The sequence below is a fragment of the Amylibacter marinus genome, assembly GCF_030160015.1.
In the GTDB taxonomy this organism is placed as follows: Bacteria; Pseudomonadota; Alphaproteobacteria; order Rhodobacterales; family Rhodobacteraceae; genus Amylibacter; species Amylibacter marinus.
On record NZ_BSNN01000002.1, the window covers coordinates 173015 to 400437 of the forward strand.

Annotated in this window: 241 protein-coding genes, 5 tRNA genes, 1 other RNA gene, 1 pseudogene and 1 riboswitch (2 of these 249 running past the window's edge); of the genes and pseudogenes, 134 read left to right on the plus strand and 114 right to left on the minus strand. The window is 51.8% G+C overall.

Annotated features, from left to right (window positions below):
* Window positions 1-448, minus strand: the 5' portion of a protein-coding gene (locus tag QQL62_RS01595) for a disulfide bond formation protein B (RefSeq protein WP_284375530.1). 17 nt of this gene lie to the left of the window's left edge; 448 of the gene's 465 nt are visible here — the first part of the coding sequence; its start codon is at window positions 446-448; its stop codon lies off the left edge, out of view.
* The gene (locus tag QQL62_RS01600) at window positions 445-1023 is read right to left on the minus strand and encodes a YqaA family protein (RefSeq protein WP_284375533.1); all 579 of its coding nucleotides are present in this window, start codon (window positions 1021-1023) and stop codon (window positions 445-447) included. Before QQL62_RS01600 ends, QQL62_RS01595 begins: the two co-directional genes overlap by 4 nt.
* A 115-nt stretch (window positions 1024-1138) precedes the next feature.
* On the opposite strand from QQL62_RS01600, the gene ypfJ reads away from it, so the two are divergent.
* Both ypfJ and QQL62_RS01610 read left to right on the plus strand, forming a co-directional pair.
* Window positions 1139-1999, plus strand: a complete 861-nt coding sequence (gene ypfJ / locus QQL62_RS01605; protein WP_284375535.1) for a KPN_02809 family neutral zinc metallopeptidase — start codon at window positions 1139-1141, stop codon at window positions 1997-1999.
* Window positions 2000-2097: 98 nt separating this feature from the next.
* Window positions 2098-2182: transfer RNA gene (locus tag QQL62_RS01610), tRNA-Leu, on the plus strand.
* Between the two features lie 130 nt (window positions 2183-2312).
* On the opposite strand, the gene QQL62_RS01615 is transcribed toward QQL62_RS01610, so the two are convergent.
* The 5 genes from QQL62_RS01615 to rpsF all read right to left on the minus strand — a co-directional run bounded on the left by QQL62_RS01615 (window position 2313) and on the right by rpsF (window position 5740).
* Window positions 2313-3689: an aminotransferase family protein gene (locus QQL62_RS01615; protein WP_284375537.1), complete on the minus strand. Its 1377-nt coding sequence runs from the start codon at window positions 3687-3689 to the stop codon at window positions 2313-2315.
* Window positions 3690-3820: 131 nt separating this feature from the next.
* On the minus strand, window positions 3821-4363 hold the full coding sequence (locus tag QQL62_RS01620; protein WP_284375539.1) for a tetratricopeptide repeat protein: 543 nt from the start codon (window positions 4361-4363) through the stop codon (window positions 3821-3823).
* 151 nt (window positions 4364-4514) lie between these two features.
* The gene (gene rplI, locus QQL62_RS01625) at window positions 4515-5126 is read right to left on the minus strand and encodes a 50S ribosomal protein L9 (protein ID WP_284375541.1); all 612 of its coding nucleotides are present in this window, start codon (window positions 5124-5126) and stop codon (window positions 4515-4517) included.
* 10 nt (window positions 5127-5136) lie between these two features.
* Window positions 5137-5364, minus strand: coding sequence for a 30S ribosomal protein S18 (gene rpsR, locus QQL62_RS01630; protein WP_284375543.1), 228 nt, complete (start codon window positions 5362-5364; stop codon window positions 5137-5139).
* Between the two features lie 16 nt (window positions 5365-5380).
* Window positions 5381-5740: a 30S ribosomal protein S6 gene (rpsF, locus tag QQL62_RS01635; protein WP_284375545.1), complete on the minus strand. Its 360-nt coding sequence runs from the start codon at window positions 5738-5740 to the stop codon at window positions 5381-5383.
* Window positions 5741-6077: 337 nt separating this feature from the next.
* Between rpsF and QQL62_RS01640 the strand changes: the two genes are divergently transcribed.
* From QQL62_RS01640 to fabG, 3 genes are all read left to right on the plus strand, one after another.
* Entirely contained in the window at window positions 6078-6272 is a 195-nt protein-coding gene (locus QQL62_RS01640; protein WP_431355738.1) for a hypothetical protein, read from the plus strand.
* 170 nt (window positions 6273-6442) lie between these two features.
* The gene (gene fabD, locus QQL62_RS01645; protein WP_284375547.1) at window positions 6443-7381 is read left to right on the plus strand and encodes an ACP S-malonyltransferase; all 939 of its coding nucleotides are present in this window, start codon (window positions 6443-6445) and stop codon (window positions 7379-7381) included.
* Between the two features lie 4 nt (window positions 7382-7385).
* Complete coding sequence (fabG, locus tag QQL62_RS01650; RefSeq protein WP_284375549.1) at window positions 7386-8123, plus strand: 3-oxoacyl-[acyl-carrier-protein] reductase; 738 nt, start codon at window positions 7386-7388, stop codon at window positions 8121-8123.
* A 41-nt stretch (window positions 8124-8164) separates the two neighbouring features.
* On the opposite strand, the gene QQL62_RS01655 is transcribed toward fabG, so the two are convergent.
* Window positions 8165-9037 (minus strand): metallophosphoesterase, encoded by an 873-nt coding sequence (locus QQL62_RS01655; protein WP_284375551.1) that lies wholly within the window; start codon window positions 9035-9037, stop codon window positions 8165-8167.
* Window positions 9038-9146: 109 nt separating this feature from the next.
* Between QQL62_RS01655 and QQL62_RS01660 the strand changes: the two genes are divergently transcribed.
* Complete coding sequence (locus QQL62_RS01660; protein ID WP_284375553.1) at window positions 9147-9698, plus strand: pseudouridine synthase; 552 nt, start codon at window positions 9147-9149, stop codon at window positions 9696-9698.
* A gap of 29 nt (window positions 9699-9727) precedes the next feature.
* Here QQL62_RS01660 and QQL62_RS01665 read toward each other — a convergent pair whose 3' ends face one another.
* The 3 genes from QQL62_RS01665 to QQL62_RS01675 are packed head-to-tail and all read right to left on the minus strand — an operon-like array spanning window position 9728 to window position 11337.
* Entirely contained in the window at window positions 9728-10237 is a 510-nt protein-coding gene (locus QQL62_RS01665) for a phage tail protein (protein ID WP_284375555.1), read from the minus strand.
* A 34-nt stretch (window positions 10238-10271) separates the two neighbouring features.
* Window positions 10272-10784 (minus strand): phage tail protein, encoded by a 513-nt coding sequence (locus QQL62_RS01670; RefSeq protein WP_284375557.1) that lies wholly within the window; start codon window positions 10782-10784, stop codon window positions 10272-10274.
* A 43-nt stretch (window positions 10785-10827) separates the two neighbouring features.
* The gene (locus QQL62_RS01675; RefSeq protein WP_284375558.1) at window positions 10828-11337 is read right to left on the minus strand and encodes a phage tail protein; all 510 of its coding nucleotides are present in this window, start codon (window positions 11335-11337) and stop codon (window positions 10828-10830) included.
* 415 nt (window positions 11338-11752) lie between these two features.
* On the opposite strand from QQL62_RS01675, the gene QQL62_RS01680 reads away from it, so the two are divergent.
* The 22 genes from QQL62_RS01680 (at window position 11753) to cysE (ending at window position 30117) form a co-directional block, all read left to right on the plus strand.
* Window positions 11753-11986 carry an acyl carrier protein gene (locus tag QQL62_RS01680; RefSeq protein WP_284375560.1) on the plus strand — a complete coding sequence of 78 codons (234 nt, stop codon included), beginning with the start codon at window positions 11753-11755 and terminating at the stop codon, window positions 11984-11986.
* 143 nt (window positions 11987-12129) lie between these two features.
* Window positions 12130-13386, plus strand: coding sequence for a beta-ketoacyl-ACP synthase II (fabF, locus tag QQL62_RS01685; RefSeq protein ID WP_284377172.1), 1257 nt, complete (start codon window positions 12130-12132; stop codon window positions 13384-13386).
* A 1-nt stretch (window position 13387) separates the two neighbouring features.
* On the plus strand, window positions 13388-14398 hold the full coding sequence (gene mltG / locus QQL62_RS01690; RefSeq protein WP_284375561.1) for an endolytic transglycosylase MltG: 1011 nt from the start codon (window positions 13388-13390) through the stop codon (window positions 14396-14398).
* A 200-nt stretch (window positions 14399-14598) separates the two neighbouring features.
* Entirely contained in the window at window positions 14599-14940 is a 342-nt protein-coding gene (locus tag QQL62_RS01695) for a hypothetical protein (protein ID WP_284375564.1), read from the plus strand.
* 28 nt (window positions 14941-14968) lie between these two features.
* On the plus strand, window positions 14969-16216 hold the full coding sequence (locus QQL62_RS01700) for a DNA-packaging protein (RefSeq protein WP_284375566.1): 1248 nt from the start codon (window positions 14969-14971) through the stop codon (window positions 16214-16216).
* A gap of 14 nt (window positions 16217-16230) precedes the next feature.
* A complete protein-coding gene (locus tag QQL62_RS01705) occupies window positions 16231-17406 on the plus strand; it encodes a phage portal protein (protein WP_284375569.1) in 1176 nt (391 codons plus the stop codon).
* Complete coding sequence (locus QQL62_RS01710) at window positions 17403-17645, plus strand: GTA head formation protein, RCAP_rcc01685 family (RefSeq protein WP_284375571.1); 243 nt, start codon at window positions 17403-17405, stop codon at window positions 17643-17645. Before QQL62_RS01705 ends, QQL62_RS01710 begins: the two co-directional genes overlap by 4 nt.
* A gap of 62 nt (window positions 17646-17707) precedes the next feature.
* Entirely contained in the window at window positions 17708-18262 is a 555-nt protein-coding gene (locus tag QQL62_RS01715) for an HK97 family phage prohead protease (protein WP_284375573.1), read from the plus strand.
* 39 nt (window positions 18263-18301) lie between these two features.
* Window positions 18302-19501 carry a phage major capsid protein gene (locus QQL62_RS01720; protein WP_284375575.1) on the plus strand — a complete coding sequence of 400 codons (1200 nt, stop codon included), beginning with the start codon at window positions 18302-18304 and terminating at the stop codon, window positions 19499-19501.
* Window positions 19502-19648: 147 nt separating this feature from the next.
* Window positions 19649-20254 carry a head-tail connector protein gene (locus tag QQL62_RS01725; protein ID WP_284375577.1) on the plus strand — a complete coding sequence of 202 codons (606 nt, stop codon included), beginning with the start codon at window positions 19649-19651 and terminating at the stop codon, window positions 20252-20254.
* Window positions 20244-20579 carry a head-tail adaptor protein gene (locus QQL62_RS01730; protein ID WP_284375579.1) on the plus strand — a complete coding sequence of 112 codons (336 nt, stop codon included), beginning with the start codon at window positions 20244-20246 and terminating at the stop codon, window positions 20577-20579. Before QQL62_RS01725 ends, QQL62_RS01730 begins: the two co-directional genes overlap by 11 nt.
* Window positions 20576-20986, plus strand: coding sequence for a DUF3168 domain-containing protein (locus QQL62_RS01735; protein WP_284375581.1), 411 nt, complete (start codon window positions 20576-20578; stop codon window positions 20984-20986). Before QQL62_RS01730 ends, QQL62_RS01735 begins: the two co-directional genes overlap by 4 nt.
* A gap of 14 nt (window positions 20987-21000) precedes the next feature.
* The gene (locus QQL62_RS01740; RefSeq protein WP_284375583.1) at window positions 21001-21414 is read left to right on the plus strand and encodes a phage major tail protein, TP901-1 family; all 414 of its coding nucleotides are present in this window, start codon (window positions 21001-21003) and stop codon (window positions 21412-21414) included.
* Window positions 21414-21728, plus strand: coding sequence for a gene transfer agent family protein (locus QQL62_RS01745; RefSeq protein ID WP_284375585.1), 315 nt, complete (start codon window positions 21414-21416; stop codon window positions 21726-21728). Before QQL62_RS01740 ends, QQL62_RS01745 begins: the two co-directional genes overlap by 1 nt.
* Window positions 21725-21931: a rcc01693 family protein gene (locus tag QQL62_RS01750; protein ID WP_284375587.1), complete on the plus strand. Its 207-nt coding sequence runs from the start codon at window positions 21725-21727 to the stop codon at window positions 21929-21931. The genes QQL62_RS01745 and QQL62_RS01750 overlap by 4 nt, the downstream gene beginning before the upstream one ends.
* On the plus strand, window positions 21924-22583 hold the full coding sequence (locus tag QQL62_RS01755; RefSeq protein WP_284375589.1) for a phage tail tape measure protein: 660 nt from the start codon (window positions 21924-21926) through the stop codon (window positions 22581-22583). Before QQL62_RS01750 ends, QQL62_RS01755 begins: the two co-directional genes overlap by 8 nt.
* A 9-nt stretch (window positions 22584-22592) precedes the next feature.
* Window positions 22593-23225, plus strand: coding sequence for a DUF2460 domain-containing protein (locus QQL62_RS01760; protein ID WP_284375591.1), 633 nt, complete (start codon window positions 22593-22595; stop codon window positions 23223-23225).
* Window positions 23225-24103, plus strand: a complete 879-nt coding sequence (locus QQL62_RS01765; protein ID WP_284375593.1) for a DUF2163 domain-containing protein — start codon at window positions 23225-23227, stop codon at window positions 24101-24103. Before QQL62_RS01760 ends, QQL62_RS01765 begins: the two co-directional genes overlap by 1 nt.
* Window positions 24103-24567 (plus strand): C40 family peptidase, encoded by a 465-nt coding sequence (locus QQL62_RS01770; RefSeq protein WP_284375595.1) that lies wholly within the window; start codon window positions 24103-24105, stop codon window positions 24565-24567. Before QQL62_RS01765 ends, QQL62_RS01770 begins: the two co-directional genes overlap by 1 nt.
* Window positions 24555-28478, plus strand: coding sequence for a baseplate multidomain protein megatron (locus QQL62_RS01775; RefSeq protein WP_284375597.1), 3924 nt, complete (start codon window positions 24555-24557; stop codon window positions 28476-28478). The genes QQL62_RS01770 and QQL62_RS01775 overlap by 13 nt, the downstream gene beginning before the upstream one ends.
* Entirely contained in the window at window positions 28471-29208 is a 738-nt protein-coding gene (locus QQL62_RS01780) for a DUF2793 domain-containing protein (RefSeq protein ID WP_284375599.1), read from the plus strand. The genes QQL62_RS01775 and QQL62_RS01780 overlap by 8 nt, the downstream gene beginning before the upstream one ends.
* Before the next feature lie 93 nt (window positions 29209-29301).
* The gene (gene cysE, locus QQL62_RS01785; RefSeq protein ID WP_284375601.1) at window positions 29302-30117 is read left to right on the plus strand and encodes a serine O-acetyltransferase; all 816 of its coding nucleotides are present in this window, start codon (window positions 29302-29304) and stop codon (window positions 30115-30117) included.
* A gap of 55 nt (window positions 30118-30172) precedes the next feature.
* On the opposite strand, the gene QQL62_RS01790 is transcribed toward cysE, so the two are convergent.
* From QQL62_RS01790 to tkt, 8 genes are all read right to left on the minus strand, one after another.
* Window positions 30173-31438: a pyruvate dehydrogenase complex dihydrolipoamide acetyltransferase gene (locus QQL62_RS01790; protein ID WP_284375603.1), complete on the minus strand. Its 1266-nt coding sequence runs from the start codon at window positions 31436-31438 to the stop codon at window positions 30173-30175.
* An 11-nt stretch (window positions 31439-31449) separates the two neighbouring features.
* Window positions 31450-32805 (minus strand): pyruvate dehydrogenase complex E1 component subunit beta, encoded by a 1356-nt coding sequence (locus QQL62_RS01795; RefSeq protein ID WP_284375605.1) that lies wholly within the window; start codon window positions 32803-32805, stop codon window positions 31450-31452.
* Between the two features lie 11 nt (window positions 32806-32816).
* A complete protein-coding gene (gene pdhA / locus QQL62_RS01800; RefSeq protein ID WP_284375607.1) occupies window positions 32817-33800 on the minus strand; it encodes a pyruvate dehydrogenase (acetyl-transferring) E1 component subunit alpha in 984 nt (327 codons plus the stop codon).
* Window positions 33801-33955: 155 nt separating this feature from the next.
* Complete coding sequence (locus QQL62_RS01805; protein ID WP_284375609.1) at window positions 33956-34261, minus strand: FtsB family cell division protein; 306 nt, start codon at window positions 34259-34261, stop codon at window positions 33956-33958.
* A gap of 140 nt (window positions 34262-34401) precedes the next feature.
* On the minus strand, window positions 34402-35292 hold the full coding sequence (locus QQL62_RS01810; protein WP_284375611.1) for a fructose bisphosphate aldolase: 891 nt from the start codon (window positions 35290-35292) through the stop codon (window positions 34402-34404).
* 30 nt (window positions 35293-35322) lie between these two features.
* Complete coding sequence (locus QQL62_RS01815; RefSeq protein ID WP_284375613.1) at window positions 35323-36510, minus strand: phosphoglycerate kinase; 1188 nt, start codon at window positions 36508-36510, stop codon at window positions 35323-35325.
* 151 nt (window positions 36511-36661) lie between these two features.
* Window positions 36662-37669, minus strand: coding sequence for a type I glyceraldehyde-3-phosphate dehydrogenase (gene gap, locus QQL62_RS01820; protein WP_284375615.1), 1008 nt, complete (start codon window positions 37667-37669; stop codon window positions 36662-36664).
* Window positions 37670-37855: 186 nt separating this feature from the next.
* On the minus strand, window positions 37856-39892 hold the full coding sequence (gene tkt / locus QQL62_RS01825; RefSeq protein WP_431355740.1) for a transketolase: 2037 nt from the start codon (window positions 39890-39892) through the stop codon (window positions 37856-37858).
* A gap of 149 nt (window positions 39893-40041) precedes the next feature.
* Between tkt and QQL62_RS01830 the strand changes: the two genes are divergently transcribed.
* Complete coding sequence (locus QQL62_RS01830; RefSeq protein ID WP_284375618.1) at window positions 40042-40590, plus strand: hypothetical protein; 549 nt, start codon at window positions 40042-40044, stop codon at window positions 40588-40590.
* A gap of 3 nt (window positions 40591-40593) precedes the next feature.
* Window positions 40594-41043, plus strand: coding sequence for a cell division protein ZapA (locus QQL62_RS01835; protein ID WP_284375620.1), 450 nt, complete (start codon window positions 40594-40596; stop codon window positions 41041-41043).
* A 56-nt stretch (window positions 41044-41099) separates the two neighbouring features.
* Here the strand turns inward: QQL62_RS01835 and grxD are convergent, their stop codons facing one another.
* The 4 genes from grxD to purL all read right to left on the minus strand — a co-directional run bounded on the left by grxD (window position 41100) and on the right by purL (window position 44207).
* Complete coding sequence (gene grxD / locus QQL62_RS01840) at window positions 41100-41462, minus strand: Grx4 family monothiol glutaredoxin (RefSeq protein ID WP_284375622.1); 363 nt, start codon at window positions 41460-41462, stop codon at window positions 41100-41102.
* 149 nt (window positions 41463-41611) lie between these two features.
* Entirely contained in the window at window positions 41612-41848 is a 237-nt protein-coding gene (locus QQL62_RS01845) for a BolA/IbaG family iron-sulfur metabolism protein (RefSeq protein WP_284375624.1), read from the minus strand.
* Between the two features lie 20 nt (window positions 41849-41868).
* Window positions 41869-42036: a hypothetical protein gene (locus QQL62_RS01850; protein ID WP_284375626.1), complete on the minus strand. Its 168-nt coding sequence runs from the start codon at window positions 42034-42036 to the stop codon at window positions 41869-41871.
* Window positions 42037-42044: 8 nt separating this feature from the next.
* Window positions 42045-44207: a phosphoribosylformylglycinamidine synthase subunit PurL gene (gene purL / locus QQL62_RS01855; RefSeq protein WP_284375628.1), complete on the minus strand. Its 2163-nt coding sequence runs from the start codon at window positions 44205-44207 to the stop codon at window positions 42045-42047.
* 242 nt (window positions 44208-44449) lie between these two features.
* On the opposite strand from purL, the gene QQL62_RS01860 reads away from it, so the two are divergent.
* Together QQL62_RS01860 and QQL62_RS01865 are read left to right on the plus strand one after the other, a co-directional pair.
* Window positions 44450-44800, plus strand: a complete 351-nt coding sequence (locus QQL62_RS01860) for a YciI family protein (protein WP_284375630.1) — start codon at window positions 44450-44452, stop codon at window positions 44798-44800.
* Window positions 44801-46096 (plus strand): RNA polymerase sigma factor, encoded by a 1296-nt coding sequence (locus tag QQL62_RS01865; protein ID WP_284375633.1) that lies wholly within the window; start codon window positions 44801-44803, stop codon window positions 46094-46096.
* Between the two features lie 146 nt (window positions 46097-46242).
* On the opposite strand, the gene QQL62_RS01870 is transcribed toward QQL62_RS01865, so the two are convergent.
* From QQL62_RS01870 to QQL62_RS01880, 3 genes are all read right to left on the minus strand, one after another.
* The gene (locus QQL62_RS01870; protein WP_284375635.1) at window positions 46243-49722 is read right to left on the minus strand and encodes a M10 family metallopeptidase; all 3480 of its coding nucleotides are present in this window, start codon (window positions 49720-49722) and stop codon (window positions 46243-46245) included.
* Window positions 49723-49845: 123 nt separating this feature from the next.
* Complete coding sequence (locus tag QQL62_RS01875) at window positions 49846-50754, minus strand: LysR family transcriptional regulator (RefSeq protein WP_284375637.1); 909 nt, start codon at window positions 50752-50754, stop codon at window positions 49846-49848.
* A gap of 101 nt (window positions 50755-50855) precedes the next feature.
* Complete coding sequence (locus QQL62_RS01880) at window positions 50856-51098, minus strand: sulfurtransferase TusA family protein (RefSeq protein ID WP_284375639.1); 243 nt, start codon at window positions 51096-51098, stop codon at window positions 50856-50858.
* A 91-nt stretch (window positions 51099-51189) separates the two neighbouring features.
* Here QQL62_RS01880 and QQL62_RS01885 point away from each other — a divergent pair, with 91 nt between their 5' ends.
* Genes QQL62_RS01885 through QQL62_RS01895 form a run of 3 tightly spaced genes read left to right on the plus strand, consistent with a single transcriptional unit; the run spans window position 51190 to window position 54569 of the window.
* Window positions 51190-51942: a cytochrome c biogenesis CcdA family protein gene (locus QQL62_RS01885; protein WP_284375641.1), complete on the plus strand. Its 753-nt coding sequence runs from the start codon at window positions 51190-51192 to the stop codon at window positions 51940-51942.
* Between the two features lie 41 nt (window positions 51943-51983).
* Window positions 51984-53201, plus strand: a complete 1218-nt coding sequence (locus QQL62_RS01890; RefSeq protein WP_284375643.1) for a hypothetical protein — start codon at window positions 51984-51986, stop codon at window positions 53199-53201.
* Window positions 53202-54569 carry a cytochrome P450 gene (locus QQL62_RS01895; protein WP_284375644.1) on the plus strand — a complete coding sequence of 456 codons (1368 nt, stop codon included), beginning with the start codon at window positions 53202-53204 and terminating at the stop codon, window positions 54567-54569.
* On the opposite strand, the gene QQL62_RS01900 is transcribed toward QQL62_RS01895, so the two are convergent.
* The 5 genes from QQL62_RS01900 to ssrA form a co-directional block, all read right to left on the minus strand.
* Window positions 54553-54801, minus strand: coding sequence for a ribbon-helix-helix domain-containing protein (locus QQL62_RS01900; RefSeq protein ID WP_284375645.1), 249 nt, complete (start codon window positions 54799-54801; stop codon window positions 54553-54555). The two genes, QQL62_RS01895 and QQL62_RS01900, sit on opposite strands and share 17 nt — an antisense overlap.
* Window positions 54802-54883: 82 nt before the next feature.
* Entirely contained in the window at window positions 54884-55114 is a 231-nt protein-coding gene (locus QQL62_RS01905) for a hypothetical protein (protein WP_284375646.1), read from the minus strand.
* Window positions 55115-55458: 344 nt separating this feature from the next.
* Window positions 55459-56850 carry a class II fumarate hydratase gene (gene fumC, locus QQL62_RS01910; protein ID WP_284375647.1) on the minus strand — a complete coding sequence of 464 codons (1392 nt, stop codon included), beginning with the start codon at window positions 56848-56850 and terminating at the stop codon, window positions 55459-55461.
* Window positions 56851-56917: 67 nt separating this feature from the next.
* Window positions 56918-57403: an SspB family protein gene (locus QQL62_RS01915; protein WP_284375648.1), complete on the minus strand. Its 486-nt coding sequence runs from the start codon at window positions 57401-57403 to the stop codon at window positions 56918-56920.
* Between the two features lie 157 nt (window positions 57404-57560).
* Window positions 57561-57911: a transfer-messenger RNA gene (gene ssrA, locus QQL62_RS01920) on the minus strand.
* Between the two features lie 89 nt (window positions 57912-58000).
* On the opposite strand from ssrA, the gene QQL62_RS01925 reads away from it, so the two are divergent.
* On the plus strand, window positions 58001-59338 hold the full coding sequence (locus QQL62_RS01925) for a hybrid sensor histidine kinase/response regulator (RefSeq protein WP_284375649.1): 1338 nt from the start codon (window positions 58001-58003) through the stop codon (window positions 59336-59338).
* Between the two features lie 8 nt (window positions 59339-59346).
* Here the strand turns inward: QQL62_RS01925 and QQL62_RS01930 are convergent, their stop codons facing one another.
* Genes QQL62_RS01930 through QQL62_RS01945 form a run of 4 tightly spaced genes read right to left on the minus strand, consistent with a single transcriptional unit; the run spans window position 59347 to window position 62685 of the window.
* Window positions 59347-60147, minus strand: coding sequence for a DUF817 domain-containing protein (locus QQL62_RS01930; protein WP_284375650.1), 801 nt, complete (start codon window positions 60145-60147; stop codon window positions 59347-59349).
* 56 nt (window positions 60148-60203) lie between these two features.
* The gene (locus tag QQL62_RS01935) at window positions 60204-61589 is read right to left on the minus strand and encodes a tetratricopeptide repeat protein (RefSeq protein ID WP_284375651.1); all 1386 of its coding nucleotides are present in this window, start codon (window positions 61587-61589) and stop codon (window positions 60204-60206) included.
* Between the two features lie 14 nt (window positions 61590-61603).
* Window positions 61604-62521, minus strand: a complete 918-nt coding sequence (locus QQL62_RS01940; protein ID WP_284375652.1) for a hypothetical protein — start codon at window positions 62519-62521, stop codon at window positions 61604-61606.
* Between the two features lie 41 nt (window positions 62522-62562).
* On the minus strand, window positions 62563-62685 hold the full coding sequence (locus QQL62_RS01945) for a hypothetical protein (RefSeq protein WP_284375653.1): 123 nt from the start codon (window positions 62683-62685) through the stop codon (window positions 62563-62565).
* A gap of 97 nt (window positions 62686-62782) precedes the next feature.
* Here QQL62_RS01945 and QQL62_RS01950 point away from each other — a divergent pair, with 97 nt between their 5' ends.
* From QQL62_RS01950 to QQL62_RS01965, 4 genes are all read left to right on the plus strand, one after another.
* Entirely contained in the window at window positions 62783-64486 is a 1704-nt protein-coding gene (locus QQL62_RS01950) for an Hsp70 family protein (RefSeq protein WP_284375654.1), read from the plus strand.
* Window positions 64473-65753 carry a J domain-containing protein gene (locus QQL62_RS01955; RefSeq protein WP_284375655.1) on the plus strand — a complete coding sequence of 427 codons (1281 nt, stop codon included), beginning with the start codon at window positions 64473-64475 and terminating at the stop codon, window positions 65751-65753. The genes QQL62_RS01950 and QQL62_RS01955 overlap by 14 nt, the downstream gene beginning before the upstream one ends.
* A 1-nt stretch (window position 65754) precedes the next feature.
* A complete protein-coding gene (locus tag QQL62_RS01960; protein WP_284375656.1) occupies window positions 65755-67557 on the plus strand; it encodes a hypothetical protein in 1803 nt (600 codons plus the stop codon).
* Between the two features lie 74 nt (window positions 67558-67631).
* Window positions 67632-67862: a hypothetical protein gene (locus QQL62_RS01965; RefSeq protein WP_284375657.1), complete on the plus strand. Its 231-nt coding sequence runs from the start codon at window positions 67632-67634 to the stop codon at window positions 67860-67862.
* Between the two features lie 45 nt (window positions 67863-67907).
* On the opposite strand, the gene QQL62_RS01970 is transcribed toward QQL62_RS01965, so the two are convergent.
* A complete protein-coding gene (locus QQL62_RS01970; RefSeq protein WP_284375659.1) occupies window positions 67908-68114 on the minus strand; it encodes a cold-shock protein in 207 nt (68 codons plus the stop codon).
* A gap of 218 nt (window positions 68115-68332) precedes the next feature.
* On the opposite strand from QQL62_RS01970, the gene QQL62_RS01975 reads away from it, so the two are divergent.
* Window positions 68333-68656 carry an arsenate reductase family protein gene (locus QQL62_RS01975; protein WP_284375661.1) on the plus strand — a complete coding sequence of 108 codons (324 nt, stop codon included), beginning with the start codon at window positions 68333-68335 and terminating at the stop codon, window positions 68654-68656.
* A 56-nt stretch (window positions 68657-68712) separates the two neighbouring features.
* On the plus strand, window positions 68713-69072 hold the full coding sequence (locus tag QQL62_RS01980; protein WP_284375663.1) for a hypothetical protein: 360 nt from the start codon (window positions 68713-68715) through the stop codon (window positions 69070-69072).
* Here QQL62_RS01980 and QQL62_RS01985 read toward each other — a convergent pair.
* From QQL62_RS01985 to QQL62_RS02025, 9 genes are all read right to left on the minus strand, one after another.
* Complete coding sequence (locus QQL62_RS01985; RefSeq protein ID WP_284375665.1) at window positions 69069-69605, minus strand: DoxX family protein; 537 nt, start codon at window positions 69603-69605, stop codon at window positions 69069-69071. The two genes, QQL62_RS01980 and QQL62_RS01985, sit on opposite strands and share 4 nt — an antisense overlap.
* Before the next feature lie 10 nt (window positions 69606-69615).
* Window positions 69616-70362: an HvfC/BufC N-terminal domain-containing protein gene (locus QQL62_RS01990; protein ID WP_284375667.1), complete on the minus strand. Its 747-nt coding sequence runs from the start codon at window positions 70360-70362 to the stop codon at window positions 69616-69618.
* Entirely contained in the window at window positions 70359-71225 is an 867-nt protein-coding gene (gene bufB, locus QQL62_RS01995) for an MNIO family bufferin maturase (RefSeq protein WP_284375669.1), read from the minus strand. The genes QQL62_RS01990 and bufB overlap by 4 nt, the downstream gene beginning before the upstream one ends.
* Before the next feature lie 72 nt (window positions 71226-71297).
* Window positions 71298-71597, minus strand: a complete 300-nt coding sequence (locus tag QQL62_RS02000; protein WP_284375671.1) for a BufA1 family periplasmic bufferin-type metallophore — start codon at window positions 71595-71597, stop codon at window positions 71298-71300.
* A 338-nt stretch (window positions 71598-71935) separates the two neighbouring features.
* On the minus strand, window positions 71936-72754 hold the full coding sequence (locus QQL62_RS02005; protein ID WP_284375673.1) for a ferredoxin--NADP reductase: 819 nt from the start codon (window positions 72752-72754) through the stop codon (window positions 71936-71938).
* Window positions 72755-72789: 35 nt separating this feature from the next.
* On the minus strand, window positions 72790-73221 hold the full coding sequence (locus tag QQL62_RS02010) for a DUF934 domain-containing protein (protein ID WP_284375676.1): 432 nt from the start codon (window positions 73219-73221) through the stop codon (window positions 72790-72792).
* The gene (locus tag QQL62_RS02015) at window positions 73218-73955 is read right to left on the minus strand and encodes a phosphoadenylyl-sulfate reductase (RefSeq protein ID WP_284375678.1); all 738 of its coding nucleotides are present in this window, start codon (window positions 73953-73955) and stop codon (window positions 73218-73220) included. Before QQL62_RS02015 ends, QQL62_RS02010 begins: the two co-directional genes overlap by 4 nt.
* Window position 73956: 1 nt before the next feature.
* Window positions 73957-75624 (minus strand): nitrite/sulfite reductase, encoded by a 1668-nt coding sequence (locus QQL62_RS02020; RefSeq protein ID WP_284375680.1) that lies wholly within the window; start codon window positions 75622-75624, stop codon window positions 73957-73959.
* A gap of 1 nt (window position 75625) precedes the next feature.
* Complete coding sequence (locus tag QQL62_RS02025) at window positions 75626-75925, minus strand: DUF2849 domain-containing protein (protein ID WP_284375682.1); 300 nt, start codon at window positions 75923-75925, stop codon at window positions 75626-75628.
* Window positions 75926-76082: 157 nt separating this feature from the next.
* Between QQL62_RS02025 and QQL62_RS02030 the strand changes: the two genes are divergently transcribed.
* A complete protein-coding gene (locus tag QQL62_RS02030) occupies window positions 76083-76544 on the plus strand; it encodes an Lrp/AsnC family transcriptional regulator (protein WP_284375684.1) in 462 nt (153 codons plus the stop codon).
* On the opposite strand, the gene QQL62_RS02035 is transcribed toward QQL62_RS02030, so the two are convergent.
* Both QQL62_RS02035 and QQL62_RS02040 read right to left on the minus strand, forming a co-directional pair.
* The gene (locus QQL62_RS02035; protein WP_284375686.1) at window positions 76545-76943 is read right to left on the minus strand and encodes a hypothetical protein; all 399 of its coding nucleotides are present in this window, start codon (window positions 76941-76943) and stop codon (window positions 76545-76547) included.
* Between the two features lie 36 nt (window positions 76944-76979).
* Window positions 76980-78182 carry a pyridoxal phosphate-dependent aminotransferase gene (locus QQL62_RS02040; protein WP_284375687.1) on the minus strand — a complete coding sequence of 401 codons (1203 nt, stop codon included), beginning with the start codon at window positions 78180-78182 and terminating at the stop codon, window positions 76980-76982.
* 103 nt (window positions 78183-78285) lie between these two features.
* On the opposite strand from QQL62_RS02040, the gene QQL62_RS02045 reads away from it, so the two are divergent.
* The 9 genes from QQL62_RS02045 to QQL62_RS02090 all read left to right on the plus strand — a co-directional run bounded on the left by QQL62_RS02045 (window position 78286) and on the right by QQL62_RS02090 (window position 86358).
* A complete protein-coding gene (locus tag QQL62_RS02045; protein ID WP_284375689.1) occupies window positions 78286-78558 on the plus strand; it encodes a succinate dehydrogenase assembly factor 2 in 273 nt (90 codons plus the stop codon).
* 84 nt (window positions 78559-78642) lie between these two features.
* Complete coding sequence (locus QQL62_RS02050; protein WP_284375691.1) at window positions 78643-79167, plus strand: MarR family winged helix-turn-helix transcriptional regulator; 525 nt, start codon at window positions 78643-78645, stop codon at window positions 79165-79167.
* A gap of 95 nt (window positions 79168-79262) precedes the next feature.
* On the plus strand, window positions 79263-80486 hold the full coding sequence (gene hemA / locus QQL62_RS02055) for a 5-aminolevulinate synthase (RefSeq protein WP_284375693.1): 1224 nt from the start codon (window positions 79263-79265) through the stop codon (window positions 80484-80486).
* A 120-nt stretch (window positions 80487-80606) separates the two neighbouring features.
* Window positions 80607-81767 carry a helix-turn-helix domain-containing protein gene (locus QQL62_RS02060; RefSeq protein WP_284375696.1) on the plus strand — a complete coding sequence of 387 codons (1161 nt, stop codon included), beginning with the start codon at window positions 80607-80609 and terminating at the stop codon, window positions 81765-81767.
* A gap of 67 nt (window positions 81768-81834) precedes the next feature.
* Window positions 81835-82956: a flavodoxin-dependent (E)-4-hydroxy-3-methylbut-2-enyl-diphosphate synthase gene (ispG, locus tag QQL62_RS02065; RefSeq protein WP_284375698.1), complete on the plus strand. Its 1122-nt coding sequence runs from the start codon at window positions 81835-81837 to the stop codon at window positions 82954-82956.
* A complete protein-coding gene (locus tag QQL62_RS02070) occupies window positions 82949-83398 on the plus strand; it encodes a DUF1499 domain-containing protein (protein WP_284375700.1) in 450 nt (149 codons plus the stop codon). Before ispG ends, QQL62_RS02070 begins: the two co-directional genes overlap by 8 nt.
* Window positions 83399-83730: 332 nt before the next feature.
* Window positions 83731-84786, plus strand: coding sequence for a peptide chain release factor 1 (gene prfA / locus QQL62_RS02080; protein WP_284375702.1), 1056 nt, complete (start codon window positions 83731-83733; stop codon window positions 84784-84786).
* Window positions 84783-85601, plus strand: a complete 819-nt coding sequence (gene prmC / locus QQL62_RS02085) for a peptide chain release factor N(5)-glutamine methyltransferase (RefSeq protein ID WP_284375704.1) — start codon at window positions 84783-84785, stop codon at window positions 85599-85601. Before prfA ends, prmC begins: the two co-directional genes overlap by 4 nt.
* A 172-nt stretch (window positions 85602-85773) precedes the next feature.
* Window positions 85774-86358, plus strand: a complete 585-nt coding sequence (locus QQL62_RS02090; RefSeq protein ID WP_284375707.1) for a DUF4167 domain-containing protein — start codon at window positions 85774-85776, stop codon at window positions 86356-86358.
* Here QQL62_RS02090 and rsmA read toward each other — a convergent pair whose 3' ends face one another.
* Genes rsmA through lptF form a run of 6 tightly spaced genes read right to left on the minus strand, consistent with a single transcriptional unit; the run spans window position 86359 to window position 93457 of the window.
* Window positions 86359-87195, minus strand: coding sequence for a 16S rRNA (adenine(1518)-N(6)/adenine(1519)-N(6))-dimethyltransferase RsmA (gene rsmA, locus QQL62_RS02095; protein WP_284375709.1), 837 nt, complete (start codon window positions 87193-87195; stop codon window positions 86359-86361). It lies immediately after the preceding gene.
* The gene (gene pdxA / locus QQL62_RS02100) at window positions 87182-88171 is read right to left on the minus strand and encodes a 4-hydroxythreonine-4-phosphate dehydrogenase PdxA (protein ID WP_284375711.1); all 990 of its coding nucleotides are present in this window, start codon (window positions 88169-88171) and stop codon (window positions 87182-87184) included. The genes rsmA and pdxA overlap by 14 nt, the downstream gene beginning before the upstream one ends.
* Window positions 88168-89079: a SurA N-terminal domain-containing protein gene (locus QQL62_RS02105; protein ID WP_284375713.1), complete on the minus strand. Its 912-nt coding sequence runs from the start codon at window positions 89077-89079 to the stop codon at window positions 88168-88170. Before QQL62_RS02105 ends, pdxA begins: the two co-directional genes overlap by 4 nt.
* A gap of 9 nt (window positions 89080-89088) precedes the next feature.
* The gene (locus tag QQL62_RS02110; protein ID WP_284375715.1) at window positions 89089-91221 is read right to left on the minus strand and encodes an LPS-assembly protein LptD; all 2133 of its coding nucleotides are present in this window, start codon (window positions 91219-91221) and stop codon (window positions 89089-89091) included.
* A gap of 2 nt (window positions 91222-91223) precedes the next feature.
* Window positions 91224-92324 carry an LPS export ABC transporter permease LptG gene (gene lptG / locus QQL62_RS02115; protein ID WP_284375717.1) on the minus strand — a complete coding sequence of 367 codons (1101 nt, stop codon included), beginning with the start codon at window positions 92322-92324 and terminating at the stop codon, window positions 91224-91226.
* Entirely contained in the window at window positions 92321-93457 is a 1137-nt protein-coding gene (gene lptF / locus QQL62_RS02120) for an LPS export ABC transporter permease LptF (RefSeq protein WP_284375719.1), read from the minus strand. The genes lptG and lptF overlap by 4 nt, the downstream gene beginning before the upstream one ends.
* Before the next feature lie 139 nt (window positions 93458-93596).
* On the opposite strand from lptF, the gene QQL62_RS02125 reads away from it, so the two are divergent.
* Both QQL62_RS02125 and QQL62_RS02130 read left to right on the plus strand, forming a co-directional pair.
* Entirely contained in the window at window positions 93597-95063 is a 1467-nt protein-coding gene (locus tag QQL62_RS02125) for a leucyl aminopeptidase (RefSeq protein ID WP_284375721.1), read from the plus strand.
* Window positions 95064-95525, plus strand: a complete 462-nt coding sequence (locus QQL62_RS02130) for a DNA polymerase III subunit chi (RefSeq protein ID WP_284375723.1) — start codon at window positions 95064-95066, stop codon at window positions 95523-95525.
* Here the strand turns inward: QQL62_RS02130 and QQL62_RS02135 are convergent.
* Both QQL62_RS02135 and QQL62_RS02140 read right to left on the minus strand, forming a co-directional pair.
* The gene (locus QQL62_RS02135; protein ID WP_284375725.1) at window positions 95522-96106 is read right to left on the minus strand and encodes a retropepsin-like aspartic protease family protein; all 585 of its coding nucleotides are present in this window, start codon (window positions 96104-96106) and stop codon (window positions 95522-95524) included. The two genes, QQL62_RS02130 and QQL62_RS02135, sit on opposite strands and share 4 nt — an antisense overlap.
* A 16-nt stretch (window positions 96107-96122) precedes the next feature.
* A complete protein-coding gene (locus QQL62_RS02140; RefSeq protein WP_284375727.1) occupies window positions 96123-97997 on the minus strand; it encodes an ABC-F family ATP-binding cassette domain-containing protein in 1875 nt (624 codons plus the stop codon).
* Window positions 97998-98145: 148 nt separating this feature from the next.
* Here QQL62_RS02140 and ndk point away from each other — a divergent pair, with 148 nt between their 5' ends.
* Window positions 98146-98568: a nucleoside-diphosphate kinase gene (ndk, locus tag QQL62_RS02145; protein WP_284375729.1), complete on the plus strand. Its 423-nt coding sequence runs from the start codon at window positions 98146-98148 to the stop codon at window positions 98566-98568.
* A gap of 312 nt (window positions 98569-98880) precedes the next feature.
* Here ndk and QQL62_RS02150 read toward each other — a convergent pair whose 3' ends face one another.
* From QQL62_RS02150 to purM, 4 genes are all read right to left on the minus strand, one after another.
* Window positions 98881-99114 (minus strand): hypothetical protein, encoded by a 234-nt coding sequence (locus QQL62_RS02150; protein WP_284375730.1) that lies wholly within the window; start codon window positions 99112-99114, stop codon window positions 98881-98883.
* 198 nt (window positions 99115-99312) lie between these two features.
* Entirely contained in the window at window positions 99313-99654 is a 342-nt protein-coding gene (locus QQL62_RS02155; RefSeq protein ID WP_284375732.1) for a TfoX/Sxy family DNA transformation protein, read from the minus strand.
* Entirely contained in the window at window positions 99647-100222 is a 576-nt protein-coding gene (gene purN, locus QQL62_RS02160; protein ID WP_284377175.1) for a phosphoribosylglycinamide formyltransferase, read from the minus strand. Before purN ends, QQL62_RS02155 begins: the two co-directional genes overlap by 8 nt.
* 2 nt (window positions 100223-100224) lie before the next feature.
* Window positions 100225-101268, minus strand: a complete 1044-nt coding sequence (gene purM / locus QQL62_RS02165) for a phosphoribosylformylglycinamidine cyclo-ligase (protein WP_284375734.1) — start codon at window positions 101266-101268, stop codon at window positions 100225-100227.
* A gap of 163 nt (window positions 101269-101431) precedes the next feature.
* Here purM and QQL62_RS02170 point away from each other — a divergent pair.
* Both QQL62_RS02170 and QQL62_RS02175 read left to right on the plus strand, forming a co-directional pair.
* Window positions 101432-101508 (plus strand) — tRNA-Ile (locus QQL62_RS02170).
* A 100-nt stretch (window positions 101509-101608) separates the two neighbouring features.
* A complete protein-coding gene (locus QQL62_RS02175; protein ID WP_284375736.1) occupies window positions 101609-102259 on the plus strand; it encodes a sulfotransferase domain-containing protein in 651 nt (216 codons plus the stop codon).
* Here the strand turns inward: QQL62_RS02175 and QQL62_RS02180 are convergent.
* Window positions 102233-102949: a 2OG-Fe(II) oxygenase family protein gene (locus tag QQL62_RS02180; protein ID WP_284375738.1), complete on the minus strand. Its 717-nt coding sequence runs from the start codon at window positions 102947-102949 to the stop codon at window positions 102233-102235. The two genes, QQL62_RS02175 and QQL62_RS02180, sit on opposite strands and share 27 nt — an antisense overlap.
* 136 nt (window positions 102950-103085) lie before the next feature.
* Between QQL62_RS02180 and QQL62_RS02185 the strand changes: the two genes are divergently transcribed.
* The 9 genes from QQL62_RS02185 to QQL62_RS02225 all read left to right on the plus strand — a co-directional run bounded on the left by QQL62_RS02185 (window position 103086) and on the right by QQL62_RS02225 (window position 109388).
* Window positions 103086-103376, plus strand: coding sequence for a PqqD family protein (locus tag QQL62_RS02185; RefSeq protein ID WP_284375740.1), 291 nt, complete (start codon window positions 103086-103088; stop codon window positions 103374-103376).
* Window positions 103373-103975, plus strand: a complete 603-nt coding sequence (locus QQL62_RS02190) for a 2OG-Fe(II) oxygenase family protein (RefSeq protein WP_284375742.1) — start codon at window positions 103373-103375, stop codon at window positions 103973-103975. Before QQL62_RS02185 ends, QQL62_RS02190 begins: the two co-directional genes overlap by 4 nt.
* Window positions 103972-104397: a lasso peptide biosynthesis B2 protein gene (locus tag QQL62_RS02195; RefSeq protein WP_284375744.1), complete on the plus strand. Its 426-nt coding sequence runs from the start codon at window positions 103972-103974 to the stop codon at window positions 104395-104397. The genes QQL62_RS02190 and QQL62_RS02195 overlap by 4 nt, the downstream gene beginning before the upstream one ends.
* Window positions 104394-106265 (plus strand): asparagine synthetase B family protein, encoded by a 1872-nt coding sequence (locus QQL62_RS02200; RefSeq protein ID WP_284375746.1) that lies wholly within the window; start codon window positions 104394-104396, stop codon window positions 106263-106265. The genes QQL62_RS02195 and QQL62_RS02200 overlap by 4 nt, the downstream gene beginning before the upstream one ends.
* On the plus strand, window positions 106231-106407 hold the full coding sequence (locus tag QQL62_RS02205) for a hypothetical protein (RefSeq protein WP_284375748.1): 177 nt from the start codon (window positions 106231-106233) through the stop codon (window positions 106405-106407). The genes QQL62_RS02200 and QQL62_RS02205 overlap by 35 nt, the downstream gene beginning before the upstream one ends.
* Window positions 106408-106421: 14 nt before the next feature.
* Complete coding sequence (locus QQL62_RS02210; protein WP_284375750.1) at window positions 106422-106586, plus strand: lasso RiPP family leader peptide-containing protein; 165 nt, start codon at window positions 106422-106424, stop codon at window positions 106584-106586.
* A 14-nt stretch (window positions 106587-106600) separates the two neighbouring features.
* Entirely contained in the window at window positions 106601-106765 is a 165-nt protein-coding gene (locus QQL62_RS02215) for a lasso RiPP family leader peptide-containing protein (RefSeq protein WP_284375752.1), read from the plus strand.
* Window positions 106766-106993: 228 nt separating this feature from the next.
* Window positions 106994-107971, plus strand: a complete 978-nt coding sequence (locus QQL62_RS02220; protein WP_284375754.1) for a phosphoenolpyruvate carboxykinase (ATP) — start codon at window positions 106994-106996, stop codon at window positions 107969-107971.
* Entirely contained in the window at window positions 107964-109388 is a 1425-nt protein-coding gene (locus QQL62_RS02225) for a sulfatase (RefSeq protein ID WP_284375756.1), read from the plus strand. The genes QQL62_RS02220 and QQL62_RS02225 overlap by 8 nt, the downstream gene beginning before the upstream one ends.
* Window positions 109389-109486: 98 nt before the next feature.
* Here the strand turns inward: QQL62_RS02225 and QQL62_RS02230 are convergent.
* A tRNA-Arg gene (locus QQL62_RS02230) sits at window positions 109487-109563 on the minus strand.
* 132 nt (window positions 109564-109695) lie between these two features.
* On the opposite strand from QQL62_RS02230, the gene QQL62_RS02235 reads away from it, so the two are divergent.
* The 5 genes from QQL62_RS02235 (at window position 109696) to QQL62_RS02255 (ending at window position 114873) form a co-directional block, all read left to right on the plus strand.
* Window positions 109696-110688, plus strand: a complete 993-nt coding sequence (locus tag QQL62_RS02235; protein WP_284375758.1) for an MDR family oxidoreductase — start codon at window positions 109696-109698, stop codon at window positions 110686-110688.
* Between the two features lie 90 nt (window positions 110689-110778).
* A complete protein-coding gene (locus QQL62_RS02240) occupies window positions 110779-111243 on the plus strand; it encodes a TrgA family protein (protein WP_284375759.1) in 465 nt (154 codons plus the stop codon).
* An 82-nt stretch (window positions 111244-111325) separates the two neighbouring features.
* Window positions 111326-112360 (plus strand): cysteine synthase A, encoded by a 1035-nt coding sequence (locus tag QQL62_RS02245; protein WP_284375761.1) that lies wholly within the window; start codon window positions 111326-111328, stop codon window positions 112358-112360.
* A gap of 11 nt (window positions 112361-112371) precedes the next feature.
* A complete protein-coding gene (locus QQL62_RS02250) occupies window positions 112372-114720 on the plus strand; it encodes a DUF3772 domain-containing protein (protein WP_284375768.1) in 2349 nt (782 codons plus the stop codon).
* A gap of 63 nt (window positions 114721-114783) precedes the next feature.
* Window positions 114784-114873, plus strand: a tRNA-Ser gene (locus QQL62_RS02255).
* 223 nt (window positions 114874-115096) lie between these two features.
* On the opposite strand, the gene QQL62_RS02260 is transcribed toward QQL62_RS02255, so the two are convergent.
* From QQL62_RS02260 to QQL62_RS02290, 7 genes are all read right to left on the minus strand, one after another.
* Window positions 115097-115282, minus strand: a complete 186-nt coding sequence (locus tag QQL62_RS02260; RefSeq protein ID WP_284375770.1) for a hypothetical protein — start codon at window positions 115280-115282, stop codon at window positions 115097-115099.
* 232 nt (window positions 115283-115514) lie between these two features.
* On the minus strand, window positions 115515-116738 hold the full coding sequence (nqrF, locus tag QQL62_RS02265; protein WP_284375772.1) for an NADH:ubiquinone reductase (Na(+)-transporting) subunit F: 1224 nt from the start codon (window positions 116736-116738) through the stop codon (window positions 115515-115517).
* Between the two features lie 9 nt (window positions 116739-116747).
* Window positions 116748-117356 carry an NADH:ubiquinone reductase (Na(+)-transporting) subunit E gene (gene nqrE / locus QQL62_RS02270; RefSeq protein WP_284375774.1) on the minus strand — a complete coding sequence of 203 codons (609 nt, stop codon included), beginning with the start codon at window positions 117354-117356 and terminating at the stop codon, window positions 116748-116750.
* Entirely contained in the window at window positions 117356-118009 is a 654-nt protein-coding gene (locus QQL62_RS02275) for an NADH:ubiquinone reductase (Na(+)-transporting) subunit D (protein ID WP_284375776.1), read from the minus strand. The genes nqrE and QQL62_RS02275 overlap by 1 nt, the downstream gene beginning before the upstream one ends.
* Entirely contained in the window at window positions 118009-118830 is an 822-nt protein-coding gene (locus tag QQL62_RS02280) for a Na(+)-translocating NADH-quinone reductase subunit C (RefSeq protein WP_284375778.1), read from the minus strand. Before QQL62_RS02280 ends, QQL62_RS02275 begins: the two co-directional genes overlap by 1 nt.
* The gene (locus QQL62_RS02285) at window positions 118823-120022 is read right to left on the minus strand and encodes an NADH:ubiquinone reductase (Na(+)-transporting) subunit B (RefSeq protein WP_284375780.1); all 1200 of its coding nucleotides are present in this window, start codon (window positions 120020-120022) and stop codon (window positions 118823-118825) included. The genes QQL62_RS02280 and QQL62_RS02285 overlap by 8 nt, the downstream gene beginning before the upstream one ends.
* Window positions 120023-120024: 2 nt before the next feature.
* Window positions 120025-121368: a Na(+)-translocating NADH-quinone reductase subunit A gene (locus QQL62_RS02290; protein WP_284375782.1), complete on the minus strand. Its 1344-nt coding sequence runs from the start codon at window positions 121366-121368 to the stop codon at window positions 120025-120027.
* 194 nt (window positions 121369-121562) lie between these two features.
* Here QQL62_RS02290 and QQL62_RS02295 point away from each other — a divergent pair, with 194 nt between their 5' ends.
* The 3 genes from QQL62_RS02295 to QQL62_RS02305 all read left to right on the plus strand — a co-directional run bounded on the left by QQL62_RS02295 (window position 121563) and on the right by QQL62_RS02305 (window position 123456).
* Window positions 121563-122591: an FAD:protein FMN transferase gene (locus QQL62_RS02295; protein WP_348520650.1), complete on the plus strand. Its 1029-nt coding sequence runs from the start codon at window positions 121563-121565 to the stop codon at window positions 122589-122591.
* 67 nt (window positions 122592-122658) lie between these two features.
* Window positions 122659-122892, plus strand: coding sequence for a (Na+)-NQR maturation NqrM (nqrM, locus tag QQL62_RS02300; protein WP_284375784.1), 234 nt, complete (start codon window positions 122659-122661; stop codon window positions 122890-122892).
* 48 nt (window positions 122893-122940) lie between these two features.
* Window positions 122941-123456 carry a CBS domain-containing protein gene (locus QQL62_RS02305; protein WP_284375786.1) on the plus strand — a complete coding sequence of 172 codons (516 nt, stop codon included), beginning with the start codon at window positions 122941-122943 and terminating at the stop codon, window positions 123454-123456.
* A 3-nt stretch (window positions 123457-123459) separates the two neighbouring features.
* Here QQL62_RS02305 and QQL62_RS02310 read toward each other — a convergent pair whose 3' ends face one another.
* Both QQL62_RS02310 and QQL62_RS02315 read right to left on the minus strand, forming a co-directional pair.
* The gene (locus QQL62_RS02310) at window positions 123460-123648 is read right to left on the minus strand and encodes a hypothetical protein (protein WP_348520651.1); all 189 of its coding nucleotides are present in this window, start codon (window positions 123646-123648) and stop codon (window positions 123460-123462) included.
* 74 nt (window positions 123649-123722) lie between these two features.
* A complete protein-coding gene (locus QQL62_RS02315; RefSeq protein WP_284375787.1) occupies window positions 123723-125063 on the minus strand; it encodes an ATP-binding protein in 1341 nt (446 codons plus the stop codon).
* A 119-nt stretch (window positions 125064-125182) separates the two neighbouring features.
* Here QQL62_RS02315 and QQL62_RS02320 point away from each other — a divergent pair.
* A tRNA-Asn gene (locus tag QQL62_RS02320) sits at window positions 125183-125257 on the plus strand.
* 123 nt (window positions 125258-125380) lie between these two features.
* On the opposite strand, the gene QQL62_RS02325 is transcribed toward QQL62_RS02320, so the two are convergent.
* Both QQL62_RS02325 and QQL62_RS02330 read right to left on the minus strand, forming a co-directional pair.
* Window positions 125381-128371, minus strand: a complete 2991-nt coding sequence (locus tag QQL62_RS02325) for a PAS domain-containing protein (protein WP_284375788.1) — start codon at window positions 128369-128371, stop codon at window positions 125381-125383.
* 200 nt (window positions 128372-128571) lie between these two features.
* On the minus strand, window positions 128572-129426 hold the full coding sequence (locus tag QQL62_RS02330) for a MurR/RpiR family transcriptional regulator (RefSeq protein ID WP_284375789.1): 855 nt from the start codon (window positions 129424-129426) through the stop codon (window positions 128572-128574).
* A 166-nt stretch (window positions 129427-129592) separates the two neighbouring features.
* Between QQL62_RS02330 and QQL62_RS02335 the strand changes: the two genes are divergently transcribed.
* The 22 genes from QQL62_RS02335 to rnd all read left to right on the plus strand — a co-directional run bounded on the left by QQL62_RS02335 (window position 129593) and on the right by rnd (window position 147972).
* Window positions 129593-130345, plus strand: a complete 753-nt coding sequence (locus QQL62_RS02335; RefSeq protein ID WP_284375790.1) for an N-formylglutamate amidohydrolase — start codon at window positions 129593-129595, stop codon at window positions 130343-130345.
* Window positions 130333-130902 carry a TRAP transporter small permease subunit gene (locus QQL62_RS02340; RefSeq protein ID WP_284375791.1) on the plus strand — a complete coding sequence of 190 codons (570 nt, stop codon included), beginning with the start codon at window positions 130333-130335 and terminating at the stop codon, window positions 130900-130902. Before QQL62_RS02335 ends, QQL62_RS02340 begins: the two co-directional genes overlap by 13 nt.
* A complete protein-coding gene (locus QQL62_RS02345; RefSeq protein WP_284375793.1) occupies window positions 130902-132230 on the plus strand; it encodes a TRAP transporter large permease in 1329 nt (442 codons plus the stop codon). Before QQL62_RS02340 ends, QQL62_RS02345 begins: the two co-directional genes overlap by 1 nt.
* A gap of 44 nt (window positions 132231-132274) precedes the next feature.
* On the plus strand, window positions 132275-133309 hold the full coding sequence (locus QQL62_RS02350) for a TRAP transporter substrate-binding protein (RefSeq protein ID WP_284375794.1): 1035 nt from the start codon (window positions 132275-132277) through the stop codon (window positions 133307-133309).
* A gap of 55 nt (window positions 133310-133364) precedes the next feature.
* Window positions 133365-134726, plus strand: a complete 1362-nt coding sequence (locus tag QQL62_RS02355) for a glutamine synthetase family protein (protein ID WP_284375795.1) — start codon at window positions 133365-133367, stop codon at window positions 134724-134726.
* 1 nt (window position 134727) lies between these two features.
* On the plus strand, window positions 134728-136098 hold the full coding sequence (locus QQL62_RS02360; protein WP_284375798.1) for an aldehyde dehydrogenase family protein: 1371 nt from the start codon (window positions 134728-134730) through the stop codon (window positions 136096-136098).
* Window positions 136099-136102: 4 nt separating this feature from the next.
* A complete protein-coding gene (locus QQL62_RS02365) occupies window positions 136103-137248 on the plus strand; it encodes an iron-containing alcohol dehydrogenase (RefSeq protein ID WP_284375800.1) in 1146 nt (381 codons plus the stop codon).
* A 308-nt stretch (window positions 137249-137556) separates the two neighbouring features.
* Window positions 137557-137657: riboswitch (TPP riboswitch) on the plus strand.
* Window positions 137658-137709: 52 nt separating this feature from the next.
* Entirely contained in the window at window positions 137710-138519 is an 810-nt protein-coding gene (thiD, locus tag QQL62_RS02370; RefSeq protein WP_284375803.1) for a bifunctional hydroxymethylpyrimidine kinase/phosphomethylpyrimidine kinase, read from the plus strand.
* Window positions 138516-139511 (plus strand): FAD-dependent oxidoreductase, encoded by a 996-nt coding sequence (locus QQL62_RS02375; RefSeq protein WP_284375805.1) that lies wholly within the window; start codon window positions 138516-138518, stop codon window positions 139509-139511. Before thiD ends, QQL62_RS02375 begins: the two co-directional genes overlap by 4 nt.
* Window positions 139495-139692 carry a sulfur carrier protein ThiS gene (thiS, locus tag QQL62_RS02380; RefSeq protein WP_284375807.1) on the plus strand — a complete coding sequence of 66 codons (198 nt, stop codon included), beginning with the start codon at window positions 139495-139497 and terminating at the stop codon, window positions 139690-139692. Before QQL62_RS02375 ends, thiS begins: the two co-directional genes overlap by 17 nt.
* Before the next feature lie 3 nt (window positions 139693-139695).
* Window positions 139696-140469: a thiazole synthase gene (locus QQL62_RS02385; RefSeq protein WP_284375810.1), complete on the plus strand. Its 774-nt coding sequence runs from the start codon at window positions 139696-139698 to the stop codon at window positions 140467-140469.
* Window positions 140466-141062: a thiamine phosphate synthase gene (locus tag QQL62_RS02390; protein ID WP_284375812.1), complete on the plus strand. Its 597-nt coding sequence runs from the start codon at window positions 140466-140468 to the stop codon at window positions 141060-141062. The genes QQL62_RS02385 and QQL62_RS02390 overlap by 4 nt, the downstream gene beginning before the upstream one ends.
* Window positions 141059-142054 (plus strand): HesA/MoeB/ThiF family protein, encoded by a 996-nt coding sequence (locus QQL62_RS02395; protein ID WP_284375814.1) that lies wholly within the window; start codon window positions 141059-141061, stop codon window positions 142052-142054. The genes QQL62_RS02390 and QQL62_RS02395 overlap by 4 nt, the downstream gene beginning before the upstream one ends.
* Entirely contained in the window at window positions 142051-142989 is a 939-nt protein-coding gene (locus QQL62_RS02400; RefSeq protein ID WP_284375818.1) for an ABC transporter substrate-binding protein, read from the plus strand. Before QQL62_RS02395 ends, QQL62_RS02400 begins: the two co-directional genes overlap by 4 nt.
* Window positions 142986-143666 (plus strand): thiaminase II, encoded by a 681-nt coding sequence (gene tenA, locus QQL62_RS02405; RefSeq protein WP_284375820.1) that lies wholly within the window; start codon window positions 142986-142988, stop codon window positions 143664-143666. Before QQL62_RS02400 ends, tenA begins: the two co-directional genes overlap by 4 nt.
* Window positions 143663-144391 (plus strand): ABC transporter ATP-binding protein, encoded by a 729-nt coding sequence (locus tag QQL62_RS02410; RefSeq protein ID WP_284375823.1) that lies wholly within the window; start codon window positions 143663-143665, stop codon window positions 144389-144391. Before tenA ends, QQL62_RS02410 begins: the two co-directional genes overlap by 4 nt.
* Window positions 144388-145137 (plus strand): ABC transporter permease, encoded by a 750-nt coding sequence (locus QQL62_RS02415; protein ID WP_284375825.1) that lies wholly within the window; start codon window positions 144388-144390, stop codon window positions 145135-145137. The genes QQL62_RS02410 and QQL62_RS02415 overlap by 4 nt, the downstream gene beginning before the upstream one ends.
* A gap of 11 nt (window positions 145138-145148) precedes the next feature.
* Window positions 145149-145799, plus strand: coding sequence for a TenA family protein (locus QQL62_RS02420; protein ID WP_284375827.1), 651 nt, complete (start codon window positions 145149-145151; stop codon window positions 145797-145799).
* Between the two features lie 399 nt (window positions 145800-146198).
* A complete protein-coding gene (locus QQL62_RS02425; RefSeq protein ID WP_284375830.1) occupies window positions 146199-146363 on the plus strand; it encodes a hypothetical protein in 165 nt (54 codons plus the stop codon).
* Window positions 146364-146393: 30 nt separating this feature from the next.
* Complete coding sequence (locus QQL62_RS02430; RefSeq protein WP_284375832.1) at window positions 146394-146555, plus strand: hypothetical protein; 162 nt, start codon at window positions 146394-146396, stop codon at window positions 146553-146555.
* A gap of 12 nt (window positions 146556-146567) precedes the next feature.
* A complete protein-coding gene (locus QQL62_RS02435; RefSeq protein WP_284375834.1) occupies window positions 146568-146732 on the plus strand; it encodes a hypothetical protein in 165 nt (54 codons plus the stop codon).
* A gap of 82 nt (window positions 146733-146814) precedes the next feature.
* Window positions 146815-147972: a ribonuclease D gene (rnd, locus tag QQL62_RS02440; RefSeq protein WP_284375836.1), complete on the plus strand. Its 1158-nt coding sequence runs from the start codon at window positions 146815-146817 to the stop codon at window positions 147970-147972.
* 42 nt (window positions 147973-148014) lie between these two features.
* On the opposite strand, the gene QQL62_RS02445 is transcribed toward rnd, so the two are convergent.
* Window positions 148015-148485 carry a hypothetical protein gene (locus tag QQL62_RS02445; RefSeq protein ID WP_284375839.1) on the minus strand — a complete coding sequence of 157 codons (471 nt, stop codon included), beginning with the start codon at window positions 148483-148485 and terminating at the stop codon, window positions 148015-148017.
* 121 nt (window positions 148486-148606) lie between these two features.
* On the opposite strand from QQL62_RS02445, the gene QQL62_RS02450 reads away from it, so the two are divergent.
* The 4 genes from QQL62_RS02450 to QQL62_RS02465 all read left to right on the plus strand — a co-directional run bounded on the left by QQL62_RS02450 (window position 148607) and on the right by QQL62_RS02465 (window position 151640).
* On the plus strand, window positions 148607-149011 hold the full coding sequence (locus QQL62_RS02450; RefSeq protein WP_284375843.1) for a SufE family protein: 405 nt from the start codon (window positions 148607-148609) through the stop codon (window positions 149009-149011).
* Between the two features lie 90 nt (window positions 149012-149101).
* Complete coding sequence (bmt, locus tag QQL62_RS02455) at window positions 149102-150115, plus strand: betaine--homocysteine S-methyltransferase (protein WP_284375845.1); 1014 nt, start codon at window positions 149102-149104, stop codon at window positions 150113-150115.
* A 182-nt stretch (window positions 150116-150297) separates the two neighbouring features.
* Window positions 150298-150993, plus strand: a complete 696-nt coding sequence (locus QQL62_RS02460) for a corrinoid protein (RefSeq protein WP_284375847.1) — start codon at window positions 150298-150300, stop codon at window positions 150991-150993.
* A complete protein-coding gene (locus QQL62_RS02465; protein WP_284375849.1) occupies window positions 150993-151640 on the plus strand; it encodes a DUF1638 domain-containing protein in 648 nt (215 codons plus the stop codon). Before QQL62_RS02460 ends, QQL62_RS02465 begins: the two co-directional genes overlap by 1 nt.
* A gap of 34 nt (window positions 151641-151674) precedes the next feature.
* On the opposite strand, the gene QQL62_RS02470 is transcribed toward QQL62_RS02465, so the two are convergent.
* Window positions 151675-153018, minus strand: a complete 1344-nt coding sequence (locus QQL62_RS02470; RefSeq protein WP_284375851.1) for a sigma-54-dependent transcriptional regulator — start codon at window positions 153016-153018, stop codon at window positions 151675-151677.
* Window positions 153019-153020: 2 nt separating this feature from the next.
* Window positions 153021-154889: a sensor histidine kinase gene (locus tag QQL62_RS02475; RefSeq protein ID WP_284375853.1), complete on the minus strand. Its 1869-nt coding sequence runs from the start codon at window positions 154887-154889 to the stop codon at window positions 153021-153023.
* Window positions 154890-154928: 39 nt separating this feature from the next.
* Here QQL62_RS02475 and QQL62_RS02480 point away from each other — a divergent pair, with 39 nt between their 5' ends.
* Entirely contained in the window at window positions 154929-156629 is a 1701-nt protein-coding gene (locus QQL62_RS02480; RefSeq protein ID WP_284375855.1) for a peptidoglycan-binding domain-containing protein, read from the plus strand.
* Between the two features lie 46 nt (window positions 156630-156675).
* Here QQL62_RS02480 and purQ read toward each other — a convergent pair whose 3' ends face one another.
* Genes purQ through purC form a run of 3 tightly spaced genes read right to left on the minus strand, consistent with a single transcriptional unit; the run spans window position 156676 to window position 158355 of the window.
* On the minus strand, window positions 156676-157353 hold the full coding sequence (gene purQ, locus QQL62_RS02485) for a phosphoribosylformylglycinamidine synthase subunit PurQ (protein WP_284375858.1): 678 nt from the start codon (window positions 157351-157353) through the stop codon (window positions 156676-156678).
* Window positions 157353-157592 (minus strand): phosphoribosylformylglycinamidine synthase subunit PurS, encoded by a 240-nt coding sequence (gene purS / locus QQL62_RS02490; RefSeq protein WP_284375860.1) that lies wholly within the window; start codon window positions 157590-157592, stop codon window positions 157353-157355. The genes purQ and purS overlap by 1 nt, the downstream gene beginning before the upstream one ends.
* A gap of 4 nt (window positions 157593-157596) precedes the next feature.
* Window positions 157597-158355 (minus strand): phosphoribosylaminoimidazolesuccinocarboxamide synthase, encoded by a 759-nt coding sequence (purC, locus tag QQL62_RS02495; RefSeq protein ID WP_284375862.1) that lies wholly within the window; start codon window positions 158353-158355, stop codon window positions 157597-157599.
* A 164-nt stretch (window positions 158356-158519) separates the two neighbouring features.
* On the opposite strand from purC, the gene QQL62_RS02500 reads away from it, so the two are divergent.
* Entirely contained in the window at window positions 158520-158834 is a 315-nt protein-coding gene (locus QQL62_RS02500; protein ID WP_284375864.1) for a DUF1476 domain-containing protein, read from the plus strand.
* A gap of 699 nt (window positions 158835-159533) precedes the next feature.
* On the opposite strand, the gene purB is transcribed toward QQL62_RS02500, so the two are convergent.
* The 4 genes from purB to QQL62_RS02520 form a co-directional block, all read right to left on the minus strand.
* Window positions 159534-160838, minus strand: coding sequence for an adenylosuccinate lyase (purB, locus tag QQL62_RS02505; protein WP_284375866.1), 1305 nt, complete (start codon window positions 160836-160838; stop codon window positions 159534-159536).
* A 74-nt stretch (window positions 160839-160912) separates the two neighbouring features.
* Window positions 160913-161704: a metal ABC transporter permease gene (locus tag QQL62_RS02510; RefSeq protein ID WP_284377178.1), complete on the minus strand. Its 792-nt coding sequence runs from the start codon at window positions 161702-161704 to the stop codon at window positions 160913-160915.
* Window position 161705: 1 nt separating this feature from the next.
* The gene (locus QQL62_RS02515; RefSeq protein WP_284375869.1) at window positions 161706-162467 is read right to left on the minus strand and encodes a metal ABC transporter ATP-binding protein; all 762 of its coding nucleotides are present in this window, start codon (window positions 162465-162467) and stop codon (window positions 161706-161708) included.
* Window positions 162458-162937 (minus strand): Fur family transcriptional regulator, encoded by a 480-nt coding sequence (locus tag QQL62_RS02520; RefSeq protein ID WP_284375872.1) that lies wholly within the window; start codon window positions 162935-162937, stop codon window positions 162458-162460. Before QQL62_RS02520 ends, QQL62_RS02515 begins: the two co-directional genes overlap by 10 nt.
* 67 nt (window positions 162938-163004) lie before the next feature.
* Here QQL62_RS02520 and QQL62_RS02525 point away from each other — a divergent pair, with 67 nt between their 5' ends.
* On the plus strand, window positions 163005-164018 hold the full coding sequence (locus QQL62_RS02525) for a zinc ABC transporter substrate-binding protein (protein ID WP_284375874.1): 1014 nt from the start codon (window positions 163005-163007) through the stop codon (window positions 164016-164018).
* Here QQL62_RS02525 and QQL62_RS02530 read toward each other — a convergent pair.
* Window positions 164015-165223 (minus strand): COG3904 family protein, encoded by a 1209-nt coding sequence (locus QQL62_RS02530; protein WP_284375876.1) that lies wholly within the window; start codon window positions 165221-165223, stop codon window positions 164015-164017. The two genes, QQL62_RS02525 and QQL62_RS02530, sit on opposite strands and share 4 nt — an antisense overlap.
* 219 nt (window positions 165224-165442) lie before the next feature.
* Here QQL62_RS02530 and rpsB point away from each other — a divergent pair.
* The 6 genes and pseudogenes from rpsB to QQL62_RS02555 form a co-directional block, all read left to right on the plus strand.
* Window positions 165443-166204, plus strand: a pseudogene (gene rpsB, locus QQL62_RS02535) (30S ribosomal protein S2); the annotation flags it as partial.
* Between the two features lie 78 nt (window positions 166205-166282).
* Window positions 166283-166471 carry a hypothetical protein gene (locus QQL62_RS13510; RefSeq protein WP_489146093.1) on the plus strand — a complete coding sequence of 63 codons (189 nt, stop codon included), beginning with the start codon at window positions 166283-166285 and terminating at the stop codon, window positions 166469-166471.
* A 69-nt stretch (window positions 166472-166540) separates the two neighbouring features.
* Window positions 166541-167416 carry a translation elongation factor Ts gene (gene tsf, locus QQL62_RS02540; RefSeq protein ID WP_284375878.1) on the plus strand — a complete coding sequence of 292 codons (876 nt, stop codon included), beginning with the start codon at window positions 166541-166543 and terminating at the stop codon, window positions 167414-167416.
* Between the two features lie 149 nt (window positions 167417-167565).
* Window positions 167566-168189 (plus strand): hypothetical protein, encoded by a 624-nt coding sequence (locus QQL62_RS02545; RefSeq protein ID WP_284375880.1) that lies wholly within the window; start codon window positions 167566-167568, stop codon window positions 168187-168189.
* Between the two features lie 86 nt (window positions 168190-168275).
* Window positions 168276-168974 carry an arsenical resistance protein ArsH gene (gene arsH / locus QQL62_RS02550; protein WP_284375883.1) on the plus strand — a complete coding sequence of 233 codons (699 nt, stop codon included), beginning with the start codon at window positions 168276-168278 and terminating at the stop codon, window positions 168972-168974.
* A gap of 333 nt (window positions 168975-169307) precedes the next feature.
* Entirely contained in the window at window positions 169308-170960 is a 1653-nt protein-coding gene (locus QQL62_RS02555) for a thiamine pyrophosphate-binding protein (protein WP_284375885.1), read from the plus strand.
* Between the two features lie 14 nt (window positions 170961-170974).
* Here QQL62_RS02555 and QQL62_RS02560 read toward each other — a convergent pair whose 3' ends face one another.
* Together QQL62_RS02560 and miaA are read right to left on the minus strand one after the other, a co-directional pair.
* Window positions 170975-171850 carry a helix-turn-helix domain-containing protein gene (locus tag QQL62_RS02560; RefSeq protein WP_284375887.1) on the minus strand — a complete coding sequence of 292 codons (876 nt, stop codon included), beginning with the start codon at window positions 171848-171850 and terminating at the stop codon, window positions 170975-170977.
* Between the two features lie 130 nt (window positions 171851-171980).
* Window positions 171981-172898, minus strand: coding sequence for a tRNA (adenosine(37)-N6)-dimethylallyltransferase MiaA (gene miaA, locus QQL62_RS02565; protein WP_284375889.1), 918 nt, complete (start codon window positions 172896-172898; stop codon window positions 171981-171983).
* 144 nt (window positions 172899-173042) lie between these two features.
* Here miaA and pyrH point away from each other — a divergent pair, with 144 nt between their 5' ends.
* From pyrH to QQL62_RS02645, 16 genes are all read left to right on the plus strand, one after another.
* Window positions 173043-173780, plus strand: coding sequence for a UMP kinase (gene pyrH / locus QQL62_RS02570; RefSeq protein ID WP_284375891.1), 738 nt, complete (start codon window positions 173043-173045; stop codon window positions 173778-173780).
* A gap of 4 nt (window positions 173781-173784) precedes the next feature.
* Entirely contained in the window at window positions 173785-174345 is a 561-nt protein-coding gene (gene frr / locus QQL62_RS02575; protein WP_284377179.1) for a ribosome recycling factor, read from the plus strand.
* A gap of 7 nt (window positions 174346-174352) precedes the next feature.
* The gene (uppS, locus tag QQL62_RS02580; protein WP_284375893.1) at window positions 174353-175096 is read left to right on the plus strand and encodes a polyprenyl diphosphate synthase; all 744 of its coding nucleotides are present in this window, start codon (window positions 174353-174355) and stop codon (window positions 175094-175096) included.
* Window positions 175093-175884 carry a phosphatidate cytidylyltransferase gene (locus QQL62_RS02585; protein ID WP_284375896.1) on the plus strand — a complete coding sequence of 264 codons (792 nt, stop codon included), beginning with the start codon at window positions 175093-175095 and terminating at the stop codon, window positions 175882-175884. Before uppS ends, QQL62_RS02585 begins: the two co-directional genes overlap by 4 nt.
* Window positions 175884-177047 carry a 1-deoxy-D-xylulose-5-phosphate reductoisomerase gene (gene dxr / locus QQL62_RS02590; RefSeq protein ID WP_284375898.1) on the plus strand — a complete coding sequence of 388 codons (1164 nt, stop codon included), beginning with the start codon at window positions 175884-175886 and terminating at the stop codon, window positions 177045-177047. The genes QQL62_RS02585 and dxr overlap by 1 nt, the downstream gene beginning before the upstream one ends.
* Window positions 177047-178402: an RIP metalloprotease RseP gene (rseP, locus tag QQL62_RS02595; protein WP_284375900.1), complete on the plus strand. Its 1356-nt coding sequence runs from the start codon at window positions 177047-177049 to the stop codon at window positions 178400-178402. The genes dxr and rseP overlap by 1 nt, the downstream gene beginning before the upstream one ends.
* A 120-nt stretch (window positions 178403-178522) precedes the next feature.
* Entirely contained in the window at window positions 178523-180895 is a 2373-nt protein-coding gene (bamA, locus tag QQL62_RS02600; protein WP_284375902.1) for an outer membrane protein assembly factor BamA, read from the plus strand.
* 2 nt (window positions 180896-180897) lie between these two features.
* Window positions 180898-181434 carry an OmpH/Skp family outer membrane protein gene (locus QQL62_RS02605; protein WP_284375905.1) on the plus strand — a complete coding sequence of 179 codons (537 nt, stop codon included), beginning with the start codon at window positions 180898-180900 and terminating at the stop codon, window positions 181432-181434.
* A gap of 47 nt (window positions 181435-181481) precedes the next feature.
* Entirely contained in the window at window positions 181482-181952 is a 471-nt protein-coding gene (fabZ, locus tag QQL62_RS02610) for a 3-hydroxyacyl-ACP dehydratase FabZ (RefSeq protein WP_284375907.1), read from the plus strand.
* A 2-nt stretch (window positions 181953-181954) separates the two neighbouring features.
* Window positions 181955-182761, plus strand: coding sequence for an acyl-ACP--UDP-N-acetylglucosamine O-acyltransferase (gene lpxA / locus QQL62_RS02615; protein ID WP_284375909.1), 807 nt, complete (start codon window positions 181955-181957; stop codon window positions 182759-182761).
* Window positions 182762-182763: 2 nt separating this feature from the next.
* The gene (locus tag QQL62_RS02620; protein ID WP_284375911.1) at window positions 182764-183588 is read left to right on the plus strand and encodes an LpxI family protein; all 825 of its coding nucleotides are present in this window, start codon (window positions 182764-182766) and stop codon (window positions 183586-183588) included.
* 1 nt (window position 183589) lies between these two features.
* Window positions 183590-184765 (plus strand): lipid-A-disaccharide synthase, encoded by a 1176-nt coding sequence (lpxB, locus tag QQL62_RS02625; protein WP_284375914.1) that lies wholly within the window; start codon window positions 183590-183592, stop codon window positions 184763-184765.
* 145 nt (window positions 184766-184910) lie between these two features.
* Window positions 184911-185186, plus strand: coding sequence for a hypothetical protein (locus QQL62_RS02630; protein WP_284375916.1), 276 nt, complete (start codon window positions 184911-184913; stop codon window positions 185184-185186).
* Window positions 185187-185457: 271 nt separating this feature from the next.
* Window positions 185458-188796: a bifunctional proline dehydrogenase/L-glutamate gamma-semialdehyde dehydrogenase PutA gene (gene putA / locus QQL62_RS02635; RefSeq protein ID WP_284375918.1), complete on the plus strand. Its 3339-nt coding sequence runs from the start codon at window positions 185458-185460 to the stop codon at window positions 188794-188796.
* Between the two features lie 161 nt (window positions 188797-188957).
* Window positions 188958-190745 carry an autotransporter assembly complex protein TamA gene (locus tag QQL62_RS02640; protein ID WP_284375920.1) on the plus strand — a complete coding sequence of 596 codons (1788 nt, stop codon included), beginning with the start codon at window positions 188958-188960 and terminating at the stop codon, window positions 190743-190745.
* A gap of 35 nt (window positions 190746-190780) precedes the next feature.
* Window positions 190781-193924 (plus strand): translocation/assembly module TamB domain-containing protein, encoded by a 3144-nt coding sequence (locus QQL62_RS02645; protein ID WP_284375922.1) that lies wholly within the window; start codon window positions 190781-190783, stop codon window positions 193922-193924.
* A gap of 20 nt (window positions 193925-193944) precedes the next feature.
* Here the strand turns inward: QQL62_RS02645 and QQL62_RS02650 are convergent, their stop codons facing one another.
* The 7 genes from QQL62_RS02650 to QQL62_RS02680 form a co-directional block, all read right to left on the minus strand.
* A complete protein-coding gene (locus QQL62_RS02650; RefSeq protein ID WP_284375924.1) occupies window positions 193945-194871 on the minus strand; it encodes a carbohydrate kinase family protein in 927 nt (308 codons plus the stop codon).
* A 9-nt stretch (window positions 194872-194880) separates the two neighbouring features.
* Window positions 194881-195891 (minus strand): ABC transporter ATP-binding protein, encoded by a 1011-nt coding sequence (locus QQL62_RS02655; protein ID WP_284375927.1) that lies wholly within the window; start codon window positions 195889-195891, stop codon window positions 194881-194883.
* A complete protein-coding gene (locus QQL62_RS02660; RefSeq protein ID WP_284375929.1) occupies window positions 195879-197300 on the minus strand; it encodes a mannitol dehydrogenase family protein in 1422 nt (473 codons plus the stop codon). Before QQL62_RS02660 ends, QQL62_RS02655 begins: the two co-directional genes overlap by 13 nt.
* A complete protein-coding gene (locus QQL62_RS02665; protein ID WP_284375931.1) occupies window positions 197297-198202 on the minus strand; it encodes a helix-turn-helix domain-containing protein in 906 nt (301 codons plus the stop codon). The genes QQL62_RS02660 and QQL62_RS02665 overlap by 4 nt, the downstream gene beginning before the upstream one ends.
* The gene (locus QQL62_RS02670) at window positions 198199-199029 is read right to left on the minus strand and encodes a carbohydrate ABC transporter permease (protein WP_284375933.1); all 831 of its coding nucleotides are present in this window, start codon (window positions 199027-199029) and stop codon (window positions 198199-198201) included. The genes QQL62_RS02665 and QQL62_RS02670 overlap by 4 nt, the downstream gene beginning before the upstream one ends.
* Before the next feature lie 2 nt (window positions 199030-199031).
* On the minus strand, window positions 199032-199892 hold the full coding sequence (locus QQL62_RS02675; protein WP_284375934.1) for a carbohydrate ABC transporter permease: 861 nt from the start codon (window positions 199890-199892) through the stop codon (window positions 199032-199034).
* Between the two features lie 118 nt (window positions 199893-200010).
* Window positions 200011-201321: an ABC transporter substrate-binding protein gene (locus QQL62_RS02680; RefSeq protein WP_284375938.1), complete on the minus strand. Its 1311-nt coding sequence runs from the start codon at window positions 201319-201321 to the stop codon at window positions 200011-200013.
* A 345-nt stretch (window positions 201322-201666) separates the two neighbouring features.
* On the opposite strand from QQL62_RS02680, the gene QQL62_RS02685 reads away from it, so the two are divergent.
* Entirely contained in the window at window positions 201667-202359 is a 693-nt protein-coding gene (locus QQL62_RS02685) for a phosphatidylserine decarboxylase (RefSeq protein ID WP_284375940.1), read from the plus strand.
* Complete coding sequence (locus QQL62_RS02690) at window positions 202356-203105, plus strand: CDP-alcohol phosphatidyltransferase family protein (protein ID WP_284375941.1); 750 nt, start codon at window positions 202356-202358, stop codon at window positions 203103-203105. Before QQL62_RS02685 ends, QQL62_RS02690 begins: the two co-directional genes overlap by 4 nt.
* Here QQL62_RS02690 and msrA read toward each other — a convergent pair.
* From msrA to QQL62_RS02710, 4 genes are all read right to left on the minus strand, one after another.
* Window positions 203102-203605, minus strand: a complete 504-nt coding sequence (msrA, locus tag QQL62_RS02695; protein WP_284375943.1) for a peptide-methionine (S)-S-oxide reductase MsrA — start codon at window positions 203603-203605, stop codon at window positions 203102-203104. The genes QQL62_RS02690 and msrA overlap by 4 nt on opposite strands.
* Window positions 203602-204045 carry a peptide-methionine (R)-S-oxide reductase MsrB gene (gene msrB, locus QQL62_RS02700; RefSeq protein WP_284375946.1) on the minus strand — a complete coding sequence of 148 codons (444 nt, stop codon included), beginning with the start codon at window positions 204043-204045 and terminating at the stop codon, window positions 203602-203604. The genes msrA and msrB overlap by 4 nt, the downstream gene beginning before the upstream one ends.
* Before the next feature lie 297 nt (window positions 204046-204342).
* A complete protein-coding gene (locus tag QQL62_RS02705; protein ID WP_284375948.1) occupies window positions 204343-204927 on the minus strand; it encodes a YceI family protein in 585 nt (194 codons plus the stop codon).
* 18 nt (window positions 204928-204945) lie between these two features.
* Window positions 204946-205551 carry a hypothetical protein gene (locus tag QQL62_RS02710; protein ID WP_284375950.1) on the minus strand — a complete coding sequence of 202 codons (606 nt, stop codon included), beginning with the start codon at window positions 205549-205551 and terminating at the stop codon, window positions 204946-204948.
* Window positions 205552-205877: 326 nt separating this feature from the next.
* On the opposite strand from QQL62_RS02710, the gene QQL62_RS02715 reads away from it, so the two are divergent.
* The 3 genes from QQL62_RS02715 to QQL62_RS02725 all read left to right on the plus strand — a co-directional run bounded on the left by QQL62_RS02715 (window position 205878) and on the right by QQL62_RS02725 (window position 208610).
* On the plus strand, window positions 205878-206759 hold the full coding sequence (locus QQL62_RS02715) for a LysR family transcriptional regulator (protein WP_284375952.1): 882 nt from the start codon (window positions 205878-205880) through the stop codon (window positions 206757-206759).
* A gap of 103 nt (window positions 206760-206862) precedes the next feature.
* The gene (locus QQL62_RS02720; protein ID WP_284375956.1) at window positions 206863-207825 is read left to right on the plus strand and encodes a glutathione S-transferase family protein; all 963 of its coding nucleotides are present in this window, start codon (window positions 206863-206865) and stop codon (window positions 207823-207825) included.
* A gap of 2 nt (window positions 207826-207827) precedes the next feature.
* A complete protein-coding gene (locus QQL62_RS02725) occupies window positions 207828-208610 on the plus strand; it encodes a dioxygenase family protein (RefSeq protein ID WP_284375958.1) in 783 nt (260 codons plus the stop codon).
* Window positions 208611-208879: 269 nt separating this feature from the next.
* On the opposite strand, the gene QQL62_RS02730 is transcribed toward QQL62_RS02725, so the two are convergent.
* Window positions 208880-209344: an NUDIX hydrolase gene (locus tag QQL62_RS02730; protein WP_284375960.1), complete on the minus strand. Its 465-nt coding sequence runs from the start codon at window positions 209342-209344 to the stop codon at window positions 208880-208882.
* A gap of 783 nt (window positions 209345-210127) precedes the next feature.
* Here QQL62_RS02730 and QQL62_RS02735 point away from each other — a divergent pair.
* A complete protein-coding gene (locus QQL62_RS02735) occupies window positions 210128-210406 on the plus strand; it encodes a DUF6525 family protein (RefSeq protein ID WP_284375962.1) in 279 nt (92 codons plus the stop codon).
* 51 nt (window positions 210407-210457) lie between these two features.
* Here the strand turns inward: QQL62_RS02735 and QQL62_RS02740 are convergent, their stop codons facing one another.
* The 8 genes from QQL62_RS02740 to iscR form a co-directional block, all read right to left on the minus strand.
* The gene (locus QQL62_RS02740) at window positions 210458-211678 is read right to left on the minus strand and encodes a cysteine desulfurase (RefSeq protein ID WP_284375964.1); all 1221 of its coding nucleotides are present in this window, start codon (window positions 211676-211678) and stop codon (window positions 210458-210460) included.
* Window positions 211671-212150: a YIP1 family protein gene (locus QQL62_RS02745; protein ID WP_284375967.1), complete on the minus strand. Its 480-nt coding sequence runs from the start codon at window positions 212148-212150 to the stop codon at window positions 211671-211673. Before QQL62_RS02745 ends, QQL62_RS02740 begins: the two co-directional genes overlap by 8 nt.
* A 5-nt stretch (window positions 212151-212155) precedes the next feature.
* Window positions 212156-213436, minus strand: a complete 1281-nt coding sequence (locus QQL62_RS02750) for a SufB/SufD family protein (protein ID WP_284375969.1) — start codon at window positions 213434-213436, stop codon at window positions 212156-212158.
* Entirely contained in the window at window positions 213437-214192 is a 756-nt protein-coding gene (gene sufC / locus QQL62_RS02755; protein WP_284375972.1) for a Fe-S cluster assembly ATPase SufC, read from the minus strand.
* A gap of 10 nt (window positions 214193-214202) precedes the next feature.
* Window positions 214203-214517, minus strand: a complete 315-nt coding sequence (locus QQL62_RS02760) for a YbjQ family protein (RefSeq protein ID WP_284375974.1) — start codon at window positions 214515-214517, stop codon at window positions 214203-214205.
* A 168-nt stretch (window positions 214518-214685) separates the two neighbouring features.
* Entirely contained in the window at window positions 214686-216191 is a 1506-nt protein-coding gene (sufB, locus tag QQL62_RS02765; protein ID WP_284375976.1) for a Fe-S cluster assembly protein SufB, read from the minus strand.
* A 10-nt stretch (window positions 216192-216201) separates the two neighbouring features.
* Window positions 216202-217326 carry a cysteine desulfurase family protein gene (locus QQL62_RS02770; protein WP_284375977.1) on the minus strand — a complete coding sequence of 375 codons (1125 nt, stop codon included), beginning with the start codon at window positions 217324-217326 and terminating at the stop codon, window positions 216202-216204.
* Window positions 217323-217784: a Fe-S cluster assembly transcriptional regulator IscR gene (gene iscR, locus QQL62_RS02775; RefSeq protein WP_284375978.1), complete on the minus strand. Its 462-nt coding sequence runs from the start codon at window positions 217782-217784 to the stop codon at window positions 217323-217325. The genes QQL62_RS02770 and iscR overlap by 4 nt, the downstream gene beginning before the upstream one ends.
* A 165-nt stretch (window positions 217785-217949) precedes the next feature.
* On the opposite strand from iscR, the gene QQL62_RS02780 reads away from it, so the two are divergent.
* Complete coding sequence (locus QQL62_RS02780) at window positions 217950-218603, plus strand: alpha/beta hydrolase (RefSeq protein ID WP_284375979.1); 654 nt, start codon at window positions 217950-217952, stop codon at window positions 218601-218603.
* Window positions 218604-218612: 9 nt separating this feature from the next.
* Here the strand turns inward: QQL62_RS02780 and QQL62_RS02785 are convergent, their stop codons facing one another.
* Complete coding sequence (locus QQL62_RS02785; RefSeq protein WP_284375980.1) at window positions 218613-219710, minus strand: anhydro-N-acetylmuramic acid kinase; 1098 nt, start codon at window positions 219708-219710, stop codon at window positions 218613-218615.
* A gap of 63 nt (window positions 219711-219773) precedes the next feature.
* On the opposite strand from QQL62_RS02785, the gene tyrS reads away from it, so the two are divergent.
* Window positions 219774-221021 (plus strand): tyrosine--tRNA ligase, encoded by a 1248-nt coding sequence (gene tyrS, locus QQL62_RS02790; protein WP_284375981.1) that lies wholly within the window; start codon window positions 219774-219776, stop codon window positions 221019-221021.
* A gap of 18 nt (window positions 221022-221039) precedes the next feature.
* On the opposite strand, the gene QQL62_RS02795 is transcribed toward tyrS, so the two are convergent.
* The 8 genes from QQL62_RS02795 to uvrA form a co-directional block, all read right to left on the minus strand.
* On the minus strand, window positions 221040-221993 hold the full coding sequence (locus QQL62_RS02795) for a DUF3179 domain-containing protein (RefSeq protein WP_284375982.1): 954 nt from the start codon (window positions 221991-221993) through the stop codon (window positions 221040-221042).
* 79 nt (window positions 221994-222072) lie between these two features.
* On the minus strand, window positions 222073-222651 hold the full coding sequence (locus tag QQL62_RS02800) for a peptidylprolyl isomerase (protein ID WP_431355742.1): 579 nt from the start codon (window positions 222649-222651) through the stop codon (window positions 222073-222075).
* On the minus strand, window positions 222648-223154 hold the full coding sequence (locus QQL62_RS02805) for a peptidylprolyl isomerase (protein WP_284375983.1): 507 nt from the start codon (window positions 223152-223154) through the stop codon (window positions 222648-222650). Before QQL62_RS02805 ends, QQL62_RS02800 begins: the two co-directional genes overlap by 4 nt.
* Window positions 223155-223222: 68 nt before the next feature.
* A complete protein-coding gene (gene coaD / locus QQL62_RS02810) occupies window positions 223223-223723 on the minus strand; it encodes a pantetheine-phosphate adenylyltransferase (RefSeq protein ID WP_284375984.1) in 501 nt (166 codons plus the stop codon).
* A gap of 70 nt (window positions 223724-223793) precedes the next feature.
* Complete coding sequence (locus QQL62_RS02815) at window positions 223794-224225, minus strand: CBS domain-containing protein (protein ID WP_284375985.1); 432 nt, start codon at window positions 224223-224225, stop codon at window positions 223794-223796.
* Window positions 224226-224345: 120 nt separating this feature from the next.
* Complete coding sequence (locus QQL62_RS02820) at window positions 224346-224867, minus strand: YcnI family copper-binding membrane protein (RefSeq protein WP_284375986.1); 522 nt, start codon at window positions 224865-224867, stop codon at window positions 224346-224348.
* 49 nt (window positions 224868-224916) lie between these two features.
* The gene (locus QQL62_RS02825; RefSeq protein ID WP_284375987.1) at window positions 224917-225276 is read right to left on the minus strand and encodes a hypothetical protein; all 360 of its coding nucleotides are present in this window, start codon (window positions 225274-225276) and stop codon (window positions 224917-224919) included.
* A 52-nt stretch (window positions 225277-225328) separates the two neighbouring features.
* Window positions 225329-227423, minus strand: partial view of an excinuclease ABC subunit UvrA gene (gene uvrA, locus QQL62_RS02830; protein ID WP_284375988.1) — the 3' portion only. 740 nt of this gene lie beyond the right edge of the window; only the last 2095 of its 2835 coding nucleotides appear in the window; the start codon falls outside the window, past its right edge; its stop codon occupies window positions 225329-225331.

Below are 227423 nucleotides of genomic sequence, written 5' to 3' on the forward strand. Positions count from 1 at the left end.
GAAAGGCCAGTAACCAAATGCCTGCCAATGCGGCGCTGAGAACACCGTTCCAACCTGCCATCGAAAGACCAAGGAAGTCCCAAGCTATCTCATCACAGCGCGTGATCGGTGCCGCCATGATCTTATCAAACAACTCCGAAGTTGTTAGACCGTCATTGCTGGACGAGGTGCATGTATTGGGGCCTTGCCACCATTTTTGCTCTACACCGGCATGGTAAAGCCCAACTGCGGCTGTCGCCAAGGCGGCTATAGCCCCAAGCAAGGCCAATCCGGTTTCACGCAATGCCAGTGCAACAATCCCGATACCAATGGCTGCGGCATGCGGCCAGCGTTGCCAGAGGCACATTTTGCATGGCGCGAGGCCGCCAATGTGTTGAAACGCATAGGCACCCCCCAGTAGGGCAATAGAGCCAAGCGTTGCCAACCCGATTAATTTCAAAGGTTTCATAAGAGTTTCACCAAAATGAAGCCACCAAGTAGAAGGATACAAAACAGGGTAAACATCAATCCTAAGCGTTTTTCAATGAAATCCCGAATAGGCAGGCCGAATTTCCATAACAATCCCGCGATTACGAAAAAGATTGTCGCGCGTGCAATCAAAGACCACAGCATAAAGGCGGCGAAATTCATACCCGTTACACCCGATGTGATGGTGATTACCTTATAGGGGAAGGGGGTTAGACCTGCGATCAGAACAGCCCAGTGACCCTGTGCGTTAAAACGGATTTTAAAGGCCTCGAAGTTTTCGGTCTTGTGGTAAAATTCTAGGATTGGTTGCCCAAGGGTGTCGAACAATTGCGCCCCGATGAAATACCCCAGAGCCCCCCCAGAAACAGACCCTAGTGTTACAATCGTGGCCACCAGAAAGGCGCGATTAGGGGATGCAATAATAATCGGAATCATCAGCACATGTGGGGGAATTGGGAAAACAGAGCTCTCGATAAAGGCGATAAAGCCAAGTGCCAGCAATGCATAGCGGCTGTCTGAAAAGGAGAGCGTCCAATCGTAGAGTTTTCTGAGCATGGGAACTTGCCTTTTTCACCCCACAAAGCAGGGAATTCAGGAATGGTCAAGGGCAATGACTTGCATGGGATCAGGGGCGGGCATAGTCTGGCCCAAAGAAACCAAGGAGAAGCCGATGAAATGGCGCAATGCGCGGGGTAGCCGCAATATCGAAGATCGCAGATCCAGCGGCGGTAACAAAGCGCGGGCTGGCGGCGGTATGGGAATTCTCGGACTGGTTGTTGTTTTGGGCATTGGGTATTTTTTCGATGTGGACGTATCCTCTCTGCTAAGCAATCAATCCAACACAACGGTGCGCAGTAGCGCTGGTGGTGAAATGAGCCAGAAAGATAAAGAAGCTGGGGCCTTTGTCTCGGCCGCTCTTGGTTATACCGAAGAGGTCTGGCACGCGGTCTTCCCCAAGCAGGTTGGCAAAGCCTACCGCCCCACAACATTGGTATTGTTCAAGGGGGTTACGCAGTCCCCTTGTGGCAGTGCATCAGGGGCAACCGGGCCATTTTATTGCCCTGCGGATCGCAAGGTCTATTTGGACACAGATTTTTTCACCACATTGTCTAATCGACTGGGCGCTAAGGGTGATTTTGCCGCCGCCTATGTTGTAGGCCACGAGGTAGCACATCATGTGCAAAATGAACTGGGCGTTCTAACCAAGGCAAACAGGGCACGCAAATCTATGTCAGCACGCGATTCAAATCTGGTATCTGTGATGATCGAGTTGCAGGCCGATTGTTTTGCGGGGATTTGGGCGCGATTTAGCGCCGAGCGCCTTGGGGTGATTGAATCCGGTGATATCGAAGAGGCTATGAACGCAGCCAAGCGGATTGGGGATGATACCCTGCAACGCAATGCTGGCAAACGTCCACAACCTCATACCTATACCCATGGTACATCCGAGCAAAGACAGCGGTGGTTTGCGCGAGGATATCAATCCGCCGAGATGGGACAATGTGATACTTTTGCTGCGCAACAGCTATAGGGCAGACGGTGGCTAGAAAGTCAGATTATTTTGTGACTTTTGTGCGAAATCTGGTTGACGGCACAGTGCCATACGGGTACATCGCCCATGTGTACTGAGCCCGAGTGGCGGAATTGGTAGACGCGACGGATTCAAAATCCGTTTCCTCACGGAGTGCCGGTTCAAGTCCGGCCTCGGGTACCACAAACAAAAAAGCGCTCTGCATTCGCAGGGCGCTTTTTTGTTGGCATAACGTGCTGTTACAAATGACAAAAGCCCCGAGGGGCCTTTGCAATTTTGGTGCTGATTATTGGCTGATGCGATGCCGCAGGCCTTAGGCGAAGATCTCGCCTAGGGCACGATTTATTGCATCGGCGATTTGATCCAAATCATCCTTGGTAGAGATCAGCGCAGGTGAAAGGCATATGGTGTTGTTGTATCCTGGAACCGAGCGATTGGTCGCGCCGATGATCACACCTTGGGCCATACAGTTCCCGACCACGGCTTGGACCTGGGCCTCGGGGGCGGGAGTGCGGCTATCGCGGTCTGCGACCAACTCTACGCCACAAAATAGCCCCTTGCCACGGATATCGCCGATGCAGGCGTGCTTGTCCTGTAATTCGGCCAATTTACCCATCAGGTATTCGCCCATTTCAGTTGTATTCTGAAGCAGGTTTTCGGATTCGATGATTTTCATGTTCTCGATGGCGGCGGTAGGGCCAGCAGTACAGCCCCCAAAAGTAGAGATATCGCGGAAGTAGCCCATCGGATCGTCTGCGTCTTTGAACATGTCAAAGACCGCTTCTGTCGTTACGGTACAGGAAATAGCGGCATACCCCGAGGCGACGCCCTTGGCCATGGTTACAAAATCAGGCTTGATGCCATAGTGCTGGTAGCCAAACCATGTGCCTGTGCGCCCAATGCCACAAACAACCTCGTCTATATGCAGCAGGATTTCGTATTTTTTACACAGGGCTTGTACACCTTCCCAATAGCCCTCTGGCGGGGTGATAACGCCCCCTCCTGCGGTTACTGGTTCCAGCACCATCGAACCAATGGTTTCGGGGCCTTCGCGCAAAATGATCGCCTCGATCGCATCAAGGGAATTTTTTGTATAGTCGCCGCCCTCATATTGTGAGTGGTACTCGAGGCAGTGCGGGATTTCTACAAATCCTGGCGTGTATGGGCCGTATTGGGCGTTGCGCTCTTGTTGTCCACCTGCCGATAGATTGGTGATTGTGGTACCATGGTAGTCGCGCGCGCGGTATAGGATTTTGGATTTTTTGCCACCGTGGTGTTTATGGCTGATCTGACGCACCATTTTATAGACTTTTTCATTGGCCTCTGATCCAGAATTGGAAAAATAGATGCGGCTAAGGCCGGGCATTTTATCCAACAGCATTTCAGAAAAGATAGACGAGGGAATAGACCCTGCGGAGCCTGCGAAATAATTCATCTTGACCAGTTGATCGCGCACCGCATCGGCGATTTCGGTGCGGCCGTAGCCGACATTCACGGTCCATACACCACCAGACACGGCATCAAGAAATTCGCTGCCTTTTTGATCCCAAACGCGCATGCCTTTACCCTCGACAATTATGCGTGGGTCGATCTGAGATTCGAAGGGTTTGTGTTGAACCAAATGGTGCCATACGTTGCGACGATCGGCTTCAACAATGTGTTCTAGGTCGTTACGAGTTGAATAATCCATAGGGTTGCTCCTGTTAACGGTTTAACAAGAGCTTGGCATATATCAGAAATTTGTCGTCAATTTATTCGACATGTCATGTCGTAAAATGATCAAAGGTTTGCGCGAGCAAGATCGCATCAGCGTAGCGCGGGTTAATAAATCGCGAAAGGCCCTGATAAAGTCTGTGCGAGGGCTGTGTGGGGCCAAGACCCAATTCCGTTGTTTTGGGCGATCAGTGCCAGTTGCTGGCGGGCGGCATCGGTTTTGCCAATGGTAACCAAAGCTTGGCCATAGTAGCTGCGCGCAAGATTATACTTAGGGCTTATTTCTAACGCACGCTGGTAATATTGTAGGGCCTTTTCCATGTTGCCTGACTTGCGGTTTACAAAACCTTTGTAGTTCAAAATTCGTGGATCAGATTGGTTCGAGGCTAGATTGAGCAATTTTAGCGCGTTTTTGTATTGCCCGTCATAGGCAAATTCGCGGGCATTTTGGTAGATCAGATCATCAGATAGGCCCGTTTCCTTATCGGGCTCTATACAAGTTTCTGTTTCTGCATCCCAGATTTGACCATCTTCGCAATGGGTCGTGGTTTCGGTTGGCTCTGGTGGGGTTGGGGTGCTGGATCCTGCGGCCAGAGTGGCGCTGGGAAAACAGCTGATCGTTAGGACGCAAAGCAATGTGGTGGGCTTCATACTGGTCTCCTGAAATAGCGGCTATAATGGGTGAAAGCTTAACGCCAGATATCACAGGGACAAGTGTTTTTAGATTGCGAGCTAGAATGAGATGTGAAAAGGCCCGCACATTTCTGCGCAGGCCTTTAAAATCTTGCAAGAGTTGTGAAGATTACTCTTCTTCTTTCTCTTCTTTGATCAATTCGTTGCCATCTTCGTCTAGGGCAGCGGCAGAACCGATGTCGTCGAACAATTCAGCAATTTCGAATTCTGCTTCTGCTTCTGCTTCGGCGGCCAATTCTTGAATTGATTTGCCAGAGGCCTGAAGTTCGGCTTCTTCTGTTGAACGGGCAACGTTCAACTGGATAGAGCAGGTTACTTCTGGATGAAGTGCAACGGTTACTTCGTGAAGGCCCAATTCTTTGATCGGGGCAACAAGTACGATTTGCTTTTTATCAACAGTAAAGCCAGCTTCGGTTGCAGCATCAGCCGCGTCACGGTTGGTTACAGAGCCATACAATGCACCAGCGTCAGACGCAGAGCGAATCACAACGAACTGTTGGCCATCCAATTTTTCAGCAACAGCGGTTGCTTCTTTTTGGGTTTCCAGGTTCTTGGCTTCTAGTTGGGCTTTTTGGCCTTCGAATACCATCTTGTTGGCATCGGTTGCGCGCAATGCTTTGCCCTGAGGCAATAGGTAGTTACGTGCAAAGCCTTGCTTCACAGAAACCACATCGCCCATTTGGCCTAGCTTTGCTACGCGTTCTAGTAGGATAACGTCCATGATGTTCCCCTTACTTCACTGCGTAGGGCAGAAGTGCTAGGAAGCGTGCGCGTTTGATTGCCTTAGCAAGTTCGCGTTGTTTCTTAGCAGATACTGCGGTGATACGTGATGGTACGATTTTGCCGCGCTCTGAAATAAAGCGTTGCAACAATTTCGTGTCCTTGTAATCAATCTTTGGTGCGTTTTCACCTGAGAATGGGCAGGACTTGCGACGGCGGAAAAATGGTTTGTTTGCCATGGTTTAGGTCCCTTTCTTAACGTTCACGTTCGCGACGGCGTTCTTCTTTCGCCGATTTCGCTTGGATTACTACAGATGGGCCTTCTTCATGCTCATCAACACGGATTGTCATGACGCGCATTACATCGTCATGAAGGCGCATAAGGCGCTCCATTTCTTGAACAGCTGCAGAGGGCGCATCTGATTTCAAGAAGGCATAGTGGCCCTTGCGGTTTTTGTTAATTTTATAGGCCATTGTTTTTAGGCCCCAGTATTCTTGATCAACAACTTTACCTTCGTTGTCGCTAAGAACTGCGCTGAAGTGTTCGATCAAACCTTCAGCCTGTGCGTTGGACAAGTCCTGACGCGCAATAAATACGTGCTCGTAGAGCGCCATATCATATTCCTTTTTAAAGCGTGCTTCACCATACGGGGGTATACTTTCGCGACCGTATACGAGAGGCATTCGCGTTTGAAAAACTTGCGAAAGTAAGGGGCCTTATACGCGAGCGCGCAAAACATGCAAGTAGAGACTGATTTGCCAGTAAACGCCCTGTGATCAGTGATAATGGGATGTTAAGATAAATTCTAATTAATACTTGTGGATAAAACGCTGTTTTTGGGGGTATTATGGTTAATTGCTTAGATTAAGCCATACGCTGGTCACATTTTGGCCATATTGATTGACGCATATTAAGGCGTGGTAGTAAAACCTGCACAAAGAGGTAGTTCCGATGATGAGTATGGTACAAAAATTCAAAAATCAGTTCTTGATGAACGAGGCCGGTGCAGTAACCGTGGATTGGGTGGTTCTGACTGCTGGTGTAGTCGTGCTAACTGGGCTGGTTATGGATTCTTTTGTAATTCCTGCGCAGTCTTTGCAAGACAAGGTTTCAAGCGCGATCAACAACCCAATATCTAGCAACTAGCATATCTCTTTCTGTGATGTGAATTCAGCGCCTCTTTGTGGGGCGTTTTTTCTATGCATGGCCCAAAATTTTGCCAAAACGAGACCCTATAGATTTGGGGGTGGGCAAATCGCTTTACGCGCGGGTTTGTGGCGCATAGAAAGGGTGAACAGAAATAACCAGAGTTTGATATGAAAAGAGCATTTATATTTCCTGGCCAAGGTGCGCAAACCATTGGCATGGGCAAAGATTTAGCCGACAACTTTCCAGCCGCAAAGGCCGTATTCCAAGAAGTTGACGATAGTTTAGGCGAGTCATTAAGCGGTTTGATTTGGGATGGTGCTCAAGAAGACCTTACTCTCACCCATAATGCGCAACCCGCTTTGATGGCCACCAGCATGGCGGCAATGGCGGCGCTGAATGCCGAAGGCGTTGATGTTACGTCCGCTGATTTTGTAGCGGGGCATTCTTTGGGCGAGTATTCCGCGCTTTGTGCCGCGGGTGCGCTTAGCTTGGGTGATACGGCGCGTTTGTTACGGGTGCGTGGCAACGCCATGCAGGCAGCCGTACCCGTAGGTGTTGGCGCAATGGCGGCCGTTCTAGGCCTTGGGTTTGATACCGTGGCAGAGATCGCGGATCAGGCAGCACAGGGGCAGACCTGTCAGGCGGCCAATGACAACGATCCAACGCAGGTTGTTGTTTCTGGGAATAAAGAGGCAGTCGAGCGCGCAACAGTATTGGCCAAAGAGGCCGGAGCAAAGCGCGCGCTGATGCTGCCGGTATCTGCACCCTTTCATTGTGCATTGATGCAACCCGCCGCTGATGCCATGGCAGAGGCGCTGGCCAGCGTAACACTTAACACCCCTAAGGTGCCGCTGATTGCCAATGTGCGAGCGTCTGCGCTAAGTGATGCAGATCAGATAAAGGCGTTGTTGGTGGAGCAGGTCACCGGATCTGTGCGGTGGCGCGAAAGTGTTGAATTTATGGGCGCGCAAGAGGTAACCGAAGTATTTGAAATTGGGGCGGGCAAAGCCCTGTCTGGGATGGTGCGCCGTATCGATCGTGAAATTGCCGTGAATGCGGTAGGTGATGCGGCAGGAATTGCCGCTGCTGTAGAAAAGTTGGGATAAAATGATGTTTGATTTAACAGGAAAATCTGCGCTGGTTACTGGTGCATCTGGCGGTATTGGTGGTGCGATTGCCAAGGCATTGCATGCGCAAGGCGCGAATGTGGCCTTGTCTGGGACGCGTGTTGGCCCATTGCAGGAATTAGCAGCAGAGCTGGGAGAGCGTGCTTTTGTAACGCCCTGTAACCTAGGGGATGCAGATGCGGTAGCTGCCTTGGCTGGTCAGGCCTCTGATGCGATGGGCGGGCTGGATATTCTGGTGAACAATGCAGGGATCACCCGCGATAACCTGTTTATGCGCATGTCGGATGAAGAGTGGCAGAGCGTTTTGGATGTGAATTTGACATCGACCATGCGGTTGATGAAATCAGTGATGCGCCCCATGATGAAGCAACGCTGGGGGCGAATTATCAATATCACATCCATTGTTGGTGTCACGGGTAATGCTGGGCAGGTGAATTATGCGGCATCCAAGGCAGGCATGATTGGCATGACCAAGTCCTATGCCCAAGAAATAGCGGCGCGCGGCATCACCGCCAACTGTCTGGCACCTGGGTTTATCGAAACAGCAATGACCGCAGAACTGCAAGACAGTGTACGCGACAAGCTTTTGGTAAACATCCCGCAGGGCCGCATGGGTAACCCCGAGGAGATCGCAGCATCCGTGGCATTTCTGGCCTCTGATGAGGCCAGCTATATCACCGGGCAAACCCTGCATGTGAACGGTGGCATGGCGATGATCTAACGATCGTTTTATGAACAGTTAGGGGGCAATGCCCCCTAATTTTAGGTTTTGCCATCCAGAGTGATTAGGCAAACTTCGGGTGGGCAATTGAAACGGATTGGCAGTATTGATGTCCCTAGGCCACGGGTTACAAACAGCTGTTTCTTATTTAATTCTACATGCCCATAGCTCCATGATAAGGGCGATTTAGAGGAATTCACCAGGGCTCCAAAAAACGGCAGGCGCACTTGCCCGCCATGGGTATGTCCTGAAAACATAATACCATCGCGCGCTGGCATGCTGGCAAAGCTGGCTGGGTCATGGGCCATAACGACCATCGCAGCTTGGGGGGAAACATCTGCCAATGCCGAGTTCCAATCGGTTGGTCTAGTTCCAAAATCCCCCATTCCAACCAAAGAAACAAGATGACCCGCATACTCAAGAGTCGCGGCCTCGTTCTCTAAAACTTGGATGTTCTGATCCTGCAATGCAGCCCAGATACCCGCACCGTCATGGCGCCAATCGTGATTGCCAAGAACAGCCCAAACCCCCAATGGTGCGGCTAAGGGTCCCAAAATATGCGCGATTGTTTGTGCATCAATGTTGTCTGACCCAAAATGGGGAGTGTTAAGGAAGTCGCCTAATAGGAGAATAACATCGGGTTCTTGGGCGTTTGTGATTTTTACAATTTTTTCAAAGCGCGTTAGGTCATCACTATGTGCCCCAAAATGAAAATCGCTCAGCAAGGCAATGCGCAGAGCAGGTGCCTCGGCGGGCCAGTTTTCTAGGGAGAATGTCTGTGCTGTGTGGGTAACGGGCTGGGCCTGAGAATGGGCTCGCACCCAGCGCCGAAATGCGGGCATGCGCCCCAACCGGCGGGCGCAATACCGCAATCCGGCAAACAAAGGGTCGCTAACGGTTTTTCGCAGAGACATGATCGGCCTATCTGAATATCATCCAATATAGGGTGGTCAGAATACCGGTGTAATTCAAGAGCTAAATGGGGTGCTTGCAATTTGAACACTAAAGGTGCAGATGCGAGGGATGAGCTCTGTCATCCTGTTTAATAAGCCCTTCAATGTTTTGTCCCAGTTTACCGATAAGGGGCTGGAGGGCAGTGCGCGTGAGACGCTTTCTAATTACATAGATGTGCCAGAATATTATGCCGCAGGTCGTTTGGATAAGGACAGCGAGGGATTGTTGGTTCTGACCAACAATGGGCGCCTACAGCAGCAAATTGCCAATCCAAAACACAAATGGCCCAAAACCTATGTCGCGCAGGTCGAAGGTAGCCCAAGGGAGTCAGAGCTAGAGGAATTGCGCAAGGGAATCCGGCTTAAGGATGGTATAACGCGGCCCGCAGAGATCGAACTGATCGGTGAACCAGCGGGTTTGTGGCCTAGAAATCCGCCGGTGAGGTTTCGCAAGACTGTTCCTGACAGCTGGTTAATGATTACCATCACAGAGGGGCGCAATCGTCAGGTGCGGCGAATGACTGCCGCGATCGGTTTCCCGACCCTGCGATTGATCCGCTATTCTGTGGGCGATTGGACCATTGACGAATTGGACAGTGGTGTTTGGCGCTACGCAGAATGATACCCAAGCCCCAGACCGGCTGGCCCCGACTAGCTGCGCGGTGGATAGATACCGTCCAATGCAATAACGTAGTTTACACAGAGGGCGGGCATTTCGTTGGAGTGTGCGTCTGAATAGCCCTCGCTGCTGATGCTTTCAGAGTGCAGATGTATATTGGGAACACTATCATTGTGAAAGATAGTACTGCGTGCAAGCGTATTCCCGTTTGGGATTTCGGTATCTGCCAAGGTGGCGCTTGCGGATACCTCGTGGCTGTGTTCTGGTAATTCGCTGCTGCTCAAAACCACATGATTGTTGCCGAAGCTTGCGCCCAATGGATAATACCCTAATCCAATTCCTAAGCCCTGACCCACGGCCAATCTACCTTGTAGATTTGGTAGAGCGAAGTCGCTTCGCCCATCACCGCCAAAATTAGTACCGATAACACTGTAAAGGGCTGGGTTATCGCTAATTTGTAGAATTTGCCCATCGCAAAAAGCCCAATTCTTGGGGGCAAAGATGCCAGCGAACATAGTAATTTGGCCAATATATGGTTCCATGATGAACCTCCGGATTTTTAATTATAACAAAGGTTTAAGTGCGAGAAGGATAGATTCCGGCGAGCGCGATGATAAAGTTTGTAACCAAATAGGGCTGTTGGTTTTCATGCGCTTGACCGCCCCCAGTTTCAGACAAGGACAAAGAATCCAATTCTTGGACTGGAGGGAGCGTAGAGGTGTATACTCTGGCGCTGGCCAATGCGTCACCTTTTGGATTTTGATTATCGGCCGTTAACCATGTGGACACAAGCGGGTGGTTGTGTCTGGGCATTTGGCTAAGGTTTAGTGTAACAGTTTCTGTGCCAGATTTTTCACCCACCTGCCGCGGGGCTAGCCCCTGTCCGGTACCGCTGTGCATTGCTGCGCGCCCGCGTAAATCCGGCAGGGCGAAAGTATCTATTCCATCGCCTCCAAATCTGTTGCTCAGTAGGGTAAAGAGTTCGCCATGTGATTTGGTGGATAATGTTTGTCCATCACAAAATGCCCAGTTTTCGGGGGCGAAATCGCCAGCGAATTGCGTGATTTGACCTAAAAATACAGAGTCCATTGAATTTTCCTATTGAACGTAGCGATTGAATAATATGTCGGGATTAGGATCGAACAGGGAAAGTACCCGTTAGGGCGATAATGAAATTCACGACCAGCGATGCTTGTATATTGGTGTGGCTGGAGTTACTGCCGGCAAGTCCGATGGTTTTGCTGTTCAATTTTGGTGAAGGGGTAGAGTCTTGGTGGTAAATCTTTTCCATGGCCAGAAATTGCCCGTTTGGCGAGGTGGTGGTCGCGCGGGCTCCACTGGCTATTACGTTGTGGTTGTGGGCGGGTAGGTGATCTTCTGTTAGTTTTACGGTTTCTAACCCACCTTGTTGCCCTTGAGTTTTTAGTGATAGGTTCGGGCCTTGACCGTGGTGGACGGCCACACGTCCACGCAGATCTGGCAATGCAAACTTGCTTTGCCCGTCCCCGCCATATTTCGTACCAATTATGGCAAAAAGGGCAGGATTGGAATTTGTGTTGAGAAGCTGACCGTGGCAAAAGGCCCACCCCATCGGGGCAATTATTCCGCCGAACATTTCGATTTGTCCTATTGTTGGCTCCATATATCTCTCCAGTATTAAATATTACCCCATGGGCAGAAAATGAATTGGGCAAACCAATTTCAGGTAATAGAAATCATAATGCTTACTGAAATATCAATTTAATGTAGAAAAATAGCATTCTAATTACCTTTTTGCGTGTGGATTAGATCTACCTGTAGGAGAGTGAGGGGTGAATTGTTATCCACTAACTATAATCGTGCCCGCGCTTGCCTGGAATTAAATTCATAGGCGTGATCGGTGGAATAATCGCGTATTTTGGTAAAAACATTTGCCAATGTGATTCAATATGCTATAGCGCGGCTCAGTTAATTCCAAGAAGGTGACTTTTTGGTGACTGGCCCGTATGGGTGAATCTTGTCGCGCTTATGCGGCATTCTTAACAGCGGGCCACCCGCGATACGAAGAGGAATAAATCATGAGCGACATCGCAGATCGCGTGAAAAAAATCGTTGTCGACCATTTGGGCGTTGATGAAGACAAAGTTTCTGAAACAGCATCATTCATTGATGATCTTGGCGCTGATAGCTTGGATACCGTTGAATTGGTAATGGCATTTGAAGAAGAATTTGGAATCGAAATTCCTGATGACGCTGCGGAAACAATCCAATCATTTGGTGATGCAGTTAAATTCATTACAGAAGCTTCTTAATCAAGCTTTTATAGAGTTTTACGCGGCGTACCCTTGGGTGCGCCGTTTTTTTATGCTCATCGCTCTTGTTGCGGGTTGGTTCGCTTGCTCTGACAATGAGATTTGGGTAAACAGTGGCAAAAGAAGGCGAATTGAGGATTATGATGCGCAGAGTAGTTGTTACAGGTCTTGGAATGGTATCGCCATTGGCAAGTGGTGTAGAAGAAACATGGAAGCGCCTATTGGCTGGTGAAAACGCAGCAGGCACAATTACGCGATTTGATGCAGAGAAATTTGCGACCAATTACGCCTGTGAAATCCCATTTGGCGACGGCAGCGATGGTACGTTTAATCCCGACGATTGGATGGAGCCCAAAGAGCGCCGCAAGGTCGACGATTTTATTTTGTACGGTCTAGCAGCAGCGAGCATGGCCGTAGAAGACAGCGGCTGGAAGCCCAGCTCCGAGGATGAATTTTATCGCACTGGTGTGATGATAGGCTCTGGCGTTGGCGGATTGTCAACGATTGCAGACACCTCGATCACTCTAAAAGAGCGCGGCCCGCGTCGTGTATCCCCGTTCTTCATTCCCAGTTGCTTGATTAACTTAGTATCTGGCCAAGTAGCGATCCGTCACGGGTTCAAGGGACCTAATCATGCGGTGGCGACTGCCTGTTCAACCGGTGCCCATGCTATTGGCGACGCCGCACGTTTGATCCAGTATGGGGATGCAGATGTGATGTTGGCTGGTGGGGCAGAAAATCCGATTTGTGAAATTGGTGTCGCTGGATTTAATGCCTGTAAGGCCTTGTCTACCAGCAAACGAGACGACCCGAAGGCGGCCTCGCGCCCCTATGATAAAAACCGTGATGGTTTTGTTATGGGCGAGGGGGCTGGTGTTGTTGTTTTGGAAGAATACGAACATGCGGTGGCGCGTGGCGCCAAGATCTATGCCGAGGTTTTGGGGTATGGTCTGTCTGGCGATGCCTATCATATCACAGCACCTGCCTCTGATGGGGATGGTGGATACCGTGCAATGAAGGCCGCAGTAGAGCGCGCCGGCATTGATGCGGGCGAGGTTGATTACATCAATGCTCATGGTACATCGACAATGGCCGATACAATTGAATTGGCGGCGGTTGAGCGCCTGTTGGGGGATAAGGCCGAGCATGCGACAATGTCTTCGACCAAGTCTGCTATCGGGCATCTACTGGGGGCTGCGGGAGCGGTTGAGGCTATTTTCTCGATCCTTGCAATCCGTGACCAAGTTGCGCCGCCAACGTTGAACCTGCATGATCCTGTTGATGCGAAGCTGGATTTGGCACCGCTGAAGGCTGTTAAGCGCGAGATCAATGTCGCTGTTTGCAATTCGTTTGGCTTTGGTGGCACCAACGCGTCTTTGGTTCTTGGAAAAGTGCGCTAAGATGTTTGCCCGTCATATTGCTGCAAATTTTATCAATCTGTTGATATTGTCGATTTTCGCAATGGGCGGGGTGTCTTTATGGGCAAAGGGGCAGCTAAGCGCCGAGGGCCCGTTGGATGAAGATACGCGTTTTGAGGTGAAAGCGGGTGATCGGTTTACTCCGGTTGCCAATCGTCTTGAAAAGGCGGGTATCATTTCAAATGCGATGTTGTTTCGTATTAGTGCACGTTATTCGAAACAAGACCAGAACCTAAAGTTTGGGAAATACGCTGTGCCTGCCGGGGCGACTATGGGTGATGTTCTTGCATTGATCACTTCTGGGCGTTCTGTTGGTGATCTTGTGACTTTTCCAGAGGGGTTCTCATCTTATCAGGTGGTGGATCGTTTGATGGGGGTAGAGGCCCTAACTGGGGAAATTACCACGCGTCCCCCCGAGGGCTATCTGGCACCTAACAGCTATGGCTATACCGATGGGGATGACCGACAGGCGATATTGGATAAGATGTTGGCGGCGCAGATTGTTATCTTGGATGAAGCTTGGGCCAATCGTGCGCCTGATCTACCCTTGAAATCCAAAGAAGAGGCATTGATTTTGGCCTCGATTATCGAAAAAGAAACTGGAGTATCATCAGAGCGCGAAGAAGTGGCCGCGGTGTTTATCAATCGATTGCGCAGGGGCATGAAATTGCAAACTGATCCCACGGTGATTTATGGCATTACCAAGGGCGAGAAGAGTTTGGGGCGCGGCATTCGCCGATCTGAGTTGCTAAAGAAAACGGATTACAACACCTATATAATTCCCGCCTTACCGCCAACGCCGATTGCAAACCCGGGCGCTGAGTCTATCCGTGCAGCCTTGAACCCAGCAGAATCTGAGAATCTGTTCTTTGTAGCCGATGGCACAGGGGGGCATGCTTTTGCAAAAACCTTGGCAGAGCATAATGCCAACGTTGCGAAATGGCGCAAAATCGAGCGCGAGCGCAAAGCCAATGCGGCAGAGGGCAAACAGTAGGTTGCCCTTATTTTAAAGAGGTTTGCCGAATTTGTTAACAAGTGATAAATCTGTAGTGCTTTGATTGCAAACGATTTTTCTTGACTTTGCGAACGGTCTTGGCTATACATTTAGTCAAGCTGGAAGAAGTGGGTAAGCAGATAGGGTGATCCTGTTTTCCCATTCGCCTTGGTCGGGCAACCAAAGAGAACCCACACCATATGACATTTGAAATACCCCAAGGGGTGGACGGCCTGATGTATATTCGGGAACGTGCGCTTTTGAATCTGAAGACCTATGAGCAACAATTAAGGCGGGCCATCGATGATTTGAAAAACCCTGACCCGGAGCAAAAAATTCCGGATCAATCTGTTCTTTTACGCAATTTCGAAAAAGCCAACTTTCAACTTATAGATGTGATGTTAAAAATTGAAAAAACGATCCCAGTTAAACCTGAGGCGCGGGATGGCGCGTTGGACTTTGAGGCAGCTTGCGCAGAAATTCTTGAAAAACTTGATCGGCTTGAAACCGCATCTACGCAGGAAATTTCTAAACAGTCTTGATGAAAACAGCATTCAAGCTCTGCAATGGATGTTTGAATTTTGGGCATTGCCGCATCAGGTGGAGCCACAGGGCGATTGGTATACCTGGGTGATGATCGGAGGGCGTGGAGCGGGCAAGACCCGCACAGGGGCTGAATGGATCCGTGCATTGGTCGAGGGGAAAACCCCAACCGAGGCTGGACAGTACCGGCATGTGGCCTTGATTGGAGAGACCATAGATCAGGCCCGAGAGGTGATGGTTTTTGGAGAGAGTGGTATTTTAGCCTGCTCTCCCCCAGATCGTCGCCCCGAATGGAATGGATCGCGCAAAACCTTAACTTGGCCGAATGGGGCGATGGCTTGGGTGATGTCAGCGACTAACAGCGAGGCTCTGCGTGGGCCTCAATTTGATGCGGCATGGTTGGATGAGCTGGCGAAATGGAAAAACGCAAGAGAAGCTTGGGATATGTTACAGTTCACGCTGCGCCTTGGCGAAGATCCACGGATTCTGGTGACGACATCACCAAGAAACCAATCACTGTTACGTGAAATTTTAGAGGATGATCGCACCATCGCAAGCCATGCGCCAACCTCTGCAAATCAGGTCAACCTTGCGCCTCGGTTTTATGAGCAACTGAATGCGCAATATGGGGGGACGCGCCTAGGGCGTCAGGAGTTGGATGGCGAGTTATTAGCCGCAAATGCTGACGCACTTTGGAACCTAAGGCAAATAGACAGCATGCGCCTAGAGCACGCACCTGATTTGGATCGAGTTGTTGTGGCCGTTGATCCCCCTGCCAGCAGTGGCGAGAATGCGGATGCCTGTGGAATAGTCGTTGCGGGTGCCTGCACCAAGGGGCCGGTTCAGGATTGGCGCGGATATATATTGGCGGATTTGACGATCGAAAATGCCACTCCCAATCAATGGGCGGAGGTCGCGGTGGCGGCCTATGAAGAGTATCGCGCGGATCGGATTGTGGCCGAGGTGAACCAAGGTGGAGAAATGGTTGAAAGCGTACTGCGTCAACAGTCTGCATTGATCCCTTATCGCGCGGTACATGCCACCCGCGGCAAGACCCAGCGTGCGGCCCCTATATCCGCCCTTTACGAGCAGGGGCGTATACATCACGTAGGCGCGTTTCGAACGCTAGAGGATCAAATGGTGGAGATGACCTTTGGGGGATTTACAGGGAAGGGCAGTCCAGATCGCGTTGATGCATTGGTCTGGGCGTTGACCGATTTATTGGTAACCCCAGCAAGTGCACAACGCAATCCGCGTGTGCGCAAATTATATTGATAGGAGAAAGTAAATTGGTTTTACAATTTTTAAAATCCGCCAAGGCAGAGCCCGCGGAGCACAAGGCATCTGCTGTTGCACCGGTGGTTTCGTTTCACGGCGCGGGTCGACCAGCTTGGAGCCCCCGTGATTTGGGTAGCCTTACGAAAAATGGTTTTGCCAGCAATCCCGTAGGATTTCGCTGTGTAAAGATGATCGCCGAGGCTGTGGCCGCCGTTCCTATAAAATTAAAGAGCGATGGTTCGGTATTTTCTGCGCACCCTGCGTTGGATCTATTGAAACGGCCAAACGCAATTCAGGGCCAAGCAGATTTGTGGGAAAGCTTGATCGGTCATTTGTTGTTGTCAGGGAATGCCTATTTAGAGGCTGCGCAGACGGACGAAGGTCTGCCAAAAGAGCTGTATGTTTTACGCAGTGACCGTATGCGGGTAATTCCTGGGCAGGATGGCTGGCCTATTGGATATGAATATGCCGTTGGGGCTAAAAAGCATCGGTTTGATATGACGGGGCATGTTAAGCCTATTTTGCATATCAAGAGCTTTCACCCAAGTGATGACCATTATGGATTGTCTCCGCTTCAGGCGGCCGCAACCGCATTGGACGTGCACTCGTCGGCGGCAAATTGGTCAAAGGCATTATTGGACAATGCAGCGCGTCCGTCTGGTGCAATTATCTACAAAGGCGTAGATGGTCATGCCACCATGGGGAACGATCAATATGATCGTTTGGTTAGCGAGATTGAAAATAATCATCAGGGCGCGCGTAACGCTGGGCGGCCAATGTTGTTAGAGGGTGGTCTGGATTGGAAACAGATGGGCTTTAGCCCTTCGGACATGGAGTTTCAGAAAACTAAGGAAAGTGCGGCGCGCGAGATTGCCTTGGCCTTTGGTGTGCCACCGATGGTTCTGGGCCTGCCTGGGGACAATACCTATTCCAATTTCCAAGAAGCCAATCGGGCCTTTTATCGTCAAACGATTTTGCCGTTGGCGAGTAAGGTGTCCCATTCGATTGCAAATTGGTTGGGCGAGTTTACGGGTGAGGATTTCTCGCTTGGCCCAGATTTGGACGCCATTCCGGCCCTGGCTACGGAGCGAGAGGCTCAGTGGTCACGGATATCGAACGCGGATTTCCTGAGCGATTCAGAGAAGCGGGCCCTGTTAGGATTGGGGCAAGAGATCGCACAAGGATGAGTGCGAGAGAAAGCGGTGGTTCCAAGTTTCTTTATGAACCGTTCAATGAAAATGCAGCGCGTATAGATACGCATGAGAAGGTTCTGGCTGAACGCTGGGCTGGATTAGAGCGCAGGCTGAGTATGATCGAGGCATCCCTTGAGCGATTAGAACGGCGGCTTTGGTTGGCTGTTTACGGTGTTGTCGCGGTGATCTTAACACGTGGAATTATGACATTTCTTGAAGTTTCTGCGGGATAAGTCGCGGGGATTTTGCAGGGTGCTTTGCGCCGATTTTAATGACAATATAACTGGAAAATCATATGATTTACAATAGTTTAGATGGTGTTCTTGAGACTAAGTTTCATCAGTTTGACGCCGAATACGTATCCACTGAGGGCAACAGAATAGAGGGCTATGCTAGCCTGTTTGGTATTGCGGATCAGGGTGGTGATACCGTGGCAAAGGGGGCCTATGCCCAATCATTGCACAGGTTAGATGCTAAGGGGCGCAGCGTGAAGATGCTGTGGCAACATGATCCAACGCGCCCAATTGGCGTATGGGACGAGGTAAAAGAGGATGCGACGGGGCTATATGTTCGCGGGCGTATTCTGACTGAAATTCAGGCAGGACGCGAGGCCATGGCCTTGATCGATGCGGGGGCGATTGATGGTTTGTCTATCGGGTATCGCACGGTCAAGGCCGAGCCAGCCGCCAATGGTGGGCGTATTCTGCATGAATTGGAACTTTGGGAGGTGTCGATGGTGACCTTTCCAATGCTTCCAGAGGCGCGGGTTGGTGCATCAGATCAAGATGCCCAACTGGCGAGTGATTTGGCCGATGTAATTGCACAGGCCAGACGCGAATTGCTGGCGTGATGCCAGCGCTTTCCAAACTTTCTTTGAAGGATATTTTTAATGAGCACTGATCAAAACCAATCCAAGCTCGGTCTGCAACGCAAGGGAATTTTGCCCAGTGTTGAGGTCAAGACCGAGATGGCCGGATTAATTCAAGATTTTACCAAGCAAAGCGCAGAATTGAAGTCGCGCATTCAAACTCAGGAAGAAAAACTAACTATGATGGAACGCAAAACATTGACAAACGCACGCCCAATCCTATCGCAATACGCCGAAGTCGAAGCCCCGCATCAAAAGGCATTCGCCGCTTATCTACGCTCTGGTGACGATGATGGGATGCGCTCTTTGGATGTAGAAGAAAAGGCGCTATCTACGGCTGTTTCTGCCGATGGCGGGTATTTGGTTGATCCCCAGACATCAGAGCAAATTCAATCTGTTTTGAAATCAAACGCCAGCATTCGTGCCATAGCCAACGTTGTGGCAGTAGAGGCAACGGCCTTTGATGTATTGGTCGACACCACAGATGTGGGGGCCGGTTGGGCATCTGAAACGGATCCAAGCGCCGAAACGGCTACGCCAAACATGGAACGTATTTCTATCCCGTTGCATGAATTATCTGCGTTGCCAAAGGCATCTCAGCGCCTGCTGGATGACAGCGCATTTGATGTAGAGGGTTGGTTGGCCACACGCATTGCTGATAAATTTAGCCGCGCAGAGGGTGGGGCATTTATTTCTGGTGATGGCGTAGATAAGCCAACCGGTTTCTTGGATTATACATCTGTTGAAAATTCCAGCTGGGCATGGGGGCAATTGGGGTATGTTGCCACCGGACTGGACGGCGATTTCAACAGCACTGATCCTGCGGATGCGATTGTGGATTTGGTTTATTCGCTGGGTGCACGTTACCGAGCCAATGCGACATTCGTGATGAATTCCAAAACTGCGGGCGCTGTGCGCAAGATGAAAGATGCCGATGGTCGCTTCTTGTGGTCTGATGGTTTGGCGGCAGGTGAACCTGCGCGCTTGATGGGCTATCCCGTTCTAATTGCAGAAGATATGCCAGATATCGCATCAGACGCTACCGCAATCGCATTTGGTGATTTTGCGGCCGGTTACACCATTGCAGAGCGCCCTGATATGCGCATCCTACGTGATCCGTTTAGCGCGAAGCCCAATGTTTTGTTCTATGCAACAAAACGCGTTGGTGGCGATGTTAGTGATTTCGCAGCGATCAAATTGCTGAAGTTCTCGCTCTCTTAAACTACCCTTTATGGGCCGAATTGCTGGGGAGGCATTTGCCTCCCCATCATAGCCCGCAGGTACGCCTGCGGGTGTTGGGTGCCCTTTGCATTTCTGACAGCCTCCCTCCGACCAAGAGTGCGGGGCGCCCATTTTTTGGAGACATTAATGATACTAACAGAACTTACATCAATTCCGTCTGGTTCCTTGCCCTTTTATAGTTTGAAGAACCATTTGCGGATGGGCACAGGGTTTGGCGAAGATAACCTGCAGGACCCGTTAATCGAGGCCTATCTACGGGCTGCGATTTCAACCATCGAGGCACGTCTTGGCGTTGTTTTGCTGACGCGTAACTTTTCGTGGAATTTGACCGCCTGGCGGAGTGGCCAATACCAATGTCTGCCTGTTCGACCTGTGAATTCGATTGCGGATATTACAGTCTTTGACAAAAGCGGAGGGCACAGTCTCGTTGATAGCGGTGCATATGCACTGATCAAGGATGGTCAAACGCCACGGGTTGTTCCAACCGGGGTAGGCCTGCCACAGGTGCCAACTGGTGGTGCAGTAGAGATTTCATTCGAGGCGGGTTTTGGTGCGATGTGGGAGGATCTTCCACATGACCTTGCGCATGCAGTGATCTTGTTAGCGGCACATTTTTATGAAAACCGTACAGGCGCACTAGAACCCAGCGGTGTGATGCCAATGGCTGTGCTGGCCCTGATCGAGCCCCATCGTTCGATGCGTCTGTCAGGGGGGCGCGGTCATGGGGGTTAATCTTAATCGTAAGTTGGTCTTGGAGGAGAACCAATACCAAAGCGATAGCCTGGGTGGGTTCACCAATAGTTGGATAATTCTGGGTGAGCTGTGGGGGGAAATTTCTCTACGTGGAGCACAGACACGCGATTTGGAAACCGGCGATGTTTCGCAGGTGCGATTGCGTATTGTCGTGCGCTCTGCACCTGTTGGCTCGCCAATGCGCCCAGCCCCACACCAGAGGTTTAAAGAGGGCACGCGCTGTTATGTCATCGACGCGGTAACCGAGCATGATGCATTTGGGATGTATTTGGAGTGCTGGGCCCATGAAGAGGTGGCATCATGAGCTTTCAGCATACCTTGGCGTTGCAGGCTGCTATTTTTGATATTCTTTCGAATGATCTTGGTTTGGGGTCATTGGCTGGTGGGGCGGTATACGACGAAGTTCCAGCAGGTGAGCTACCTGATACATACATTTTGATCGGTGAGGAAAAGGCACTGGATCGATCGGATTATACGTCAACCTCCACCCGCCATGACATAACAATTAGCGTGATCAGCAACCAAAGTGGTTTTTTGATCGCCAAGGCCTGTGCATCTAGAATCTGTGATTTACTGGTTGGGCAGAGTTGGGTTCTAAGCAGCGGAAACATGCGCAGCTTTCGATTGGTTACGGCGAAAGCGCGGCGCAGCACTGGTGCAGCTAACAGGCGTATCGATTTGATTTTTAAAGCATTTATTGATGAAACGTAAAAGGAGGTAAGCCTATGGCTGCTCAAAATGGTAAAGATTTACTGATTAAAGTAGATATGGATAATGCGGGTACATTCGAGACATTGGCGGGGCTGCGGGCCAGCAGAATTGCCTTCAATGCGCAAACAATCGATGTAACCTCTATCGAGAGTGCAGGTGGTTGGCGGGAATTGCTGAGCGGAGGTGGTGTGAAATCCGCCAGTATCAGTGGATCTGGTATTTTTCGTGATGCCAGCACCGACGAGCGCGCGCGTCAATTATTCTTTGATGGAACGACACCTGAATGTCAGGTGATCATCCCTGATTTCGGGACAATTGAAGGGGCGTTTCAGATCACCTCAATCGAGTATGCTGGCCAGTATGAGGGTGAGGCGACCTATGAGGTTTCGCTCGCGTCTGCTGGTGAAATTACGTTTGCGGCGCTTTGATGGTAAATCCATATCGTGGTGAATGTGCGCTGACCCTAAACGGGGTTAGCCACCCGATGCGCCTCAGTTTGGGTAGTTTAGCCGAGCTGGAATGTGCGATGAAGGATGATAGCCTGCTGTCTATGGTGCAGCGGTTTGAGACCGGAAAGTTCAAGACCCAAGATCTGATTCAGCTGTTATCTGCGGGACTTCGCGGGGCTGGATGGCAGGGTAGCGAGGCAGATCTATTAAAAGCCGAGGTTGAGGGCGGCCCCTTGGGGGCGGCCAAGGCCGCGGGACTTTTATTGAAAATTACATTTGGATTACCTGAATGAGCAAGTTGGATTGGCCCGAGCTGATGGGGCTTGGATTGCATCAGCTGGGCCTGTCTACCGATGAATTTTGGCGCTTAACCCCGCATGAATTGTTGATCAAGCTTGGCAAAACTAATCTGCAATCTGCTGGTCTTTCGCGCAGTGGGCTAGAGGCTCTTATTCACAAATATCCCGATACCGAAACAAGGAGCGATCATGGTTGATAGCAGCGAAATAGAAGCATTAGAGACCCAGCTGGATGCGTTGGAAAACAGCGTTGTGGCTACCACACAGGTCGCGCAGTCCTTTCAATCTGGTTTAAGCGGCATGCAGGACAGCCTGGCCCTAACCGAAAGAACAGTCGATGGCGTCTCTAGATCATTGTCTAACAAACTGGGTAATGCATTTACTGATTTGGTTTTTGAAGGCGCGAAATTGTCTGATGTGCTGAGCAACGTTGCGCAGTCGATGATACAGAGCACATTTAACCAAGCGGTTCAGCCGCTGACCTCGGGGATTACGGATCTGATCTCTGGGGGGATCAGCAATGCAATCGGAGCCGTTCTGCCGTTTGAAAAGGGGGGCGTGTTTTCATCTGGCCGGGTTACACCCTTTGCCAAGGGGGGGATTGTCAGCAGCCCTACGACCTTTCCTATGCGGGGTGGAACGGGGCTGATGGGCGAGGCAGGCCCTGAGGCGATCATACCCCTAGCACGCGGCTCTGATGGCGCTTTGGGGGTGCGGGGGGGCTCCGCATCGAATGTGACAGTGAATATGAATATCACGTCCCCAGATGCCAGTAGTTTCACACGATCGCGCGCGCAGGTAGCGGCAGGCATTAGCCGTGCGATTCAGCGCGGCAGACGGAATTTCTAGGAGATAATTATGAGCTTTCACGAGGATAGATTTCCAAGCGATCTGAGTTTTGGGTCAATTGGCGGGCCCGTACGTCGTACCGATGTGGTGACGTTAGATAGTGGTTTTGAAGAGCGCAATACACCTTGGGCACATTCTAGGCGTAGATTTGATGCTGGTGTGTCCATGAGATCTGTAGATGACTTACAAAAGCTAATCGCATTTTTTGAGGCGCGCCGCGGGCGCATGTATGGGTTTCGTTGGAAGGATTGGAGCGACTACAAGAGCTCGATCACATCGCAACCTGTTGGGATCGCAGACCAAGTCATTGGGATAGGCGATGGCACAACAACAGCATATCAGCTGTGCAAAACCTATCGATCTGGTGGGCAAGAGTATTGTCGTAAGATCGACAAGCCGGTATTGGGGACGATTGTTTGTGCTGTGGATGGGGTACAATATTTCGAAGGCGAGCATGTAGAATTTGATATCAAGACAGGTTTATTGAATTTTCATGAGCCGCCCTCAGAAACGGCTGTGATTTCCGCCGGGTTTGAATTTGATGTGCCGGTGCGTTTTGATACGGATCAGCTAGAGTTGTCTGCTGCGGGTTTCGAAGCTGGCGAAATTCCTTCGGTTCCAGTGTTGGAGGTGCGGATATAATGCGCAATATTTCTGACGCGCTAAAGGCGCATTTAGCAAGCGGAAACACAACGATTTGCCGATGTTGGAAAATCCAGCGCACCGATGGCGTGATTCTAGGGTTTTCTGATCATGATCAAACACTCGCCTTCGAGGGGGCAGTCTTTGAAGCGGAATCAGGTCTAGATGCCACCGCGCTACAAACCGCAGTTGGGTTGAATGTGGACAATTCCGAAGCCACAGGCGCACTGAGCTCGGATGGGATCACCAGTGCGGATATCGGCGCTGGAAAATATGACGATGCAGAGGTTTACATCTGGATCGTAAATTGGATGGATGTGGCGCAGCGCTATATGATTTTCCGGGGAAAACTGGGCGAAATTACGATTGGAGCGCGTAGTTTTTCTGCGGAATTACGCAGTGTTTCTGACCAGTTAAATCGCCCCGTTGGGCGCACATATCTGAAGCAATGCTCGGCCCAGCTTGGGGACAAGGGATGCAAATTTGCGCTGGACAGCGAAAACTGGGTTCGGGAGTTTGCTCTGCGCCGTTCTAAGGATCGCAGTGTTCTCTACTTGGATCCAGCTGAGGATTTAGAGAGCGATTGGTTTTCCTTTGGTACTGCTACATTCCTATCGGGAGAAAACCAATCGGTCACAACGGTGATCCGCAGTGATCAAATTATCAACAGCGAACGGCGCATCGAGCTGAGTGAGAAGCTGTATTTTGCACCACAGGCAGGAGATGTTGTGCGCCTAAGTGTAGGATGTGACAAGCAAGCCGAAACATGTGGATCCAAATTTAATAATATCAAAAACTTCCAAGGTTTTCCCTTTGTACCTGGCGAGGATTGGAGTTTATCTTTTCCAACTTCGGCCAATTCAATTTCGACCTCTTGATGATTGCTGCGGATACAAACCAAGTAATCTCGGTCGCAAGAACATGGATTGGCACACCGTATCAACATCAAGCCAGTGTTATAGGAGGTGGCGCCGATTGCTTGGGGTTGATCCGTGGTATCTGGCGCGAGGTGGTGGGGGATGACCCTTGTGAAATCTATACCTATTCTTCTGATTGGGGGGAGGTTTCGCGTAGAGAGGTTCTTCTGGAGGGGCTTGAAAGATGGTTGTTGCGTCTGCCAGTTGATTTGTCAAAATCTGGGACAGTTTTGGCATTTTGCATGCGTGAAAACAGTATTGCGAAGCATCTAGGTGTGCTTGGTCATGATGATCAATGCGCCCCCTATATCATACACAGTACAAATCGAACAGGTGTCGTTGAGACGCCTTTGACCCATGCGTGGCAACGCCGGTGCGTTGCTCAATTTGAATTTCCCAAAAGGATAGATGAATGGCAACTTTAGTACTTTCTGCGGCGGGTGCCGCGCTCGGGGGCTCCGTAGGTGGGGCTGTTTTGGGAATTTCCACCGCTGCTATTGGGCAGGCTCTTGGGGCCTCGATTGGGGGGGTGATTGACCAAAGCCTATTTGGCGTCGGGGATCAAACAATAGCCAGCGGCCAGATAGATAGTTTTCGTCTACAAAGTAGTGCCGAGGGAGCCGCAATTCCGCGATTGGCAGGGCGAACCCGTGTGGCGGGTCAATTAATTTGGGCCAGCGATTTCTATGAGGCGGTTTCAAGTTCAAGTTCAGGAGGGGGCAAGTTCAATTCCCAACCGACGATCACAACCAATGCTTATAGTTATTCCGTGAATCTTGCCTTTGCGTTATGCGAGGGAGAGATTGTGAAAATCGGGCGCATCTGGGCCGATGGTGAAGAGGTTGATCGCAGCGCGCTGAGTTATACGGTGTATACTGGATCCGCGGATCAGCAGCCGGACCCGACAATTTCAGCCCATGAAGGGATTGAAAACACACCTGCATTTCGCGGCACTGCATATATTGTATTTGACGAGATGCAGTTAGAGCAGTTTGGCAACAGAATACCGCAGCTGAATTTTGAAGTATTTAGGCGTGCAGAGCCATTAGATGTGGATGCCGAAGTCGCCACAGATATGATCCCTGCGGTGGCATTGATCCCAGGCAGTGGTGAATATTCATTGGCGACCACACCCGTGAGTTACCGCGGTGACTATGGCAATACGCAATCTGCGAATGTGCACACTAATCGGGGTAAGACAGATTTTGCCTTGTCGATGGACGATCTAAAAACGGATTTGCCCAACTGTAATTCTATTTCTCTGGTGGTTAGCTGGTTTGGTAGTGATCTGCGCTGCGGCCAGTGCGAGTTACGCCCGAAAGTTGAGCATAAAAATGCGGATGGACATGAAATGCCATGGCGCGTCGGGCCAGTCTCGCGTGGCGCAGCACAGAGGGTATCTGTGATCGATGAACGACCTGTTTTTGGTGGCACACCCTGTGATGCATCGATTGTAGAGGCGATCTCGCATATCAGCAACGCAGGACAGCAAGTTGTTTTCTATCCCTTTATATTGATGGATATTCAGGTCGGAAATGCGTTGCCTGATCCCTATGGATTTGGGGCTGAGCAACCAGCGATCCCCTGGCGGGGGCGCATTACGGCCTCTGTGGCGCCAAATATGGCGGGAACCACGGATAAAACTGCGTTGATCCACCAAGAGGTTGATCAATTTTTTGGTTCAGCGGGGATTGAAGACTTTAGCATTGAAAATGGCGAAGTTTCATATTCTGGACCGTCAGAATGGTCCTATCGGCGCTTTATTTTGCACAATGCCTATCTTTGTGCGTTGGCAGGTGGTGTAGAGGCATTTTGCATTGGGTCAGAGTTGCGCGGGATTACGCGCCTACGTGATGAAACCAATGGTTTCCCAGTTGTGCAACATTTGATGCAGTTGGCCGATGATGTGCGCAACATTCTAGGTGCAAGCACTAAAATCGGATATGCCGCTGATTGGTCGGAATATTTCGGATATCATCCAGCTGATGGATCGGGGGATGTGTTTTATAATCTTGATCAACTATGGGCGCATGAGAATATCGATTTTGTTGGCATCGACAACTATATGCCCTTGTCCGATTGGCGAGATACCCCTGGGCATCAAGACGAAGCCTATGGTGAAATTTACAACCAACAGTATTTGATGGACAATATCGAAGGCGGCGAGGGGTTTGATTGGTACTATGGCTCTGATCTAGATCGAGAATCTCAGATCCGTACCCCCATTACAGATGGTGCGTATCAGGAGCCGTGGACCTATCGCTATAAGGATATTCGAAACTGGTGGGGCAATTATCACTATGACCGAATAGGGGGAGTGAAAAGCGCGGAGAAAACCAGCTGGGAGCCACAGGGAAAACCCATCTGGTTTACCGAGTTGGGGTTCCCTGCGGTAGACAAGGCAACCAACCAGCCAAATGTGTTTGTTGATCCAAAATCATCTGAGTCTTCTGCGCCATATTTTTCAAATAGATCCCATGATCCTGACATTCAATCAATCGCGATTAAGTCAGTTTTGTCCTATTGGGGGGATGAAACGAACAATCCTGTGTCTAAGGTCTACAATGGGCCGATGATCGACGTTAGTCGTACTCATATATGGGCTTGGGATGCGCGACCTTGGCCTGATTTTCCTATGCGTACCAGCACATGGTCCGATGGCGAGAATTTTGAGCTTGGGCATTGGGTATCTGGTCGAATGGGGGGAACCGAATTATCAGCGCTGGTCGCCGAAATTTGTGAATATGCAGGGGTCACATCCTATGATGTATCGTCCCTAACTCGGATGGTAACCGGCTTTACGATCTCGTCAACGCAAACAGCGCGCAGCAGTCTTGAAGCCTTGATGACCGCCTATAATTTCAACTGTGTCGAGGTTGAAGGCGTGTTGGTATTTCAGATGTTGCCAATGGCTAAGAATTGGGTGTTGGATGCGCAGGGGTTTGTTGTGGATGATAGCAAGACCGAGGCTTTCCAACTGACACGTAACTCTAATGTCTCGATGCCAGATCAATTGTTCCTAAGTTTTTGGAATCCCGATCAGAATTATCAATACGCACAGGTTGATGCGCAAACTACAAGCGCGGGATCGCCAACGGTTTCCAAGGTGGAACTTCCGGTTGTACTGTCCAATAACCAAGCCCATAGCGTAGCCAAAGATTTGTTATCGGAAATGCGCCAGGGACGCGAAAAGATAACGTTCACGGTGCCGCCTTCTCAAACGGAAATTCAGGTCGGAGACGTTTTCAGTATCGCAGGTGCGGTTTCCCCTGCAGAGTTTCGGATTGAAGGTATCGAAGAGCAGGGGGTGCGCGTGATCGAGGCGTCACGTGTTGATCTGTTTAAAACTCTTCCCAAAACGATCAGCAATACCCGCTCGACCTTGCCAGAGGTCTTGGTGCCGGCATCGGTTTATGGCGAGATATTGAATTTGCCGCAACTTTCGGCACAGGCCTCCGGTTCTGCGCCCTATGTCGCCATCAGCGCCAATCCCTGGCCTGGTCAAGTGGCGGTCTATTCTGCTGGAGATGGTGTGGCCTATGAGTTAGAATATGTCGCCAACCGTGCATCCATTTTTGGTACAACTTTGGAGCCGCTGAAAAAGGCAAATGCACATTATTGGTCACGTGTTTCTATGGATGTCTCGATTAGCAATGGTGCCTTGGCATCTGTAAGTGATGCGCAGGTATTTGATGGCAAAAATGCTGTGGCAATTCGCGCACAGGAAGATGACGAATGGGAGGTCTTCCAATTCGCAAACGCTGTTTTGAACGCGGATGGTAGCTATACGCTGTCACGGCTTCTTCGCGGCCAACTAGGCACCGATGCCTATATACCAGACAGTTATCCCGCTGGTAGCCAATTGGTATTCTTGGACGATAACATTGGCCAGCTTTCTGTCAGTGAGGCTCAAATATTGGTACCAAGAAGCTACCGGATCGGCCCAGCCGCTAAGGCCCATTCAGACGAGAGTTATGATGAGTATGTGGTTGCTCCGCAGGGAACTGGTTTGCGGCCTTTCTCGCCGGTCCATTTGCGCGCTGCGCTGCAAGGCAATGGTGACATCGCGCTCAGTTGGATCAGGCGGACGCGGCAGTTCGGGGATTACTGGAATGCCAAAGAAGTTCCCTTGGTTGAGGACAATGAAACCTATCAGGTACAGGTGGTTCAAGGGGGGATGGTTTTACGCGAGGAAACGTTAGGGGCCGCGCATTTTGATTATGATGTCTCAATGCAAACAACAGACGGCGTTAGTGGCGGAATAGAATTTTTAGTATGCCAAGTGTCAGATATTTATGGCGCTGGGCCAACAACAAGGATTGAAATAAATGTTTGAGACAAATGAATTTGGTTTGCCACTATTACAGGCTTCGCAAGCGCAAAAACATGTAACCGTAAACGAAGCTATCACGCGTTTGGATGCGATGGTGCAAATGCGACTGGAGAGCATTTCGGAGAACCAACCGCCTGTATCGCCAAACGAGGGTGCACTGTATGGGGTCGCGCCAGGCGCCGTTGCTGCTTGGGCCGGGCAAGAAGGTATGCTGGCGGTATTCTCAAACGGTGGGTGGGTTTTTATTGCGCCTAAAGATGGCTGGCGAGCATGGGTAATTGATCAATCCAGCGAGATGACCTTCCTTGGCGGTGTTTGGGTTTCGGCGACTATTGGTGGAAATGAGTTGTTGAATACCGGCGTATTTGGTGCAGCGACACGATCACGCATTATCGAAGTAGATCAGGTACTATCTGCGGGCGCGCACAGCGATACGTCGAATGTTATTCCAGACAGCTGTTATGTCTTGGCGGTGACCACCCGTGTAACCGAGGAAATAATCACGGACGGCGCGACTGATTGGAGGCTGGGCCTTAGCTGGGATGGCTCACGTTATGGGTCTGGCCGTAGCCTGTCTTTGAATGCCACTGATTTTGCCAGCATTGCGCAGAAAATGTACTATTATCGCACATCGAATTCTCTGCGCTTGCAGCCAACCAGCGGTCAATTTGTTAGCGGTCGCGTTAGTATTGCCCTGCATTGCCTGACATTCGAGTGGCCCTCGGCGGTTTAGTCTGGCGCCTTGTGGTGGTTTTCACATTTCAGTTCTAGGTCTGTTCAAACAATTTTGGTTTTGTTATGGTTTGATCAACATAAGGAACTAAACATGGCTGAAACATCACATGAATTGCGTTCGGTGGACCCGGTCTGGGATCGCATTAGCGCAGAGGCACAAAGCTTGGTGCAGAGCGAGCCCATTCTTGGGGGCTTGGTTCATTCCAGCATTCTGCATCACGCAAGCTTTGAGTCTGCGTTGGGCTATCGCATCGCTTTGAAATTGGCATCTGACGAGATGCCTGCCCAGATCATCCGTGAAATAGCCGACGAGGCGGTCTTGTCTGAACCCAAAATTGCCCATGCGGCGCGGGCAGATGCCGTGGCAGTATTTGATCGCGATCCAGCATGCCACCAGTTGTTACAACCATTGTTGTTTTTCAAGGGCTATCAGGCGTTGCAGTCTTTTCGTGTTTCAAATTGGTTGTGGCAACAAAATCGCAGGCAGCTGGCATATTTTTTCCAAATGCGATGTTCGGAGGTGTTTGGTGTAGACATCCATCCGAATGCCACCATGGGGCAAGGAATTATGATCGATCATGCACATTCCATTGTTATCGGTGAAACCGCGCGTGTTGGCGATAATGTGTCTATGTTGCACTCGGTTACATTGGGCGGCACGGGCAAGGCGGATGGAGTGCGGCATCCTAAAATCGAGAACGGAGTTTTGATCGGTGCAGGTGCAAAGGTATTGGGCAATATTACTGTTGGTAATTGCTCGAAAATTGCAGCCGGGTCTGTTGTTTTAAGCGAGGTGCCGCCCTGCAAAACCGTAGCAGGGATTCCTGCGAAAATTGTTGGCGAGGCTGGTTGTGATCAACCGTCACAATCTATGAATCAACTATTTAGCGGATGTAACGAGAAATAAGTTATACATGAATTTTAGAAAGGGCGCTGTGATCCATTGATCCAGCGCCCTTTTATTATGCAAGCATTGCAAGTGGATTTTCAAGATAGAAGGCGATACGCGCCAAAAACTCGGCGCCAAGTGCACCATCAATTGCGCGGTGATCCACCGATAGGGTCATTGACATAACAATCGCTGTTTGAACACTTCCGTCGTCGGCGATTACCGGCTTCTTAACCCCTGCGCCCACCGCCAAGATTGATCCATGAGGTGGATTGATAACGGCGTCAAAGTTTTCAATACCCATCATCCCCAAATTTGAGATCGCAAAGCTTCCGCCTTGATATTCGTGAGGTGCAAGCTTGCGATCGCGGGCACGTCCAGCCAAGTCCTTCATTTCTGCGGATAAGGCCGAAAGTGATTTAGTATCGCTGTCGCGCAAAACTGGTGTAAACAGACCACCTTCGATAGCCACAGCAACCGCGACATCAGAGGGGGTAAGTTGCAGTAAGCGATCCTCTGCCCACACAACATTTGCCGCAGGTATATCCTGTAACGCGCGCGCGGATGCTTTGATTATGAAGTCATTCACCGAAATTTTCACGCCACTTTCGGCAAGGCCCTCGTTCAATTGTGCGCGCAGTTGCATCAGCTTATCAAGATGGACTGAGCGGCGCAGATAGAAGTGGGGGATAGTTTGCTTGGCCTCTGTCAAACGGGCGGCGATGGTTTTACGCATACCGTTTAGCGAGATTTCTTCATACTCGCGATCCTGATACATCGCTTTGATGCTTTCTGCGGTTGCAGAGCTGGCTAATGGAGCAGGTTTGGGCGCCGCGGCAGGTGCCGTTGCATTGGCATTTTCTACATCAGCCTTGATGATCCGCCCATGTGGGCCGGATCCAGCGATGGTGGCCAGATCAATGCCGCGATCTGCGGCGATACGGCGTGCAAGCGGAGTTGCAAAAACGCGGGCACCGCTTGACGGTGCGCTGGCCGCGACAGGGGCAGGGGGTGCCGTTTCGGGCGCGGCAGCAACAGGTTTTGAGGGCGCAGATGTTGGTACGGATGCAATAGCCTCTGCGGCAGATGTATCTTCGCCTTCTTCGAGTAAGACCGCGATTGCGGTGTTCACTTTCACGCCTTCGCTGCCCTCTGGAACCAGAATTTTACCGATGACACCTTCATCAACGGCCTCGAATTCCATAGTGGCTTTGTCTGTTTCGATCTCAGCAAGAATTGCACCGCTTTCGACTGTGTCGCCTTCGGCCACATGCCATTTGGCCAGTGTGCCTTCTTCCATAGTTGGAGAGAGTGCAGGCATAAGTATTTGAATTGCCATTTTATTTCTCCTTAGCGGTAGGTCACTTGTTTAACGGCATCGATTACTTCGGCCGTGGTAACAAGTGCGAGTTTTTCAAGATTTGCGGCGTAGGGCATAGGCACATCCTTACCTGTGCAATTGATTACAGGTGCGTCTAGATAATCAAAGGCGCGCTCCATGATCGTAGCAGATAGATGGTTGCCAATGGAAGCAACGGGAAAACCCTCTTCGATGGTTACACAGCGGTTGGTTTTCTTCACAGAATTGATGACGGTGTCATAGTCAATTGGGCGGATCGAACGGAGATCAATCACCTCGGCGCTGATACCCTCGTCGGCCAGCTTCTCAGCGGCCTCTAGGGCATATTGCATGCCGATGCCAAAGCTGACCAAGGTAACATCATTGCCTTCGCGCCAGATCTTAGCTTTGCCGATTGGAACGGTGAAATCTTCGAGATCAGGAACATCGAATGAACGACCATACAACATCTCATTTTCCAAGAAAATTACCGGATTTGGGTCGCGGATGGCTGATTTCAGCAACCCTTTTGCATCCGCGGCAGAATAAGGCATCACGACCTTTAGGCCTGGAATATGGGCATACCATGCAGCGTAACATTGCGAGTGCTGAGCGCCCACACGTGCCGCCGCACCGTTTGGCCCGCGAAACACCATGGGCGCGCCCATCTGACCACCAGACATATACAGGGTCTTGGCGGCAGAATTGATGATTTGATCCATTGCTTGCATGGCAAAATTAAAGGTCATGAACTCCACAATGGGGTTAAGACCGCCAAAGGCCGCCCCAACCGCGATACCTGCAAATCCGTGTTCTGTTATTGGTGTATCGATTACGCGCTTTTTACCAAATTCATCCAAAAGGCCCTGCGAAACTTTGTAGGCACCTTGGTATTCGGCAACCTCTTCACCCATCAAAAATACGTTCTCATTGCTGCGCATTTCTTCGGCCATGGCATCACGCAATGCTTCGCGCACGGTTGTTGAGGTAAAGGTTGTGCCGTCTGGTATGTCTTCGAACCCTACTTCTGCGGTCTTTTGAATGGGGGCAGCGGGTGTTGTATCTGTAACTGTAGCCTCTGAAGCAGGGGCTGCGGAGGCATTCTCCACTGCGGATGCATCTTCTCCATCTTCGAGAAGTACCGCGATGACAGAATTGACCGCAACATTTTCGGTGCCCTCGGCCACGACCAGCTTACCGATCACACCTTCGTCGATGGCCTCGAATTCCATCGTGGCCTTATCTGTTTCGATTTCAGCGATGATTTGGCCGCTCTCTACTGAGTCACCTTCTTTTACGGTCCATTTTGCTAATGTGCCTTCTTCCATTGTGGGGGACAATGCGGGCATAAGGATTTGAATTGCCATTGGTGTACTCCTTAGACCAAAATATCTGTATACAGTTCGCTTACATCCGGCTCTGGGCTGGCTACGGCAAAATCTGCGGATTCTTGGACAGTTTTCTTAATTTCTTTGTCGATTGATTTTAAATCATCTACCGTGGCATGCTTCCCTTGAAGGATCATCTCTTTGACCATATCGATAGGGTCTTGATTGTCCTTCACCTTCTGCACCTCTTCTCGCGTACGGTACTTGGCAGGGTCAGACATAGAGTGCCCACGATAACGATAGGTTTTAACCTCTAGCACATATGGGCCATTGCCCTCGCGGCAATGCTTTACCGCCAGTTCACCTGCGGCCTTGACCGCCAGAACATCCATACCGTCAACCGCCGCACCGGCAATGCCAAAGGCCTCGCCACGTGTATAAAAATCTGGAGTAGACGCCGAGCGCTCTTGGCTGGTGCCCATGGCATAGTGATTGTTTTCTATCACAAAGATCACTGGTAATTTCCACAATGCGGCCATGTTAAAGCTTTCATAGACTTGGCCTTGGTTGGCGGCACCATCGCCAAAGTAGGTGAACGAGACCGTATCTTCGCCCTTGTATTGATTGGCCAATGCAAGTCCTGCACCAATCGGTACCTGTGCGGCAACAATCCCGTGCCCGCCGTAGAACCTCTCTTCTTTGCTGAACATATGCATTGAGCCGCCTTTGCCCTTGGATAGACCATCTTTGCGGCCGGTTAGCTCTGCCATAACGCCCTTAGGGTCCATGCCACAGGCCAGCATATGTGCGTGATCGCGGTACGAGGTCAGGCGGCTGTCGCCTTCCTTGGCTGCGGCCTCTAGACCCACAACAACGGCCTCTTGGCCGATGTACAAGTGACAGAAACCACCAATTTGCCCCATGCCATACAGCTGTCCTGCTTTCTCTTCGAAGCGGCGGATTAGTAGCATTTCGCGATAGTACTCCAGCAATTCATCGCCGGATACATTCGCCTTCTTTTTTGCGGCTGCCATTGGGCTCTCCCTAAAAAGGTTTAATATTGAACTATTATCATAGAGGAGTTTTTAATGAAACGCACGTGGTTTTTTCGCGCTGAAAATTCAGCCTATAATGGAATGGAAACTAGGGGGAAAATCTAACCACAATACGAGGGCAGAGCGGTTAGATTTTAATGGATAACAACTTCGTCGACGCGCGCCATGCCCAGCACCTTTCGGGCTTGCTCGTCCAACAGATCCAAGTCAAGATAGCTATCAGATAGGCGCCAGATTTTATTTTCTAGTGCGGCACGCTGATCCTCTATTTCGGCTAACTGGGCCAATAAGCGTTTTTCCTCGGCTTCGACCTGAATCCGCCTTAGATGACCATAGTCGCCTTGGATTGCGGCAAAAACGAAATACCCCGTCAACGCCAGAACCACAGCAAAAAACAATGCTGTGCCCAAACCCATTTTTTTAGAACGCCCATACGCCATTTACTGCCCTTTGCGCGGGTATTTTCCCGCTTAACCGAATCATCGCACAAGTGATTCGCTTTGTGAATCCCTAAAATGCACAAATCTGAATAAATATCAGATTTAATTCAGGGATTTTCACAGTTTAGGGGCAGGGGAGATTACCGTGCCGATGCCGCTGCAATGGATTTGATAGAATTGCTCAGAACTTGATTGAACTGCTCATCCGATTGATCAGCGCTGAGGCCTTGGCTTAGCGCGCGGGAAAAGCTGGCGATCATCCCCTTGTTTCGGCTAAGGATGGAATTGGCCTCGTCACGTTCATATCCGCCAGATAGGGCCACGACACGCATAACATTTGGATGTTCGATCAACGGCAGATAGGTGTTGTCAACAGTTGGCGGGGATAGCTTTAGCATAATGCGTTGGCCGTCTGGCAACTGGTTTAAATGTGTCAGAATTTCTGCACAAAGAATGGTCTCTGCCTCGGCTTTATCAGAAATAGAAATTGTGATTTCGGGTTCTAGAATTGGTATCAGATCCTCTGCGCTGATCTCGGCACCTACGTCAAATTGTTGTTTAACAATTGCCGCGATGCCGTCTTTGTTTGCAGCATGGATCACCGAGCGCATTTTCGTACCAAAAATTCCGGCATCTTTCGCGCGGGCGATGGTCTTGGATAAATCTGAAATTGGCTTCATCATTTGCACGTCTTGGGTCGTTTCTTCTAATCCTTTGTCGACCTTTAAAAATGGCACAATGCCGCGCTCTTCCCATAGGTAGGTGGCAGATGGCTTGCCCTGAATCTTACGATCCATCGTCAGATCGAAAAGGATTGCCGCAATCACATCATCACCGTTAAATGCAGGAGATTGCGCGATGCGGGCGCGCATTCCATGAATAAGGTCGAACATTTCCTCTTCGGTACTGTAGCTTGAGCTATCAATTCCGTACAAATTCAATGCCTTAGGGGTTGACCCGCCGCTTTGATCTAATGCAGCGATGAAACCCTTGGCATTGGTCATTTGGTCGGTTTGGGCTTGGTTTGGCATGGGTATCTCTCTTGGTAAATCAGGTGTGGGTTAGGCCAGAACTTTTACGCCAGGTAGGGTTTTACCCTCTAGCCATTCTAGAAACGCTCCGCCTGCGGTGGAAATATAGGTGAATTTTTCTGCTGAATTACTGCCGTTTAGGGCGGCGATGGTATCACCGCCACCTGCGACCGAATTCAGCTTTCCCGCTTGGGTCAGGGTGGCGACATGGGCCGCAGCCGCATCAGTTGCTTTGTTATAGGGGGGGATTTCAAAGGCACCCAATGGGCCGTTCCAAATGACCGTTTTAGCGGTATCTAGGCGGGATTGGATCGCCTCTACTGTCGCCGGGCCCGCGTCCAAAATCATACTATCGGCGGGGCAGGCGTCTGCAGCCAATGTTTCATTTTCTGAAAAGGCTTTGAATTCGCGTGCAACAACAATGTCAGTCGGCAAGATGATCTCACAATTCGAGGTTTTTGCCTTGGCCAAAATCGCCTTGGCGGTATCCTGCATCTCGTGTTCACATAGCGATTGCCCTACGCCGTAACCCTGTGCAGCAAGGAAGGTATTGGCCATACCGCCACCGATCACAACGGTGTCCATTTTCTCGACTAGATGCTCTAATAACATCAGCTTCGAGGATACCTTGGCCCCGCCAACTACGGCTAAAACCGGGCGTTCTGGTGCGCTTAGGGCGGCTTCTAGCTGTTGAATTTCTTGTTCCATCAAGCGCCCGGCACAGGATGGCAGAAGCTCGGCTACACCAACGACCGATGCGTGGGCGCGATGCGCGGTGGAAAACGTATCAGATACGAAACAATCGCCCAAGGCGGCTAGGGCGGCGGCAAACTCTGGGTCGTTCTTTTTCTCGCCAGCATGGAAACGGGTGTTCTCTAGCATCAATACATCGCCCTCTGGCAGAGTATCGACGGCCTGTTGAGCCACCTCGCCAATGCAAGATGAGGCAAAGTGAACCCGGCGCTTCAAAACCTGAGATAATGCGCTGACGGTTTGTTGAGTCGAAAGGTTCAGGTCAAACCCACGTGTAGGGCGACCGAAGTGCGACAATAGAATGGGCTTGCCGCCCATTTCCAGGATTTCTAGAATGGTTGGTGCGATTCGATCAAGGCGGGTCAGGTCTGTTACGCGCCCATTGTCTGTTGGAACATTCACATCCACACGGATTAGAACGTTTTTTCCTGCAACATCAAAATTATCGAGCGTACGTAAAGTCATTTCATCATCTCCAAAAAGACAGTTTTCCCAAGAGGGCGAACATTTTGCGCGCCACGGTTAAAACCGCTTGGGCGTCGTTGAAAAAATAATCTGCCAGAATAGCAATTATTATGACTAACCCAATAATGCGAAATGTTTTATGTTCCAAGCCTTAACCTACTATTTTGCGCCCAATTGCAACAGCCGTGTCGGCCATACGGCAAGAAAAGCCCCATTCATTGTCATACCAGCTCAAAACACGTACCAATCGACCATCGGTTACCTGAGTTTGCGCAGGCGCGAATATTGACGAATGTGTATCGTGGTTGAAATCAATCGATACCTTTGGTTCTGGATCATATGCCAGCACACCTTTCATCGGGCCATCTGCGAAATTCTTAACGGCTGCATTTATCTCTTCTACTGTTGTATCACGCTTAGAGGTAAATGTTAGGTCAACACAGGAAACATTTGGTGTCGGTACGCGAATTGCTGATCCATGCAAACGCCCATCCAGCTCTGGCAGAACCAAGCCCACAGCCTTGGCCGCCCCTGTAGATGTGGGGATCATTGAAAGGGCCGCCGCGCGCGCGCGGTATAGATCTGAATGTTTTTTATCCAGCGTCGGCTGATCGCCAGTATAGGAATGCACCGTGGTCATGATGCCTTTTTCGATGCCCACACTGTCGTTCAATGCCTTGGCCAGCGGTGCCAAACAATTGGTGGTACAAGAGGCGTTAGAGATTACCAAATCATCTGAAGTGATTGCATCGTGGTTAACACCGTAAACAACCGTCTTATCGGCATTCTTCGCCGGCGCAGATACCAAGACGCGTTTCGCGCCTTTGGCTAGGTGGATCGAGGAGGCCTCTTTCGAGTTATAAACGCCCGTGCATTCCAATACGACGTCGATCCCATCCCAGCGCAAATCATCGGCGTTATAGGTGCCCTGCATTTCAATCAACCCTTGGCCAACAAACAGCCGATCGTCGACAATACGAACCTCGCCAGGGAAACGCCCGTGAACGGAATCGTATTTCAGCAGGTGCGCCAAGGTTTCAAGTGGGGCGGGTGCGTTGATTGCAACCACTTCGATATCTTTGCGTCCACTTTCGATGATTGCCGCCAGTGTACAGCGACCGATGCGACCCATGCCATTGATGGCAACACGTAGTGTCATTTTGCTCTCCAATTGTGCGATGCAACATCCCTGCCGCAAAAGAATTGACATTCACCTAAAGCGCAATGGAACAAACTTAAAGTGGGTTAGCGCTAACGAAGTTCGGGTTAGCGCTAACGAAATGGATATGCACAAAAAAAGGGCGGAAAAACCACTGTTTTTCCGCCCAAATCAAAAGTTTTAACCCTATAGAAGGTCTTTGGCGGCCTGTGCCACAGCCTCGGCGGTAATGCCGAATTTCTCGTACAGCTCCTCTGCAGGGGCGGATGCGCCAAATGAATTCATGCCAACAAAGGCGGCCTTGTTTGATTTGCCGCGCTCGCCGGTTAACCATTTGTCCCAGCCTTGCTGAACCGCAGCCTCTACACCTACGCGTACAGGACCTGCCGGCAAGACCCGGCGGCGGTACTTCTCGTCTTGTTCTGCGAACAATTCCATACACGGCATAGAAACCACCCGTGTGCCGATGCCTTCGGCCTCTAGCAATGCCTTGGCGTTCATCGCGACTTCCACTTCTGAACCGGTAGCGATCAGGATAACTTTGCGCTTGTTGTCAGCCTCAGCCAAAACATATGCGCCCTGAGCGGTCAGGTTTTTATTGGTGTGCTTGGTGCGTACAGTTGGCAAGCCTTGACGTGTAAGCGACAGAACAGAAGGCGTCTCTTTGGAGGTGACCGCCAGCTCCCATGCTTCGGCTGTTTCTACAGTATCTGCAGGGCGGAAAACCCATGTATTTGGTGTCGCACGTGAAATCGCCAGATGCTCTACGGGCTGATGGGTCGGGCCGTCTTCGCCCAAGCCAATGCTGTCGTGGGTATAGACATAGGCCACAGGAATACGCATGAGTGCCGCCAAACGCATGGAGGGGCGGGCGTAATCTGTAAAGCACATGAATGTACCGCCGTAAGGGCGCACACCGCCGTGCAGGGCCATGCCGTTCATGGCCGCGGCCATGCCATGTTCGCGGATACCGTAGGCCACGTGACGCCCTGCGCGGTTATCAGCATCAAACCAACCCAGGTCTTTGGTCAACGTGTTGTTTGAACCGGTTAGATCAGCGGATCCACCAATGGTTTCCTGCATAATCGGGTTGATAACTTCTAGCGCTGTTTGGCTTGATTTCCGGGTCGCCATTTTCGGCGCATTTTCCGAGGTTTCCTTTTTTAAACGCTTGATCGCAGCCGACAATTTCTTAGAAGGTTCGCGATCAAAAACGCGGGTGAATTCCGCCTGCTTGGCGCCGGACAGGGCGGCGAATTTTGCCTCCCAGTCTGCACGGGCCGCTGCCCCCTTTGATCCAATGGCTTCCCACGCTGATTTAACATCCGAAGGAACCTCAAACGCAGGGTAGGGCCAATCATAGAATTCGCGCATCTGCTGTAGCTGTGCATCCTTGATGTTATAGCCGTGACCGCCGGCGGTGTTTTCGACACCCTCAACACCCAATGCAATTTTGGTGGTACAGGCAATCATTGATGGCAAGGGGCTCTTCTTTGCCTCGATCAAGGCTTTGTCGATGGCCACTGGATCGTGCCCATCTACAGAAAACACTGACCAACCGGCGGCCTCAAAGCGTTTGCGCTGATCTGTAACATCACACATGCTGATTTCGCCATCGATCGAGATGTTATTATCATCCCACATCACGATCAATTTGCCCAAACGCTGTTTGCCAGCAAGGCCAATGGCCTCTTGGCTGACGCCCTCCATCAGGCACCCATCACCGGCCATTACATAGGTATAGTGATCAACGATTTTTTTACCAAAGCGCGCCGCAAGTGCCTGCTCGGCCATGGCAAAACCAACAGAATTTGCGATCCCCTGACCTAAGGGGCCTGTGGTGGTTTCGATGCCCTTGGCATGGCCATACTCGGGGTGGCCGGCGGTTTTCGCGCCCCATTGACGAAAATTCTTAATCTCTTCGATGGTCATATCTGCATAGCCTGTAAGGTGTAGCAGAGAATAAATCAGCATAGAGCCATGACCAGCAGACAAAATAAAGCGATCGCGATCGGCCCAATCAGGGTTGCTGGCATCAAATTTCAAATGCTTTTCAAACAGCACAGTTGCCACATCGGCCATGCCAATTGGCATCCCTTGGTGGCCAGATGCGGCGGCATGTACGGCATCTGCAGACAGAATACGGATAGCCGCGGCTTTTTTCCAGTGATCGGGATGGCTTTGTTTCAAGTCGTTTATGTTCACAGCGATACTCGTTTCCATGGTTGAATTTTATACGTTGATACCAAGAGTTTTATAGGGGTCAACCCGCTTCACTGGCTTGGTTTAAGTTTTTTCTCCAACTTACTGAATAAACTAGGCTAAAATAGCGGCTGAAACGGCGAATTCGATTCGCGCAAATGAGGCATTCGATGGAACACATAAAAACACTACAAGACCAATTCGAGGTCGCATTCGGAAAAATAATCTCTAAGGTAGAATCCTCTGATGATGGCTCTACTAATGCGGAAGCTACTGAGATTGCACAGGAATTGGCCCGCAGCCAAGAAGCCCTACAGGCGGTTGAGGCGAAAAACGCTCAGCAGCGCGCAGAATTCCAGACCCTGTCAGAAGAGTATGGAAATATGGAATTGGCGCTAAACGCAGCAACTGGCGAACAGCAATCTTCTAATGACCAGAAGGCCGCCTCGCAGGAACGAATAGAAAAACTGCAGGAAAACCTGACCTCTACCCGCGATCAATTGGATCGCCAGAAAGAACGTAATATTTCCCTGCAAGAACAGGTGGCCGCTGCCAAAGAGCGCAACAGCGCCCTAAAAGAGCAAATCGCTACGCTGAACAATAATGATCAGTCCGACGCTTTGAATAAATTGCTAAGCGAAAGCCGCGCGCAAAGAAGTGCGGACATCAAGGATGTCGAGAGTATTTTGCAGAAATTAAAACCCCTGGTCGAGGAGTAACCCATGTCCCAAGTCACGATTGAAATTGCCGGACGAAGCTTTGAGGTTGTTTGCCAAGAGGGTGAAGAGGAGTTTCTAATATCTGCCGCTGCGATGCTGGACACAGAGGCCCAGAAGCTTGATGTCTCTACCAACCGCATTCCAGAAAGCAGAATGCTGCTGATGTCCGGTCTTTTGCTGGCGGATCGTACCGCCGCAATGGAAGAGCAATTAGCCGCGATCGAGGCCCCAGCCGCCCCCGCCGCAGATTTGGCCGCATATGAGGCCCGTCAAAGAGCCGCCGATATCGAAGTGGCCGCCTTGCAGGGACGTATTGCAGAGCTAGAGCAACGTTTGCATGAAACCGGCGAATTCAATGAGCGTACTGTAGAAACATTACAAGACGAGCGTGATACAGCGCTTCGGGCTATCAAGACGATGGTCGAGCGCGTAGAGGCCTTGGCCAGCGCCTAGGTCGTGCGCCAAAAATAAATGCCGCGCAGGGATCTGCGCGGCGTAATTATTGGAATTTATCCGTTTGCTTCGCGGATTTTGTCAGCGGCGTCTTTATCAAAACCCACACCGTTATTCGCAAGAACCGTGTCCAATTCGCCCGAAAGCATCATTTCAATCACGATATCACAGCCGCCGATGAATTCATTTTTCACATACAGCTGAGGAATGGTTGGCCAATCTGAAAAATCCTTGATGCCTTGACGAACATCCTCGTCCGCTAAAACATTCACGTCAGTGTACTCCACACCAAGATAGTTCAAAATACCTGCAACCTTGGACGAAAATCCACATTGCGGCATTTGCGATGTACCCTTCATGAAGAGAACAACATCATTGCCCTCTACGGTTTCTTTGATCTGGCTTTGTGCATCTGACATGGTTTTGTCCTATCTAAAAGAGCGAGTTTTTTAATACCTAACGGGTTTTCAAACAAAGCAAAACCCTGATCACGCAATAATGTTAGAACAGCTAATGCGCTTGTTAAGGGCTATAGGGGGCGTGGGTTTAGAGCAGGGCTCCTGATGGCCTATTCTTTAACCCGCGTGGTCAATTGTAGCGCGTGCAGTTGTCCATTACTGCCATCCATCGCGCCCTTTAGCGCCGCATAAACCATGCGTTGTTGGGCGACGCGATTTTTCCCTGCAAATTCAACGGCGGCGATATCTGCGGCCATATGCACCCCATCATTGCCAGATACGCTAATATCCGCAGTCGGGAACGTAGCCCGCAACAATACTTCGATTTCACTTGCAGACATTGCCATGGAAAACTCCTGTGGTTGAATTACTTATCGCGATTATTCGCCGCGCTATCACGCCGTGCGGCTATGCGTCTTTTCTGTAGGGCCCAGAACCGTGCCCCAAACAGGGTTCTTAGGCTAAGGATGCTCCCAGCCACCACAACAAATACCAGAAAAAACGGCAGTGCGATGGCTGTGATTACCTTGCGCATAAGATCCCTTAGCTGGATACCGGATTTAGGGCGCTGTCATAGGCGGCCTTTACGTCTGATAATCTAACGCAATCTTCGCCAAGTGCAATCATATCACCGCCAAAGGCGCCCAGAACCTGTACCTTTACGCCGGCCTCTTCGGCCAGCTCTAGTACATCATTGGCAGAGGTCGTCGCCAGCAGATAGCGTGCTTGATCCTCGCCAAAGAACCACCCCGTATCCCCTGCAGATAGCGAAACTCCAACACCGCCCGATAGGGCCATTTCCGTGGCCGCAACCGCCAGCCCACCATCGGAAATATCATGTGCAGCACTGACCAGCCCTTTGGCCTTAGCCAAGCGCACAAATTCACCCGCATTCTTTTCTGCCATCAGATCAACCGCAGGGGCATCGCCGTCTTCGCGATCAAACAGTTCTTTTAAGAGGGCCGATTGGCCTAGGTGCCCCTGTGTTTGGCCAATCATAACCAACTGGTCATTGGGGCTGGGCACATTGGTGATCAAATCGGCAATATTCTCCAAAAGACCAACGGCACCTATTGTGGGGGTAGGCAAAATTGCCTCACCGTCTGTCTCGTTGTACAGGGACACATTCCCCGAAACGATCGGCATATCCAATGCGCTTACGGCCTCGCCAATGCCTTTGATACAGCCCACAAACTGCCCCATGATTTCAGGGCGCTCTGGGTTGCCAAAATTCATATTATCTGTTGTTGCCAGGGGCTTGGCGCCCGTAGCGCAGATGTTGCGATAGGCCTCGGCCACCGCTTGTTTGCCACCCTCGAAGGGGTTGGCCTTACAATAACGTGGAGATACATCCGAGGTAAAGGCAACGGCCTTGTCGGTGCCATGAATGCGCACCACACCTGCGTCAGAGCCTGGGCGCTTGATCGTATCGGCCATCACCATAGAATCGTATTGTTCGTAGACCCATGCCTTTGATCCATAGTTCATGCTGCCCATCAAAACCATCAGCGCCTCTGCGGGATCAACCGCTGGTACGTCTTGTAGGGCAGGGGCTGGGGGTGTTTCTACCCAAGGGCGATCATATTCTGGCGCGGTACCCGATAGGGCGGCCAGCGGCAGGTCGGCTTTGGTTTCCCCATTGTGCACAATCAAGAAACGGTCTTCTGCCAAGGTCTCACCCACAATGGCAAAATCTAGGTCCCATTTGTCAAACACGGCCTTCGCCTCGGCTTCTAGCTCAGGTTTTAGAACCATCAGCATACGCTCTTGGGATTCAGACAGCATCATCTCATAGGCGGTCATATCATCTTCACGAATAGGTACATCTTCTAGGTTCAGCTTTACGCCCAACCCACCCTTGTCGCCCATTTCAACGGCAGAACAGGTCAGGCCCGCAGCACCCATATCTTGGATCGAAATCACCGCACCGGTTTGCATCAATTCTAGGGTTGCTTCCATCAGGCGCTTCTCGGTGAAGGGATCACCTACCTGAACGGTTGGGCGTTTTTCCTCGATGGTATCATCAAATTCAGCCGACGCCATGGTCGCCCCGCCCACACCATCGCGGCCGGTTTTGGCCCCAAGGTATACAACAGGCATTCCAACGCCCGATGCGGCCGAGTAAAAAATGCTGTCGGTTTTGGCCAACCCGGCGGCAAAGGCATTTACCAAACAGTTGCCATTATAGGCCGAGTGAAACCGCACCTCGCCGCCAACAGTTGGCACACCAAAACAGTTGCCATAACCGCCAACACCCTCGACCACACCGTTTACAACGCTTTTGGTCTTCGGGTGGTCAATCTCACCAAAGGACAACGAATTCATCGCCGCAATAGGGCGCGCGCCCATGGTGAACACATCGCGCAAAATACCACCCACACCTGTGGCGGCCCCTTGGTAGGGCTCGATATAGGAGGGGTGATTGTGGCTTTCCATCTTAAACACAATGGCATCACCATCGCCCACATCCACGATACCAGCATTCTCACCAGGCCCGCAAATGACCTGCGGCCCTTCGGTTGGCAGGGTGCGCAGCCATTTTTTCGAAGACTTGTAAGAGCAATGCTCGTTCCACATGGCACTGAAAATGCCCAGCTCTGTATAGGATGGTGTGCGGCCAATCAAATCAAGAATGCGCTGATATTCTTCGGCATTCAGGCCGTGCTGTTCGATCAGTTCGGTGGTGATTTCAGGTTCCAGTGCCATGTGCCATGCCTATGTTAGGATTCTACTGATCGTCTTTTAGGCTTTTGTGCCACAGGGTGAAAGCCCGTATTCTGCACAAAATCGTGCAATCAACGTAAAAAAATTACGACTGCTGTCGAAAATGCGGCTGTTGGTTCGTCTTGTAGGTATCCACATCTTGGCGGTATTGAATTTGCAACTGTGTAAAGAATGGTCAATGATCGACAGGGATGGGATGGTATTAACATTGAAAGGAACAACAGATGAAATATTTAGCATTGATCTATGGCAGACCCGAAGGCAGCCCAGAGTACGGCTCAGAGGAGTGGGGCCCCTATATGGCCGGCTACGAAGCCGCATCGAAAACCTATAATGATGACGGCGTTTTTGTAGCTGGCGAAGCGCTACAGCCGGTCGAAACTGCAACCTGTGTGCGTATCCGTAATGGTGAAACCACGCTAACCGACGGCCCATTTGCCGAAACCAAGGAGCATTTGGGCGGGTTTTACATGCTGGATTGCGACAGTTTGGATGATGCTATCAAATACGCAAAGCTGATCCCCAGCGCCCAACATGGCACCGTAGAGGTACGCCCTGTAATGACTTTTGACTAAATGACCACCGCCCCCGATCAAATACACCGCGCATTAGACCGTGTGATCCGCGCGGATCGGGGGCGGCTGGTTGCGACCCTAGCGCACAGCCTGCGTGATCTTGATCTTGCCGAAGACTGTTTTCAAGAGGCCATAACCCGCGCGCTGGCCAATTGGGGAAAAACGGGCCTGCCAAAATCACCACAGGCGTGGTTACTCTCAGTGGCGCGCCGACACGCGATTGATACACTGCGTCGGTCTAAGAGTTTTGCGCAGAAATCAGCAGATATTGCGATGTTAACAGCTGAAATTGCACAGGAGACTCATGAGGTTTCCGATATCCCTGACCATCGGCTCCGCTTAATATTCACCTGCTGTCATCCGGCACTGGATCAATCGGCGCGCGTGGCCCTAACCTTGCAAACCCTAGGCGGGCTAACCACGCCAGAGATTGCGGCGGCATTTTTGGTAAAAACGCCCACAATGGCACAGCGCCTAACACGGGCGAAATCCAAAATATCCAAAGCTGGCATTGGATTTAAAATTCCAGAGGCCGCGGATATGGCGGCGCGGATGCAGTCTGTATTACAAGTAATCTATTTGATCTACAACGAAGGTTACCGCGCAACCAAGGGCTGTGATTTGATCCGCATTAATCTTTGCGAAGAGGCCCTGTTTCTGGCCCGCCTTGTTGTATCTTTCCTACCTGACGAGGCCGAGGCGCAGGGACTGTTGGCCTTGGTTCTGTTTTCAATGGCGCGCCGCCATGCCAGAACCGAGGAGTCCGGAAAATTTGTCCCTCTAGAAGACCAAGATCGCAGCCAATGGGATAAACACATGATCTTTGAGGCTCAGAATCTGTTGGAATCCGCCTTAAAAAAAGGGCGTATTGGCGTATATCAATTACAAGCCGCAATTCACGGCCTGCATTGCCAAGCGGAAACCGCAGAACAAACAGATTGGGTGCAAATATCTCATTTATATGGCTTGCTTGCGGGCATCGATGGTTCTGCCGTGGTGCGCTTGAACCAAGCGGTGGCGCTTGGGTTTTCAGGGCAGGGGGCACAGGCATTGGCGCTCATTCAGCAGATCGAGCATTTGCTGGCCGATTATCAACCGCTCTATGCCGCTAAGGCGGATGTTCACAGGCGCAACAACCAGTTTGAAGACGCCATGCACGCCTATAATCGCGCCATCGCGCTCAGCACATTGCCCGCCGAGGTGGCATTCCTACAGGGGCGTCTGGAAGAATGTAGAGCAGAGATAGGCGAAAATTCTGTTGCGCAAAAAAAGAGGCCGAGCAAAGCTCGGCCTTAGTCCAACAGGGAGGTGAGAAAAACAGGAGATAAGCTCAACTGCTGTCCTCGAGGTCTAGATATACAAGCAATGTCTTAACAACAAGTGAGTTTAGCGCATTCCTGTTATGCGTATGCAACATAGCTGTTACACACCACGATACCGGATCAGCTGAATAAATCTTCGGTCAATGCAGCGCTTGATGGTGCTGGGGCAAACTCGAATTGATCGATTGTCATATCCGAGGCCTGCATGTTCTCGACGGTAATATCCAAGGCCAGAGCGCCATGCTCGATTTTAGTCGAGGTGCCGGATTGATAAATGTTCAACTCATCAAAGGCGCTGCTTTGCAATCTTGTGGAGATCACATCGATATCCAGCTCAAAGTCTTTGATTGTGTTGATCCCCGAATTGATGGCAAATTCAAATTCATCGGCCCCTAGGCCGCCGATTAAATCATTGGTACCACCTAGGGCTTGTAAGGTGTCTTCGCCAAGGCCGCCATCCAACGTGTTTACACCCGCTGAACCTACCAAATAATCATCTCCGTCCCCGCCATAAAGACGGTCGTTATCGGCCTCGCCACTTAGCAGATCCGCACCCAATCCACCATACAACGTATCAGCGCCATGCCCGCCATACAGGGTGTCATCCTGTTCGCCGCCATAAAGCTTGTCGTTGTCAGTATCCCCAGAAATGAAATCCTGGCCAGCACCGCCATAGATCAAATCAAAGCCGGCCCCACCGGAAATATTGTCGCCACCACTATTGCCATATAGTTGATCCGCGCCATCATCGCCGGTGATACCATCATCGTCTTGGCCACCAAAAATGCGATCGTTTCCTGCGCCACCAACAAGGGTGTTTGATCCCTCGAGCGCGGTGATATGATCGGCATCAGCACCGCCATATGCGGAACCCGCGCCCGCATCTAGGCGTAATCTATCATCACCCGCACCGCCATAGAGCGTGTCAAGACCATCACCACCGGAAACGAAATCATTGCCGTCCCCGCCGTAGATTTCGTCATCTCCAATTCCTCCATAGGCCTGATCCTCTTCTGTACCGCCATAGAGATCATCATTGTCTGCCCCGCCAAACAAGCGATCTTGGCCTGCACCACCCTCTAGGTGATCTGCACCGGCACCGGAATCTAGATGGTCTTTGCCAAGCCCGCCGTATAGGAAATCATCCCCTAAGCCGTCGCGCAGCTTGTCATTGCCTGCGCCGCCGAATTGGGTATCCGCGCCATCGCCACCAAACATAAAGTCCAGCCCATCAGCCCCGTATAATGTATCCCCGTGATCTCCGCCATAAACCAGATCATCGCCAGCGCCGGAAAATAGGAAATCCTCGCCCGTTCCCCCAAACAGCCTGTCGCGCCCATCCCCGGCATCAAGGGTATCAAGGCCCTCACCCCCATCTAGGTAATCATCCCCCAGACCACCGTCCAGATAGTCGTTATCGGCTTTGCCGCGCAGCTGGTCGTTATCCGCACCCCCAACAAGGGTATCAACACCCGCTCCGCCATCCATCAGGTCAGCACCGGCACCACCCGTTAATGTATCAGCCCCATCGCCACCAAAAACCTGATCAGCGCCATCGCCCCCATATAAATCATCGTCATCTAATCCGCCGTACAGGCGGTCTCGGCCAATTCCACCATAGGCTTCATCCTCGCCGCCGCCCCCATCTATGTAATCATTGCCCGCATCACCGTACAGGATATCATCGCCCAGCTCGCCGCGAATTTTATCATTGCCCTCGCCGCCAAATTGGGTGTCGATTCCATCGCCGCCAAACATGAAATCAATACCGCCATCACCGTGCAATTCGTCTGCGCCATCGCCGCCGTAGATTTGATCGTAATCCGCACCACCATACACCAAATCCGCCCCAAGGCCCGCATAGATGCGATCAAGTCCATTGTCGCCGTACAGCGTATCATTGCCCGCATCCGCGAATATTCTATCAGCATCGTCACCGCCATAGATTTCATCAGCGCCATCGCCACCGGTTAGTTTATCTGCATCTTCATACCCAAAGATCACATCATCACCAGCCGTCCCCACTAGGGTGTTCGCTGTATTATCGCCCAAGATTGCACCCGCTGGTGGTGCCGTAATCGACAGGGTAACAGTGGCCGTGCTGGTGCCCCCCGAGGCATTTTCGATGACATAGGAAAAGCTGTCAGTTGCATCGATTGCGATATTATTGAAAACATTGTTCGGATCATAGGTGATCAGCCCATTTGCCGCAAAGCTGACAACGGCGCCAGAGGCCAATGTTACCAAGCCCGAGGTGTTGCCCTCGATTGAAACCAAGGTAAAGGCTGCCCCCTTGGGATCGCTATCATTGCCTAAAATATTTGTAGAGAACACAGAGCTGTGGGATGCGCTACCCAGATCATCCTGGGCAATCGGATCAGGGGTGTCAAACAGTGTTGCTAGTTCCGCATAGCTGTGGGTCACATCATCGAACTGAAAATACTCGATATCGTCAAATACAAAATCGATACCCTCGCCAATCAGTTGGAAATAAGTTGTGAAATAGGTGATGGAATAGCTGGCAATCGCATAGGTGAAAATGGCAGTATCCTCTTGGGCGCCGCCATAGATACTGTCGTTGCCCTCGGCGCCAAATATCGCATCGTTGCCTCCGCCGCCGTAGAGCATGTTATCGGCACTGTTGCCGGTGATGTCGTCATCTCCGCTACCAGTTACAACGTTTTCAATCACTGTGCCCGCCGCAATCAGCATATTTGCAGTTTCAAATCCCACATCAGATGTTGTCGCTTGGGTGAAGCTGGCCTCGGTAATTGTGATATCGATGCGCATGCCTCCACCATAACCCGAAAAATCTATGGTATCGATTCCGCCGCTATCAATGATGGTAAAGGAGGTGTTATCGGCATAGTCGGCTAGATCTGCCCAAACTGCACTTTGGGAATCGGTGATGGTGGTGTTAAACCCATAAACCGTATCCCCCGAAAAGGCATTGTCGGTACCATATCCATATTGCCCATATAGCTGATCCAAGGCCAGATAATCGACGGCCATAGGCCCCAATACAAAGGCATAACTTGCGTCAATTGTCGTGTTTTCGGTCTGGCTGAAATAGGACATCATCGATGCCTGCCAGCTGTCGTTGTCAAAAACATTGTCTACGCCGTAGGTCGCAGAGCCATTGTAATTGCCCTGATGGCCCAAGCCCAGGGAATGGCCTATTTCGTGCAATATGGTTTGCCATGTGTAACCATCATAGGCATCACTACCACCGAACCAACCCGCATCCACATTGATATAGGTCGCGGTGAAATGTGCATCGCCATTTTGCTGTGAATAGGAATAGGCGCCTGAATCATTGTCGGTGAATTTGAAATCCCCGTTTTCGCCCGTTACCTCTACAAAGGAAATCCCAGTGAGCGTGTGATACAGCTTAAAGGCTTCGCGTACCATTTCGGCACGTTCCGCATCCATACCGTTGGCATCTTCTATGCCAAATGGGCCACTAGAATACCCCGTAACATTATAGGTCAGAACGCCATTGCGCGCAGCACTGCCGGTTGCGCCAAGGTTCCAGTTTGTCTGATCTTCGTACCCATCAACCAGATAATCAGCAAGGTCTTCTAATGTCGTTGCAACCATGTGCTCGCCCTCTCCTATTCGCATCCCGATTTATTGCGGGTTTTCGTTTAACGCGAATCGTATCCCGACAATCCACATACATAGAAACTACTCTAAATTGTGGCGTTGTTAAGGAATTATTAACTAAATAACTTCTGAGCTGGCGGCTGTGTGGCGTTTGTTCTTGCGAATTTCATCCAATACAAAATCGCGGAATGCCTGTACACGCTTTGAATGGCGCAATTCCTCGGGGAAGGCCAAGAATACAGGGATGACCTTGCTTTCATCTTCGGGCAATACACGAACGATTTCGGGAACCTCGTCTATCACATAATCTGGTAAAACACCGATCCCCACATGATGTAACACCGCCTGTAAGACCCCGAAATAATTGTTCAGGGTCAATTGAGACGGGTGATCCATCTCCATTAACTCTCGAAGCCAAGACACGCTTTCGTTTACTTGGCGCGCATTCAGGCTCTGAGAAACGATGCGGTGATCTTTTAGTTCTGCAAATGTTTTAGGCTCGCCGTGTTCGCGCAAATACTCAGGCGTCGCATATAGGCGCATGTTCACGTTCATCAACCTGCGGCGCACCAGATCTGCCTGACTGGGCTCCTTCATCCGGATCGCCACATCGGCTTCTCGCATGGGCAAATCCAATACCCGCTCTTCTAAGATTAGATCAATTTGCAAATCAGGGTACTGGCGATACAGATTCCCAATACGTGGTGCCAGCCAAAGTGTACCAAAACCGGTGGTGGTCGTCACGCGCAACTCTCCAAAAACCCCATCTTCGCTATCGCGTATGCGTGCCTCAGCTGTTTCTAGGCGCTTGGACATATGGCTGGTGGCATCATACAGTAATTCGCCCTGTTCGGTTAAGATCAGGCCGCGCGCATGGCGATGGAAAAGAGTGACATTCAGGCTTTCTTCTAGGGCCCGAATTTGGCGGCTGACTGCGGATTGCGATAGATGTAAAATATCCCCCGCATGGGTTAGACTACCGATATCGGCAACAGCATGAAATATGCGCAGCTTATCCCAATCCATGATCTCCCCCTTAGCTATGCGTTAGGTGCATTGCTACCTCAAAATCGCTTTAAAACCAAGGTTTTAATTTTTTTGTTCGAAAGTTAATCTGGAAATGGCGTCTATTTTGCAGCGCGCGTACCCCTGCAGATAATATAAACCTGTGGCTCTGAATCCAGAATTTGTTCAACCAAATCATGACCTTGCTCAGTGCAAAAATGCGGAATGTCAATCACCGCCGCCGGATCATCGGCCAAGACACGCAAACATGCCCCCACAGGCAACGCCTGCAATCTTTTTCGGGCCTTTAGAACAGGCAGAGGGCAAAGCAACCCTGTGGCGTCCAATGTGTGATCATCGCTCATATCTTCCCCTAGCGCTAGATGTTTCAAAAGTCCACGCAGATGTTATGATTTGTAGGATGACGCAGAGCCTATTGCCCGCTAAGACAGGATCATGTTTGGAATAGATATCATAGACGCCAGTTTGGCCCCCGCAATGTTTGTTGCTCTGCTTGCAGGTGTAATTAGCTTCCTTAGCCCCTGTGTATTGCCGATTGTGCCGCCGTATTTGGCCTATATGGGGGGGATATCCATGCAGGATATGACCGGCAGGTTATCTGCGCGCCGCGCCACAATCATTGCCTCTATCTTCTTTGCATTGGGTCTATCGACGGTGTTCATATTACTGGGGCTTGCGGCCTCGGCCCTAGGGCAGGTGTTTTTGCAAAACCAAGATTGGTTCGCGCGCATTGCAGGGGGGGTAATCATCCTGTTCGGGCTACATTTCGTGGGGATTCTGCGCATACCGTTCCTATACAAAGAGGCGCGCCTGGATGCGGGCGATAAAGGCGGATCGGCCTTTGGAGCATATATTCTGGGGCTGGCCTTTGCCTTTGGTTGGACACCTTGTATAGGCCCAATTCTGGGCACAATCCTATCCGTTGCCGCCCAAGAAGACACGATCGCGCGCGGGGGATTATTGATGGCCACCTACGCCATTGGTTTGGGGCTGCCATTTATCATCGCTGCGGTGTTCATCAACCGTGCGATGGGCGTTATGAACCGGTTTAAAAAACACATGCGCAAGGTCGAAATTGCCATGGGCGTCTTATTGATCTGTATCGGTCTTGCCTTGGTTACCGGCGCGTTCAGCTCATTTTCCTTCTGGTTGTTGGAAAACTTTCCCTCACTTGCAGAATTTGGTTAATCGTTTAGGTGTAGAGCAAGGATATAACCAAAGGATCCCTCGTGCCCGCACCGCCCCATGAACATGATCATATAAAAAGGCGCAAGGTCTTCTATGTGCCGGGGTTTGATCCTATTTCTCCGCGACGCTACCGCGAATTATACCGCCGCGAGGCCGCATTGCAGGCCGAGATATCGCAATACTCCCTAACCCTATCAGCCCTAAAAACCCCCAAAGGCACCTTTGGATGGCAGGTGGGAACGCTAGAGCAGGGGAAAGAGACCCATGCGTTTTTCGAGGTTCTTACATGGTCAGATTTGGTAAAATCATCCATGAAGGTTTCGGTTTTAGGCACCTATATGGTGATGCTGAAAACGGTCTGGGTCTATCTGTCTACCGGAGCATTTAGACAGCTGACTAAACTGCGCCGTGGGCCGGTGGTTGCGGCGCTCTATCCGGTATTTGCATTGCTGCTACAGCTTATAATAGCTTGTTTTGCATCTGTTTTTCTGGCCTTTGTTGTGTCAAAATTGGCCCCGCCATGGGTGGGGGTGATCGTCGGGCTTGGGGCCGGTGTGTTGATCTTGCGGCAATTCAAAAAATTTGATCGCTATATCTATGCCTATTATCTGATGCAAGACTATGGCTATGCGGCACGAAGCTATGGCAAAAACCCTGCCGCCCTTGATCAGCGTATTCTTGAATTCGCCGATCGTGTTCAGAATGCGCTGTCGCAAGAATACGACGAGGTTTTGATTGTCGGCCATTCCTCGGGCGCGCATGTCGGGATTCAGGTCATGGCAGAGGTTCTGCGCAGGGGCTGCGATGCCGGCCCTGCGCTTAGCTTGCTAACCCTTGGGCATGTGGTGCCCATGGTCGGCTTCCTACCTCAGGCACACGAATTGCGCCGAGATTTACAATACCTGTCTACGCAGAAATCGATTACATGGATCGACATCACCGCCCCAACAGATAGCTGTAATTTTGCGCTGTGTGATCCGGTGTCGGTCTGCGTTGATGCCATTGGGGATAAAGTCTGGCCACTGGTTATTTCTGCACGCTTTGGCGACACAATCGATACGGATCGATTAGAAGAGATGAAACTACAGTTTTTCAAGCTTCATCTGCAATACCTATGTCATTTTGATACGCCAGATGCGTATGATTACTTCTTAATTACCTCAGGGCCAATCAGCTTAGCCGCGCGGTTTGACCAGCAGCCCTCTAGCCCGATGACCATTCGCAAACCTCTGTCAAATTTTCGAAATACGGCAAACTAAATGCGACCAAAAATCATACCGCCCAAACCCCGCACGCGCGCACAAAAGGTTCCTTTTTGGACACATATGCGCCTGTTCAAACGCGACATTTTCATGGCGCAGCCCCAAAGGCTGTATCGAGCGTGGATGGCAGAAATGCGCCTTCCTCGATATCGCTCCTATTTTGTGAATGACCCAAAGTTAATTAACTTGGTGCTTAAGGAGCGGCCGAGTGATTTCCCCAAATCCGAACTGATCAGCGCATCACTGGCCTCTTTGCTGGGGCGGGGGGTGTTTGTGTCTAATGGCGCGTTGTGGGAATCTCAACGCCGCATCATTGATCCCGCATTCGAGGGCGGACGCCTGCGCCACAGCTTTCATGCGATCCAACAGGCGGCACTGGACGCCACCACACGGATCACCCCAAATCAGATTGTGGATGTCGAAGCGCAATCCAGCCTGATCGCCGCTGATATCATTTTTAGAACCCTGTTCTCAATCCCGATCTCGAATCAGATTGCCGCGGATACCTACCGCGATTTCAAAACCTATCAGCGTGTTCAGCCGCTGATGAATTTAGGCGTATTGTTGGGTATGCGACGCATCATCCCATGGGTACAATCGCGCAAGGCCAAAAAGGCCGGGCGGGCCATTCGTCACCATCTAAGGCATCTAACAGATCTACGCCGCCAACAGATCGAGAAAAATACCGCACCAGATGACCTGGCCACCAAAATCATGACAACCCCAGATCCAGAAACGGGGGCCTGTTTTAGCCCAGAAGATATGGTTGATCAGGTGGCCATATTCTTTTTGGCGGGCCACGAAACCAGCGCTAGCGCGCTGTCTTGGGCGCTGTATTTACTGGCGCTGGATCCTGAATGCCAAGAGCGGGTGTATGCCGAGGTTTCCAAGGCCGCGACGGGCGATAGGTTAGAGTTCTCTGAGCTGAGCAATCTGGCCTATACACGCAATGTTTTTAAGGAAACCCTGCGCCTGTATCCACCTGTGCCGATGATGGTACGCGAGACCAGCGCGCCAGAGATCCTGCGCGAGCGTGCGGTCAAGGTTGGATCACAGGTTGTTTTGTCGCCATGGCATCTGCACCGCCACGAGCGCCTTTGGGATCGCCCAGACGAGTTTGATCCAGACCGCTGGGATAACGCCGAGACCAAGCGCTGTGCGCGTGATGCCTATATGCCCTTTTCAAACGGCCCGCGGGTTTGCCCCGGCGCTGGTTTTGCGATGATCGAGGGCGTTGTTTTGTTGTATTGGTTGGTGAAGACCTTTGAGATTCAGCAAGCCGATGATGTACCACCGATCCCTGTGGCCCATCTGACTGTTCGATCCAAGGATGGCATAAGGCTACGGTTTATTCCGCGCCGCTGATTTTCGACAGTTTGCTTTGATAGTGCTGCAGAATATATAGCCGCATGGCCGAGGCCAAGCCGCATTGAATACCTCGTTCTGCGTCTACGATTGCCGCCATTTGATTTAGGGTAAGGTCTTTTTCTTCGGCAATTTCACGAAAGGCTTGCCAGAAGGGATCTTCTAGGGACACGCTGGTGCGATGTCCCTTTAGGGTCAGTGAATGTTTCTTGGGGCGCGCGTTTTTTTCCATAGCTTGGTGTGGGCTGAAAACTCAACCTTGTCCAGCCAGATATTGGCCCAGATATGGGTGCTGTGAAACCGGAGCGGTTGGCTTACAGCAATCCTGCATCCAGTTTACCTTTGATCTCTTGGTATAGGCGACGGATTTCGCGCTCTTCAATATAGGCTTGTTCTGGTGTTAGGGCCGGTGCCTGAGGTGCTGGGGCCGAATTCGCTGATTTTTCGGCAGTATCTTTTTTCGAAGGTTTGGACCAAACGGGTGTTTTCAGCACCAGCGGGTTACCTGCTTCTGGTTGATCAGACTTTCTCAGTGGGATGTTCATTTTTCGCTCCTCTAGGACATTCAGATATGACGCTTACAAACTTAACCCCATCAATAAGGCGGGAATAAGATGCAACCAGACCTTAATTGTGACCAATTTCGCCAAATTGTACCTTTTCTGCCACAATTCACAGCGTCCCAGATCCCATTTCACAGGGGATTTTGGGTAAGCTAATGAAAAATATGGGAAAAATGGATCGGTGAAAATTCGATCAAATCTAAAATCGATAGAATTATTGTTAAATAATAATAATGCCGCTAGGAAGAATTACCTAGCGGCATTTGATATTTTCCGGAAAAACTGTGATATTTACGTGAAATTAACCCAGCATTGAAGATGAATTTCTACTTTGGGCCGATCATATCCTTGGGTTGTACGACCCGATCAAAGGTTTCCGCATCCACAAATCCAAGATTGATCGCCTCTTCTTTTAGGGTGGTGCGGTTTTTATGTGCTGTCTTTGCAACCTTGGTCGCATTGTCATAGCCAATCTCTGGCGCCAACGCTGTTACCAACATCAGGCTTTCCCACATCAAGGTTGAAATACGATCTTCGTCCGCTTCGATCCCATCAACACAGTTATCAGTGAAGGCAACGGAGGCATCGCCCAACAGCTGCATCGACTGTAGAACATTATAGGCCATCATTGGCTTATACACATTCAGCTCAAAATGGCCTTGCGACCCCGCAAAACCTACTGCGGCGTCATTGCCAAATACCTGTGCACAGACCTGTGTCAGGGCTTCGCATTGGGTGGGGTTAACCTTGCCCGGCATGATCGATGAGCCAGGTTCGTTTTCTGGCAACATCAGTTCACCCAAGCCACAGCGCGGGCCAGACCCCAATAGGCGGATGTCATTGGCAATTTTAAACAGACTGGCCGCCACGGTCTTCACCGCACCAGACATCTCCACCAAGGCATCATGCGCGGCCAAGGCTTCGAATTTATTAGGGGCCGTAACAAAGGGCAGGCCGGTGATTTCGGCCATATTCGCTGCCACCTCGACATCCCATCCCTTTGTCGTGTTCAGGCCGGTGCCCACCGCGGTGCCACCCTGTGCCAATGGGTAGATATTGATTAACGCATGTTTCACACGGGCAATGCCCTGTTCCACCTGAAAGGCGTATCCGCCAAATTCCTGACCCAATGTCAGGGGGGTGGCATCCTGTGTATGGGTCCGCCCAATTTTGATGATATCCTTAAAGGCCTCTGCCTTAGCTACCAATGCGGCGTGTAGTTTTTCTAGGCCGGGGATCAGCACATCATGGGCTGTCATGGCGATGCCGATATGCATGGCCGTGGGGAAGGTATCGTTGGAAGATTGCCCCATATTGCAGTGATCGTTCGGGTGTACAGGGGTCTTAGAGCCCATCTCACCGCCCAGTATTTCAATGGCGCGGTTTGAAACCACCTCGTTTGAATTCATGTTTGACTGGGTACCAGACCCAGTTTGCCAAACAACCAACGGGAAATGATCGTCTAGCTTGCCCGCCACGACTTCGCCTGCGGCTTCGATCATCGCGTTGCCAATTTCCGCATCCAGCTTGCCTGCGCGCAGGTTCGCCTGTGCACAGGCCTTTTTAATCACCCCAAGCGCGCGTACAATTGCAATCGGTTGTTTTTCCCACCCAATTGGAAAGTTGATCAGACTACGCTGTGTTTGCGCGCCCCAGTACTTATCTGATGGAACCTCTAGAGGGCCAAAACTGTCGGTTTCTGTGCGGGTATTTGCCATTGTCACTCTCCTTAAATATCCCCGCGCTTATAGGGGGATGGGGGGCGAATGACAACAATGTCGAACCTTAGGACTTGCGAAAGCTATCGAGGCTGACCACATCGGCGTCTTTGCGCAGGTCGCTCTCGTCATCCTCTATCTCGATCATGGGGCTCTCGTCGTCGACGGGGGTGTTTTCATTGCTGGCGTCATCGGCAATATCTTCGACTTCGAAACGCAACCCAAATTCAACTGAGGGATCCACAAAGGTGCGAACAGAATCCCAAGGAATCACCAAGACCTCTGGGCTATCGCCAAAATTAAGGGTGACAGTAAAGCCATCCTCTAGAACCTCTAGGTTTTCATACCAATGCTGTATGACCACGGTCATTTCTTCGCTATAGCGTTCGCGCAACCAGTCAGCGATCTCTACTTCTGGGTGATTTGTATCAAAAGTTATGAAAAAATGGTGCTCTCCGGGCAATCCGGTCTGGGCAATCTCTTCGAGCAATTCAATCATCAGGCCGCGCATTGCGCGGTGCATGAGGTAGTTGTAATTGATTGCATCGGCCATTGTGTTTCCTATTTTTAAGCGCCTAATTCAGCTATCAATTACATTAAACACACCAAGTTGCAATTTATGAAATGCGGAATTTTGATTATTGGCGGCTTCGCGACCTTTGGGCAGGGATATATTCATCAAGGGGCGGATCGCATTAACGCTTGGGGAAAGTGCAGGTTTCTGTTGCCAGGTACCTGCGAACCCCGCTTAGGCCAGCAGGCCTAAGGCTAAGTTTTCCAATTTTTGGAACTGCTTACGCAGCTACAGCCATCGGTGCTTTGTTGTCATTTGCAACTAGCTTAAGTGGGTCGATAACAGCGACACCGCACCGGGCAAAAGCTAACATCTTTAGACGTCCGTCGATCCTATTTCGACCCCATGCGCCCCCAAATGAAGGGTGATTGGTGGAGTCGCCGGGTACCGCCCCCGGGTCCGATCCGCTTATTACATGCGCGTTTATTACCATAGTTCCCGAGGGAACAGAATATATATAGGGGTTTGTGAACCCAATAGAAAGGTTTATCGCCAATATTTTCGACAGGGCGTGCCGATTTAGGCTCTTGATCAAGTTTTTTTTTGTGAGGAATTGTGAAGCGAATCTTTTTCTTTATGGCGGTAATAGTTCTGTCGTTTCTATCTGCTGGATTGTGGGTCGCCGATTCTATATGGAAGGCCCATTCAAACGCGTCCGAGCAAATATATCGCTTGCTGATCTTGGATCTAAAGGCCGGCGCAGCCCAGATTAATCTCATACGCCATAGTGACCAGTTAGAGAAATATCATAGTGGCGATATCGAGACGCTTCGGGATTTGAACGACGCTATCATCAGCTTTAACGAGCTAGAAATCAGTTCAGATTGGGTTAGCCGCAGGTTGCTTTCCTCGCCTGAGGAACTTGTACAAAAACAAAAATTCGCATCGCAAACGCGCAGAATGTCAGTCATCGTTGAACGCCTTATTAACGCTGAAACTTCATTAGACATTGCTTTCTATAGCGATTCCCTCGCTAATCAGCTTAAATATATTTTGCTAGGCGATAGCGAGGCACGCTTACACGAAGAGCAATTAGCGATCGAAGAGTTCCACGAACATATCGATACTATCGCTTGGTTGTCGGTGATTTTACTGGCGGGGATCCTTGGTCTGATCTGGTTTAAAATGATTGCACCAACCTTGGAAAAACAAGAGCATATCAACGCCAAATTGCGCGAAAGCGAAATCAAGGCATTAGAAATTGCCGATATTGCAAATCAGGCCAACGATTCCAAAGATCAAATGTTAACGGTGCTTAGCCATGAATTAAGAACCCCGTTTAATGCGTTGATCGGATATAGTGAAACATTAATGAATGAACAGCTGCCTGCAAAAACGCGTGAGGCCGCCGAAAGCATACTGGAGAACAGCGTTGTTCTAAATGAAATGCTGGATGGGCTGGTCGATATTTCAGATAAGCAAGGTTTCGAGAATTTTAACGTTCACAACTATATGAATTCTGTACGTCAGCGCCAACAGCAACGGCGCGCAAAGAAGAATGATGCGCATTCCTTTACTCTGCCAGAGGGGCTGAAAATCCTGATCGCCGATGACAATAAAACCAATCGCACTATTCTTACCACTTTGATCAAACGTATGAAAGGAACGGCAACAGTTGTCGAAGATGGCGTGGATGCTGTTTCTGCATATAAAGAACAAGGCTTTGATCTATTGCTTCTGGATATCGCAATGCCAAACAAGCGGGGTGATCAAGCATTGATTGATATTCGACAGCACGAGAAAGACAACGAATGCGCGCCAGCTGTGGCGATTGCTGTCACTGCAAATACGCTAGAGCATCAGCGCGATACATACCGCAGGGCTGGGTTTAATGACATCATGGCAAAGCCAATCAGATTTGCGGGGATATCAAAGGTCTTGGAAGGCTATTATTCGAAAGTTCCCCACAACTAATTTAAAAATCAGCGCTTGGGGGTGTAAGTAGATGGCAGCAAAACTTGGCGATAGACCAAGGTAACCAAAAGAAAACTGATATAGAGCAACAGATACCATGACCCAAGCTTGCCCAATCTGACCAATTCGAATTGCGATTGCCCTGCATAGATCCAGGTGCCGGTTACTGTGCCAATGTTTTCGGCCAGCCACAGGAAAAACGCTGCAAAAAATGCCGCCAGCGGCATGGGCATCCAATATGCGCGGGGGCCGATGTAAAACCAGATCTTGGTTCGGGCGAATATAACCACCGTTGCGACGAACAGTGCTATGCGAATGTCCACCCAAAAATGGTGCCAGAAAAAGTTCCCATAAATCGCAGACGCCAATACCACCGACATCCAAAACGGCGGGTAGGGTGCAAATTTCATATCGAAAACTCGAATAACCCGTGCAATGTAACTGCCGACCGAGGCATACATAAATCCTGAAAACAGCGGAACCCCCGCGATTTCAAAAAATCCCTGATCAGGGTAATCCCAGGACCCCATATGCAGTTTAAAAACTTCCATAACGGTGCCCGTGATGTGGAACAGAAATATTACTTTGGCCTCATTTTTGCTCTCTAGTTTTGAAACTAACAAAAATATCTGCATTGCCAGCGCAAAAATAAATAACGCATCATATCTGGAAAGTGCCCAATCATCTTGCCAGAAAATCGCGCTCAGAATGATTGCAATCAGTAATATTGCGCCAAACAGGCAGGCCCATGCTTGCTTTAGCCCAAACATAATAAACTCGGACAAGCGATGCGGTAGCTTTGCGCGCATCCAATTCCCCAAATGGCGCTCAATCTCCAGATTGTTCTTCTTACCATCCTCGCGCATCAGAAAGCAGACCTCAGTCCAATCCCCGCACCAAAACTGGTGCTGTCATACAGCACAACATTGGATTTGGTGCGTGTAGCAGTCAAATGGATCGAGGGCGAAAACCCAAAATAGCTCACACCCGACAGGGTGAATTCTGCCTTGGCGCGGGCATAAGCATCCGATCTTTTCACACCGGTAAACCCAAGTTGCCTAAATTCACGCGTGCCCAGATCAAGGGAGAGCCGCGCCTTGCTGTTGAGAACAGCCTTAAAGGGGCTGTAATGTAGGGATGCCCCGAAATTATATTGGTCCTGCGCATTTGAATCTGAACGCGCGTCATTTAGATAGGGGCGGATTTCAAACACACCCTTGCCCGGAAGGGCGCGAACATAGCGGGTGTTAATTGAAAGCGTTGTCGTGTGTTTGGCGCTGTCGCTTTGATGTAAACTGCGCGATAGACCAAATGTGAAATCGAGATTTTGTGTGGGATTGATCCGTTTTCTATAGGTACGGCTGATCGATGCCTGATGTTGATAAGGAACCTCACTATACCACGCGGCATTCACGCCAATTGTATCGGTGATTTCCAGTGATTTTTCGATTATGGCGCGCTTGCGGCGAAGCCGTACACCGATGTTGGTATATCGAAAATCACGCCCCCTAAGATCGGTACCTTTGTCATCAGTAATCAAGGCTTCGCGGTGAAAAAGGTTGAATCCGATTTGCACCAGATTGGTTCGGTTTTGCCAGATCCGGTAATCAGAGCCGATCCCAAATGATATCTCTGCACCAGGCAAAGGCTCTGTGTCGTTTAGGGTAAAGGGCAGGCCGTATAGGATGATGGTGGTTTCTTCGGTGCCATTGTTGATGTTGTCACTTGGTTCGATGGCAAAACTCAGGCGCGTAGACCATGGGCTTAGCTGGCGGATGCGTTTGAATTCCTGAATGCGCTGTGCGCGCAGTTGGTCTGTTGGGGCGCTGTTAATTGCACGGCGCATCCACAGTTTGGCGCGTTCGAATTTCTGGTCCCGCGCAAGGCCGCGTGCCGCAAGGGTTGCAGCAGTAAAACGCCCCACCTTGGTCGCACTTGTTTCCGCGCGGTAGGCGCGTTTGGCATAGGGCAGGGCTTTTTCTATCTGACCTCTGGATGTGTGAACAGTGGCCAAAATCAACAAGGCCTGTACATCGTTTGGATTTGATTTGATTAGGGTATGGGCAATTTGGGTGGCCAATTCGAAATCTCGATCCAGCAGGGCCTTCTGTGCGGTTTCATGCGTTTGTACCGCCCCCATCACACCAGTATCGCGAGCAGATATGTTGCCCGTCCCTAGAACAAGAAATACAAGCGCGGCGCATCCGGTTTTTATGGATGCGCCGCGCAAATGGCGAAGTATAGCGTTCATTGTTGAATTGTTTCCTAGGGATCACAGATTAGGCTTGGGTTTCCAGCAACACAGTCGGCGACAAAAATGCCCAGCTCTTGCTCGTCATTAATGGTCACATCTACTGCGCCCACGGCCTCGGATGCGTTTGGCCCGCCAACCGCGCCTTTGTAATCACCGTCTCCTAGAACCGTACCACCGGCATCATATGCCGTGACTGTGCCCTCGGTGAATATCCCGCCGGTTGTCATATTGGATTCGTTCAACACCAGCGTATCGGCAAGGGTCGGCACAAAGCCATACAAAGCATCGGCCTGTGTAACGCTGCGGTTCTCAATCAAGCCGGTGACCTTTTGGTTTTCACCAAATTCCACCTGAAGGGTTGCATCCCCTTCAACCAAGGCCACACCACCACCTTCGGTATTGACGATCGCCCCTGCATAGCCACCGGTGAAATTGGCATTTCCCGTTGCAGGCATATTAGAGCCACCGTTTCTACTATAGGCGGCGATATAATCCCCGCTGCCAACATAATCGCCCGTGGCATTCAAATAACCTACTAAGGCTCCGCTGGTGCTTTCCCCATAGGTGGCATAGTAAATGACACCCTGTTCTTGGAAATCATTGGTAAAGGCCAAAAGGTTACCACGGTCATTACCTGGATCACGGACATAGGCGTTGTTCCCATCGAAATCGCCGCCAACCAATGTCAGAATATCATCAGAATCATCCACTGTGCCCTGATCATTGAAAGATGCTGATGTAAAATCAAAAGCAAAGGAGTTTTCCTCTGAGGTCAGGCTGTCATTGCCATCGCCGGTGCCAACTGTGCTACACCCGTTTAATCCGCCGCTTACTGGGCCACAGGATTGTTCATCTGAGCCAGAGCACCCCAAAAGTAAAAGCGAGGCAGATACCCCGAGAAGAGAATTTTTTATGTAAGACTGCTGCATTTTTCTGCCTTTTTTGTGTGATGATTGAGAATAAATCACGTTTATGTCAACAGATTGGCGGCGTGCAGATTACCTTTGTTGCCATGGAACAACAGCTTTTGACGGTGATTGCGCCCCAAACGATCTCTGAAAAAACCCGCTACGGGCTGATTGGAAAACTCCATCACACATAGCCATGTATGATCGCAAAAACCCGTATAAATTGTTGATCGTATCTGGAGGCTCCTATACAGTTCCGGAAAAAAATTAGGCTCTAAGAAATTGATTATTGGCATTGATCTAGGTACGACAAACTCCCTTGTTTCATATTTTTCCGACACGGGACCACAGCTGATTCCCAATGCGTTGGGGGATACGCTAACGCCCTCTGCGGTGTACCTTGATAAATCTGGTATAATGATGATCGGCGCAGGGGCGAAGGATCAGCTGGTAAATGACGCCAAAAATGCTACCGCGCGCTTTAAGCGCCTAATGGGAACTAGCCGAGAAACCAATCTGGGGCGCAAGTCTTTCAAACCAGAAGATCTGTCTGCAATGATATTGCGCTCATTAAAATCCGACGCTGAGGACTATCTGAAACAGCCCGTTACCGAGGCCGTAATTTCTGTTCCTGCATATTTTAATGATATCCAGCGCAAGGCAACCATCAACGCGGCAGAGCTGGCGGGCCTGTCCGTGGCACGCCTAATCAACGAGCCAACCGCTGCTGCATTGGCCTATGGGCTGCACTCTAAAGAAGAGGAAGACACCTTTTTGGTCGTAGATCTTGGAGGGGGGACATTTGATGTCTCGATCCTTGAGATGTTTTCTGGTGTGATGGAGGTGCGCTCATCGGCAGGGGATGCCTTTTTGGGGGGCGAGGATTTCACCGACCGTATCGTTGGTCATTTCTGTGATCAATTATCCTGCAAGGTGGACGATCTGGCGGCTGATGATCTATCTCGCCTACGTGCCAAGGCAGACCAAGCAAAACATGCATTGTCAAATGCGCAAAATATTAGCCTAGATTTTCGCCTAGGCGAAAATGAAACCATGCTTACCCTCACGCGCCCAGAATTCGAACGGGCCTGTGTCGATCTTTTGTCACGCATGAAGATGCCATTGCAAAAAGCTGTAAATGATGCAGAGCTAAGCCTTGAGGAAATTGACCGCATAGTATTGGTTGGCGGCGCTACCCGCATGCCGATTGTTCACAATCTGATCACCAAATTGTTCAAGAGATTTCCAGAACACGAGCTAGACCCAGACCGGGTCATCGCCCTTGGCGCGGCGGTACAGGCAGGGCTGGTTGCGCGTAACGCAGCACTGGATGATGTGGTGATGACTGATGTCTCCCCCTTTACGCTTGGCTATGAAACCTCGCGCCAGACAGGCCCAAATGGCAAATACGAAACAGGGCTGTTCGAACCCTTGATCGAGCGCAACACAACCATCCCCGTCAGCAGAAACCACGTGGTTTCCACAATGGAAAAGGGCCAGAAATTAGTACGCATTGACGTCTATCAAGGCGAATCCCCCTACGTGAAAGACAATATCAAAATTGGCACCTACAACGTTGAAATCCCCTATAACGCCACCGCCCATGAAGAGGTCGATATCCGCTTTACCTTTGATAATTCTGGTGTGCTAGAGGTGATATCTAAGGTGTTATCGACCCAAAAAGAAAGCAAGCTGATCATCGAAAGTAATCCGGGATCGCGAAGCCGTAAGGATATCGAAAAACGCTTTAAAGAGCTGGAAAAAATAAAAATCCACCCACGCGAAGAGACCATGAATGCAGCCTTTATCGCACGGTTAAAGGCCGCCTATGAAAATGCGCTGGGTGAGCGACGCAGTAGCATATCCATGTTGCTGTCTGAATTTGAGGCAGCCCTTGGCACACATGACCGCCGCAAAATTGATGCCAGCCAGAAAAAAATAGAGGCAGAGCTGATAATTTTGGAAGAAATCAATGTCTTCGACTAACCCGTTCAAGCATCTTGGATTGAAAAACGGGGCAGGGGTGCGGGATGTGAAACGCGCCTATTCAAAATTGTTAAAGGTGACTCGCCCAGATGACGACCCAGAGGCCTTTATGGCCCTGCGCACCGCCTATGATCAGGCGCTTAGCCGCGCCAAACACGCCGAACGTATGGCAAAAGATACGCCAAAGATCCCGACAAAGCCAAAGGTGGACACACCAGCCAAGCCAGAGCCGGAAATTTATTATGACAAAACCTATGACTATCATTTCAACACCTCGGATCTGGGCGAACTGATCAAGGAGACGGTGATTTGGGTGCAGGATCAACAGGTATTGGCGATGGATTTTTTCCCCGATATTTTGGCGTCAAACGTTTTGTCGGACGCACTAGATCGGCGGGATTATCAAAATTTTTTGGCGTGTCATATTTTCGAATCCGCACTGCCTGAGGGCGCGGGATATGAGGAACTAGTATATATAGATCAGGCGGATGCCCCAATATTCACCCGCCCAGATTGGCTGGGGGCAGAGCTGGTGGAGCTGCTAGAGCAAGAACTAAACCTGACACAGGTGCGCCCAGATACGCTCTATCTGGCGCGCTATTATAATGCAGTGATTGCGCTGTTTACACCAGTATTACAGGCGGCAGATCAGGCGTATCAGGGGGCTGCATATACTGACTTGTTATCCCTACATGCTGCGGAAATGGATCGCGATAATCAAGACGCCTTTGGATCGTTTTTCGATACAAAAACAAAGCGCTGGATGGATATGTCGCCGGTTGGCAGGGCCATGCGCGATATCACCGATATGATAGATCAAGCCCTTTGGGGCAGTAAGCCAGAGGATTGGCACGATATTTTAGAGCGCGATGACGTCCAATCCTTGGCCGAATTTCAGGACATCAGTACCAGAATACGCGCTTTGGTGCTTGATCAAACAGGGTTCTATTCCGAGGATAAAACCCCAAAGATGCCAAAATGGCTAACAGGTGCCGTCCTGCGATATCTGGACGATACCTATGGTTGGTCTCGCCAACGTGGTCGACATGATTTTGAGCACCAGCAATTCAGTTGGTTGCATAGGCTGATTGAAAAATACGCAGACAAGCCAAATGCGGGCAACCCTGAAATTTCTTGGGCCGAGGTCGGGCAGAGCAAGGTGGCCGATTTGGGCTATCAACCCTTGCCATGGTTCCTTTCAGCGCGAAATATGCTGTTAATTTATCTTGGGGTGCGGGCTCTTCAGATGATGGCGAGGCTGGCATAGGATGACTGGTTTTCTGGCGGTCTTTGGCCTGTATGTTCTTTTTCATTTACTTAGAAGGCTGTTTGGCACGCTGAAATCTGCGCGCGGCTTTCAGTGGCGCGCCCTGCGGCGCAGTGATTTGCGCAACTGTGGTATTGCCCTTGGTGTGATCGTGGTTATCGAGCTCTTGGTCCCAACCTATGCGCCAGATCTGCCCGCCGAGTCCCGCGCACCCTATGCCGAGTGGGCAGTCTTGGGCGAAAACAAGGTCATAAGAACATTAGGTGATGTCGCCGCCGCAACTGATTGGATAAAAACCAATACTGCAACCACGCTAGAGGCAGAACTGAAGCGGCTAGAGAGTGAGCGGGCGGCCTTGATACGCTACCGCGATGTTGGGAGCAACAAAATCACAGACGAAGAGCGCAAAGCCATACAACAATTTATTCGCTACATAACCGCTAGCGATAACTTGGCGCGACGCATTGATCCACATCTAACAGCCCTGACCGCAGAACAAACAGCAATCGAGGCATTGTTTGCGCAAAACCCGTCGCAGCAAGATAGCGACGTGGCTCTTGCCCGCGCAGAAATACGCGAAGCCATCCTAAGTGAAATCCATAAGGGGTTACAAGAGACGCAAACACAGCACTATCAGGCGCGCAGAGCCTATATTGAGTCTCAAGAAAAAGAAAAACGATACCTAAGCGAAATTCGCACAGACCCCAAGTTTATCGAGTTGAATGACACATGGTTACAGGCTTCTCAATACCGTGGTTCGATATCCAATGATCTGCGCCATGCTCAGAAACGTCACCGTGCGGCAGTGGTTGCACAGAAGCAATTGGATAAAAACACACTCTTTGATCCAGCGATGGACAGCCTGCCTATTATTGAAGAGGAGGTCTTCGTCTTTAACCAAAATAACAGCTATCAACCAAAGATCGCTGGTCTAAATGCCAAGCTGAAGGATATCTGGAGCAGAGCACAGAACAGGGACCGGGTCTTGCCGAATGGTAGAAATATATTGCGCTGTGATGTGGATCTGCGCACCGCACAGCTTACGCGACGCTGTATTTATGCGCTACCCTTGCCCATTGCCTACGATCTATCCACATCAACATGTGATATTTCCGATGAAGAACAATCAGATACCCTGTGTTATGAGAAATGGATCCACCCCTATGCTACCCTGATGTTTACTGAACAAGGGGTCATATTTCACGCACCACGTGCGAACAACAGCGCCCAAAATCCAGAAGCCATCAGCGCATGGACGTTGCTCATCGATGGCAAGGCCCACGATCTGCGGGCCCCTGTGTCCGTGGCATTTGAAAACCTACCACAGGACCTGCACCGCATTAAGTTGATCCATAGTCCGCTTGATCTATCTCACGGGGTTCATATTTGGCGGCAATTCGATTTGGCGGCCCTCGCTGACAAGAGCGCTGGGAATTCGGATGTGCTGGGGGCCAATATGTTCGAGCCGCGTGAAATCCGCTTGAATCGTAAGGGAAAGCGGCTGTTTGACATGGCCCGTAGTTTTGTCGGTAACGATAAAAACACCGCGCTAGAGGCCATCGTTTCCGCGCGCAGCATCAATTTTGAAATGCAGGCAAAATATGTGCAGTTTGACAGCGAATTGACAGGTGCAAAGGCAGAGAGCTGCTTTCACAGTCAGATGAATACGTTTATGGAAAGAACGGTTTCGGCGCGCACGACCAGTCAAAACGGGATGCGCATTCCTCTCGCTGAGATTGAGAATTGCGCCCAGGTTTATACCATCAAAAATGTGCTGGATGGATTGAATCGCATTTATAGATAATCGTAAATATATGATAATGCCTCTATGAAAACCCACACTTCGTGCTAACCTCTGATCAAAGCAAGGGGGAAATCATGAAATATTTCGCGGCATTAATTATTATCGTGGTTTTTTCTGGAATGGGATACGCCATTCTTGAAGAGCTGATCCCAACGGGCCCTGGCAAACACCACGTGACAGAACAGGCGGTGAAGGTTTTTAACTTCTCACGCGATCTGTTTGGGCTACAATTTTTGGGATTTGGAACGATGTTCTTGGGGTACTTCTTTGCAATTCTGACAGTGTTTCAGAAAAGCGATAGCTAAGCCATGCTGGGGAAAACGGCGCATTAAATGCGCCGTTACTGTATCTTATTGAACGGTAATGTTCACTGCATTTTGTTTGCCATTGCGGCCTTCTTCTAGGTCATATGATACTTTTTGATCATCTTGAAGACCCTGCAAACCCGCCGCTTGAACTGCAGTGATGTGAACAAATACATCATTGCCACCGTCCTCTGGTTGGATAAATCCATAACCCTTGGTTGCGTTAAACCACTTTACTGTGCCATTAGCCATAATTTCTTTCCTTTAAATACCCACGCGAAATGCTGGGGCTTGGTGTTGCTTGGTCTCTCGTAATCAGCAGGCAACACATCAGGAAGTCGGCAGATTTGGACATAGTAGGCGCCACAGCGGCAGATTGGAGCCTTTTATTTCAAAAATCAAGTGTTTGTATCAGCCGATTTAGGCTATCGTGCGAAAACAAGCATACAAGTCTAAGAACGGAAAATAATATGAAGCTTTATGGTCTGAAAAACTGCGACACCTGTACCAAGGCTCGCAAGGCACTGAGTGCTCAGGGATATGACGTAGAATTTATAGATGTGCGCCAAACCCCAATGACCAAAGCAGAGCTGCAGTATTTTTTCGCTCTTTTTGGCGATGAATTGTTGAACAAACGCTCCACAACATGGCGCCAACTGGCCGAGGCAGACAGAGATGCCGAGAGTGTTGATCTTATCTTTGCGCACCCGACATTGATGAAACGTCCGGTTATTACCGACGGCGAAAAATCAACCCTGGGCTGGGCGAAGGAAACACCTGCAAAATACTTGTAGCCACTTGTTACAGATGCCGGGGCTTCTTAAGTTTAGGGGAACAACAGGAGGGTTTCATGCGTAATACCGCACTTATACTTGGCATCATTTCAGGCCTTTGGGGCATGGTGGTCGGATTCTTTGCCTTTGGCTATACCGTTTTGGTGGATAGCGTCGGCGAGAAAGCCCCCGATCTGCTTACGCAGGTGGATGATGTTGAGAAGATCCGCGTCTTTAGCTTGATCGCGCCGGTTCTTGCTCTGGTGGGCGGTGGCATGGTACATGCGCGGCCCACGTGGTCTGGGCCGCTGCTTTTGCTATCTGCGGCTGGAATGCTCTACGCCTTTGAGTGGCGTTTCTGGACGATGTTCCCCATCACGCTCTGCGCGATTGCCGGTATTCTGGCGTTTTTGGCCGCCTATACCAAATCTGATTAGGCGCGCTTTAACAGCCGGTCCAGCGATATTGGGCCGGCACCTTTGACGACCAAAGTGATCAAAACCACAAACCACAATAGGCGCTGATCAGCGATCAACTCACCAGACGAGTTGTTGAACCACTGGCCAATCTTGGCGCCATGTCCTGTGACATCTACAATGGTTTGAACAGTAACAAACCCGATCATTCCAAGTGCGGCAAGGCGCGTGAACAAGCCGATTAAAATCAGCGCAGGCAGAATGAATTCGGCCCAAGTGCCAAAAATGGCAATCAGTTTGTAGATAATCCCAAGACCCGATGGGTCATATCCCAAGGCCTCTAACTTTTTGGGAAAAATTTGAACATAACCGTTCGGGTCAAGATTGAACAAACCCGTGATCCCATTGCCCAGCTTGGTCTGGGCTGATTTCCAAAAATACTGCAAAAGCACCGCAACAAAGGCAAAACGCGCGAGCGTTGGTAAAAACCATTCCCCTAGCAGGCCAGAAATTGCCGAAAAAATACGATCATGTAGTCCCAGTAAACGTCGCATAATAGTCCCCTTAAGTTTCAATATTGGTGACGATTCCTGCCTGAAACAATAGCCCAAAGGCCGCAGACAGGTCAAAATCATCGGTTATTGTTTCGCATTGTGCGATTGCCGACTCTAGTGGTTGATAACGCGCAAGGCATTGCACAAAGGTAAATGTGGCGTGATCCAGCAAATAAGGCACCACATCAAATTCTGGTCTGGTGAGCATTATCCATTCTTGTGGATTGGATATTTTAATCTGTGCAACGCTGTTAAAGTGCCAAATTGAATGCACAGGATAAAGCGAGTCTAACAAGCGCAATGATGGAGCCAGTGTAAAGCGTGCGCTGGCAAATTTATCCTCTGGAATTTCGCTTAGTGCAGAGACGTCTAGCGGACGCGCATCGCCTGCGTGATAGCATTCGCGCCGCGCTAATTCGAGACGCGCAACATCCGGTAAATACGGCAGGCTCTCGGCGGGTTTGAACCCTGTGATAAACTCTGGAAAACGATCGCCATAGAACATGATCATCGGATCATGAGGTGGATTGCGGCGCACATATTGCGTGGCCATGGCCTGAAAAAAACCATCCCCGACAATTTTTTTAACAACCGGAAAGGCCTCTTCCATTGCGCTGACCAGACTGTGAACCACATTATTGCGATACACATCAAAGCGTTTGGTTGCAGGCTTGCCGTCGGGATTAACCACGCCTTCGGGCGTCGGAATATCGGGGTTTAACAATGCGCTACTAAATTCAGCCTGAAAGTCGCTCATTGCGCTGCAACCTGTGCATGACGCTCTAATAAATCATTGGCCAGAGACATTTCATTGGTCAGAACAGACCATTCAGGAATGTCGTTATCCCATTCGATCAACGTGGGGCAGGGCCCCATCTTGGCCAAAGTATAATCATAGAGTTGCCAAACTGGGTCTACCACCGCGCGGGAATGGCTGTCGATCAACAGGGGCGCGCCCAACTCATCGCTATCTTCTTCGTGGCCACCTAGATGGATTTCACCCACCAGATGGGTGGGAAACGCATCAATATAGCCCTCGGGGGAATAATTCTGATTTGTGGCAGAAACGAATACGTTGTTCACATCCAACAACAATCCACAGCCAGACCGTTTGACAACCTCTGCCAAAAAATCCGTCTCGCTGCGATCCGATTGTGCAAAGGCCACATAGGTGGAGGGGTTCTCCAACAGCATCTGTCGCCCGACGGTCTCTTGGACCTGCTGAATATGCGAAACTACCTGATCTACGGTTTTCTGGGTATAGGGCAGAGGCAAGAGATCATTTAGAAAGGATGCCTCATGAGTAGACCATGCTAGATGTTCAGAAAACATAGCCGGTTGCAACCAATCGACCAGATGCTTCAAGCGCTGCAGATGGTCGGTATCAAGGGGCATTTCACTGCCAATAGACAGGCCAACCCCGTGACAAGATACCGGAAAATGCTCTCGTAGGTGGCGCAGTTGCGCAATGGGGCGCCCGCCGTCGCCCATATAATTCTCTGCGTGGATTTCGATCCAGGCCAAATCATCAGGGGCGGCTAGAATATCGTTTAGGTGCTGAGCTTTATATCCAACGCCGGCTTGATGCGGCAGGTTGGTGTATTGCGAAAGGTTAGCCACAGCGCGTCTCCCTGAATTTTGGGTACAGTGGGCAGAATTCCTGCCCACTGTGAATTTGATATTCTAATCTTATCAGGAAGGAATGTCGCGCTCAAGAGCTTCCAAAGAGCCCATACGCTCTGTGCCGTCAGCCTGTGCAGGCAATTCCATAGTTGCGCATGTACCTTCTGCAACCAGCTTCCAAGCATTACCTTGGTAATCAACAGTAGATGTACCGGCACATGATGTACCTGGACCAGCGGCACAACCGTTTTCACCAGCCAATGCAACACCGTAGCATTTTACGTTCGCAGCATGTGCAACGCCAGCGATTGAAGAAGCAGTTGTGGCAACAGCGGCCGCAACGGCCAAAGATTTCATAGATTTAGACATGATGTTTTCCCTTTTAGGTCGTTATTAGTTTTACCGCATTTGCGATGTATGTTGTTTAGCAAATCATAGTGATAACGCACCAATCACAGACGCGTTAGATAACGAGTAAGCGAGAATAGGTTATAATTGCACTAATTTGCCCAGCATTTTGAGCGTATTTTTGCAACCAGAGGTGGTTATTGCCGATTTTCCCATGTCAAATGTTACAAAAATCATGGTTTCAATCACAAGTGCTGCGCCGGCATCGGCTTGAGAATCGAAAATTGAAACAATTTCGCGCCGAAATAAAAAAGGCCCGCCGAAATCTGGCGGGCCTTGATCATGCGAGTCGTCGAACCTTAGCCCACAAAGGCTTTCTCGATTACGAATTCAGCCGGCATAGAATTAGAGCCCTCTTTAAGGCCCGCATTTTCCATGATCGCCGCGATGTCCTTGTTGAACTCCAATGATCCACAGACCATGCCGCGATCTGTTTCTGGGTTTAGTGGCGCAATATCCAAATCTTTGAACACCTGCCCATTTTCAATCAATGTGGTTATCCGGCCCATTTTTGGGCTCTCTTCACGGGTGGTGGTCGGGTAATATTTTACCTTATCTTCAACCAATTCACCAATCAGCGGGTCTTGCTTTAGCCCTTCGATCAATTTGCGGCCATATTCCAATTCCGCAACATCACGACAGGTATGGGTGATGATCACCTCTTCAAATTTCTCATAGGTTTCCGGTTCGCGCAACAGGGATGCAAATGGGGCAAACCCCGTACCCGTCGCAAAGAACCAGACCCGTTTGCCCGGCAACAATGCATCATGCACTAAGGTGCCCACAGGTTTTGGGCGCACGATGATTTCGTCACCAACCTTGATGTTTTGTAATTTCGAGGTCAAAGGCCCATCCGGGACCTTGATTGAATAAAACTCCAACTCGTCATCCCAAGAGGGGGATGCGATGGAATAGGCCCGCAACAGCGGTTTGCCATTATCGCCCATCAGGCCGATCATCACAAATTCGCCCGAGCGGAACCGTAGGCTTTGCGGCCGGGTCACACGGAACGAAAACAACCGATCTGTATAATGCGTTACCTTGGTAACGGTTTGGGCATTTGGCAAAACAGGCTTTGCCTTGGCTACTGGGGCGTCAACTGGGCTTTGTTCATTCATGGTTTCGTCCTCTTGAGGAAAAGAGAGTTAAGGGGTTATCCCGCCTGCTGTAGGCGGTTTCTATATGCATTATCTTGCCAATCGGCGCGGTACAACCATTCTGTTTCTGGTTGGCGCTCGGCTAAATCAGCAGAAATTTCGACTTCGTCGAATCCACAGCGGCGCGCCATGGTGTATTGGTCAGAAATAACATGCCCATAGGCCCGCAACTTTCCAGTGTAACCCAATAGGCGTAGATTACGCGCCAAGGTAAAGCCACGCCCATCCGCAAAGCTGGGGAACTCAATTCGGATCATCGCCGCTTCGTTAAAGAATGGCACCAAATCTTCGGGATTGGCGGTGTTGGGCATATCAATGGCGTAGCCCGCTGGGCGATCCGAACGCGTCAGTGCATTATCATCCCACGCCTGAAACCCATCGGTCCATGTGTCGGTGTGAAAGCCTTTGTCGGTAACGATTATGCTCATTTGCTCTGGTCCTTTTTGGGGGCATTATGAATGCCGCATTCTATTTTGTCCTGCCCAGCCCAACGACCGGCGCGTTCGTCCTCGCCGGCACCCACTTTGCGGGTACAGGTGGTGGGGGAACACCCAATCGATGGGTATCCCTGCTCGACCAATGGGTGGCGGGGCAGGCGGTTATTGATCAAATATTCCTGTAAATCCTCGCGCGCCCAATGGGCGAGAGGATTGATTTTAATACGCTGATCGTCTTCGTTCTCGAACAAATCCAACGCTTGGCGTGTACCGGCCTGAAAACGCTTGCGCCCCGTGATCCATGCATCAAATTCACCCAGTGCTTTTTGCAGCGGCTCAACCTTGCGCACTGAGCAACAGGCGTTGGTATCGGCCAGATGCAGGCGGTTAAACGGGTCGGCCTTTTTAATATCTGCCGCATCGGCACGCACTACGCGCACATCCGATAGGCGCAATTTTTCTGCGACTTCTACCTGATAGTCCATTGTCTCTTTGAACAACATTTGCGTATCCACAAATAGCACCGGCATATGGCGATCAATGGTCGAAATCATATGCAACAGCACCACAGATTCCGCCCCAAAGGACGAAACCATCGCCACACGCCCCACCGCGGGATCAGACATGGCATCACGCAATACAGGGATTGCCGCGTGATGACGGTACTGATCGTTCAGCAGATCAACACGGTCTTGAACACTTATGTCAAAGGCTTCAAAGGGCATATCATTCAGCCGCGATCTTGGTTTCGGGGTACAAGGCCGCCTTGAATGGTGTAAGCCCAGTACGGCGATAGGTTTCAAGGAAGGTCTCCTCGGCGCTATCGCGCAGCTCAAGATAGGCATGGACGATGCGCTCGATTGCCGGAACAATCTGATCATAGGAAAACCCAGGACCCGCCCGTTCGCCAATTGCCGCATCTTCGCTGCCATCGCCCCCCAAGGTGATCTGATAGTTTTCAACGCCAGCGCGATCCAATCCCAAAATACCAATATGCCCCACGTGGTGGTGCCCACAGGCATTGATACAGCCCGAGATTTTAATTTTCAGATCGCCAATGTCATTTTCCAGCTTTAACTCGTCAAACCGCACAGCGATTTTCTGGGCAATTGGAATAGAGCGTGCCGTGGCCAAGGCACAGTAATCCATACCCGGACAGGCGATGATATCGGAAATTTTGCCAATATTTGCGGTCGCAAGATCTGCGCCAACCAAGGCCTTGTACAAATCATACAGGTTCGATTTATGAACATGCGGGATGATCACATTTTGCTCGTGGCTAATGCGCAGCTCGTCATGGCCGAATTTCTCGGCCAAATCCGCCATCACGCGCATCTGATCAGATGTGGCATCACCGGGGGTTTCGCCATGTTTTTTGATGCTGATTGAGACGATGGCATAGTTCTCGTTCTTGTGCTCGGCCAGATTGGTATCCACAAAGCTGCGAAATGCGCCATCGGCGGCATAGGCTGCGTTAAACCCATCAAGGGATGCATTTACATATGCGGGAGGGGCGAATTGTGTTTCGATTTCGGCAAGTAGTTTCTGGTCAAACCCGCCAAATTGCGCACGCTGAACCTTGAAGCGCTCTTCTACCATTTCACGAATGGTATCGATGCCGTTTTCATGCACCGTGATTTTGATACGCGCTTTGTATTTGTTATCGCGGCGTCCCAACACATTATAGACCTGTAGGATGCTTTCCAAATACGGCAACAAATCCGCACGTGGTAGGAAATCGGTAATCACCTTGCCGATCATCGGGGTGCGGCCCAAACCACCGCCCACAATCACCTGATAGCCCGGCTCGCCCGCCGCATTGCGACGTAAACGCAGGCCAATATCATGGGCCTTGATCACCGCGCGATCGGTTTCAGATCCTGTGATCGCGATTTTAAACTTGCGGCCCAAGAAGGCAAATTCCGGGTGATCGGTTGACCATTGGCGCAGCAGTTCTGCGGTGGGGCGGGGGTCTTCTATCTCGTCAGCCGCCGCACCAGCAAAATGATCAGAGGTCACGTTACGGATACAATTCCCAGAGGTTTGAATGGCGTGCATATCAACCTCGGCCAAGGCATCCAACATATCTGGCACATCCGTCAGTTTTGGCCAGTTGTATTGAATGTTTTGGCGGGTGGTGAAGTGGCCATAACCGCGGTCATATTTATCGGCGATATGCGCCAGCATGCGCATTTTAGCGGAATTCAGGGTCCCATAGGGCACCGCCACGCGCAGCATATAGGCATGCAATTGCAGATACAGGCCATTCATCAGGCGCAGGGGGCGAAACTCCTCCTCGGTCAGCGCACCTTCTACACGGCGCTCTACCTGCTTGCGGAACTGGCTTACACGTTGCTGGTTAAACTCTTTGTCAAACTGGCTATAGCTGTACATTTTATTGGGCCTCCTGCTTTCCGTGAATATAATTCGACGGGCCTTTGGTGCGGAATTCTTCGCGGAAATGGGTGGGGATGGGCGTACCATCTTTCATCTCTGCATTGGCCAAATAGGGGCCAACCAGCAGATCCGCTAATTTCAAGGCCTTGGCCAGCTCTGTATTGGCCACGGCTTCGTCTTCGATCAGCCATGCTTGGTCATGGAACAATACCCATTCGCCAGAGGCGTTTAGATAAACGACATCGCCTTCAATTAGGCGGTTGGCTGTCAGGACTTTGGGTGTGTATGCGCGTGCCATGTTGTAAAAACCATTGATTAAACTTCGATCACCACGTTATATAGGGTGCAGCGGGAAAATATTCCACTAAAATACGTACAATCCCTGTAGAATAGGAAATAAATCCCACAATAATATCGGATGGGAATTAATTCCCCAGCAATGATGGATTTAAAGAATGGTGACCCAACTAGATGCCATAGATCGAAAAATACTTGCTGAATTGCAAGCGGATGCCTCGCAATCCTTGGATGAAATTGCCAAAAAGGTTGGCGCTTCTAAAACGCCTGTTTGGAATCGCATCCGCAAACTGCGTGATAGCGGTCTGATCAAAAGCCAAACAGTTATTCTGGATCCAGATAAACTGGGCCTAGAGGCCTGTTTTTTTGTGCTGGTGCGCACTTCAGAACACGAGAAAGATTGGCAGGATCGGTTTCTAACCGCGCTGTTAGAGCGCGAAGAGGTGTTAGAGGCACACCGCTTGGCAGGAGATATCGACTATATTCTAAAAGTACGGGTGAAAAATGCCAAAGCCTATGATGATTTTTATCAGGCACTGATTTCAGAAGTGAAAATATTCAACATGACCGCACTGCTTTCTATGGAAGAGATCAAGTCCACATTGCGCCTGCCAGTCTAGCTATTTCTTCTGCAACAGATCGGATTTCTTACGCACGATAACACTGCGCAGATCATGCATGGCCAGCAACAGATCATCGGCCAATATTTCAATTTGGCTGTCGGTTGCCTTGGATTGCATCCACTGGGTGGTCAGGTTCAAATGATCAATCGCGCGGTAAATATCATCAATCTGTCGATCGGCAATGGTCTTGCGCCGCTGGACAATCCATTTCTCGATTTCTTCGCGCTCTGCATCGGTTGGCGGCTCGTCCCCTTGGGGCTTTATCTCGCCTTTTTGCAAATTCAATGTGGCGATCTGCTTGAAATCCAGCCGCCGGTGGCGGTTTTCCGTATCCATTCGAAATACCGCCGCACCATTCTCCTTGGTTCTAAAAAACAGATTTTCTGGCTTTTGCATATTCAACGCCTAAATTAAGGAAATTTTGAGTTATATTTAAACCAAACTAGCACAGAATTTTTGGATGCGCGTAGAGGCATCTATCAATTGTTCTTCGGATGTTGCATAGCTGATACGGAAATTGGGCGAAAGCCCAAATGCGGCGCCAAAAACCACCGCAACCCCCTGATCCGCCAACAGTTCAGTGGCGAATATCTCGTCATTTTCAATAACAACACCGCTCTGGGTGCGCTTGCCAATAAGACCGGCAATTGATGGGTAGACATAAAAGGCGCCCTCTGGTGTCGGACAGGTGATCTCTGGAATTTCGGCCAGCATGCCCAACACCAGATCGCGGCGCGCCTTAAACACTGGGCGCGAGAATTCCAAATAATCCTGTGGGCCGTTCAGCGCCTCGACTGCCGCCCATTGCGCCACAGAATTGGGGTTTGATGTGCTCTGGCTTTGAACCTTGCCCATGGCTTTGATCACGTCGCGTGGCCCAGCCGCATAGCCAATGCGCCAGCCTGTCATCGCATAGGCCTTGGATAGGCCATTGGTCGTAAGACAGCGCTCATACAATCGCGGCTCTACCTGTGCGGGGGTACAGAATTTGAACCCGTCGTAGCTAAGGTGCTCGTACATATCATCAGACATCACCCAGACATGTGGGTGGCGCAACAGAACATCCGTAAGCGCCTTTAACTCTTCCCAGCTATATCCAGCACCCGTTGGGTTTGACGGAGAGTTAAAAATCAACCACTTGGTTTTAGGGGTGATCGCGGCCTCTAGATCCTCGGCGGTGATTTTGAAATTATTTTCTAATTTTGCAGGCGCGATAACTGGCGTGCCGCCACCCAGCAAAACCATATCAGGATAAGAAACCCAATAGGGGGCAGGGATCACCACCTCGTCACCGGGATTAAGCGTGGCCATTAGGGCATTGTAGAGAACCTGTTTGCCGCCTGTGGAAACGATCACCTGATCGGGGGTATATTCTAAATCATTGTCGCGCAAAAATTTAGCGCAAATAGCCTTCTTTAATTCTGGGATACCATCGGGGGCAGTGTATTTTGTCTTGCCCAAATCCAGTGCTGTCTTGGCGGCATCTTTGATGTTGTTTGGCGTGTCGAAATCCGGCTCGCCCGCACTTAGGGCAATAATATCCACGCCTGCGGCGCGTAGTTCACCAGCCTTGGTGGTAATAGCAATTGTTGGCGATGGTTTTATACGTTCTAGGGACTTGGATAGAATAGACATCTGTAACTCCTCACTTCAATTCCTCATTCTTAGAGCGCAGGAACAGGTGTTACAAGTTCGGTTTTCTTGTTGACCTTTGGGGTTAAAAAAAACAAAAGACCCTATGACTGATCCGACCGAAACACATGAAACGCGCCTGAAACGGTTGCGCCTGCGCTCTTGGCGGCGCGGGATCAAAGAGATGGATCTGATTTTGGGGGGCTTTGCAGATCATAAAATGGCCTCGCTTAGCGTGGCCGAGCTGGACGAGCATGAGATCATGATGTCCGAACATGATCACGATTTATATATGTGGATCAGCGAGCAACAGCCCGCGCCAATCGAGTTGGCCTCGGCGCTGGATCGGGTTCGACGCTATTTTCTGGAAACTAAATAAAATCTTCTACAAACCGCTGTAAATTTAACGGCTTATTTGAATTTATGCTTCACAAAGGTCTCAGCAGAAAGTCGGAGACACTATATGAGCATCCATTCACCCTTGAATTCCCAAAAGAAAAATGTGGAATCCAGCGAACCACCCGCCCGCGATTTCCTCAGCAACTATCTTGATACACTTGGGATGGTCGAACGCATGCACCGCTTGTTACTGGATGTAATCAAGGACGAGTTCGAGCGCCTTGGTTTGTTGGACATCAATTCTGTACAGGCATTGCTGTTGTTTAACATTGGGAATAACGAGGTGACCGCTGGTGAGTTGAAATCACGCGGCTACTATCAGGGTTCAAATGTCTCGTATAATCTGAAAAAGCTGGTTGAATCAGACTATATGCATCACAAACGCTGTGAAATTGATCGTCGCGCGGTGCGGGTTAAATTGACCGAACGCGGTCAGGAAATCAGTAAAATCGTAGGGGAGCTGTTCGAGCGACACGCCCAAGGCATGCTTGGGAGATCAGTTTTGGAAGACGAAACCCTGAATGATATCAATCGCGCATTGCATAAGGTCGAGCGCTATTGGACAGATCAGATTCGCTACATTTACTAATCGCAATTTTTTAGGGGGAGGATGCGGCGTTTTGCATCTTAATATTTCCTAAAACATTTGCTAGACTGCGTTCATTCTTACTGATGGACCTAGCTATGAATTACGACAGCCAGATCGACAAAGCCCTTGATGCACTACATTCAGAGGGGCGTTATCGCGTATTCCAGGATATTAGCCGTATCAACGGGCGATTCCCCTCCGCCAATTGGATCGATGAAAACGGTGATAAACAGCAGATCACGGTTTGGTGTGGAAACGACTATCTTGGCATGGGTCAACATCCGGCGGTGATCGCAGCTATGCACGAAACACTAGATGTGGCTGGCGTCGGTTCAGGCGGCACACGTAATATTTCTGGCAACACAGTTTATCATAAGGCCCTAGAGGCCGAATTGGCCGATTTACATCAGAAAGAGGCGGCCCTGCTGTTTACCTCTGCCTATAATGCAAACGAGGCAACTCTTTCTGCTCTGCCAAAGTTGTTTCCGGGGCTGATTATCCTGTCTGATGCTTTGAATCACGCCTCGATGATCGAAGGTATCCGCCACGGAAACTGTGAAAAGCATATTTTCCGCCACAATGATGTGGCCCATTTACGTCAGATACTAGAAACACTGCCAGCGAATGCGCCCAAGGTTATTGCCTTTGAAAGCCTCTATTCCATGGATGGAGACTTTGCGCCAATCGAGGAAATCTGCGATTTGGCAGATGAATTCTCGGCGCTCACCTATGTCGACGAGGTGCATGCCGTCGGTCTCTATGGGCCTCGTGGCGGGGGTGTTTGCGAACAACGCCAAATTCTGGATCGGGTAGATATTTTTAACGGGACACTTGCCAAGGCCTATGGCGTAATCGGGGGTTATATCGCGGCCTCTACGCGTTTTGTGGATGCCATCCGCTCTTATGCACCAGGTTTCATCTTCACATCTTCCTTGCCGCCTGCGGTTGCCGCCGCAGCCCAAGCATCCGTTAAGCATTTGAAATCAGATAATTCTTTGCGCATTCAGCATCAAGAAATCGCAGCACAGTTAAAATTGCGCTTCAAGGCTATGGGGTTGCCGCTGGATGATCAAGGTAGCCATATCGTACCCGTACATGTGGGGGATCCCGTGAAATGTAAGATGATCTCGGACCGCTTGCTCAAGGACTACGGAATTTATGTGCAACCAATCAATTTTCCCACGGTGCCCCGCGGTACGGAACGGCTGCGTTTTACGCCATCACCGGTGCACAGCCAAGAGATGATTGATGCTCTTCTGACCGCCATGGATGCGCTTTGGTCGCATTGCGAACTTAGTCGGCTGAAAACCTCCGCATAAACCATTATAACAACCAAGGGGTGACCGCAGGTATAAAAATGTGTTAATACAAGTGGTAACGAGAGATCGAGCACAGCGAATCGATCTCCAAGAGGCGATAAGGTTGGGGTTGGGTCGTTCATGGACCAGGTTTCTGACATCGATGGACCGCAAGGGTATGATGCATTTTCTGTGTCTCTTGGTGACAAGATGCGCGGCGAACGCGCGACCTTGGGAAAAACATTAGAAGATGTCGAATCCGAGCTGAAACTACGCCGCGAAGTTTTGGTCGCTATCGAAGACTGTAATCTAGAGGGATTTGCCTCGCCCAGCTTCATCGCAGGTTATGTGCGCTCTTATGCTGCTCATCTGGAATTAGACCCCCAAGAGTGTTTTGAACAGTTTTGCCAAGAAAGTGGCTTTGTTGGCATTCAATCTCAAATCGATACGGGAAAAACACCGACCACAAAGAAAATGCCCAATTCGCGCAAGCAAATTGATGAGGCGCTATTAAATCCGCGCATCCCACACCGCATGGCGAAATCAGGAATGTTTGCGGAATTCTCACTATCTGGATTGGTTTCTCTTGCGGTGGTGACCCTTTTGATTGGGGGGCTTAGTTGGGGTAGCCTTACGGTTTTGAAAGAGGTTCAGCGCGTGCAATTTGCACCAGTGAATGACGTGCCAACAGTTGTACCGCATGTCGCGATTTTGAATTCGGACGATAGCGAGAGTCAGATCGACGATCTGAAGACGGCACGCGAATTGGCCGAGGAAAAAGACCGCCGTCTAGCTGAGTTATACCGCCCAACAGAGCTTACAGTGCCGCGCCTAACGCCGCGCGATGGGCCAATTTCGGGCATCGACCCCACCAGTTTCGGCGTATTTGCCGCGCGCGCGCCTGATGTTTCTGTAGAGAAAATCGATGCAGTTATCCAACCCCCACAGGTTACAGAGACAGGTCCGCTGTCTGTTGATGTAGTCGCGTTAAAGCCCGCATGGGTTAGGGTTTTTCAGGCCGATGGCAAAATATTGTTCGAAAAAATCCTTGATTCTGGTCAGCGTTACCGCGTGCCAGCAGATGCCGCGGACGCCTTGATGCGTGCTGGGAATGCCGGTGCGGTCTATCTGATGGTTGGGGATGATCTCTTTGGCCCTGTTGGCGCTGGAACCAGCGTGGCACGCAAGGTCGCCCTAAGCCCTGATGCAATTGCCGAGGTTTATGAAAAGGCAACGCCCACATTGGATAATCCCCTACAGGCGCCAATAAACCAAGCAATCACTGCCGAAGCTGCGCGATAGCAACTTCTGTGATTGCGGATTGATGTTGGTCTTCCTATAAAACAAACAAGTTTTTAGGAGTTTCCCCATGAGCCTGACCTCCATCCGCCCCTGGCGCACAATCGAGCGGCGAAAATCACGTAAAATACATGTAGGCTCGGTGCCTGTTGGCGGAGATGCACCAATTTCCGTGCAAACCATGACCAATACGCTAACCCATGATGCTAGTGCGACGATAAAGCAGGTTTTGGCCTGTGCCGAGGCAGGGGCCGATATCGTACGGGTCAGCTGTCCTGATGTGGACAGCACGTTGGCCATGAAAGAGATCTGTCGCGAAAGCCCCGTGCCCATCGTGGCCGACATCCATTTCCACTACAAGCGCGCCATCGAGGCCGCCGAGGCGGGTGCGGCATGTTTGCGTATTAACCCTGGCAACATCGGATCTCCAGAGCGCGTGCGCGAGGTGATTAGGGCCGCAAATGATCATGGTTGTTCCATCAGAATCGGGGTTAATGCCGGATCACTGGAAAAACACCTTCTGGAAAAATATGCGGAACCCTGCCCAAAGGCCATGATCGAAAGCGGGCTAGATCATATCCGCATCCTACAGGACAATGATTTTCACGAATTTAAAATCTCGGTAAAAGCATCCGATGTTTTCCTAGCCGCCGCCGCCTATCAAGGACTGGCCGAGGCCACCGATGCGCCAATTCATCTAGGCATCACCGAAGCAGGGGGGCTGACCAGCGGCACCATAAAATCTGCGATTGGATTGGGCAATCTATTGTGGTCGGGCATTGGTGATACGATCCGCGTCTCGCTATCTGCTGATCCGGTAGAAGAGGTGAAGGTCGGGTTCGAGATCCTTAAATCACTGGGCCTGCGCCACCGTGGTGTGAATATTATTTCCTGCCCGTCCTGTGCTCGCCAAGGTTTTGATGTGATCGAAACGGTAGCAAAGCTAGAAGACCGCCTAGAGCATATAAAAACCCCAATGAGCCTCTCTATCATCGGCTGTGTGGTAAATGGGCCGGGCGAAGCCCTGATGACGGATGTAGGATTTACTGGCGGGGGTGCGGGGTCTGGAATGATCTATTGGGCTGGTAAACAAGATCACAAAATAGACAACGATAAGATGCTGGATCACATAGTCGAATTGGTCGAAAAACGTGCTGGAGAAATAGAAGAGGGTGCGAAATCCGATGCTTAAGCTGGCCTATGGGGCGCTGTTTTTGGCGGCTCTGGTGGTGGGATCACAGGCGGCGATCCGTTTGGCATCGCAAAATAGTCAAGATTATATCTCGGATCCGTTTCAGGCGGTTTTACCCAAGACGCCCAATGGGTATATTTCCACCGATGCCGAGGGACAATTTGAACTGCCCCTGCCTGTTATGGCGCAAAAACTGGCGGCACATATGCAAAACCTTGCGCGTACTACGATCATCTCGCCCAACCAAGACCTTGCGCAGGGGCCCGTTACCTACCGGATACGCACATTATTGATGGGGTATCCGGATTACGTATCTATGGCCCTGCGCACAGACGTTGCAGGCAAAGTTACCGTTAAAATTTTCTCGCGCTCACGGTTTGGGAGTAGTGATTTCGGGGTGAATAAAACCCGCGTGCAGGCTGTTTTGGCGGCTTTGAGGTAGTGTCGGAATAGGGCGCAAATCAGATGACAGGCAAGATCCGCTTAGCTCTCTCCACATGGGATTGTTTTGCGACATCTCACAGCGGGCCAAAAACTCGCGCCCCCCAACCTGTAGGCAAATCACCTGTCCCAATTCCAGCCGCTGGCCCGTTTTATCCGTGCAATAGCAATCGGGCCACTGCACATCAGCGCCCTCAGATAGGCTAGGGGAACCCAAGAGTAACACCCCCAAGACAGAGATCATAATTCGGTTCATGCTCCACCATAACATAAAAAGATGAAAAATGCACCTCTGCCCTTGACCCTACCCAAAACAACAGTGAAGACAGGGGTATGGTACCTACAGATAAACTAGAACAAATTCTCGCTCGTTTCGCATTCCTAGAGGCCAAAATGGCCGATGGCTCTGCCATGGATGAAATCGCCGAAATGTCCAAAGAGTATTCCACGCTGAAACCGGTTGTTGACCAAATTCAGGCCTACCGTTTGCTGATCTCTGATATCGCCGAGGCCGAAGAGATGCTGAGTGACCCCGAGATGAAAGCCTTGGCAGAAGAGGAACTGCCCGCGCTGAAATCGGCCCTGCCAAATGCCGAACGCGAGCTTCAGCTGTCGCTATTGCCCAAGGACGAGGCCGATGACAAGCCCGCGATTGTTGAAATCCGCGCCGGTACAGGTGGCGACGAGGCGGCGCTGTTTGCGGGGGATTTATTGCGCATGTACCAGCGGTTTTGCGAATCCAACGGGTGGAAGTTTGAGATCGTAGAGGGCAGCGAGACAGAGCTGGGCGGATATAAAGAGGTGATTGCCAACGTCAAAGGCGATGGCGTTTTTGCGCGGATGAAATTTGAAAGCGGTGTTCACCGTGTGCAACGCGTACCAGAAACAGAAAGCGGCGGGCGCGTGCATACCTCTGCTGCGACCGTAGCAATTATGCCCGAGGCAGAAAACGTAGATATCGATATCCCAGCCACAGATATCCGTCTGGATACCTACCGCGCCTCTGGTGCGGGGGGGCAGCACGTGAATAAAACCGATTCTGCCGTGCGCATTACCCACCTGCCCACAGGGCTAATTGTTACCAGCTCGGAAAAATCACAGCACCGCAACCGTGAAATCGCCATGAACGTCTTGCGTACGCGCCTCTATGATATGCAACGCCAACAGGCCGCGGATGAGCGCGCCGCCACACGTAAGGATCAGGTGGGATCGGGGGATCGTTCTGAACGCATTCGCACCTATAATTTCCCGCAAGGCAGGGTGTCCGATCACCGCATTAACCTTACGCTTTATAAGCTGGATCAGGTGATGCAGGGGGATCTGGACGAACTGATCGATGCGCTCATTGCCGATGATCAGGCAACCAAGCTGGCCGAACTAAACCCATGAGCCTGCTGATATCTGCGGTGCTTTCGCACGGGGCAGAGCAGCTTGGCGATGCCATTGATGCCGAGATCCTTTTGGCAGAGGCATTGGGGATCGCGCGTGACCGCCTACGCCTATATCCCGACCAAGTGGTTTCTACCGACCAAATGGCAAAATTCAACAGGTTCCTACAGGCGCGGATGCTGCATCAGCCGGTGTCCCAGATCATCGGCCACCGCGATTTTTGGAAACATCGGTTTATTGTAACCCCAGATGTGTTAGACCCGCGCCCCGATACAGAAACGCTGGTCGAACAGGCCCTTGGGCTGGCGCCTAAAAACCGTATCTTGGATTTGGGAACCGGTTCTGGGTGCATCGTGCTCAGCCTGCTGGATGAATGGCAAAATGCGACAGGGGTTGGTGTTGATATCAGCACCGCCGCCCTAAAGGTCGCAAAACAGAATGCCACGAACCTAGGCGTTACCGATCGTATAGAGCTGGTTGAGGGGGATTGGTTCGCGCCGCTGTCAGATCAGTTTGATCTGATCGTTAGTAACCCGCCCTATATCACCGCCCAAGAAATGCAGCACCTAGACGCGGATGTGCGCGACTGGGAGCCGCGCATTGCCCTAACACCAGAGGGCGATGGGCTGGATGCATACCGTATTATCTGTGCCCAAGCAGGGGCATACCTGCAATCGTCAGGGCATTTGGCCGTTGAGATAGGCCACCAGCAGGGGGCAGCAGTTGCCCAGATGATGTCGCTTGCGGGTTTTGCAGACATCCAAATTATACAAGATTTAAACCGCAAGGATCGCGTGGTTATCGGCGTTATTTAGGCCTGATTTGCGCAGTTTTACACAATAATACCGATGTTTAGGGTTGTTTAATTATTCTGCCCTTGTATAAATACAGGGTCTTTGTCGAACAGTGTTCGATAGACTGCCAACCTCAATTCGCTTGGCCATACGCAAAAGGCGTCCATTTCCACCATAAGGTAATCAGATCATTATGAGATCTTCAAACAAATCGCGTTCACGCAACAAAAATAATAATAACCGTCGCCATAATACCGGAAACGTGATGAACCGCGTGTTTGATTCTTCTGGCCCCGAGGGAAAAGTTCGCGGAACTCCTCAGCAGATCATCGATAAATATCAAGCGCTGGCCCGCGATGCACAATTGGCAGGCGACCGTGTCGCGCACGAGAATTTCCTACAGCATGCTGAACATTATTCCCGCCTGCTAAGCGACTCTCAGCGTGAAATTGCCGCCCGTAAAGAGGCACAACAGGCCCAGCAGGCGCAAAACCAAAACACGCAGCAGAACGCTCAACCAAAGGCCAGCGTGGCCGAAGGATCGGATCAGCCCGTAATAGCCGCCGCACCCGACCAAGAGGTCTTCCCAGGTGAAAGCCAAGACAGCGATTTGGTCTCTACACCAGAATCCGCCCCCACAAAAAAGAAAAATACCCGCCGTCCAGCCCGCAAACCCGCGGCCACCAAGGCGCAACCAGATCAGGAACAGCCGGCATTGGCGCTGAGCACTGGTAGTGAACCCCAAGAGGCACCGATCAAGGCCGAGGCCCCTGAATAATTATCCAGAAAACTGCTGAGCAAGGGAGCAAAATTGCTCTAGGCTCAGCCGTTCAGCGCGCTCGGTGGGGGCAATTCCCGCCGCAATAATCCGATCCTCTACATCAGGTGCCAGCCCCTTTAGGCTTGCACGCAACATTTTGCGGCGTTGATTAAAGGCCCGCGCTACAACGCGTTCAAGCAATTTCGCATCCACATCAAAGCGCGGTTTCTCTAGGCGTTTGATATGCACCACCGCCGAATTCACCTTGGGCGGTGGGGTAAAGGCCTGAGGTGGGATTTCCATGGCAATACGCGCATCACAGCGAAATTGCGCCAGAATAGACAGGCGGCCATAGGCCTTTGATCCAGGCTGAGCAACGATCCGTTGTGCGACTTCTTTTTGAAACATCAGGGTCAGGCTATCCCAGATCGGGGGCCACTGTGCAGGTGTTAACCAGCGCACCAACAGCTCTGTTCCCACATTATAGGGCAGGTTTGCCACCACCTTAACAGGGGCCGACAGATGCGCCGAAACATCCACCTGCAAGGCATCACCATAGAGCACTGTTAAGCGCCCATCCGATGCATCGGTCACCTCTTGTAGGGCTGGGCGCAGGCGCTCGTCGCGCTCTACTGCCAACACATGGCGCGCACCTTCGGCCAATAGTCCTCGGGTTAGCCCGCCAGGCCCTGGGCCAATCTCTAACACATCACACTGTGACAAATCCCCGGCTTGGCGCGCGATCTTGCTGGTTAGATTCAGATCAAGCAGAAAGTTCTGCCCCAATGATTTTTTCGCACTTAGACCATGGGCATTGATTACTTCGCGCAGGGGCGGCAGATCATGTATCGACATTTGTTTTCCGGTTCTGCGCCAGTTTATGGGCATATTTAAGGGCGGCAATCAGGCTACTGGGATTGGCATCTGGCCCGCCAGCCAGCGCAAATGCCGTGCCGTGATCAGGGCTGGTGCGGATAAACGGCAACCCAAGGGTCACATTTACGCCGCCATGGAAGTCCAATGTTTTTATCGGGATCAAAGCCTGATCGTGGTACATGCAAATGGCCACATCATACCGTGCGCGCGCCTCTGCATGAAACATGGTGTCGGCGGAGATGGGGTCGCTGATATCCATGCCTTGCGCGCGCAACTTGTGGATCAGCGGTTGCATCATATCGATTTCGCTACGCCCAAATGTCCCACCTTCGCCCGCATGAGGATTTAGGCCGGCCACAGCTATCCTGGGGTTTGGAATGCCATGATCTTCAATCAATGATTTGTGTGTAATTTCAATGGTTTCCAGCAATAACTCTGGCGTTAAATGATCCTGTACATCGCTTAGGGCTATATGAATGGTCACTGGGACGACGCGGAGTTCGTCACAAGCCAACATCATAACCGAGCGCTTGATACCGGCCAATGCCGCCAAAAATTCGGTATGCCCGGGATAGGCGAAGCCAGCGCCTTCCACCAAAACCTTTTTATGAATGGGATTGGTACAAAGTGCCGATGCCGCGCCGGACTTTACCAAATGAACACCCCGTTCGATCACGGCAATAATATCGCGGGCGTTTTCGCCTTGCTCGCCGGTCAGGGTAGGGCGCGCGCTAAATTGGTGGTGTAAAACACCCAACCTGCCTTGGGGCAAGCTAAGAACATCTGCGGGGCGTTCGATTAGGTGATGAATGCCGTTGTGATCTCTGGATTCCACATGTTGCTTGTCCGCAATCAAGAAGAAAGGCGTGTCCACAAGGCGCTGTGCGGCCATTAGTGAAATATCAATCCCAACGCCATTGGGATCGCCACAGGTTAATGCGATGGGCGGCATCATTTTATATCAATAAAGGCGTCGCCTTTCAGCTCTTGCAAATACCCATTGGCTAGACCTGCGATTTTTTGGTTCACAAGGATTTCCGTGATGTTACTGCGGTCGCCCTCTGGTAATTCTCTGGAGCGCGAACAAAGCATCAATACGGTTGTCCGCCCATCCGCACCCGTTATCGTGGTGGTTTCGCGCGGATCCAGCGCATTCAAGGGCCCGCGCAATGCATCTGGAATATCTGCTAGCCTACCGCCACCCTCGCCAAATTCTGACCCTTCAAAATTGTTTCGCGCAGCGCGCAAATCTAGGCAGGTATCGATTTCGGTACGTAGAACACGGGCCTTGGCGGCACGGGTTTTCACATCACCCTCGGATGCGGGCAGGGCAAGGGTCGCATAACCAAGAATTTCATTTGGTTGGCGCCCACCTTGACCAGGAGAGCGCAGCAAGGCCACATCAACGTCGTTCTCCGTAATTTGCGCTTGGCGAGCAAAGCGCGTACGCACAACAGTGCGCCATACCAATCCAGCATGCACGAAATCATAAAACGTTTCACGTACCACACCGCGTTGGCCCAGAATTTCAATTAATTGATCCGATGTAAGATCGGCACGGGCGGCAAATTCATTCATGCCATCAAGAACCTCGCCCTCGGATACGGTGACGCCCATTTGTTCGCCAGCCTGCAAATACAAACGTTCGTCAACCAATTGTCCCATGGCCAAATTTCGCAAATCCGCACGTGCCCCGAATACCTGAAGCATGCTCACCCGCTGAAATAGCTCGAAATTGGTTACAACAGCATCATTGACAACCGCGGCCGAGGAAAACACATTCCCACTTTGCGCAAGGCTGGGCGCACCGAAGGTCAGGTTGCACAGGGCAACAACACAGAGCAATTTAAGTTTTTTCATCATGTCTTCTCGTTAGACCCCACAACGGTGGGCAGATTTGGTATTTTTGTTTCGTGAACCCAAGCCAGAAAAGGCAATTTGGAGCCCATAATCACGCTCTATGTTACCATCGGCATCGTATTGAAGCGAGAGCGAAAAACGCACCTCGGCGCATTCATTTTGGTAAACCAAGCCTAAATCACCCTCGATCGGCGTCCCAGTGCCTAGATTATGGCGCCAATCCGCTGTCCATTGCCAATTGTCACTGGCCATATAGGCGGCCGATAGGCTGGCCTCGTGTTGGCGATTTGGTTGTCCTAGGACGGTGTATTGATCAAGCCATACATAGGATGCGGCAAAATCGAACCTGTCACCATCAAACACAATCGATGTTTCATTCTTGGACACATTAAAATCATCGTCCGCCAACATGCGTGTTAAAAATTGAAATTGATCCGAATATGAGAAGCTAAGCGCCCCCACAAAATCCGAGTTAGTCGCATCTAGACCAGTAGAGGTGGAGGTATCAAATTGGTTCAAATTCTTGGCGCGAATTACCCGGCCCAGCGTTACGTTCATTTCCCAGCCCGAGGGCGCATAGCGTAGATACCGCATGCCGATATTGGCGCGTACCCCGGCCTCGGATTCATCAAACCCAGGAAAACGATTGATGGAAAACAGGTTGGTTTCTTCAAATTCTGCGGTGGTGCTGTCGCTGGTGCTGCGGTCTTGGTTAGCGCTGCCCCATGGATCATCGGGTGCCCAGATCAGCTGGGCGATGGGTTCGATCACATGGGTGGCGTTTTTTGTGGCTTTCTTTAACGGGTAGCGGATCTCTGCGCGCAGGATCGGCAGGGCCGAGAAATCGGAACTGCCATCACCGTAATACAGATTGGCATTCAGCTGGCCTGCGGCACCCAGTACCAATCCCTGACCTGTATGCCACTCTTTGCGCCAATCGCCACGTGCCCCAATGCGGGTATAGCTGTTTTCCAAGTTGCGCAACAGGCTGACCGAATGCAGGGTTAGGTTTGCCTTGCCATTAAATATCGGGTCGACATAGCTCTGAGTGTAGTGGATCTCGGGCAAAACCACGGGGATATCGGTATCGATTTCAACGGCCCGCAGGGACTGGGTGAATGAGCTGCCAACATAAAAGAAACCGGTGCGGGTTGTCTTGGTAATCTGGATGAAATTGGTCAGACGATCATCGTTGCTATAACCATAATTATCTAAAAAACCATCCTCATTCAAAGTATCAAACTCAGAGCTTAGAGATATTGCAAAATCAAGCTGGTAGTCATTGCGCAGATCAAAACGGCCTTCGGATTGGAAATAGCCGTTGTAGTCCTCTTGGCTTAGGCGATCGCGCAATGCCAGCGCACCGCGCATTTCGTAAGCGCCGTTTTGCACCCGACGCCTGTATTCGCCTTCGATAATGGCGCTACCCTTGCTGGTGACAAAGGGGGTTATGGTGGCATCACTATGGGGGGAAATGGCCCAATAATAGGGGATTTTGACCGAGGCCCCAATCGTGGTCCCAGAGGTAAAGCGCGGCACCAAAAAACCGCTGGCACGTGCAACGCCCGGCTCGGGTATGCTGAGGCGTGGGGTGTAGAAAATGGGCACGCCCAGAAAATCCAGCCGCGCCTTCTCGAAATACAAGCGCTGGCCATCTGTGTCATGTATTACCCGCGCTGCACGAATTTGCCAAAATGGCACATCGCCTTTGTCACAGACATGACAGGTAGAGGCCACGACCCTGTTTAGGGTGGTAAATTGCGGATCGGCGCGGTGCACCTCTTGGGCCGCGATCTGCAATTGCTGGCTGATGACGACGCGGGCGGTACTGATCAACCCAGCCTGCAACTTTGAATCCAGCTCCGCGCCCGCCGCGTGCACGACAAAATCATCCCCCTCGCGCAGGGTAAATTCACCGGGAACAAGGATGCGATTTGCGCGCTGATCGTAGATTATTTCCTCGGTTTGTAAAACCAATCGGTCATAGAAAACCTCTACATTGCCCCGCGCAACAAGCCTCGTACTGGCCCCATCAAAACGAATGGTATCTGCAATCAAAGAGGCGACTGGCGTGCGCTCTTGGGCCGAGACTGCCCCAGTAAAACAGCCGATGAATATGGAAACAACGATAAAAATACGTGCCATATTCAACCGTCCTCGTAATGTAAAAACAAACTAAGCGCCACAAGCGCCGCCGATAGGATAGGCGCCCAAGCGGCCACCCACAATGGGATTTCACCAGAACTGCCTAGTGTACTTGCAAAATTATGGAGAAAATGTAGGGAAAACCCGAATATCAACGATGACAGAACCGCAATCCCCAATCCACCCTGTCGAGAGGTTTTAAGTGTGAAAACCGCCCCAATGATCATCATCACCGCAAACAGCAGGGGGCGCGCGATCTGATTTATCTGCTGTGCGCGATATTTTAGCGAAGAAAACCCAGCAGTTTCCAACGCCGCGATTTGGCGCGGCATATCGATCGGCGAAAGGGTCTCTGGCTTGGGATAACCATCCAACAGCTGCTGCGGTGTGATATCTGTCTTTAGCCTATAGAACCTCGCCGAGGATTTCGCCTGTTCTGGCGCATTAACCAATAACGCGTCACGCCAGCGTTGTGTGTTCACAAAAACCCACTCGCCAGTATTCAAATAGCCGGTCTCGGCGACCATTCTGCTAACAATAATACCATTCTCATCATATTCATAAAGGGTGATCCCCTTGAGAACTCGCCCGTTTTTGGTGGCGGTCTGTGCCTGAATTACATGATGCCCGTTGGGGCTGGATTGCCGCATCCAGAACCCGCTGTCATGTAGGGAAACCGGGGCGGCGGCGGCGCCTCGAATTTGGGCACGCTTGGTATCATAAGAGTTATACATTTGGCCCGCTAGGGGCTCGTAGAACATCACAGATAGGATGCCAAGGCCCATGGCACAAAACATCGGTGGTATCAAACTCCGCAGGGCCGACAAACCCGCCGCGCGCGAGATCACAAATTCACTAGAGCGCGCCAAACCAATACAAAATGCCAAACTGGACAACATAACAATCAGCGGCATTGCAGTGGATAGAAAGGTAGGTGCGCGCAATATGGTTAGGGAAAGCGCATTTTGAAACGGGGCGTTGGTTTTGCTGGTGCTGGAAATATTTTCTAGGAAATCGATTAGGAAAACAATCAATGCTATCGCCAGTAACACTCTGATAAAATTCACTAAAAATCTTTTGCAGAAGTACAGCGCTAATGTCATGTCGCCGCTCCAAATACATCTTTTCTCAGGCGAAACAAGGTTTTTAGATCCTTGGTTCCTAACCAGATTAAAAGCAATATCAGACCGATAGTTACGATGATTGGCACATAGATCATTGGCCAGCTGTGAATATCAACGCTGCCCCAGGATTCCGCCGCCCCGCGCAATGAATTGATCCCTGCCATCAACAATACCCCCAAGCCAATGCGCGGTAGGAACCCAGATCGACTGAACCCCCCCAGCAACAGGGTGGCCATGCCCAAGGCTGGCGCCAATAGAACCAGCAATGTAATCGAGATACGCTCGTGCAGCAATGTCTGGGCGCGGATGAGGGCGGGCAGGTCTGCCTCCATGCCCGAAATATGCGCCAGCAAAGCAGGGGTAGACAGCTCGCTGATTTGGCTTTCGCGCGCAGGGATATCCCCACCCAAAGACGATAGGTCAAAGGCCAATGAATCAAACTGCACTAGGCTGAGATTATTATTGCCACGTTGCAGGCGCTGAATAGAACCCTCAAACAGCACCAGCGTGATCTGGCCATCCTCGTTCACCACTTGGCCTTGCTTGGCAATATGGGTCACGGTTTCTGTGTCAGAGATGCGCTCCTCTATCAGCACATCGCGCACCAGCCCATTGGGGAATTTTTCGCCAAAGAAAAACGTATAGCGATCTTGGTCGGATATAAATTCACCGGGTTGGATGATTTGGGTGATGAATTGACGGCGAATTTCATCGCGCCGATCCAATTGCTCGGTCTTGGCCCATGGGTTCACAAAATGTACCATCACCAGCATCAACACCAAACAGATCATCCCAAAGGTGAAAAACGGTTTGGTCAACTGATGGTTGGATCGCCCCGCACTCATCATCACAACCAATTCCGATTCTCCAAATAACTTGTTGGTGACAAAAATAGAGGCCGCAAAACCGGCGATGGGTATCGTTGATTCCATAACCTTGGGAAATAACAGCAGGCTAAGTTTAACAAATACACTGGCTGGTTGGCCGTTATCGATCACAATATCAACAATCGCCAAGGCCTGATTCAGCCATAAAATACCTGCAAACACGAGGCAAAAGAAGAAAAATGGCCCCAACAACTGGCCCAAGATATATCTATCTAGTTTTTTCAATTCTAATCCCTGCAAATATGCGCCCCTGTATGGGCTATGGCTAATCTATTTCAATAAAAAACAACAGTCCAATGTGGTCACCCTGATACAATGGCGTTAGGTTAGCACAAAGTTGATTTTAAAATAAGGACAGAGCCCCATGAGCAGCCCCATTACCCCAAATTTTATCGATCCAGTCTTGGATGACATCGCCACACTTGAAGGCAGTGTTGTGGTTGTTGTCGGCTCTGACGAGAGCCTGGATATGATGGCGCGCCGCGTAAACCGCCTGACCAAGGGTGCGATCAATCGTTTTGTTGAGGGGCAGAGCTTTGCGGATATGCCCGCTGGCGCGACCCAAACCTTTGTGATGCCGGCTGGTATGGCTGCAGAGCAGGTGATTTTGACCAAACTGTCCAAAAAGGCCGATACCGAGCTCAGCCGCAAGGCCGGTGCAAATGTAGGAAAATCCGCCGGTAAAACAGCTATTCATCTGCTAGTAGGCCCAAATCACAAAGCCGCGGATATCGCCTTTGGAGTGGCGCTGCGCCGCTACGGATTTAATGATCACAAAACCAAAGAGGCTGTTGAATACGGCGCGGTCAGCGTGCACAGCACCAAATTCGAAGCACTTGCGGTTGATTATGGCGATATGGATGCGGTGGCTCAGGGGGTGTTTTTCACGCGTGACTTGATCAACGAGCCGGCAAATGTGCTGACCACCACAGAATTTGCCAACCGATTGATCGATCTGGAAAAACTGGGCGTAAAGGTCACGGTCCTCGAAGAGGCCGATATGCAGAAGCTGGGGATGGGGGCCTTGCTGTCCGTGGGCCATGGCTCTGATAGCCCGTCCAAAACGGTGATCATGGAATGGAATGGCGGTGGCGACGAGCAACCCTTTGCGCTGGTGGGCAAGGGCGTGGTCTTCGATACTGGTGGAATTTCATTGAAACCAGCCGCCGGTATGGAAGATATGACCATGGATATGGGGGGCGCCGGTGTGGTTTCTGGGGTGATGAAGACACTGGCCCTGCGCAAGGCCAAGGCAAATGTCGTGGGGCTGGTGGGCTTGGTCGAAAATATGCCAGATGCCCGCGCAACCCGCCCAGGTGATGTGGTCACATCCATGAAGGGCACGACAATCGAGGTGATCAATACCGATGCCGAAGGTCGTCTTGTCCTAGCAGATGTCCTGCACTATGCCCAAGAAACCTACAAGCCGAGTGCAATCATCAATCTGGCGACCCTAACGGGGGCCATTATTATCGGGCTTGGCCACGAGAACGCGGGTGTTTTCTCTAATGATGACAAGCTCAGCGCCAGCTTCTTAAAATCTGCCAATGCCGAGGCCGAGGGCGCTTGGCGCATGCCCATGGGCGCTGGATATGACAAGCTGATTGAATCCCGGATTGCCGATATTCAAAACATCGGGGGCCGGGCGGCGGGCTCTATCACTGCTGCACAATTCCTGCAACGCTTTGTGGCCGATGATATGCCGTGGATCCATCTAGATATCGCAGGCGTTGCTTCGGTGAAATCTGAAACAGATTTCGCCCCCAAGGGTGCAACAGGTTGGGGCGTAAAGGCGCTTAATCGTTTAATTGCAGATAATTACGAGGCTTAATTGTCTGAGGTTTTCTTCTATCACTTAACCCGCTCGCCGCTTCAGGCCTTGGTGCCTGACTTGGCTGAAAAGTCCCTATCTCGGGGATGGCGGGTTAGCCTTCGGGCGCGTGAGCAAGCGCGCCTGAAATGGTTCTCGGACCATATCTGGCGCTTTGGTGACACCAGCTTTTTGCCCCATGGGCTGGCTGGTGGGGATTTTGATCAAGATCAGCCTATCCTGTTAGAAACTACAAAAAACACCAAAATTCAGGCGGATATATTGCTGTTGGTGGATGATGCTGAATTTTCACCCAGCGAAGCGGCGGACTATCAACGGGTGTGCCTGTTGTTCGATGGCAATGATCATACCGCGCTGTCGCAGGCGCGTAACCAATGGCGCGCAGTTACCGCGGCAGGGGTGCCCGCCCAATACTGGTCGCAAGAAGACGGCCCATGGCAGAAAAAGGCCAGCTCGACCTAAGGTGTGAGATACAACAGATCTTTGACAATTCGAAATTCTGAAAAGCGGTTGATATATTCCATGCCCATCAGAGATGTGTGCAAATCACCCTGATTAACGCTGGCACGTAGATGGCTATGCGCGGTTTGCCCAATACGCACATCATGCAAGACCACGGGCGCCGAGCCAATCCGCCCGTTGGCGGTATAGGCTGTTTGAGAGTAATTCAACGTATCAGGATCAATACCCACGCGGCGCGCATCATCACGGTTCAGAACCACGGTGGTTGCGCCGGTATCTACAGCAAATTTCACAGGCACATTGTTCACCAAGAGGGTCGCATAGAAATGCCCATCCTCTTCGCGTTGAAACACATAAGAGCCATCCATTTTTTCCACGATTGTTTTCTCGGGGAACAATTGTTCGTTCAGCGCTTCGCGCATGCCATACACGGCGATAAACCCAAAAAATATCAGGCACCATATGGCCATTTGTTGCACTGATTGCCCTAGGCGGCTTCTAGTAGATGCTAAATAGCTGACACCGATAAAGGCCAGAAACAACAACAGATAGGTGAAATATGCGACATCCGTTCCGGTCATCTAAATTTATACACCCCTATGTTTCGCGCCTCTTTTTATCCAAGGCTTCTTCTGCTTCCATCCACAAGGCCTCGGCCTTGGCCACTGCTTGCTTCGCCTCGGCGCTCTTTGCGCTTAGCTCTTCAACACGAGAACTGTCAGCATGCGCATAAATCTCTGGATCTGCAAGGGCTTCGTCAATCTTGCCTTGAATTATCAATATTTTATTAAGACGCTCTTCGCTTTTCTCAACCTCGGCCAAATAAGGGGCCAGCACTTTCTTGCGCTCAGAGTTCGACAGACGCTTCTTCTTGACCTTCTTACCCGGCTTAGCTTGTCGATCCGCCGCACCGCGTTCGGCCAATAACAGGGTTTTATAGGCCTCTAGGTCTTCGTGGTACACATTAACCGCCCCGTCTTTGACCAACCACAGGGTATCGGCGATGGCATTTACCAAATGCGGGTCGTGGCTAACAAGAATCACTGCACCGCTATAGGCCGCCAATGCAAAAACCAGTGCCTCGCGGCTTTCGATATCAAGGTGGTTTGTCGGCTCGTCCAAAATCAGCAGATGTGGGGCCTCTAGGGTTGCTAACAGCAATGATAAACGGGCCTTTTGCCCCCCAGACAGACGCCCAACTTCCGTCAGGGCCTGTTCTGGGCCGATACCGCCTTGGGCCATACGCGAGCGCAATTGCCCGGGCGTTTCTTTGGGCAGTTCTCGTTGTAAATGTTGTAGCGGCGTTTCATCTAAGTACAGCTCGTCCACCTGATGCTGTGCGAAATAGCCGATTTTCAACTTGCTGGAGCGAACGACATCCCCCTGCATTGGGGGCAGACTATCGGCCAATAGTTTTGAAAGAGTTGATTTACCCTGACCATTCGCCCCTAACAGCGCAATGCGATCGGTCTGATCAATACGCAGGTTCAAATCCCGCAAGATAGGTTTGCCATCATAGCCCACATCAGCACCCTCTAGGCGCAAAATCGGCGGGCTTAGCTCTTCTGGGTTTGGAAAGTTGAACGCCGCCACAGCATTTTCAACACCGGCGGCAATCGGCTCCATCTTTTCTAGCATTTTAATACGGGATTGTGCCTGTTTGGCCTTGCTGGCCTTGGCACGAAACCGATCAACGAAGCTTTGCAGGTGTTCGCGCGTAGCCTCTTGTTTACGTGATGCGGCGGCGCGCTGTGCCAGCTTTTCACGGCGAATTTGATCGAAGGTATCATAGTTGCCCTGATAAAAGGTCAGCTCCTTGTCCATCAGGTGCAGGATCGAATTTACCGATGTATTCAACAGCTGACGGTCGTGCGAAATAATCAAAACCGTGTGCGGATATTTGCGCAGATAGTTTTCCAACCACACAGTGCCCTCTAGATCCAAGTAGTTGGTCGGCTCATCCAGCATCAAAATATCCGGTTGGGCAAACAGCACACCGGCGAGGGCAACACGCATGCGCCAGCCACCAGAAAATTCATGGCAGGGGCGCGCTTGGGCCGCGGTGTTAAATCCAAGACCAGCCAAAATGCTGGCGGCGCGGGCCTCTGCACTATAGGCATCAATATCCATCAAACGGGTGTGGATTTCGGAAATGCGGTCTGGATCGGTACAGGTCTCAGATTCTGCCATCAATTCCGCACGCTCGGTATCCGCGGCCAGAACCGTTTCCAGCAGGCTATCATCCGATGCAGGTGCTTCTTGGGCAATGCCGCCAATGCGGGCCTTCTTGGGGATGGAAATAGATCCATCATCTAGCCCATAGGCACCCGTGATAAGCTTGAACAAGGTGGTTTTGCCGGTGCCGTTACGCCCGACGATACCGACCTTATGGCCCTGAGGAATGGTGGCACTGGCACCTGACAGCAATTGCCGTCCTGCAATGGAGAAACTGATATCTTCGATTTTTAACATGAGGCGTGCATGAACCACTGGGGCAGGGGTGTCAATGACTGCGTGCAGGGTTTCTGAATTGGGTTCTTTTCAAAGCGAAATCCTTGTGTTACTGCGGGCCCAAACCCCGCGGGGTCGAAATTTAACACTTAATCAAAGGAAACCAATCATGGCCCTAGAACGGACATTTTCAATCATCAAACCAGATGCCACAAAACGCAACCTAACTGGTAAAATCGCCGCAAAATTCGAAGAAGCTGGCCTGCGCATTGTTGCATCCAAGCGCATTCAATTGACATTGGCCCAAGCGCAACAATTCTACGGCGTACACGCCGAGCGCCCATTCTTTGGCGAATTGTGTGAATTCATGATTTCAGAGCCAATTGTTGTTCAGGTTCTAGAAGGCGAAAACGCGATTGCTAAAAACCGCGAAGTAATGGGCGCAACGAACCCAGCCGACGCTGATGCGGGCACAATCCGCAAAGAATTCGCCCTATCAATTGGCGAAAACTCTGTGCACGGTTCAGACGCTCCTGAAACAGCAGCCGAAGAAATCGCGTTCTTCTTCTCTGGCCTAGAACTGGTTGGATAACCAGTTCGCCGGCAGACCAAATGGAATTTGGTCGAAAGGTATGGTTGGATAACCAGTTCGCCGGCAGACCAAATGGAATTTGGTCGAGAGGCATGGTTGGCTAAGCCTATCAACACCGAACAGGGTGCTAAAATATCGAAAGGGTCGCAATCGCGGCCCTTTTTTCATATCTGCTGGTTTTGATGATTAAACAGGTGGTATTTCCATGATCGCATGATGGCTCTGACCTCACGGGGCAGCGTGGCCACCTTCCCCACGGGGTAGGTGCAGATGTAGGGGACGGTGGTGTTCTGTAAACTATCGCCTGGGCTTCTAGCCAGTATAGGGGGCCAAATAGCCTTGAATGCGTTCTACACCCAATAGAACCTGATAGGTACACAGCGTCAGAGCCGAGCACAGGCTCATATGCGCCAACACGCGAAAACCGCGATTGATACTGTCTGTATTAAACCTGACGCGTGGCACAAAATTCGCGGGGACAAATGCCCCTAGCCCGTCGAATTTGGGCTTGTTGCCAGCGCGTGGGCGAAAATCGACCACTGCCATATCTGCTCTCCTGTTGGGCCTCGTTTTTTGGGCCTCATTGAGAACACCTTAGCAAATCATCTGCGGCATTCGAGCGTTATTAACCTTGGTATGGGAATTTATCATTTTGCCTGAGTCTTTTGTGCAACGTCCCAGCGCGCGGGGTGAGGCAGGTTTTTAGGCTAAAATTGGCATCGGCCAAGGCCGAACGCACCCAATCTATGGTTTATCTGCCGATCTGGAAATCACCCCTAGGCGATTCAGCTCTTCTTCAAATGGATCCTGATTTTGGGGCCTAATCTGGGCTTTTATTGCTTCGAAGCGTTTTTTTAGCGCGGCCTTTTCAGCGCCACGACAATCATTCCATGGCCGCCCCTGTAGCCCCATGACCATGGCGTAATAACCGATGAAATGCGCCTTCCCCCCGGCATTCAGCGCCAGCAGATAGGCTTGATCCGGGCCAATTTCGCGCAATTTATCGGCTGTATCTATGCCTGCGCGGCCATAGAATGTATCCGAAGCCGGCCCAAGGTTGCGAATTGCCGATGGTTTGTCAGTCATCGCGTTTGACAAAATTGGCCAGCACCTGTGGGTAAAGGATGTGTTCTTGTACCAAAACCCGCGCACCCAGATCTTCGGCGGTGTCACTTTCGCGAACTTCCACCTCGGCTTGGCCCAACACCGGCCCTCCATCTAATTCGCTGGTCACCACATGAACAGAAACACCCGCAACCTTGTCGCCAGCATCGATGGCGCGTTGGTGGGTGTTCAGCCCCTTATATTTAGGCAAGAGAGAGGGGTGAATGTTCAGCATCTTACCAGCCCAATGGTCGATAAATTCAGCCGTAAGGATGCGCATGAACCCCGCACAGCAGATGATATCAGGCTGGGCCTTCTGCAAAACCGCTAGCATGGCCGCGTCAAATGCGGCGCGATCACCCTTGAAGGGGCGGTGATCAACAACGGCGGTTTCAACACCCAGATCCCGTGCCTTGGCCAGCCCACCGGCTTCTGGGTTGTTCGATAAAACCAGCACAGGTGTTGCCGCAATGGCCCCCATGTGCATGGCCTTGACCAGCGTCACCATATTAGAGCCACCCCCAGAAATCAGAATGGCAACGCGGGGCATCATTATAATGTGCCCTTGTATGCCACACCTTTGGCGGCAGTTACGGCACCGATGATCACCGGCTCTACACCCTCGCCAGCAAGGGCTGTGGTGATTGCGGCCACATCATCCGCGGCACAGATGGCGATCATGCCAATGCCACAGTTGAATGTCTTTAGAGCCTCGTCTTGGGCCAAATTGGCCTGAGAAATCAACCAGTCAAAAATAGGCAAACGCACCCATGCGTTTAGGTCGATCTCGGCACCCAATCCATCGGGCAGGGCGCGGGGCAGGTTCTCGGTTAATCCGCCACCGGTGATATGGGCCAAGGCTTTCAATTTTCCGGTTTCTAGGGCGGCAACGGCAGGGCGCACATAGATTTTGGTGGGCTCTAACAGGTGCTGGGCCAATAGGCCCTCGCCAAACGGGCAATCATCGTTCCAGTTTAGCCCGCTATGCTCGACGATTTTGCGGACCAAGGAATAGCCATTTGAATGCACGCCGCTTGACGGCAGTCCAATTAACACATCTCCCTCGGCCACATCGCGCGGCAAGGTGGCACCACGCTCCATCGCACCCACGGCAAAGCCAGCCAAATCAAAATCATCGCCTTCATACATGCCCGGCATCTCGGCGGTTTCACCACCCACCAAGGCGCTGTTGGCCTGGCGGCAACCCTCGGCAATGCCATCAATCACTGCAGTGGCGCGGTCAATGTCCAGTTTTCCGGTGGCAAAATAATCAAGGAAGAACAAAGGGATCGCGCCTTGGCAGATCAGATCATTCACGCACATGGCCACCAAATCAACGCCCACGGTGTCCAAATGCCCTGTGTCAATCGCAATGCGCAACTTGGTGCCAACACCATCAGTGGCCGATACCAAAACAGGATCGTTAAACCCAGCCGCCTTCAAATCAAACATGGCACCAAATCCACCCAGCCCATCCATAACGCCCGCGCGTTTGGTAGATTTGGCGGCGGGTTTGATACGATCGATCAATGCGTTTCCTGCGTCGATATCAACGCCAGCTTGGGCATAGGTAAGGGGTGTTTTGGATGTGGTCATGATAGGGCTCCAGATTCGGTTGCCCCCCTCTATAACACGCGCGCCCCAAAGGAAAGATCAGCCACAGGCGAAAGCGCACCAGATATGAAAAAAACGCCCCCCAAAAACGCATGCAGGCCTTGACCACACCTCGTGGCCCAAGTAATCCACTCCCAGACTGTGTGGGCCTGTAGCTCAGTTGGTTAGAGCAGAGCGCTCATAACGCTTTGGTCGCAGGTTCGAGTCCTGCCGGGCCTACCAGTCTAAAATCCCAGATACCGCCCCATGGCCACATCCCCTGCGCCCCTCGGTTGCCCAGATAAAATTTGAGTTTGTCAACGTACTCGCCTATGGATTGCCTATGAAAAATACCACCAAGCCCATTCAGCCCCCCATAATTATCGTATCTGGACTACCAAGAAGCGGGACGTCTCTAATGATGCAGATGCTAGATGCTGGTGGGGTTCAGGTGTTAAGCGATGGTGTGCGACGCGCGGACCAAAGCAACCCAAAGGGTTATTTTGAATGGGAACCGATCAAAAAGCTGGTGAAGGACACCACCGTGATCCGCGCAGAAATAGCCGCGGGCAGGGTTGTGAAGGTAATTTCTACATTGCTGCCAAGGCTTCCCAAAAAATATGACTACAAGGTTCTCTATATGCAACGCGATATCGGCGAGGTTATTCAGTCTCAGCAGAAAATGTTGACGGACACAGGGCAAAATATTGGCGCGCAAGACGCTGATATATCAGCGAAATTTCAAGCACATGATGCAAAGGTGCGTGCTTGGCTAACGCGCGCGCCCCATATGCAGGAATTGTTTGTGAATCACAAAGATCTTCTGACTGATCCAGAACGTCAGGTGGCCAAAATCGTCTCTTTTCTGGGCCCCGAGGCATTGCCCCAGCGCGATCGCATGGCGGCGGTAGTAGACCCTAGGTTGTATCGCACCAAAATACAAAAGCCTGTGCGCGGCCCGTTGGGTCTATTCGCAATAAAACCACCCACCTAGGGTATAGCGCGCCAAGCCCTCGGGCAAATTGGCGACAGGTTCGATATGATGCTTGTCATGGGCCGTTACATCAAACAGCACCAAGCTGTTAAACGCGGGCATAAGGCGCTGCACCTCCTGACCCTGTGCATTGATACATAGAGCGCCCCCATGATCCCTATGCCACCCCGGTGAAAGATACAGGATATAGGCGATCTTTCGCCCTGATCTACGGTCATCATGCGGTTTTAGATAATGGCGGCTGTCTAATCGATGTGCCAGGGGTGCTGTGGTTGCGTCAAGGGCGCTAGACGTCACCTGACCAACATATGCACGAAAATCTTCGCCGAATAAGAACTTTTTGAACCTTAAATAGGTCAAGAAACTGGGGCTTAATCCGCAATCCGGCTTGGTGCCATTTAGCATTTCATAATAGAAAAACCGATCATTCTCTGGTGCGTTTGACCATTCCTGCATATCTGTACGGTGTGATTTTTTTGAATATAGCCCATAAATCGGATCAAAGATTGCTTGTTCGGTTAAAAAATGTGCCAAGGAATTCACCACAGTTGGGTCTAAAAAATCGTGGATCTGAATCACGCCCAAGGCATTGGATTGAAACTGTGAAACATAGGCGTGATGGACTGCGGGCCCAAGATGGGTGGCATTCATGAATTTGCGCAATTCATTCGTGGCAATAGTGAGTTCCATAACGGTCTCCAGTGTTATTGGTTCGGGTCAATCTACATCGAACATAGCGCTATGCAAGGTCTGGAATGCATGGGTGAATTGACAGGCCTGTAACTAAGCGATAATCCTGTGAATACAACTATTAGGGTCTCAGAATATGACACAGATTTCCGGTCGAATCTCGATCTCAGAGAAGGCCTTGATGGTCGACCTTGAAAACGAGGCAGTTATTTTGAACCTGAATAACGAACGATATTATGGCCTTGATGATGTCAGCAAAAATTTCTGGCATTGGTTGAACGAATTCAAGGATGTTGATCAGGTTCTTCATCATGCGGTTGATGCCTATCAGGTCGAAGAAGAGGTTATCCGCAAGGATCTTGGGGGCTTCTTGCTAGAGCTATCCAAGGCTGGGTTGATCTCTTTTGACGGTGAGCAGACCTCTTGAGCATAGACCTACTTCGCAAGCTTGGCGTCTATATTGATACGGATTTCCTAACACCGACCCAATGCCAAAACCTATGCCAAGAAATTCAAAAATCCTCTTTTGCCGAGGCCAAGGTCTATGATGCCGATACCAAATCCAGCACCAAGGATGATGCATTGCGTCAATCGCTCTTTGGTACAGTGTCTTCACAGGCAGATAAAGAAATTCGCAAAAAAATCATGGGTCTGCGCACGGATCTAGAGCACCATTTCAACGAACAATTCGATGCGATTTTCGAAGCCCCAAAGTATCTGGCCTATGACACAGGTCATTTTTTCGGGGCGCATACAGATGATCAATTGGGCCGCAGGATCAATATTTCGATCTATTTAAATGACGAAACATCCCAAGAGAATACGCAGAACAACAGCTATTGTGGCGGGTCGTTGAAAATTTACGGATTGCTTGATAACCCGGCTCTGAAAGATTGGGGCGTTTCACTTACAGGTGCACAGGGGCTTTTGGTTGCCTACCGCGCGGACCTGCTACACGAGGTTACCCCCGTCTTGTCTGGAAGCCGCTATGCCATTGTCTCGCGATTCCTAAAGCCGCGCAAATGACACTTGCACGTATCAAAATGGCGGTTGTCATAATACAAAACATTCTTTTGGTTGTCCTTGTGGAATTCAGCCTAAGGATCATCGGAATAAAACGCACGTGGAAAATCCTAGAGCGGTGCCTGATCAAAAAACGCATATCCCATGATGATGACCAAGAGCTGAAAAACAGCCTCGCTGGGTTGGCAAATGCCATGAAACGATCCCCGTTCAAGGGAAAGTGCCTGGCGCGTTCTCTGGTCTTGTGGTGGCAGTTAAAACGCCGAGGGATTTCATCTACCCTGCACATCGGTGTGCAAAGTAGAAAGATAATGCGCGCCCATGCTTGGGTGCAATATGGTGATCGTATATTAAATGCTGGCCCCAATGTGCACAGCCGATATCGCGCAATGGCGCAATTTAACAACCCGAAAGAGCTAGGATGAGCGGAATAGTTGGCCTTTTCCAATTTGAAAACAAAGATATAGATCAGACCGTTTTGGCGGCCATGATGTCCACGCTTCGGCGCCAAGGCCCCGATGCTCAGGCCTATTGGATGCAGGGAAATGTAGCCCTTGGACATACCTTATTGGGCAGTACGCGCTGCTCGTTTCGTGAACAACAGCCCGCGACACGTGATCAACAGGTCTGGATTTCCGCCGATGCCCGCATCGATGATCAGGCCACACTCAGAACAAAATTAGCGCAAGAGGGGATCCAAATAGAGAGTGACGCCACAGATGACCATTTGATTCTGATGGCCTACGGGTGCTGGGGGACGGATTGTCTGAACCATTTGATCGGCGATTTCGCCTTTGTTTTGTGGGATCAACGCCGTAAAATCATGCTTGCCGCCACCGATCATTTCGGGGTTTCACCGCTCTACTATACTGAGCGGCAGGGTGGGTTTGGGATTAGCAATAATCTGGCCTGTTTGCGATTGCACCCCGAAGTCTCTGATCGCTTAGATGAACATACTATCGGCGACTATCTTTTGTATCGGATGAACCACAATCCGTGTTCTACGACTTTGGCTGATATTAAAAAATTGCCAGCTGGGCATCGAATTATCGTGACCGATAATAGCGTCAAGGTTGATCGCTATTGGTCTGCCCCAACTCCCAATTATATTCGCCGATCCGAGGCCGAGCAGGCGGAGATGTTCAATCATCTGTTCACCGCCGCAGTTTCTGATCGCCTGCGTGCCGATAGCGCTGGCACGCATATGAGCGGCGGCATGGATTCCACATCGATTTCGGCCGTGCTGTCAGAGCTGAAGGCCCAAGGGAAGACCAAGGATATCCAAGCCTATAACCACGCAAGCCATCTAGACGATCATAACCTTGAGCAAGGCTTCGCAGAAGAAACCGCCCAGAAGCTGGGCCTGCCATTGCAGGTGCATCGCGGGGATCGCGAAATTGGGCTAAACCAGCTGTTCAATCCAGCCGATTTCACACCAGAGCCCAGCGTCATGCAGGTAAACAGCGCGCGTTATCACATATTCACCGACTGCTCTGCGCGTGGGCGCACCCTCTTTGCGGGGTTCGGGGGCGATCCGCTTTTGGCAGCAGACGCTAGTTATTGGGCCGCTCTGCGCACATCTGGCCAAATTAGACACTATATCGCCGACATCGGGTTACAGCTGCGCATACAAGGCCGTCTGCCGCGGGCACTGTTGCCTGACCGCCTAAACAAATACAGCAAATCCATAAAGGGTTATCGGCAGCAGCCAATCCCAAGCTGGATTGGTGCATCCTTCGTAAGCAGAACAGGCCTGAACAACCGGCACCGCGAGCTGTTCCAAGAGGCCGAAATCTATCCGGATCAGCGCATCGGCATGACCAAGCACGCGCTATGGCGGCGCATTTTTGAATGGCACAGCCCCGCCGTGTCTTTGCACCCCCTAAAGGTCAGGTTTCCATTCTTTGATGTGCGCCTGCTGGAATGGGCCCAAAGTGTCCCGCAGTACCCTTGGTTTGAAAAGAAATACCTGCTGCGCAAGATAATGCAGGGGCGCTTGCCACAGTCGGTCTTGAATCGTGCGAAAACCCCGATGCCTGGCAGTGTCATGGTGGCCAATGCCAAACGTGAAGGTCTGCCAAAAATGTACGCCGAGTTGGCCGTTGATCCCATACTGTCGGATTATGTGGATATTGGCAAAATATCCGCTATGGTTTCCGAACCAGAGCATTTGACAGCAGTTCATGCGAAGAGTATCGTCAGGTTATCATCATTAGCGTATTGGTTGCGCTTGAATTTATCAAATAGGAACGTAACTAATGCCAAGCTTTCAGAATTCCAACGACGCCAATAATACGCCCTGTGAAACAAACATTGGTGATTATCGCGCGCCGACCCTAACAGACTATGGCCCGGCCAGCGAGCTGACCGAAACCATTTCTGGAAGACGTGGGTTTGACGGTGGTGATACACCTTCGTCATATACCGCTAGTTAGTTAAAGGATATCCCATGCCAAAAATAGAGAACACCGAGCCACAGGCCGTAGCGAATACGCCTGCCTACCACGCGCCGACCCTAACAGACTATGGCCCGGCCAGCGAGCTGACTGAAACCATTTCTGGACGCACTGGTGATGACGGTGGTAATACACCTTCGTCATATACCGCTAGTTAGTTAAAGGATATCCCATGCCAAAAATAGAGAACACCGAGCCACAGGCCGTAGCGAATACGCCTGCCTACCACGCGCCGACCCTAACAGATTATGGCCCGGCCAGCGAGCTGACTGAAACCATTTCTGGACGCACTGGTGATGACGGTGGGAATGTGCCTTCCTCCTATACTGCCAGTTAGTTCCAAGGTATCCTGTGGCGAAATCAGAGATCATCCTACCACAGGCCGCATTGAAAATCGCCGCCTAACATGGCCACCGATGGCACAACCCGCAAGCCCATGGAAACCCGGGCGCGAAGCGCAGGGGGTAACAGCGGTGGTATTCCCAACAGTTACTCCGCCAGCGAGTTTGAAAACTCGCCCATACGGTTTCACGATTGGCTCACCCATTCAAAAGCACAGATGTGAATGACGTATAAATACACCGCTTATGGCATTGAAATCCAATCAACCAAATCGATTGCACTGCTTCCCAAAGGTGATCTAGAGGCAGCGGTTGATGTCCGTATTGATTTCGCACCGCCAGATGTGCTTGAAAACACCACGCTTTGGCGGGATTTTTTGGAATTTAACCCCACCTCAAATGATGGCCCCATAATCCAAAAGCAGGATGGGCGGATAAAGCTGCGCTATTCACGCGATACCAATACCTTCGTAGAATTTGTGATCTCTGCAACATATGATCACATACGGGTACATCAAACATCTGATTTACCAGAGGGGGATGCTCTGTCATTCTTGATCGGGCCTATATTGGGGCTGATATGCCGCTTGCGAGGACGGCCCTGCCTACACGCCAGCGTTTTATCGATAAAGGATCAGGCCTTTGCCTTGGTGGGGCCAAAACGGGCAGGTAAATCAACAACCGCCGCCGCTCTTCTCAAAATGGGTGCGCAATTGGTCGCAGATGATATTGCCGTTCTTGAAAACAATAGCGGTCAATATCAGGTGTCTCCAGGATATCCCTTTACGCGCTTGACCCAGCAAACCATTGATCAGCTTGGGTATTCTGCGAATGGAACCCATCGTGTCCTGTCTGTTGGTGACAAACGGTATATCTCCATCGAACAGGCCAATCTCGGCGGTTTTCAGGCGAAAACAGTACCGCTTAGGGCTGTATATGCCTTATCACGACGCCCCAAAGACACAGGATCTGTGCACATAAATCCGCTATCCGAGGCAAATGCAGTGCGCCATTTGATGGCTCATTGCTATGCACAGCGGCTCATGGATACCGCAATGCAAATTCAGGATTTCGCAGATATGACAACCCTTATCCAGCACTGCCCCGTTCGATCCGTAAGCACCCCAGATGACCTTAGCTTTCTAGACACTCTCTCCACAAACATTCTCGATGATTTCCAGGGCCAGTATTCCTATGCATGACACGCCAAATCAGAAGCAAAACATCATCCTTGTTACAGTGGATTGCTGGCGCGGGGATCATGTTGGCATAAACAATCCCACAGGCCCCAAAACGCCGCATTTAGATCGGTTTGCAAAACAAGGCATCAATTTCCCCAATGCCTACACCTGTGGAGGGTGGACCAAGATCGCGATGACAGCCTTGATGTCATCGACCTATGGGTCGATGTATGGATTTGCACAGGGGAAAATGTCTGATCAACGCCCCTTACTTGCCGAGATCCTACAGGCGCAGGGCTATGAAACCGCGGGTTTCACCACCAACCCCGTTTGTGGCACGGGGGGTGGTTTTCAACGTGGTTTTGAAACCTTTCGCGATCTCCGCCCAGGCCTAAAGGGCAAGTTGCTGCGTTATCCGCGTCTTGATAGAATTTACACCCGCCTAGCCACCAGCGCAAAGGTAAGGCGCGCGCTGGCGCAGGTGGGCATAGGCTATTTGCCGATCAATCCGACCCTGTTGGCCGATGATGTGGTTCAAATAGGCCTTGATTGGCTGAACCAAGAGCACGACCAGCCCTATTTTCTGTGGCTACACTTCATGGATTTACACTGGCCCTATTTTTCAGCGGATCGGCGCAACACCCGCAAAGACCGCGAAGAGATCTGGCAAGATCGCACCGCATGGCAAAAGGTTCGCAAACAGCGCGGCAAAGGATACCCCGGCGATAGCCGCGCAGAGCGCTGGCGTCAGTTGTACAAAGAAGAGGCAGAGGGTCTTGATACATCTTTGGGTGTTTTGTTCGATGCCATTGATGCCCGTGCGGATCGCGATAACACCAATGTCATTCTGTCGGGTGATCATGGCGAGGAACTATATGAACACGGATCTTGGGCCCACTCGTGGAACCAGCTGCATAAAGAGGGCACCAACGTCCCGCTAATTATTCGGCCAGCAAAATCCAGATCGGCCCAGAGCATAGAGCGCCCGGTCAGCCATATCGACCTTGCCCCCACGATTTTAGATATGGTCAACGTGCCCAAACCCGACTTGATGGAGGGCGACAGCCTGCTGCCCCTTGCATCATCTGCGGCAGATATCATGGAAAAACCCATCTATTCTGAAATGTTTGGCCATCACAATTCCTATATCTATCGCCTGTCGATTACTTATCAGGGGCACAAATACATCTATGATGGAGACCGTGATACCTGCTATCTATTTGATCTTAAACAAGATCCAGATGCCCTGAAGGATATCTATTCGCATGATCACGACCTCTCACTTAGCTTTGACAAACTGCGCCTTTCGCATGTGAGCAAAGGCTTGATCACGGTTCTAAAATCCGATGCCCCTATTCTGGGGGGGGATATTTCCTACGATCTTGATGCAGATCCCAAGGTGGTCGCGCAACTGCGCGCACTTGGCTATCTAGACTGATCTTAGCCGGGGAGGGCATCTATCCTGCCCCGTCGATCGCTGTGATCACCAGCCTCAGGTGTCGATAGGGCTCTTGGGGGTTCGTTGCCAACAAATTATGGCGCACCCGAGAGGATTCGAACCTCTGGCCTCTGCCTTCGGAGGGCAGCGCTCTATCCAGCTGAGCTACGGGTGCATTGCGCTTTCTATAGGATATGCTGTGGTGGGGTTCAATCTGGAAATGCCACGTCTGTCGAAATCCTGTAAATTTGTTCTTTCTATTTTCGCCTGCATCGTGCCAAGCTACCACAAACAAGAGGAGGTCATCATGCCATTCAACGCATTGGTCGTGCGAAAAGACGACGACGGAAAAACCAGCTCTGCCATCGAAACCATCGAACTTGATGATTTGCCCAGCGGCAACGTGACCGTAGCTGTTGAATATTCAACCCTAAATTACAAAGATGGCCTGTGCTTGGGCGCTGGTGGCGGTTTGGTGCGCAACTATCCCCATGTACCGGGCATTGATATGGCAGGGGTTGTGGAATCATCAGATGATCCGCGCTATGCAATGGGGGATCGTGTCGTGTTGACGGGCTGGCGATATGGCGAGGTGCATTGGGGCGGCTATGCCCAGAAAACCCGCGTAGATGCTGATTGGCTGGTGCCTTTACCGGTCGGGATCTCCACCAAACAGGCCATGGCAATCGGAACGGCGGGCATCACGGCCATGTTCTCTGCTATGGCGTTGATTGAACGGGGGCTAAAGCCAGAAAATGGCCCAGTGCTGATCACAGGGGCTGCAGGGGGGGTGGGCTCTGTGGCCACCGCGCTGTTGGCAAATATGGGCTACGAGGTCGCTGGTGTGACCGGCCGCCCCGAAACCGGCGACTACCTGCGCACCCTCGGCGCCAGCCGGATCATTGCCCGCGAGGATATCAACGAAACCATAAAACGCCCGCTAGAGAGCGAGACTTGGGCCGGCTGTATCGATGCGGTCGGCGGGCCAATGCTGGCACGCGTCTTAGGGCAGATGAAATACGGGGCATCCGTGGCCGCCGTTGGTTTGGCTGGCGGTGCGGATCTCCCCGCCACGGTCATTCCGTTCCTGCTGCGCGGGGTTAACCTTTTGGGAATAGACAGTGTGCACCGCCCCTATGACAACCGCACAGCGGCCTGGGATCAACTGGCCCGCCACTTCCCCATGGATTACCTTGATAGAATGATCGTACCCGCCCGATTGGCAGACCTAGAACAGCTGGGCAAAGACATTTTACACGGGCAGGTACAGGGCCGCGTGGTGGTGGATGTAAACGCCTAGAGTTTATTGATATTCCAATTCAGCGAAAGCTGGGGTAGGGTTAATCACCATTTCACCGCCCCAGCCTTGGGCCACAATACAGCGACTCCTATGAAGATTTCGTATCAGCTTAATACCGCAGCGCACCTGATTGCCGGAATTACCATCGGGCTTACGGGGTTTTTCGCATTTCTGATGCACGCCCATATCGCCGAAAGTTCAGGGGATTCCCTGCCGGGGTATTTCCCAGTCTCTGGAGGGATTATTTGCCTGCTTACGGGGTGGAATACCTTGGGAAATCGCCCAGGATTCGGCGGAATGGCCTCTATTGCATCTGGCCTAAGGGCCATGATCTTTTCGATCATGGTGTGTTGTGCATTATTTGGCCTCTATTACATCTATCTGGCCTTGCTTCAGGGCCTGTACCTTGATCCCTTTCGCGCATTATTTGATTGGTTCCGCATTTCGTTTGAATTTTTCATCGGCACCATCAGTGCAGAGGTCTGGGTGATAATCATACTGGGGGGCGCTATTTCTGGGCGCATTACCGGAATGGCGAACTATAGTTGGCGATAAAGGGCGATTGATTGTTGAAATCGGCGTTGCGCGCCGCTGAAATGCTGACTAGTCTGACCTCCAGACAATACAGGAATTTTCGATGAACACTTACACAGATCTCCCAGCCTCTATCGGGAACACGCCCCTTATCAGACTGACCAAAGCATCAGAATTAACGGGGTGTGACATCTATGGTAAGGCCGAGTTTCTAAACCCTGGACAATCCGTCAAGGATCGCCCCGCGTTGAGCATTATTCAGGCGGCTATAAAATCCGGCGAGCTGCGCCCCGGTGGCACAATCGTAGAAGGCACAGCGGGCAACACAGGCATCGGCCTTGCATTGGTGGGCAATGCCTTAGGGTTTAAAACCGTTATCGTTATCCCAGAAACCCAAAGCCAAGAGAAAAAAGACATGTTGCGCCTTGCTGGTGCCAATCTGGTAGAGGTTCCGGCAAAACCCTACAAAGACCCAAATAATTATGTAAAATATTCCGCCCGCCTAGCGGCCAAGCTGGCCACAACAGAGCCCAACGGCGCAATCTGGGCAAACCAGTTCGATAACACCGCGAACCGGGATGCTCATATTCACACCACAGCCCCTGAAATCTGGACACAAACCGATGGCAAGGTCGATGGGTTCATCTGCTCGGTCGGCTCTGGGGGCACATTGGCTGGTGTGGCCGAGGGCCTACGCCATAAGAACAAAGACATCAAAATCGGCATTGCCGACCCAGATGGGGCAGCACTTTATAATTTCTATGCCAATGGCGAACTGAAATCCGAGGGCAGCTCGATCACCGAGGGCATCGGGCAGGGGCGCATCACCGCAAACCTAGAGGGGCTTGCGGTGGATATGGCCTATAATATCCACGACAAAGAGGCACTGCCGATCATTTTTGACCTGCTAACAGAAGAAGGCCTGTGCATGGGCGGCTCAACCGGTATAAACATCGCAGGCGCCATCCGCATGGCACAGGAAATGGGCCCAGGACATAAAATCGTAACCGTGCTCTGTGATTTTGGTAATCGCTACCAGTCCAAGATTTTTAACCCCAAGTTCTTAGCGGCAAATAACCTGCCGGTTCCGCGCTGGCTGGCCGAGGCACCCGCGCGTATCCCCACAGTATTTGAATAGGGCATAGAGACATGCGGTCGATCACTCGGGCGCTCTTGTGCGCTGTTTTCACTGGTTTTTTATCAGCATCGGCCATAGCGCAGGGCACCAGCATCTTTAATGTTGATGCCTTTCGAACTGCGGCGACCCAAATAGAAACAGCGGTCGAAGAGGCCCGCGACAGCAATGAGACGCTCGAGGGCTATCGCTCTGATCTCACAGCCTTTCGCTCGGCCTCTTTATCGGCCCAAGAGACCTATGCCGATCGCGTCGCTAGTGTGCGTGCGCAACTGGATATTCTGGGCGAAGAGCCAACAGAGGCAGGCGTGCCCGAAACCGCCGAGGTCAAGGCCCTGCGCGCAGATCTGACAGGGCGCCTGTCAGAAGCACAAGCCCCCTTGATTGTTACACAAGAAGCCTTTCAACGGATTGAAAACCTGATCGCCGAGATCGACCAAATCATACGCACCCGCCAATCCGAGGCTCTAACCAGCCTTGGCCCCAGCCCTTTGTCGCCCAGCCTATGGCCCCCTGCGGCCTCGGCAGTGGGGGCCTATTTTTCGCAATTGGGCGGCGAGGTGAAGAATGCCTTTAACAGCCCAATTCGCACCAAACGGCTGGCCGAAAACGCCCCGATTATCCTGCTGTTGCTGATCATAGGCGGGGCATTAGTATTTCCCGCGCGCAATTGGGTTTCGCGTCAAATGCAAATCAGCACAGATGGAATTGATCAGCCGCGCAATGCATTCTCTCTGTTTTTAATGTCAACTGGTTTGGTGATTTGCCCGATGTTGGGCATTTACGTCATTACCCATGCTATTGAATTAGCTAATATTTTTGCGGTGCGGGGCAATGTTTTGCTGGGCTATATCCCCCAGATCGCGCTCTCGCTTATTGTGGCGCTTTGGGTGGCGCGTAACCTGTTTGCTCAGGGCGGGCCAGGGGCGCGGGTCTTGGGTGTTGATCAGTCAAAAATCATTGGTGGGCGGCGTACTTGCATTGGCCTTGGGCTGGTGTTTGCGTTGTTTTATTTTAGCCAGGCCATGAACAACAGCGAGAAATTCTCGCTAGAGGTTTCGGCGGTTCTGACCTTCCCGATTATTGTTCTTGGGGCCTATGGGCTATATCTAATCGCACGCAAATTCCGCGTTTATCGCCAAGCTTTGCACAGCGATGCCATGAGCGCGGGCGATGCGCTCTCTGCGCGCATTTTCCGTTTTGCCAATTCTCTGTGCCTGCTTGTGGCGCTTGTGGCACCTTTGGTGGCGCTGATTGGTTATGTGAATTTGGGGTTGTTGCTGGTAATGTCAACATTGCTCAGTATCACGCTGTTTACGGTTCTGTTCCTGACCTATGCGCTGTTCGTAGGGGTTATTGACTGGCTTGCACAGCCTGACAGCAACGAAAGCAGCCCCAGCACCGATGTTCGGGCAGGGGGGCTTTATAAATCTGCGCTTGGCATTGTGCTGGTTGGGGTTGCAATGCCGCTATTGGCCATCGTGTGGGGCGCGCGCGTTAGCGATATTTCCGATTTCTGGTTTGCCATCAAAGAGGGCATCGATGTCGGGGGCACGCGCCTATCATTTTCTGATGTTCTGTCATTTGTGATCATTTTTTCAATTGGATATACTGTCACCCGCCTTCTTCAGGCCGCATTGCGCACCGCGGTTTTGCCCAATACTGGTATTGACGAGGCCGCCCAGAACTCGCTGGTTACTGGGCTGGGGTATATCGGTATCTTTCTATCAGCGCTGTTTGCCATCACGTCTACAGGGCTGGATTTGTCTAATCTGGCGATCGTAGCTGGTGCCTTGTCTGTAGGGATTGGTTTCGGGCTACAGGCGATTGTGTCGAATTTCGTATCTGGCATTATCTTGCTGATCGAACGCCCGATAAAGCTGGGCGATTGGGTCGAGGTGGGGGCCGTATCTGGATATGTGCGCAAAATCGCTGTGCGCTCGACCAGTATTGAAACCTTTGATAAGGCGGTGGTGATCGTGCCCAACGCGGATCTGATTGCAGGCACGGTTACCAATCGCACACTCACCAGCACCCGAGGTCGCGTACGTGTGCCCATCGGGGTTTCATATGACTGTGATCCCGAAGCGGTGCGCAAGGTGCTGTTAGAGCTTATCGCCGATCATCCGTTGGTGCTAAAACATCCGGCACCTTCGGTATTCTTCATGGGGTTTGGGGCGGATTCCCTTAACTTTGAGATGCGCGGCATTCTGCGCGATGTGAACAGCAAACTGACCGTAACGTCTGACATGAATTTCGCCATTGCCGCACGCTTCGCCAAAGAGGGCTTTGAAATCCCATTTGCCCAACGCGATGTGCGGATAAAAAACCTGTCAGAACTGACGCGAAAAAACACAGACTAATTGCCCATAGACCGCTCTTTTGGCTTGTCAGTGAAATCCTTGCGGTGTATTGCACATGCCAATGGACAGGTGGCCGAGTGGTCGAAGGCGCACGCCTGGAAAGTGTGTAGGCGGGTGACCGTCTCCAGGGTTCGAATCCCTGTCTGTCCGCCATTTACCCAAGTGTATAAAACCCCATCGCTGGCTGTGCACTTGTGCCACCTTACTTCACTATTCCGGTGTCCTATGCGGGGCTAGGGTCGGTGCGATAGGCGTCATTACTCTGTTTTGGCGTTTGCTCATATCTGCGCATGCGGCCATATGATCAATAGAAATAGCGCGGCCTAGATTAGATGATACATATCTGCATCGCTCTTCAACAACGCATGTAAAGCGCTCACAGGCGGGCCGGCCCCAACACAGCGGTAGCCGGTCTCATCACCACCCAGCTGTAGAACTGACCGCAGGCATCGCAGATTGCTGCATCCCCTGATACCAGCTTGTCCCCCTGTACCGTGGGGCCCCTATTTGGTGGATGCGTATTGCCCGTTGTAATGATCTCGAGGGCAATTTCGTGCATCATGCATGGCACCTACGGAATACCCCGCCAAAAACAAGAGATCCAACCCGTGTGCAAGGGCAGGCTAGAACACTAGGCCAAAGTGGTGAAAGATAGGCGATGGTACAGATCAAAAGAAGAGACTGGCAATCGCTGGTTGTTCTAGCAAAGCAAAGTAACTGGCAGCAGATGTCAGCCCATAAAAAAACCGCGCGGCCACATTAATGACCGCGCGGTTTTTTTGGGGGTAGGGGGCCTAGCCGCCGAAATCATCTAGCATGATGTCTTCGCGATCCACACCCAATTCCAGCAGCATGTTGATCACAGATTGGTTCATGATCGGTGGACCACACATATAGTACTCACAATCTTCGGGATTTTGGTGATCTTTTAGATATTCATCATGTAGTACATTATGAATGAAACCTGTGTAACCGCTCCAGTCGTCCTCTGGCATGGCATCTGAAAGGGCTACATGCCATGTGAAATTCGGGAATTCCGCGGCCAAGTTGTCGAAATCTTCTACAAAGAACATCTCTTTCTTAGAACGCGCACCATACCAGAATGTGATCTTACGATCCTTGTTTTTCAACCGCTTTAGCTGATCAAAGATGTGGCTGCGCATCGGCGCCATACCAGCACCACCGCCCACAAAGACCATCTCTTTTTCAGTTTCACGTGCAAAAAACTCGCCAAACGGCCCAGAAATGGTCACCTTGTCGCCGGGCTTTAGGTTAAAGATAAAGGAGGACATTTGACCCGCAGGAATACCCGTTGATCCAGGCGGTGGTGATGCCACGCGCACGTTCAACATGATCAGACCCTTTTCATCAGGGTAGTTGGCCATGGAATAGGCGCGCTCAATAGGCTCTGCCACGGACGAGTCGTATTGCCAGAGGTTAAACTTGTCCCAATCTTCGCGGTATTCCTCGCCAATATCAAATTCGGTGTATTTTAGGGCATGGGCTGGGGCCTCGATCTGGATGTAACCACCAGCACGGAAATTCACATCCTCGCCTTCGGGCAACTCTAAAACCAGATTTTTAATAAAGGTCGCAACATTGTCGTTGGACTTTACCGTACATTCCCATTTTTTAACGCCAAAGACTTCTTCGGGCACTTCCACTTCCATATCCTGCTTGACGGCTACCTGACAGGACAGGCGATCGCCACAGGCGGCTTCGCGTTTCGTGATATGGCCTTCCTCGGTGGGTAGAATTGACCCACCCCCTGCATGGATACGCACGCGACACTGGGCACAGGTGCCGCCGCCGCCACAGGCGGATGGCACAAACAGCTTCTGCTCGGCCAAGGTTTGCAACAGCTTGCCACCTGCGGGAACAGAAATGGTTTTTTCGCCATTGATGGTGATGTTCACATCCCCCGTTGATACCAAACGAGACCGCGCCATTAGAATGATCATCACCAGAGCGATAACAATTACAGTAAAGAGGATAATACCTAAGCTAAAGGTTTCCATGATAATGTCCTACAGTTTCACGCCAGAGAAAGACATAAAGGCCATCGCCATCAGTCCCGCAGTGATAAAGGTAATGCCAAGCCCCTGAAGGCCATCGGGCACATCCGAATATTTCATTTTTTCGCGGATACCAGCCATGGCGGTGATTGCCAAAGCCCAGCCAAACCCAGAGGATAGACCATAGGTCGCAGACTCCACAAAATTATAGCCCCGCTCCCCCATAAAGATCGAGCCCCCCATGATCGCACAGTTCACGGTGATCAAGGGAAGGAACACGCCCAAGGCATTGTAAAGGGGCGGAAAAAACTTATCCAACACCATTTCCAAAATTTGCACCAAAGCCGCAATAACACCAATATAGGAAATCAAGCTCAAGAAGGTCAGGTCAACATTGTCAAACCCCGCCCATGCCAGCGCACCAGGAGACAGCAGCTTGGTCAGCAACAGGTTGTTTGCAGGCACAGTGATCGCCTGTACCAGCATCACCGAAATACCCAGACCAATGGCCGTAGACACCTTTTTTGATACCGCAATAAAGGTACACATGCCCAAGAAAAACGAAAGTGCAAGGTTCTCGACGAAAATCGCCTTAACCGCAAGAGAAAGTAAACCTTCCATTAGTGGGCCTCTACATTTTGAATTTTATATTCACGCTCTTCGACCTGTGCGGGTTTCCATGTGCGGAATGCCCAGATTAGAAGACCAATGACAAAGAAAGCAGACGGCGGCAACAGCAACAGACCGTTTGGCACATACCAACCGCCGTTGTTCACCGTTTCCAGTACCGTCACACCAAACAGGCTGCCTGATCCAAACAGCTCGCGAAAGAAGCCAACCAACATCAAGATCAAACCATACCCAAGGCCATTACCGATACCATCAACAAAACTGTCCAAGGGGGTATTCTTCATGGCAAATGCCTCGGCGCGTCCCATTACGATGCAGTTGGTGATAATCAACCCTACAAACACAGATAGAGTTTTGGAAATTTCAAAGGCAAATGCCTTTAATACCTGATCCACCATAATCACAAGGGATGCAATGATCACCATCTGCACAATGATCCGGATAGAGCTCGGGATATGATTGCGGATCATCGAGATAAACATCGATGAGAAGGCGGTTACGATGGTCACCGCTATGGTCATCACCAGTGCAACCTTCAATGACGATGTCACAGCCAATGCCGAGCAAATCCCCAATACCTGAAGGGTAATCGGATTGTTGTCGACCAAGGGGTCGATTAACATTTCTCTACGGGTTTGCGCCATTAGATATCTCCTGCTTTAAGGTTGGCCAAGAAGGGGGCATAGCCTTCTTCACCCATCCAGAACCGCACCAAATTATGAACCCCAACAGAGGTAAGTGTAGCACCCGATAGGGCATCCACGTGATATTCTGCACCTGCTGCCGGTACGGCCTTGGTTACGCTGATCTGCAATTCATTCTGCGCGTCAGCCAATTTCTTACCACTCCACAGAACCTTCCAGCGCGGGTTGTCCACCTCCGCTCCTAGGCCCGGTGTCTCGGCATGGCTGTAAAACTGTAGCCCGTAAATGTCGTTGCCATTGGCCTCTAGGGCAATAAAACCATACAGTGTCGACCACAATCCATACCCATGAATGGGCAAGATCAACTTGTCGATGCTGTCATCTTCGTTGCGCAATAAATAAACCGTAACGAACTTGGATTTGCGCCCAATGCCGGCAGGATCATCCGATAACGCGATTGAAATTTCTGGGTTATCTGCCGCTGCGCGATCATCAAATGTGGCCGCATCAAACTGATCTGTGAACAAACCTGTTTCCAGCTCCAGCACCTGTGGCTCAAACGCCTGAAATGCCTCTAGAACATCCTTTGAAGGGTCATAGACACCTGCAACCTGTAGAATGTTGATCTGCTTATCCTTCAGCTTGTTCACCTCTTGGATCGGGCGCAGGGATACGGCCACTGCGGAGACGATCATCGAGGCTACCAAGCACAAGGACAGTGCGACAAACAGCGTCTTTTCAACGGAATCTGACGGCAGGGCCAGAAAGCGGCGGATGAAACCCTGGGGTTTCTGGTCGGTGTTTTGGGGCTTATCAGACATTGCGTTTTGCTCTGCGTTTAATGTTCGCCTGAACGACGAAGTAATCGATTAAGGGGGCGAATACATTGCCAAACAGAATCGCCAGCATCATGCCCTCGGGGAAGGCGGGGTTGATCACACGGATCATCACCACCATGAACCCAATCAGGGCACCATAAATATACCGCCCCGTATTGGTGTGTGCGCCAGAAACCGGCTCTGTAACCATAAAGACCAAACCAAAGGCATAGCCCCCGACAACCAGATGCCAATACCACGGCATGGCGAACATTGGGTTGGTATCAGAACCGATCCAATTCAACAGCCCAGAAAAGGCAATCATACCGGCCATACAGCCCACAATCATCCGATAGTTGGCGATCTTGGTGATCAATAGGAAAATCAATCCCAATATACAGGCCAGCGTCGATGTCTCGCCCATAGATCCAGGAATAAACCCAAGGAAGCTGTCCCACCACGTAACACCGCGACCAGCCAAGGCCTGAAACCCATCAGATGCAGAAACCGCCAGCGCCGTCGCGCCCGTAAACCCATCTACAGGAACCCATACAGCATCACCAGATAGCTGCGCAGGATAGGCAAAATACAAAAATGCACGCCCCGTTAGGGCAGGGTTCAAGAAGTTTTTGCCAGTACCACCAAAAACCTCCTTGCCGATCACAACACCAAAGATAATGCCCAGTGCCACCTGCCACAAAGGCGTGGTGGCAGGCACGATCAAGGCATAAAGCATGGAGGAAACCAAGAAGCCCTCGTTCACCTCGTGCTTGCGCACCGTGGCGAAAACCACCTCGAAAATCCCCCCCGCAACCAAGGTCACGATATAAACAGGCAAGAAATACAACGCCCCATGTACCATATTGGCAAAGGGATTGGCCGCATTAAACCCAATTCCGAAAAACTCGATAATTGCCGCGCGCCAACCAGATGCCCCAAATTCAGCAATCGCCAAATTGGTGTGATACCCGGTGTTATACAGCGCCATCAAAATACAGGGAATCGTGGCCAAGACCACATAGGTCATGATCCGCTTCATATCCACATAAGAGCGCGCATGCGGTGCGGCAGTGGTTACCGTTTTCGGCGTATACAGAAAACTTTCGACCATCTCATAAATGGGGAAATACTTTTCCCATTTGCCACCTTTAACAAAGTGGGGTTCGATGCCGTCAAAGAAATTACGAAGGCCCATTGTTATCCTTCCTTTTCGATTTTAGTCAGACAATCGCGAAGTGCGATGCCATATTCGTATTTAGCAGGGCAGGCGAAACCAATAAGCCCCAAATCTTCTTCATCCAGTTCCAGCACACCCAATTGCTGCGCCTGATCGGTATCCATCACCAGCAACGCGCGCGTTAGCTGCGTGGGTAGGAAATCTTGTGGCATCAGCTGTTCAAACGTGCCCAAAGGCACCATAGCGCGCCGCCCACCATTTAGATTAGAGGTCAGCGGGAATTTTTTACGCGACAGCAATGATCCCAAAACCGGCTGAACCGCATATTTTGCAAACATTGGGCGAATCCAACCCAATGTGATCTGTTTGGTGTCTTCCTCGATCAGGGTCACCTGACGGGCATAGCGCCCCAAAAACCCATCAACACCCGCACCTGCGCGCCCACTTAGAACTGAACCTGAAATCATGCGCACAGGAATGTCCTGTGGGATATCAGTGCCCAATAGATCCTCTAGCGATGCGCCCGAAATCGTACGTACCAGACGCGGGTCACCACAAAGTGGCCCCCCCAAAGAAATAATTTTGCTGGCATCATATTTACCGCTGATTAGCAACCGCCCGATGCATAGCACATCTTGATAACCGATCGTCCAAACAAAGGTATTTGGTTTCGGGGGCGTAAGAAAATGGATATGTGTACCAGCCAATCCCGCTGGATGTGGGCCACTAAAGGCCACGGCCTCTACACCCGGAACATCATGGCCCGGTAATGGATCCCCATTGGCTTGGCACAAATAGGTTGGCCCATCACTTAGCAGCGACACCGCGGCCATACCACGGGCAAAGGCCTCTGGCTCGGCGTTGATGGCAACGTTTGGATCGGCGGCCAATGGATCACTGTCTATCGCGGTTACATAGATTGCATCTGCTTGGCTGTCTGGCTGGGGCACCTTGGAATAGGGGCGGGTGCGAAATGATGTCCATAGACCCGCCGCACAGAGCTTCTCAATCAACCCATCGCGGCTATCGGCCTTGCCAACTTTTGAAAAATCAACGGGCGCACCAATGGTGTCATCACATTCGATCTCGATGCTGATCAGCTTGCGCCGCGCGCCGCGATTAATCGCCTTGATACGTCCTGCAGCGGGGGACACGATTTGAACCTCGGGCATGTTTTTATCAAACATCAAGGGCGTGCCGGCAACAACCTCGGCGCCTTCCTCGACAGATATGCGGGGTTTCAGATCAATGTAATCCGCGCCTAAAACGGCGACGGTTTTCACATCGGGCGAGTGATCAATCTCTTGTCGAGGGGATCCCGTGATGGGCAAGTCCAAGCCTTTACGTAGAATAAGGTGCTTCAAGTGGTATTCCTCGGGCTAGTGGAGCGTTCATCAATTGTAACGAATTGACGCAAACTCGCGTTGGTGACGGGGAGCATCTACAAAAGTCAGCGCCAGAGTGCTAGCGCTTTTTTTGCCAAAAGCGACATATTCTGCTTGAAAATTCCCCGCGCATTCGACTACGAGTACACAAAATTCGCTGAAAGGTCATCTTCGTGAGCAACTTGAACCGCTTCTCCCGCCGCTCTTTTCTTGTTATGCCGCTGGCACTTGCTGCCTGCTATGACAGCAAGCAAGTAATTGAATTCGTTGGTAAAACAATGGGTACCACCTACAAGGTCTCGTTGGTTGATCACACGAATCAACTAAAAGAATCTCAGGTGAAACCGCTGGTTTCTGCCGCCTTGTTGGATGTAAATAAATCCATGTCAAACTGGGATGCTGGCTCTGAAATTTCCAGAATCAATGCCGTACCCAAAGATTCGCATCAATCAATGTCCGCTACTTTGGCGCATGTGATGCAGGCGGCTAGGGATGTAAACCTCGCCAGTGCAGGGCGCTTTGACACCACTGTTGGCCCCTTGATCGAGCTTTGGGGCTTTGGTGCTCCGGGTGCCACCGCCAAACCAACGGATGCCGCGATTGAAACTGCTCTTGCGAAATCTGGCCAACAAACCTCATTGGCCCTGCGTGGCAACTCTGTTGCGCGTAAACATGGCGACACACAGGTCTATCTGGCGGGTATTGGCAAAGGATTTGGTGCCGATCACGTAGGACAGGCGCTAGAAAGCATTGGAATCAAGGACTATATGGTAGAGATCGGCGGCGATTTATATGCGGCTGGCCGTAATCCTGATGGCCTGCCATGGCAAATCGGTATCGAAACCCCAAATGCACACGACCGCAATATCATGGGTGTGGTTGGCGTATCTGGTTTGGGTCTGGCCTCTTCCGGGGACTACCGCAACTATTTTGAACAAGATGGTCAGCGCTATTCGCACCTGATCGACCCAACAACCGGTCGCCCTGTTGATCACAAAACCGCCAGCGCCACAGTTTTGGCTGGCAATGCGATGCTGGCCGATGCATGGTCAACCGCGATGTTGATCTTGGGACGCGAACGCGGCCTAGAAATCGCCAGCGCCCATAATATTGCGGTTCAGTTCATTGATCGTGATACCAACGCCGGCGCTCTGGGCTTTACTACCCATGCCAGCGATGCGTTTAAAACGCTGACGGCCTAAGACAGCAGAGCCAAATCAGGCGCCTATTGTGGGCGTCTGAGAACCCAGTAAATTCAAGGACGCTGTTATGGAAACCTTTTTGTTAACCTTTGGCTTGTTGGTTCTGGTCATGCTGGGCATGTCCCTTGGCGTGATTTTTATGAACAAACGGATCAAGGGCAGCTGTGGGGGCCTGAATGCCATTGGGGATGCGGACAAATGCTTGGTCTGCTCGAAAGAGATCGATCCAGACAGCCCGCTGCGCGAACGTCTAGAATGCCCACGGGCGCGCAAGATGCTGGAACGTGTTCAAGACGCTTGAATAAGTTGAGTATGTTAGGCTAGGCTGTCCTTAGAGGAGAGACCAATAATGCCAACATCATACCAATCCCCCATGCGACAAGACCAACAAGGCCAAAATACCAAGAGCCAATCTGTCGAATTATACGATCACAATGCCACCGTTGCTGACCTTTTGGATGGCAAAGGGCGCGATGTATTCTCAATAAAACCCGAAGATACCCTAAAAGATGCGGTGGTAGAGCTGCGCGACCGCAGAGTAGGGGCGCTGATTGTCACCGATGATAGCGGCGCCTTGGTCGGCATTTTGTCCGAGCGCGATATCGTGCGCAAATTGGCCGATAGCCCTGGCCAAACCCTGCCGCAATCAGTGGGCAGTGTAATGACCAAAAAGGTGAAAGTCTGCGGGCCTAGCGATCTGGCGATCGATGTGCTCAAGCGTATGACAGAGGGGCGATTCCGCCACCTTCCAGTAATAGAAAACGACCAGTTAATTGGCATGGTCACCATTGGCGATGCCATCCATCACCGCCTGACCCAGCTAGAGCACGAAGCCCTGCAAATGAAACAGCTGATCGTTGGCTAGGCCTTATCCGGCAACAGACATCGGTACAAAGGCCAATATGGCAAACCCAACAGCCGCGAGGGCGCCAAATATCCAATATTGGTATCTGGGGCCCTCGCGTTTCCATGTGCGCCGATAGCTGAATCCTGCGTAACAGGCGATTACAAAAATAAGGGTCGCAAGCGCGGGCGTTAGCGTGAAATCTATCATCATACTGTCTCTGTTAGCGGCTGTTTATGCGGGTTTGATGGGTACCTAGCGCCCCTAGCACGCCGGGGCAATGGTGTTTAGCGCGGAATAAACAGCTGTGCTCGTAGCCCGCCCAAGGCATCGCTGTGCCCCAATGTTAGCTGCCCGCCATGGCTGCGCGCCACATCCGCCACAATGGCCAGCCCCAGGCCCGTACCCGTGCCTTGATTTTGATTGCGCGCCGCATCTAACCTCTCAAAGGGCTGTAGGGCATCCTCGCGGCTGGCCTTGGGGATGCCCGGTCCATCATCCTCAACCACAAACCGCACGCCATCGGAATCGATCGAGACCGTGGCACGACAGGCCTGTGCATAGCGTTGGGCATTGGCTAACAGATTGTTGATGGCGCGACGCAACGATTGATGCTTGGCCATTATTTCGGGCGATTCCTGATCTCCTTGGGCAAAATGCAAATCGACTTCATGGCCCAGCCTCTTGCGATCTCGGATCAATGACTTGATGAACGGTTTCACATTCACCGCGACTGTATCTTCGCCAGAATCGCCCCGTGCAAAGGCCAGAAACTCCTCCATGATATGCTCCATTTCGACCACATCCCCCTGCAACTCTTGGATTTGTGGATCATCCCCTAGCATAGATAGCGACAACTTCATGCGGGTTAGGGGGGTGCGCAAATCATGGCTGACGCCTGACAGCATCTGGGTGCGTTGATCGATCTGGCGCTCGATGCGACTCTGCATAGAAATAAAGGCATGGCCCGCGCGGCGTACCTCGGCGGCACCGCGCGGCGCAAAGGGAATCTTGCGCCCCTTACCAAAGGCCTCCGCAGAGCGCGCCAACAGGGTGATCGGCTTTACCTGATTCTTTAGGAAAATGATCGCCAAGCCCAGAAACAACAACGCCGCCAGCGTACTGGCCACCAACAATTGATGCGGGTTAGAGGCGGTGGCGCGGTCTCGGCGAATGTTTATCCGCCATATCTGCCCCGCGCGGCGCAGGTCGATCAAAATTCTATCCTCTTGGCTTAACAAATCAATGCCGACAATCTGATCTATCTCTTGGCGCAGGGTGGCGATTAAATAACGCCCAGAAATATCAATGAACCCAATGCGATCTTCGTTTATCCGCAGACCTGTAGGCAATTGCGTGTTCACACGAATTTGCAAGGGCGCAGCGCGGCTGCGCAGCTGGGCCAGAGACGGGGCTGAAGCCTCGCCGGTATCGCTGGGTTCCAGCACGTAATTCACCTCGCGCGCCAGATCCGTGGTCTTGGCAATGGTCACATCCCCATATAGCCGATCAACAAAAATATAGGTCACAACCGATTGCACCGCCAAAATCGGGATAACAACGATCAAAAGGGAACGCCCGAATAGGCTTTTGGGCAGATAATCTTTAATAACGGCGAATATTTTCATGGGCTTACGCTAGGGAAATACCGATGCCTTGGCAAGAATGCGGAAAAAAATCCATAAGATTGAAAAAGGCTATTGCCGCCCGAAATTCTGTTCGCTATAGACTGCCACACATTAGGTAATCCGGCGTAGCTCAGCGGTAGAGCAGTTGACTGTTAATCAATTTGTCGTAGGTTCGATCCCTACCGCCGGAGCCAAATGTTTCATATATCTTAGAACGCTCAGACCTTGATATAAGGTCATCCGCGTAAAATCATCACAGAATTCAACTATTTATAACAGAATAATACCTGTTTATTCCCCTGCGCGTTACGATCATCTTAAGCAGGGGCGTGATCCAAAGAGCGCGCGCCATCTAGATCCATGGCCTCTATAATCGCCAAAAGAAAATCATCCCTTTGGACTGGTTTCATTAGGCGGATGTCTTCTGGGCGTAGATCGTTTCCATGCACCGTGGTCTCGCTGGCATATCCTGACATAAAAATAACGGGCAGATTTGGCTTCAGCTTACGCAAAGCCTTGCATAGCTCCGTTCCCTGCAGTTTCCCCGGCATAACGATATCTGTGACCAGCAAATCAAAATTTTGATTTTCCGCGAAGATAGCAAGAGCCTCATCGCCTGAATGCGCTTCGCTGACCCGATACCCCGCCTTGGTGATCAATGTGGCCAACACAGAGCGCACCTCTGCCTCATCCTCTACCAGTAAGATTTCCAAGTCACCTGTGGCGCTGCGCGGATTTGTGGGGGCCTTCTTGTGCTTGGTTTCCAAATTCACATCCTTAGCAGGGAAATACAGCTTGAACGTTGTTCCGATCCCTAGCTCGGAATATACCTGAACCATACCGCCAGATTGTTCCATAAACCCTTGAACCATAGATAACCCAAGCCCAGATCCCGCCCCAGGGGCCTTGGTGCTAAAGAAGGGATCGAATATCTGTGATACCTGTGCATCGGAAATTCCGTGGCCGGTATCAGAAACCGCTAACATGGCATATTGCCCAGGTAAGACCTCGGTGTTTCGCGCATCCATATAGGGCTGATCTATATGCACATTGGCTGTTTCGATTGTTAGTTTTCCCCCCTCCATCATGGCATCACAGGCATTCAGAATAAGATTCAACAAGGCCGCCTCGGTCGAAGCAGGATCTGCCTCTACCGTCCACAATCCAGCCAACAACGAGGTTTCAATTTCTATATTCACAGGCAGGGTTCGCCCAGCCCATGTGCGTGTCTCGCCAACCAATGTGTTCAAATTAAATGAATGTGGGCGCAGCCGAGACTGCCGTGCAAATGCCAACATGCTGCGGGTTAAATCCGCGCCTCGCTTTGTGGCATTTATGCCTGCGTCAATCATGCTGGTTTTATCGGAATCCCTTTCGTCATCCCTTAATAGCTCAAGATTGCCCAAAATCACGGCAAGAAGATTGTTGAAATCATGGGCTACACCCGCGGTAAGCTGGCCAATGCTTTGCTGTTTTTGCGCATGATGGTTCAGCTCTTTTTGATGCTCCAGTTCGTTTTGGCGGGCAACTTCCTCGGTTATATCCAAAACAAGAATAAAGAAATGCGTGGTGCCATCTTCCAATCGGGTCGGATAGCCACGCTCTTCCAGCCAGATTTGTTTTCCTTGCGGGGTTTTGTAGGGCACAATCGCATGAAAGGGCTCTAAGGTTTGTATCGCGCGTGTTATATCCGCGAAAACCTTATCGAGTACCTGCTGATCCGATACCAATGACCACAGCAAATTGTTGTCTGCCTCTGCTTCATCGGCTGTAACGCCCCAGATTTTGTAACAGGAATCCCTATTTAAAAAGGACATGGTATCCTCGGGGCCCATAGTTTCATTCCCAGGTGGGAGGCTATAGGACAATGCCGCCCCGCCGAGCTGTGTTAAGATATACTCAAGCTGAAACCCCTGTTCAGCGTTGGCCAGCTCTTGTTGAACCTCTTTGGTAACATCCAGAACAATCAAATCAAGACGTGTCATCCCATCTTCGATCATGGAAGAACTGCCATGTAATTCCAACCAACGGGTTTCGCCATTGCGATGGGTGATTTTATGGCGGTGGTTCACGGCGCTCAGGGTTTTTATACTTTTATGTAGGGCCGCCAGCAATTTAGACCTGTCGTCTGGGCTCATGGTGTTTGGCAATACCTCGGGCTTGGCATAAACCTCTTCAGGGCTATACCCCCAGATATCAAGACTACTTGGGCTGACGTAGCTGGGTTTCAGGGGCGTTGATCTATCTGTTATAAAATAGATCATTGCCCCAGGCAGGTTTTGTGCAACGGTCGCTAATTGTGATGAGGCAAGCGCGCGTGCGGCTTCTGCCTGTTTAATTTTCGTCAGGTCAGTGTGGGTTCCCACAATCCGCGCAGGGATGCCATCGGCGTCAAATTCGGTTAACCATTGCGCGCGGATATAGCGAATTTCGCCACTCGGGTGGAGTGCGCGAAACTCTACAACATTGTTGATCGGCTCATTCGCCTGTGGCGCTTGCAGTGCCGCCATAATCAACGGGCGATCCTCAGGATGCACCCGCGCGATCCAATCGGCAACCGGCACCATGCCCGGTTGGTGATCCAGACCATAGATTTCGATTATACCAGCATCATACAGCGCTTCTTCCTCACCATTGAGATGCTCAAACGTTCCAATGCCACTGTGTTGGATTGCCAATTCCAATCGTTGCGCTAGGTCTGCATTCATGCGGGCTTTCTGGGAAACCTTTACGACAAAATGAACCATGCACCATACGATCAAGGTCGATAGAATACCCACTGTGGCCTCGACAGACATACGCAACAACAACGGCCCAATGGACAGCGCTGCTATCGATTTAGGGCTCGAAAGAAACGCGGGCGCTATAAGGAAGACCAAATAGGAAATGATCAGAAACATGATCCCATTCGCAGACGGTATAGGCCAAGGGCGCGGCGCCCAAATTCGAGCGGCTAAAAGCCCCGATACTACATAGCCAATGCTCAAATATAAACCCGCCCCCATCACCGGCCCGCCAATACATATGCGCGTAGAAATGATCAGTACGGCCGCCATAACAGCCCCAACTGTGCCCCCTAGGTACCCCGCAAATAGCAATGGCCCCGCGATCACATAAACCTGATCAGGAAGCTGGCCAATCATATGCGTATTGGTCGTCAAGAGGGTGGCAAGAAGACCAAAAACAAGCCCCATCATTGCAGGTCTAAGCACACGATGGCGTGTTAGGCGCGGGCTAACCAGAATGGCATAGCACCCCAATCCAGCAAGTACTAATGCGCTTAGGCTCTGAAACAGGGAATAGTGCATAGACCAAAAAAACCTTTCGAAATGTATAAATCGAATAAAAACGCCGAATAGTAATAACCTACAGCGCCAAAACCTAAACAACAACAGCGCCTAGCGCCAATCTAATAAATCCGCTTTGGCGCAATATGAATTGAGACTTGGGGCTAATCGGTGTGATCTAACAGTTCAAAAAATTTCACAGCCGCATGATAAACATAGGCCTAATTGAACTTGCGAAACAGCTTGGTTCGGTCAAACAGCTCTTCCAGCTCCTCCATTCGATCCTTGGTTTCATTCCAACTTAAATTCTGAATCGCTGAAATCATCGTCTCAATCAACAACAGCGTTGTCGCCGCAGAATCCCATGCCGAGGGCACCTCGATACGATTGCTGAAGGTAATGTCGGCCAATGCATCAATCGGTGAACGCCACTGATCCGTAAACAGAACAATTTTTGCCCCCTTAGCATGGGCAATCTCCGCCAGCTTTAGCGTGTTATTTTCATAGCGGCGCATATCAAAAATAACAAAAACATCCCCCTTTTGCACATCTAACAAATAATGCGGCCAAGCGTTTGATGTGGATTGAATATGGGTGATCTTGGGGCGGATGGTCTGGAGATGCAAAAACAAATATTCGGCCAATGTATGGGTGATGCGCCCTCCCACCACATACAGATGGGTGTTTGATGCCGCGACCAAAGCACAGGCCTCGTCAAACAACCTTGGCTCGATCTGGCCCAATGTCAGGCGAATGTTATCGATCACAGCGTCGGTAAATTGGTTCAGCATATGCTCAGAGGGGGCGCCCTCGGCCCATGTGTCATGCTTGGCAATGGGGTTCTTCACCTTGGCCTTTAGCTCCTCACGCAGCTCTGCCTGAAACTCGGGATATCCCTTAAACCCCAGCTTTTGCACCATACGGGCCACGGTTGGCACCGATACCTTGGCGCTTTTGGCCAATGCCGACAGCGGCCCTAACCCAGAGGCGGGATAATTATCAAGGATTGAATGGGCCAGCTGGCGCTCCGCACGGGTCAGATTTTCCAGCTCTTGCTGAATTTTATCCGAGATCATCTGTCCTTTGATTGAAATGTTACCTCTCCCGTGGTTTTTGATGTTTTATTTATCAGAATATATACTTCTGATAAATATTTTCCAGAAATTTGTTGACAAAACGGCTCTCAGTTCGAAATGTAACGCTATCGCCGACTAAAAACCACATGCTCAAAGGACCGTTTTGATGAAACACGTCGATATCGTAAATCCTAACGCTGCATCGCGCTTGGTTTTGATTTGCGAACACGCATCCTGTTTCATTCCCCCTCAATACAATGACCTAGGGCTAGAACCCATGGCACAAACCAGCCACGCCGCATGGGATCCGGGCGCCTTGCCGGTTGCCAAACATTTGGCCAAACTGCTGGATGCGGTTTTGATCGCAGGCACGGTCTCTCGGTTGGTCTATGATTGTAATCGCCCCTCTGATGCCCCCGGTGCAATGCCCGCACACAGTGAGGTTTTTGAAATTCCGGGCAATGTGGATATTTCTGATCAAGAGCGCCAAGCGCGCACAGAAAATTACTATGAACCCTTTCGCCGCGCCGTAGCCCAGCGCATTGCCAAGATAGACAACCCCATCATCGTTACCATTCACAGTTTCTCGCCGGTCTATCACGGCCAAACCAGAGCGGTGGAAATTGGCGTTTTGTATGATGCGGATACGCGGCTGGCGGATGCGCTGATGGATGTGGTGGCCCTGCACAGCATTTCTAATATCCAGCGCAACCAGCCCTACGGCCCAGAAGACGGCGTGACCCATACCCTGAAAGAACATGCGCTAAAAAATAACCACCTGAATGTGATGTTAGAAATTCGCAATGATCTGATCGAAACCCCTGATGATCAGGAATATTACGCCAAAATGATCGCGGGCTGGATCACTGGCGCACTCACGGCCCTTGGGCACGGGGAGGGCGGCAAATGCACAGCATGATGCAGGGCTATATCCGCTATGTGGATGCGGTTAATCTGCGCATAGGGCGCATCGTGATGTATGGTATTTTCGTGCTGATGGGCATTCTTATTTGGTCATCGATCAGCAAAACATTCTTCCTGCCCTCGCTTTGGACGCTGGAAATGGCACAGTTCACCATGGTGGCCTATTATATCCTTGGGGGGCCTTATTCTATTCAGCTTGGCTCGAATGTACGTATGGATCTGCTGTATGGCGAATGGTCTCTGCGCAAAAAGGCATGGTTTGATCTGCTGACGGTGTTCTTTCTAATCTTCTATCTTTGTGTTCTGCTGTATGGCGCAATCAGCTCTACGGCCTATTCCCTTGGCTATTGGGGGGGGGATCCGCTGTCCTTCTTTGGGGGGCTGATCACGGGGGGCGAGGAAATCGGCCGCCTAGAACGCTCCTCCAGCGCATGGCGCCCCTATCTGTGGCCCATAAAATCAATCATGATATTGGGTATGTTCTTGATGCTTTTGCAATGTATCTCAGAGCTGTTCAAAGATGTTCTGCGCCTTAAGGGAGAGAAAATCTGATGCCCTATGAAATGATCGCCACGCTAATGTTCTCCTCTATGATGCTGATGTTGCTCACAGGCCAACGGGTTTTTGGCGCCATTGGCTTTATCGCCGTGATTGCGGCCCTGCTGTTGTGGGGCGATCGGGGGGGCTATGACATCGGATTTTCCGCCGCGATGAAGCTGATGAAATGGTATCCCTTGCTGACGTTACCGATGTTTATCTTCATGGGCTATGTGCTGTCTGAATCCAAAATCGCCGATGACCTTTATAAAATGTTTCATGTTTGGATGGGGGGCTTGCGCGGGGGGCTGGCGATCGGGACAATCGGCCTTATGGTGTTGATCTCTGCGATGAACGGCCTGTCGGTGGCTGGAATGGCCATCGGATCCACCATCGCACTGCCAGAGCTTTTGAAACGCGGCTATGACAAACGCATGGTCACAGGGGTGATCCAAGCAGGCTCGTCCTTGGGTATCCTCGTGCCACCTTCGGTTGTTCTGGTGCTCTATGCGATGATTGCGCGCCAGCCTGTGGGGCAATTGTGGCTGGCGGGGGTCGTTCCAGGGCTGATGATGGCGGCAATGTTCATCGCCTATATTGTGATCCGCTGTCGGATAAACCCTGTGCTTGGCCCAGTGCTCCCGGCCCAAGAGCGCAATATTCCGCGCGCTGAAAAACTACGTCTGCTGCGGGCAGGGCTGCTGCCGATCATCATCTTTGCCACAATGATGGTGCCCTTCGTCAAGGGCTGGACATCGCTGGTAGAAAGCTCTGCCATCGGTGCAATGGCCGCATTTTGCGCCGCAGTCCTAAAGGGGCGCATGACCCGCGAGGTGTTTGAAAACTCTGTGCGCAATACGCTGGGCATCACCTGTATGTTCATGTGGATTATCCTCGCGGCGCTGGCCTTTGGCGCGGTGTTCGATGGGCTGGGCGCGGTTAAGGCCATCGAGGCGGTTTTCACCGAACGCCTAAACCTTAGCCCTTGGATGATCCTCATTTTAATGCAGCTCAGCTTTATCCTAATGGGCACGTTCCTTGACGATACTGCTATGCTGGTGATCGTCGCCCCCCTATATGTGCCCTTGGTGGGCGAGCTGGGCTTTGACCTGATCTGGTATGGTATTTTGTACACGATCACCACTCAGATTGCCTATATGACACCGCCCTTTGGCTATAATCTGTTCTTAATGCGGGCCATGGCGCCCCCTGAAATTTCCCTGCGCGATATCTACGCCTCTATCACCCCGTTTGTATTGGTGATGGTCTTTGCCCTGACGCTGGTCATGGTCTTCCCAGGTATCGCCACTTGGCTTCCTGATTACGTTTACAACAAACCCTAGAGAACCGTGCCAAACGGTCGGAAAACCCAACGAAGGAGAATACCATGACAACAAGACGCAAGTTTATAACCAGTGCCGCAATGGCCGGCCCCGCGGCCGCGCTTGCGGCACCCGCCGTTGCCCAAAGCACCATCAAATGGCGTATGCAAACCTATGCGGGCGCATCCCTTGCCGCCGAGGTGATCGTACCAGCCATTGAAATGTTCAATAAAATCGCTGGCGACCGCATGCAGATCGAACTGTTTTTTGCTGACCAAATCGTACCAACGGGTGAATTGTTTCAGGCCATGCAACGCGGCACCATCGATGCGGTGCAATCAGACGACGATTCCATGGCATCCCCCACAGAGGTCACTGTTTTCGGCGGGTATTTCCCATTTGGTTCGCGCTATTCTCTGGATGTGCCTGTGCTGTTTAATCAATACGGCCTAAACGAAATCTGGGACGAAGAATATTCCAAGGTTGGCGTGAAACACATCAGCGCCGGCGCATGGGATCCTTGCCACTTTGCCACCAAAGACCCGATCAACTCTTTGGCAGACCTGAAAGGCAAACGCGTCTTTACCTTCCCAACCGCGGGGCGCTTCCTCAGCCAATTTGGCGTGGTTCCTGTGAACCTCCCATGGGAAGATATCGAGGTTGCCATGCAAACAGGTGAATTGGACGGTATCGCATGGTCAGGCATCACCGAGGACTACACCGTAGGTTGGGCCGATGTGACCAACTATTTCCTCACCAACAATATCTCGGGCGCATGGGCGGGGTCGTTCTTTGCCAATATGGACCGCTGGAATGAATTGCCAGAGGATCTGCAAACGCTGTTCCGTGTGTGTTGTGATCAATCGCATTACTACCGCCAATGGTGGTATTGGGGCGGCGAGGCCAACCTGCGCGTTAATGGCGACAAGATGAAGCTGACCACCATTCCAGACGACGAATGGGCCACCGTCGAGGCCAAGGCGCTTGAATTCTGGGAAGAAATTGCCGCAGAATCCGAAACTAAACGCCGGGTTGTTGATATTTTCAAAAAATACAACGCGGATATGGTCAAAGCTGGCCGCCCGTACCGGTACGGCTAGTACACAAAGAGCCGCCCTGGGCGGCTCTTTTTCCCCAAACGTGAATGGATATAGCATGTCAAAAAATTTGAAATTTGATACCCTGAAAGCCAAAGTCGCCGATGGGGCCATAGATACGGTTCTGGTCTGCCTGATTGATATGCAGGGCCGCCTGATGGGCAAACGCTTCCATGCCCGGGCCTTTGTGGATGGCGGGTATGACGAAACCCACTGTTGCACATATCTGCTGGCCACGGATCTAGAAATGGCTACGCCTGATGGCTATGCCTCGACCAGCTGGGAACAGGGCTACGGCGATTATACCATGAAAACTGATCTCGAGACCCTGCGCCTTGTACCGTGGCTCTCGGGTACGGCCATGGTGATCTGTGATATCTTCGATCACCACGGCCACCCCATTGCCCATGCCCCGCGTGCCATGCTGCAGAAACAAATCGCTCGCTTGACGGATATAGGCCTAAGCCCCACGATGGCCACCGAACTAGAGTTTTTCCTCTTCGAGAACAGCCTCGATGAAATCGCCAAGGGCGGGTTTCGTGATCTGACCCCGATCAGTGGCTATAACGAAGATTACCATATCCTCCAAACCACCAAAGAAGAGCACGTGATGCGCCCGGTCCGCAATCATCTCTTTGAAATGGGCATCCCGATCGAGGGCTCCAAGGGCGAGGCAGAGGCCGGCCAAGAAGAGCTGAATATCAAATATGCCGAAGCACTGGCCTGTGCAGATCATCACACGATCGCCAAACACGCCATCAAAGAGATCGCCTGGCAACAGGGCCATGCTGCCACCTTTCTGGCGAAATGGCACCACGACCGCGTCGGCTCCTCCAGTCATGTGCATCAATCCCTGTGGCAGGGCGGAAAATCAATGTTCTACGACCCAGATCGCCCATTGGGTAAATCGGAATTGATGGATCAATATATGGCCGGCTTGATCAAATACGCCGCTGATTACACCTATTTCATGGCCCCCTATGTGAACAGCTATAAGCGCTTCGCCAAGGGATCCTTTGCCCCCACACGTATCATCTGGTCGGTGGATAATCGCACCGCCGCATTCCGGCTCTGCGGCGAAGGCACAGAGGCCATTCGCGTTGAATGTCGTATTCCAGGCGCAGATATGAACCCCTATCTGGCACAGGCCGCCATGCTGGCCGCAGGCCTCAAAGGCATCGAGGAAAAACTCGCCCTGCCGGAGGCCTTCTCTGGGGATGCCTATGCGGATGAAACATCTGCCCATATCCCGCGCAATCTGCGCGATGCGCGCGATGCATTGCATGGCTCGGATATGTTGCGCGCGGCCATGGGGGATGCGGTAATAGATCACTATGCCCGCGCCGCAGGCTGGGAATTAGAAGAGTTTGACCGCGTGGTAACCGATTGGGAAATCGCCCGCGGCTTTGAAAGGGCGTAAAATGATTACCTGTATTTCACCAATTGATGGCTCTGTTTACGCAACCCGCGAAACCCTAACCAAGTCTGCATCTCAGGCGCGGGTCGCCTCGGCCAGACAGGCACAGGCCGAATGGGCCGCGCGCCCGATAGAACAGCGCATAAATTGCGTGATGGACGCGGTTGCCGCCGTCGGCGCACAAAACGACCAGATTGTACCCGAAATTGCATGGCAAATGGGGCGCCCCGTGCGCTATGGCGGTGAATTCGGCGGCTTTAACGAACGCGCATCATATATGGCCACAATCGCCCAAGAGGCCCTTGCCCCGATCGAGGTCGAAAACAGCGACAGCTTTCGCCGCCTGATAAAACGCGTACCCCACGGGCTGGTGCTGGTGGTGGCGCCGTGGAATTACCCCTATATGACCGCGATTAACACCATCGCGCCTGCGCTGATTGCGGGCAATGCGGTGATGCTGAAACATGCCTCGCAAACCCCGCTGGTCGGCGAGCGCCTAGAGAGCGCACTCCACGCGGCAGGCGTGCCACAGGCAGTGTTTCAAAACGTCTTTTTGGATCACGAAACCACATCGCAGCTGATCGCAGAACGCGCCTTCGACTTTGTGAATTTCACAGGGTCGGTCACTGGCGGCAAGGCGATAGAAAAGGCCGCCGCGGGCACGTTCACCGGCATTGGCCTAGAGCTGGGCGGCAAAGATCCTGGATATGTGATGGAGGATGCGGATATCGATGCGGCGGTGGATACGCTGATTGATGGAGCGATGTTCAATTCTGGCCAATGCTGTTGCGGTATAGAGCGGATCTACGTCCACGAATCCCTGTTCGACAGCTTCCTCGAGAAGGCTGTGAAAATTGTCAGCGCCTATAAACTTGGCAATCCGCTCGACCCAGAAACCACCCTTGGCCCCATGGCGCACCAGCGCTTTGCCCAAGAGGTGCGCGAGCAAATCCGCGACGCCATAGCCGAGGGCGCTACCGCCCATATCGACCCGGCATTGTTCCCAAAGGACCAAGGCGCCTACCTCATGCCCCAAATCCTAACAAATGTAACCCATGATATGCGGGTGATGCGCGAAGAAAGCTTCGGCCCCGTGGTGGGCATCATGGCGGTGAAAGACGACGCCGAGGCGATTAGGTTGATGAACGACAGCACCTTCGGCCTGACCGCATCGCTCTGGACCAAAGATACCGCGCGCGCCGAACAGATCGCCGATCAAATAGAGACAGGCACAGTGTTCATGAACCGCGCAGATTACCTTGACCCCGGCCTCTGTTGGACAGGATGCAAGGATACGGGCCGCGGTGGCGGCCTGTCGATCATCGGTTATCACAATCTAACACGCCCGAAATCCTATCACCTAAAGAAAGCATAAGCCCATGACGATCACCGCCAATTGGTCCTACCCAACCGCCATTCGCTTTGGGGCAGGGCGCATAAATGAAATCGCTGATGCATGTGCCGCCGCGGGTATTAAAAACCCGCTGTTGATCACCGATCGCGGCTTGGCAAATATGGATATCACCACCAGAACCCTAGATCTGCTGGATGGCGCGGGCCTTGGTCGGGCGCTATTTGCGGATGTAGATCCGAACCCCAACGAGAAGAACGCCGCCGCAGGGGTTGCGGCCTTCGTGGCCGGCGGGCACGACGGTGTTGTGGCCTTTGGCGGTGGCTCGGGCCTTGATCTGGGCAAATTGGTGGCCTTCCTTGCGGGTCAAACACGCCCCTTGTGGGATTTCGAGGATATTGGCGATTGGTGGATGCGCGCAGATGCGGACGCCATTGCCCCCATTGTGGCTGTACCCACAACCGCAGGCACAGGATCAGAGGTGGGGCGCGCATCCGTGATCACAAATTCCGAAACCCAAGAGAAAAAAATCATCTTCCACCCCAAATTCCTGCCCTCGGTGGTGATTTGCGACCCAGAGCTAACCGTCGGCATGCCCGATTTCATCACCGCAGGCACGGGGCTTGATGCCTTTGCCCATTGCCTAGAGGCCTTCTGTTCGCCGCATTACCACCCCATGTCACAGGGCATGGCCCTAGAAGGTATGCGCTTGGTCAAGGAATACCTGCCGCGCGCCTATGCCGATGGCACCGATATCGAGGCCCGTGCACATATGATGTCTGCGGCGATTATGGGGGCCACGGCATTCCAAAAGGGGCTGGGGGCAATCCATGCGCTATCGCACCCGATCGGGGCCCTGTACCACACTCATCACGGCACAACCAATGCCATCTGCATGCCTGCGGTTTTGCAATTCAACAAACCCAAAATCGAACAGGTGATCACACAGGCGGCACAATATCTGGGCATCGAAGGCGGGTTCGAGGGGTTCTGTGCCTATGTCGATCAGCTGAATGCATCGCTGGGCATTCCCAAAACCTTGGCGGAACTGGGGATTGAAACCCCAGATATCGACCGCATTGTCTCGGGGGCGTTGGCTGATCCCAGCACCGGCGGAAACCCTGTTGAAATGACCCGTGAAAACACCCGCGAATTGCTGATGCGTATCGTTTAGCTGGTGAAATAGCGACGGTGCGCGATCTTTAGGTATGGGAATCCGCTTACTGGATTCCCACTTTCAGTTCTGGAATCAACAAATAATGGGCTGAAAATTATCGCAAGAAACGATAACGCTGGTATCATTTAGTGAAAATTCCCAAATTTATATTTTGTTAAGCAATTGATTTAAAATCAGATTATTGACCTGTGCTCTCACCCCTTGTTTGGCCGATGTAACAAAGCCTTATAAGTGTTGCACATGAATCCAAAAATATCTAAGTACCTTTTTAAGACATTTGTGGGCTGTCACAGCCCACTACAAATAATAATCCGTCGGGGGGCCCATCGTGGCTGAGAGGTGCATGCACCGACCCGTCGAACCTGATCCGGATAACACCGGCGTAGGGAACGGGTATTGTGCAAAAGGCACGCAGTCCTTTTCCAACGTTGGTGGTCCATGAACGCGGAGACCACCCAATGCGACAGAATACATCAATCGCCCTAACTATTGCCGGATCTGACAGCGGCGGCGGCGCAGGTATTCAGGCCGACCTAAAGGCCATGTCAGCAAATGGCGTGTTCGCAGCCAGCGTTCTAACGGCTATCACCGCCCAGAATACCACCTCTGTGACGGCTGTGCATCAGGTGCCCGCGGATATAGTGGCCGCGCAAATCGATGCGGTGCTCTCGGATCTGGATGTAGGTGCGATCAAGCTGGGTATGTTGTTTTCCCCTGATATCATCGATGCAGTTTCTAACAAGATTTCGTCCTTTCAGGGCGCGGTGGTGGTTGATCCGGTGATGATCGCCAAATCCGGCGATGCGCTGTTACAAGATGCCGCCGTATCGGCCCTAGAACAGCATATGCTGCCACAGGCAACCCTGCTAACCCCCAATCTACCCGAAGCCGCGCGCCTGCTGGGCACGCAGGCCGCTAAGACCCCGGCAGAAATGGCCGACCAAGCACAGGCCTTGTTGGCCATGGGCCCAAAGGCCGTGCTGATGAAGGGTGGCCACGGTCTTGGTGCCACCTGTACTGATATTTTGGTCAACGACAGCGGGGTTATCGAAACTATTCATGCTCTGCGCGTTGATACCAAAAACACCCATGGTACCGGATGTACCTATTCCGCCGCAATCGCCGCAGAGTTGGCCAAGGGCCAAGACCTAAGAGCCGCGGTAAACACCGCCCACGCATATCTACAGGGGGCGATCAATGCCGCAGACCGGCTGAACATCGGACAAGGCCATGGGCCTGTGCATCATTTCTTTGGCCAATGGGCATGACTGATGTCACCATAATTGGGGCAGGGGTCATGGGATTATGTGCGGCCCGCGCCTTATTAGATCGCGGCGCAACGGTTACCCTGATTGACCGCCACGGTGATATCGGCCCCCATGCCTGTTCGTGGTGGGCGGGCGGCATGTTGGCGCCTTTTTGCGAAGGCGAAACCGCCGAAGAGCCGGTGGTGCGCCTCGGCCAAGAGGCCGCCGATTGGTGGGATGCGCAGACAGATGCGGTTCATCGCTGTGGCACATTGGTGGTATCACCTGCGCGCGATCACACCGAATTGGCACGCTTTGCCCGCCGCACATCGGGGCACCGCGCCGTAACGGGGACAGAAATTTCCACACTTGAACCCGATCTAGGCACCAGCTTTGCCAAAGGGCTGCTCTTTGAAACCGAAGCCCACCTTGCGCCGCGCCGCGCCATGGCTGATCTACGCCAGAGTTTGCTGCGTGATGGCCTGAAAACAATACAGGACGATGCAGATCCACAGCACTATGCCGCCCATGGCCTAACACTGGATTGCCGCGGCTATAGCGCCCGTGATGCACTGCCGAATTTGCGTGGGGTCAAGGGCGAGATGCTGATTTTATCCTGCCCAGATGTCACCTTGAATAGACCAGTACGCCTGCTACACCCGCGGGTGCCTATCTATATTGTGCCGCGTGGCAATGGGATTTTTATGTTGGGCGCCACCATGATCGAGGGCGCGGCAGGATCGCATGTTACTGCGCGTGCCTTGCTGGAATTGCTCAGCGCCGCCTATGCCCTAAACCCCGCATTTGGGCAGGCCGAGGTTATCGAGATCGGGGTGGATAACCGCCCCGCCTTCGCGGATAACCTGCCGCGTATCGCGCGCGATGGCAATCTTATCCGCCTTAACGGGCTGTTTAGGCACGGTTTTCTGCTGGCCCCCGCCATGGCCCGTATGGCGGCAGAACTGATCTTTGATACAAAAACCCCCGAGGTGATGCATGAAAATCCTGCTTAATGGTAGCCCCCAAGAGGTGCCCGAGACCACACTCAGCACCCTGCTAGAAAACCAAGGCCTTGGCGGCGCCAAGGTCGCCACCGCAGTCAATGGCGCCTTCATCCCCGCCACAATGCGCGATGATTATCTGATACAAGAGGGCGATAGCATCGAAGTGCTGGCCCCCATGCAAGGGGGCTAGGGCATGCGCGATTTTTATGGAACACAGCTGAAAAACGGCCTGATGCTGGGCACGGCGCAATATCCCTCACCAGCAATTCTGGCAAGCGCCTTCGCCCAAAGCGAGGCCAGCGTTGCCACCGTATCCCTGCGCCGCGAAAGCGGCCAAAACCGCGCAGGCCAAGACTTTTGGGAGTTAATCCGCCAGCTGAATGTGCATATCCTGCCCAATACCGCCGGCTGTCACAGCGTAAAAGAAGCGGTGACCACCGCGCATATGGCGCGCGAAGTCTTTGATACCAAATGGATAAAGCTCGAAGTCATTGGCGAAGAAGATACCCTGCAACCCGATGTTTTTGGGCTGGTCGAGGCGGCGCGCATCCTGACCGAGGATGGGTTTCAGGTCTTCCCCTATACCACCGAGGATCTGGTGGTAGCCGAGCGTCTGTTGCACGCGGGATGCGAGGTCTTGATGCCCTGGGGCGCGCCCATTGGTTCGGGCCTTGGGCTGAATAATGTATTTGGCCTGCGCGCGATGCGGGCGCATTTTCCCGATACACCGCTGGTGATCGATGCGGGCCTAGGCCTGCCATCACAGGCAACACAGGCAATGGAGCTAGGCTATGATGCGATCCTGCTGAATACAGCCGTGGCCAAGGCAGGCGATCCCGCCGCGATGGCCCGCGCCTTTGCCTTGGCGCTTCAGGCGGGGCGCTTGGGCGCGGGGGCTGATCCGATGGAGCCACGTGATATGGCGGCCCCCTCAACGCCAGTGATCGGAAAGGCATTTTTGGAATGAGTTTAGATCGTTTTTATCCGATATTTGACCATGTGGATTGGCTGGAACGTCTGGTGCCACTAGGGATTAAATTGGTGCAGCTGCGCATTAAAGATCGCAGTGATACGGATATCAAAGCCCAAATTCGACGGGCAAAGAAAATCTGCGCTGCACAGGATTGCACCTTGATTATAAACGATTATTGGAAAATAGCGCTAGACGAGGGATGTGCCTATGTGCACCTTGGTCAAGAGGATCTGGATCACGCCGATATCGCTGCAATTCGCACAGGCGGTATGGCCCTCGGCCTCAGCACCCATGACAAGGCCGAATTGGCCCGCGCCCTTGCCCTGTCTCCTGACTACATCGCACTAGGGCCGATTTACCCCACTATTCTAAAGAAAATGAAATGGCACGAACAGGGCATAGATCGCCTATCCACATGGCGTGGGTTGATGGGGAATACGCCCTTGGTGGCGATCGGCGGCATGTCCATCGCCCGCGCACAGGGCGCCTTTGATGCCGGTGCTGATTGCGTGGCAGCGGTTACCGATATTACGCTAAACGCATCGCCCGAGGATCGGGTGCGCGAATGGTTGGCGGCCACAAGATGAGCAGATACGCCCGCCAGACAATGCTACCCGAGATAGGCCCCGCTGGGCAGGCCACCCTAAAGCGTGCGCATGTTCTGGTGATTGGAACAGGCGGCCTGGCGGCCCCTGCGCTGCAATATCTGGTGGGGGCAGGGATTGGCTCGCTGAGCTTGGTTGATGGTGATCGGGTGTCTCTGTCTAACCTGCACCGGCAAACTTTGTTTCGCGAGGATGATCTGGGGCGCGCCAAGGTGGATGTGGCGGCACAGACCCTGCGCGGATTAAACTCGGATGTGCAGATCAGACCTCTTTGTACATCCCTTAATCCACAAAATGCCCCAGAATTGATTGAAAACGCCGATATCGTTCTGGATTGCGCCGATGGTTTTGCCGTTAGCTATACCCTGTCGGATATCTGCCATGACAGGGGCGTGCCGCTGATTTCGGCCTCGGTTCTTGGGGCTGTGGGCTATGTGGGCGGGTTTTGCGGTGCGGCGCCCTCGCTGCGCGCGGTGTTCCCTGATCTGCCAGATCGCGCGGCCACCTGTGCAACGGCGGGGGTAATGGGGCCGGTGGTCGGGATGATCGGTGCCGCACAGGCGCAGATGGTCTTGGGGGTTCTGCTGGGCCAATCCCCATCGCCGCTGGGCCAAATCCTGAGCTTTGATATGAATACTTTGCGCAACAGTGGGTTTCGATTTGATACCGCACCAGAACCAGTGGCGGATTTTACGTTTATCTCTGCGGATCAAATCACACAGGCGGATTTTGTGATCGAGCTGCGCGGCACCGACGAGGCCCCCATCCAAGTGGCCCCCCACGCGCAACGTCAAAGCCTGAGCCAAATGCGCTCAATAAATCCTACACCAGATACCGGTCAACGGGCGGTTCTTGCCTGTCGGTCTGGCCTGCGCGCATGGCAGGCCGCAACCCATCTCCGATCCTACTGGAACGGTGAAATACAATTGATAGCAATGGGCGATACACCGCCACCTACAAAGGAAGAAAAATGAAGCTGACCACCCTAACCGCCGCCCTAACTTTGGCCGCATCGCCCCTATGGGCCGAGGACAAAATGACCCTGCTGCTGGATTGGTTTGTAAATCCAGATCACGGGCCAATTATCATCGCCCAAGAAAAGGGCTACTTCGCCGAACAGGATCTATCTGTCGAGGTCATTGCCCCCGCTGATCCATCCGATCCACCCAAATTGGTCGCCGCAGGCAAGGCCGAATTGGCCATTTCCTATCAACCACAGTTGCATCTGCAAATCCACGAAGGTCTGCCGCTTCAACGTGTTGGCACATTGGTGGCAACCCCGCTGAACTGCCTGCTGGCGCTGGCCGATGGGCCGATAAAATCCCCCAAAGATTTGGCGGGCAAAAAGGTAGGCTTTTCTGTGGGGGGCGTTGAAGAGGCGGTGCTTGGTTCAATCCTGCGCCACCATGGGCTGTCACTTGCGGATGTGGAACTGGTCAACGTGAATTGGTCTCTTTCTCCGTCACTGATGTCTGGTCAGGTGGATGCGGTGATCGGCGCCTATCGAAATTTCGAATTGAACCAAATGGAAATTGATGGCGTAGAGGGCAATTGCTTCTTCGTAGAGGAAGAGGGTCTACCGCCCTATGACGAGCTGATCTATGTGGCCAATACAGAAACCATGGACAAAGACATGATCGCCCGTTTCTTGGCAGCCACTGAAAAGGCGACCCAATATATCGTCAACCACCCCGAAGCCAGCTGGGAAATTTTCGCCGGCACCTCTGCTGAATTGCAAGACGAGCTGAACGCCAAGGCCTGGGTGGATACCTTGCCACGCTTTGCCCTGCGCCCCACGGCAATGGACACGGGCCGCTATGCCACATTCGAGGCCTTCCTGAATGAGGCAGGCCTGATCCCCACACAAAATCCCGTGTCAAAAATCGCAATCGATGTGACCGCGAAATGAGCACACTAAACTACGGTGAAACCTTTGCGCTTTGGCGCAAAGGGGCAGGGGCGGCATGGGGGGATTACACCCGCCATTCATTTGTTCAGGGGCTGGGTGATGGTACATTACCCCGCGCCGCCTTCTTGCATTACCTTGTTCAGGACTATGTGTTCTTGGTGCATTTTTCGCGGGCATGGTCACTGGCGGTGGTGAAATCTGAAACCATGGACGAAATGAAAATCTGTGCAGGCACCGTAGATGCGCTGGTCAATCATGAAATGGATTTACATGTGAAAACATGCGCGGCAGAGGGTATCAGCCAAGAGACCCTGTTTCAATCCCGCGAAGAAACCGCCAACCTTGCCTATACCCGCTATGTGATGGATGCAGGCGTGCAGGGGGATTTTCTGGATATGATGGCGGCTCTGGCCCCCTGTGTTATGGGCTATGGTGAAATCGGCTTGAACCTTGGAAACGTAGCGGCGGATCACCCCTATGCTGATTGGATTAACACCTATCGCGATCCAGAATACCAATCCGTCTGTACTTCGGTTGGGCAAATGATCGATGGGGCCGTCACGCGGCGTCTGGGTGATCTGAAAACCTCGCCGCGCAGAGACCACCTACAGGGCCGCTTTACCAAGGCAACCGAGCTAGAGGTGGGCTTTTGGCAGATGGGGCTGGATGGCGCATGAGCACCTCTGCGGGCATAACCATTTGCGGCCAACACCACCTGAATGATCAGCTGTTGTTTGATGCAAACCTGTGCCTGCCGGGGGGCAAATGGACATGCCTTTTGGGGCGCTCGGGGGTGGGGAAATCTACCATCCTGCGCCTGATCCTTGGCCTTGAAACAGGGGGCACCTTTACCGGCAGGATCACCGCCAGCGATGACGCCCCCCTCGATAACCGCATCAGCTATATGGCGCAATCAGACCTGTTGTTGCCGTGGCTATCGGTGCTGGACAATATCTGTATCGGTGCGCGCCTACGTGGCACCGCACCCGATATTGCGCGCGCACAAAAACTGCTGGCCCGTGTTGGTCTCTGCGCCCATGGGCACCAAAAACCAAATGCCCTGTCTGGCGGAATGCGCCAACGTACAGCACTTGCCCGCACGCTCTACGAAAATCGCCCAATTGTCTTTTTGGACGAGCCGTTTTCGGCACTAGATGCCGGCACGCGCGCCGATATGCAGGAATTGGCGGCCGAGGTTCTGCACGGGCGCACGGTTCTGCTGGTGACCCACGACCCTGCCGAAGCTGCGCGTCTGGCCGATCAGATTGTGGTTATGTCTGCCTCTGAAACCCGCATCTGGCCCACCCCCAACAGCCCGGCATTACGTGCGATAAACGACCCCGAGACATTAGACTGTCAGGCCAGGCTATTGGCGTATTTGCGCAGGGAACACCCCACATGAGGCTTCGTGATATTCTTTTGGCGCTGATCATCGGTCTATGTCTATGGCAAGCTATTGTGATCCTGACGGATGCGCCGCATTTCATTCTGCCATCGCCGTGGCGCGTTGCAAATGCGGCCTACAACAGCCGCGTAATCATTGCCGAAAACGCATGGGTCACAGCGCTAGAGGTGATGCTGGGCTTGATTATTGGCACCGCATTAGGGGTGGCTACTGCAATCCAGCTGGCACTGTCAAAAACCGCCGAGCGCCTAATCCTGCCGATCCTCGTCTTTACACAGGCGGTGCCGGTCTTTGCGCTGGCGCCCTTGCTGACGCTGTGGTTTGGATACGGGATGGCCTCAAAAATCATCATGGCGGTGTTGATTATTTACTTCCCCATCACATCGGCCTTTCACGATGGGTTAACGCGCAGTGATCGCGGCTATGGAGACCTGTCTGTATCCATGGGGGCGGGCAGGTGGAATTTCATGCGTCATGTGCAAATCCCCCATGCCCTGCCAAGCCTTGGCACAGGGCTGAAATTGGCGGCAGTATATGCCCCCATTGGCGCGGTTATCGGCGAATGGGTCGGGGCGTCCAAGGGGCTTGGGTATCTGATGCTGTTGGCCAATGGGCGCGCCAAGATTGATCTGATGTTCGCCAGCCTGATTGTGCTGGCCTGCCTGACCGTTATTTTACACATCACCATTGGTATTCTGGCAACGCGGATCACCCGCTATGCCCAAGGAACATCCCAGAAATAGAAAGAGATATCATGCGCGCTACAGAGCATTTACAACACAGCGTACAACAAGATTGGGACGCCGCAACCGATCATCAATTTTGCAAAGAACTGGCCGATGGCACGTTGCCACTGGCCAAAATGCGCTGGTACTTGGTACAGGATTACAAATTCGTCGATCAATTCGTGCGCCTGCTGGCCACCAGCATTGCCCATGCGCCCACATTGGCCGATGGCGTGCCAAGCGCCCAGTTCCTAGGATTGGTCACCAGCACCGAAAACACCTATTTTCTGCGCAGCTTCAAGGCTTTAGAAATATCGCAACAAGCGCAAAATGCCGATACTGCCCCCGCAACCGCAGATTTTCAGGCCCTGATGTCCGAGGCTCAAACCTCGGGATGTTATGCGCAGATGCTGGCGGTTTTGGTGGTGGCGGAATGGTCTTATCTAACATGGGCTGACCGCTACACAAATTATGCCCCTGATTTGCCGTTTTGGTATTCGGAATGGATCGACCTGCATACAGGTGCGGGGTTTGAAGGGGTGGTCAATCATCTGCGCGGGCAACTGGATGGGATCTGGGATGATCTGGATGCCACACAGAAATCTGGCGCGACCACGATGTTTCAGCGCGCTGTTGCCTGCGAGAGGGCCTTTTTCGATGCCGCTTATGGTGCATCATAAATCATCTGTCAAAAACACAGGCCTCAGCTGCACGGGGCCAAATCATCTGTTTTGAGGTAAGGCGTCTTAATATCCGATGTGCTGTGCGCGCATCGCATCATTGGTGATCGCTCATTAGATCGCGCAGGTGATCAAACAGATACAGAATAGGAGCTGCATTGGCACCCCTTTGCGCTGTCCCCAAATATGCCGCCCGATGGCCAGAATTTAGTCGATTATCTATGGAAAATTTCCTGACAAACTTTGACAGGGGGCAAGAGCACTTTGACTTCACGCTAGAATCCCCCAATTTACAGACTATTCAATCGGTGATACTGTGATATACATCACTGTGTATTTGCGCATATTTTACTATAGTGACCCAGCCCAAATAGGTTGGGCTTATTTTGGGGGATCTTGATGGAAAGAATTTTGGTGGCGGGAATGATCATGATCCCGATTGTAATGTTTGTGGCCTATATGGGCGAAAATGTTATGGGCGATGCCAATACAAAATCCGGCACTAGCAAAAATGGCGTGAAATCTGCGGTTTCTGCGGCGGGCAATGCCGCTAATTGGAACTAGGCTCACTGGCTATTTAAACAGGAGAATAAGATGCAAAAAGTACTGGTAATTGGAATGATCGTGATCCCGCTGGTTATGTTCCTGGCGCTGTTTGGAAACCGGATCACCACAAATACCCAAACAAATGCAGAGTCTGCCAAAACAAAAACCGATAGCCTAGCCACGGCTGCCGCGCGGCAGTGGAGCTTCTAGAAAGGAGCCGAAATGAGCAAAGTATTAAGCATCGGGGTTATTTCTCTGCCGCTGATTTTACTGCTGGGATATATGGCAAAAAATGTCGTTACCGATTCTCAAACCAATGGGGCCAACGTCGAAACCAACGGCCAAAGCTTTATGGATCAGGTGAACAACAACAAATCCCTGCAATAATTCGGGATACTGCCCAGAGGCATGGCGTCTTTTAGGCGCACAAAACTTGCATTCACCAGCCAATCCCCTTATTGCCAATAGCATGAAAATTATTAAAAACACCCAAGAGCTGGCCGCCTTTTGCGAAACCTGCTCCCATTATGATTACGTCACAATCGATACCGAATTCCTGCGCGAGCGGACATATTATTCCAAGCTGTGCTTGGTGCAAATGGCCCACCCGGGCGAAGGCCCCGAAACCGCCGCGTTAATTGACCCGTTGGCCGATGGTATTTCACTGGATCCGCTCTATGATCTGTTCCAAAACCCCTCGGTCACCAAGGTTTTCCACGCGGCGCGCCAAGATCTGGAAATCTTTTTCGTAGATAAGAAAATCCTGCCAAAACCGTTTTTTGACACCCAAATCGCCGCCATGGTCTGCGGCTTTGGCGAACAAGTCGGCTATGAAAAACTGGTGCGCGCGATCTGCAACGAGGGTTTGGACAAATCTTCACGCTTTACCGATTGGTCGGCGCGCCCATTGTCCGACAAGCAGAAAAACTATGCCATTGGCGACGTCACGCACCTGCGCCAAATTTATGAATTCTTGGCCAAGAAAATCCACAAATCCGGCCGCCAAAGCTGGGTCGAAGAAGAGCTGGCAATCCTGATGGATCCCAAAACCTATGTGGTAGAACCCTCTCAGGCGTGGCGGCGCATTAAAACCCGTTCTAGCTCTTGGAAAATGATTGCAGCTGTCCAAGAATTGGCGAAATTTCGCGAATCCCTTGCGCAGTCACGCAATATTCCCCGCAATCGTATTTACAAAGATGATGCGTTACTGGAATTGGCGGCGACACGCCCGAAAAACATCGGCGAAATTTCTAAATCCCGCCTGTTGTTGCGCGAGGCCCGTAAAGGCCAAATCGCTGATGGAATTCTGGCGGCCATCGCCAAGGCCAATACCTATAAATCCAGCGATGTTGAACGCATTGAACACAGCCGCGAAAAACCAATGGGCAAAGAGGGCTTGGCCGAACTGTTGCGCGTATTGCTAAAGGCCAAGGCCGAGGAATACGGCGTGGCGCAAAAGCTCATCGCCACCAGTGCTGATCTCGATCAGATCGCCCTTGGCACACCAGATCAGCGCGCCCTAACTGGCTGGCGTGCTCAGGTCTTTGGCAATGATGCTCAAAAGCTGTGCCAGGGCGATGTAGCCCTGTCGTCAAATGGGAAAAATGTTGTGGTTGTAAATATTTAGCAGGCCAACCAGATGCTGCGGCCCTGTTGTAGGGCCGGTGCGCTAACGGCGCAGGCGCTTGATGTTTTGCGAGGCCTCGATCGAAATGGTACGATCTTCGGGTCTATCCAGATCAGATAGAAACACAGCCGCATGAATCTCGCGTGCCCGCGATGTGGGCGCAGCAATCCCAGGCTTGGGCGGTGTCGCGCGGAACTGATACTGCAAAACCCCATCACCCTCAGACGGCAAAAGAACCAACTCGACCTCGGAATAGCCCTGCTGGGCCGCATCTCCGGTAACGTGAATAATCACACCACCCTTGGTGCGGTTTAGCACCACGCTGGAAACCATAGGAACAAAGGCGCGCGGATCGGGGTCGATCTCTACCGCCGCAGGCTGGCTCTCGGATTGTTTCGTACCCCAGCTTTTGGCCGATCCCGCACTACCACCAGAGCTTCCGCCGGCGGAATTCACTGTAGAACATCCAGCGAGCAGCGCAATACAGCCAAGTACAGAAACAAAGTTTTTCATCAGAACCTCTTAATTTGCCCCATGACTAGCCAATCAAGCCCAGAATTGAAAGCTTTTTGGAGAAAATTCTGGACGTTTCCAACAGATAATTCTAGGGATTTTGCAACAAAAGGATGATGACATGACCGAAGCCTTCAGCGAAATCCAAGAAACCTTTGACTTCCTAGATGATTGGGAAGATCGCTATCGCCATGTGATCGAGCTGGGCAAATCCTACGCCGCCCTCGATCCTGCCCTGCGCGTCGATACCCTAAAGGTCGAGGGCTGTGCCAGCCAAGTGTGGCTGTTGCCACGCCTAGAGGACGGCAGGTTCTCGTTTCAAGGCGCATCAGATGCGCTGATCGTCAGCGGGCTAATCGCCATTCTTGCCGCCCTTTATAATGATACGTCATTGGCCGAGGCGCGCAAGATTGATGCGCTGGCCGAATTTGGCGCGCTTGGCTTTGACCAGCATCTCTCAGCACAGCGTTCCAATGGTTTGCGTGCTATGATCGAACGGATCGCCACCTACCTTGCCACGCAATAACATGCTTGGCTCATAATCTTTATGAGAATTATGAATTGGGGTAATGGCCCTAATTCCGCTATTGCTAGCAAAACCTTACAGGATTCCCAAATGAGCGATAAACTCACCCAAATGATTGCCGATCGCGGCTATGTGCTGGCCGATGGCGCAACGGGCACCAATCTGTTTAACATGGGGCTACAGGCCGGTGACCCACCAGAGCTGTGGAATATGGACAAGCCTGAAAACATCATCAAGCTCTACAAGGGCGCGGTAGATGCAGGCAGCGATCTGTTCCTGACCAACTCTTTCGGATCAAATGCCTCGCGCCTAAAGCTGCACGCATCACAACACCGCGTGCATGAGCTATCGCGCGCCGCGGCGGAATTGGGCCGCGAGGTCGCAGATACCGCAGGGCGCAATGTGATCGTCGCCGGATCTATGGGCCCAACGGGCGAGATTATGGGGGATGCCGGCACGCTGTCTCATGAAACCGCTGTAGAGATGTTCGAAGAACAGGCACAGGGTTTGATAGATGGTGGCGCAGATGTTCTCTGGGTCGAGACCATTTCCGCCCCCGAGGAATACGCCGCCGCTGCAGAGGCCATTTCAAATGTGGGCGCCCCTTGGGTTGGCACCATGAGCTTTGATACTGCCGGGCGCTCGATGATGGGTGTTACCAGTGTTGGCATGGTAGATATGATTGCAAATTTGGCGCATCAACCCGTAGCCTTTGGCGCTAATTGTGGCGTTGGGGCCAGCGATCTGCTGCGCACCGTTCTAGGATTCGCCAGCACAGGCACCCAAATGCCCATCGTTGCCAAGGGTAATGCGGGAATTCCCAAATATGTAGAGGGTCATATCCACTACGATGGCACCCCCGAGGTCATGGCCACCTATGCGCAAATGGCGCGCAATTCAGGGGCGCAAATCATCGGCGGTTGTTGTGGGACAATGCCCCACCACCTTAGGGCAATGCGCGAGGCCCTGGACACCATGGTGTTGGGCGCGGCCCCCTCGCTAGATGAAATCGCCGCTACGCTGGGCGGGTTTTCATCCCCAAGTGACGGCACAGGGGATACACCAGCCCCCAAAAGAGAACGCCGCGGCCGCCGCCGCGCATAACAGATAAATAGTACCCAAGGCACAAGCTCTGGCGCAAAATTGACAAATAAGGCTAGAAAATTCGCCAATTCGTCGTTCGCGCATCTGGTTCCGTCGCAAAAGTTGCAGATAAAAGCGGCAAATTTGCACAATGTTAACAGAATAGGCGCTTCTGCGTCGGCCCTAATGTGGAAGTGAAGAACATGTCAGAAGAAGAAATTATCCTGTCAGAACTTAGCGATGAAGATCTTAACCTGCAAATGCAGGATGATCTATATGACGGCATGAAGGAAGAGATCGAAGAGGGTGTAAATATCTTCCTCGAACGCGGCTGGCAACCCTATGATATCCTGACCAAAGTTCTGGTCGAGGGCATGCGCATTGTTGGCATCGATTTTCGCGACGGTATTCTATTTGTCCCAGAGGTTCTATTGGCGGCCAACGCCATGAAGGGCGGCATGGCGATCTTGAAACCATTGTTGGCCGAAACCGGCGCCCCGCGTTTGGGCAATATGGTGATCGGCACGGTCAAAGGCGATATCCACGATATCGGCAAAAATCTTGTAACCATGATGATGGAAGGCGCGGGATTCGAGGTGAAGGATTTGGGCATCAACAACGATGCAGATGCCTATATCAGCGAGCTGGAAAGCGGCCAATACGATATTCTGGGCATGTCTGCCCTGCTAACGACCACCATGCCCTATATGAAGGTGGTGATCGACACATTGGTCGAAAAAGGCACGCGCGATGACTATGTCGTGCTGGTGGGGGGCGCGCCATTGAACGAAGAGTTCGGCAATGCCATCGGCGCTGATGCCTATTGCCGTGATGCCGCCGTAGCTGTTGAAACCGCCAAAGAGTTCATGGCCAAGCGGCACAACCAACTTGCCGGATAATGGCTGATCTCAGCGATAGGCGGCTAACCGAGCAGGGGATGAAAATCCCCGATGGCGCGGCCTCGCCAATTCTGATTATCGCGTGCGGCGCACTTGCGCGCGAAATATTGGCACTGATAAAAGGCCAGAGCTGGGATCACCTGACCTTAACCTGTCTGCCTGCCAATCTGCACCTATACCCCGAAAAAATCACCGATGCGGTCACCGAGGCGGTTCAGAAGCATCGTGCAGATTTTGACCAAATATTCATTGCCTATGCCGATTGTGGCACGGGCGGCTTGCTAGAAAAACGTTGTGCAGAGCTGGGTGTGCAGATGATTAAGGGCCCGCACTGCTATTCGTTTTATGAGGGCAATGACAGGTTTTCGACACTGGCCGAAGATGAAATCACCGCCTTTTACCTAACCGATTTTCTGGTTAAACAATTCGATGCCTTCGTTTGGAAACCCATGGGCCTAGATCGCCACCCAGAATTACGCGATATGTATTTTGGGAATTATACCAAACTGGTCTATCAAGCCCAGACAGATAACCCTGATCTGGATCAAAAGGCGCGCGATATTGCCGCCAAGATGAATCTGCCTCTAGAGAGGCGCTATACCGGCTATGGTGATTTGGCCACCACGCTGGCCGGTATATCGCATTAATATTATCCAATAACGAATTGAAATAAATACCTATTTATCCAACATAGTTACTGCGGGTTAGCCCATATTTTGCCATTTTCTCATTTAACGTCCGCCGTGGCAGGGACAATTCCGCCATCACCGATTGAATAGACCCTTTGTGCCGGCGCATGGTGTTATCGATCAGCATCCGCTCAAAGGCCTCTACATGCTCTTTTAGCGGTTTACTTTGGGCATTCATCTGCGCCTCTCCATCCTGCTCGTCCTCCGCACTTAACATGTTGCTTATGGAATAACTGCCACGACGGCTTTGCAGAACTGTGCGCTCGGCCAGATTGATCAGCTGGCGAATATTGCCAGGCCACGCGGCCTGTAACAACTTGGCCGCATCCTCGGCAGATACCTCGGGCTGATCACAGCCGTATTCATCCGAGAAATTCTCTAAATAGCGGTTAAACAGGCTCAGAATATCCTCGCCGCGCTGTTTCAACGGTGGCGGGGTGATCTGCATCGCCGCCAAACGATAAAATAGATCACTGCGCAGCGTTTCCTCTAACGATTTATCTGGGTCACCGGTATCGTTGGATATGGCAATGATGCGCAGCTTAGAGCCTTCCTCGCCTTGATCAAATTCTGTGATCAAAGATAACAGTCGCGCTTGGGTGGCCGCGGGCAGGGATTCAATATCCTCAAGGCACAATGTCCCGCCAAGTGACTCGTCCAGATAGCTCTCCTGCACATCCTCGCCACCAAACAGCCGCTTGGTCAACTCGTCCTCAGTAAAGGCCGCACAGTTCACGCTGACAAATCCTTTGCCTTGGCGCGGACCACAGGCATGTAGGGCATGGGCAATCAGGCTCTTCCCTGTGCCAGTCTCGCCTGTGATCAATACATGACCATCAGCCTGCGCCAAATCCAGTATATCCTCACGCAAGCGAGACATCACACTGGAATTACCCATCAGCTTGCGCAGCACCACAGACCCGTCTGATAATTCACGGCGCAGGGCACGGTTTTCTAGAGTTAGGCGGCGGGTTTGCACCGCGCGCTTGGCCAGCTCTGCCATACGCTCTGGGTCAAAGGGTTTTTCTAGGAAATCATAGGCGCCAATGCGCATCGCCTCAACGGCCATGGCCACATCACCGTGCCCCGTGATCAAAATAACGGGCAGGGTGCTATCGACCTTTTGCAAGCGCTTCAGAAACTTGATGCCATCGGTGCCGGGCATTTTTATGTCGGATATGATAATTCCAGGATAGTCGGAATCGATCACCTTCAACGCCTCATCGGCGCTGGCAAAGGTGCTGGTCTTGTATCCAGACAGGCTTAGCCACTGCGAAATACTTTCGCGCATGTCCTGTTCATCGTCAACAATGGTCACTTTAATCTGTTTGGGCATGGTTACTCCGCCGCTTGAATGTCATCACTTTCTATCTGCGGCAGTGAAAATTCAAAGACAGCCCCGCGCGGAACGATGTTTCGGGCAAATAACCGCCCATCTAAATCCTTGGCGATCCCTGCAGAAATCGCCAATCCAAGCCCCACACCTTCGCCAGGTTTCTTGGTGGTGTAAAATGGCTCGAACATCTCGTCTAGGTTCTGAATGCCCGGGCCATTGTCCTGTACGGACAAAACCGCCATCTCACCAGCAGACAAAGACAGCGTTAATTCACGCATGCTTTGCCCTTTCATGGAATCAAGCGCATTGCGCAATAGGTTCACAATTACTTGCTCAAGGCGCACAGGATCCCCCATAACCATCACCGGGTCACTGGGGATATTGCGGCTGATTTTTATATCCTCTTGGCCCAATTGGGGGGCCATCATCGATAGGCTGCCGGTGATGCTGTCACGCAGATCAATAGGGTAGAGATCATCCGATCCCTTTCGCGCATAGGATTTCAGCTGTTTGGTGATCTTGCCCATGCGATCAATCAAATCATCAATGCGCTGAAAGCTGGATAGGGCCTCCTCGGGGCGCTTGCGGTTTAACAACAGCTTGGCACCTGCCAAATAGGTGCGCATGGCGGCCAAGGGCTGGTTTAACTCGTGGCTGACCGCTGCTGACATCTCGCCCAATGCCGCCAGTTTTGACGATTGCTCTAGGCTTGCCTCGGCCACCTGCAAATCGCGCTCGGCGCGCTCGCGCTGGGTGATCTCTTGGGAGAGCAGATCGTTCAGGGCGCGCAATTCGGTGCTCTCGGCCTGAAAAATAAAAGATTGGCGAATGGCACGACGCGATAGCGCATAAAAGGCAAAGGCCGCCAACAAGGCCAACCCTGTGATTTCCAGCGCCAAAACCGCATTCACCTTTTCACGGATGGAACTAAAGGGCGCCAAATAGGTTAGGCGCCAACCCTGAAATGGTACCTGCGCATCCAGACGATACAAGGCCTGACCCTCGATATAGACATCCACCTCATCGGCATTCCAATCGGTGTTTTGTATTGCGCGATCAAGGGCGGTCAGCGTTGGCTCAGCCAGCAAGGCCACCTCCAGCTCTTGATCCAAAAAACCCGCCTGTGTTGATAGAATCACAAATCCCTTACTGTCTGTCACCATCAGGGTGGCATCATCACCCGACCATGTGGTGAACAGATTGTCTAACCCCACCTCTACCACAATCACGCCCAGAATTTTGCCGCCATCTTGTAGTTTTCGTGAATAATAAAAGCGCCGCATGCCGCCGGGTTCGGCTTCTACGGTGAAAACCGTGTCCTCACGGCGAATAGCCGTATGAAAGAAGGGGCTATTGCGCAGATTTTTCCCCAAATCAGATCGATCAGAAGAGGCCACAATGCGCCCATAGCGTTCCAATAGGGTGATGGATTTCACGCGAATTTCTTCGCTGAATTCGGATAATCGCTGGGTGGTGCTTTGAAAATCGCGGGTGTTCAAATCCGATATCAACCGACTATCACGCGATAGCAATAGGGGCACCACCGATACCCGCTGAATTTCGGAAATCAAACGTCCCGAATACAGCGTTAACCCGCGTTCCGCCTCGGTGCGCTTGGCTTGGCTAAAACTCTGTGTGAAATAGACGTTGGATAGCCAGATCAAGGCCACGATGAAAATCACCAAACACAGGATGCCCATCCGGACAATCCAGGGAACCCAAGAGCGATTTGATGCGGATGTATCAACCATATCCAAGGTGTAAACCCTGTGCGCGTCGGGGTCTAGTATAGAACACGTTAGCACGGCCGCGGCGGCTGATATCTGCGGATTTTGCCCAGATGATACACTGCCCTCTATGAATTTCGCCAAATCTGCCTAGATTAGATCTAATTGAATAAGGATGGTTCCATGAAACTCATATCAAAAACCCTGCTGGGAATAACGTTGGGCCTGTCGGTGGCGTCGGCTGGTGCCGCCGAAAATATCGCCCTGCTCGTTGCCAATACGGCCTATACCCATGCCACCAGAGCGCCAGCCTCGAAACAAATTGCCAACAGCAAATCCGCCCTAGAACAGGCGGGGTATAGCGTGACCATCAAATATAACCTAGATCACGCTGATTTGCGTCAAACATTGCAAGATTTCGCAGCCAAGGCCAATAACGCTGATCGCGTCATCTTTGCCTTTACGGGGCATATCCTGCATGACGAGCATCAGACGTATCTGGCACCGGTTGACCTAAATGCCCCCAATGCAGCCAGCATCGGGTTAGATGGTTTTCCCCTGGCACCGATTCTTGCAATCAGCGCCCAACATGCGGGTGGTGCAGGGGTGTTCTTAGGCAGCCACTTTGAAAAATCCTCAACATTTGGGCGCTGGCGTTATGGGTTTCACGGCGCACCGGGCTTGTCGGCGGGGCTGGGGGGCGATGATATCCCACAAGGTGTTCTGGTGGTTACGGGGCGCACACAGGATCTCAGCAATGCCCTGCGTCAAGAGTTCCTGCGCCCGGGCCAAGATATAAAAACCGCCGTCGATAAAACGGCTGCCCAAATTCAGGCCAGCGGCTATATTTCGCGGTTCAATTCACTGGCGGTTGCAAGTGACGGCGATCAGGCCGTTTCGCCCCTAAAGCCGATTGTAAACTCCGAGCTGATCCGATCCTATTGGGAAACCGCCTCCGAAAGTGACACAATCGAAAGCTATCTTGCCTTTCTCAATCGCTTTCCACTATCGATCTACGAGGATCGCGCCCGCGCGCGGCTGAAACATCTCAATGCCGAGGCACTGAAATCCCCCGAGGAACGGGCCGAGCAAGCGCTGGAACTCTCCCGCAATCAGCGGCGCGATATCCAGAAAAACCTTACTCTTCTTGGCTTTAACACCCGCGGTGTTGATGGTATTTTTGGCCCCGGTAGCCGCGGTGCGATCAAGGAATGGCAACAGGCCAAGGGCTATAACGTTAGCGGCTTCCTCTCTGTTGGACAGATCACCGCACTGGGCAATCAGGCCCGCGCATTCGCCAACCACCAAGCCCAAGAGGCCGCGCGCGTGGCGGCAGAAACGCGCCGCGAAGATCAGGCTTTTTGGCAACTAACCGGCGCGCATGGCGGGATCGAGGATCTGCAGGTATACCTTAAAAAATACCCCAAAGGGATCTATGCGCAACAGGCCCGCACCAACCTTGCCAACCTGCAAGAAGAACAAGCCCAGATCGATAAACGCGACGAGCTGCGCTATTGGCAAACCGTACAACGCGAAAATCTACCCGAGAGCTACCGCGACTATCTACGCCTATACCCAGAGGGCCGCTTTCGCGACGCCGCTCAGGATGCGCTGGATAAGAGCCAGATGAGCGATGCCCAGAAGCGGCAATTGGCACAGGCACAATCCAGAGAACGCGCGCTGAACATGTCTACAGGCAGCTGGAAAATGGTAGAGCGCCGTCTGGATAAACTGGGCCTGCGCCCGGGCGAGGCAGATGGCAAGGTCACCTCTAAAACCCGCCGCGCGCTAAAGGCCTATCAACACCAGCGCAAACTAAACGCCACTGGATATTTGGATCAGGATACCCTGTCAAATATGATCCTGCGCAGTATCTTTAAATAGGGACATCATGTCCCAAATGAAAAACGCCGCAGTCAGCGGCGTTTTTTTATGCGTTTACAAAGGCTTGTGCAACGCTCTGGAATAGGCCATGACCATCCATACCGCCAAGCGAGGCATCGTTCAGCCGTTCTGGATGGGGCATCATGCCTAATACACGGCGGTTTTCCGATAGAATACCCGCAATATCATCCGTAGAGCCATTTGGATTGTTTACATAGCGAAACGCCACGCGATCTTGATCGGCCAGCTGGGCCAATGTTTCCGCATCGGCATTATAATTGCCATCGTGATGCGCCACAGGCACGGTGATCTCGGCACCCTTGGAATAACCGCTGGTGTAATCACTGGCGGTGGTTTCCACGCGCAATTTCAAATCCTTGCAGATAAATTTTAACCCTGCATTACGCATCAATGCACCGGGCAAAAGACCCGTTTCGGTCAGGACTTGAAACCCATTGCAAACACCCAAAACATAGCCGCCCTTGTTGGCGAAATCCACAACCGCACGCATAATCGGCGAACGTGCCGCAATCGCGCCGCACCGCAGATAATCACCAAAAGAAAACCCACCAGGAATGGCAATCACGTCCAAACCCTCAGGCAGACCGCTTTCCTTATGCCAGATCATCTGAGTAGGGCTGTTGCTGCCTGTCACCTTATCCAAGGCCACCGCCATATCACGGTCGCAGTTGGATCCAGGAAATTGAATAACCGCAGCACGCATTATACGATCTCGATCTTATAGTTTTCGATCACCGTATTGGCCAATAGCTTTTCACACATCTCGCCGGCCTGTGCCTCTGCCTTGGCAGGATCAGTCTCACTTAGGGCCAATTCAATCACCTTGCCTTGGCGTACCTTTTCAACACCCTCAAACCCCAAAGAGTTCAAAGAGTGACGCACCGCCGCACCTTGGGGATCCAAAACGCCTGCCTTTAGGGTTACATGTACACGTACTAACATCCGATTACTCCACTAATTTAGGGCCAGAGCCCGTGCCACCCTTGGGCAAAACACCCAAGCGACGCGCAACCTCGCTATAGGCATCCGTCAGGCTGCCCAGATCGCGGCGAAACACGTCTTTGTCTAATTTCTGATTGGTCTCAATATCCCACAAGCGACAGCTGTCTGGGCTAATTTCATCGGCCAAAACCAATCGCTGCATATCTTGGTGGAATTGGCGGCCAACCTCGATTTTGAAATCAATCAACTTGATGCCAACCGCATACATCATACCCGATAGGTAATCATTCACCCGCAGGGCCATTTCGCGCATGTCATCGATGTCATGCTGGCTGGCCCAATCCAGCGCCAGAATATGCTCCTCGGACACCAGCGGATCGCCCAGCTTGTCCTCTTTGTAGCAAAATTCTACAATCGGGCGGGGCAGGGGCGTGCCTTCCTCGATGCCCAGCATTTTGCTAAATGATCCAGCCGCGACATTGCGTACAATGATCTCTAGGGGAACAATCTCGACCTTGTGGATCAGCTGTTCACGCATGTTTAGGCGGCGAATGAAATGCGTGGGCATCCCAATGCCCGCAAGGCCCAGCATGATGTGCTCGCTTAGGATATTATTCAGCGCACCCTTGCCTTGAATGGTATCTTTCTTCTCGGCATTAAAGGCCGTTGCATCATCTTTAAAATATTGGATCAGGGTTCCTGGCTCTGGGCCTTCATATAAAACCTTTGCCTTACCTTCATACAGCTTTTTACCGCGTGCCATCTGGGCCTCCAATATATATGGGCAATATGTTTGGGAATCTCTTCCCGCGATTTTGTCTCTCTATAGGCTTCTCGCCCCTAGGTCACAAGAACTCTATCTACATCCCCTTGTGAATGGCGCGAATATCCCCATATTGAAGGTATATTTTAATACAGGAGAGTATAATGAGCACCTTTGATGACCGTGGCGATGCATTTGAAAATAAATTCGCCCATGACGCAGAGTTAAAGTTCAAAGTCGAGGCGCGACGCAACAAATTGCTGGGTCTATGGGCGGCTGGGCTATTAGGCAAGGTCGGTGATAGCGCAGATGCCTACGCCGTAGAGGTGGTCAAAGCCGATTTCGAAGAGGCCGGTGACGAGGATGTATACCGCAAGGTTGCAGGTGATCTAGCTGACAAAGTCTCCGAAGAGGACATTCGCGCCAAAATGATTGCATTTATGGCCGATGCCAAAACCCAGATTATGAACGAAAGCTGAAGATAAGAGGGGTAGGCCTAAACCTACCCCCAAAAAACATGTGAATACGAGGACAAACACGCACGCCCGAGAAAATACCCCCAAGGTTTAAAACCCTGTCATAGCCACGATTTGAAAATACTTTTGTCAAAAGGTGTAAACCCACTATAGAAACAGTATGTGGATTAAAGAGTGAGAAACATCACCCTGTGGCCATGTTTACTTAACAAATCGTAAATACATAGTTAACGGCATAAAAAAAGGCAGGCTAGACGCCTGCCTTAAGAACTGTGTTAACCCAGAAACTAACACGCATGCTTGGATTTATAATCCCAAGGTTTCCCCTGCTGAGCAACGATTTGAAAATGCTTTGGTTGAAAGGTGTGGGATTTTAATACGCTGATATATCATCTATATATGTGATTATTGTCACTATATTGAAAGATTGGTTTTTTACGCTCTGCTCTACCTCTAAGATAGGACCATAAAAAAAGGCAGACCGAAGCCTGCCTTTTGAAACGAAACCAACAAGAAAGTAACACGCAAACTCGAGTTTATAACTCCAAGACCGAAATCTTGTCCTGCCAGTCCACTTAAAATAGCCTAAGTAAAAAGGTGTAACCCCTACCTAGGTACTAAATTGTTAACTTAAAGTGACGTTTGATACTTTTCTTAAACTTTCTCACTTTTGTGCGCAGGCATGTGATGGTCTGCCTTGTTTCAGCCCTTAAATACGCGACCGAAAATCGTGTCTACATGCTTGGTGTGATACTCAAGGTCAAATTTCTCTTCGATCTCCGCCTCTGACATCACCGCCATCACATCCGCATCGTTCTTCAATTCGGTCATGAAATCAGCACCCTGTTCCCAAACACGCATCGCATTGCGCTGAACCAGCTTGTAGCTGTCCTCGCGGCTGACGCCCTTCTGAGTAAGGGCCAGCAGCACACGTTGTGAATGCACCAAGCCGCTGAATTTGTTCATGTTGGCAATCATGTTGTCAGGATAGATCACAAGGTTTTCAATCACCATGGTCAGACGGGCCAAGGCAAAATCCAATGTGATCGTCGCATCTGGGCCAATGTTGCGCTCAACAGATGAATGCGAGATATCGCGCTCATGCCACAGCGCCACGTTTTCCATCGCAGGCACCACCGCCATACGCACCAAACGTGCCAAACCTGTTAGATTTTCTGTCAGCACAGGATTGCGCTTGTGCGGCATGGCTGACGAGCCTTTTTGACCCTTAGAGAAAAACTCCTCTGCCTCCAACACCTCGGTGCGCTGCATGTGGCGAATTTCGGTTGATACGTTTTCAATAGAGCTGGCCACAACACCAAGAGCCGCGAAAAACGCCGCATGACGATCGCGCGGGATCACTTGGGTCGAAATCGGCTCGATCTCAAGCCCCAGCTTGGCACAGACATGCTCTTCCACCGCAGGGTCGATATTGGCAAATGTGCCAACCGCACCAGAAATCGCACCCGTGGCGATCTCTTTGCGGGCTTTCTTCAGGCGATTCAGGTTGCGATCCATTTCCGCATAGAATCGCGCAAACGTTAGACCCATGGTGGTAGGCTCGGCATGGATACCATGGCTGCGCCCAATGCGAATGGTGTATTTATGCTCCTCTGCGCGCCGCTTAAGGGCGGCCAGCAATTTCTCCGTATCCGCAATCAGCAGATCCGCCGCCTTGACCAATTGTACATTGAAACAGGTGTCCAAAACATCAGAAGAGGTCATGCCCTGATGCACAAAGCGGGCCTCTTCATTGCCAATGATTTCGGCCAGATGCGTCAAAAATGCAATCACATCATGCTTGGTTACCGCCTCGATCTCGTCGATACGCGCCACATCAAATTCCACATCCTTAGCCTTCCATACGGCCGCAGCACTCTCCTTGGGGATAACCCCCAGATCGGCCTGCGCATCACAGGCGTGGGCCTCGATGTCATACCAAATGCGGAACTTGGATTCGGGCGACCAAATAGCAACCATTTCAGGGCGGGAATAACGTGGAATCATAGTAAAACCTTGCGCGTTGGAGGGTATATAGATGTTCTACGCGCCTCTTAACGCCCCTTGGGGCCAGACACAAGTTACCCTCGCGTTATTCGCGCCATCACAGAACTGGCCACCACAAACCCAAGCGCAGCACAGACAATGCTCGGCCCCGCAGGCGTGTCAAACTGATGCGCACCATATAATCCCAGCAAGGATGCACCCGCACCAATTACCGCCGCCAACAGCGCCATCACCTCGGGGCTGCGTGCCATTGGGCGCGCCGCCGCCGCAGGGATGATCAGCATCGCCCCGATCAACAAGGCCCCCAGAATTTTAATTGAAACGGCCACAACGACTGCTAAACACAGGGTCAGTATCTGTTTTTCCAGACGCGGCCGCGCCCCCGCAGATGCCGCCAAATCAACATTCAGCGTGCTCATCAACAGCGCATTCCACCGCCAGCATAACAAACCAATCACCAACAAAGATCCGCCCCAAATAACCAGTAAATCTACACGCCCAACGGCCAAGATGTCGCCAAACAAATAGGCGCTTAGATCAAGACGCAGATCAGAATTAAAACTGGCCACCACCAGCCCGACCGCCAGCCCCCCATGGGCAAAAACCCCCAAAAGGGTATCCATGGCCAAGCCGCGGCCCTCAAAGCGCACCAAGATCATCGCCATCGCAATGGCCACACCAAGGGTGCCAATGAAAATGGACACCCCAAACCCCAGCGAGAGCGCCACCCCCAAAATCGCCGCATGGGCCGTGGCATCACCAAAATAGGCCATGCGTCGCCAAACAATAAAACACCCCAGCGGCCCGGCACCCAAACCAGCGCCAATCCCTGCAAAAATCGCCCGCACTAGAAAATCATCAAACATATCAGCTAGTTCCATCGCATTTCGCATCACACTCGGCGCCGTGGATATGGGGGTGGTCGTGGCTGTGGTCATGCTCGTGACGGTATAGCGCCAAGGCCCCCATACTGCCCGTGCCAAACAGGGCCTGATACTGGGGCGCATTGGCCACCACCTCTGGGGTGCCATGGCAACAAACATGGCCGTTAAGGCAAATCACGCGATCCGATGCGGCCATAACCACATGTAATTCATGGCTAACCATCAAAACAGCACAGCCCATGGCATGGCGTACCTCTTCGATCAACTTGTAGAAATTGGCGGATCCAGATTGATCCAACCCCGTGGTCGGCTCGTCTAATATCAACAGTTCTGGCCGCCCCAAAATGGCGCGCGCCAGCAAGGCACGGCGAAATTGCCCGCCAGACAGGGCGATCATCTGCTTGTCGCGCAGATCAGCCCCGTTTACCTGTGCTAAACTGGCATCAATCTCGGCCCTGCTATAGCGATGCGGCAGGCGTAGGAAACGCTCGACGGTCAGGGGCAGGTTGCGATCAATATCCAATTTTTGCGGCACATAACCAATGCTAAGTCGAGCCTTGCGCTCGATTGATCCCGCGTAATCATCGATCGCGCCGACCAATGTGCGCATGAGGGTGCTTTTGCCAGAGCCATTGGGCCCCACAACGGTAACGATCTCTTTGGAATCAATATGAAAATCCACGCTGTGCAATGCAGTTTGGCGCCCGTGTTGAACGGTTAGCTTGTTGGTGGTGATTAGGCGCATTTTTCCCCGTGTTCTTTGCACTCAATGCAAAGCCCCTCTATTTCAATGACGGCCGATTCTATTTCAAATCCTGCGCTCAAGGCAGTATCAGATACCCGCGCATCCGCAAGGCTTGGCTCCTCGGCCACCTTATCACAGCACCGACAGATCAAGAAACCAGGGCGATGGGCTACCGCAGGCTGACTACAGGCCACAAAGGCGTTTAGCTTTTCTATCTTATGGGCAAAGCCCTGCTTCACCAGAAAATCCAAGGCGCGATAGGCCACAGGGGGTTGCGATCCCAGACCCTCGGCATCTAGCTGGGCTAGGATTTCATAGGCGCCTATGGCACGATGCTGATGCAGAAGAATTTCCAGCACCCGCAGACGGGTCGGGGTTAGTTGTAGCTTTTCTGCGGCACAGCGCTCTTTGGCGATATTTAGGGCCGTGTCGACACAGTGATCATGATCATGGATTTCGAAACTTCGCATTTTGGGCTTTCGCAAAAGATTTGAGATGTTATAACATTACACCTCTAGCAACCACAATCGAAAAATCATGAAAAAACTCCTTGCACTTCCCTTCGTCTTTGGCACGGCACTTCAGGCGGATACGCCCACAGTTCTAACCGATATCGCCCCACTACACGGCATCACTGCTGCGGTGATGCAGGGGGTTGGCCAGCCGAAATTGCTGATCGATCAATCTGCTGATCCGCATAACTATGCGCTACGCCCCTCTGCTGCGCGTTGGGTACAAGACGCAGATCTAATCCTGTGGATGGGGCCAGAGCTGACGCCTTGGTTGCAAAAGACCCTTGATAATATCGCACCGAAGCGCAACGAGTTACGGTTTCTAGCCATTGAAGAAACCGCATTGTTGGCGGCGCGCACTGGGGTTGGGCTGTCGAATGATCATGACCACGACGATCATGAGGATGAGCACCACGACGATCATGATGATGAGCATCACGACGATCATAAGGACGAGCATCACGACGATCACGAGGACGAGCACCACGAGGAACTGACCCACAAGGCCCATCACGACAAGCAAGATAACCCAGACCCCCATGCATGGTTAAGCCCAGAAAATGCGGGCCGCTGGGCGCATGTTATCGCCGATGACTTGGCTAAAATTGACCCTGAAAATGCCGCTCAGTATCAGGCCAACGCCATGGCCTTTTCTGAGGGTTTGGTTGCATTAACAGGCGAAATACACACAGAGTTAAAGCCGGTAACTGGCTATAATTACATGGTTTTCCACGATGCGTATCAATATTTTGAAAACAGCTTCGATATCCAAGTTCGCGGTGCAATTCAAGACAGCGCCGACAAGAAAGCAGGGGCCGCGCGCATCCGCAGTGTACAAGAAATGGTCGAACAAGAGGACATCCATTGCCTGCTGAGTGAACCCACCGGCAGCGACAGCATCCTTGAATTGGCAATCGAGGGCCACGATGTGGGCATCGCAACCGTCGACCCCTTGGGGCAGCATCTGGAATTGGGTGCGGATTTTTACCCAAACCTGTTACGCGACATGGCGGGCAAGCTAAAGGCCTGTGGTCCCTAGCGCCCACATTCGCGCAACACGATCGGCAATGCTGATTTGATGCGGGTAAATCGAACGGATCCCAGCCCCAGCGCGCGGCTGGCATCTGTCCAGTTGATCAGCTCTGAAAAGCCCATATCCTCCCAATTGGGGGGGTATATCGTTCCCATAGAAAACTCATTGGAATTTAGGATTGCCGCCCAGAGATCCTCGCTGGTGATCGATAGGAATACCTGCCCATCATTCAGCATCCCAGAGGACACAAACCCTGCGAAACTATGGCCTTGGGAAATGAAGGCGATGCGCTGATTTTTCAGGCTGACCAAGATATCGGCAAACTCATCCCGCTTGCCCCAAATCATGATTTTCGGTATCTTATCAATACAGTGAAAGCGAAAGTTGAATTCGGCATTGTTGCTGGATTTCACACTGGCATTGGCCACCACATGATCCTGAAACAGCTCTACATCTAAATCAAACACATTCTCGGATGGGTCAAAAACAATCCCCGTTTCGCGCGCCAGATCATCGGGCACATAGAATAGCTCGGTTGAGAAATCAAAACGGCTGGCCATACGCAACACATTTTGATCGACACCCATTTCTTCCAGATAGAGGGCAATATCGCTGGATACGATCTGGGCTTCGTCAGCCGTAAACTCAAAATCCTGTACCCCAAAACGATGCAGGCCAATGCGGTTGGTGGTATCCAACCAACGCCGCACCCCCCCCATAAAGGCATAGGCACAGGCCGAGGCGCATGTTGAAAAGGCGAAGCGTTTGATATCAATGCCAAATTCCGGATTATTCAAGGTAAGCGTGCGCCCAATGGTGGTGTTCAGGCGCTGTGCGCGGATCATCCGCCCCAGTTCCATCCCCGCATAAAGATCTCCGCCTGGCGAGTTGAATTCGATCCGGTTCTCGCGAAAGATCGAATTACTATCCAGAAACTCTTGGAACCTTGCAGGGGTATCCTTGGTGATGCGGCCCTCGGCAGCGATCCATGTTGCATTGGGCGAATTAGACAGGCGGCGCAATTTAAATTGCATCTCGCCGTTCACCGCATTCACATCCTGACCAGCCGCCACTGGTAAACATTTCTGTGACAGATCGCTCTTAAAGGTGTTTTCCCGGCACTCCGCGCGGTTGGATTGCTGGGCCACAACAGGTACACTGGCCAGCACAGTAGCCACAAAGACGGCCATAGAGAGGGGGCGAATACGCATGAAACCTTTGTGCACCTTTCGCATTTATTGGTCAACGGTGCTGTTTTTACGCAGCGATACAAAAAGCGCTTGCGCACATCTGCATTCCGTCCTATAGGCACCCTACTTAAATCCACAGGCGGGGCTTGCGGGTTGTTGGGGAGAAATCCCGATAACTCCACCGGTTGAACATCACGTTCTTCGACCCCGCTGAGGCGAAACCGGAAAAGGAAAATTACAATGGCTCTACCAGAGTTTTCATTGCGTCAACTGCTTGAAGCAGGCGTACATTTTGGACACCAAACACACCGCTGGAACCCTCGTATGGACCAGTACATCTATGGTTCACGCAATGGCATCCATATCATGGATCTAACACAAACTGTTCCTTTGCTTGACCAAGCATTGAACGTTGTGCGCGAAACTGTTTCTAAAGGTGGTCGCGTATTGTTCGTTGGCACCAAGCGTCAGGCCTCTAAAGCAGTTGCAGAAGCTGCTGAGCGTTCAGCGCAATACTACATGAACCACCGTTGGTTGGGTGGTACATTGACCAACTGGAAAACTGTTTCAAATTCTATCACGCGTTTGAAAACAATTACCGCTCAGCTGGAAGAAGGCGCTGAAGGCCTGACCAAGAAAGAGCGTTTGGGCATCGAGCGCGAGCACACAAAATTGCACGCGTCTTTGGCTGGTATTGCGGAAATGGGTGGCGTTCCTGATCTATTGTTCGTGATCGACACAAACAAAGAATCTTTGGCTGTGGCAGAAGCAAACAAATTGGGCATCCCAGTGATTGCTGTTTTGGATACAAACTCTGCACCAGAGGGTATTGATTACCCAATTCCAGGTAACGATGATGCGGCCCGCGCAATTGCCTTGTACTGTGATTTGATCGCGCGTTCTGCTCTGGATGGTATGGCGGCCCAAATGGGTTCTGCTGGTATCGATCTTGGCGAAATGGAAGACGCCCCAGAAGAAGTTCTAGAAGCGGCACCAGCGGCAGAGGTTGTAGAAGCCGAAGTTGAATCAGCTGGTTCAAAGCCAACATTGTTCGCCGAAGCCCCAGCAGACAAAGACGATTTGAAAAAAATCGGTGGAGTAGGGCCAAAGCTGGAAGAAACGCTGAACAAATTGGGCATCTACCAATTCGCACAGGTTGCAGCATGGTCAAACGACGAAATCATGTGGGTTGATGACAACTTGTCATTCAAAGGCCGCATCGAGCGCGACGATTGGATCGGTCAAGCATCAGAATTGATGAAAGCCTAACTTTCATACAACTGTCATAGTTGGGCGGTAGACCCGCCCAGCATACCAAATTTCCTTTAGGAGAGTATTATGGCTATTACAGCAGCTATGGTTAAAGAATTGCGCGATTCAACTGGCGCAGGCATGATGGACGCGAAAAAAGCGTTAACAGAAGTAGATGGCGACATGGAGGCAGCGGTTGACTGGCTGCGCACCAAGGGTCTGGCCAAGGCCGCAAAGAAGGCTGGCCGTACGGCTGCCGAGGGTCTAGTTGGTGTTGCTGTTGAGGGTGGCGTTGCGGTTGCCGTTGAGGTGAACTCTGAGACAGATTTCGTTGGTAAGAACGCTGAATTCCAAGAGATGGTTTCTGCGATCACCACCGCTGGCTTGGGTGTGGCTGATGTGGCCGCATTGCAAGAGGCAGAAATCGGTGGCAAGACCGTGGCCGAAACCGTAACAGACAAGATCGCCACAATCGGCGAGAACATGTCTGTGCGTCGCATGGCGAAATTGGAAGGCGATGTAATCGCATCCTACATCCACACACCCGCCGCAGAAGGCATGGGTAAAATCGGCGTATTGGTTGCGACCAAGGGCGGCACTGTAGAATTTGCCAAGCAAGTTGCGATGCACGTAGCGGCTACAAACCCTGCATCATTGTCCGAGGCTGATTTGGACGCAGCTGTGGTAGAGCGCGAGCGCAATGTTCTAACAGAACAAGCCCGCGAATCTGGCAAGCCAGAGGCCGTGATTGAGAAAATGATCACCGGTCGCATCAAGAAATTCTATTCAGAAGTTACCCTTGTGAACCAGTCTTTCGTGATCAACCCTGATCTAACAGTTGCCAAGGCCGCCGCAGAAGTGGGTGCCGAGGTTACAGGTTTTGTTCGTCTAGAAGTTGGCGAAGGCATCGAAAAAGTCGAAGAAGATTTCGCGGCAGAGGTTGCGAAAACAATGGGCGGCTAAGCTCACTTCTTTTGATCGAATAGAAGGGCCTCGCAGGATTGCGGGGCCTTTTTGCTATGGGGCGGATGGCGCACAATCCCCTATTGTCGCGGGCACAGAGCTTGGGTTAAAAGGGATTCATAAAGGTTAATGAAAATTGAGGGACTCCATTGAAAAATCAACTTTTTGCGCTTGGCTGTTGTGGCCTATTGGGTCTAACGGCCTGTGGTGGAACGGGGAACGGCGCCGGTAATATCGAGCGCGCCTACACTGAGGTTAATGCCTCGCTGGGATTTGACATAAGCGAAGAACAGCCCGCGGGCACGGCCGTGGTTATTGGCCCGGATAATGTTTCTGGCACTGCGGTGATGGAGGGGTTCATTGTTGCACCTGGGGCAGAACCAGAAGAGGTGCTGGCCGGAAATCTGACCTTGATTGCGGATTTTTCTGATCAGGAAGTCTCGGGGTTTGCCGACCAATTTGGGCGATTTCAGGATGGTGCGACCTTCAGAGATGTTCGCCGCTTAGAAAGCTATTCTGGTACATTGTCGGTCACGCCAGAGGCGTTTTATGGGGATGGCGAGTTTTCTGCGGATATGGGGGGTACGCTGCGTGACGAGGCAGGGGATGATGTGATCGTGGACACCACCCTCTATGGTGATACCTTTCAATCGACTGTTACCGGTAACCTAGGTGCAACGGGGTATATTGAAGGGACGATCGAAACCAGCGAAGGCACGCTGGATTTTGATTTCAATGACGATACTGAGGGCTATTTTATCGTCGCGGAATAAGAACATCTAACCATCGGCCCAGATCCCTGTTGTGGTCTGAGCCTTGGGCATGATCACAACCACATCCTTTTTCGAGAGCCGCCTGAATGTCTGATATTCCAAATGTACTGTCTGAGGCGCTGCACCCAATGGATCACGCCGTTTTGGGGGCTGATACTGTGCCCCCTAAAATTCTATTGCTTTATGGATCATTGCGCGAGAAAAGTTATAGCCGTGCGGTAACAGAGGAGGCTGCGCGTATTTTGCGCCAGTTTGGTGTTGAAACCCGCATTTACGATCCCGCCGGCCTACCATTGCCAGACGCCGAACCTATCGAGCACCCAAAAGTTGCAGAGCTGCGCGATCTGGTGAATTGGTGCGAGGGCATGGTTTGGTGTTCGCCAGAACGTCATGGGGCGATGACGGGGATTATGAAATCCCAGATAGATTGGATTCCGTTGTCTTTGGGGTCGGTGCGCCCGACCCAAGGTAAAACATTAGCGGTGATGCAAGTCTGCGGTGGTTCGCAAAGTTTTAATACCGTGAACCAGCTTCGCATTTTGGGGCGCTGGATGCGGTTGATCACCATCCCCAATCAATCTTCTGTGCCACGGGCATGGGATGAATTTGATGCGGATGGGCGGATGAAGAACTCGCCGTTTTATCGTCGAGTGGTGGATGTGATGGAAGAATTGGTCAAATTTACCCTGCTGACGCGGGGACGCTCTGATTATTTGGTGGATCGCTATTCTGAACGCGTCGAGAGCCACGAAAAGCTGTCTAAGCGGGTTAACAGCGCGCGTTAGGGGCGGGTAAATCCATGTCTATGAATGAGAAAACCTTCCCCGCGGGGAAGGTTTTTGTGTTTGAAAACGGCCTATTGTATAGAATAGTTTGCATTATTCCTGTGTGTTAACAACAAATTAGCGTACGCTTGAGTCATAAAAAGGGCCCGAAAAGAATTCTTTTCGGGCCAAGGGACAAGGTTGGTCACGGGGGATAAATTACCGGGAGAGTAAAACCCAAGCGACCTATCAGAATGTTTTGCAGTATCAGCTGACGCGACATTATGATGCCCTATACATGCGGCGATTCTGCGTATATTTCAGTGCGTTTGATCACAAATATAAAGGTTAGTGATGAAAAAAAGAGCGGCAGACCTGTTGGTTGATTGTTTGGTGGCCCAAGGGGTTTCAAAAATTTTTGGCGTTCCAGGCGAAAGTTATCTGTCGGTCTTGGATGCGCTGGTTGATCGGGGCGCTATTGATTTCATCAACACCCGCAACGAAGGTGGTGCCGCCTTTATGGCCGAGGCCTATGGTAAGCTAACGGGGAAGGCGGGTATCTGCTTTGTTACCCGAGGGCCAGGGGCCACCAATGCATCCATCGGCGTGCACACCGCGCGCCAGAATTCATCGCCCATGGTGCTGTTTATTGGGCAAATTGCACGGGAAATGACCGACAGAGAGGCCTTTCAAGAGATTGATTACCGCGCCTATTTTGGCCCTATTGCCAAATGGGTCACCCAGATCGATGATCCCAGCCGAATACCCGAGGTTTTGGCGCGGGCCTTTCAGGTGGCGCAGTCTGGGCGGCCCGGGCCTGTGGTGGTGGCCTTGCCTGAGGATATGTTGCGCCAGATGACATTGGGCGAGGCGACACCACAAATCATCCCCCTGCGCCCGCAGGCGGGGAGCGCAGATATTGCGGCGGTTCATATGGATTTATCCGCGGCCAAGCGCCCGTTGATTATTGCAGGTGGCGGGGGCTGGTGTGATGCGGGGCGCCGCGCCTTGAAATCCTATGCCGAGGCGTCAAAAATCCCCGTGATCACCGGATTTCGCAACCAAGATTTAATTGATAATGCCAGCGCGGCCTATGCGGGGGATGCAGGCTTTGGCAAAAGCGCCTCGGTGAAGCAGCTGATTCAAGATGCGGATGTGATTTTGGCGCTGAACATTCGCTTCGGCGAGGTGGTGACCGATGGCTGGACTTTGTTTGATGTGCCCGTTCCGCAGCAAAAAATTATCCACGTTCATCTTGATCCTGCCGAGATTGGAAAAATCTACCATTGTGCGCGGGGGATCAATGCGGATCCGCTGGCGCTGTTGGCGGGGTTGTCGGCAAAGGCGGGCGGTGATCAGACCCTGTCGTCGGCACGCAGTATTTGGTATGCCAAGGCGGCCTTGGGGCGGGCAGAGGCACGCCAGATCAAGCCCACGCGGGGGGCGCTAAATATGGCCAAGATTTGCACCACATTGAACACCGTGATGGATGTTGATGCGGTTATCACCAATGGCGCGGGAAATTTTGCCATTTGGCCGGGGCGGTATTTGGATTATGGCGGGCAGAGGCGGCTGTTGGCGCCGCAATCAGGGGCCATGGGGGCAGGGCTACCCGCTGCATTAGCCGCCAAATCTGCACACCCGGAACGACAGGTGATCTGTTTTGCGGGGGATGGTGATTTTCAGATGAATATCCAAGAGCTGGGCACCGCGATGCAACAGGGCTGGGGGCCTATTATTCTGCTGTATAACAACGGTAGTTATGGCACCATCCGCATGCATCAAGAGCGCGACTATCCCGACCGCATCAGTGGCACAAATCTACACAACCCCAATTTCAAGCACATCGCCGATGCCTATGGTTTTGGCTATGCCTGCATCACGGATGATGTAGAATTTGGCGCGGCATTTACCGTGGCGGATCAAGCGGCCTTTGGGTTTTTGATCGAGATGGTGGCAGATCCTGCCGATATCGCACCGGGGCAGATTTTAGCCCCCGGCCCCTAGAGGCGGGGGTGTGATTAGCTGGCCAGCTTGTTTTGAAACGGCGCTGGTTTTGGGCGGCAATTGGGGGCAACGGCAATTGGTGTTGGTGTGCGAACACGCCGTGCCTGTTGGCGAAACTCTTTGGGTGATAGGGTTTCGTGATTGGTGAAAAATCTGGAAAAATAGGCCGCAGAGCGAAATCCCAGCTGGCTGGAGATATCTTGGATTTTCTGATCCCCCACCAGCAACAGGCGGCGGGCCTCGGCCAGTAGGCGATCTTGGATCACCTGTGAGGCGGATGTGTTTTGGATTTGTTGGCAGACTCGGGTGAGATGGGTGCTGGTTACACCGAGTTCGCGGGCGTAAAATTCCAAATTCGCGCCAGATTTATACTTATTTTCCAACAGGGTAACAAAGCGGCGCATCAGGCGTTGTGCGGCCTTGGGTTTGGTTTCTGTCGCGGTGCTGTGTTCTATCTGTGCGTTGAGAGTGGCAACATAGCTGCGCAGGGCCATGCGCGAGCCAACCGTTGCACCAATGTATTGGCTTAGTGCGCGGTCGAACAGTGCGCTATAATTTGCCTGTTTTTCCACGGATGTGATTTGGGTGATCACGCTGTGATCCGGTTGCGGGATATTGAGCGATTTGTGAAGGGCGATACAGGTCGTATCGGCCACGGGTGACAGGGTGATTTTATGCGGGGTTGGCGCGGGGATATACAGCAGGCTGTGGGGTGTAATATCGTGGCGTTGCCCATTGATTATCGCGCAGGCGGTGCCTGTGTTTAGGTAGATGAATTTGTGGTAGTCGTTGGCGCCATCAAGGCGAATTTCGGCCGAAACATTGCGGCGATTGCCCGGTATTGCGGCCACGAAAACGGATTTACCGCCATCGTAGGATTGAAGTGTCATAGGTGGTCTGCTCTTTTTTTAGATAGTCTTTTTATGAGGTTTTCATAGCAGAATTCATTAGGGATAGACATGGAAAAATGCATATGTGGGCAGAGTGTTGGCGAGGGCTGTTGCCTCTATGCATCTTTGATTAAAGCGGGAATTCAAGAGGCTTATCAATGGCCAATTGATGCCAGTTTTTCATTTGTGATCGAAACCATGTGCGCTGGCGTTTGGCGTATTGGCGGGTTTGAACCTTGGCGGAATCTATGGCGGCCTCTAGGCTGAGGTCGCCCTGGAGGTGGGAGATGATTTCGGCGGCGCCGATTGCTTTGTTCGAGGGGTGGTTTGGGTTCCATTTGCCCGATTCAAGGATTGCGCGGCATTCATCCAGCGCACCCATCTCAACCATCATATCAAAGCGGCGGTTGATCCGCGCGTTCAGCCATTCAACCTCGCTGTTCAGAACCACGGGGGTGGTTTGTGCGATATCCAGAAGGGGGGGCGGTGTATCGGCCTGCCAGCTGGAAATGCCGCGCCCTGTAGAGGTTAGCACCTCCCAGGCGCGCCGTGTGCGCATGGGGTTTTGCGCATCTAGGCCGGCCAAGGATGCGGGGTCTGCTTGGGCCAGCAATTGTGCGAAAATGCCCTTGCCTAATGTGGCCTCTAGGTCGTCTGCTTGGGCCTTTACCTCTGTGGAGATATCGGGAATTTCTGCGATACCTTGGGTTAGGGTTTTGAAGTAAAGCCCTGTGCCGCCAAGGATTATTGGACGTAGGCCCTCTGCCTGTGCATGTTTTAGCTGTAGGCGCAGGTCTTTGATCCATGCGCCGGTGGAATAGGGGGTGTTCAGCGGCACATGCCCATAGAGGCGGTGCGGGCAGCTGGCCTGTTCCTGTGCCGAGGGGCGCGCGGTTAGGATATGCCAATCTGCATAGACCTGAAGTGCATCTGCGTTGATGATCACCCCGTTGTAGCGCTGCGCAAGGCGCAGGCCCAATGCGGATTTGCCGGTGGCGGTGGCGCCGGCAATCAGGATCGCTTTGGTGCTGTTGAAATTAATTTCCAATTTTTGCCACCTTATCCAACCTTGGGTGTTGATGTTATGTTACGCGGTGTCTACTTGGCTGATATGCGCCGAATACGCAAGATAACCATTGCGTGATGGCGAAATTTAACGCATTTTGCACCACAATAAGATCGGGGAAACCATATGTCAGATGCCGCAGAAACAGACCAATTAAAATACAAACGGGTCTTGTTGAAAATCTCTGGAGAGGCTTTGATGGGGGATCAAGGATTTGGTCTAAACCCACCCACTGTTGAGAAAATTGCCGCCGAGATCGAAACCGTTGTGCGTATGGGCGCCGAGGTGTGCTTGGTTATTGGTGGCGGTAACATCTTTCGCGGGCTACAGGGGTCTGCGCAGGGGATGGAGCGTACCACCGCTGATTACATGGGCATGTTGGCCACGGTGATGAATGCGCTGGCCATGCAGGGGGCCTTGGAATCGCTGGGTGTGCATTCGCGGGTAATCTCCGCCATCCCAATGGATCAGGTCTGCGAGCCCTATATCCGCCGGCGCGCCGTGCGCCACCTAGAGAAAAAGCGGGTGTGTATTTTTGCTGCCGGCACCGGCAATCCCTATTTTACCACCGATACGGCGGCGGCATTGCGTGCATCGGAAATGCGCTGTGAGGCCATATTCAAGGGCACGCAGGTCGATGGGATTTATGACAAAGACCCCCAGACAAATTCAGATGCGGTGCGCTATGATACCGTATCATTTGATGAGGTTTTGCAAAAAAACCTGAAAGTAATGGATGCCTCTGCGATTGCATTGGCCCGTGACAACAACCTGCCGATTGTGGTGTTTTCCCTGATGAAAGGTGCCGGATTGATGGGCACCCTTAAGGGTGAAGGCACATTTACCACCGTCGGCGGAAACTAAGAGGATTATTATGTCAGATTCAGATATCGATATTGATGCATTGGAAAAACGTATGGCTGGTGCGCTGGCGGCGTTGCGCAATGAATTTTCAGCCCTGCGCACCGGGCGGGCATCCGCATCCATCCTAGACCCGATCATGGTCAATGCTTATGGATCGCAAATGCCGCTAAACCAATGTGGTACCGTAAATGTACCAGAGCCGCGCATGATCACCATAACGGTGTGGGACAAAGAGGTCTTGAACCCGGTAGAGAAGGCCATTCGCGAGAGCAGTATTGGCATTAACCCTGTGATGGATGGCATGGTTATTCGCCTACCGATCCCAGAATTGAACGAAGAGCGCCGCGTTGAACTAACCAAAGTAGCGGGATCGCATGCCGAAAACGCCCGTATTGCCGTGCGCAATGTGCGCCGCGATGGCATGGATCAGGTGAAAAAATCCGATGATCTAAGCGATGATGACAAGAAAATCTGGTCTGATGAGATCCAGACCCTGACCAATGACGCCATCAAGAAAATTGATGAGGCCGTAGAGGTCAAGCAAGCCGAAATTATGCAGGTTTAGGTTCAGCATGACCAAAGACGCGCCAAGAAGCCCACAAGAGGACAGGCCAGAGCAGCTGCATGTTGCCATTATTATGGATGGTAACGGCCGATGGGCCACGCGTAAATCTATGGATCGGCTCAAGGGGCATGCGCGCGGCGCAGAGCGTGTGCGTGATATTGTAGAGGTGAGTGCGGGCATGGGGATTACCCAGCTGACGCTATTTGCCTTCTCTACCGAGAATTGGAAGCGATCCGAGCGCGAGGTTTCGGGGCTGATGACGCTGTTTCATCGCTTTATTCGATCTGAGAAGGCCAAGTTGATCGAGAATGGTATTCGCGTGCGCTTTATTGGCTGTCGCGAGCGTTTGGATGACCAGCTGGTGACCTTGATGGCTGGCTTGGAACAGCAGACCAGCATGAACACAGCGTTAGAGCTGAATGTGGCGCTGAATTACGGCGGGCGCGATGAAATTACCCGGGCGATGCAGGGTATCGCGGCCGAGGTCTCTGCGGGGCGTTTGGCGGCGGCGGATATCTGTGAAGAGACCGTTGCCCAGCATTTGGATACGGCCGATATTTCTGATCCAGATTTGGTGATCCGTACATCGGGCGAGTATCGCACATCGAATTTTCTGCCGTGGCAATCCGTTTATGCAGAGTATGCTTTTGTTGAGGCCACATGGCCAGATTTTACGCCGGAATTACTGCATGAAACGATTGAAAGTTTTAAGGGGCGTAACAGACGATTTGGGGCGGTGATGAACACATGAGTGACGAATCCAAATATGCAGATTTAAAGCTGCGGATGTTATCTGGGATTGTTTTGGTTCTGGTTGGGGCGGCAACATTGATTTTGGGGGATCTGCCGTTTCTGTTTGTGTTCGTTTTGTTGGCGGTGGTGATGACATGGGAGGTGGTGCATTTGGCGCTGCAAAAATCCATATTGAACATCATTGTACCTGCCATGATGGGGCTTAGTATCATGGCCTATGTTTTGCTTTCTTGGCCTTGGGCCTTGGGGTATCTGGCGTTGACGCTAATGGTATATTGTTTTGCCCTGAAGCCCAAGGATATGGGCATTCGTGTGGTGATGATGGTTGTGATTTTTCTTGGGATTATCGGGCTGATTCACCTACGGTTTGACATCGGTTTGGGATCGATCTTGTGGGTATTGGCCTGTGTGGTGGCATCTGATGTGGGTGGATATTTTGCGGGGCGCAGTTTTGGCGGGCCAAAGCTGTGGCCGGCTGTCAGCCCCAAGAAGACATGGTCGGGCACCATTGGGGGCTGGGTTCTAGCGGCGATTGTTGGATTGATTTTCTCACGTATTTACGCGGAATTTGATACCTCGTTGGCTCTTTATGGTGTCGTTATTGCGATTTTTGCGCAAGCGGGTGATTTGTTCGAGAGCGTATTGAAGCGGCGTGCCGGTATCAAGGACAGCTCTAACCTAATTCCGGGTCATGGTGGATTTTTGGATCGCTTTGATGGGGTGATGGGGGCCAGCCTTTTGGTGTTTATTTATATCGCGTTGACGACGAACGGCCTGTTTGCCTGATGAAAAGATTAGCAGTTTTCGGAGCCACTGGCTCTATTGGGGGAACCTGTGCGCAGGTTCTGGCACGCGATCCTGCGAAGTTTGATGTGGTGGTTTTGACGGGTGGGCGCAATCTTGCACGGCTTGCCGAGCTGGCCCGCGCCTTATCTCCGCGCGCAGTTGTTATCCAAGATGAGAGTGATTTGGCCGCAATGCGCGCATTGTTATCTGGAATGGATATTGAGGTCTCTGCGGGGCGTGCGGCGTTGCTTGATGCGGCGCGCCGACCTGTGGATATTTCATTACAGGCGATTGTGGGGTTTGCGGGGGTAGAAACCAGCCTGATTGCCGCCGCCCATGCGGATGTGGTGGCCTTGGCCAACAAAGAGACCATGGTCTGTGCAGGGCCGATGATGCGCAGGGCCTGTGCACAACATGCAACCACGCTGTTGCCTGTGGACAGCGAGCATTCGGCGCTGTTTCAGTGTTTGCTGGGCGAGAAGATGCCCGAGGTTGAGCGCATGATTCTGACCGCATCGGGGGGGCCGTTCTTAAACACGCCCTTGGCGGAATTGCACAGTGTAACGCCAGCCCAGGCCGCCAGCCATCCGCGCTGGGAAATGGGCATGCGAATATCCATCGACAGCGCCTCCTTGTTTAACAAGGCCATGGAGATGATTGAGGCGCGTGAGCTATTTGATATTGCGCCTGAAAAGATCGAGGTGGTGGTGCATCCGCAATCTATCATTCATTCGATGATTGGGTTTGTGGATGGGGCGATTATGGCGCATATGGGGCCGCCGGATATGGCGGGGGCGATTGGCTATGCGTTGTATTACCCTGATCGTTGTGATGCGGGGTTGGCGCGGTTGGATTTCAGCGCGTTGTCGCGGCTGGATTTTCAGCCCCCCGATGCGCAGAAATTCCCAGCACTAGGGTTGGCAACCAAGGCGATGACGCTATCTGGTTTTGCGGGCACCGTATTTAACGCGGCCAAAGAGCAGGCGTTAGATTTGTTTTTAGAAAATCGGATTAGCTTTGTGGATATGTCAGGTTTGGTCGAGGCGGCATTGGACGATTATACACGGCAGAAATGGGGTGATGCCTGGTCTGTCGAAAAATTGAATAGCATTGACGCGCAAACCCGCGTATTTGTAACGGAAACAGCATCTAAGGCATTTTAATGTTTGAACTTATTGATAGTATCCCACTTGTTGGCGGCACACTTGCCTTGATTTTACCTTTTGTTATCGTGTTGTCGGTGGTGGTGTTTATCCATGAGTTTGGGCATTATATTGTCGGGCGTTGGTGTGGTATCCATGCCGAGGTTTTCTCGCTGGGCATGGGGCCTGTATTGTTTTCGCGCACCGATCAGCGCGGCACACGCTGGCAATTGGCGGCGATACCCATTGGCGGCTATGTTAAATTTCTAGGCGATGCCAATGAGGCCAGCACCCATTCTGATCAATCTGGCGATAATCTGTCGGATGAGGAACGTGCGCGGCATTTTTTTAGTGCAGCGCTGTACAAGCGTGCGCTGACGGTGCTGGCAGGGCCTGTGGCCAATTTCCTGTTGTCTATTTATGTTTTTGCCGGTTTGTTGCTATATACTGGTGAGCCGAACCCCGATGCGGTGGTGGGGGAAATTAGTCCTGCGGTCAGCGGGCAGTATGATTTGCAATCTGGCGATCAGATTTCGCGCATTGATGGGGTAGAGATTTCTGCATTTGAGGATTTGAATGCGTTTTTGGGGATTAAAGAGCCCGCAGATACACTCCGCTATACCATCACGCGTGGCACCGATCAGCTGGTGGTTGATGGCCCGTTTCCCTTTATGGCTATTGTGGGCAATGTCTCGCCTGTATCCCCCGCAAGCAAAGCGGGCCTGAAGGCCGATGATCTGATCCTGAGCTACGGTGGGGTGGCGGTTAAATCCTTTGGTCAATTCCGAGATATGGTTTTTGGATCAGAGCCAACGGATAAGGAAATCACCGTGCTGCGCGGTGGCGAAAAGGTGCAACTAACCATTCAACCGCATGCCCGTGAAATACCTGATGGTAATGGTGGTTTCCAAACGCAGGTTTCCATCGGGGTGACCGCTGGTGCGCCATTTGACCGCGAATACAACATGCCATCACCGATCGCGGCATTGGGGTTGGGGATAAAGCGTACATGGTTTGTGATTACGCAATCTGTGAACAACCTTGCCCTGATTATCCGCGGCGAGGTCAGCCCCAAGAACCTGCAAGGGCCGGTGGGTATTGCCCATGTGTCCGGTGATATCGCCAAGTCTGGCTGGGTGGATTTGATCACGCTGATCGCCTTTATTTCCACAGCGATTGGGTTTTTAAACCTGCTACCGATCCCTGTTTTGGATGGGGGGCATTTGATGATGTATGCCTATGAGTTTTTGGCAGGCAAGCCCCCCAGCGATAAATTCATTCGTGTGGGGACAACGCTGGCGCTCTCGTTGTTGTTGACGTTGATGTTGTTTGTCACCTTTAATGATCTGATCCGCTTGGCGTTGTATTGGGCGTAAATCTGGGCTGGGTGTGATAATCCAGCACATTCAGGCGTGAAACGGCCAGTTGGGCATAATCAGGCTTTAAATTTCAAAACCCATCCCCTAGAAAGAACAAGAACATTTCTAGGGATGATTATGGCCTATTTTTACGCTGAAAATTTGAAACGTGCTTTGGCACCTCTGCGCACTGCAACCCTGACCAGCTCGACTGCTGTTGCCTTGGTTTTAGGGGGCATCGTTGTATCGGGCGCCGGTACACCGGTGGCGGCACAATCTACGACCCCCAGCTCGATCACTGTGGTTGGTAATCAGCGTATTGCCTCTAGCACGATCCTGACCTTGGCCAATTTGCAAACCGGTACGCGCTATAGTGCGGGTCAATTGAATGCGGCCGTTCAGCGGCTGAATGCCTCTGGGTTTTTTAAATCAGTTGATTTTACGGTAAATGGTGGGCGGATCACCATTGATGTGGTGGAAAATCCCACCATCAGCCGCATTGCCTTTGAGGGTAATAAAAAGCTGAAGGATGATGCCTTGTCGGCCTTGGTGTCTTCGCAATCGCGTCAGACCTATTCTGCGACCCGCGCAGAGCAAGACGCCAATGAAATTGCCACTGCGTATTCCGTATCGGGGCGTGTATTGGCCACCGTAACGCCAAAAATTATCGAACGTTCGGACAACCGCGTTGATTTGGTGTTTCAGGTGGTCGAGGGGCGTGTGACCGAGATTGAAAACATCACCTTCACTGGCAATCGAAAGTTTTCCGAGCGCCGGTTGCGCGCAGCAATTGCCACAAAACAGGCTGGTTTGGCCAGCGGGTTTTCGGGCAAGGATACCTTTATCGAAGATCGCCTAGAGCTGGACAAGCAAAATCTGCGCAGCTTTTATCAGAACCGTGGTTATATCGACTTTACGGTGAATTCTGTATCGGCGGATTTAACGCGCGAGCGTGATGGCTTTTTGTTGGCTTTTGATGTGACCGAGGGTCAGCAGTATTATTTTGGCGATATTGAATTGGTCAGCAACGAAACAGGTGTGGATGTGCGCGCCTTTGAAAAAGAGCTGCGCGTGATCAAGAGCGGGCGCCCCTATGATCCGCGTAAATTGGAAAACCTGTTACAGGAATTGGACGCACAGTTGGCTGATGCGCGCTTCCCCTTTGTGACGGCGCGCCCAAATATCACCCGCAATGAAGAAAGCCGCACATTGGATGTGGTGATTGATTTGGCCCGTGGACAGCGCGTGTTTGTTGAGCGGATTGATATCGAGGGCAATTCCACCACTTTGGATCGTGTGGTGCGCAGCAAGTTTGAATTGGCCGAGGGTGATGCATTTAACCAACGTGAGATTCAAAAAGCCACTGACCGCATTCGGGCCACGGGGTATTTTGGCAGTGTTGATGTGCAGGCCCGCGAGGGGTCTTCGCCGCAATCGGCCATTATTGATGTGGATGTAGAAGAGCAGCCCACCGGCGATATTGGCATTGGCGGCAGCTATAGCTCTTCTGATGGGGTGGTTGTGAACCTGAGCGTTGAAGAGCGCAATTTCTTGGGCCGTGGTCAGACATTGCGCCTTGGTGGGACGAACAGCTCTGACAGCAAGAGCCTAGATTTCGGGTTCCACGATCCCAGTTTCTTGGATCGTAATGTGTCTGCGGGTATCGATATTACCTACAATGAGGCAACGCCGTCATATATTCCGATCGAGACCGAGCGCTTGATCATTCGCCCCTCTTTTGGTTTTCCGGTTGGGAAATACTCAGATCTTAATGTGGCCTATAAGTTTGAGCGCGAGAGCATTGCCATTCAGCAGGATGATGATGGTGTAGAATTGGCCGCATCCCCCACCATCCAAGATGATGTGGGCGAGTTGGACAAGAGCTCGATTATTTTGCGCTATAACTATGATCGCCGTAATTCTATTGTGGCCCCGACCGGCGGGTATCAAATTTCGGCGACACAAGAGTTCGCCGGGCTTGGGGGGGATGCAGAATTTTCCAAGACCTCTGTGCGGTTCAAAACTTTCTCGAGCTTGTTAAACGAACAGGTGGTTTTATCCGCCGAGTTAGAGGGCGGGTATTTGCATAACTTCGGTTCTGGTAGCCGAGTCACAGATCGCTTCTTCTTAGGGGGGGGCAGCCTTCGTGGATTTGATGATTACGGTATTGGCCCACGTGAAGACGGGGCAACCGGAACCGGCGACCCGCTGGGGGGCAATGCCTTTGCCGTGGCGCGTCTAGAGGCCAGCTTCCCTGTAGGGTTGCCTGAAGAATACGGTATTTTTGGTGGCGTTTTTCTGGATGCCGGATCGGTATGGGAGCTGGACAACACCTCGCCATCCTCGTCAGTGGTAAGTCTTGATAAAGATCTGCGGGTTGCGGCGGGTGTTTCTATTTTTTGGGAAACGCCCATTGGCCCCTTGCGGTTTGATTTCTCACGCCCGTTGAAACACCAAGAGGGTGTGGATGTGACCGAGGACTTTAGGTTTTCGATCCAAACGCGGTTCTAGGCGTGCGCGCAGGGGTCGTCAGAGCATTTTGCATTGCGGTGCTGTGTTGGGGGATTTCGGCCCCTGCACAGCAATTTCCAGTGCATGGCGCCACCTCTAAGATCGCTGTACTGGATCGTAATGAATTGTTTAACCTGTCAGAATTCGGCAAGCATCACATTGCTATACTAGAGAGAAAGAGCAAGGAGCTAAACGCAGAGAGCGCCGCATTGGATGCGGCGTTAGAGCAAGAAGAGGCGGTGCTAACGCAATTGCGCGCGAGCCTTGCCCCAGAGGAGTTTCAGGCGCGCGCCACCGAATTTGATACCAAGGTCAAGCAAACCCGCGCAGAGCAGATTCAGAAGTCTCGCGCCCTTACGGATGAATTTAGCGCCGCGCGCAACGAATTTAGCGTTACAATGAATCAATTGTTGGAAGAGCTGATCAACCAAAATGGTATTGATGTGCTCTTGTCAAAAGACAGTGTAATTGCCTATAGCAACAGTCGCGATATCACCGATCTGGCGATTGAAATGATGAATGCGCGCCTAACCAAATAGTTGGCGCAAACAGGCCGCAGAGACGGCCATTAATAGAGGGGCAAACCATGCCAGAAGAAAACCAAGAATTGCAGAGCGCGGATATCCAAGATATCAAACGGATGATCCCCCACAGATACCCATTTCTGCTAATTGACGCCGTGCGCGATATCAAGCTGAATGAAAGTGCGGTTGGTATCAAAAACGTAACCTTTAACGAACCGCATTTTCAGGGGCATTTCCCAGAACGCCCTGTAATGCCTGGTGTGACCATCGTAGAGGCCATGGCGCAGACCGCCGCGGTGCTGGTGGTAAAGACGCTGGATATGATCGACAACAACATGTTGGTCTATTTCCTAACCATCGATAACTGTAAATTCCGCCATGTGGTATCGCCCCCCGATCAGCTAGAGCTACATGTAAAGGTTCTGCGTGGGCGGGGTAAGCTGTGGAAATTCTACGGCGAGGGCCGCGTGGGCGACACGGTGGTGGCCGAGGCCGAATTCACCGCGATGATGGTACCCCCAGAAGAGGCCTAATCATGTCGATTGATCCAAGTGCGAATATCCATCCCTCATCCGTGATTGAGGACGGGGCCGTAATTGGCGCCAATGTCACCATTGGCCCATTGTGCGTTGTTGGCGCCGAGGTGACCTTGGGGGCGGGGGTTACCCTAAAATCTCATGTGGCTGTAGATGGCTGGACCGAGATCGGGGCCGATACGGTTATATTTCCCTTTGCCTCTATTGGTCACATCCCACAGGATTTGAAATTTGGCGGCGAGCGCACAAAGTTGGAAATCGGCGAACGCAACCGCATCCGCGAACATGTTACCATGAATCCTGGCACCGTGGGCGGAGGGGGTCTGACCAAGGTGGGCAACGATGGCCTATATATGATGGGTGTTCACGTGGGCCACGATTGTATTGTAGGCAATGGTGTGATCTTGGCCAATAATGCATCCCTTGGGGGGCATTGTATCATTGGCGATAACGTGGTGATCGGCGCATTAGCTGGTGTCCATCAGTTCTGCCGCGTGGGGCGCGGGGCCATGATTGGTGGTCTTGCCGCTGTGGTGGCCGATGTTATCCCGATGGGCATGGTACAGGGGGATCGTGCTAATTTGGATGGGCTTAATCTGGTGGGGTTAAAACGCGCAGGCGTGGACAAGGCCCAAATACATGGGCTGCGTGCTGCTTTTAAATCTATTTTTACCCAAGGGGCCAAGATTTCCGACGCAGTTGCTGAGGCCAAGCTTACCCATGCGGGGAATCCTTTGGTGCAAGAGGTGATCAGCTTTATCGAGGATGAGACGCTGCGTTCACTTACGACCCCACGTCAGAATTAAGGATGGAGGGGCCGATCGCAGTGGTGGCCGGTGCGGGGGATTTACCCCGCCAACTGGCCGAATGGGCCCGCGATCAGGGGCGCGCCTATGTTGTGGTGCAATTTCAGGGCATCGAGCTAAGCTGGGCGGGGGATCATCCCGTGATCAACGCCCAATTCGAGCGCCCAAATGCGCTGTTCAAGGCCCTGCGGGCGCATGAAATACCAAATGTGGTTTTTGCCGGCGGCATGCGCCGCCCGAAATTAAATCCGCTGAAATTTGATCGCGTCTTTCTGAAAATCGCCACAACATTGTTGCCCGCGCTAAAATCCGGCGATGCCAATACATTGTCTATGATTGCCAAGATATTTGAAGATAACGGTTTTTCTATTGTTGGTGCGCATGATCTGATGCAGGGGCTGGTCAGCGGCGCGGGCGTGTTAACCGCGCGCCACCCCGATGAGACCGAATTGGCCGATATTGCCCGCGGCTTTGATATCTTGCGCGCCATGTCCATGGCTGATGTTGGGCAATCTACGGTGGTGGCAGGTGGCATTTGTCTGGGGGTTGAGAGCATTCAAGGCTCTGATGCCTTGCTGAAATTTGTTGCGCAAACGGGGCAGGGTTTCAAGATCGATGCGGCGGGTGTGTATGTTAAGGGCCCGAAACAGGGCCAAGATCACCGTATGGATTTGCCCGCCATTGGTATCAGCACGCTCTCTGCGGTGCAGGCGGCTGGCTTGGGCGGTATTGCCCTATCAGCGGGGGGGGTGATGATTATTGATCAGGCGGAATGCATCGCATTGGCTGATCAGCTGGGGTTGTTTATTGTCGTGGTCGAGGCCTAGCATGACGCTATCATTTTTCTGTATCGCGGGGGAATTGTCGGGGGATCGCCTTGGGGCGGCCTTGATCGAGGGCTTGCGATTGGAAACCAAGGGGCGGGTGGAATTTAGCGGCATAGGCGGGCCGATGATGGCGGCGGCGGGCATGGACAGCCTGTTTGATATGAACGAGCTATCGGTGATGGGGTTGGTCGAAGTTCTGCCCCGTGTGCCGCGGCTGTTGTATCGTGTGCGCCAGACCGCGCGCGCGGTGATTGCGGCGCGCCCAGATGCGCTGATCACCATAGATAGCCCAGATTTCTGTTTGCGGGTTGCTAAATTGGTGCGCGCAGAATTGCCGGATATCAAGGTTATTCATTATGTGGCACCCTCGGTATGGGCATGGCGGCCAGAGCGCGCCGAGAAAATGGCGCGCTATGTGGATCATGTGTTGGCATTGTTGCCCTTTGAGCCGCCCTTGATGCGCGCGGCGGGGATGACCTGTGATTTTGTCGGGCATCCTGTGGTTTCTGAGGCGCCTGTGCTGCGCCGTGACCAAGCGGGTTTGATCGCAGATTTTGCGCTAGATGAGCGCAAGCCGATAGTCACATTGCTACCTGGATCGCGGCGTGGCGAAATTGCCCGAATGGGGCCTATTTTTGATGAGGTAACGGCGGGAATACGCAAATCCCATCCTGATGCCCAATTTATTCTGCCGGTGGCGCCCAGTGTTGCGGATATGGTGGAGCGTGCAACGGCGCGGTGGGCTGTGCGTCCGCATTTGCTGGAGAACAGTGCCGATACTGCGCAGAGCGAGGCGCGCAAGCGTGCTGCATATGGGCTAAGCGATCTGGCCTTGGCCACATCGGGCACCGTGGCATTGGAACTCGCGGCACAAAATTGCCCGATGGTTGTGGCCTATCGCGCCAATTGGGCCACCACGCGCATGGTGAAAAAGCTAGCACAGATAGACACCGCCAATTTGATCAATATTATCACCGAGACCCGTGTGGTGCCGGAATTTCTATTTGAAAATTGTCATGCAGAGCAGATTTTGCCTGCCTGTCTAGCGGAGTTGTCGCAGGCGAGTGAGGGGTCTGATCAATCAAGAGCGCTTGCCGGTGCGATGCTGGCCTTGGGGCAGGGGGCAGAGGATGCCCATCTGTGGGCGGCGCGCTCGGTTTTAGGCGCTATTGGGTGAAACCGCCCGAGTTACGGCCCCAGTATGTTTTGAGCGCCATTTGGTCATGATTTCCAAATTTTTAACGTTTATGCCGCTGTTTTGGCCGTTTATAGGTACAGTTACACTGGAAAACAGGTTAAATAAGCCCAAAGAGGAGGGCGCAATGGTCTATAAAGGTGATTTGGAGATCGATCCACGCGGAATGATTTATGAGGCCTATCGCATGGAGCCGATCACAGTGGCGGATGCGCGGGTTATTTTTCTGGATTGGGCGATGGAAGCGGCAAAGGCTGACATGCGCGCAGATTTAGAGCTGTTGCTGCGCACCTATGGCCAGCATGCGCCGGATCATCCGATGACGCAGGTGATTAAGGAAGGTTTGAGCCAATCCGCGATCAAGGGGCGGCGCGGGGGCCGATCTGGCCGGATGCGGGGCTAGTGGGGGTGTGCGGCGTTGGTGATTCTTTGACCGGGGCCGGCGCGGTTATCGGCGCGCGATGTATACAATGGGATGCTAGGTAAACCTAGGGTCTTGGGGGTGTGCCTAGTGATTTATCTATGTATTTCAGATTGGGCGCGATTATTTCTGGAACAAAGCGCGAATTTCCAGTGATTGTACAATGCGCTTGATCTGCGAAAAAAAGGATTGTTAGCCTTGGGTCAACGGCAGAAATTTGCCCCTAAAATCGCGCCATATGAAAGAGATCGCCATGGAAGATATCCGCACCCAAATTCAGGCTCAGACCTACATTGATGAGGCCGAGGCGCTAAAGGCCTTGATTGATGCGGCGGATTTCACACCTGCGTTGCGCCAAGAAATTCATCTTCGAGGTGCTGGGTTGGTGCGCGATATTCGCAAGAATTCAAATCCTTCGATGATGGAGCTATTTTTGGCCGAATATGGGCTGTCGAGCGAGGAGGGCGTTGCGCTGATGTGTCTGGCCGAGGCGCTGTTGCGGGTACCTGATGCGCCGACGATGGATGCGTTGATCGAGGATAAAATCGCCCCCAGTGCGTGGGGTGCACATATCAGCCAGTCGCATTCGTCGTTGGTAAATGCCTCAACGTGGGCGTTGTTTATGACGGGCAAAGTGCTAAGCGATGAGAAGGCCAATTCAGTTACGGGTGTTTTGCACGGCGCGATCAAGCGTCTGGGCGAGCCGGTTATCCGGCGTGCGGTAACGGCCGCAATGAAGGAAATGGGCCGGCAGTTTGTCCTAGGAGAGACCATCTCTAAGGCGATGAAGCGCGCCAGCGAGGAAGAGGATCGCGGGTTCACCTATTCCTATGATATGTTGGGCGAGGCGGCCAAAACCGAGGGCGATGCCAAGAAATATCACATGGCCTATGCGGATGCGATCGCCCAGATTGCCAAATCTGCCAAGGCTAGTTCAGTTCAGGAAAATCCCGGTATCTCAATCAAGTTATCCGCGCTTTTTCCGCGCTATGAGGAGATGAAGCGCATCGATGTAATGCAGGTGTTGATGCCACGGGCACGGTCCTTGGCCATTCTGGCTAAATCTGCGGGCATTGGGCTGAATATTGATGCTGAAGAGGCGGCGCGTCTTGATCTATCGCTGGATGTGATCGAGGCGGTGCTTCGCGATCCAGCTTTGGCGGGGTGGGATGGCTTTGGCGTGGTGGTTCAGGCCTATTCAAAACGCGCATCGGGGGTGTTGGATTATCTGTATGCCATGGCGCAGAAATATGATCGCAAGATTATGGTGCGGCTGGTTAAGGGCGCCTATTGGGACAGCGAAATAAAGCTGGCACAGGTAGAGGGGCTGGCTGGATTTCCGGTCTTCACCCGCAAGGCGGCAACTGATGTGAGCTATCTGTGCTGTGCGCAAAAGTTGCTGGGCATGGTGGATCGGATCTATCCACAATTTGCCACCCATAATGCCCATTCCGTGGCGGCAATCCTTGAGATGGCCCCCAGCACGGATGTGTTTGAATTTCAGCGCCTACATGGCATGGGCGAGGCCTTGCACGAGGCGGTACATAGCGATGCTGGCACGCGGTGCCGTATCTATGCCCCTGTGGGCGCACATAAGGATTTGCTGGCCTATTTGGTGCGCCGCTTGTTAGAAAATGGCGCGAACAGCTCTTTCGTCAATCAGATTGTGGACGAAGATGTGCCCCCCGAAGAGGTGGCGGCGGATCCCTTTCAGGCGGTGTTAACGCAAGAGGTCGCCCATAATCCCCTGATCCAGCACCCCAACGATCTGTTTGCACCCGAGCGGATAAATTCGCGCGGGTGGGATTTAAATGACCGTTTGGTTCTGGATCAGATCAAGGGTGATATAGAATCCGCAACACCGCAGCACTGGCAGGCCAAAACCGTAGAGGGTACGGCGCAATCCGTAACCAACCCTGCAACGGGGGCGGTGATTGGCGAGATCGGGTTTGCCAGTTCGGCGCAGGCGATGGAGATCTGTGCCAGCGTTGGCCCTTGGGCCAAAAGCACCCTTCAAGAGCGCCAAGCGGTTTTGAACAAGGCGGCTGATCTTTACGAGGCCCATGCCACTCGTCTGTTTGCTCTCTTGATCCAAGAGGCGGGCAAGACCTTGCTGGATTGTGTTGGGGAATTACGCGAAGCGGTTGATTTTTTGCGCTTTTATGCAGCACAGGCCACTGATACGCAGAAACCACTGGGCGTTTTTGCCTGTATTTCCCCGTGGAATTTCCCCTTGGCGATTTTTACTGGCCAGATATCAGCGGCCCTAGCAGTGGGCAATGGTGTGGTGGCCAAACCAGCCGAAAGCACCAGCCTAATTGCCGATTATGCAGTAGATTTATTATATCAAGCAGGTGTGCCGCGCGATGTATTGCGCCTGATTGCGGGCGAGGGGGCTGTGGTGGGCACAGCCCTAAGTGGGCACAAGAATATTGCGGGGATATGTTTCACCGGGTCTACCGCCACCGCACAGGTGATCAACCGCCAGATGGCCCAAAATCTGCCTGCTGGCACGCCATTGGTTGCGGAAACCGGCGGGTTGAATGCGATGATTGTGGACAGTACCGCCCTGCCAGAACAGGCAATTGGCGATGTGATTGCCTCGGCGTTCCAATCTGCGGGTCAGCGCTGTTCGGCCTTGCGGGTCTTATATCTGCAAGAGGATATCGCCGATAATTTCTTAGAGATGCTATACGGGGCCATGGATGCGCTAAGCGTTGGGAACCCTGCAGATTTCAGCACGGATATTGGGCCGATTATTGATGTAGATGCGGCGGCGAACATTCAGGCTCATGTGGATAGGGCCAAGGCCGAGGGCCGCCTGTTACGTCAGATTTCTGCACCAGAGGGGGGGCGTTTTGTGGCCCCTGCGGTGATTAAGCTGAACAGTATTTCAGAGCTGGAATCCGAGATTTTCGGGCCTGTGTTGCATGTGGTTACCTTTGGTGCCGAGGATATTGATCAGGTCATCGCTGATGTAAATGCCACGGGGTTTGGTCTGACATTTGGATTGCAGACACGCATTGACGATCGGGTTCAGCATGTGATTGATCGTGTCCATGCGGGGAATATCTATGTAAATCGCAACCAGATCGGGGCGATTGTTGGCTCGCAACCCTTTGGTGGGCATGGGCTATCTGGCACCGGCCCCAAGGCAGGTGGCATTCGGTATTTATCGCGTTTTTGCACGGGGACTGCACAATTCTCGACCGAGCCTTGCGATCTGCCGGGGCCTACGGGGGAATCCAACCGCTATGCGCAGGTGGCCAAATCACATGTGCTGTGCATGGGGCCGGGGGATGCGGATTATCAGGCACAGGTACAGATGGCGCGCGCCATTGGCGTGGGTGATTGCATGGATGGGCGCGAGGTTTCGCCCGATGATCTAAGAGAGTTGAGCGGTATAGAGGCTGTGGTTTACTGGGGGGATGATCCTGCACCTTTGCGCCGTGCCTTGGCCGCGCGGGAGGGGGCGATTGTGCCTTTGATCTTGGGCCAAGAGATGCACGAATACCTCTATGACGAGGTGACGATCTGTATCGATACCACTGCATCGGGGGGGAATGCGGCCTTGATTGGGGGCGAGGCCTAGGCGTTTTGGGCGCTGTGCTGTGCACCCAGATTATTTCGTTGTTTGGGCTGCGCCGCACCAAAGGCGTAAACCAGCCGATACATGCGATAAATTGCTTATTCTGCTACCGCAACACCCTACCAAGCCCTATATACCAAAGGCAAAGAGTATAGGGCAAAGAGATGCGATTTCATGTGGCGGCCATCTGTAGGGTGCTTGGGGGGGCTTGGTTGGCCCTTGGGTCACCTGTGGGGGCGCAATCCTTGGAATTTGATGTGGATGCGCCAGCAGATGTTCAGGAGCAAGTGCGAAATGTTTCCGTTTTAATACAGTCGCTTAGAGATAGTAGTGTAGATGATGAGCAGATTATCACCTCGGCGCGATCTGACTATGCGCGGATCCTGTCTGTGCTCTATGAAAACGGCTATTATGCGGGCGAAATATCGATCCGTGTCGATGGCCGCGAGGTGGCCGGTATTACACCATTAGAGCGGGTTTCAGGGATTGAATCCGTAGAGATACGTGTGACCAGCGGTGCTCAGTTCCATTTTGGCCGCGCCGATATTACCCCGCGCGCGCCACGCGCCCCGAGGCAGGGTGGATTTCGCAGTGGTGCAATTGCGCGCTCGGTAGCCGTGCAAGAGGGGCTGGATGAGGCGCTCTCGGCATGGAAGCAACAGGGCTATCCGCTGGTGCATGTCGTGGATCAAACACTTGTCGCTCAACATAAAACCCAAATATTGGATGTGTTGATCCGCCTCGATCCGGGCGGGCGGGCACGCTTCGGTCGGCTAAATATACAAGGCCACAGCCGTATGCGCGAAAACCGCGTGCGCAAGATTGCGGGGCTGGTCAGCGGCGAGATCTATTCGACCAGCGCGCTAAACCGTGCGGCACAGCGTCTGCGCGATACGGGCATATTTTCCAGTGTGGTTTTTGAAGAAGCAGATCATCTGAATGCGGATGCGAGCTATGACATCACGCTGATCGTAGAAGAGGCGAAGCTGCGCCGCATAGAGGCGGGGGCGACCCTGTCTAATGTTGAGGGGTTGAAATTCGAGGGCGATTGGTTGCACCGCAATGTTTTGGGCGGGGGCGAGCAGGTGAAATTTGGCCTGACGGCCGCAGGTATTGGCGGCGAAACCGAGGGTATTGATTACAGCGCCAATTTACAGGTTTTGCGTCCTGCCACCCTATCTGCGGACACCAACGCAACGGTTGAGTTTTCCATTCTGCGGCAAAACGAGCCGGAATATATCCTGCGCAGCAGGTCTGTCTCTGTGCGGTTTGATCATTATATTTCCGAAAAGCTAAGCGCGGGTATCGCGTTAAACTATGTAGATGCCAACAGTTTTGATATCTATGGCGAGCGGGATTTTAGCGTGGTTAGCCTGCCACTTGGGATAACTTATGATGGCCGAGACAGCAAAACCTCTAGCACCTCTGGGGCCTATGTGGCGCTGTCTGCGCGCCCGTTTTATGGGCGGGGAAATGGCGGTTTTGGCCTTCAGGCGGGGTTTGATGGGCGAATTTATCGCGCATTAGGATCCAATGTAGTGTTGGCAGCCCGCGCACAGGCCAGCAGTATTTACAGCAGTGAGCTGTCAGAGGTTTCCCCTGATTATTTGCTGTATTCTGGGGGCGGCAACACGGTGCGCGGCCAGGATTATCAGGCCTTGGGGGTAGAGGTTGATGGTCTGGGCAAGAGTGGTGGTCTATCTTATGCTGGGGCCAGTGTTGAGATACGCTTTGGACTTTGGGACAGTATTGGCGGGATTGTTTTTGCCGATTATGGATATGTGGGGTCTACGTCACAACTGTTGGGCGCGGGTGCGGGGCATAGCGGTGCGGGAATTGGTCTGCGCTATGAAACAGGGCTGGGGCCTATCCGGTTAGATATTGGGGCACCACTGGGTAGGGATGATCCGGATAGCTTGAAATTTTACCTAGGTGTGGGGCAGGCATTTTGAGGTATTTTAGATCAGCACTTTTGATTGTTTTAGCTATGATGGTCATACCTTTACAGGCCAAAGCACAGGATACATATCTGGAAGACTTGCTAGAAGACACTCTGTCTTCGCCCGCCATGCAGCTGCGTATAGATGGATTACAGGGAAGCTTTAGCGCGCAGGCGCGGGCCGATCTGATCGAGATATCCGACCCCAATGGCCCGTGGCTGATCATTCGCGGGGCCGAGCTGGACTGGACGCGCGCCGCCTTGTTGCAGGGGCGCATTGATGTGCAAAAACTGCGCGCCCAAAGCATAGATTTCTTGCGCGTGCCCTTGCGCGATGACAGAGGTTTTACCCCCGAGGCAGAGCCGCTGAGCCTGCCGGATTTACCTGTATCCATAGAGATCGAAGCGATTGAAACGCCCAATTTTAACATTGCGCCAGAGGTGTTCGGGCGGGCCTTGGATTTGTCTGTTTTGGCGCGGGTTGGTCTGGGCGATGGGATGCTGGTGGTGGATGCAGAGGTAGCGGATAAGACCTCGGGGGGCGCGGCGCATTTACGGGCGCGGTATGACCCTCTCAGCAGTGAAACCGAGATCGATTTTTCCCTAGAGGAGCCCAAGAATGGTATTCTGGGATCAATCCTAAACATTCCCAATCGCCCGGCATTGGCGTTTGATCTGACGGGGCGCGGGCCTTTGGCTGATTTCAACGGGCAATTCACCCTGAAAAGCAACGAGATAGAGCGGCTTCGCGGCGCGCTTAGCATTGGCGGTACGACGGAAAACGCACCTCTGAAGATTACATCGCGCGTCAGTGGCGATGTTTCTGCACTGTTTTTTCCACGGTATCAGGCGTTTTTCGGCCCTTCGGTTACTCTTGATCTAGCGGCAGAGCATCGTGGATCGGGGCGATGGAGCCTAAATCAGCTGTTGGTTTCGACCGAGGCATTGGCCATCGAAGCGGTTGCGCATGGTAGCGCGGGACGGCTGGAGATGGTGGATTTCTTGGCCCGAATCACTGCGGATCAGCCTATCGTATTGCCTTTATCTGGGCATGAGACGCTGGTTGGGGGGGCGCGCATCAAGGGCCGGTATGAGGGGTTGGCGGGATGGTCTGTGCAGGGGTGGGTTTCTGATTTGGCCCGAGATGGCTTGTTTGTTGAACGGACGGATTTCAGTACCAAACACCAAGAGAGCGGTGATCTGCGGCTTGATATTTCCGGGATATCCCATCGAGACGCGGTGCTGGCCGATGCCATTGGGCAGGCGGTAAAGGCGCAAGGGCGTTTTGAAATATCACAGGGGTTGGCGCTGGATTTGCACCACATGGAGGTGGATAATGGCACTCTTCGCGCGGCTGTTTCTGGGCATTTGTCGAATTTTAGTGCGGGGCTGATGTTTGAGGGGCAGGCAGATCTAACGGCGCAGAGTATCGCGCCCTATGCAAGATTGGCGGGCATACGCGGCGCAGGCGCGGGCCAGCTGTCGGTTACGGGGCAATTTGGGGTGATAAGTCAGCAATTTGATCTGGAGATATCAGGGAAGACCCGAGAGGTGGCGTTGGTTGATATGGCCCTGGCTGGGATCATCGCAGGCGATAGCCAGATTGCGGCCAAGATCACACGCGATAAGGGGGGGATCGTGCTACACAGCCTGTCTGTTGAAAATGCGCAGGGTGATCTTGAGGCTACGGCGCATTTGAAACAAGAGGGATCGGAGCTGAACGCATCGGCGCGACTATCCAATGCGGCGCTGATTTCACCTTTTTTGTCCGGTGCCTTGGATGCGCGTGTTTCGGCGCTTCAGCGTGGTGATATGGGCATGGTTTCTGTGCTGGCCCGCGGAGATAGCGGCACCAGCCTATCGGCAAAGGGTATGATTCCGTTGGCGGATGGGGATTATGATTTGCAAATTGCCGGTCAAGTTCCCTTGGCTTTGGCGGATTTTGTTACTGGAGACAGTGTTGCCTTGCGCGGGCGCGGCGACTTTGACTTGCGGCTGCTGGGGGCTGGCGAAATCGGCAGTATTTCTGGGCGGATCAGCAGCAGTGGTGCACGCGCGTTCTTGCCCAGTTATCAGATGGAGTTCGAGGATATCGATGTATTGATGGATCTGGCGCAGGGGCGCGGCGCGGTGCATGCATCGATGCACTCGGTTGATGGTGGAACCCTTGGGGTGACGGGGGATATTTTCTTATCTGGCGCACAGGCACCGGTGGCGGATTTGGACATGCAGGTTAAGGGTTTGCGCCTATCCTTTGAGGATTTTATCAACACCACGGTTGATGCGGATCTTAGCATTACGGGGCCGTTGGCGCAGCAGCCCGTGTTGGCAGGGCGGATTGATCTGGGGGAGACCACCATTGATCTAACCACGCCAGAGATCACCAGCCTGAGTTTTCTGCCCCAGATCACCCATCGGGATGCGCCGATTTCGGTGCTTCAGACCCGTGCACGGGCGGGACTATTGGCGGGGTCGGAGGGCCAAGGGGCTGGAGTGGAGATTGGGCTTGATCTAGCCATTAGCGCACAGAGCCGCGTGTTCCTGCGTGGGCGCGGGATCGAGGCCGAGATGGGGGGGCAGATGTATTTGGGGGGCACCAGTACGGATGTAGTGGCGCGCGGCGGGTTTGATCTGGTGCGCGGGCGATGGGATGTGTTGAACAAGCGTTTGGATTTGCGTTCTGCGGCGGTGAACCTAACGGGGTCATTGGATCCGCAAGTGAATATTGTGGCCAGCAGTGATAGCGGGGGCTATCTCACCTCTATTTTGTTGTCGGGCTTGGTTTCTGATTTAAAGCTAACTTTTCAATCTGATCCAGTGTTGCCAGAAGACGAGGTATTGGCGCGGATGTTTTTTGAGCAGGGATTGGATGAAATTTCGCCCTTTAAGGCTGTGCAATTGGCCCATGCCCTGCGCCAGCTATCCGGTGCGTCTGGGGCCAGTTACAGTGAAAAGCTGCGTCGAAAATTATCGCTGGATGATTTCTCTATTTCTGTAGATGAGCAGGGTGCAGCGGGTGTTCAGGTGGGCAAATACCTGTCGGACAATCTCTATACGGATATAACAATTGCCGCCGATGGTGGATCAGAGGTTTCTCTGAACCTTGATCTAAGCGGCACAGTCTCGCTACGCGGAAGCGTTCAAGAAAGTGGCAGCAGCGAAATCGGTGTATTTTTTGGCAAGGATTACTAGGCGGTAAATCGTTGGTTATGTTAGTCAAGTTCGCTTAGCCATGGGGCGTTTGCCCCGCTACGTGATACTGTGATGCTGGCGACCTTGGTTGCCCATTTAAGGGCTGCGATAACCTGTGGGCCTTGAATGGATTGTACCTCGGATTTCGAGAGGCAATCGCCCTCGATCAGGCCCTTTAGGAAGCCAGCGTTGAAGCTATCGCCAGCACCAACGGTGTCGGCGACGGTGCTTTTAACCGCGGGAACCGAGACCTGTTGATTGCTACCAAATAGGGCATCCGCGCCCTGTGAACCCTTGGTCAGGATGGCGATTGATGGCCCCATGGATTTTAGGGTTGCGAATTTTTCTGCGATGCTTTGCGGGCCTTCGATGATGTAATCCAGATCCTCGTCCGAGACTTTGACCACATCGGCGCGTTGGATGATATCCATTAGGCGCGCGCGGTATTTGGCGGCATCTTTGATAAAGCTTTGGCGGATATTGGGATCAACCATCACCAAGCGATCGGAACCAAGGGTTTTTAGGGCCTGTGCGTAGGTTTCGGCGGCAGGTTCTATACACAGGCTGATACCACCGAAATAGAGCGCATCAATGCTGGTGTCTATTTTGGGGATTTGATCGGCGTTGACCATGCGACCGGCCGAGTTTTCGTCGTAAAAAGTATACTGTGCATGCCCATCCACAAGTCGCACAAAGGCCAATGTGGTGGGCTGGTTGGATCGCGCTAGATAGCGGGTGTCAACGGCGCTGTTCTTGAGCTCTGATACCAGCTGATTACCGAATAAGTCGTTGGATATGCCCGAAAACAGTGCCACTGGCGCCTGTAGGCGCCCAAGGCTGATGGCGGTGTTAAAAACTGCCCCACCAGAAAGGGGGGCAAAAACCGGTGTGTCATCCAGCGTCTTTGGCACCATATCAATCAGCGCCTCGCCACAGCATAGTATCATTATAACCCCTTAGATGCGTTGCTGGCTTGATTGGTCAAATCGGTGAATTAAGTTTTCTTGTGCTGTAAAGTACACGGGTTTGTTGATTTGATCCATTGGTGCCTTGGGGAATTTGGCCGTAAACTCTGTGCCTGCATCTGTTTTCAGATGCCCCAGCGCATATTCGCCCAGCTGTTCAACCAATTCTAGCGTGCCGGTCAGCATGGCCTGATCCTTGGTGGTTTCGATGAGGTGCTCTGGGCGGATGCCGGTGATCACGCCTTGGGTGTTGCCAGATGTGATATCGGCGGGTTGAAAGAAGTTCATTTGAGGGCTGCCAATGAAGCCAGCAACGAACATATTTTGCGGGTTTTCGTACAGTTCCATTGGTGATCCGACCTGTTCGATTATGCCAGCGCGCAGAACTACGATTTTATCCGCTAGGGTTAGGGCCTCGACCTGATCGTGGGTCACATAGATCATGGTAGAGCCAAGGCGCTCGTGTAGGCGGGCAATTTCCAGGCGGGTTTGCACGCGCAAGGAGGCATCTAGGTTTGAGAGGGGTTCATCGAACAAGAATACCTCTGGGTCGCGAACAATGGCGCGCCCGATTGCAACACGTTGGCGTTGACCACCAGATAGGTTTTTGGGCGCGCGGTCTAGGTATTCGGTGATTTGCAGAACCTCGGCGGCGTTTTTCACGCGTCTGTCGATTTCTGCGGGATCGGTCTTGGCCTGTTTCAAACCAAAGGCCATGTTTTCCTCGACGCTCATATGTGGGTATAGCGCATAGGTTTGAAACACCATCGCGACGCCCCGCTTTGAGGGGGCGACCTCGTTCATAATCTCGCCACCGATAGAAATTGTGCCATCCGAGATATCCTCTAGCCCCGCAATCATACGCAGCAGTGTGGATTTACCACAGCCCGAGGGGCCAACAAAGACCACGAATTCCCCATGATCAATTTCCAGATCGACACCATGCATGACCTGTACCGAGCCATAGGATTTTTTCACTTGTTTAATACTTACATTGGCCATGTTTTTTCGACCTCTTCTATCTGTTCTTCTAGGATTGAAATGAACTCTGGGTGGTTTCTAGGTAAATCCCCCCAAAGCAGTGGGGTGGTGGCAAAGCGTTTGAATGCGCCATCTTCTAAGAGAGGGGATAGCTGATCTATAAAGGGTTCTTTGTAGCGAATGGTCAGCAGGCCCTTGATGGTGCGCCGCGCAAATACATACCAGCTGGCGATGGATTTAATCCCATAGATCGGGGTGATCCCTTGTTCAAAACAGCCCTGTAGCGTTGGCAAAATAAACACCGGAAATTTGTTAAACCCGTCGGCGCAAATGCGTTCGATTGTATCACCGATATATTGGTTTAAGAAGCGTTGTTCGATATTGTTGAGATAGGTGATTTTATCGAATGGTAGCCTAAGGGTTATTGCGGGCAGTACCTCTTGGGTTTGGTATTTGACGAAATGCGCATGCAGATCAGGATTACGCAGCGCCTGATCAAAGGTCTGGTGGCCCTGAAGCGCGCCCAGATAGGTAAGGCATGTGTGCCCACCGTTTAGGATGCGGATTTTAGTCTCTTCGTAGATATCCACATTGTCGGTATAGATCACGCCCACCTTGTCTAGCGCCGGCTTGGGGCCGGCGAAATTATCCTCGATTACCCATTGGATGAAATCCTCGGCCATGATGCTGGGATCATTTTTACGGTGAAACATCTGTTCGATTTCATGTGACAATTCAGGGGTGGGTTGTGGCGTAATGCGATCCACCATCGAGCAGGGAAATGTGGCATTATCTGCGATCCAATCCCGCAGGGGTTGATTGCCGCGCGCCACAAGGTATTGATCGAAATTGGTCGCCAGCATTTTGCCGTTACTGCGGATATTATCACAGCACAGGATGGTGATCGGGCCAGCCCCTGCCGCAATGCGGTGCATAAGGCCTGTTTCTAGGTAGGCATAGATCGAGCTTTTGGTATCTGTTGCGAGTTCTGCGGCGATGATGGGGTGATCGGTATCAAGGGTGCCTGTTTCATTTAGGTAGTAGCCGCTCTCGGTGACGGTAATAGTAGCCATATGCACGCTAGCGGCGGCAAGGGCCTGTTCTGTTTCCGCCTTGGAGATCGACCAGTCATAGAAATTAACATGGGGGGTTAGAAGATCGTAATTGGTATCCCCGGTTTCAGAGATGGTTTTTAGTACATATCCATCGCCATTGTTGCGTTGCATATCGAAGAAATCAGAATCTGCCGCGCGCAGATTTATGGCGCCAATGCCCCAATCCAAATCGCCAACCTGATCCATATACATATCGAAATAGACCGCTTGGTGGGCGCGATGGAAGGCGCCGTACCCAATATGCAATACCCCCATTTTGCACTGGGCGGGGTCATAGCTGGATGCGGCTAGCAGGGGTGGAGAGGAGTGGTTCATGCGGTGATCTTATTATTTTCGGGGGTGTCAGACGACAGCTCGCGGCGCGCGGTATCGCGATAATCAGAGGGCGTCATGTTTTTCATCTTTAGGAACTGTCTGTTGAAATTTGCAAGGTTTTGAAATCCGACCTCGAAACAGATCGACGAGATTTGTTCGTTGGTTGCATAGAGCATGCTACAGGCCTGACCGATGCGCACTCGATTTACGAATTCCACAAACCGATTGCCGGTCATTTTGTGGAAATTGCGCGAAAAAGATGAGGGGCTCATGCCGGCTATTTCGGCGGCTTTTTCGGCGGATATATCATCTGCGAAGTGTTGTACGATGTAATCCACCACCTCTCCGATGCGGGCCTGTTTACTGTTGCCCTCTGGGTGTACCAATTGTAGCACCGATAGTGTTTTGCGATCCTTGTGTGCCGTTAGCCGATTTAACAGCTTTAGAAAGGTCAGGATTTGTTCAGGGCCTGTGGTATCGCGCACGCCCTCAAACAGGGACTTGGCATAGGCCACATCAAAATTGAAAAACTCGATACCAGATTTAGAAGTTTCGATCAGTTCGTAGATCTCTTGAAACTCGGGGAAGGCCCCGAACATTTGTTTCAGGCGCGCGGGATCAAATTGGATCACCATATCGCGGGTTTCCACATGTTCCGGGTAGAGGTCATCGGTGATCCAATTGTGCGGGACATAGGACCCGGCTAGGAACAGAGCCCCAGGCGCGAAATCCCCGATATAATCCCCAACAAAAGCTTTCCCGTGGGTTTCCAAGATCAGGTGCAATTCGCACTCTTTATGCGAATGCCACCGACACAGGGGATCAGGCCAGCCATGTTGCAGGTATCGTAGGCTTTTGGTTGTATTCTCGAGAACCTCAAGTTCTGGGACATTGACGTTCATTTGACCGCACCAAAGGTTAGGCCTTGGACCAATTGTTTCTGGGCAAGCCAGCCAAAGATTACAATAGGCGCACAGGCCAATGTAGATACAGCAGAGACCTTGGCCCAGAACAGGCCTTCGGGGGCTTGGAAGGATGCCACAAATGCGGTTAGGGTGCTGGCCTCGGTTGTGGTGAGGACGATTGACCAGAAGGCTTCGTTCCAGCACAGGATAATTGACAAGAGCGCCGTAGAGGCGATGCCGCCCCATGCCAGCGGCATAACGATCTGGCGGATTTCGTTATAGGTAGATGTGCCGTCCATGCGCGATGCTTCTAGGATTTCCTTGGGGATTTCGCGGAAATAGTTGAACAGGATCAACATCACGATCGGCAGGTTCACCATGGCATAAATGATCACCAGCACCAGTTTTGTATCAAACAGGCCTGCCTTTTGGGCCAGAAAATAGATCGGCATCAAAACACCAACTGCGGGCAACATCTTGGTTGAGAGCATCCACATCAGGATATCCTTGGTGCGGTGCGTTGGGTTGAAGGCCATGGCATAGGCCGAGGGAATGGCAATAAGCAGGGCAACTGCGGTGCCTCCGAAAGAGGTGATGACGGAGTTCCATGCGAATTTCACGTAATTGGTGCGCTCTTGGATTTCTATATAGTTTTCCAGCGTTGGCTCAAAGACCAACAGGGGCGGTACCGCAATGGCCTGACCTTCGGTTTTGAAGCTGGTTAGAACCATCCAGAAGATCGGGAAAAAGAAGATCAGGGCGACACCCCATGCTGCAACTACAGCAATACGGTTTTTCAGGTTTTCGCGTTGTTTATCAGTCATTTTTACACCGTCAAAGTTTTGCCAACGGCGCGGATCAAGAAGATCGCCACGATGTTAGCGAGGATAATTGCAAAGACCCCACCCGCAGAGGCGACACCAACATCAAAGGCTTGTTGGGATTGGATGTAGATCAGGTATGTCAGGTTGGTTGATTGAACACCTGGCCCACCGGATGTGGTCACAAAAATCTCTGCGAAAATCGACAGGTGGAAGATCATCTGGATCAGGATCACAATAGAGATGGGACGCGCCATGTGGGGCAGGGTCAGGTTATAGAACTGAGACCAGAAGCCAGCGCCGTCCAATGTGGCGGCCTCTTTTTGCTCTTGGTCTTGGGATTGTAGCGAAGTCATAAAGATCAGGATCGCAAAGGGTGTCCATTGCCAGCTGACCATCAGAATGATCGAGAACAGCGGCATATCCTGTAGCCATTCAATGGGTTGCCAGCCCATGGCATTCCACATGGCGGCAAACAGGCCGGTGGTTGGGTCCATCATCATGTTTTTCCAGACCAATGCCGAAACCGTAGGCATTATAAAAAACGGCGAGATCAGCATCACGCGGACAATGCCGCGCCCCCTAAATGGGCGATCAATCAGAACCGATATTGCCAGCCCAAGCACCACCGTGATTATCAATACGGACCCAACCAGCACCAGCGTGTTCATCAGGGCGGGGAAAAAGGCGGCATCGGTCCAGAAGAAGCGGTAGTTTTCCAGCCCGATGAATCCCTCGCGCTCTGGGTACAATAGGTTATAGCGGATTGTTGAGAAATAGAGCGTCATTGAAAGTGGTACAATCATCCACAAAAGCAGAAGAATGATGCTGGGGGCCTGTAACAATCTGACCAAAGTTCTGTTCATGAGGAGGATCCTTGCAATTGTAGGTTTGGATACATGCACTGTGGCGCAGGGGCTACCATGGGTGATTGGCTGGGCGCATGTGTCTTCGAAGGGGCGCAAAAGCGCCCCTGCGGGGAGGTTACTTGTAGTAACCGCCTTTTTTCATTTCGCGATCAGCGGCTGTCTGTGCATTTGCCAGCGCTTCTTCTACTGAAATGTCACCGGCAAGGGCCGCAGTCATTTGTTGACCTACTGCGGTACCGATTGCTTGGAACTCTGGGATCGCTGCGAATTGAACACCAACATAGGGTGTTTCATCCTGCGTAGAGTTTGCAGGGTTAGCAGACATGATCGCCTTTAGCTCTGCATCGGCAAATTTCGCGGCGGCCGTGAAGTTTGCGTTGGCATAGGTGGATGCACGTGTACCTGTTGGAACAGATCCCCAGCCATTGGTGGCCGCAACCAGTTCGATATAGTCTTTAGATGTTGCCCATTCTAGGAACTTCACCGCATCGTCTTTTTGCTTGGTACCAGCCGGAATTGCCAATGACCATGCCCACAACCAGTTTGCGCCACGGTTTGTAACCGCTACGGGGGACTGTGCGAATGCGATGTCATCTGCAACCTTTGATTGTGCAGGATCAGACACGAAAGATGCCGCGATTGTGGCATCAATCCACATGCCGCATTTGCCTTCGTTGATCAGAGCCAAGATCTCGTTGAAGCTGTTACCAGATGAGCCTGGAGGGCCATAGTTGTTCAGTAGATCAACATAGAAGTTAACCGCATGGTTCCATGCTGGGCTATCCAGATCAGGTGTCCAGTCGTCGTTGAACCATTTGGCCCCAAAAGAGTTGGCCATAGTTGACAAGAACGCCATGTTGTCGCCCCAGCCTGGCTTGCCGCGCAAACAGATGCCGTAAACGCCATTGTCTTTGTCCGTCATTGCAGCCGCTGCATCCTGTACATGGCCCCATGTTGGGTTATCTGGCATGGTCATGCCCGCGGCGTCTAGAAGGTCTTTACGATACATGATCATAGAAGACTCGCCGTAGAACGGTGCCGCATATAGGTTGCCGTCGTGTGACAGGCCACCGCGCATGGCTGGTAGGATATCGTCTACGTCATATGCATCAGAGAAGGCCAATGATTCCAGCCAGCCGCGTGAACCCCAGATAGGCGCTTCGTACATGCCGATGGTCATGATATCGAATTGGCCGCCCTTAGTCGTGATATCGGTTGTGACGCGTGAACGTAATGTGCCCTCGTCTAGGGTAACCCACTTAACAGTTATTCCTGGGTTTGCTTTTTCAAACTCGGGTGTCAGTTTTTGCATTTCAATCATGTGACCGTTGTTCACAGTCGCAATAGTAAGCTCGCCAGCATTTGCAACCAAAGCCGTTGAAAGACCCAATGCAATGCCAAGCGCTGTTTTCTTCAATGTTTTCATAATTCCTCCCAGAATTGTGGTTGATATATAAAACCGTCCCTTATCTGACCTCAGAAAATGGAGGTCGTGCTAGTATAATTAAACTGACATCCTATACTTTTTTGCCAATAATTTGCTAAATTAACCAATGTTATGTGTAAAAAGTATATTCAAAGTGTTCATAAAAGCAACTTGGGCTATTAAAAACGGGGTATTTTATCAGAGGTAAGATAATCCGAATGTGAAGCGCATTCTAGAATTCGGTCACAGGCAGGTGGATTCCAAGAAATTTATGACGAAAAAGTTTTTATTCTGGTGTTTTTACAGTAGAGAAGCCTGACTCTGTTAATATTAAGGAATACTAAAATGAATATGGTGAAAATCGTGGCCGTGCCTATGCATCCAGAGGGACGCAAGTTTGTGGCCATATTTGCGGCGATCTCTGTTTTATTATCCTTAGTTTGGCAACCGTTGTTCTGGATCGGGGCAGGGGCCACGGTGTGGTGTTATTATTTTTTCCGCAACCCTGTGCGCTCGGTTCCCCAAAAACCCGGGCTGGTGATTTCACCTGCTGACGGGGTGGTTTCCCTGATCACAGAGGTGGTGCCGCCGATAGGGTTAGAGATTGGGGATCAACCCGTTGTGAGGGTGTCGGTGTTTATGAATGTGTTTAATTGCCATGTGAACCGCGCGCCGTTGCCGGGCACCATCACCAAGATCGTTTATCATAAGGGTAAGTTTGTGAATGCATCGTTGGACAAGGCCAGCGAATTTAACGAGCGTAATGAATTGGCGATCAAGACCGAGGCGGGGGATAAAATTGGTGTGGTGCAGATTGCCGGGTTGGTTGCACGCCGTATTGTATGTTTTGCGGCCGAGGGTGATAAAATTGGGGCCGGAGAGCGTTTCGGTTTGATCCGATTTGGCAGCCGATTGGATATCTATCTGCCTCTTGGGGTTCAGCCTCAGGTCAGTGTGGGGCAGACGGCCGTGGCGGGCGAGACTATTTTGGCGGATTTGACTGTGCCCAGCCAAGATTGGCGCGGAAAAGACATATGAGCCAGAAGCCGCGGGGCGAAAGAATCGTCAAAATTCGCCATATGATCCCCAATATGGTCACGATTTTTTCGATCTGTGCGGGGTTAACGGCCCTGCGCATGGGGATTGAGGGCAATGTTGAAAAGGCGCTGTATCTGATAATGTTGGCGGTGTTCTTGGATGCTGCGGATGGAAAATTGGCCCGTATGTTGAAATCCAGCAGTGATATCGGGGCCGAGCTGGATACATTGGCGGATTTTTTCAATTTTGGCATTGTGCCCGGAATTTTGGTTTATACTGTCGTTTTTGATGGCACCGAGCAGGCCAATTTGGGCTGGTTTACGGTATTAACAATGGCGGCCGCCTGTGCGTTACGATTGGCGCGATTTAACGTAACGTCGGATGACGCGGAGGATATGAGCACCGAGCGAAACTATTTTGTAGGGGTGCCTGCACCTGCCTTTGCCTCGCTAAGTTTGATGCCGATATTTCTACAGTTGTTAAACGCAGATTGGGTGTTCTCGCCGCACTTGGTCAGCATTTATTTGCTGCTGATGGCCGCATTGGCGATCAGCCGCATACCGACATATTCTATCAAACATGCCAGTGTGAAATCAAAGCATGTGGCGCTGTTGTTGTTTGGCTCAACATTGGTGATGATGAGCCTGTTGGTGTTTACGTGGCAAACCTTTGTGGTGGCTAATGTATTGTATTTACTGTCATTGCCGCTTTCGGTTCGCTGTTATCGTCGCCAGAACGCCGGCTAGGGATCTCGGCTCGGTAGCACCCAATCAGCGCGCGGGAAGTGGCACGTATAGCCATTCGGGTTTCGCTGTAGATAATTTTGGTGTTCGGGTTCTGCTACCCAGAAATCGCCAACGGGTTCGACCTCGGTTACCACCTTGTCCGGCCATAGGCCCGAGGCATCCACATCCTTGATTGTGTTGATGGCCTCTTGGTGTTGGTCTTGGTTTTCAAAATAAATGGCAGAGCGATAAGAGGCGCCGCGGTCGTTGCCTTGGCGCATTGGTGTCGTCGGGTCATGGATTTGAAAGAACAGCTCTAAGATTTGGCGATAGGTAACAATGCCGGGATCAAAGAGGATCTCGATTGCCTCGGCATGGGTGCCATGATTTTGATAGGTTGCATTGGGGACATCGCCGCCAGAATAGCCCACGCGGGTTGATAGCACGCCCGCGCGTTTACGAATAAGATCCTGCATCCCCCAAAAGCAACCACCGGCTAGAACAGCGCGCTCTTGCATCATATATCCTCGACTTGGTCGATGAATGCACCATAACCTTCGGCATCCATGTCTTCGCGAGCGATAAAGCGCAGAGAGGCAGAATTAATGCAATAGCGCAGGCCGCCGCGATCTTCTGGGCCATCGGTGAAAACATGCCCCAAGTGGCTATCGCCATCCTTCGAGCGTACCTCTACGCGTTGGCGTCCCAATGAATTATCCTCGTGTTCTGTCACGTGTTCAGAGATGAGGGGCTTGGTGAAGCTGGGCCAGCCGCACCCGGAATCGTATTTATCGGAAGATGCGAACAGCGGCTCTCCTGAAACGATATCAACATAGATGCCGACTTGTTTATTGTCATTCAACGCACCGCTGAAGGGGGCCTCGGTTCCGCTTTCTTGGGTGATGTGATATTGTTCGGGTGTTAGCTTATCAATGGCGTCTTGGGTTTTTTTGTAGGTCATGTGTTGTGCTCCGCAATTTTTCAAAAGATTAGGCGTAGAGCGCGACTAGTTCCATAGGAAAATTAGGTATAATGGAAACGGGGGTTCACATTTATGTTCATCGGGGATTAGTGGGTGATAATATCGGTGTTTGTTGCGGGGCGGCGATTTGTGGCTGGCCTGTCGGTTCTATTTGATCCAGAGACTTCGGCACCCATTTTCAGAGTGCGGGCAACCTCGCAGTTACGTTTTGTCGGGTTGACGTGTGTGATTTGGATGCGGCGCAGATCTGGCTGCGCCGCATAACTTGTTTCAGGACTAGTTTTGACGGATGGCTTCCAAATCAATGACAACGTTGATCTTCGGGCCCAGGCCAAAATCCACCAAGCTGTTTATTCCGAAATCTGTACCGTCAATTTGTGTGGTTGCGGAGAAGCCGGTTTTGATTGTCGATGGATCCCAGGGCAGGGCGAATTCAGCGTTCCATGTGACATCTAGCGCGACCTCTCGTGTCACCCCAACCATGCTCATGTCGCCATAAACGATACCCGTGCGCTCACCTGTTTTTTCAATGCGGGTGCTGTCAAAGGTGATCTGGGGGAACTCTATGGAATTTAGGAAATCCGCACCAGCCATGTCACGATCTCGTTGCTTTGAATTGGTATCTAGGCTGGCCGCCTCTAGGATTACCGAGACCGAGCTTTGGGTCACGTCTTCTTGGTCAAAGTTGATTTCACCTGATACTGTGCGGAACATACCGCGCGCGTTTGCCCAGCCTGCGTGATTGACGCTAAAGGTGACCCAAGTATGGTCTTCGTGCACAAGATAGCGCTCTTTTGCGGTGGCCATTGTGCTGGCAGAAATCAAGATTGCGGCAAGCGCTGATTTTGAAAGAAAGTTCATTGTAGTCTCCTGAGTGGGTTAAAAGTGAGAGAAGGCGATGAGAATTGCACCGGTTGCGGGAATGGCGGAAATGGCGCAAGAAACAAGAGTTGTGAGTAGGGCGGGGCGCATTGGCAGCAGATAGGCGGCGCCAAGAGGCGAGATCAATGTAATGAGCAGCAAGCAATAGGCTGCGGGATGTAGGTTGGTAGCAAAGCTTGCAAGCATGACGCCGAGCACGCCAAAATTGGTCAGGAAAATCCAAGCGGTATCAGTCGGGATTTTGAAGATTGGTTTTCGAGAGCCAAATACAAGCCCTAGAAAAGGTATAAGTAAGAGCCCCCCTAGAAGGGCGGCATGTGCGATACCCAACTGCGCTAGGCCGAGATATCCGCTCAGCAACCCGACAAGACCTGTGGATAACAGCGTCACAAATAGCCCTGCTGGCCACAGAAAGCTGTCTTTGTCGCTGCGATCTGCGAAGGCGACACCTGTTGGCACGATTGCAAAGGTGAGACCTGACATCAAAATCGGCCCCAACGGAAGCCCAAAGGCGAACCGGCGCCAGTTCAGAAAGAAAAAGGCGGTTAGGATGATCAGGCCTGTTAGCAAAATGCGTCTGTATGGAGGCAGGTTCTGGGCCACGGGGGCGAGGATACAAATCAGCAATAGCAAATAGATGATTTTATGTTTTGAGGAAATCGGTGGGAACGCTGGCAGGCCCAAATGTATCACAGCGACCAATAGGAGGCCGATTGCGATCAATGTGCTATGGCGTGATATGCGCGGTGAAAACCCAAGGACGGCGAACAAACCTATGCCAAGACATAGCGGGGGGAGTATCAAGCTTACAATCATCATGCAGACCTTTGAATGTCTCTAAGTTGCGATTGTTTATTGCAATACATAATCTATGTTTTGTCTAATAGAGGGGTTGATGGTGAATGATTATCAATGATATGTAGCTAATCATGGATCGTATTGATTTAATGAGCACCTATGTCGCAGTCGCAAATGCGGGGTCATTTACAGGGGCGGCGCACCGTCTCGGCATGACACCGCAATTGGTCAGCAAATACGTGCGCGCCCTTGAGGATCAGTTGGATGCGCAGTTGTTTATTCGATCTACGCGCAGCGTACGATTGACGCAAACTGGTGCTGCTTATCTTGAAAAATGCACCCAGCTATTAGAAGATTTCGATGAGTTGGCCGCGGCGGTACGCAATGATCACAGAGCCCCCCAAGGGCATTTAACGATCGCGGCCCCCACGACTTATGGCGAGATATTCTTGGCTGATGCGCTTGCTGACTTTGCGCAGACATATCCGAAGGTGCAGATTGATCTGCGATTGTCAGATCGCTATGCTAGCCTCTTGGATGACGGGATCGATGTGGCAATTCGCATCGGTCAATTAGAAGATTCTAGCTTTGTTGCCAGCAAATTATCCCAAACCCGTCTGACCTATTGCGCAAGCCCCCATTATATTGCAACCCAAGGTGCACCGCAAAAACCTAAGGACCTGTTAGATCATAGTTGTATCATTGATAGTAATTTCCGACCTGGAGCGAGCTGGCCATTTTCCGGGCAGCAGGGCGCACTACGCATCGACGTCGACGGGCGTTTGCGGGCTAATAGTGCAAGTGTTGCGCGCCGATTTGCTCTGAAGGATTGCGGTATTCTGCTTAGTCCCGAATATGTGATAGCCGATGATCTGAAAACCGGGCGGCTGGTGCCTGTTTTGGAGCGGTATTGGCCCGAAACGCTCGGTATTTTCGCAGTTTACCTTGAAAACCGCCATCTTTCCGCAAAGGTTCGGGTATTTGTGGATTTTATGCGCTCTAGGCTAAGGTAGCTCATTAGCAACAAATTGTTGATAGAGTTGGTATTTTTTTCAGAATTATAACGCATTGCTCTTTGCATTATCCTACCTCAATCACATGAGCAGGAGATTGGATATGTTGGTAAATGGCAAATGGGAAGCGGAATGGCAGCCGGTTCAGGGGACAGATCAACAGGGGCGTTTTGTTCGGCAAACCTCGATGTTTCGAGATTGGATTACACCAGATGGTCGGCCGGGCCCCGAGGGGCAGTCTGCCTTACAGGCTGAAGCGGGCCGATACCATCTGATTGTTGCCTATATTTGCCCCTGGGCCTCGCGGGCCTTGATGGCTCGTGCCTTGAAGGGCCTCGCGCAGGTCATCTCCATTTCAGTTGTGGATCCACGGCTATCTGATCAGGGGTGGACATTCGGTGACTTCCCCGGATCGAACCCAAGCGATGAGTTGATCGGTGCAAGCTATATGCATGATTTCTACACGCAGAGTGATCCGCATGTGTCTGGCCGAGCGACCGTTCCCGTTCTGTGGGATAAAAAGACCAACCGCATCGTAAACAATGAAAGTGCTGACATCCTTCGGATTTTGAATTCGGGATTTGGCACGCTTGCGGATACCAGTGTTGATCTGTATCCAGAAGCATTACGCGCAAAGATTGTAGCGCTGAACTCCGAACTCTATGACACATTAAACAATGGCGTTTACAAAGCAGGATTTGCCAGCAGTCAATTTGCCTATAACGAGGCGAATGATCAGATATTTGCAATGCTGGATCATCTCGAAGAACGGCTGTCTGACGGGCGACAATTCTTATTGGGTAACGTGATCACTGAGCCTGATATCAGGGCTTTTGTTACTTTGATCCGTTTCGATGCCGCCTATGTTGGGTTGTTTAAGACCAACCGGTATCGGATTGTTGACTATCCGAATTTACAGCAGTTTCTAAAAACGGTGTTGGACATTCCTGGAATACGCGAGACTGTACGGATGGATCATATCAAAGCGGGCTATTATTCGATCAAGTCTCTGAATCCAAACGGTATAGTGCCAACTGGGCCGGACTTGTCGGGCCTGGGTTTTTAATCATGCAATCTGCTCTTTTTCTACCTCATGGTGCGCCCGATCTTGCTCTGAGCGATATACCCGGCACGTGGTTCCTACGGGGATTGTTCAAAAATCGGCCCATTCCCAAGGGCATTGTCATTATTTCAGCTCATTGGGAAACCTCTGATCTGACGCTGACCACGGCGCCTAAACTGGATACGATCCACGACTTTGGCGGGTTTTCTTCTGCCCTTAATCGGCTGCAATATCCCGCCAAAACCGCGCCTTGGTTGATTGACGCAACCAAGAGCGCGCTGAGCAAGGGCACGTTTGCTGTCAGAGATGATCCGCGACGCGGGTTGGATCACGGGGCGTGGATTCCCCTGATGCTCTCGCGTCCCAGTGCCGACATTCCCGTTGTACAACTGTCGCTGCCAACAGGTCATAGCCCGCAGGATTTGTTCCTGATTGGTCGCGCGCTGGCAACCTTGGCCGTCCAAGACATTCTGGTCATCGGTTCCGGAGCAACCGTTCACAACCTGTACAAGTTAGCCCCTGAAGGCACTCCGGCGCCCCAATTTGCAATGGATTTTGACGATTGGCTTGAACGTGTTTTTCTCGCTCGGGACTGGTCGAGCTTGTTTCACTTTCATTCTCTTGAAAGTGGCCGGTTTTCACATCCAACATCCGAACATCTTCTGCCTCTTATCTTGGTTGCAGGGATCTGTGATGCGCGCCCGGGGCTAGAAATGCGCAACCTGCACAGAAGCTACAGTTACGGTTCAATCGGCATGGCCGCATGGGAGGTGAGTGATGCCTCTTGAGGCTGTGTAGTTGTCTGGAAATACCGTGAGTGAGGGGCGGGGTAAAGTGATACCAGATAGCGCGCAAAGTCTATTTAGGGGAAGGGACCGGCTTTGGGCCGCGCAAGTCAGTTTGAATTTCGAGTGTGGTTTAGTGAGCCTGCGAAAACTAGGTATCGGAAAACGATATGGAAGTGAATTCCATTAACTGGGCACCATAATATCGGCGTAACTATGTGGCCTGATTGCTAAGCATTGTGGGTAACGGCAAGTATGCTGCCAAACCGACCTTAGGAACTAATTTTATTTCGTTCGTGAAGCTTGCTTTTAAGCCCGCTTGGATAGAGTTCCAAATCTCCACGATCCAATTGGTCTATATCATACCAGCGGGCAGTGCACTTTTCACCGTTGTCTTCAAAGTACTCTATGGTATCATCTTGCTCATAGGCGTCGGTTGGGAATGACACATCGGATACGAATGTGATTTCATGTCCGACGACCCCTTGGTGCGTGTAAATGTTCTCTAGAACTAATGGCGCACCGATTGCTTCAACCCTAACACCGAGTTCTTCGTCGAATTCTCGCACAAGCGCCTCACGCCATGTCTCACCGAACTCTAGTCTGCCGCCGAGAGGTCTAACTCCTTTTACAGTCCCGTCATCAAGATAAATCTCGCTCGCGAGCAACAAGCCTTTTCGCCAGACAAGGCCCAGAGCTTTTACTTGTATGTTTTGTTGTGGTCTCCAGACAGTCATCGTTCACACTTACCACGATAAGCCTCAGTGTCTAGGTAGGTCAGGGCTGTTTTCGAGCCTTTTGATAGTCGTCTATCGGGGCATTGATTTCTAGCAGATTGTAGTTGTTATTTTTTGGGTCGTGTTCATGTCGTATGACAACATCTAACGTTTCCAGTTGGCTGAGATCTATAAAAGCTTACCCCTCGTTCAACAGGTTTAGGCCCATTTGACTGAAGACATATATTAGAAAGCTGTTGTCGACTGAGCATCTAGTGAAAAATTGGGGCAGGGAACGAGAAACTTGGTATAGGCTTTGCTGTCAGGAGACGCCAAGTTTTTAGGTTTGTAAAAAATTGATATTTATCTGTGATTTGCGCGGATCAATGTACCGAAGGAAGTTATCGAGTCTCAAAGAAGGAGTCTTAGGAATATAGAGTATGTATATGACCAGATTTCGGTATGTATAGTTCTTATAATTGATATTATGTTAATTTAGTAAATTGTAGACTTCATGTGATAGCCAGTATAAATCATATATATCAAGACCCTAAAGGTTACAGCTCATTTTCCGATAATCCTCTTGATGCTGAAGTGGTATAAAGGGCTGTGATCATGTTCTTTTAATACCCAGCACAGACATCACTATTGATCGATGCGAAACATTGTAATCTGGATAGCATAGAGAAATACGATCAACGGGCAACTTAGTGAGCAAAATGTCTGTAACATCAACTGTTGCGTAATGATGGTAACTATTGTAGTTGCGTGATGTAACCACATCAATTCATTCCACCTCAGGCCATGCCAAAGTGTCGATCTAAAAATCTAGGAAGCACCAGCCTGCGCGGCCGTCGCCGCAGTGGTGATCCAATGCAGGCCTATGATGCCTTGCCTGGCCCACTACGCCAATGGCTCTCACAGGCGGCTCTGCCATGGTCACCTGTCTCAGCCAAGCGCATCTGGAACCGTGTTCGCGCCGAAGGACACAGCGTAGAAGCCGCGCTGGAAACTCTGAGGCGTGCAGAAGGCAAAACACTGTCCCGTGACAAATACTCCATCAGCAATCAAACAAAATGTTAGAACCTTGATTAGCCGCCGCGCTGGTGTATTTGAGGTTCGACTAATGAGCCATTATGCGAACAACTCGTGGCAGAGGGTCAGCGCATCTACCAATTTATCCACCTCTTCCATCGTGTTATAAAGACCAAAGGAAGCGCGGCAGGTGGCATTTACGCCAAGATGCTGCATCAAGGGTTGCGCACAGTGGTGCCCTGCCCGTACGGCTATGCCGCGTTGATCTACCACGGTGGATATATCATGCGGATGCCCGTGGCCCTCGATGGTCAAAGAAAAGATCGCGCCTTTGTCCACGGTGGTGCCTTGGACATTTAGCCAATTCAAAGCGCCGAGGCGCTCTGTTGCATAATCGCGCAGAGCGTTTTCATGGGCATGAATGTTTTCAATTCCTAGATCTGTGATGAAATCAAGGGCCGCACCAAAGCCGATGGTTTGAACAATTCCGGGGGTTCCTGCCTCGAATTTATGTACACCGCCGTTATAGCAGACCGTGTCGCGGGTCACCTCTTTGATCATATCACCACCGCCGATAAACGGGATCATTTCCTCTTGGCGTTCTCGCTTAACATAGATGGCGCCAGAGCCGGTTGGACCATACAGTTTGTGCCCGGTGATCGCAAAAAAATCTGCGCCGATGTCGGCCACATCCACCGGCATATGTACCGCAGATTGCGATCCATCAACCAAAACCGCAATTCCCTTGGCCTTGGCGCCGGTACAAATCGTTTTTACGTCGACAACAGAGCCCAAAACATTAGACATTTGCGTAATGGCTATCAATTTGGTTTTATCCGTGATGGCGTTCAGCACCGCCTGTGCATCTAGGTGGCCTGTTTCATCGGGTTCTACCCATTTCAGCACCACGCCCAGACGCTCGCGTAGGAAATGCCACGGCACGATATTGGCGTGGTGTTCCATAACACTTAGGATGATTTCATCACCGGCTTGCATGCGCGGGGCGGCCCATGCGTAAGACACCATGTTGATGCCCTCGGTGGTGCCCGAATTGATCAGGATTTCATCGGCGTGTTTTGCCCCAATGAAGCGTTGTATTTTGCCGCGAACGGCCTCGTAATTTTCAGTGGCAAGGTTTGATAGTGTGTGTAGCCCCCTGTGAACATTAGAATATTCTTGGCTGTAGGCCTGTGTGATGGCATCTATCACCACCTGTGGTTTCTGGGCTGATGCGCCATTGTCTAGATAGACCAATGGCTTATTATTGACCTGCCGACCAAGAATTGGGAACTCTTTGCGGATTTCATTTACATCATACATTGGGGTATTCCACTTCGATTAAACAGCTGATCCACTGCCAGAAAAATACCATTGCCGTCACAATGGCGCCGAAAACGCGCATCTCGGGGATAAACACCGACAGAGCAGAGCTGAGCAACAACAATGGCACCGCCACCAATCCCGCCCAAAACAGCGCACGACGCGCCGCAACATAGCTGCCCTGCCCGCCAAACCGTGCCAGTATCCAGTGGCTTATGCCCGCGATCCCATACATCAACAGCGGCATCATGAAGACGCTGGCGATGAATTGTGCGCCTGCCAGTGCCGAAAGTTCCAGATCTTGTACAATCGCGCGCTGTGCCAAGGCAGGCAAGAGCGACACAAAGCTGAGAAATCCATAGCACAGTGCAAAAAACAGTGTTTGGGGCTCTTCTATACCCGCCTGAATTTGCCTGCGCATCGCGCGTTTTGGCGATGCATAGGCCCCTGTGATATCGGAAACTACGGCCATGGCCCCTACCGGCGCTCCATCCATGCGCCCAGGCGGGTTTCGATTTCGCCACGCAGGGCCTCATCGGCGATCTCGTCCAGTGCCTCGCCAAGAAACGCCAGCGTTAGCATATCTTGGGCCTGTTTGTGCGGCACACCGCGAGAGCCTAGGTAGAATAAGGCATCCTCGTCAATTGCGCCAACAGTTGAGCCATGTGAGCAAGCCACATCATCGGCATAAATCTCTAGTTCTGGTTTCGCTAGGAAATTGCTATCGTCATCCAACAGCAGGCCTTGGGAAATCTGGTAACCATCGGTTTTCTGGGCATCTGGTTGCACCAGAATTTTGCCCTGAAAGACCCCGGTAGCGCCATTGCGCAGAACCTTTTTAAACACCTGACGGCTTTCGCAATTTACGGCGTCATGGGTGATGAATACCGTGTCATCATGATGAAAGCTGGCGCCATCACCAGCGCAGGCACCTGCAACGGTGGCTTGGGTGTCGTCTCCCAGCAGCTCTAGCACCACCTCGTTGCGCGTCAGCACCCCATTAACGGTTAGGGTGAAGCTGTTGAACAAGCTTTCGGTTCCAAGGCGTGCAAACATGTGGGTGACGGTTTTACGTTCGTGATCGCGACCTTGCGAGCGCACGTGGTGAAACGCACCTTTGTCTGCCACATCAACTTCTAGCACCGAGTTGAAACGGGCCGCTCCGGCGCCACTTTCTAGCACTGTGAGGCTTGCGCCTTTTTCAACCTTGATCAGATGACGTACCAATGCATCCGATGTTTCGCTGGCATGGACGTAGCGGATAGCAAGCGGTTTAGGGCAAGTGCCGGTGACGCGGATCACCAAACCTTGGGTCGCAAGGGCGGTATTTAGCGCCGCCAAGGGACGCTCGACGGGGTCTTGGCCGGCGGCCTCTAGGGTGCCAAACAGCTCTTTGGCCCAGTGGATGTCTGTGGCGGCCACATCGGCCAATGTTTCGATGCTACAGCCCGCCAATGCCAGATCATCAGATTGATCCGCATCAAACACGCCATCAACGAAGGTGATCTTTACGCGATCAATTTCATCGAACATGATAGGTGCATCGGTGGAAAAGAGATCAGCATCCGCCGTGGGGATCGCCGTAAGCGCCGATGGGTCGGTGTATTTCCAATATTCGTCGCGCTTATGCGGGGCACCCATGGCGGCGAAGGATGCGCGGGCCTTGGCACGGGCATCATTCATCCAAGCCGCGCCAGAGGGTTGGGCGTAGGCCGCCAGCAATGCGGCACCTTGGTCTAGTTTAGGTTGCGCAACCATTTATCCAACCTCTGCCAAGATATCGGCGTAGCCGTTGTTTTCGACCTCTAGGGCCAATTCTGGGCCACCGGTTTTTACAATGCGGCCATTGGCCATGATGTGCACCACATCAGGTTTGATGTGATCCAGCAGGCGCTGGTAGTGGGTGATCACAAGGAACGAGCGTTTGCCATCGCGCAGGGCATTCACGCCCTCGGCCACCAATTTCATCGCATCCACGTCTAGGCCAGAATCTGTCTCGTCTAGCACGCACATCTTTGGCTCTAGCATGGCCATCTGTAGGATTTCATTGCGTTTTTTCTCGCCGCCAGAAAAGCCAACATTCACAGGGCGCTTTAGCATATCCGCATCGATTTTCAGGGTTTTCGCCTTTTCGCGCACCACTTTTAGGAACTCGCCTGCTGATAGCTCTTCTTCGCCGCGTGCCTTGCGCTGTGCGTTAACGGCTGTGCGCAGGAAGGTCATGTTGCCAACGCCTGGGATTTCCACAGGGTATTGAAACGCAAGGAAAAGGCCAGCGGCGGCGCGCTCGTCTGGTTCCATATCCAACAGCTCTTGGCCGTTCAATGTGGCAGAACCTTCGGTGACCTCGTAGCCATCCTTGCCAGCCAACACATAGGACGTGGTTGATTTACCAGATCCATTGGGGCCCATAATGGCGTGCACTTCGCCCTCGCCGATTTCAAGGTCTACACCCTTTAGGATTTGTTTATTTTCTTCTTCAAGTCCAACTTGGAGGTTTTTAATATTTAGCATTCGTAGTGTCCTATTTAACTGTGACGGCTGTGCCTGTGGCAGAAACCATTAACATTGATTTGCCGACGACTTCGTATTTCAAATCGATACCGACAACAGCGTTGGCGCCCAAATTTGTGGCGCGCTCTTCTAATTCTTGTAACGCGGCATTGCGGGCGTCGTTTAATTTGGCCTCATAGGCGCGCGAACGGCCGCCAAAGAAATCTGTGAGCGATGCAAGAACGTCGCGCACGACATTTGCTCCCATGATGACTTCGCCAGCGATAACACCGTGATATTTCTCGATTGTCGCGCCCTCGACGGAGAGTGTGGTTGTGATGATCATAATGCCCCCCCGTCAAAACAGGAACCATCATTGAAATTGCAACCGTAATGAACTTCAACACCTGGAACGAGCATCCAGTAATCCCCCGGGATGCGCACCATGCCATGATCGGAACCCCCCAAAAGTGTTGTAATCAGCGCTACTATGGCGATACTAAGCGTAAATTTTCTACCCAACTGATCCCTCCAAACTAATAGCTACCAAGGCCTGTGCTTCCATAGCGAATTCCATTGGCAAGGCTTGAAGCACATCTTTGCAGAACCCGTTGACCACCAAGGCCACCGCCTCTTCTTCATCCATGCCGCGTTGGCGACAGTAGAACAATTGTTCGTCATCTACCTTGGATGTGGTTGCCTCGTGCTCTACGCGGGCGGAATTGTTTTTCACCTCGATATAGGGCACGGTATGGGCGCCACATTTATCGCCGATTAGCAAGCTGTCGCATTGGGTGTAGTTGCGGGCATCCTTGGCCTTTTTATGCATGGAAACCAAGCCGCGATAGGTGTTTTGCGCCTTGCCTGCGGAAATACCTTTGGACACGATGCGTGATTTGGTGTTCTTGCCCAAATGGATCATCTTGGTGCCTGTATCGGCCTGTTGATAGTTATTGGCGATGGCGATCGAGTAGAATTCGCCCTGTGAATCATCGCCGCGCAGGATGCAGGATGGGTATTTCCATGTAACCGCAGAGCCGGTTTCGACCTGTGTCCACATCACCTTGGCGCGATCGCCGCGGCAATCGGCCCGTTTAGTGACGAAGTTATAGATGCCGCCCTTGCCGTTTTCATCGCCTGGGAACCAGTTTTGAACGGTCGAGTATTTGATCTCGGCATCCTCTTGGATCACCAATTCTACCACCGCTGCGTGCAATTGCGCCACATCGCGTTGCGGTGCGGTACAGCCCTCTAGGTAGGAAACATGCGAGCCTTTTTCGGCCACGATTAATGTGCGCTCGAACTGGCCTGTGTTTTCTGCATTGATGCGGAAATAGGTCGATAGTTCCATCGGGCATTTCACGCCTTCTGGGATGTAGACGAAGGACCCATCGGAGAATACCGCTGAGTTTAGCGTTGCGTAGTAGTTATCCGATTGTGGAACCACGGTGCCCAAGTATTTGCGTACCAAATCTGGGTGCTCTTTTACCGCCTCGGAAATAGACATGAAGATCACGCCCGCTTTCTTCAGCTCTTCTTGGAATGTGGTGCCTACGGATACGCTGTCAAATACCGCATCAACGGCGACCTTGCGTTCGCCTTCGGGGGCCTCGACACCGGCCAATAGGGCCTGCTCTTTCAAGGGGATGCCCAGTTTTGCATAGGTTTCCAGCAGCTTTGGGTCTACGTCATCTAGGGACTTTGGTTTTTCCTCGGCCATGGATTTTGGGCGGGCATAGTAATAGATATCTTGGAAATCGATTTTGGGGTAGTCGACCATGGCCCAATCGGGCTCTTCCATTTGCAACCAGCGCTCAAAAGCCGCAAGGCGCCATTCCAGCATCCATTCCGGCTCTTCGTTACGTTCTGAAATCAGGCGCACGATATCTTCGTTTATACCTTTGGGGGCATATTCGATTTCGATATCTGTCTCGAAACCATATTTATAGGTGCCGCTAAGGGATTTTACCGCTTCTACGGTTTCTTCTTCTACGCCATCCTTGGCAATCATTTCGCTCATATCTTTCCCCTTAGGCCGCCTTGGCCGCAAATTTTTGGTAGGCTCTGATCCATGCATCCGCAAAGCGCATCACCTCGTCTGTTGTTGTTGTCGGGCCAATAGACATACGAACAGCGCTGGCGGCTGTAATGTCATTAAAGCCCATGGCCTTCAAGACCTTTGATGTTTTCACTTTGCCTGATGAGCAGGCAGAGCCCGCACTAATGGCAAAACCGGCCAGATCCATTAGCATTACTTGGGTTTCGCCCTTCCATCCTGGGGTGGCAAAACAGCTGGTATTGCCAAGGCGCGCGGCCCCCTGCCCGATGATCTGTACCTCTGGAACTGCATCTTGGATACGGGCCTCGAATTGATCGCGCAGTTCTGCGATTGGTTCCCAGATGCCGTCATTGACATCGCGCGTTGCCGCGCGGGCTGCCGCGCCAAAACCCGCAATACCAATTACATTTTCGGTTCCTGAGCGTCGACCCTGTTCCTGACCTCCGCCCTTGATCAGGCGGCGGGTTTCCAGGCCTGGCTTTACATATAGTGCACCAATCCCTTTAGGGCCGCCGATTTTATGGGCCGAGGATAGGGCGAAATCAGCACCGCTGCGATCGAGTGAAAAATTGGATTTCCCCAGCGCCTGCACCGCATCCACCACCACCAAGGCAGGATGATCCGCGCCCCAGATTTTCTGTGCAATTGGCATCAGATTTTGCATCACCCCAGTTTCGCTATTGGCGGCCTGCATGATCACCACATCTTGGGCCAATGCATCGCTGATATCTGTGCCATTTATTTGGCCGGTCAGGATGCCATTGTGATCTACATCCAAATTTGCCGAAAGCGCCGCATCCAGTACCCATGCAGATAGCGCATCATGTTCTATATCTGATGCAGCGATACTGGCATTTTCAGGCAGAGCCATGGCCGCGGCCTCGGTCGCGGAGCCTGCAAATACGATATCATTGCGCCCACAGCCAAACAGCGCGGCCACGTCCTCGCGGGCCTGTTCTACGATTTGGGTAGCGGCGCGGCCCTCATAATGCACGCTAGAGGGGTTCCCCAGCACATCCATGGCGGCGATCATTGCATCGCGGGCCTCTGGGCGCAGTGGTGTGGTGGCGTTCCAATCTAGATAGCTGCGGGTCATTTTTCGTCCACCACTTGGAACAGGCTGGGCACCGCGGGGCACGGCGCGATTTGGTTTTCGATCAGGTCTGACAGGCGCGCGGAATGCAGAAACACATAGACCTGAGCGGAGAGGCTTTCCCATAGACGATTGCTAAGAGATTGCGCACGTGTGCCAGAGGAGGCCCCAGATGCGCCCGCCCCTTTGGATAGGGCATTCATGTCTTCGTCTACGGCCCCGAGTATATCGGATACGCGAATGGAATCGGGAGATCGGGCCAATTTATACCCGCCCCCTGGCCCGCGTACGGAGGATACGATTTCTGCGCGGCGCAACTTTAGGAACAGCTGTTCTAGATAATTTAGCGAAATATCTTGGCGTGCAGAGATTTCCCCCAGAGAGACCAAGCCTTTTTCGCCCTCGATGGTTAAATCCACCAGCGCAATCATCGCATATCTGCCTTTTGTGCTGAGTTTCATGGCCTTGCTTTCCCGAAGTTGTTGACGAAACCCGCCCAAAACCTTAATCACCAAGGTTAGTGCGGGGAAATCGTTCCTCAATTTAGAACCATTCTAAAGTTACCGAGCAAATTCGTCAAGAAACGAAATTTGCGAATTGCTTTATAAAAAGAAGAGCACAGAAAAATGCCCGAAGTTATATTTCCCGGTCCAGATGGTCGATTAGAAGGCCGCTATCACCCCCAGAAAACCAAGGATGCGCCGATTGCCATTATCTTGCATCCGCACCCGCAATTTGGTGGCACGATGAACAACAAGGTTGTCTACAACCTGCATTACGCCTTTTATAACATGGGCTTTACGGTTCTGCGGTTTAACTTTCGCGGTGTGGGGCGCTCGCAAGGGGAATATGATCAGGGCATTGGCGAATTATCTGATGCGGCATCCGCGCTGGACTATTTGCAGGCCATGAACCCCAACGCCAAACATTGCTGGGTGGCTGGATTTGGATTTGGGGCATGGATCGGCATGCAATTGCTGATGCGCCGCCCAGAGATTTCGGGCTTTATTTCTGCGGCTCCACCAGCAAATACATATGACTTTAGCTTCCTTGCGCCCTGCCCGTCTTCTGGATTGATCATCAACGGATCATCTGATCGTGTGGTTCCGCCCAGTGATGTAGAAGGTTTGGTTGGTAAATTGCACGAGCAAAAGGGCATAACCATCACCCACGAGGTGATCGAAGGTGCGGGTCATTTCTTTGAAAATGATCATATGGACACAATGATTGGGTCAGTGGATGAATATGTACGCCGCCGCCTGACGGAAACATCACGTTAGAGAAAACGTTTATAGCGGCGGGCTGATTTGGCCCCCGCATATCGGCGTGGGGCATCCTGTGGTGCTGGGGGCAGAGGTTGGCAACCCGTTCACCACCCGCGCAGCTAAGAAGCCAAAGGCCTGTGCCTCGAACATATCCCCATCAAAGCCAACCGCCTCGACCGCATCCACAGAACCTGTCAGCATTTGCCTAAGGGCGGTCATGATTGTAGTATTTTTGCGCCCGCCACCACAGACCAACCAGCGGCTGGGATCTTCGGCAAAATACATCTGCGCGGCATAGGCGCTGCTGGTGGCGATGGCCGTTAGGGTGGCGGCGCCATCGGCGCTATTCAGATCTGACACCACGTCTTGGATATCAGCAAAATCGTTTCTATCCAGTGACTTGGGTGGCTTAGTTTCGAAATACGGATGCTTGAAAAACTGTTCTAGGGCGGCGGTGTTAACCTGTCCGCTTGCGGCCAAGCCCCCGTCTTTATCAAATTCAACCGACAGGCGCTGCGCGACAAAATCATTGATCGGGGCATTTGCTGGGCCGGTATCAAAGGCCAGTATCGCGCCCGCGCTATCAGGGTTAGGCTTGCTGGGGTCAATCCACGACACATTGCCAACCCCGCCAAGGTTTAGGAATGCAATGGGTGTGCGCAGGCCCAAGGTTTTGGCACAGGCAAAGTGAAAGAACGGGGCCAACGGCGCGCCCTGCCCGCCTGCGGCGACATCCTCGCTGCGAAAATCCCAGACCACCCTGCGCCCAGTGGCATGTGCCAGGGCTGCGCCATCGCCCAGCTGAAATGTGCGCCCTTGTTTTGGATCGTGGTTCAGTGTCTGGCCATGAAACCCGATGATATCCGCATCGGGAAAATGGGCAATCACCTCTATATGCGCCTTGTGAATGATTTCTTGGGCTTGGTCAAATCCGCCACCTTCTGGCCATTTTCCCAATTGCCCGTGCAGAACTGCGCGCTCTTGATCGGAATATGGGCGATAGTATCCGCCCTCGAACCCAAGGATTTTTTGCCCATCTGTGATGCACACAGCACCATCAACCCCATCCAAAGAGGTGCCAGACATAAGACCAAGGGCGCGATAAATCTGATTTTGTGACATGGTGCTTTTCTTTCGCTGAAATGACGCTAAAAGGGCATTTCAATCAAAAGAAAGCAAAGCGATATGACATACAAGCCCAAATCTGAGTTTTTGCATGAAATGCAAACGCGGGGCTTCTTGCAGGACTGTACAGACCTGGAGGGGCTAGACACACGCCTGCTCGAGGGATCTGTTACGGCCTATATCGGCTTTGATGCCACGGCAGAGTCGTTGCATGTTGGATCCTTGATCCAAATTATGATGTTGCGATGGTTGCAGAAAACCGGCCACCGCCCCATCACATTGATGGGGGGCGGCACCACCAAGATCGGCGATCCATCGGGCAAGGATGAGGCGCGCCAGCTGATCACCCAGCAGATGATCGATACCAATATTGCCGGCATTCGCAAGGTGTTTGATAAATATCTGGATTACACCCCCGAAACGGGTGCGATGATGATCAATAATGCCGATTGGTTGGATCATCTAAATTACATCGAGTTCCTGCGCGATTATGGCCGCCATTTCACCATCAACCGTATGCTAGGCTTTGAATCCGTAAAGATGCGTCTGGATCGCGAACAGCCGCTTACGTTTTTGGAATTTAACTACATGTTGCTACAAGCCTATGATTTCATGAAGTTAAATGAAACCAATGGCTGCGCTCTTCAAATGGGGGGGTCTGATCAATGGGGCAATATTGTTAACGGGATCGACCTGACCCGCCGTATCAGCCAAAAACAGGTTTTTGGTCTGACCACGCCGTTGTTGACCAAGGCGGATGGATCGAAAATGGGTAAATCTGCCAATGGGGCGATTTGGCTGAATGAAGACAAGCTGAGTGCCTATGAGTTCTGGCAATTCTGGCGCAATACGCTGGATGCGGATGTGGGCAAATTCCTAAAACTATTTACCGAGCTACCGGTCGCTGAATGTGAGCGCCTGGGCGCCCTAGAAGGGCAGGATATCAATGAGGCTAAGGTAATTCTGGCCAATGAAGTCACAGCGCTTTGTCATGGAGCCCAAGCGGCCACGGCAGCAGAGCAGACCGCCAAACAGGTGTTCGAGCAAGGCGGCGTTGGAGATGATTTGCCAAGTCTGAGCTTGTCATCAGAGGATGTGGCCGATGGTATTAGCTTTACCCAGCTGTTGGTGCGTTCAGGTTTGGTTGCCTCGGGCAAAGAAGCCAAGCGCATTATAGCGGGGGGTGGTGCGCGGCTGAATGATCAGCCGATCACCAGCGCGGGCCATATGATGAGCACAGATGATTTTTCACAGCCTGTGAAAATCAGCTCAAGCAAGAAGCGCCATGCTTTGATTACATTGGACTAAGTGATGCCCATTTGGGCATTACTTTCCAATCATCCACTGGCCATCCGGCTGAAATGCGTGAAAGGCAAATGCAAAGGCCACATCATGCACCACGTCTTTGCCATTGGAATCTCTGACACGAATTGAGCCGACATCCTTGCCGCGGGCGATTTCGCTGTGATCTAGCGCAGAGGCTGTGCCTGCAACCCAGTCAAAATGATAACCACTTTCTGTTAGAGTTTGTGCCGCGCGGAGGCGTGCGAGGGGCCATGCCTGATCGCCTACCACCACGACGCGTGCCACTGGATTTATGCCATGGGGAGGGTTTTCACCGCGATACAAGCTAAAGCTACCGCTATCATAGCCGCGGTAGGGGTTTGCCCCATAGTTGCGCCCGAAATTAGGTTTGGCCTGTACCAAGCCCTCTGGGTTACGATCCTTGAATGCTGCCCAGCTTTCCATCCATGCGGGGATTTTAGTCAAGGTTTGGCCTAGGTGATCGCCCACCAGCGCCTCGCCATTGAACTGTTGCCACCAGGTTTCGCTTTGGCGGTCGAACATAATCATATCCGAATTGCGCAACAGCCCCGAGACCCCAAGTGTCAGAGTTTCGCCATTTAGACGGCGGTCGAATACAATGCCGGAATTACACAGTGGGCAGAACGTGACCGCAATGGGGGTGCCGGCAACGGTGTCATTTACAATTTCGTGCCACATCAGATACCGGATGGGATAGGCGCGCGCCGCCTGCCCTGCGATTTCGACCACCATGACCGGTTCTGCACCTTCAAGTGCTGTTTCTTTTGAGACGGCCTTCATTGTGGGATTGTCTATGGCGGGGATACCGTCCTTGCCGGGGCCACCGTCGAATACCTCGCTGAGTTCAATTTTGGATTTGCTAAAATCTGTATCGGGCCAGCCAACGGCCCAGCGATTTGCATCGGCAGGTAAAGAAATGCCCAGTAAAACAATTATCAACGGTAAAATACGCATGTAGCCTCCCTTGGTTATAAGAGAGGCTAGCATTTTTTTTGGTACGAGAAAGGCCGAGTAACAGTGTTTTGAAGTACAGTTACCCGTCTGCTTTGATCCAGACGCGCTTCATATAGTCTGGCTCTGCAACAGAGCCGTTAGCGGCGCGTGATCCGCGCTTGATGCTATCAACCACGTCTTGTCCGTCAATTACCTTGCCAAAGACTGTGTATTGTCCGTCGAGCTGTGCGGCCTCGTTAAACATGATGAAAAACTGTGAGTTAGCAGAGTTTACGTCCTGTGCGCGGGCCATGCCTAATGTGCCCCTTTCAAACGGGATGTCGCTGAATTCTGATTTCAGGTCGGGATAATTAGACCCGCCTAAACCCGCATAGCGCGGAACGAATGCTTCGCGGCGGCCATGTTTTACATCGCCCGTTTGCGCCATAAAGCCCTCGATTACCCGATGAAAGGCCACATCATTATAAAGACCATCGCGTGCCAGTGTTTTTATCCGCTCGACATGTGATGGCGCGATTTCTGGCAGAAGCTCGATTTCGATTATACCCTGTGCTTGGCCATCGACCTCGATCATCAGTGTGTTTTCGGGATCAGCAGCAAGGGCGGCAACACCAAAGGTTGCCGCCATGGCCACGGTTGTTAGGAACCGCTTAATCATAGATCTGCGGCAACTTTCATGGACAGCATTTTGTCGGGATCCACCGGCGGCTCGCCGCGTTTGATCGCATCTACATGTTCCATCCCAGAAACAACGCGACCATAAACTGTGTACTGGCCATTCAGGAAATGGTTGTCTGAAAAATTGATAAAGAACTGAGAGTTGGCGGAATCGGGGTTTTGCGAACGTGCCGCACCCAATGTCCCGCGATCATGGGGCAATTTTGAGAATTCTGCCGGTACATTAGCCAGATCTGATCCGCCAGTCCCTGCACGGCTGATGTTGAACCCATTTTCGGTATTGCCGTTGGCCACATCACCGGTTTGCGCCATAAAACCATCGATAACACGGTGGAATACCACATTGTCGTATTTACCCGCACGGGCCAGTTCCTTGATACGTGCGCAATGCAACGGGGCCACATCTGGCAACAATTCAATGACAACATCCCCCCCAGTAAGGGCGACAATCAATGTGTTTTCTGGATCTTTGTAATCTGACATTTCCATTCCTATCAGGTGAGTTTTACATGGTTTAATAAACCCTGCCTTAGTTGAACAGGGCTAAATTATCATTCATTCAACAGTGCGAATTTATTTCGCAGGGCTTTTTGGACCCCTGGTGTTACGAATTTTGAAACATCGCCATCTAGGCGGGCGATTTCCTTGACCAAACGCGAGGCGATGGCCTGATGGCGGGCCTCGGCCATGAGGAAGGTGGTTTCGATTTTATCGTTCATGGCGCGGTTCATACCCACCAGCTGAAATTCATATTCAAAATCAGATACGGCGCGCAGGCCACGGATGATCAGTTTGGCCCCGACCTCATCTGCCTTGTCGATCAACAGGTTTTCAAAAGGCTCTACCACGATCTCACAGATTGATTGATCCAGCTTGGTGATATTGCGTTCGATCATTTCAACGCGTTCTTCTAGGGAAAACAACGGCCCCTTGTCACGGTTAATTGCGACCCCGATAACCAAACGATCCACCAGACCGCAGGCGCGTTTAATAATATCCAAATGACCCAAGGTAATAGGATCAAATGTTCCAGGATACAGTCCGATACGCATGATATTTGCTCTCCCAATTTGGCGATAAGCAATAGGAAAGCCTATATTAGGTCAAGGTGAATCTGTGTATTTAGCCCCGTATCATCTCGACCATGGCCGAGTTTTCATACTCGATCTCGTTTAGGCGGGCCTTGACCACATCCCCAATAGATACCAGCCCCAACAGTTCGGAACCATCCATTACCGGCATATGGCGAAATCGCCCAGCGGTCATGGTGCTTAGAACCTTCTCTGCGTTATCGGATTTAGAGCAGGTCTTAACATCTGCGGTCATTAAGGCGGACACTGGTTTGTCCAATGTACCCGCGCTATTGATGGCCAAATCTCGCACGATATCTCGCTCTGATAAAATACCCAAAAGATCAGTGCCATCTGAGCTTACGACCAGCACACCAATGCGGTGGGCCGATAGATCAGACAGGGCGGTACGGATGTTTTGATCCGGCTCGATTGTCAAAATTTGTTGGTTGGGTTTTGATTTCAGTATGGCATCAATCAGCATCTAGATCCTTTCTATCGTCTGGATCAGGCCAGTATACCACAATTGTAAGGGGAATACCTAATGCCAAAAGGCGCCAGTGCTCCGCGCAGGATATCCTGCGCGGAGACGGAGCAGTATGGATTAGTGGTGCGCATGGCCCTGTTTAATTTTCAAGGCAGGTGCTGGGCGTTCAACGCTGTGGCTGTCTGCGCCCTCTTCCGGGATTTCGATCCACATGTTTTCACCAGTTTGGCATTTTTGCTCGGTTGGGAAATAGACGGTTGATCCCTCTTTGAAGTCATCGGTGATGCGTCCACGAAAGATGAACTCTTCAAAATGTTGATCCTCAAGCGTGCCTGTCCATGTAATGGATTTTACACCCTCGGAGCGCGGCCCATGATAGTCATAGGTTTTGGCATAATCGCCGCGTGTGGTTTCAAGGGCCCAGCCCGCCTTGGGCATAGGTTTTACATTAATTACGCCTTCTGGGATATGGATGGTAACGGATTTAGTCGCCGAACCATCGCATCCATGAGAAATGCGCATTACTGCTTTGTAATTATTGTTGTTTTCTGCCTCTTTCACTTCTAGAGAAGCATGTGAAAAAGCGGTGTTTGCCAAAAGGCAATATGCGCAAGCCTGCGCGATTGTAGAGAATTTCATTGGTTTTCCTTGGCCTTGGGCCGTGTAAGTATAAGAGTGGTTTGAAGGATCAAACGCTGGGCGGTGCGCGAATGGCACGCGCCCTATCTCTTGGGCGGGAAAACGGTTCTTGGTCTGGCAGGCTGTCCCAATCCTGAACCACATAGGCCTGATGCGCAGTGTCCCACACCATGCCATTTTGTTCAAAACAGACAATCAGATTACAGACATCACAGGCCACATGTGGGGCATAACCCCTGTCATCGCCACAGATATCGGCTAGATCGCCGCCCATTTGGACATAGGCAAGTAAATCCGGATCATCGATTGGCTGTAGAACGCGATGCGCACCTCCAGCAATGCCCAAGGCAAGAACCAAGGTCAACCGTAGCGCGATCTGCGCAAAGTTATCAAATATCCTATGCAACATCGCGGCTCTTATAGAACCCACGAAAATCTATTCAATGGATATTATGCTGCATCTACAACATATCCTTTAAATAGAAACCCGTATAGCTCTCTGCAACCTTAGCCACGTGTTCCGGGGTGCCGGTGGCAACAATACGTCCACCACCATCGCCGCCCTCGGGGCCGATATCGATGATGTGATCGGCGGTTTTCACCACATCTAGATTGTGCTCGATCACGATTACGGTGTTCCCCTGATCAACCAATTCATGTAATACTTCCAACAACTTACGAACATCTTCAAAGTGCAGACCAGTGGTAGGTTCGTCAAGAATATAGAGCGTGCGCCCCGTGGAACGCTTGGCCAGCTCTTTTGATAGCTTTACCCGCTGTGCCTCGCCACCCGAAAGGGTGGTTGCCGGTTGGCCGACCTTAATATAGCCAAGGCCAACCCGCATCAGGGCCGTCATTTTATCACGGATAGATGGCACCGCCTTAAAGAATTCCTCGGCGTCCTCTACGGTCATATCCAACACATCAGCGATGCTTTTACCCTTGAACAAAACCTCTAGGGTTTCGCGGTTATAGCGCTTGCCCTTGCAGGTTTCGCATTCCACATAGACATCCGGTAGGAAGTGCATTTCGATCTTGATCAGACCATCGCCCTGACAGGCCTCGCAGCGCCCGCCCTTTACATTAAAGCTGAAACGCCCGGGTTTGTAGCCGCGGGTTTTGGCTTCGGGCAGGCCTGCAAACCATTCACGTATGGGCGTAAAGGCACCGGTATAGGTGGCAGGGTTAGAACGCGGTGTTCGCCCGATGGCGCGTTGATCAATATCGATCACCTTATCTAGGTAGGTTAGCCCGCGGATGCCATCGCTGGGGGCTGGGGTTTGCTTGGCGCCATTTAGGCGCATAGAGGCGGTTTTGAACAGCGTTTCGATAGTTAGGGTGGATTTTCCGCCCCCCGAAACACCCGTAACACAGGTGAACGTGCCAAGGGGAAATTCTGCGTTCACCCCTTTTAGGTTATTGCCCGTGGCATTTTCCACCGAGATAAATTTGCCATTTCCGGCGCGGCGATCCAGTGGTACATCTATTTTCTTGGCGCCTGTAAGGTATTGCCCAGTAATGGATTTTTTGTTGTTCTCTATTTGCTTTGGTGTGCCCTTGGCAATGATTTCGCCCCCGTGTACTCCTGCACCTGGGCCGATATCCAGCACGTAATCCGCCATGCGCACCGCCTCTTCATCGTGTTCCACCACGATGACGGTATTGCCTTGGTTGCGTAGGTTTTTTAGGGTTTCTAGCAATCGTCCATTATCGCGTTGGTGCAGGCCGATGGAGGGCTCATCCAGAACATAAAGTACACCCGTCAGGCCAGAGCCGATCTGGCTGGCCAATCTGATGCGTTGGCTTTCGCCACCTGATAGCGTGCCAGAGCTGCGCGACAGGGTCAGGTAATTCAGGCCCACATTTACCAAAAACCCAAGACGTTCGCGGATTTCCTTTAGGATGGCGGCGGCAATTTCGTTGTTTTGCTTGCTCAGGGCCTGTGGTACGGATTCGATCCAATCTAGGGCCTCTTGGATAGACAGTTCTACTGCCTGACCGACATGCAGATCACCGATACGCACGGCCAATGCTTCGGGGCGCAGACGATAGCCGTCACAGGCGCCACAGTGGCGATTGTTCTGATAGCGTTCGAATTCTTCGCGAATCCAGTTGCTGTCGGTTTCGCGATAGCGGCGTTGCATATTGGGGATAACGCCTTCAAAGGCGCGCGATACCTCGTAGACCCGCCCGCCCTCGTCGTAGCGGAATTTGATCTCGTCCTTGCCAGAGCCATAGAGCATCAGTTTTTGGATTTTCTTTGGCAGATCGCGCCATTGCCCATCTTTGTCAAAATCATAGTGGCGCGCCAAGGCCTCTATTGTTTGGCGAAAATAGGGGCTTTTGCCCTTGGCCCATGGGGCCAGCGCACCTTCATAGAGGCTGAGGCTAGGATCTGGCACTACCAAACGTTCGTCAAAGAACAGCTCGACCCCCAGCCCATCACATTCTGGGCAGGCGCCTACTGGTGCGTTAAACGAGAACAGGCGCGGCTCGATTTCTGAGATGGTAAAGCCGCTAACGGGGCAGGCAAATTTTTCGCTAAATGTGATGCGG

Excerpts from the sequence above, each read along its gene's own strand:
- purB (WP_284375866.1), bottom strand. The coding sequence starts at position 160,838 with ATGATTCCACGTTATTCCCGCCCTGAAATGGTTGCTATTTGGTCGCCC.
- msrA (WP_284375943.1), bottom strand. The coding sequence starts at position 203,605 with ATGATGCAAGAGCGCGCTGTTCTAGCCGGTGGTTGCTTTTGGGGGATG.
- QQL62_RS02040 (WP_284375687.1), bottom strand. The coding sequence starts at position 78,182 with ATGTCTATTCTATCCAAGTCCCTAGAACGTATAAAACCATCGCCAACA.
- rpsF (WP_284375545.1), bottom strand. The coding sequence starts at position 5,740 with ATGGCGCTCTACGAGCACGTATTTATTGCGCGTCAGGACTTGTCCAAC.
- QQL62_RS02400 (WP_284375818.1), top strand. The coding sequence starts at position 142,051 with ATGAAGCTGACCACCCTAACCGCCGCCCTAACTTTGGCCGCATCGCCC.
- QQL62_RS02510 (WP_284377178.1), bottom strand. The coding sequence starts at position 161,704 with ATGTTTGATGATTTTCTAGTGCGGGCGATTTTTGCAGGGATTGGCGCT.
- QQL62_RS01620 (WP_284375539.1), bottom strand. The coding sequence starts at position 4,363 with ATGAAGCCCACCACATTGCTTTGCGTCCTAACGATCAGCTGTTTTCCC.
- QQL62_RS02750 (WP_284375969.1), bottom strand. The coding sequence starts at position 213,436 with ATGGTTGCGCAACCTAAACTAGACCAAGGTGCCGCATTGCTGGCGGCC.
- QQL62_RS02285 (WP_284375780.1), bottom strand. The coding sequence starts at position 120,022 with ATGGGCCTTCGTAATTTCTTTGACGGCATCGAACCCCACTTTGTTAAA.
- QQL62_RS01955 (WP_284375655.1), top strand. The coding sequence starts at position 64,473 with ATGTCTTCGACTAACCCGTTCAAGCATCTTGGATTGAAAAACGGGGCA.
- purL (WP_284375628.1), bottom strand. The coding sequence starts at position 44,207 with ATGGCACTGGAACCTGAAATCACCACCGAACTGATCGAACAGCACGGC.
- QQL62_RS01655 (WP_284375551.1), bottom strand. The coding sequence starts at position 9,037 with ATGTCTCTGCGAAAAACCGTTAGCGACCCTTTGTTTGCCGGATTGCGG.
- QQL62_RS01740 (WP_284375583.1), top strand. The coding sequence starts at position 21,001 with ATGGCTGCTCAAAATGGTAAAGATTTACTGATTAAAGTAGATATGGAT.
- thiS (WP_284375807.1), top strand. The coding sequence starts at position 139,495 with ATGAAAATCCTGCTTAATGGTAGCCCCCAAGAGGTGCCCGAGACCACA.
- putA (WP_284375918.1), top strand. The coding sequence starts at position 185,458 with ATGGAAGATATCCGCACCCAAATTCAGGCTCAGACCTACATTGATGAG.
- QQL62_RS02825 (WP_284375987.1), bottom strand. The coding sequence starts at position 225,276 with ATGTTGCATAGGATATTTGATAACTTTGCGCAGATCGCGCTACGGTTG.
- QQL62_RS02650 (WP_284375924.1), bottom strand. The coding sequence starts at position 194,871 with ATGATACTATGCTGTGGCGAGGCGCTGATTGATATGGTGCCAAAGACG.
- QQL62_RS02740 (WP_284375964.1), bottom strand. The coding sequence starts at position 211,678 with ATGTATGATGTAAATGAAATCCGCAAAGAGTTCCCAATTCTTGGTCGG.
- QQL62_RS02275 (WP_284375776.1), bottom strand. The coding sequence starts at position 118,009 with ATGGCGCAAACCCGTAGAGAAATGTTAATCGACCCCTTGGTCGACAAC.
- QQL62_RS02715 (WP_284375952.1), top strand. The coding sequence starts at position 205,878 with ATGGATCGTATTGATTTAATGAGCACCTATGTCGCAGTCGCAAATGCG.
- QQL62_RS01795 (WP_284375605.1), bottom strand. The coding sequence starts at position 32,805 with ATGGCAATTCAAATCCTTATGCCCGCATTGTCCCCCACAATGGAAGAA.
- QQL62_RS02705 (WP_284375948.1), bottom strand. The coding sequence starts at position 204,927 with ATGAACTTTCTTTCAAAATCAGCGCTTGCCGCAATCTTGATTTCTGCC.
- QQL62_RS02660 (WP_284375929.1), bottom strand. The coding sequence starts at position 197,300 with ATGAACCACTCCTCTCCACCCCTGCTAGCCGCATCCAGCTATGACCCC.
- QQL62_RS02150 (WP_284375730.1), bottom strand. The coding sequence starts at position 99,114 with ATGGCAGTGGTCGATTTTCGCCCACGCGCTGGCAACAAGCCCAAATTC.
- QQL62_RS01835 (WP_284375620.1), top strand. The coding sequence starts at position 40,594 with ATGTCCCAAGTCACGATTGAAATTGCCGGACGAAGCTTTGAGGTTGTT.
- QQL62_RS01900 (WP_284375645.1), bottom strand. The coding sequence starts at position 54,801 with ATGGAAAAAAACGCGCGCCCCAAGAAACATTCACTGACCCTAAAGGGA.
- QQL62_RS02680 (WP_284375938.1), bottom strand. The coding sequence starts at position 201,321 with ATGAAAACATTGAAGAAAACAGCGCTTGGCATTGCATTGGGTCTTTCA.
- QQL62_RS02670 (WP_284375933.1), bottom strand. The coding sequence starts at position 199,029 with ATGACTGATAAACAACGCGAAAACCTGAAAAACCGTATTGCTGTAGTT.
- QQL62_RS01765 (WP_284375593.1), top strand. The coding sequence starts at position 23,225 with ATGCGCAATATTTCTGACGCGCTAAAGGCGCATTTAGCAAGCGGAAAC.
- QQL62_RS02070 (WP_284375700.1), top strand. The coding sequence starts at position 82,949 with ATGCTTAAGCTGGCCTATGGGGCGCTGTTTTTGGCGGCTCTGGTGGTG.
- QQL62_RS01870 (WP_284375635.1), bottom strand. The coding sequence starts at position 49,722 with ATGGTTGCAACGACATTAGAAGACCTTGCTGATTATCTGGTTGATGGG.
- QQL62_RS01810 (WP_284375611.1), bottom strand. The coding sequence starts at position 35,292 with ATGCCAAACCAAGCCCAAACCGACCAAATGACCAATGCCAAGGGTTTC.
- ypfJ (WP_284375535.1), top strand. The coding sequence starts at position 1,139 with ATGAAATGGCGCAATGCGCGGGGTAGCCGCAATATCGAAGATCGCAGA.
- tsf (WP_284375878.1), top strand. The coding sequence starts at position 166,541 with ATGGCTATTACAGCAGCTATGGTTAAAGAATTGCGCGATTCAACTGGC.
- QQL62_RS02250 (WP_284375768.1), top strand. The coding sequence starts at position 112,372 with ATGCGGTCGATCACTCGGGCGCTCTTGTGCGCTGTTTTCACTGGTTTT.
- QQL62_RS01725 (WP_284375577.1), top strand. The coding sequence starts at position 19,649 with ATGATACTAACAGAACTTACATCAATTCCGTCTGGTTCCTTGCCCTTT.
- purN (WP_284377175.1), bottom strand. The coding sequence starts at position 100,222 with ATGCCCCGCGTTGCCATTCTGATTTCTGGGGGTGGCTCTAATATGGTG.
- QQL62_RS02385 (WP_284375810.1), top strand. The coding sequence starts at position 139,696 with ATGCGCGATTTTTATGGAACACAGCTGAAAAACGGCCTGATGCTGGGC.
- dxr (WP_284375898.1), top strand. The coding sequence starts at position 175,884 with ATGAAAAGATTAGCAGTTTTCGGAGCCACTGGCTCTATTGGGGGAACC.
- QQL62_RS02140 (WP_284375727.1), bottom strand. The coding sequence starts at position 97,997 with ATGTTAAAAATCGAAGATATCAGTTTCTCCATTGCAGGACGGCAATTG.
- QQL62_RS02125 (WP_284375721.1), top strand. The coding sequence starts at position 93,597 with ATGAGCAGCCCCATTACCCCAAATTTTATCGATCCAGTCTTGGATGAC.
- QQL62_RS01700 (WP_284375566.1), top strand. The coding sequence starts at position 14,969 with ATGTTTGAATTTTGGGCATTGCCGCATCAGGTGGAGCCACAGGGCGAT.
- tyrS (WP_284375981.1), top strand. The coding sequence starts at position 219,774 with ATGACATACAAGCCCAAATCTGAGTTTTTGCATGAAATGCAAACGCGG.
- thiD (WP_284375803.1), top strand. The coding sequence starts at position 137,710 with ATGCGACAGAATACATCAATCGCCCTAACTATTGCCGGATCTGACAGC.
- QQL62_RS02690 (WP_284375941.1), top strand. The coding sequence starts at position 202,356 with ATGAGCCAGAAGCCGCGGGGCGAAAGAATCGTCAAAATTCGCCATATG.
- QQL62_RS02410 (WP_284375823.1), top strand. The coding sequence starts at position 143,663 with ATGAGCACCTCTGCGGGCATAACCATTTGCGGCCAACACCACCTGAAT.
- QQL62_RS02305 (WP_284375786.1), top strand. The coding sequence starts at position 122,941 with ATGCCAACATCATACCAATCCCCCATGCGACAAGACCAACAAGGCCAA.
- QQL62_RS02665 (WP_284375931.1), bottom strand. The coding sequence starts at position 198,202 with ATGAACGTCAATGTCCCAGAACTTGAGGTTCTCGAGAATACAACCAAA.
- fabG (WP_284375549.1), top strand. The coding sequence starts at position 7,386 with ATGTTTGATTTAACAGGAAAATCTGCGCTGGTTACTGGTGCATCTGGC.
- QQL62_RS01640 (WP_431355738.1), top strand. The coding sequence starts at position 6,078 with ATGATGAGTATGGTACAAAAATTCAAAAATCAGTTCTTGATGAACGAG.
- QQL62_RS02520 (WP_284375872.1), bottom strand. The coding sequence starts at position 162,937 with ATGCGAAGTTTCGAAATCCATGATCATGATCACTGTGTCGACACGGCC.
- QQL62_RS02035 (WP_284375686.1), bottom strand. The coding sequence starts at position 76,943 with ATGCAAAAGCCAGAAAATCTGTTTTTTAGAACCAAGGAGAATGGTGCG.
- QQL62_RS01665 (WP_284375555.1), bottom strand. The coding sequence starts at position 10,237 with ATGGAACCATATATTGGCCAAATTACTATGTTCGCTGGCATCTTTGCC.
- QQL62_RS01670 (WP_284375557.1), bottom strand. The coding sequence starts at position 10,784 with ATGGACTCTGTATTTTTAGGTCAAATCACGCAATTCGCTGGCGATTTC.
- nqrE (WP_284375774.1), bottom strand. The coding sequence starts at position 117,356 with ATGGAAGGTTTACTTTCTCTTGCGGTTAAGGCGATTTTCGTCGAGAAC.
- QQL62_RS02310 (WP_348520651.1), bottom strand. The coding sequence starts at position 123,648 with ATGATGATAGATTTCACGCTAACGCCCGCGCTTGCGACCCTTATTTTT.
- QQL62_RS01965 (WP_284375657.1), top strand. The coding sequence starts at position 67,632 with ATGAAATATTTCGCGGCATTAATTATTATCGTGGTTTTTTCTGGAATG.
- QQL62_RS02630 (WP_284375916.1), top strand. The coding sequence starts at position 184,911 with ATGGTCTATAAAGGTGATTTGGAGATCGATCCACGCGGAATGATTTAT.
- QQL62_RS02225 (WP_284375756.1), top strand. The coding sequence starts at position 107,964 with ATGCATGACACGCCAAATCAGAAGCAAAACATCATCCTTGTTACAGTG.
- QQL62_RS01885 (WP_284375641.1), top strand. The coding sequence starts at position 51,190 with ATGTTTGGAATAGATATCATAGACGCCAGTTTGGCCCCCGCAATGTTT.
- arsH (WP_284375883.1), top strand. The coding sequence starts at position 168,276 with ATGTCTGATATTCCAAATGTACTGTCTGAGGCGCTGCACCCAATGGAT.
- QQL62_RS01880 (WP_284375639.1), bottom strand. The coding sequence starts at position 51,098 with ATGAGCGATGATCACACATTGGACGCCACAGGGTTGCTTTGCCCTCTG.
- QQL62_RS02770 (WP_284375977.1), bottom strand. The coding sequence starts at position 217,326 with ATGACCCGCAGCTATCTAGATTGGAACGCCACCACACCACTGCGCCCA.
- QQL62_RS01615 (WP_284375537.1), bottom strand. The coding sequence starts at position 3,689 with ATGGATTATTCAACTCGTAACGACCTAGAACACATTGTTGAAGCCGAT.
- QQL62_RS02355 (WP_284375795.1), top strand. The coding sequence starts at position 133,365 with ATGTCAAAAAATTTGAAATTTGATACCCTGAAAGCCAAAGTCGCCGAT.
- uppS (WP_284375893.1), top strand. The coding sequence starts at position 174,353 with ATGACCAAAGACGCGCCAAGAAGCCCACAAGAGGACAGGCCAGAGCAG.
- QQL62_RS02350 (WP_284375794.1), top strand. The coding sequence starts at position 132,275 with ATGACAACAAGACGCAAGTTTATAACCAGTGCCGCAATGGCCGGCCCC.
- QQL62_RS01875 (WP_284375637.1), bottom strand. The coding sequence starts at position 50,754 with ATGGATTGGGATAAGCTGCGCATATTTCATGCTGTTGCCGATATCGGT.
- QQL62_RS02010 (WP_284375676.1), bottom strand. The coding sequence starts at position 73,221 with ATGAGCATAATCGTTACCGACAAAGGCTTTCACACCGACACATGGACC.
- QQL62_RS01760 (WP_284375591.1), top strand. The coding sequence starts at position 22,593 with ATGAGCTTTCACGAGGATAGATTTCCAAGCGATCTGAGTTTTGGGTCA.
- QQL62_RS02480 (WP_284375855.1), top strand. The coding sequence starts at position 154,929 with ATGAAACTCATATCAAAAACCCTGCTGGGAATAACGTTGGGCCTGTCG.
- QQL62_RS02420 (WP_284375827.1), top strand. The coding sequence starts at position 145,149 with ATGCGCGCTACAGAGCATTTACAACACAGCGTACAACAAGATTGGGAC.
- QQL62_RS02180 (WP_284375738.1), bottom strand. The coding sequence starts at position 102,949 with ATGGAACTCACTATTGCCACGAATGAATTGCGCAAATTCATGAATGCC.
- QQL62_RS02015 (WP_284375678.1), bottom strand. The coding sequence starts at position 73,955 with ATGCCCTTTGAAGCCTTTGACATAAGTGTTCAAGACCGTGTTGATCTG.
- QQL62_RS02060 (WP_284375696.1), top strand. The coding sequence starts at position 80,607 with ATGGACCAGGTTTCTGACATCGATGGACCGCAAGGGTATGATGCATTT.
- QQL62_RS02445 (WP_284375839.1), bottom strand. The coding sequence starts at position 148,485 with ATGAAAAACTTTGTTTCTGTACTTGGCTGTATTGCGCTGCTCGCTGGA.
- QQL62_RS02390 (WP_284375812.1), top strand. The coding sequence starts at position 140,466 with ATGAGTTTAGATCGTTTTTATCCGATATTTGACCATGTGGATTGGCTG.
- QQL62_RS01755 (WP_284375589.1), top strand. The coding sequence starts at position 21,924 with ATGGTTGATAGCAGCGAAATAGAAGCATTAGAGACCCAGCTGGATGCG.
- rplI (WP_284375541.1), bottom strand. The coding sequence starts at position 5,126 with ATGGACGTTATCCTACTAGAACGCGTAGCAAAGCTAGGCCAAATGGGC.
- QQL62_RS02585 (WP_284375896.1), top strand. The coding sequence starts at position 175,093 with ATGAGTGACGAATCCAAATATGCAGATTTAAAGCTGCGGATGTTATCT.
- hemA (WP_284375693.1), top strand. The coding sequence starts at position 79,263 with ATGAATTACGACAGCCAGATCGACAAAGCCCTTGATGCACTACATTCA.
- QQL62_RS02005 (WP_284375673.1), bottom strand. The coding sequence starts at position 72,754 with ATGAATGAACAAAGCCCAGTTGACGCCCCAGTAGCCAAGGCAAAGCCT.
- QQL62_RS02795 (WP_284375982.1), bottom strand. The coding sequence starts at position 221,993 with ATGCGTATTTTACCGTTGATAATTGTTTTACTGGGCATTTCTTTACCT.
- QQL62_RS01860 (WP_284375630.1), top strand. The coding sequence starts at position 44,450 with ATGAAATATTTAGCATTGATCTATGGCAGACCCGAAGGCAGCCCAGAG.
- QQL62_RS01695 (WP_284375564.1), top strand. The coding sequence starts at position 14,599 with ATGACATTTGAAATACCCCAAGGGGTGGACGGCCTGATGTATATTCGG.
- QQL62_RS02525 (WP_284375874.1), top strand. The coding sequence starts at position 163,005 with ATGAAAAAACTCCTTGCACTTCCCTTCGTCTTTGGCACGGCACTTCAG.
- tenA (WP_284375820.1), top strand. The coding sequence starts at position 142,986 with ATGAGCACACTAAACTACGGTGAAACCTTTGCGCTTTGGCGCAAAGGG.
- QQL62_RS02155 (WP_284375732.1), bottom strand. The coding sequence starts at position 99,654 with ATGACTGACAAACCATCGGCAATTCGCAACCTTGGGCCGGCTTCGGAT.
- prfA (WP_284375702.1), top strand. The coding sequence starts at position 83,731 with ATGGTACCTACAGATAAACTAGAACAAATTCTCGCTCGTTTCGCATTC.
- ndk (WP_284375729.1), top strand. The coding sequence starts at position 98,146 with ATGGCCCTAGAACGGACATTTTCAATCATCAAACCAGATGCCACAAAA.
- rsmA (WP_284375709.1), bottom strand. The coding sequence starts at position 87,195 with ATGTCGATACATGATCTGCCGCCCCTGCGCGAAGTAATCAATGCCCAT.
- QQL62_RS01735 (WP_284375581.1), top strand. The coding sequence starts at position 20,576 with ATGAGCTTTCAGCATACCTTGGCGTTGCAGGCTGCTATTTTTGATATT.
- fabD (WP_284375547.1), top strand. The coding sequence starts at position 6,443 with ATGAAAAGAGCATTTATATTTCCTGGCCAAGGTGCGCAAACCATTGGC.
- QQL62_RS02560 (WP_284375887.1), bottom strand. The coding sequence starts at position 171,850 with ATGACACTTCAATCCTACGATGGCGGTAAATCCGTTTTCGTGGCCGCA.
- nqrM (WP_284375784.1), top strand. The coding sequence starts at position 122,659 with ATGGAAACCTTTTTGTTAACCTTTGGCTTGTTGGTTCTGGTCATGCTG.
- QQL62_RS01990 (WP_284375667.1), bottom strand. The coding sequence starts at position 70,362 with ATGAGCGACTTTCAGGCTGAATTTAGTAGCGCATTGTTAAACCCCGAT.
- QQL62_RS01815 (WP_284375613.1), bottom strand. The coding sequence starts at position 36,510 with ATGACTTTACGTACGCTCGATAATTTTGATGTTGCAGGAAAAAACGTT.
- QQL62_RS02435 (WP_284375834.1), top strand. The coding sequence starts at position 146,568 with ATGAGCAAAGTATTAAGCATCGGGGTTATTTCTCTGCCGCTGATTTTA.
- coaD (WP_284375984.1), bottom strand. The coding sequence starts at position 223,723 with ATGCGTATCGGACTGTATCCTGGAACATTTGATCCTATTACCTTGGGT.
- QQL62_RS02110 (WP_284375715.1), bottom strand. The coding sequence starts at position 91,221 with ATGGCACGTATTTTTATCGTTGTTTCCATATTCATCGGCTGTTTTACT.
- iscR (WP_284375978.1), bottom strand. The coding sequence starts at position 217,784 with ATGAAACTCAGCACAAAAGGCAGATATGCGATGATTGCGCTGGTGGAT.
- QQL62_RS01865 (WP_284375633.1), top strand. The coding sequence starts at position 44,801 with ATGACCACCGCCCCCGATCAAATACACCGCGCATTAGACCGTGTGATC.
- lpxA (WP_284375909.1), top strand. The coding sequence starts at position 181,955 with ATGTCGATTGATCCAAGTGCGAATATCCATCCCTCATCCGTGATTGAG.
- QQL62_RS02000 (WP_284375671.1), bottom strand. The coding sequence starts at position 71,597 with ATGTCTAAATCTATGAAATCTTTGGCCGTTGCGGCCGCTGTTGCCACA.
- QQL62_RS02135 (WP_284375725.1), bottom strand. The coding sequence starts at position 96,106 with ATGACCGGAACGGATGTCGCATATTTCACCTATCTGTTGTTGTTTCTG.
- QQL62_RS01715 (WP_284375573.1), top strand. The coding sequence starts at position 17,708 with ATGATTTACAATAGTTTAGATGGTGTTCTTGAGACTAAGTTTCATCAG.
- QQL62_RS01675 (WP_284375558.1), bottom strand. The coding sequence starts at position 11,337 with ATGGAGCCAACAATAGGACAAATCGAAATGTTCGGCGGAATAATTGCC.
- QQL62_RS02780 (WP_284375979.1), top strand. The coding sequence starts at position 217,950 with ATGCCCGAAGTTATATTTCCCGGTCCAGATGGTCGATTAGAAGGCCGC.
- nqrF (WP_284375772.1), bottom strand. The coding sequence starts at position 116,738 with ATGGAAACCTTTAGCTTAGGTATTATCCTCTTTACTGTAATTGTTATC.
- QQL62_RS02725 (WP_284375958.1), top strand. The coding sequence starts at position 207,828 with ATGCAATCTGCTCTTTTTCTACCTCATGGTGCGCCCGATCTTGCTCTG.
- lptG (WP_284375717.1), bottom strand. The coding sequence starts at position 92,324 with ATGACATTAGCGCTGTACTTCTGCAAAAGATTTTTAGTGAATTTTATC.
- prmC (WP_284375704.1), top strand. The coding sequence starts at position 84,783 with ATGAGCCTGCTGATATCTGCGGTGCTTTCGCACGGGGCAGAGCAGCTT.
- QQL62_RS02375 (WP_284375805.1), top strand. The coding sequence starts at position 138,516 with ATGACTGATGTCACCATAATTGGGGCAGGGGTCATGGGATTATGTGCG.
- QQL62_RS01660 (WP_284375553.1), top strand. The coding sequence starts at position 9,147 with ATGAGCTCTGTCATCCTGTTTAATAAGCCCTTCAATGTTTTGTCCCAG.
- QQL62_RS01770 (WP_284375595.1), top strand. The coding sequence starts at position 24,103 with ATGATTGCTGCGGATACAAACCAAGTAATCTCGGTCGCAAGAACATGG.
- QQL62_RS02205 (WP_284375748.1), top strand. The coding sequence starts at position 106,231 with ATGCCAAGCTTTCAGAATTCCAACGACGCCAATAATACGCCCTGTGAA.
- sufC (WP_284375972.1), bottom strand. The coding sequence starts at position 214,192 with ATGCTAAATATTAAAAACCTCCAAGTTGGACTTGAAGAAGAAAATAAA.
- QQL62_RS01895 (WP_284375644.1), top strand. The coding sequence starts at position 53,202 with ATGCGACCAAAAATCATACCGCCCAAACCCCGCACGCGCGCACAAAAG.
- QQL62_RS02240 (WP_284375759.1), top strand. The coding sequence starts at position 110,779 with ATGAAGATTTCGTATCAGCTTAATACCGCAGCGCACCTGATTGCCGGA.
- pyrH (WP_284375891.1), top strand. The coding sequence starts at position 173,043 with ATGTCAGATGCCGCAGAAACAGACCAATTAAAATACAAACGGGTCTTG.
- QQL62_RS01790 (WP_284375603.1), bottom strand. The coding sequence starts at position 31,438 with ATGGCAATTCAAATACTTATGCCTGCACTCTCTCCAACTATGGAAGAA.
- grxD (WP_284375622.1), bottom strand. The coding sequence starts at position 41,462 with ATGTCAGATGCACAAAGCCAGATCAAAGAAACCGTAGAGGGCAATGAT.
- QQL62_RS02685 (WP_284375940.1), top strand. The coding sequence starts at position 201,667 with ATGAATATGGTGAAAATCGTGGCCGTGCCTATGCATCCAGAGGGACGC.
- fabZ (WP_284375907.1), top strand. The coding sequence starts at position 181,482 with ATGCCAGAAGAAAACCAAGAATTGCAGAGCGCGGATATCCAAGATATC.
- QQL62_RS01960 (WP_284375656.1), top strand. The coding sequence starts at position 65,755 with ATGACTGGTTTTCTGGCGGTCTTTGGCCTGTATGTTCTTTTTCATTTA.
- pdhA (WP_284375607.1), bottom strand. The coding sequence starts at position 33,800 with ATGGCAGCCGCAAAAAAGAAGGCGAATGTATCCGGCGATGAATTGCTG.
- QQL62_RS02675 (WP_284375934.1), bottom strand. The coding sequence starts at position 199,892 with ATGAACAGAACTTTGGTCAGATTGTTACAGGCCCCCAGCATCATTCTT.
- tkt (WP_431355740.1), bottom strand. The coding sequence starts at position 39,892 with ATGGAAACGAGTATCGCTGTGAACATAAACGACTTGAAACAAAGCCAT.
- QQL62_RS01710 (WP_284375571.1), top strand. The coding sequence starts at position 17,403 with ATGAGTGCGAGAGAAAGCGGTGGTTCCAAGTTTCTTTATGAACCGTTC.
- msrB (WP_284375946.1), bottom strand. The coding sequence starts at position 204,045 with ATGACCTACAAAAAAACCCAAGACGCCATTGATAAGCTAACACCCGAA.
- QQL62_RS01850 (WP_284375626.1), bottom strand. The coding sequence starts at position 42,036 with ATGCGCAAGGTAATCACAGCCATCGCACTGCCGTTTTTTCTGGTATTT.
- QQL62_RS01730 (WP_284375579.1), top strand. The coding sequence starts at position 20,244 with ATGGGGGTTAATCTTAATCGTAAGTTGGTCTTGGAGGAGAACCAATAC.
- QQL62_RS02335 (WP_284375790.1), top strand. The coding sequence starts at position 129,593 with ATGAAACACGTCGATATCGTAAATCCTAACGCTGCATCGCGCTTGGTT.
- QQL62_RS02465 (WP_284375849.1), top strand. The coding sequence starts at position 150,993 with ATGGCTGATCTCAGCGATAGGCGGCTAACCGAGCAGGGGATGAAAATC.
- QQL62_RS02500 (WP_284375864.1), top strand. The coding sequence starts at position 158,520 with ATGAGCACCTTTGATGACCGTGGCGATGCATTTGAAAATAAATTCGCC.
- QQL62_RS02640 (WP_284375920.1), top strand. The coding sequence starts at position 188,958 with ATGCGATTTCATGTGGCGGCCATCTGTAGGGTGCTTGGGGGGGCTTGG.
- QQL62_RS02470 (WP_284375851.1), bottom strand. The coding sequence starts at position 153,018 with ATGCCCAAACAGATTAAAGTGACCATTGTTGACGATGAACAGGACATG.
- QQL62_RS02340 (WP_284375791.1), top strand. The coding sequence starts at position 130,333 with ATGCACAGCATGATGCAGGGCTATATCCGCTATGTGGATGCGGTTAAT.
- QQL62_RS02325 (WP_284375788.1), bottom strand. The coding sequence starts at position 128,371 with ATGCACTATTCCCTGTTTCAGAGCCTAAGCGCATTAGTACTTGCTGGA.
- QQL62_RS01915 (WP_284375648.1), bottom strand. The coding sequence starts at position 57,403 with ATGGCCGATGCAATCAATTACAACTACCTCATGCACCGCGCAATGCGC.
- QQL62_RS02365 (WP_284375800.1), top strand. The coding sequence starts at position 136,103 with ATGACGATCACCGCCAATTGGTCCTACCCAACCGCCATTCGCTTTGGG.
- fumC (WP_284375647.1), bottom strand. The coding sequence starts at position 56,850 with ATGGCAAATACCCGCACAGAAACCGACAGTTTTGGCCCTCTAGAGGTT.
- QQL62_RS01905 (WP_284375646.1), bottom strand. The coding sequence starts at position 55,114 with ATGAACATCCCACTGAGAAAGTCTGATCAACCAGAAGCAGGTAACCCG.
- mltG (WP_284375561.1), top strand. The coding sequence starts at position 13,388 with ATGTTTGCCCGTCATATTGCTGCAAATTTTATCAATCTGTTGATATTG.
- QQL62_RS01750 (WP_284375587.1), top strand. The coding sequence starts at position 21,725 with ATGAGCAAGTTGGATTGGCCCGAGCTGATGGGGCTTGGATTGCATCAG.
- QQL62_RS01805 (WP_284375609.1), bottom strand. The coding sequence starts at position 34,261 with ATGGCGTATGGGCGTTCTAAAAAAATGGGTTTGGGCACAGCATTGTTT.
- QQL62_RS02820 (WP_284375986.1), bottom strand. The coding sequence starts at position 224,867 with ATGAAATTCTCTACAATCGCGCAGGCTTGCGCATATTGCCTTTTGGCA.
- rpsR (WP_284375543.1), bottom strand. The coding sequence starts at position 5,364 with ATGGCAAACAAACCATTTTTCCGCCGTCGCAAGTCCTGCCCATTCTCA.
- purM (WP_284375734.1), bottom strand. The coding sequence starts at position 101,268 with ATGACCACATCCAAAACACCCCTTACCTATGCCCAAGCTGGCGTTGAT.
- QQL62_RS02090 (WP_284375707.1), top strand. The coding sequence starts at position 85,774 with ATGAGATCTTCAAACAAATCGCGTTCACGCAACAAAAATAATAATAAC.
- QQL62_RS02210 (WP_284375750.1), top strand. The coding sequence starts at position 106,422 with ATGCCAAAAATAGAGAACACCGAGCCACAGGCCGTAGCGAATACGCCT.
- QQL62_RS01600 (WP_284375533.1), bottom strand. The coding sequence starts at position 1,023 with ATGCTCAGAAAACTCTACGATTGGACGCTCTCCTTTTCAGACAGCCGC.
- QQL62_RS02415 (WP_284375825.1), top strand. The coding sequence starts at position 144,388 with ATGAGGCTTCGTGATATTCTTTTGGCGCTGATCATCGGTCTATGTCTA.
- QQL62_RS01970 (WP_284375659.1), bottom strand. The coding sequence starts at position 68,114 with ATGGCTAATGGCACAGTAAAGTGGTTTAACGCAACCAAGGGTTATGGA.
- QQL62_RS02785 (WP_284375980.1), bottom strand. The coding sequence starts at position 219,710 with ATGTCACAAAATCAGATTTATCGCGCCCTTGGTCTTATGTCTGGCACC.
- QQL62_RS02315 (WP_284375787.1), bottom strand. The coding sequence starts at position 125,063 with ATGAAAATATTCGCCGTTATTAAAGATTATCTGCCCAAAAGCCTATTC.
- QQL62_RS02280 (WP_284375778.1), bottom strand. The coding sequence starts at position 118,830 with ATGTCTGATAAGCCCCAAAACACCGACCAGAAACCCCAGGGTTTCATC.
- purS (WP_284375860.1), bottom strand. The coding sequence starts at position 157,592 with ATGTTAGTACGTGTACATGTAACCCTAAAGGCAGGCGTTTTGGATCCC.
- QQL62_RS02045 (WP_284375689.1), top strand. The coding sequence starts at position 78,286 with ATGACTGATCCGACCGAAACACATGAAACGCGCCTGAAACGGTTGCGC.
- QQL62_RS02430 (WP_284375832.1), top strand. The coding sequence starts at position 146,394 with ATGCAAAAAGTACTGGTAATTGGAATGATCGTGATCCCGCTGGTTATG.
- QQL62_RS01975 (WP_284375661.1), top strand. The coding sequence starts at position 68,333 with ATGAAGCTTTATGGTCTGAAAAACTGCGACACCTGTACCAAGGCTCGC.
- QQL62_RS01775 (WP_284375597.1), top strand. The coding sequence starts at position 24,555 with ATGGCAACTTTAGTACTTTCTGCGGCGGGTGCCGCGCTCGGGGGCTCC.
- QQL62_RS02760 (WP_284375974.1), bottom strand. The coding sequence starts at position 214,517 with ATGATCATCACAACCACACTCTCCGTCGAGGGCGCGACAATCGAGAAA.
- QQL62_RS02800 (WP_431355742.1), bottom strand. The coding sequence starts at position 222,651 with ATGATTAAGCGGTTCCTAACAACCGTGGCCATGGCGGCAACCTTTGGT.
- QQL62_RS02030 (WP_284375684.1), top strand. The coding sequence starts at position 76,083 with ATGGTGACCCAACTAGATGCCATAGATCGAAAAATACTTGCTGAATTG.
- pdxA (WP_284375711.1), bottom strand. The coding sequence starts at position 88,171 with ATGATGCCGCCCATCGCATTAACCTGTGGCGATCCCAATGGCGTTGGG.
- cysE (WP_284375601.1), top strand. The coding sequence starts at position 29,302 with ATGGCTGAAACATCACATGAATTGCGTTCGGTGGACCCGGTCTGGGAT.
- QQL62_RS01745 (WP_284375585.1), top strand. The coding sequence starts at position 21,414 with ATGGTAAATCCATATCGTGGTGAATGTGCGCTGACCCTAAACGGGGTT.
- QQL62_RS02450 (WP_284375843.1), top strand. The coding sequence starts at position 148,607 with ATGACCGAAGCCTTCAGCGAAATCCAAGAAACCTTTGACTTCCTAGAT.
- QQL62_RS02815 (WP_284375985.1), bottom strand. The coding sequence starts at position 224,225 with ATGCTGATTGATGCCATACTGAAATCAAAACCCAACCAACAAATTTTG.
- QQL62_RS02645 (WP_284375922.1), top strand. The coding sequence starts at position 190,781 with ATGATGGTCATACCTTTACAGGCCAAAGCACAGGATACATATCTGGAA.
- purQ (WP_284375858.1), bottom strand. The coding sequence starts at position 157,353 with ATGCGTGCTGCGGTTATTCAATTTCCTGGATCCAACTGCGACCGTGAT.
- QQL62_RS02195 (WP_284375744.1), top strand. The coding sequence starts at position 103,972 with ATGACACTTGCACGTATCAAAATGGCGGTTGTCATAATACAAAACATT.
- rnd (WP_284375836.1), top strand. The coding sequence starts at position 146,815 with ATGAAAATTATTAAAAACACCCAAGAGCTGGCCGCCTTTTGCGAAACC.
- QQL62_RS02735 (WP_284375962.1), top strand. The coding sequence starts at position 210,128 with ATGCCAAAGTGTCGATCTAAAAATCTAGGAAGCACCAGCCTGCGCGGC.
- QQL62_RS01935 (WP_284375651.1), bottom strand. The coding sequence starts at position 61,589 with ATGAACGCTATACTTCGCCATTTGCGCGGCGCATCCATAAAAACCGGA.
- QQL62_RS02185 (WP_284375740.1), top strand. The coding sequence starts at position 103,086 with ATGACACAGATTTCCGGTCGAATCTCGATCTCAGAGAAGGCCTTGATG.
- QQL62_RS01940 (WP_284375652.1), bottom strand. The coding sequence starts at position 62,521 with ATGCAGCAGTCTTACATAAAAAATTCTCTTCTCGGGGTATCTGCCTCG.
- QQL62_RS02805 (WP_284375983.1), bottom strand. The coding sequence starts at position 223,154 with ATGTCAGATTACAAAGATCCAGAAAACACATTGATTGTCGCCCTTACT.
- QQL62_RS01680 (WP_284375560.1), top strand. The coding sequence starts at position 11,753 with ATGAGCGACATCGCAGATCGCGTGAAAAAAATCGTTGTCGACCATTTG.
- QQL62_RS02345 (WP_284375793.1), top strand. The coding sequence starts at position 130,902 with ATGCCCTATGAAATGATCGCCACGCTAATGTTCTCCTCTATGATGCTG.
- QQL62_RS02330 (WP_284375789.1), bottom strand. The coding sequence starts at position 129,426 with ATGATCTCGGATAAAATTCAGCAAGAGCTGGAAAATCTGACCCGTGCG.
- QQL62_RS02720 (WP_284375956.1), top strand. The coding sequence starts at position 206,863 with ATGTTGGTAAATGGCAAATGGGAAGCGGAATGGCAGCCGGTTCAGGGG.
- QQL62_RS02620 (WP_284375911.1), top strand. The coding sequence starts at position 182,764 with ATGGAGGGGCCGATCGCAGTGGTGGCCGGTGCGGGGGATTTACCCCGC.
- QQL62_RS01930 (WP_284375650.1), bottom strand. The coding sequence starts at position 60,147 with ATGCGCGCAAAGCTACCGCATCGCTTGTCCGAGTTTATTATGTTTGGG.
- bmt (WP_284375845.1), top strand. The coding sequence starts at position 149,102 with ATGAGCGATAAACTCACCCAAATGATTGCCGATCGCGGCTATGTGCTG.
- QQL62_RS02105 (WP_284375713.1), bottom strand. The coding sequence starts at position 89,079 with ATGATGAAAAAACTTAAATTGCTCTGTGTTGTTGCCCTGTGCAACCTG.
- QQL62_RS01985 (WP_284375665.1), bottom strand. The coding sequence starts at position 69,605 with ATGCGACGTTTACTGGGACTACATGATCGTATTTTTTCGGCAATTTCT.
- QQL62_RS02655 (WP_284375927.1), bottom strand. The coding sequence starts at position 195,891 with ATGGCCAATGTAAGTATTAAACAAGTGAAAAAATCCTATGGCTCGGTA.
- QQL62_RS02220 (WP_284375754.1), top strand. The coding sequence starts at position 106,994 with ATGACGTATAAATACACCGCTTATGGCATTGAAATCCAATCAACCAAA.
- sufB (WP_284375976.1), bottom strand. The coding sequence starts at position 216,191 with ATGAGCGAAATGATTGCCAAGGATGGCGTAGAAGAAGAAACCGTAGAA.
- QQL62_RS01945 (WP_284375653.1), bottom strand. The coding sequence starts at position 62,685 with ATGGAGTTTTCCAATCAGCCCGTAGCGGGTTTTTTCAGAGATCGTTTG.
- QQL62_RS02730 (WP_284375960.1), bottom strand. The coding sequence starts at position 209,344 with ATGACTGTCTGGAGACCACAACAAAACATACAAGTAAAAGCTCTGGGC.
- QQL62_RS01925 (WP_284375649.1), top strand. The coding sequence starts at position 58,001 with ATGGCGGTAATAGTTCTGTCGTTTCTATCTGCTGGATTGTGGGTCGCC.
- QQL62_RS02360 (WP_284375798.1), top strand. The coding sequence starts at position 134,728 with ATGATTACCTGTATTTCACCAATTGATGGCTCTGTTTACGCAACCCGC.
- QQL62_RS02745 (WP_284375967.1), bottom strand. The coding sequence starts at position 212,150 with ATGGCCGTAGTTTCCGATATCACAGGGGCCTATGCATCGCCAAAACGC.
- QQL62_RS01980 (WP_284375663.1), top strand. The coding sequence starts at position 68,713 with ATGCGTAATACCGCACTTATACTTGGCATCATTTCAGGCCTTTGGGGC.
- purC (WP_284375862.1), bottom strand. The coding sequence starts at position 158,355 with ATGGCACGCGGTAAAAAGCTGTATGAAGGTAAGGCAAAGGTTTTATAT.
- QQL62_RS02395 (WP_284375814.1), top strand. The coding sequence starts at position 141,059 with ATGAGCAGATACGCCCGCCAGACAATGCTACCCGAGATAGGCCCCGCT.
- QQL62_RS02200 (WP_284375746.1), top strand. The coding sequence starts at position 104,394 with ATGAGCGGAATAGTTGGCCTTTTCCAATTTGAAAACAAAGATATAGAT.
- QQL62_RS01845 (WP_284375624.1), bottom strand. The coding sequence starts at position 41,848 with ATGGCAATGTCTGCAAGTGAAATCGAAGTATTGTTGCGGGCTACGTTC.
- lpxB (WP_284375914.1), top strand. The coding sequence starts at position 183,590 with ATGACGCTATCATTTTTCTGTATCGCGGGGGAATTGTCGGGGGATCGC.
- ispG (WP_284375698.1), top strand. The coding sequence starts at position 81,835 with ATGAGCCTGACCTCCATCCGCCCCTGGCGCACAATCGAGCGGCGAAAA.
- QQL62_RS02530 (WP_284375876.1), bottom strand. The coding sequence starts at position 165,223 with ATGCGTATTCGCCCCCTCTCTATGGCCGTCTTTGTGGCTACTGTGCTG.
- QQL62_RS02425 (WP_284375830.1), top strand. The coding sequence starts at position 146,199 with ATGGAAAGAATTTTGGTGGCGGGAATGATCATGATCCCGATTGTAATG.
- rseP (WP_284375900.1), top strand. The coding sequence starts at position 177,047 with ATGTTTGAACTTATTGATAGTATCCCACTTGTTGGCGGCACACTTGCC.
- QQL62_RS02050 (WP_284375691.1), top strand. The coding sequence starts at position 78,643 with ATGAGCATCCATTCACCCTTGAATTCCCAAAAGAAAAATGTGGAATCC.
- QQL62_RS02025 (WP_284375682.1), bottom strand. The coding sequence starts at position 75,925 with ATGGCACGCGCATACACACCCAAAGTCCTGACAGCCAACCGCCTAATT.
- QQL62_RS02515 (WP_284375869.1), bottom strand. The coding sequence starts at position 162,467 with ATGCGCCTAATCACCACCAACAAGCTAACCGTTCAACACGGGCGCCAA.
- QQL62_RS02020 (WP_284375680.1), bottom strand. The coding sequence starts at position 75,624 with ATGTACAGCTATAGCCAGTTTGACAAAGAGTTTAACCAGCAACGTGTA.
- QQL62_RS02460 (WP_284375847.1), top strand. The coding sequence starts at position 150,298 with ATGTCAGAAGAAGAAATTATCCTGTCAGAACTTAGCGATGAAGATCTT.
- QQL62_RS01830 (WP_284375618.1), top strand. The coding sequence starts at position 40,042 with ATGGAACACATAAAAACACTACAAGACCAATTCGAGGTCGCATTCGGA.
- QQL62_RS02555 (WP_284375885.1), top strand. The coding sequence starts at position 169,308 with ATGAAAAAAAGAGCGGCAGACCTGTTGGTTGATTGTTTGGTGGCCCAA.
- QQL62_RS02245 (WP_284375761.1), top strand. The coding sequence starts at position 111,326 with ATGAACACTTACACAGATCTCCCAGCCTCTATCGGGAACACGCCCCTT.
- QQL62_RS02175 (WP_284375736.1), top strand. The coding sequence starts at position 101,609 with ATGAAAAATACCACCAAGCCCATTCAGCCCCCCATAATTATCGTATCT.
- fabF (WP_284377172.1), top strand. The coding sequence starts at position 12,130 with ATGCGCAGAGTAGTTGTTACAGGTCTTGGAATGGTATCGCCATTGGCA.
- QQL62_RS01720 (WP_284375575.1), top strand. The coding sequence starts at position 18,302 with ATGAGCACTGATCAAAACCAATCCAAGCTCGGTCTGCAACGCAAGGGA.
- bamA (WP_284375902.1), top strand. The coding sequence starts at position 178,523 with ATGGCCTATTTTTACGCTGAAAATTTGAAACGTGCTTTGGCACCTCTG.
- QQL62_RS01780 (WP_284375599.1), top strand. The coding sequence starts at position 28,471 with ATGTTTGAGACAAATGAATTTGGTTTGCCACTATTACAGGCTTCGCAA.
- QQL62_RS02260 (WP_284375770.1), bottom strand. The coding sequence starts at position 115,282 with ATGATGCACGAAATTGCCCTCGAGATCATTACAACGGGCAATACGCAT.
- QQL62_RS02215 (WP_284375752.1), top strand. The coding sequence starts at position 106,601 with ATGCCAAAAATAGAGAACACCGAGCCACAGGCCGTAGCGAATACGCCT.
- QQL62_RS02235 (WP_284375758.1), top strand. The coding sequence starts at position 109,696 with ATGCCATTCAACGCATTGGTCGTGCGAAAAGACGACGACGGAAAAACC.
- gap (WP_284375615.1), bottom strand. The coding sequence starts at position 37,669 with ATGACACTACGTGTTGCCATCAATGGCATGGGTCGCATCGGTCGCTGT.